Annotated in this window: 214 protein-coding genes, 2 tRNA genes and 6 pseudogenes (2 of these 222 cut by a window edge); 137 read left to right on the plus strand and 85 right to left on the minus strand. The window is 70.9% G+C overall.

Translation table 11 applies throughout. The features are described from left to right. From G3I78_RS51190 to G3I78_RS15315, 3 genes and pseudogenes are all read right to left on the minus strand, one after another. Nucleotides 1-215 (minus strand): annotated as a pseudogene (locus G3I78_RS51190) (4Fe-4S binding protein); its annotated part reaches 190 nt to the left of the window's first position; the annotation flags it as partial. Nucleotides 216-442: 227 nt separating this feature from the next. Next, nucleotides 443-1,012, minus strand: coding sequence for a TetR/AcrR family transcriptional regulator (locus tag G3I78_RS15310; protein ID WP_164424623.1), 570 nt, complete (start codon nt 1,010-1,012; stop codon nt 443-445). Nucleotides 1,013-1,160: 148 nt separating this feature from the next. Next, nucleotides 1,161-2,660 carry an MFS transporter gene (locus tag G3I78_RS15315; RefSeq protein ID WP_164424625.1) on the minus strand — a complete coding sequence of 500 codons (1,500 nt, stop codon included), beginning with the start codon at nt 2,658-2,660 and terminating at the stop codon, nt 1,161-1,163. 214 nt (nt 2,661-2,874) lie between these two features. Between G3I78_RS15315 and G3I78_RS15320 the strand changes: the two genes are divergently transcribed. After that, complete coding sequence (locus G3I78_RS15320) at nt 2,875-3,750, plus strand: alpha/beta hydrolase (RefSeq protein ID WP_164424627.1); 876 nt, start codon at nt 2,875-2,877, stop codon at nt 3,748-3,750. 13 nt (nt 3,751-3,763) lie between these two features. Here the strand turns inward: G3I78_RS15320 and G3I78_RS15325 are convergent, their stop codons facing one another. The 3 genes from G3I78_RS15325 to G3I78_RS15335 all read right to left on the minus strand — a co-directional run bounded on the left by G3I78_RS15325 (nt 3,764) and on the right by G3I78_RS15335 (nt 5,222). Continuing rightward, complete coding sequence (locus G3I78_RS15325; protein ID WP_164424629.1) at nt 3,764-4,132, minus strand: DUF805 domain-containing protein; 369 nt, start codon at nt 4,130-4,132, stop codon at nt 3,764-3,766. Further along, the gene (locus tag G3I78_RS15330; protein ID WP_164424631.1) at nt 4,119-4,421 is read right to left on the minus strand and encodes a hypothetical protein; all 303 of its coding nucleotides are present in this window, start codon (nt 4,419-4,421) and stop codon (nt 4,119-4,121) included. Before G3I78_RS15330 ends, G3I78_RS15325 begins: the two co-directional genes overlap by 14 nt. Before the next feature lie 99 nt (nt 4,422-4,520). Then, nucleotides 4,521-5,222, minus strand: coding sequence for an SDR family NAD(P)-dependent oxidoreductase (locus tag G3I78_RS15335; RefSeq protein WP_164424633.1), 702 nt, complete (start codon nt 5,220-5,222; stop codon nt 4,521-4,523). Between the two features lie 129 nt (nt 5,223-5,351). On the opposite strand from G3I78_RS15335, the gene G3I78_RS15340 reads away from it, so the two are divergent. After that, nucleotides 5,352-6,038 carry a TetR/AcrR family transcriptional regulator gene (locus G3I78_RS15340; protein WP_164424635.1) on the plus strand — a complete coding sequence of 229 codons (687 nt, stop codon included), beginning with the start codon at nt 5,352-5,354 and terminating at the stop codon, nt 6,036-6,038. 363 nt (nt 6,039-6,401) lie between these two features. Here G3I78_RS15340 and G3I78_RS15345 read toward each other — a convergent pair whose 3' ends face one another. Next, nucleotides 6,402-7,706: a HEAT repeat domain-containing protein gene (locus G3I78_RS15345; protein WP_164424636.1), complete on the minus strand. Its 1,305-nt coding sequence runs from the start codon at nt 7,704-7,706 to the stop codon at nt 6,402-6,404. Between the two features lie 564 nt (nt 7,707-8,270). Here G3I78_RS15345 and G3I78_RS15350 point away from each other — a divergent pair. Continuing rightward, nucleotides 8,271-9,172, plus strand: a protein-coding gene (locus G3I78_RS15350; protein ID WP_343243777.1) for an IS5 family transposase whose coding sequence is annotated in 2 segments (ribosomal slippage) — nt 8,271-8,609 and nt 8,612-9,172 — 900 coding nt in all. Because the reading frame shifts where the segments join, the coding sequence is not laid out codon by codon here. 581 nt (nt 9,173-9,753) lie between these two features. Here G3I78_RS15350 and G3I78_RS53195 read toward each other — a convergent pair. Further along, a complete protein-coding gene (locus G3I78_RS53195) occupies nt 9,754-11,322 on the minus strand; it encodes a restriction endonuclease (RefSeq protein WP_343243763.1) in 1,569 nt (522 codons plus the stop codon). Between the two features lie 325 nt (nt 11,323-11,647). On the opposite strand from G3I78_RS53195, the gene G3I78_RS15360 reads away from it, so the two are divergent. Together G3I78_RS15360 and G3I78_RS15365 are read left to right on the plus strand one after the other, a co-directional pair. Further along, the gene (locus tag G3I78_RS15360; RefSeq protein ID WP_203615001.1) at nt 11,648-11,869 is read left to right on the plus strand and encodes a type II toxin-antitoxin system VapB family antitoxin; all 222 of its coding nucleotides are present in this window, start codon (nt 11,648-11,650) and stop codon (nt 11,867-11,869) included. Next, complete coding sequence (locus G3I78_RS15365) at nt 11,866-12,276, plus strand: PIN domain-containing protein (protein WP_164424638.1); 411 nt, start codon at nt 11,866-11,868, stop codon at nt 12,274-12,276. Before G3I78_RS15360 ends, G3I78_RS15365 begins: the two co-directional genes overlap by 4 nt. 270 nt (nt 12,277-12,546) lie before the next feature. On the opposite strand, the gene G3I78_RS15370 is transcribed toward G3I78_RS15365, so the two are convergent. After that, a tRNA-Gly gene (locus tag G3I78_RS15370) sits at nt 12,547-12,617 on the minus strand. 501 nt (nt 12,618-13,118) lie between these two features. Here G3I78_RS15370 and dcd point away from each other — a divergent pair. The 3 genes from dcd to G3I78_RS15385 are packed head-to-tail and all read left to right on the plus strand — an operon-like array spanning nt 13,119 to nt 14,685. Beyond that, entirely contained in the window at nt 13,119-13,694 is a 576-nt protein-coding gene (dcd, locus tag G3I78_RS15375; protein WP_164424640.1) for a dCTP deaminase, read from the plus strand. Then, nucleotides 13,691-14,194 (plus strand): phosphoribosyltransferase, encoded by a 504-nt coding sequence (locus G3I78_RS15380; protein ID WP_164424642.1) that lies wholly within the window; start codon nt 13,691-13,693, stop codon nt 14,192-14,194. The genes dcd and G3I78_RS15380 overlap by 4 nt, the downstream gene beginning before the upstream one ends. 11 nt (nt 14,195-14,205) lie before the next feature. Next, nucleotides 14,206-14,685: a hypothetical protein gene (locus G3I78_RS15385; RefSeq protein WP_164424644.1), complete on the plus strand. Its 480-nt coding sequence runs from the start codon at nt 14,206-14,208 to the stop codon at nt 14,683-14,685. 66 nt (nt 14,686-14,751) lie between these two features. Here the strand turns inward: G3I78_RS15385 and G3I78_RS15390 are convergent, their stop codons facing one another. The 3 genes from G3I78_RS15390 to G3I78_RS15400 all read right to left on the minus strand — a co-directional run bounded on the left by G3I78_RS15390 (nt 14,752) and on the right by G3I78_RS15400 (nt 17,767). Further along, on the minus strand, nt 14,752-15,708 hold the full coding sequence (locus G3I78_RS15390; protein ID WP_164424646.1) for a Yip1 family protein: 957 nt from the start codon (nt 15,706-15,708) through the stop codon (nt 14,752-14,754). Nucleotides 15,709-15,766: 58 nt separating this feature from the next. Continuing rightward, complete coding sequence (locus tag G3I78_RS15395; protein WP_164424648.1) at nt 15,767-17,047, minus strand: VCBS repeat-containing protein; 1,281 nt, start codon at nt 17,045-17,047, stop codon at nt 15,767-15,769. Nucleotides 17,048-17,239: 192 nt separating this feature from the next. Then, nucleotides 17,240-17,767 carry a peptidoglycan-binding domain-containing protein gene (locus tag G3I78_RS15400; RefSeq protein WP_164424650.1) on the minus strand — a complete coding sequence of 176 codons (528 nt, stop codon included), beginning with the start codon at nt 17,765-17,767 and terminating at the stop codon, nt 17,240-17,242. 147 nt (nt 17,768-17,914) lie between these two features. On the opposite strand from G3I78_RS15400, the gene G3I78_RS15405 reads away from it, so the two are divergent. Next, a complete protein-coding gene (locus G3I78_RS15405; protein WP_164424652.1) occupies nt 17,915-18,937 on the plus strand; it encodes a winged helix-turn-helix domain-containing protein in 1,023 nt (340 codons plus the stop codon). 649 nt (nt 18,938-19,586) lie between these two features. Here G3I78_RS15405 and G3I78_RS15410 read toward each other — a convergent pair. Continuing rightward, a complete protein-coding gene (locus tag G3I78_RS15410) occupies nt 19,587-21,869 on the minus strand; it encodes a (Fe-S)-binding protein (RefSeq protein ID WP_164424654.1) in 2,283 nt (760 codons plus the stop codon). Between the two features lie 185 nt (nt 21,870-22,054). On the opposite strand from G3I78_RS15410, the gene G3I78_RS15415 reads away from it, so the two are divergent. The 5 genes from G3I78_RS15415 (at nt 22,055) to G3I78_RS15435 (ending at nt 27,364) form a co-directional block, all read left to right on the plus strand. Then, nucleotides 22,055-23,098, plus strand: coding sequence for an MraY family glycosyltransferase (locus G3I78_RS15415; protein WP_164424656.1), 1,044 nt, complete (start codon nt 22,055-22,057; stop codon nt 23,096-23,098). 94 nt (nt 23,099-23,192) lie between these two features. Next, nucleotides 23,193-25,034 (plus strand): molecular chaperone DnaK, encoded by a 1,842-nt coding sequence (gene dnaK / locus G3I78_RS15420; RefSeq protein WP_164424658.1) that lies wholly within the window; start codon nt 23,193-23,195, stop codon nt 25,032-25,034. Continuing rightward, nucleotides 25,031-25,681, plus strand: coding sequence for a nucleotide exchange factor GrpE (gene grpE, locus G3I78_RS15425; RefSeq protein ID WP_164424660.1), 651 nt, complete (start codon nt 25,031-25,033; stop codon nt 25,679-25,681). Before dnaK ends, grpE begins: the two co-directional genes overlap by 4 nt. Before the next feature lie 45 nt (nt 25,682-25,726). After that, complete coding sequence (gene dnaJ, locus G3I78_RS15430; protein ID WP_164424662.1) at nt 25,727-26,911, plus strand: molecular chaperone DnaJ; 1,185 nt, start codon at nt 25,727-25,729, stop codon at nt 26,909-26,911. Between the two features lie 6 nt (nt 26,912-26,917). After that, nucleotides 26,918-27,364, plus strand: a complete 447-nt coding sequence (locus G3I78_RS15435) for a helix-turn-helix domain-containing protein (RefSeq protein ID WP_164424664.1) — start codon at nt 26,918-26,920, stop codon at nt 27,362-27,364. A 111-nt stretch (nt 27,365-27,475) separates the two neighbouring features. On the opposite strand, the gene G3I78_RS15440 is transcribed toward G3I78_RS15435, so the two are convergent. Next, on the minus strand, nt 27,476-29,506 hold the full coding sequence (locus G3I78_RS15440) for a PA14 domain-containing protein (protein ID WP_164424666.1): 2,031 nt from the start codon (nt 29,504-29,506) through the stop codon (nt 27,476-27,478). Between the two features lie 252 nt (nt 29,507-29,758). Here G3I78_RS15440 and G3I78_RS15445 point away from each other — a divergent pair, with 252 nt between their 5' ends. Both G3I78_RS15445 and G3I78_RS15450 read left to right on the plus strand, forming a co-directional pair. After that, entirely contained in the window at nt 29,759-30,874 is a 1,116-nt protein-coding gene (locus G3I78_RS15445; RefSeq protein WP_343243764.1) for a substrate-binding domain-containing protein, read from the plus strand. Nucleotides 30,875-31,133: 259 nt separating this feature from the next. Then, nucleotides 31,134-32,165 (plus strand): helix-turn-helix transcriptional regulator, encoded by a 1,032-nt coding sequence (locus G3I78_RS15450; RefSeq protein ID WP_164424668.1) that lies wholly within the window; start codon nt 31,134-31,136, stop codon nt 32,163-32,165. Here the strand turns inward: G3I78_RS15450 and G3I78_RS15455 are convergent. Both G3I78_RS15455 and G3I78_RS15460 read right to left on the minus strand, forming a co-directional pair. Further along, nucleotides 32,128-33,114, minus strand: a complete 987-nt coding sequence (locus G3I78_RS15455) for a helix-turn-helix transcriptional regulator (RefSeq protein ID WP_164424670.1) — start codon at nt 33,112-33,114, stop codon at nt 32,128-32,130. The two genes, G3I78_RS15450 and G3I78_RS15455, sit on opposite strands and share 38 nt — an antisense overlap. Beyond that, nucleotides 33,111-34,124: a helix-turn-helix transcriptional regulator gene (locus tag G3I78_RS15460; protein WP_164424672.1), complete on the minus strand. Its 1,014-nt coding sequence runs from the start codon at nt 34,122-34,124 to the stop codon at nt 33,111-33,113. Before G3I78_RS15460 ends, G3I78_RS15455 begins: the two co-directional genes overlap by 4 nt. A gap of 113 nt (nt 34,125-34,237) precedes the next feature. Between G3I78_RS15460 and G3I78_RS15465 the strand changes: the two genes are divergently transcribed. Both G3I78_RS15465 and G3I78_RS15470 read left to right on the plus strand, forming a co-directional pair. Further along, on the plus strand, nt 34,238-34,441 hold the full coding sequence (locus G3I78_RS15465) for a hypothetical protein (protein ID WP_164424226.1): 204 nt from the start codon (nt 34,238-34,240) through the stop codon (nt 34,439-34,441). A gap of 1 nt (nt 34,442) precedes the next feature. Beyond that, nucleotides 34,443-34,778 (plus strand): hypothetical protein, encoded by a 336-nt coding sequence (locus G3I78_RS15470; RefSeq protein WP_164424674.1) that lies wholly within the window; start codon nt 34,443-34,445, stop codon nt 34,776-34,778. A 128-nt stretch (nt 34,779-34,906) separates the two neighbouring features. On the opposite strand, the gene G3I78_RS15475 is transcribed toward G3I78_RS15470, so the two are convergent. After that, on the minus strand, nt 34,907-35,320 hold the full coding sequence (locus G3I78_RS15475; RefSeq protein ID WP_164424676.1) for a TIGR03618 family F420-dependent PPOX class oxidoreductase: 414 nt from the start codon (nt 35,318-35,320) through the stop codon (nt 34,907-34,909). A gap of 119 nt (nt 35,321-35,439) precedes the next feature. Here G3I78_RS15475 and clpB point away from each other — a divergent pair, with 119 nt between their 5' ends. Further along, on the plus strand, nt 35,440-38,037 hold the full coding sequence (gene clpB / locus G3I78_RS15480) for an ATP-dependent chaperone ClpB (protein ID WP_164424679.1): 2,598 nt from the start codon (nt 35,440-35,442) through the stop codon (nt 38,035-38,037). Nucleotides 38,038-38,070: 33 nt separating this feature from the next. Here clpB and G3I78_RS15485 read toward each other — a convergent pair whose 3' ends face one another. Continuing rightward, nucleotides 38,071-38,559, minus strand: a complete 489-nt coding sequence (locus G3I78_RS15485; RefSeq protein ID WP_164424681.1) for a hypothetical protein — start codon at nt 38,557-38,559, stop codon at nt 38,071-38,073. Between the two features lie 141 nt (nt 38,560-38,700). Here G3I78_RS15485 and G3I78_RS15490 point away from each other — a divergent pair, with 141 nt between their 5' ends. Beyond that, nucleotides 38,701-39,225 (plus strand): YbjN domain-containing protein, encoded by a 525-nt coding sequence (locus tag G3I78_RS15490; RefSeq protein ID WP_123990645.1) that lies wholly within the window; start codon nt 38,701-38,703, stop codon nt 39,223-39,225. Nucleotides 39,226-39,237: 12 nt separating this feature from the next. On the opposite strand, the gene G3I78_RS15495 is transcribed toward G3I78_RS15490, so the two are convergent. Continuing rightward, the gene (locus tag G3I78_RS15495) at nt 39,238-40,332 is read right to left on the minus strand and encodes a mannosyltransferase family protein (protein ID WP_164425288.1); all 1,095 of its coding nucleotides are present in this window, start codon (nt 40,330-40,332) and stop codon (nt 39,238-39,240) included. 225 nt (nt 40,333-40,557) lie between these two features. Then, the gene (locus tag G3I78_RS15500; protein WP_164424683.1) at nt 40,558-41,748 is read right to left on the minus strand and encodes a pyridoxal phosphate-dependent aminotransferase; all 1,191 of its coding nucleotides are present in this window, start codon (nt 41,746-41,748) and stop codon (nt 40,558-40,560) included. Between the two features lie 134 nt (nt 41,749-41,882). Between G3I78_RS15500 and G3I78_RS15505 the strand changes: the two genes are divergently transcribed. The 11 genes from G3I78_RS15505 (at nt 41,883) to kynU (ending at nt 52,575) form a co-directional block, all read left to right on the plus strand. Beyond that, a complete protein-coding gene (locus tag G3I78_RS15505; RefSeq protein ID WP_164424685.1) occupies nt 41,883-42,176 on the plus strand; it encodes a hypothetical protein in 294 nt (97 codons plus the stop codon). 402 nt (nt 42,177-42,578) lie between these two features. After that, nucleotides 42,579-43,103 carry a DUF2617 family protein gene (locus G3I78_RS15510; RefSeq protein ID WP_164424686.1) on the plus strand — a complete coding sequence of 175 codons (525 nt, stop codon included), beginning with the start codon at nt 42,579-42,581 and terminating at the stop codon, nt 43,101-43,103. Between the two features lie 67 nt (nt 43,104-43,170). Then, on the plus strand, nt 43,171-44,808 hold the full coding sequence (locus G3I78_RS15515; protein ID WP_164424688.1) for a polyamine aminopropyltransferase: 1,638 nt from the start codon (nt 43,171-43,173) through the stop codon (nt 44,806-44,808). 70 nt (nt 44,809-44,878) lie between these two features. After that, nucleotides 44,879-45,691 carry an SRPBCC domain-containing protein gene (locus tag G3I78_RS15520; RefSeq protein WP_164424690.1) on the plus strand — a complete coding sequence of 271 codons (813 nt, stop codon included), beginning with the start codon at nt 44,879-44,881 and terminating at the stop codon, nt 45,689-45,691. A 13-nt stretch (nt 45,692-45,704) separates the two neighbouring features. Then, complete coding sequence (locus tag G3I78_RS15525) at nt 45,705-46,496, plus strand: aldose 1-epimerase (RefSeq protein ID WP_164424692.1); 792 nt, start codon at nt 45,705-45,707, stop codon at nt 46,494-46,496. A gap of 10 nt (nt 46,497-46,506) precedes the next feature. After that, complete coding sequence (pyrE, locus tag G3I78_RS15530) at nt 46,507-47,055, plus strand: orotate phosphoribosyltransferase (RefSeq protein WP_164424694.1); 549 nt, start codon at nt 46,507-46,509, stop codon at nt 47,053-47,055. Between the two features lie 146 nt (nt 47,056-47,201). Next, on the plus strand, nt 47,202-48,233 hold the full coding sequence (gene fbaA, locus G3I78_RS15535) for a class II fructose-bisphosphate aldolase (RefSeq protein WP_164424696.1): 1,032 nt from the start codon (nt 47,202-47,204) through the stop codon (nt 48,231-48,233). 59 nt (nt 48,234-48,292) lie between these two features. Then, nucleotides 48,293-49,762, plus strand: coding sequence for an MFS transporter (locus G3I78_RS15540; RefSeq protein ID WP_164424698.1), 1,470 nt, complete (start codon nt 48,293-48,295; stop codon nt 49,760-49,762). A 198-nt stretch (nt 49,763-49,960) separates the two neighbouring features. Further along, nucleotides 49,961-50,374: a DUF3151 domain-containing protein gene (locus tag G3I78_RS15545; protein ID WP_164424700.1), complete on the plus strand. Its 414-nt coding sequence runs from the start codon at nt 49,961-49,963 to the stop codon at nt 50,372-50,374. A gap of 148 nt (nt 50,375-50,522) precedes the next feature. Further along, on the plus strand, nt 50,523-51,365 hold the full coding sequence (locus tag G3I78_RS15550; RefSeq protein WP_164424702.1) for a tryptophan 2,3-dioxygenase family protein: 843 nt from the start codon (nt 50,523-50,525) through the stop codon (nt 51,363-51,365). Next, nucleotides 51,358-52,575 (plus strand): kynureninase, encoded by a 1,218-nt coding sequence (gene kynU, locus G3I78_RS15555; protein WP_164424704.1) that lies wholly within the window; start codon nt 51,358-51,360, stop codon nt 52,573-52,575. Before G3I78_RS15550 ends, kynU begins: the two co-directional genes overlap by 8 nt. 159 nt (nt 52,576-52,734) lie before the next feature. Here kynU and G3I78_RS15560 read toward each other — a convergent pair. Then, nucleotides 52,735-53,378: pseudogene (locus G3I78_RS15560) on the minus strand (TetR/AcrR family transcriptional regulator). Between the two features lie 207 nt (nt 53,379-53,585). Here G3I78_RS15560 and G3I78_RS15565 point away from each other — a divergent pair. The 7 genes from G3I78_RS15565 to G3I78_RS15595 all read left to right on the plus strand — a co-directional run bounded on the left by G3I78_RS15565 (nt 53,586) and on the right by G3I78_RS15595 (nt 61,555). Continuing rightward, the gene (locus G3I78_RS15565; RefSeq protein ID WP_164424706.1) at nt 53,586-54,563 is read left to right on the plus strand and encodes an alpha/beta hydrolase; all 978 of its coding nucleotides are present in this window, start codon (nt 53,586-53,588) and stop codon (nt 54,561-54,563) included. Nucleotides 54,564-55,033: 470 nt separating this feature from the next. Beyond that, the gene (locus G3I78_RS15570; protein ID WP_343243778.1) at nt 55,034-55,987 is read left to right on the plus strand and encodes an alpha/beta hydrolase; all 954 of its coding nucleotides are present in this window, start codon (nt 55,034-55,036) and stop codon (nt 55,985-55,987) included. An 82-nt stretch (nt 55,988-56,069) separates the two neighbouring features. Continuing rightward, nucleotides 56,070-57,248 (plus strand): acyltransferase, encoded by a 1,179-nt coding sequence (locus G3I78_RS15575; protein WP_164425291.1) that lies wholly within the window; start codon nt 56,070-56,072, stop codon nt 57,246-57,248. Between the two features lie 10 nt (nt 57,249-57,258). Then, a complete protein-coding gene (locus G3I78_RS15580; protein WP_343243765.1) occupies nt 57,259-58,683 on the plus strand; it encodes a sensor histidine kinase in 1,425 nt (474 codons plus the stop codon). A gap of 44 nt (nt 58,684-58,727) precedes the next feature. Beyond that, nucleotides 58,728-59,417, plus strand: a complete 690-nt coding sequence (locus tag G3I78_RS15585) for a response regulator transcription factor (RefSeq protein ID WP_164425293.1) — start codon at nt 58,728-58,730, stop codon at nt 59,415-59,417. 99 nt (nt 59,418-59,516) lie between these two features. Continuing rightward, nucleotides 59,517-60,893, plus strand: a complete 1,377-nt coding sequence (locus tag G3I78_RS15590; protein ID WP_164424710.1) for a histidine kinase — start codon at nt 59,517-59,519, stop codon at nt 60,891-60,893. After that, the gene (locus G3I78_RS15595; RefSeq protein ID WP_164424712.1) at nt 60,890-61,555 is read left to right on the plus strand and encodes a response regulator transcription factor; all 666 of its coding nucleotides are present in this window, start codon (nt 60,890-60,892) and stop codon (nt 61,553-61,555) included. Before G3I78_RS15590 ends, G3I78_RS15595 begins: the two co-directional genes overlap by 4 nt. 35 nt (nt 61,556-61,590) lie before the next feature. On the opposite strand, the gene G3I78_RS15600 is transcribed toward G3I78_RS15595, so the two are convergent. The 4 genes from G3I78_RS15600 to G3I78_RS15615 form a co-directional block, all read right to left on the minus strand. Then, nucleotides 61,591-63,198: a carboxylesterase family protein gene (locus G3I78_RS15600; protein WP_164424714.1), complete on the minus strand. Its 1,608-nt coding sequence runs from the start codon at nt 63,196-63,198 to the stop codon at nt 61,591-61,593. A 206-nt stretch (nt 63,199-63,404) separates the two neighbouring features. Continuing rightward, complete coding sequence (locus G3I78_RS15605) at nt 63,405-64,043, minus strand: GPP34 family phosphoprotein (RefSeq protein ID WP_164424716.1); 639 nt, start codon at nt 64,041-64,043, stop codon at nt 63,405-63,407. Nucleotides 64,044-64,166: 123 nt separating this feature from the next. Beyond that, a complete protein-coding gene (locus G3I78_RS15610) occupies nt 64,167-64,826 on the minus strand; it encodes a response regulator transcription factor (protein ID WP_164424718.1) in 660 nt (219 codons plus the stop codon). Continuing rightward, complete coding sequence (locus tag G3I78_RS15615; protein ID WP_343243766.1) at nt 64,823-65,995, minus strand: histidine kinase; 1,173 nt, start codon at nt 65,993-65,995, stop codon at nt 64,823-64,825. Before G3I78_RS15615 ends, G3I78_RS15610 begins: the two co-directional genes overlap by 4 nt. A 74-nt stretch (nt 65,996-66,069) precedes the next feature. Between G3I78_RS15615 and G3I78_RS15620 the strand changes: the two genes are divergently transcribed. Further along, nucleotides 66,070-67,275 carry a cytochrome P450 gene (locus tag G3I78_RS15620; protein ID WP_164424720.1) on the plus strand — a complete coding sequence of 402 codons (1,206 nt, stop codon included), beginning with the start codon at nt 66,070-66,072 and terminating at the stop codon, nt 67,273-67,275. A gap of 21 nt (nt 67,276-67,296) precedes the next feature. Here G3I78_RS15620 and G3I78_RS15625 read toward each other — a convergent pair whose 3' ends face one another. The 3 genes from G3I78_RS15625 to G3I78_RS15635 all read right to left on the minus strand — a co-directional run bounded on the left by G3I78_RS15625 (nt 67,297) and on the right by G3I78_RS15635 (nt 70,184). Then, complete coding sequence (locus G3I78_RS15625; protein ID WP_239157833.1) at nt 67,297-67,533, minus strand: hypothetical protein; 237 nt, start codon at nt 67,531-67,533, stop codon at nt 67,297-67,299. Between the two features lie 189 nt (nt 67,534-67,722). Beyond that, nucleotides 67,723-69,291, minus strand: coding sequence for an ABC transporter permease (locus G3I78_RS15630; protein WP_164424724.1), 1,569 nt, complete (start codon nt 69,289-69,291; stop codon nt 67,723-67,725). Further along, nucleotides 69,288-70,184 (minus strand): ABC transporter ATP-binding protein, encoded by an 897-nt coding sequence (locus tag G3I78_RS15635; RefSeq protein ID WP_164424726.1) that lies wholly within the window; start codon nt 70,182-70,184, stop codon nt 69,288-69,290. Before G3I78_RS15635 ends, G3I78_RS15630 begins: the two co-directional genes overlap by 4 nt. Before the next feature lie 74 nt (nt 70,185-70,258). Between G3I78_RS15635 and G3I78_RS15640 the strand changes: the two genes are divergently transcribed. The 5 genes from G3I78_RS15640 (at nt 70,259) to G3I78_RS15660 (ending at nt 75,843) form a co-directional block, all read left to right on the plus strand. Continuing rightward, a complete protein-coding gene (locus G3I78_RS15640) occupies nt 70,259-70,750 on the plus strand; it encodes a MarR family transcriptional regulator (protein ID WP_164424728.1) in 492 nt (163 codons plus the stop codon). 95 nt (nt 70,751-70,845) lie between these two features. Continuing rightward, nucleotides 70,846-72,570, plus strand: coding sequence for a nucleic acid/nucleotide deaminase domain-containing protein (locus G3I78_RS15645; protein WP_164424730.1), 1,725 nt, complete (start codon nt 70,846-70,848; stop codon nt 72,568-72,570). 64 nt (nt 72,571-72,634) lie between these two features. Continuing rightward, on the plus strand, nt 72,635-73,207 hold the full coding sequence (locus G3I78_RS15650) for an SUKH-4 family immunity protein (RefSeq protein ID WP_164424732.1): 573 nt from the start codon (nt 72,635-72,637) through the stop codon (nt 73,205-73,207). Nucleotides 73,208-73,220: 13 nt separating this feature from the next. Next, a complete protein-coding gene (locus tag G3I78_RS15655; RefSeq protein WP_164424734.1) occupies nt 73,221-74,048 on the plus strand; it encodes a nucleic acid/nucleotide deaminase domain-containing protein in 828 nt (275 codons plus the stop codon). A gap of 34 nt (nt 74,049-74,082) precedes the next feature. After that, nucleotides 74,083-75,843, plus strand: coding sequence for an AAA family ATPase (locus G3I78_RS15660; RefSeq protein ID WP_164424736.1), 1,761 nt, complete (start codon nt 74,083-74,085; stop codon nt 75,841-75,843). Between the two features lie 13 nt (nt 75,844-75,856). Here G3I78_RS15660 and G3I78_RS15665 read toward each other — a convergent pair whose 3' ends face one another. Beyond that, nucleotides 75,857-77,374: an APC family permease gene (locus tag G3I78_RS15665; RefSeq protein WP_164424738.1), complete on the minus strand. Its 1,518-nt coding sequence runs from the start codon at nt 77,372-77,374 to the stop codon at nt 75,857-75,859. 109 nt (nt 77,375-77,483) lie between these two features. Beyond that, nucleotides 77,484-78,356, minus strand: coding sequence for a diacylglycerol kinase (locus G3I78_RS15670; protein ID WP_164424740.1), 873 nt, complete (start codon nt 78,354-78,356; stop codon nt 77,484-77,486). Between the two features lie 188 nt (nt 78,357-78,544). On the opposite strand from G3I78_RS15670, the gene G3I78_RS15675 reads away from it, so the two are divergent. Further along, the gene (locus G3I78_RS15675) at nt 78,545-79,828 is read left to right on the plus strand and encodes an adenylosuccinate synthase (protein ID WP_164424742.1); all 1,284 of its coding nucleotides are present in this window, start codon (nt 78,545-78,547) and stop codon (nt 79,826-79,828) included. A gap of 120 nt (nt 79,829-79,948) precedes the next feature. Here the strand turns inward: G3I78_RS15675 and G3I78_RS15680 are convergent, their stop codons facing one another. After that, nucleotides 79,949-80,551 (minus strand): DUF4328 domain-containing protein, encoded by a 603-nt coding sequence (locus G3I78_RS15680; RefSeq protein WP_164424744.1) that lies wholly within the window; start codon nt 80,549-80,551, stop codon nt 79,949-79,951. Nucleotides 80,552-80,814: 263 nt separating this feature from the next. On the opposite strand from G3I78_RS15680, the gene G3I78_RS15685 reads away from it, so the two are divergent. After that, on the plus strand, nt 80,815-82,623 hold the full coding sequence (locus G3I78_RS15685) for a 5'-nucleotidase C-terminal domain-containing protein (protein ID WP_164424746.1): 1,809 nt from the start codon (nt 80,815-80,817) through the stop codon (nt 82,621-82,623). Nucleotides 82,624-82,716: 93 nt separating this feature from the next. Here the strand turns inward: G3I78_RS15685 and G3I78_RS15690 are convergent, their stop codons facing one another. Genes G3I78_RS15690 through G3I78_RS15700 form a run of 3 tightly spaced genes read right to left on the minus strand, consistent with a single transcriptional unit; the run spans nt 82,717 to nt 84,553 of the window. Further along, nucleotides 82,717-83,088 (minus strand): peptidase inhibitor family I36 protein, encoded by a 372-nt coding sequence (locus tag G3I78_RS15690; protein ID WP_164424748.1) that lies wholly within the window; start codon nt 83,086-83,088, stop codon nt 82,717-82,719. Beyond that, nucleotides 83,085-83,630, minus strand: a complete 546-nt coding sequence (locus G3I78_RS15695) for a hypothetical protein (RefSeq protein WP_164424750.1) — start codon at nt 83,628-83,630, stop codon at nt 83,085-83,087. Before G3I78_RS15695 ends, G3I78_RS15690 begins: the two co-directional genes overlap by 4 nt. Nucleotides 83,631-83,671: 41 nt before the next feature. Next, complete coding sequence (locus G3I78_RS15700) at nt 83,672-84,553, minus strand: NAD(P)H-binding protein (RefSeq protein ID WP_164424752.1); 882 nt, start codon at nt 84,551-84,553, stop codon at nt 83,672-83,674. Nucleotides 84,554-84,685: 132 nt separating this feature from the next. Between G3I78_RS15700 and G3I78_RS15705 the strand changes: the two genes are divergently transcribed. After that, nucleotides 84,686-84,979, plus strand: a complete 294-nt coding sequence (locus G3I78_RS15705; RefSeq protein WP_164424754.1) for a hypothetical protein — start codon at nt 84,686-84,688, stop codon at nt 84,977-84,979. Between the two features lie 2 nt (nt 84,980-84,981). On the opposite strand, the gene G3I78_RS15710 is transcribed toward G3I78_RS15705, so the two are convergent. The 3 genes from G3I78_RS15710 to G3I78_RS15720 form a co-directional block, all read right to left on the minus strand. Beyond that, nucleotides 84,982-85,632 carry a hypothetical protein gene (locus tag G3I78_RS15710; protein WP_164425297.1) on the minus strand — a complete coding sequence of 217 codons (651 nt, stop codon included), beginning with the start codon at nt 85,630-85,632 and terminating at the stop codon, nt 84,982-84,984. Nucleotides 85,633-85,760: 128 nt separating this feature from the next. Beyond that, a complete protein-coding gene (locus tag G3I78_RS15715) occupies nt 85,761-86,465 on the minus strand; it encodes a GntR family transcriptional regulator (RefSeq protein ID WP_164425299.1) in 705 nt (234 codons plus the stop codon). Nucleotides 86,466-86,555: 90 nt separating this feature from the next. Beyond that, nucleotides 86,556-87,911 carry an aspartate aminotransferase family protein gene (locus G3I78_RS15720; protein ID WP_164424755.1) on the minus strand — a complete coding sequence of 452 codons (1,356 nt, stop codon included), beginning with the start codon at nt 87,909-87,911 and terminating at the stop codon, nt 86,556-86,558. A gap of 198 nt (nt 87,912-88,109) precedes the next feature. On the opposite strand from G3I78_RS15720, the gene G3I78_RS15725 reads away from it, so the two are divergent. The 3 genes from G3I78_RS15725 (at nt 88,110) to G3I78_RS15735 (ending at nt 91,610) form a co-directional block, all read left to right on the plus strand. Then, nucleotides 88,110-88,454: a hypothetical protein gene (locus G3I78_RS15725; protein ID WP_239157834.1), complete on the plus strand. Its 345-nt coding sequence runs from the start codon at nt 88,110-88,112 to the stop codon at nt 88,452-88,454. Between the two features lie 124 nt (nt 88,455-88,578). Continuing rightward, nucleotides 88,579-90,141: a substrate-binding domain-containing protein gene (locus G3I78_RS15730; protein ID WP_164424757.1), complete on the plus strand. Its 1,563-nt coding sequence runs from the start codon at nt 88,579-88,581 to the stop codon at nt 90,139-90,141. Between the two features lie 77 nt (nt 90,142-90,218). Further along, nucleotides 90,219-91,610: a M20/M25/M40 family metallo-hydrolase gene (locus G3I78_RS15735; RefSeq protein WP_164424759.1), complete on the plus strand. Its 1,392-nt coding sequence runs from the start codon at nt 90,219-90,221 to the stop codon at nt 91,608-91,610. 6 nt (nt 91,611-91,616) lie between these two features. Here G3I78_RS15735 and G3I78_RS15740 read toward each other — a convergent pair whose 3' ends face one another. From G3I78_RS15740 to G3I78_RS15755, 4 genes are all read right to left on the minus strand, one after another. Then, nucleotides 91,617-92,282 (minus strand): response regulator transcription factor, encoded by a 666-nt coding sequence (locus G3I78_RS15740; protein ID WP_164424761.1) that lies wholly within the window; start codon nt 92,280-92,282, stop codon nt 91,617-91,619. Continuing rightward, nucleotides 92,279-93,328, minus strand: a complete 1,050-nt coding sequence (locus tag G3I78_RS15745) for a histidine kinase (RefSeq protein ID WP_164425303.1) — start codon at nt 93,326-93,328, stop codon at nt 92,279-92,281. Before G3I78_RS15745 ends, G3I78_RS15740 begins: the two co-directional genes overlap by 4 nt. 158 nt (nt 93,329-93,486) lie before the next feature. Further along, nucleotides 93,487-94,020 (minus strand): hypothetical protein, encoded by a 534-nt coding sequence (locus tag G3I78_RS15750; protein WP_164424763.1) that lies wholly within the window; start codon nt 94,018-94,020, stop codon nt 93,487-93,489. Between the two features lie 83 nt (nt 94,021-94,103). Beyond that, the gene (locus G3I78_RS15755; protein ID WP_164424765.1) at nt 94,104-94,829 is read right to left on the minus strand and encodes an SLATT domain-containing protein; all 726 of its coding nucleotides are present in this window, start codon (nt 94,827-94,829) and stop codon (nt 94,104-94,106) included. 252 nt (nt 94,830-95,081) lie between these two features. Here G3I78_RS15755 and G3I78_RS15760 point away from each other — a divergent pair, with 252 nt between their 5' ends. The 7 genes from G3I78_RS15760 (at nt 95,082) to G3I78_RS15790 (ending at nt 99,371) form a co-directional block, all read left to right on the plus strand. Continuing rightward, the gene (locus G3I78_RS15760; RefSeq protein WP_164425305.1) at nt 95,082-95,423 is read left to right on the plus strand and encodes a YbaB/EbfC family nucleoid-associated protein; all 342 of its coding nucleotides are present in this window, start codon (nt 95,082-95,084) and stop codon (nt 95,421-95,423) included. Between the two features lie 60 nt (nt 95,424-95,483). Next, nucleotides 95,484-96,083, plus strand: coding sequence for a recombination mediator RecR (recR, locus tag G3I78_RS15765; protein ID WP_164424767.1), 600 nt, complete (start codon nt 95,484-95,486; stop codon nt 96,081-96,083). Beyond that, nucleotides 96,076-96,735, plus strand: coding sequence for a DUF5063 domain-containing protein (locus tag G3I78_RS15770; protein WP_164424769.1), 660 nt, complete (start codon nt 96,076-96,078; stop codon nt 96,733-96,735). The genes recR and G3I78_RS15770 overlap by 8 nt, the downstream gene beginning before the upstream one ends. A gap of 132 nt (nt 96,736-96,867) precedes the next feature. Then, on the plus strand, nt 96,868-97,284 hold the full coding sequence (locus G3I78_RS15775; RefSeq protein WP_164424771.1) for an SsgA family sporulation/cell division regulator: 417 nt from the start codon (nt 96,868-96,870) through the stop codon (nt 97,282-97,284). Then, nucleotides 97,281-97,547 (plus strand): helix-turn-helix transcriptional regulator, encoded by a 267-nt coding sequence (locus tag G3I78_RS15780; RefSeq protein ID WP_164424773.1) that lies wholly within the window; start codon nt 97,281-97,283, stop codon nt 97,545-97,547. The genes G3I78_RS15775 and G3I78_RS15780 overlap by 4 nt, the downstream gene beginning before the upstream one ends. Before the next feature lie 259 nt (nt 97,548-97,806). Continuing rightward, nucleotides 97,807-99,054 (plus strand): neprosin family prolyl endopeptidase, encoded by a 1,248-nt coding sequence (locus G3I78_RS15785; protein ID WP_164424775.1) that lies wholly within the window; start codon nt 97,807-97,809, stop codon nt 99,052-99,054. Next, nucleotides 99,045-99,371: a hypothetical protein gene (locus G3I78_RS15790; protein ID WP_164424777.1), complete on the plus strand. Its 327-nt coding sequence runs from the start codon at nt 99,045-99,047 to the stop codon at nt 99,369-99,371. Before G3I78_RS15785 ends, G3I78_RS15790 begins: the two co-directional genes overlap by 10 nt. 128 nt (nt 99,372-99,499) lie before the next feature. Here the strand turns inward: G3I78_RS15790 and G3I78_RS15795 are convergent, their stop codons facing one another. After that, nucleotides 99,500-100,219, minus strand: a complete 720-nt coding sequence (locus tag G3I78_RS15795; protein WP_343243767.1) for a sulfite exporter TauE/SafE family protein — start codon at nt 100,217-100,219, stop codon at nt 99,500-99,502. A gap of 140 nt (nt 100,220-100,359) precedes the next feature. Between G3I78_RS15795 and G3I78_RS15800 the strand changes: the two genes are divergently transcribed. Both G3I78_RS15800 and G3I78_RS15805 read left to right on the plus strand, forming a co-directional pair. Beyond that, the gene (locus G3I78_RS15800) at nt 100,360-100,551 is read left to right on the plus strand and encodes a hypothetical protein (RefSeq protein WP_164424779.1); all 192 of its coding nucleotides are present in this window, start codon (nt 100,360-100,362) and stop codon (nt 100,549-100,551) included. A gap of 111 nt (nt 100,552-100,662) precedes the next feature. Beyond that, nucleotides 100,663-101,166 (plus strand): SgcJ/EcaC family oxidoreductase, encoded by a 504-nt coding sequence (locus G3I78_RS15805; RefSeq protein ID WP_164424781.1) that lies wholly within the window; start codon nt 100,663-100,665, stop codon nt 101,164-101,166. Here G3I78_RS15805 and G3I78_RS15810 read toward each other — a convergent pair. Further along, nucleotides 101,132-102,472, minus strand: a complete 1,341-nt coding sequence (locus G3I78_RS15810) for a HAMP domain-containing sensor histidine kinase (RefSeq protein WP_164424783.1) — start codon at nt 102,470-102,472, stop codon at nt 101,132-101,134. The genes G3I78_RS15805 and G3I78_RS15810 overlap by 35 nt on opposite strands. Further along, complete coding sequence (locus tag G3I78_RS15815) at nt 102,469-103,149, minus strand: response regulator transcription factor (RefSeq protein WP_164424784.1); 681 nt, start codon at nt 103,147-103,149, stop codon at nt 102,469-102,471. The genes G3I78_RS15810 and G3I78_RS15815 overlap by 4 nt, the downstream gene beginning before the upstream one ends. A 203-nt stretch (nt 103,150-103,352) precedes the next feature. Between G3I78_RS15815 and G3I78_RS15820 the strand changes: the two genes are divergently transcribed. From G3I78_RS15820 to G3I78_RS15835, 4 genes are all read left to right on the plus strand, one after another. Further along, a complete protein-coding gene (locus tag G3I78_RS15820; protein ID WP_164424786.1) occupies nt 103,353-104,630 on the plus strand; it encodes an aspartate kinase in 1,278 nt (425 codons plus the stop codon). Further along, a complete protein-coding gene (locus G3I78_RS15825; protein WP_164424787.1) occupies nt 104,630-105,688 on the plus strand; it encodes an aspartate-semialdehyde dehydrogenase in 1,059 nt (352 codons plus the stop codon). The genes G3I78_RS15820 and G3I78_RS15825 overlap by 1 nt, the downstream gene beginning before the upstream one ends. Nucleotides 105,689-106,046: 358 nt before the next feature. Next, nucleotides 106,047-106,643, plus strand: a complete 597-nt coding sequence (locus G3I78_RS15830) for a SigE family RNA polymerase sigma factor (protein WP_164424789.1) — start codon at nt 106,047-106,049, stop codon at nt 106,641-106,643. Nucleotides 106,644-106,732: 89 nt separating this feature from the next. After that, nucleotides 106,733-107,758: a hypothetical protein gene (locus G3I78_RS15835; protein ID WP_164424791.1), complete on the plus strand. Its 1,026-nt coding sequence runs from the start codon at nt 106,733-106,735 to the stop codon at nt 107,756-107,758. Between the two features lie 68 nt (nt 107,759-107,826). On the opposite strand, the gene G3I78_RS15840 is transcribed toward G3I78_RS15835, so the two are convergent. Beyond that, entirely contained in the window at nt 107,827-108,633 is an 807-nt protein-coding gene (locus G3I78_RS15840) for an SURF1 family protein (RefSeq protein ID WP_164424792.1), read from the minus strand. Between the two features lie 43 nt (nt 108,634-108,676). Beyond that, on the minus strand, nt 108,677-109,051 hold the full coding sequence (locus G3I78_RS15845) for a nuclear transport factor 2 family protein (protein ID WP_164424794.1): 375 nt from the start codon (nt 109,049-109,051) through the stop codon (nt 108,677-108,679). Between the two features lie 151 nt (nt 109,052-109,202). Here G3I78_RS15845 and G3I78_RS15850 point away from each other — a divergent pair, with 151 nt between their 5' ends. Beyond that, nucleotides 109,203-111,017, plus strand: a complete 1,815-nt coding sequence (locus tag G3I78_RS15850) for a prolyl oligopeptidase family serine peptidase (RefSeq protein ID WP_164424796.1) — start codon at nt 109,203-109,205, stop codon at nt 111,015-111,017. A 138-nt stretch (nt 111,018-111,155) separates the two neighbouring features. Here the strand turns inward: G3I78_RS15850 and G3I78_RS15855 are convergent, their stop codons facing one another. Beyond that, nucleotides 111,156-112,997 (minus strand): NAD-binding protein, encoded by a 1,842-nt coding sequence (locus G3I78_RS15855; RefSeq protein ID WP_164425308.1) that lies wholly within the window; start codon nt 112,995-112,997, stop codon nt 111,156-111,158. Nucleotides 112,998-113,172: 175 nt separating this feature from the next. Here G3I78_RS15855 and G3I78_RS15860 point away from each other — a divergent pair, with 175 nt between their 5' ends. Together G3I78_RS15860 and G3I78_RS15865 are read left to right on the plus strand one after the other, a co-directional pair. Then, nucleotides 113,173-114,231 (plus strand): permease, encoded by a 1,059-nt coding sequence (locus tag G3I78_RS15860; RefSeq protein ID WP_164424797.1) that lies wholly within the window; start codon nt 113,173-113,175, stop codon nt 114,229-114,231. Next, on the plus strand, nt 114,228-114,947 hold the full coding sequence (locus tag G3I78_RS15865; RefSeq protein WP_164424799.1) for a TIGR03943 family protein: 720 nt from the start codon (nt 114,228-114,230) through the stop codon (nt 114,945-114,947). The genes G3I78_RS15860 and G3I78_RS15865 overlap by 4 nt, the downstream gene beginning before the upstream one ends. Before the next feature lie 66 nt (nt 114,948-115,013). On the opposite strand, the gene G3I78_RS15870 is transcribed toward G3I78_RS15865, so the two are convergent. Next, nucleotides 115,014-115,607: a TetR family transcriptional regulator gene (locus G3I78_RS15870; protein WP_343243768.1), complete on the minus strand. Its 594-nt coding sequence runs from the start codon at nt 115,605-115,607 to the stop codon at nt 115,014-115,016. Between the two features lie 98 nt (nt 115,608-115,705). Here G3I78_RS15870 and G3I78_RS15875 point away from each other — a divergent pair, with 98 nt between their 5' ends. From G3I78_RS15875 to G3I78_RS15890, 4 genes are all read left to right on the plus strand, one after another. After that, nucleotides 115,706-116,416 carry an NAD(P)-binding domain-containing protein gene (locus G3I78_RS15875; protein ID WP_164424801.1) on the plus strand — a complete coding sequence of 237 codons (711 nt, stop codon included), beginning with the start codon at nt 115,706-115,708 and terminating at the stop codon, nt 116,414-116,416. 14 nt (nt 116,417-116,430) lie between these two features. After that, nucleotides 116,431-117,171 (plus strand): dienelactone hydrolase family protein, encoded by a 741-nt coding sequence (locus G3I78_RS15880; RefSeq protein WP_164424802.1) that lies wholly within the window; start codon nt 116,431-116,433, stop codon nt 117,169-117,171. Nucleotides 117,172-117,279: 108 nt separating this feature from the next. Further along, on the plus strand, nt 117,280-118,578 hold the full coding sequence (locus tag G3I78_RS15885; protein WP_164424804.1) for an amidohydrolase family protein: 1,299 nt from the start codon (nt 117,280-117,282) through the stop codon (nt 118,576-118,578). Between the two features lie 113 nt (nt 118,579-118,691). Further along, nucleotides 118,692-119,897, plus strand: a complete 1,206-nt coding sequence (locus G3I78_RS15890) for an amidohydrolase family protein (RefSeq protein WP_164424806.1) — start codon at nt 118,692-118,694, stop codon at nt 119,895-119,897. Nucleotides 119,898-120,079: 182 nt separating this feature from the next. Here the strand turns inward: G3I78_RS15890 and G3I78_RS15895 are convergent, their stop codons facing one another. From G3I78_RS15895 to G3I78_RS15905, 3 genes are all read right to left on the minus strand, one after another. Continuing rightward, nucleotides 120,080-121,315, minus strand: a complete 1,236-nt coding sequence (locus G3I78_RS15895) for a polysaccharide pyruvyl transferase family protein (RefSeq protein WP_164424808.1) — start codon at nt 121,313-121,315, stop codon at nt 120,080-120,082. A gap of 61 nt (nt 121,316-121,376) precedes the next feature. Then, entirely contained in the window at nt 121,377-122,135 is a 759-nt protein-coding gene (locus G3I78_RS15900) for a glycosyltransferase family 2 protein (RefSeq protein ID WP_164424810.1), read from the minus strand. Nucleotides 122,136-122,300: 165 nt separating this feature from the next. Continuing rightward, on the minus strand, nt 122,301-126,284 hold the full coding sequence (locus G3I78_RS15905; RefSeq protein WP_164424812.1) for an AAA family ATPase: 3,984 nt from the start codon (nt 126,282-126,284) through the stop codon (nt 122,301-122,303). 351 nt (nt 126,285-126,635) lie between these two features. Here G3I78_RS15905 and G3I78_RS15910 point away from each other — a divergent pair, with 351 nt between their 5' ends. Further along, nucleotides 126,636-126,992, plus strand: a complete 357-nt coding sequence (locus G3I78_RS15910) for a metalloregulator ArsR/SmtB family transcription factor (RefSeq protein WP_164424814.1) — start codon at nt 126,636-126,638, stop codon at nt 126,990-126,992. Then, on the plus strand, nt 126,985-129,549 hold the full coding sequence (gene mgtA / locus G3I78_RS15915; protein ID WP_164424816.1) for a magnesium-translocating P-type ATPase: 2,565 nt from the start codon (nt 126,985-126,987) through the stop codon (nt 129,547-129,549). Before G3I78_RS15910 ends, mgtA begins: the two co-directional genes overlap by 8 nt. 21 nt (nt 129,550-129,570) lie before the next feature. Here the strand turns inward: mgtA and G3I78_RS15920 are convergent, their stop codons facing one another. From G3I78_RS15920 to G3I78_RS15940, 5 genes are all read right to left on the minus strand, one after another. Beyond that, a complete protein-coding gene (locus G3I78_RS15920; protein WP_343243779.1) occupies nt 129,571-129,801 on the minus strand; it encodes a hypothetical protein in 231 nt (76 codons plus the stop codon). A 42-nt stretch (nt 129,802-129,843) separates the two neighbouring features. Continuing rightward, on the minus strand, nt 129,844-130,752 hold the full coding sequence (locus G3I78_RS15925; RefSeq protein WP_164424818.1) for a hypothetical protein: 909 nt from the start codon (nt 130,750-130,752) through the stop codon (nt 129,844-129,846). A gap of 2 nt (nt 130,753-130,754) precedes the next feature. After that, a complete protein-coding gene (locus G3I78_RS15930) occupies nt 130,755-132,461 on the minus strand; it encodes a sulfite reductase flavoprotein subunit alpha (RefSeq protein ID WP_164425314.1) in 1,707 nt (568 codons plus the stop codon). A gap of 5 nt (nt 132,462-132,466) precedes the next feature. Further along, a complete protein-coding gene (locus G3I78_RS15935; protein WP_164424820.1) occupies nt 132,467-137,995 on the minus strand; it encodes a glutamate synthase-related protein in 5,529 nt (1,842 codons plus the stop codon). Between the two features lie 209 nt (nt 137,996-138,204). Then, nucleotides 138,205-139,713 carry a SulP family inorganic anion transporter gene (locus tag G3I78_RS15940; protein WP_343243780.1) on the minus strand — a complete coding sequence of 503 codons (1,509 nt, stop codon included), beginning with the start codon at nt 139,711-139,713 and terminating at the stop codon, nt 138,205-138,207. Nucleotides 139,714-139,871: 158 nt separating this feature from the next. On the opposite strand from G3I78_RS15940, the gene G3I78_RS15945 reads away from it, so the two are divergent. Then, nucleotides 139,872-140,099, plus strand: coding sequence for a type II toxin-antitoxin system VapB family antitoxin (locus G3I78_RS15945; protein ID WP_164424824.1), 228 nt, complete (start codon nt 139,872-139,874; stop codon nt 140,097-140,099). After that, a complete protein-coding gene (locus G3I78_RS15950) occupies nt 140,096-140,503 on the plus strand; it encodes a PIN domain nuclease (RefSeq protein ID WP_164424826.1) in 408 nt (135 codons plus the stop codon). The genes G3I78_RS15945 and G3I78_RS15950 overlap by 4 nt, the downstream gene beginning before the upstream one ends. Before the next feature lie 1,011 nt (nt 140,504-141,514). On the opposite strand, the pseudogene G3I78_RS51980 reads toward G3I78_RS15950, so the two are convergent. From G3I78_RS51980 to G3I78_RS15970, 4 genes and pseudogenes are all read right to left on the minus strand, one after another. Beyond that, nucleotides 141,515-141,667, minus strand: a pseudogene (locus G3I78_RS51980) (ATP-binding protein); the annotation flags it as partial. 422 nt (nt 141,668-142,089) lie between these two features. After that, nucleotides 142,090-144,885: a DUF499 domain-containing protein gene (locus G3I78_RS15960; RefSeq protein ID WP_164424828.1), complete on the minus strand. Its 2,796-nt coding sequence runs from the start codon at nt 144,883-144,885 to the stop codon at nt 142,090-142,092. 41 nt (nt 144,886-144,926) lie between these two features. Next, nucleotides 144,927-147,611 (minus strand): DUF1156 domain-containing protein, encoded by a 2,685-nt coding sequence (locus G3I78_RS15965; protein WP_164424829.1) that lies wholly within the window; start codon nt 147,609-147,611, stop codon nt 144,927-144,929. Beyond that, nucleotides 147,608-151,060 carry a helicase-related protein gene (locus G3I78_RS15970; protein ID WP_164424831.1) on the minus strand — a complete coding sequence of 1,151 codons (3,453 nt, stop codon included), beginning with the start codon at nt 151,058-151,060 and terminating at the stop codon, nt 147,608-147,610. The genes G3I78_RS15965 and G3I78_RS15970 overlap by 4 nt, the downstream gene beginning before the upstream one ends. A gap of 172 nt (nt 151,061-151,232) precedes the next feature. On the opposite strand from G3I78_RS15970, the gene G3I78_RS15975 reads away from it, so the two are divergent. Further along, nucleotides 151,233-152,573, plus strand: coding sequence for an ATP-binding protein (locus G3I78_RS15975; protein WP_164424833.1), 1,341 nt, complete (start codon nt 151,233-151,235; stop codon nt 152,571-152,573). Nucleotides 152,574-152,772: 199 nt separating this feature from the next. Further along, the gene (locus G3I78_RS15980) at nt 152,773-153,612 is read left to right on the plus strand and encodes a hypothetical protein (RefSeq protein WP_239157838.1); all 840 of its coding nucleotides are present in this window, start codon (nt 152,773-152,775) and stop codon (nt 153,610-153,612) included. A gap of 106 nt (nt 153,613-153,718) precedes the next feature. Here G3I78_RS15980 and G3I78_RS15985 read toward each other — a convergent pair whose 3' ends face one another. From G3I78_RS15985 to G3I78_RS16015, 7 genes and pseudogenes are all read right to left on the minus strand, one after another. Continuing rightward, entirely contained in the window at nt 153,719-155,764 is a 2,046-nt protein-coding gene (locus tag G3I78_RS15985) for an Hsp70 family protein (RefSeq protein ID WP_164424835.1), read from the minus strand. Then, entirely contained in the window at nt 155,761-156,363 is a 603-nt protein-coding gene (locus tag G3I78_RS15990) for a hypothetical protein (protein ID WP_164424837.1), read from the minus strand. The genes G3I78_RS15985 and G3I78_RS15990 overlap by 4 nt, the downstream gene beginning before the upstream one ends. Further along, the gene (locus G3I78_RS15995; RefSeq protein WP_164424839.1) at nt 156,360-158,018 is read right to left on the minus strand and encodes a hypothetical protein; all 1,659 of its coding nucleotides are present in this window, start codon (nt 158,016-158,018) and stop codon (nt 156,360-156,362) included. Before G3I78_RS15995 ends, G3I78_RS15990 begins: the two co-directional genes overlap by 4 nt. Nucleotides 158,019-158,171: 153 nt before the next feature. Further along, nucleotides 158,172-161,693 (minus strand): UvrD-helicase domain-containing protein, encoded by a 3,522-nt coding sequence (locus G3I78_RS16000; protein ID WP_164424841.1) that lies wholly within the window; start codon nt 161,691-161,693, stop codon nt 158,172-158,174. A 614-nt stretch (nt 161,694-162,307) separates the two neighbouring features. After that, nucleotides 162,308-162,538, minus strand: a complete 231-nt coding sequence (locus tag G3I78_RS16005; RefSeq protein WP_164425316.1) for a DUF397 domain-containing protein — start codon at nt 162,536-162,538, stop codon at nt 162,308-162,310. A gap of 11 nt (nt 162,539-162,549) precedes the next feature. Beyond that, nucleotides 162,550-163,020 (minus strand): annotated as a pseudogene (locus G3I78_RS16010) (DUF5753 domain-containing protein); the annotation flags it as partial. Between the two features lie 526 nt (nt 163,021-163,546). Continuing rightward, entirely contained in the window at nt 163,547-164,443 is an 897-nt protein-coding gene (locus G3I78_RS16015; protein WP_164424845.1) for a phosphorothioated DNA-binding restriction endonuclease, read from the minus strand. A 124-nt stretch (nt 164,444-164,567) separates the two neighbouring features. Here G3I78_RS16015 and G3I78_RS16020 point away from each other — a divergent pair. The 3 genes and pseudogenes from G3I78_RS16020 to G3I78_RS16030 all read left to right on the plus strand — a co-directional run bounded on the left by G3I78_RS16020 (nt 164,568) and on the right by G3I78_RS16030 (nt 167,178). Next, nucleotides 164,568-165,108: pseudogene (locus G3I78_RS16020) on the plus strand (winged helix-turn-helix domain-containing protein). Next, the gene (locus tag G3I78_RS16025) at nt 165,105-165,656 is read left to right on the plus strand and encodes a transposase (RefSeq protein ID WP_239157839.1); all 552 of its coding nucleotides are present in this window, start codon (nt 165,105-165,107) and stop codon (nt 165,654-165,656) included. The pseudogene G3I78_RS16020 and the gene G3I78_RS16025 overlap by 4 nt, the downstream one beginning before the upstream one ends. 256 nt (nt 165,657-165,912) lie before the next feature. Next, the gene (locus G3I78_RS16030) at nt 165,913-167,178 is read left to right on the plus strand and encodes a DNA sulfur modification protein DndB (RefSeq protein WP_164424847.1); all 1,266 of its coding nucleotides are present in this window, start codon (nt 165,913-165,915) and stop codon (nt 167,176-167,178) included. A gap of 245 nt (nt 167,179-167,423) precedes the next feature. Here G3I78_RS16030 and G3I78_RS16035 read toward each other — a convergent pair. From G3I78_RS16035 to G3I78_RS16045, 3 genes are all read right to left on the minus strand, one after another. Next, a tRNA-Pro gene (locus tag G3I78_RS16035) sits at nt 167,424-167,497 on the minus strand. 34 nt (nt 167,498-167,531) lie between these two features. Further along, nucleotides 167,532-168,317: a Pr6Pr family membrane protein gene (locus tag G3I78_RS16040; protein ID WP_164424849.1), complete on the minus strand. Its 786-nt coding sequence runs from the start codon at nt 168,315-168,317 to the stop codon at nt 167,532-167,534. Nucleotides 168,318-168,537: 220 nt separating this feature from the next. Next, a complete protein-coding gene (locus G3I78_RS16045) occupies nt 168,538-169,464 on the minus strand; it encodes a metallophosphoesterase (protein ID WP_164424850.1) in 927 nt (308 codons plus the stop codon). A 100-nt stretch (nt 169,465-169,564) separates the two neighbouring features. Between G3I78_RS16045 and G3I78_RS16050 the strand changes: the two genes are divergently transcribed. Beyond that, a complete protein-coding gene (locus G3I78_RS16050; protein WP_164424852.1) occupies nt 169,565-170,029 on the plus strand; it encodes a GatB/YqeY domain-containing protein in 465 nt (154 codons plus the stop codon). 216 nt (nt 170,030-170,245) lie between these two features. On the opposite strand, the gene G3I78_RS16055 is transcribed toward G3I78_RS16050, so the two are convergent. After that, complete coding sequence (locus G3I78_RS16055) at nt 170,246-172,525, minus strand: transglycosylase domain-containing protein (protein ID WP_164424854.1); 2,280 nt, start codon at nt 172,523-172,525, stop codon at nt 170,246-170,248. A 496-nt stretch (nt 172,526-173,021) separates the two neighbouring features. Between G3I78_RS16055 and wblA the strand changes: the two genes are divergently transcribed. Further along, the gene (gene wblA / locus G3I78_RS16065; RefSeq protein ID WP_203615084.1) at nt 173,022-173,360 is read left to right on the plus strand and encodes a transcriptional regulator WblA; all 339 of its coding nucleotides are present in this window, start codon (nt 173,022-173,024) and stop codon (nt 173,358-173,360) included. Nucleotides 173,361-173,389: 29 nt separating this feature from the next. Here wblA and G3I78_RS16070 read toward each other — a convergent pair whose 3' ends face one another. Continuing rightward, the gene (locus tag G3I78_RS16070) at nt 173,390-174,907 is read right to left on the minus strand and encodes an ArsA family ATPase (protein WP_203615005.1); all 1,518 of its coding nucleotides are present in this window, start codon (nt 174,905-174,907) and stop codon (nt 173,390-173,392) included. Continuing rightward, complete coding sequence (locus tag G3I78_RS16075) at nt 174,904-175,881, minus strand: ArsA-related P-loop ATPase (RefSeq protein WP_164424856.1); 978 nt, start codon at nt 175,879-175,881, stop codon at nt 174,904-174,906. The genes G3I78_RS16070 and G3I78_RS16075 overlap by 4 nt, the downstream gene beginning before the upstream one ends. A 95-nt stretch (nt 175,882-175,976) precedes the next feature. Between G3I78_RS16075 and G3I78_RS16080 the strand changes: the two genes are divergently transcribed. The 4 genes from G3I78_RS16080 (at nt 175,977) to G3I78_RS16095 (ending at nt 178,712) form a co-directional block, all read left to right on the plus strand. Next, complete coding sequence (locus G3I78_RS16080) at nt 175,977-176,138, plus strand: DUF4177 domain-containing protein (protein ID WP_075033571.1); 162 nt, start codon at nt 175,977-175,979, stop codon at nt 176,136-176,138. Beyond that, on the plus strand, nt 176,135-176,608 hold the full coding sequence (locus tag G3I78_RS16085) for a RidA family protein (RefSeq protein WP_164424858.1): 474 nt from the start codon (nt 176,135-176,137) through the stop codon (nt 176,606-176,608). The genes G3I78_RS16080 and G3I78_RS16085 overlap by 4 nt, the downstream gene beginning before the upstream one ends. A 407-nt stretch (nt 176,609-177,015) precedes the next feature. Next, complete coding sequence (locus G3I78_RS16090) at nt 177,016-177,885, plus strand: NUDIX hydrolase (RefSeq protein WP_164424860.1); 870 nt, start codon at nt 177,016-177,018, stop codon at nt 177,883-177,885. Next, a complete protein-coding gene (locus G3I78_RS16095; RefSeq protein WP_164424862.1) occupies nt 177,882-178,712 on the plus strand; it encodes an MBL fold metallo-hydrolase in 831 nt (276 codons plus the stop codon). The genes G3I78_RS16090 and G3I78_RS16095 overlap by 4 nt, the downstream gene beginning before the upstream one ends. On the opposite strand, the gene G3I78_RS16100 is transcribed toward G3I78_RS16095, so the two are convergent. The 3 genes from G3I78_RS16100 to G3I78_RS16110 form a co-directional block, all read right to left on the minus strand. Next, nucleotides 178,705-179,529: a nucleotidyltransferase domain-containing protein gene (locus G3I78_RS16100; protein WP_164424864.1), complete on the minus strand. Its 825-nt coding sequence runs from the start codon at nt 179,527-179,529 to the stop codon at nt 178,705-178,707. The genes G3I78_RS16095 and G3I78_RS16100 overlap by 8 nt on opposite strands. 67 nt (nt 179,530-179,596) lie before the next feature. Further along, nucleotides 179,597-180,619 (minus strand): PQQ-binding-like beta-propeller repeat protein, encoded by a 1,023-nt coding sequence (locus G3I78_RS16105; RefSeq protein WP_164424867.1) that lies wholly within the window; start codon nt 180,617-180,619, stop codon nt 179,597-179,599. Between the two features lie 75 nt (nt 180,620-180,694). Next, complete coding sequence (locus tag G3I78_RS16110; RefSeq protein WP_015658871.1) at nt 180,695-181,369, minus strand: Crp/Fnr family transcriptional regulator; 675 nt, start codon at nt 181,367-181,369, stop codon at nt 180,695-180,697. A 336-nt stretch (nt 181,370-181,705) separates the two neighbouring features. Here G3I78_RS16110 and nth point away from each other — a divergent pair, with 336 nt between their 5' ends. From nth to G3I78_RS16125, 3 genes are all read left to right on the plus strand, one after another. Beyond that, the gene (gene nth / locus G3I78_RS16115) at nt 181,706-182,713 is read left to right on the plus strand and encodes an endonuclease III (protein ID WP_343243770.1); all 1,008 of its coding nucleotides are present in this window, start codon (nt 181,706-181,708) and stop codon (nt 182,711-182,713) included. Between the two features lie 637 nt (nt 182,714-183,350). Then, complete coding sequence (locus G3I78_RS16120) at nt 183,351-184,046, plus strand: CoA pyrophosphatase (protein WP_164424871.1); 696 nt, start codon at nt 183,351-183,353, stop codon at nt 184,044-184,046. Nucleotides 184,047-184,165: 119 nt separating this feature from the next. Continuing rightward, nucleotides 184,166-185,365, plus strand: a complete 1,200-nt coding sequence (locus tag G3I78_RS16125) for a MarP family serine protease (protein WP_164424873.1) — start codon at nt 184,166-184,168, stop codon at nt 185,363-185,365. A gap of 19 nt (nt 185,366-185,384) precedes the next feature. On the opposite strand, the gene G3I78_RS16130 is transcribed toward G3I78_RS16125, so the two are convergent. The 5 genes from G3I78_RS16130 to acs all read right to left on the minus strand — a co-directional run bounded on the left by G3I78_RS16130 (nt 185,385) and on the right by acs (nt 190,692). Then, the gene (locus G3I78_RS16130) at nt 185,385-185,570 is read right to left on the minus strand and encodes a hypothetical protein (protein ID WP_164424875.1); all 186 of its coding nucleotides are present in this window, start codon (nt 185,568-185,570) and stop codon (nt 185,385-185,387) included. 85 nt (nt 185,571-185,655) lie between these two features. Continuing rightward, complete coding sequence (locus G3I78_RS16135) at nt 185,656-186,597, minus strand: alpha/beta hydrolase (RefSeq protein WP_164424877.1); 942 nt, start codon at nt 186,595-186,597, stop codon at nt 185,656-185,658. Next, the gene (locus tag G3I78_RS16140) at nt 186,594-187,103 is read right to left on the minus strand and encodes a phage holin family protein (protein WP_164424879.1); all 510 of its coding nucleotides are present in this window, start codon (nt 187,101-187,103) and stop codon (nt 186,594-186,596) included. Before G3I78_RS16140 ends, G3I78_RS16135 begins: the two co-directional genes overlap by 4 nt. 61 nt (nt 187,104-187,164) lie before the next feature. Next, nucleotides 187,165-188,583, minus strand: a complete 1,419-nt coding sequence (gene nhaA / locus G3I78_RS16145; RefSeq protein WP_164424881.1) for a Na+/H+ antiporter NhaA — start codon at nt 188,581-188,583, stop codon at nt 187,165-187,167. A 150-nt stretch (nt 188,584-188,733) separates the two neighbouring features. Then, complete coding sequence (acs, locus tag G3I78_RS16150) at nt 188,734-190,692, minus strand: acetate--CoA ligase (protein ID WP_164424883.1); 1,959 nt, start codon at nt 190,690-190,692, stop codon at nt 188,734-188,736. Between the two features lie 242 nt (nt 190,693-190,934). Between acs and G3I78_RS16155 the strand changes: the two genes are divergently transcribed. Continuing rightward, nucleotides 190,935-191,537 carry an RNA polymerase sigma factor gene (locus G3I78_RS16155; RefSeq protein ID WP_343243771.1) on the plus strand — a complete coding sequence of 201 codons (603 nt, stop codon included), beginning with the start codon at nt 190,935-190,937 and terminating at the stop codon, nt 191,535-191,537. Next, a complete protein-coding gene (locus G3I78_RS16160; protein WP_164424885.1) occupies nt 191,534-192,139 on the plus strand; it encodes a hypothetical protein in 606 nt (201 codons plus the stop codon). The genes G3I78_RS16155 and G3I78_RS16160 overlap by 4 nt, the downstream gene beginning before the upstream one ends. A 137-nt stretch (nt 192,140-192,276) precedes the next feature. Here G3I78_RS16160 and G3I78_RS16165 read toward each other — a convergent pair whose 3' ends face one another. After that, entirely contained in the window at nt 192,277-194,715 is a 2,439-nt protein-coding gene (locus G3I78_RS16165) for a SulP family inorganic anion transporter (RefSeq protein WP_164424887.1), read from the minus strand. A 298-nt stretch (nt 194,716-195,013) separates the two neighbouring features. Here G3I78_RS16165 and G3I78_RS16170 point away from each other — a divergent pair, with 298 nt between their 5' ends. Next, on the plus strand, nt 195,014-196,288 hold the full coding sequence (locus tag G3I78_RS16170) for a hypothetical protein (protein ID WP_164424889.1): 1,275 nt from the start codon (nt 195,014-195,016) through the stop codon (nt 196,286-196,288). 16 nt (nt 196,289-196,304) lie between these two features. On the opposite strand, the gene G3I78_RS16175 is transcribed toward G3I78_RS16170, so the two are convergent. After that, on the minus strand, nt 196,305-197,285 hold the full coding sequence (locus tag G3I78_RS16175; protein WP_164424891.1) for an ATP-binding protein: 981 nt from the start codon (nt 197,283-197,285) through the stop codon (nt 196,305-196,307). 101 nt (nt 197,286-197,386) lie between these two features. Between G3I78_RS16175 and G3I78_RS16180 the strand changes: the two genes are divergently transcribed. Continuing rightward, nucleotides 197,387-198,211 (plus strand): oxidoreductase, encoded by an 825-nt coding sequence (locus G3I78_RS16180; RefSeq protein ID WP_164424893.1) that lies wholly within the window; start codon nt 197,387-197,389, stop codon nt 198,209-198,211. Nucleotides 198,212-198,547: 336 nt separating this feature from the next. On the opposite strand, the gene G3I78_RS16185 is transcribed toward G3I78_RS16180, so the two are convergent. Continuing rightward, nucleotides 198,548-199,381, minus strand: a complete 834-nt coding sequence (locus G3I78_RS16185; RefSeq protein ID WP_164424894.1) for an HAD family hydrolase — start codon at nt 199,379-199,381, stop codon at nt 198,548-198,550. A 610-nt stretch (nt 199,382-199,991) separates the two neighbouring features. Between G3I78_RS16185 and ssd the strand changes: the two genes are divergently transcribed. Further along, entirely contained in the window at nt 199,992-201,116 is a 1,125-nt protein-coding gene (gene ssd / locus G3I78_RS16190; RefSeq protein WP_164424896.1) for a septum site-determining protein Ssd, read from the plus strand. Next, a pseudogene (locus G3I78_RS16195) lies at nt 201,113-202,087 on the plus strand (TadA family conjugal transfer-associated ATPase); the annotation flags it as partial. The gene ssd and the pseudogene G3I78_RS16195, both read left to right, overlap by 4 nt. Nucleotides 202,088-202,147: 60 nt before the next feature. Here G3I78_RS16195 and G3I78_RS16200 read toward each other — a convergent pair. Beyond that, nucleotides 202,148-202,582, minus strand: a complete 435-nt coding sequence (locus tag G3I78_RS16200; RefSeq protein ID WP_164424898.1) for a helix-turn-helix transcriptional regulator — start codon at nt 202,580-202,582, stop codon at nt 202,148-202,150. A 132-nt stretch (nt 202,583-202,714) separates the two neighbouring features. Between G3I78_RS16200 and G3I78_RS16205 the strand changes: the two genes are divergently transcribed. The 43 genes from G3I78_RS16205 to G3I78_RS16415 form a co-directional block, all read left to right on the plus strand. After that, on the plus strand, nt 202,715-202,951 hold the full coding sequence (locus tag G3I78_RS16205; protein WP_164424900.1) for a helix-turn-helix transcriptional regulator: 237 nt from the start codon (nt 202,715-202,717) through the stop codon (nt 202,949-202,951). Next, entirely contained in the window at nt 202,948-203,133 is a 186-nt protein-coding gene (locus G3I78_RS16210; RefSeq protein ID WP_164424902.1) for a hypothetical protein, read from the plus strand. Before G3I78_RS16205 ends, G3I78_RS16210 begins: the two co-directional genes overlap by 4 nt. 80 nt (nt 203,134-203,213) lie before the next feature. Continuing rightward, nucleotides 203,214-204,104 carry a hypothetical protein gene (locus G3I78_RS16215; RefSeq protein ID WP_164424904.1) on the plus strand — a complete coding sequence of 297 codons (891 nt, stop codon included), beginning with the start codon at nt 203,214-203,216 and terminating at the stop codon, nt 204,102-204,104. After that, nucleotides 204,101-204,760 carry a hypothetical protein gene (locus G3I78_RS16220; RefSeq protein ID WP_164424905.1) on the plus strand — a complete coding sequence of 220 codons (660 nt, stop codon included), beginning with the start codon at nt 204,101-204,103 and terminating at the stop codon, nt 204,758-204,760. The genes G3I78_RS16215 and G3I78_RS16220 overlap by 4 nt, the downstream gene beginning before the upstream one ends. Then, nucleotides 204,757-205,140: a hypothetical protein gene (locus G3I78_RS16225; RefSeq protein WP_164424907.1), complete on the plus strand. Its 384-nt coding sequence runs from the start codon at nt 204,757-204,759 to the stop codon at nt 205,138-205,140. Before G3I78_RS16220 ends, G3I78_RS16225 begins: the two co-directional genes overlap by 4 nt. Continuing rightward, on the plus strand, nt 205,137-205,661 hold the full coding sequence (locus G3I78_RS16230) for a hypothetical protein (RefSeq protein ID WP_164424910.1): 525 nt from the start codon (nt 205,137-205,139) through the stop codon (nt 205,659-205,661). The genes G3I78_RS16225 and G3I78_RS16230 overlap by 4 nt, the downstream gene beginning before the upstream one ends. Next, nucleotides 205,658-205,900, plus strand: coding sequence for a hypothetical protein (locus G3I78_RS16235; RefSeq protein WP_164424912.1), 243 nt, complete (start codon nt 205,658-205,660; stop codon nt 205,898-205,900). Before G3I78_RS16230 ends, G3I78_RS16235 begins: the two co-directional genes overlap by 4 nt. Continuing rightward, nucleotides 205,897-206,274, plus strand: a complete 378-nt coding sequence (locus G3I78_RS16240) for a hypothetical protein (RefSeq protein WP_164424914.1) — start codon at nt 205,897-205,899, stop codon at nt 206,272-206,274. The genes G3I78_RS16235 and G3I78_RS16240 overlap by 4 nt, the downstream gene beginning before the upstream one ends. 79 nt (nt 206,275-206,353) lie before the next feature. Further along, nucleotides 206,354-207,574, plus strand: coding sequence for a hypothetical protein (locus G3I78_RS16245; protein ID WP_164424916.1), 1,221 nt, complete (start codon nt 206,354-206,356; stop codon nt 207,572-207,574). Then, on the plus strand, nt 207,574-207,954 hold the full coding sequence (locus G3I78_RS16250) for a hypothetical protein (RefSeq protein ID WP_164424918.1): 381 nt from the start codon (nt 207,574-207,576) through the stop codon (nt 207,952-207,954). The genes G3I78_RS16245 and G3I78_RS16250 overlap by 1 nt, the downstream gene beginning before the upstream one ends. Continuing rightward, a complete protein-coding gene (locus tag G3I78_RS16255; protein WP_164424920.1) occupies nt 207,951-208,514 on the plus strand; it encodes a helix-turn-helix domain-containing protein in 564 nt (187 codons plus the stop codon). The genes G3I78_RS16250 and G3I78_RS16255 overlap by 4 nt, the downstream gene beginning before the upstream one ends. Before the next feature lie 212 nt (nt 208,515-208,726). Continuing rightward, entirely contained in the window at nt 208,727-209,173 is a 447-nt protein-coding gene (locus G3I78_RS16260; RefSeq protein ID WP_164424922.1) for a hypothetical protein, read from the plus strand. Further along, nucleotides 209,170-209,415, plus strand: coding sequence for a hypothetical protein (locus G3I78_RS16265; protein WP_164424924.1), 246 nt, complete (start codon nt 209,170-209,172; stop codon nt 209,413-209,415). Before G3I78_RS16260 ends, G3I78_RS16265 begins: the two co-directional genes overlap by 4 nt. A gap of 6 nt (nt 209,416-209,421) precedes the next feature. Beyond that, the gene (locus G3I78_RS16270) at nt 209,422-210,819 is read left to right on the plus strand and encodes a hypothetical protein (RefSeq protein ID WP_164424926.1); all 1,398 of its coding nucleotides are present in this window, start codon (nt 209,422-209,424) and stop codon (nt 210,817-210,819) included. A gap of 18 nt (nt 210,820-210,837) precedes the next feature. Further along, nucleotides 210,838-211,161, plus strand: coding sequence for a hypothetical protein (locus tag G3I78_RS16275; RefSeq protein WP_164424929.1), 324 nt, complete (start codon nt 210,838-210,840; stop codon nt 211,159-211,161). Continuing rightward, entirely contained in the window at nt 211,158-211,514 is a 357-nt protein-coding gene (locus G3I78_RS16280) for a hypothetical protein (protein WP_164424931.1), read from the plus strand. Before G3I78_RS16275 ends, G3I78_RS16280 begins: the two co-directional genes overlap by 4 nt. Beyond that, a complete protein-coding gene (locus tag G3I78_RS16285) occupies nt 211,511-211,726 on the plus strand; it encodes a hypothetical protein (protein ID WP_164424933.1) in 216 nt (71 codons plus the stop codon). Before G3I78_RS16280 ends, G3I78_RS16285 begins: the two co-directional genes overlap by 4 nt. Beyond that, nucleotides 211,726-212,151, plus strand: a complete 426-nt coding sequence (locus tag G3I78_RS16290) for a hypothetical protein (protein ID WP_164424935.1) — start codon at nt 211,726-211,728, stop codon at nt 212,149-212,151. Before G3I78_RS16285 ends, G3I78_RS16290 begins: the two co-directional genes overlap by 1 nt. A gap of 119 nt (nt 212,152-212,270) precedes the next feature. Further along, nucleotides 212,271-212,699, plus strand: coding sequence for a hypothetical protein (locus G3I78_RS16295; protein WP_164424937.1), 429 nt, complete (start codon nt 212,271-212,273; stop codon nt 212,697-212,699). Further along, nucleotides 212,696-213,412: a hypothetical protein gene (locus G3I78_RS16300; RefSeq protein ID WP_164424938.1), complete on the plus strand. Its 717-nt coding sequence runs from the start codon at nt 212,696-212,698 to the stop codon at nt 213,410-213,412. Before G3I78_RS16295 ends, G3I78_RS16300 begins: the two co-directional genes overlap by 4 nt. 264 nt (nt 213,413-213,676) lie before the next feature. Then, a complete protein-coding gene (locus tag G3I78_RS16305; RefSeq protein ID WP_164424940.1) occupies nt 213,677-213,916 on the plus strand; it encodes a MerR family transcriptional regulator in 240 nt (79 codons plus the stop codon). Nucleotides 213,917-214,009: 93 nt separating this feature from the next. After that, on the plus strand, nt 214,010-214,390 hold the full coding sequence (locus tag G3I78_RS16310) for a hypothetical protein (protein WP_164424942.1): 381 nt from the start codon (nt 214,010-214,012) through the stop codon (nt 214,388-214,390). A 45-nt stretch (nt 214,391-214,435) separates the two neighbouring features. After that, nucleotides 214,436-214,837, plus strand: a complete 402-nt coding sequence (locus G3I78_RS51195; protein ID WP_203615006.1) for a holin — start codon at nt 214,436-214,438, stop codon at nt 214,835-214,837. A gap of 154 nt (nt 214,838-214,991) precedes the next feature. Then, complete coding sequence (locus G3I78_RS16320; protein WP_164424944.1) at nt 214,992-215,474, plus strand: phage terminase small subunit P27 family; 483 nt, start codon at nt 214,992-214,994, stop codon at nt 215,472-215,474. Nucleotides 215,475-215,490: 16 nt separating this feature from the next. Further along, complete coding sequence (locus G3I78_RS16325; RefSeq protein WP_164424946.1) at nt 215,491-217,314, plus strand: terminase TerL endonuclease subunit; 1,824 nt, start codon at nt 215,491-215,493, stop codon at nt 217,312-217,314. A gap of 12 nt (nt 217,315-217,326) precedes the next feature. Continuing rightward, entirely contained in the window at nt 217,327-217,530 is a 204-nt protein-coding gene (locus G3I78_RS16330; protein WP_164424948.1) for a hypothetical protein, read from the plus strand. Then, a complete protein-coding gene (locus tag G3I78_RS16335; RefSeq protein WP_164424950.1) occupies nt 217,530-219,578 on the plus strand; it encodes a phage portal protein in 2,049 nt (682 codons plus the stop codon). The genes G3I78_RS16330 and G3I78_RS16335 overlap by 1 nt, the downstream gene beginning before the upstream one ends. Then, the gene (locus G3I78_RS16340) at nt 219,575-219,745 is read left to right on the plus strand and encodes a hypothetical protein (protein WP_164424952.1); all 171 of its coding nucleotides are present in this window, start codon (nt 219,575-219,577) and stop codon (nt 219,743-219,745) included. Before G3I78_RS16335 ends, G3I78_RS16340 begins: the two co-directional genes overlap by 4 nt. Next, nucleotides 219,742-220,500 carry a hypothetical protein gene (locus G3I78_RS16345; protein ID WP_164424954.1) on the plus strand — a complete coding sequence of 253 codons (759 nt, stop codon included), beginning with the start codon at nt 219,742-219,744 and terminating at the stop codon, nt 220,498-220,500. The genes G3I78_RS16340 and G3I78_RS16345 overlap by 4 nt, the downstream gene beginning before the upstream one ends. A gap of 61 nt (nt 220,501-220,561) precedes the next feature. Beyond that, nucleotides 220,562-221,770, plus strand: coding sequence for a phage major capsid protein (locus tag G3I78_RS16350; protein WP_164424956.1), 1,209 nt, complete (start codon nt 220,562-220,564; stop codon nt 221,768-221,770). 52 nt (nt 221,771-221,822) lie between these two features. Beyond that, nucleotides 221,823-222,215, plus strand: a complete 393-nt coding sequence (locus tag G3I78_RS16355) for a hypothetical protein (protein ID WP_164424958.1) — start codon at nt 221,823-221,825, stop codon at nt 222,213-222,215. Between the two features lie 9 nt (nt 222,216-222,224). Next, on the plus strand, nt 222,225-222,572 hold the full coding sequence (locus tag G3I78_RS16360) for a hypothetical protein (RefSeq protein WP_164424961.1): 348 nt from the start codon (nt 222,225-222,227) through the stop codon (nt 222,570-222,572). Then, nucleotides 222,572-223,144, plus strand: a complete 573-nt coding sequence (locus tag G3I78_RS16365) for a hypothetical protein (RefSeq protein ID WP_164424963.1) — start codon at nt 222,572-222,574, stop codon at nt 223,142-223,144. Before G3I78_RS16360 ends, G3I78_RS16365 begins: the two co-directional genes overlap by 1 nt. Further along, entirely contained in the window at nt 223,141-223,494 is a 354-nt protein-coding gene (locus G3I78_RS16370; protein WP_343243772.1) for a head-tail adaptor protein, read from the plus strand. Before G3I78_RS16365 ends, G3I78_RS16370 begins: the two co-directional genes overlap by 4 nt. Further along, nucleotides 223,487-223,825: a hypothetical protein gene (locus G3I78_RS16375; RefSeq protein ID WP_164424965.1), complete on the plus strand. Its 339-nt coding sequence runs from the start codon at nt 223,487-223,489 to the stop codon at nt 223,823-223,825. Before G3I78_RS16370 ends, G3I78_RS16375 begins: the two co-directional genes overlap by 8 nt. Continuing rightward, nucleotides 223,825-223,989 carry a hypothetical protein gene (locus tag G3I78_RS16380; protein ID WP_164424967.1) on the plus strand — a complete coding sequence of 55 codons (165 nt, stop codon included), beginning with the start codon at nt 223,825-223,827 and terminating at the stop codon, nt 223,987-223,989. The genes G3I78_RS16375 and G3I78_RS16380 overlap by 1 nt, the downstream gene beginning before the upstream one ends. A 4-nt stretch (nt 223,990-223,993) precedes the next feature. Further along, nucleotides 223,994-224,236 (plus strand): hypothetical protein, encoded by a 243-nt coding sequence (locus G3I78_RS16385; protein WP_164424969.1) that lies wholly within the window; start codon nt 223,994-223,996, stop codon nt 224,234-224,236. Then, a complete protein-coding gene (locus G3I78_RS16390) occupies nt 224,226-224,618 on the plus strand; it encodes an HK97-gp10 family putative phage morphogenesis protein (protein ID WP_164424971.1) in 393 nt (130 codons plus the stop codon). Before G3I78_RS16385 ends, G3I78_RS16390 begins: the two co-directional genes overlap by 11 nt. Further along, nucleotides 224,615-225,043, plus strand: a complete 429-nt coding sequence (locus tag G3I78_RS16395) for a DUF3168 domain-containing protein (protein ID WP_164424973.1) — start codon at nt 224,615-224,617, stop codon at nt 225,041-225,043. Before G3I78_RS16390 ends, G3I78_RS16395 begins: the two co-directional genes overlap by 4 nt. 55 nt (nt 225,044-225,098) lie before the next feature. Next, entirely contained in the window at nt 225,099-225,530 is a 432-nt protein-coding gene (locus G3I78_RS16400) for a phage tail tube protein (RefSeq protein ID WP_164424975.1), read from the plus strand. A 34-nt stretch (nt 225,531-225,564) separates the two neighbouring features. Continuing rightward, nucleotides 225,565-225,981, plus strand: a complete 417-nt coding sequence (locus G3I78_RS16405; RefSeq protein WP_164424977.1) for a hypothetical protein — start codon at nt 225,565-225,567, stop codon at nt 225,979-225,981. A gap of 14 nt (nt 225,982-225,995) precedes the next feature. Next, complete coding sequence (locus G3I78_RS16410) at nt 225,996-226,283, plus strand: DUF4035 domain-containing protein (RefSeq protein WP_164424979.1); 288 nt, start codon at nt 225,996-225,998, stop codon at nt 226,281-226,283. After that, a protein-coding gene (locus tag G3I78_RS16415; protein WP_164424981.1) for a hypothetical protein crosses the window boundary here: on the plus strand, nt 226,264-227,017 show its 5' end (the start). The gene runs 833 nt beyond the window's last position; 754 of the gene's 1,587 nt are visible here — the first part of the coding sequence; it begins with the start codon at nt 226,264-226,266; its stop codon lies off the right edge, out of view. Before G3I78_RS16410 ends, G3I78_RS16415 begins: the two co-directional genes overlap by 20 nt.

Below are 227,017 nucleotides of genomic sequence, written 5' to 3' on the forward strand. Positions count from 1 at the left end.
CGGGTTGTAGTCCAGCGCCTGCCCGTACTCGCTCACCTCCGCGTCCACCAGCACGGTGACCAGCAGCACGAAGCTGCCGAACTTCGGGTGGATGACGTTGCGGTGCAGGCCCATCACACCGAGCCCGGCGGCCACCGCGACCGGTCCATCTCCTGGGGGAAGCCGACGGAGGGATTGAGCGCGCGGTATCCGGCGTCCTGGAGCGCCCGGGTGACGCCGGGGGCGGGGGAGCGGCAGTCATCCGTACTCCTCGGGATCCTCGGGATTCGGGGCATCAGCTCTCCCGCACAGCGAGAAACCGATCGGTTTCTACGTGCAACCCCGTGCGGCGAGCTGCTACTTGGGCCGGTGATCTGGTTCCTCCCGGACGTCTTCCTCCTGGACGTCTCCCTCCTGGCCGTCGGCGTTCGATCGCCAGGTGACCGGAGCGGGGTCCCACCCCTCAGCGCACACCCGCCACATCGAGCAACGCGCCCACGGTGGGTCCGACGAGCCCGCCCTGCCGGTCGGCCTTGATCCCCGCGCGGGCGCTGGCGCCGTCGAAGACCAGGATCAGCTGACGGGCCAGCAGGTCCGGGTCGCTCGCCCCGCCCTGTTCGGCCTCGGTGCGGAAGAAGGCCGTCAGGTTCTCCTTGACCCGGTGGGCCACCCGGCTCGCGGGATGGCTCGGGTCCTTGAGCTCGATCTGCACGACGAGGTACCGGCAGCCCTGGAAGTCGGGTGCGCCCGCCTGTGCCTCCGCCTGTTCGAAGACGTGCAGGATCCGCTCGCGCGGCGGACGGTCGTCGTCCGCTGCGGGAAGGAGTGCCGTCACATAGGCGGAGGCGCGTTCCTCGAGGCTCGCCGCCAGCAGGTCGTCCTTGCTCTCGAACAGCTTGTACATGGACCGCTTGGACACCCCCGCCGCCTTGCACAGCGCGTCGACGCCGATGTGGACGCCGTCTCGGTAGGTGAGTGTGGCCGCCGCGTCCAGCAGTCGCTCTCGGGAGCTCGGGATTGCTTCGGTGGTCATATCGCGAGGTTAACTCGATTCCGGCCGATTGGAAACCGACCGGTTTCCGGGTGGGGTGTCGCGAGGAGGCGGTAGAGGCCGGGCGGCGCCTCGCCCTTCTGGGCCGCGCTCCGTGGGCCCGGCATCTCCCGCCGCGGTGGACGCGGGCTCAGTGGGCGATCACCGGCTCGCCCTCCGACGGCGCCAGAGCCGCATTCGGCATCAGGAACGCCGTGAGCACGGCACCGATCACGAAGATCCCGGCGCCCCACGCGAGGGTGGCCGTGTAGCCCTCGACCCCGGCCTGGGCCATGGTCAGTGCGCCCGGCTTGTGCGAGGTCAGGTAGTCGGTCGCGGCCGACGAGGCGACGGTGGTCAGCAGTGCCGTACTGATCGAACCGCCCACCTGCTGGCTGGTGTTGATCAGCGCCGAGGCGACACCCGCGTCCTCGTGGTGGATGCCCGCGGTCGCGCCCTGGAACGCGGTGGTCATCACCGTGCCGATACCGAGGCCCAGCAGGATCATGCCCGGCATGATGTCGGCAACGTAGGCGCTGTTCAGCGTGAGCCGGGTCAGCAGGGCCATGCCGGACGCGGAGACCAGGAAGCCGGCGCTGACCACGACCTTCGGGCCGACCCTGGGCAGCAGCAGTGCGGGCACCGTGGTCGACGCGGCCACGATGCCCCCGACCATCGGCAGGAAGGACAGACCGGCCTCGATCGGCGAGTAGCCGATGCTGGCCTCCAGGTAGTAGGTCAGGAACAGGAAGATCGAGAACATCCCCATGCCCAGGACGAACACGGCCAGGAACGAACCACCCCGGGCCCGGTCCAGTACGAGCCGCAGCGGCAGCAGGGGGTGCGCGACCCGGGACTCCAGCCAGGCGAACACCGCGAGCAGCACCACGCCGCCGATCATGGAGCCGAGGGTGACCGGGTCGGTCCAGCTGGTGGACTCGACGTGCGCGAACCCGTAGACGATGCCGAACAGTGCGGCGCTCACCACGACGGTGCCAGGAACGTCGATCTTGGGCCGCTCGGTGACGGCGGGCTTCGCCAGCAACAGCAGCGCACCGATCAGCGCGACGCCCGCGAAGACGACGTTCACGTACATCACCCAGCGCCACGACGCCCATTCGGTGAGCATGCCGCCGAGCAGGAGTCCGACCGCGGCGCCCGCACCGGACAGCGCACTGAAGATGCCGAACGCCTTCGGCCGCTCGGCCGGGTCGGTGAAGGTCACGCTGAGCAGGGAGAGCGCCGCGGGCGCGAGCAGCGCGGCGAAGAGGCCCTGGGCCACGCGCGCCGCGACGAGGATCTCGAAGCTGCTGGCCGCGCCGCCGACGACGGACGCGGCGGCGAAACCGACCAGGCCGGTCACGAAGGTCGTACGCCGCCCGAACAGGTCCCCGAGGCGGCCCCCGAGCAGCAGCAGGCTGCCGAACGCCAGGGCGTACCCCGTGATGACCCACTGCCGGCTGCCGTCACTGAAGCCGAGGTCGTGCTGCGCCTCGGGCAGCGCGATGTTCACGACGGTCGCGTCGAGCGTGACCATGAGCTGCGCCACGCCCAGCACGACGAGCACCCACCAGCGCACGGCGTGTGAGCCGCGGCGGCCCGGGTCTGCTTTTCCGGGGGCGGGCGCCCCGCGGTCGAAGGTGGTACTCACTTGTCCCCTTGGTCGCTGGTCATGGGCCGACGATCGGCAGGAAACCGATCTGTTTCCCTCTCAGGAAAACAGATCGGTTTCCGGGGTGCAAGTGGCGCCCGTTGGGCTTGCGCTCTGAAACCGATCGGTTTACCTTGATGGAAACCGATCGGTTTCTCGTTCTTCGGGAGAGTCACGGCCGTTCCGGTGCCCTCACACACAAGGAGTCGGCGAGATGCCCAGCCAAGAGCCCGAGCCACGCCCCACGATGCGCATCCCGGGGACGACCAGCCACACGATCCCCGCTCCCAGCGGCAGAGAGGGAACACTGCGCTACCTCAAGGCGGGGACCGGCGCCCCCCTGGTCCTGCTGCACACCGTGCGCACCCAGGCCGAGCACTTCCGCCGCCTCATCCCGCTGATCGCGGACCGGTACACCGTGTACGCCCTCGACCTGCCGGGGATGGGCTACTCCGAGATCGTGCCCGGGGCGTCGTACGACGAGCCGGCCATGCGCGCGGGGGTCGAGCGGCTCCTGACCGAACTCGACCTGCACGACGTGACGTTGGCCGGGGAGTCCATGGGGGCGGTGCTCGCCCTGACCACCGCGGCCGACCTCCCGGAGCGCGTCCGACGCGTCGTGGCGGTGAACGCGTACGACTTCCGCGGCGGAATCGCCCGCTCCGGCCTCCTCGCCCGCGTGGTGATCAGCGGTGTCCTGGCCCCCGGCGTGGGCCCGGTGATCGCGGGAGTGGAGCCCAGGCCCGCGCTCACCAAGATCCTCCAGGGCGGCCTCGGCGACAAGGGCGCGCTGCGGGACGACTACGTGGACGAACTCCTCCAGGTCGGCGGGCGCCCCGGCTACCCGGCCGTCGCACGAGGCGTGTACCAGGCCCTGCCCAGCCTCATCGCGGCCCGCTCCCGCTACCCCGAGGTCGAGGCCCCCGTACACCTCGTCTACGGCGAGAAGGACTGGTCCCGGCCCTCGGACCGGGAGGCCAACAGGAAACTGCTGCCGACCGCCGACTTCACGCAGGTACCGAAGGCCGGCCACTTCATCGCCCTGGAACGGCCCGACGTACTGGCCGACCTGCTGAACGCGGTGGGGTGACCGCAGCTCTCGCCTACCCGGCCGTCTTCCCGGACACCTTCGGCGACGGACCGTACTGGTTCGCGCTCGTGGCGCTGTCCACCGCCATGCCCACGAGACGGACGACCGGGTCGGCGACCGGGATCAGGGCGATGAGCATCCTCCGGCCGGACTTGCCGGTGTCGTGCAGCCGGCGAACCGAGACGGCCAGCATGGGCACGACGAGCGGCAGCAGCAGCACGGTCAGCAACGGCTCCTCGACCGCGGCGCTGATGCCGACCAGCAGAAGCGTGGCGGCCACGTACAGCACGGAGAACCACCAGTACTCCGAGCGCCGGGCCCGTCCGGAGGACGTCGCGTAGTTGAGCACGAGGCACGCGCGCACCGCGTCAGCGAAGGACATCTGTCGACTCCGTTCCTGTGGACGTCTCTGCTCGGCCGGGGAGGGCAGCGCTGTCGTGGCCCGCGTGAAAGACCTCCCTGAATTGCGGCATGGCCGCTGCCGCCAGGGACTCACCGGCGGGTGCCTGCACCATCCGCAGCAGGTCGACGGTCGTATCGAGGTCGTCGACGGTCAGTTCCTGCCCGTCGCGCATGCGGATCAGGGCGCCCCTGAACGCGGCTACGGCACCTGCCGCGCGCGGATCGGACGATGCCGGGAGGGTCTCTGACGCGTCGGTGGTCGGGGTCATGGGTGTCTGCTCCTTGTGTGTGAGGGGGATGGTCGGGGCCGGCAGTGGGAGGGGGGGATCAGGTTCGAAGGGGTGGCGGACCGGGGCCCTGGCGCGGTGTCAGGAGCGGGGGAACGTCTGGCCGTCGAGGCGGAAGATGCGCTCGGCCTCGTCGCGGTGGGTGGTGTGCAGTTCCCAGTACAGAGGCGAGATCTCCTCGGGCGTGGCCGCCTCCACTCCGGGGATGACGGAGACGCCGATCGAAGAGTCGATGCCGACGTGGGCGGCCTGGACGCCGGTGCCGGCGAGCTCCCCGTGCAGGTTCTTCACCCAGTTGCGCAGTGCTGCCGCGGCGGCGTTGACGTTGGCCACCCGCGGGTCCGGCCAGATCGAGCCGGCGCCGGTGGTGAAGAGCAGGGTGCCCGCTCCGGCCTCGCGCATGGCGGGCAGTACGGCCCGGGTGGCGGCGATGGCCCCGTAGAGCTGGAAGTTCATCTCGGCCTCCACGTGGGACGGACCGGTCCCGGACGGAGCCGTCAGAACGGTGGAGCCGAACGTTCCGACCGGGGAGTACTCCAGGACGTCGACGCGGCCGAAGCTGGTGGCGGCGTCCTTGAGGGCCTGGGTGAGGGCGTCGCGGTCGAGCACGTCCGCGGGGAACGCCCCGGCGGTGATGCCCTCGGCGGTGAGTAGGCCGACGAGTCCGTCGAGCTTGTCGCGGTTGCGGGAGATCAGGGCGACGTCGAAGCCCTGGGAGCCGAAGGTGCGGGCGATGGCCAGGCCCAGCTGGGGGCCGGCTCCGACGATGGCGATGCTGGTCACAGCGATCCTTTCGTAGTACGTGATCCGGATAGCCCTATCCACTTAATAAATGGATAGGGCTATCCGTTTCCTTTCCGGGGTCACCGTACCACAACTGGATAGGCCGCTCCAGTTGCTAGGATGGCGGCCATGAGTCCTCGCGCCCCACGCCCCGACGCCCCCGCCGGCCGGCCACTGCGCAGTGACGCCGAGCGCAACCGGGAACGGATCATCGCCGCCGCGCGCACGGTCTACGCGCGGGACGGCCTGGACGCCTCCATGGCGTCCGTGGCCCGCGAGGCGGGTGTCGGGATCGCCACCCTGCTCCGTCGCTTCCCCGCCAAGGCGGACCTGGTCGCCGACGTCTTCGCCGACCGGATGGACGCCTACTTCGAGGCCGTCACCACCGCCCTGGAAAACCCCGACCCCTGGGACGGCTTCACCGGCTACATCGAGGCCGCCTGCGCGATGCAGGCCGCCGACTACGGCTTCGCCGACGTCCTGACCACGACCTTCCCCACCGCCAAAGCTCTGGAGCAGCGCCGCAACGAGGCCTACGAGGCCATGGTGGAACTGATCAGCCGAGCCAAGTCCACCGGCCGACTGCGCGAGGACTTCGACCCCTCCGACCTGGTCCTGATCCACATGGCCAACGCCGGCGTCGTCAACGCCACCGGCACCGCCGCCCCCGACGCCTGGCGACGCGTCGTAGCCCTACTGATCCAGTCCTGCGAGGCACCGTCCCGAGGCCCCCTGCCACCCTCACCGAAGCACGACGCCCTCTACAGGGCCATGCTCCGAGCCGACCCGGAGGGCCCGACCACCCCGGCTCGGTGAGCGGAGTTGGCTCTGACGGGGCTGTCGGGCAGGGCGGCGAACAACCCCGGGGGGCATGGCCCCCGGGGGTTCAAATCGGAGCGGGTGATGAGAGTCGAACTTGCGCTCTCAGCTTGGGAAGCGACGGCGCTTGGGGAGTTGGAGGGGCTTCTGAACTGGGCTTATTCATTCCAGTGTGCCGCCCATGAGTACGGGTTCGTACCACTGTCGCCCATGGCTTACCGGTCTTGAGGGCGGGCTATGGGCCCGCCGTCGGCTCCGAGACGTCGGGACTCCATCGAGGTGGTCGGCGAGCGCCCGAGCACGGCAACCGGGCGCAGGCCGGAAGGATGCCGTTGCGGGAGCGCGTCAGGCAAGCGTGACTCAGATGCGGTAGGCGCCCGCCGGTACGCCGCGGGCGACGCCGTACGGAGTCAGGGCGATGACGCCGGTGCCGCGTGACGGTGTGTCGGCGGTGACGTCGAGAGGACTCGTGGCGCCCAGTGAGCAGGCGATGTCCCGGGCGAGGTCGTGAGCGGACCAGCGCCACTCGTCCTCGTCGTCCTCGCTCTCCTGCGCAGCGTCCCAGTCGGGGTGCAGGCCCAGTTCCGTGCGGCGGGCCCGTTCGTACGGCAGCGGTTCGCCGAGCGTCAGCAACTCGTCCTCCGCCTCGCCGGTTTCGCCGTATCGCCGGATCACCGTGCCGTGCTCGGCGACGAGCCAGGCGGAGCCGTCGCCCTGGCCGCCGTAGTAGTACGCCTGGGCCCGGCCGTAACGGGCACTGAGTTCGGTGCACAGCCGCAGCACGTCCTCACGGCGCTCCTGACCGTGCGGGTCGCACCAGGCGCCGAGAACGAGGGTCCAGCCATCGAGTTCCGGGGTGACGAAGACCCGTTCGTAGCCGGTGTGTTCGTCCGTGTCGCAGCCGTGGCCGTCCGCGTCGACGATGTCGTTGCCGAGCGCGAAGGTCACGGGCCGTGGGTCGGTCAGACCGAGGGTGCGCATGATCCCGGCCTGGTCCCCGCCGGGGACGGCCATCCAGTAGTTCCAGCAGGCCCACAGCGGTTCGGGGCGATCGTCCGGGAGCTTGATGCGGATGAGCCGCTCGATCGCGGCGGCGTCGGCGTGCGACAGCGCCGCTTCGCCACCGAGTTCGGCGAGCACGGTCAACGCCCGCGCCCGCTGCCGGCCCGGTCCCCGCTCCCGGACTCGCCGGAGCAGTGGAATCACGTGCTCGCCGGTGCGGGTCAGCGTGTCCTGGGCCTGCCGGGCGACCTCTTGGTCCGGATCGCCGAGCAGCGGCAGCAGGACGGCGGCCGACTGGCCGGCCTCGTCGCAGTACTCGATCCCACGGACGGCCTGACGGCGCACGAGCGGCACGGGGTGGGCGAGGGCCGCGGTGTAACGGTCGAGAACGGCCACGCCGAGCTGGGAGAACGCGAAGCCGACCCGCTTGCGGGACTCCTCGGTGGACGCGGAGACGAGCCCCTGGAGCAGACCGTCGAACCCCGCCTCCCCGATCCGCCCGAGTACGGCGGTGATCGGCCGCCAGTCCACCGGAGACTCCGCGTCCATCACCTCCCGCACCAACCGCTCCACCCCGCCGGCGCCGAGCGCGACCAGGGCGTCCGCCGCTGCCTCGTGCCGTTCCGGCCTGCTGAGGTCCCATATCAGGTCGGCGTTCTCCATGTGCCCCTCCAGCAGGGTCGACCAGGTTTCCAAGCGTCATGATTCGCCCAGCCCCGCTGTTGGCCCCCGGTGGGTGGGCGCCATTTGATCGCCGACGGCGGCCGGGGACGGTACGGCGTTCGCCCTGTGGCACAACAAACCTACAGGCGGCACGACTTGGGACATCCAGGCCGTGGTCAGGCCCGCGCGCGGTGACCCATGGGCTGCTCCCCGCACTCTGTTCACCAGCGCCAATGCCACCGCATCGGTCACGGTCCGAGGTTGAGTTCACGGACGCGTGGGATGGGTGGCACTGAGCAGATCAACGCCGGTCATCTGCCGCCTCAGCTCCCGCAGGGGGATCACGGAGGATCACCTGGGTGCCGCCCAGTCCGCCCGTACCCACTACCGCGTACCGACGGCAGTTCTCCTTGCCCGCGAAGAGCTCCAGCTCATGGCGCTGTCACTGCCAGCCCTTAGGGCGTTTCTGATGGTTCTTGGTGGGCTGGGTGGATCTCTTAGCCGTGCGGGCAGGACGCTTGTATGGTGCGGTGACACGAACTTACGGACGCACAATGGCGGAAGATCCAGCCTCTGTTGCCCGGGAACGGCAGGCCGGGCGGGCAGTGGGCCGATCACCGGAAGGTCGTCAACGGGGTGCTGTTCCGGGCCCGGACCGGGGTCCCCTGGGCTGATCTGCCGGAACGGTACGGGCCCTGGCAGACCGTCTACGAGCGTCATCGCCGCTGGTCGGCCGACGGCACCTGGCAGACCGTCCTGGAAGAGCTGCAGATCGAAGCGGATGCCCATGACCCGGACGAAGCCCACGCCCGCGAAACCTCCCGTCGGGAGGGGGCGGTCAACATCGACTCGACCTCGTGCCGGGCGCATCAGCATGCGGCCGGGGCGCCCCGCAAGGCTCCGGCCGACCACCCGCAAAAGGGGGCGGAATGCGCGAGGAGGCAGATGGACGTGAGGCATTGGGGCGTTCACGGGGCGGGCTGACCAGCAAGGTCCATCTGCTCTCCGACGACCGGGCTCGCCCACTGCACTGGCTGACCTCGCCCGGCCAGCGTGGTGACAGCCCGATGTTCGCGCCGGTGCTGGACGGCTTACGTATCCGGCGCCATGGACCAGGCCGCCCGCGCAGCCGGCCGGACCGGGTCCGCGGCGACAAGGCCTACTCCAGCCGCGACAACCGGGCCTACCTGCGCAGGCGCGGCATCAAAGCCACGATCGCGCAGCCCGACGACCAGCGGGCCCACCGCAAGAACCGCGGACGCTGCGGTGGCAGGCCCCCGACCTTCGACGAGACCCAGTACCGCCGCCGCAACGCCGTTGAGCGGTGCGTGAACAAGTGGAAGCAGTTCCGTGCAGTGGCCACCTGCTACGACAAGCGCGATTACATCTTCAACGGAACCCTGGCCGTCACGGCGATCGTCATCTGGCTCCGCGACACCGTCCAAGAGCCATCAGAAGCGGCCTAGCCGGCCCACCCCGCGCAGATGAAACGTCTGCGCCTCGGCGAGCGACCAGGGCAGGCCCAACGCGGGTACCGCTGGGATCTCCGGCGGGTGCGCTGTGGGAAACGACTGCAGGTGCACGCTCGTCATCTGCTGCCGCAGCTCCCGTAGCCGGGTGATGGCCGCATCGCGCTCAGCCTCCTGCTGTGCTCGCTCCGCCTGACGCCGGACCCGGTCCAACTGAGCAGTGGATGGGACGACAGTGCGGGGACCCGAGGCCCGCCGCGTAGTCGTTCGCCGTCGGTTTCCGCTCAGGGAACTCGACGCGTAGAAGGGGCCGAGCCCCGACGACAGCCGGGCTTCGCCGGTGCCCACGCTGAGTCTTGCCGCACGCGGACCTATCGAGGTTCGGACCCCGCGCGTCGAGACCCGCACACTCATCCCAGGAACCCCGACCCGGAACCCGAACCCCATGGCACGCCCCTCTCCCCACGGTCAGTCTGGCACCGTGAGCGACCGAAAGCGGCCGTGATGGCCGGACTCACCGCGATGTGCGGTTCCCGGCAATTCAATGGCAGAGGCAGCGAGGCCGACGCCCGTGGCGCTTACCGAGGGCGCCGCTTCGGTGGCGTCGGGCCCGGGATGACGTCGAGGTCCATGTGCTCCTTGAACAGGTGGACCAGGTTGGCGCCGTCGAGGAGTTCGAGCCTTCCGTGCTCGTTGGCGAACGCCTCGCTCGCCCGGCCGAACCACGAAGTCGTCACCAGGATGCCCTTGGCCGCACGCTTGTGTTCCACGACGCCGGCGAGGGCGGAGACGGTCTCGAACGGCACCACGTTCTTGGTGCGTTTGGCCTGGATGATGCACAGCCCTTTCATGACCGGGTCTGTGTTCATCGCGACCGCGTCCACACCTTCGTCCTTCGACGGCTGTGTGTTCACGCTGTCCAAGCCGATGGCCTCGAACAGTTGCCGGATGAGGTGCTCGAACTCTGTGGGGGTCAGGTCCATCAGTACAGGGCGGCTGTCCAGGCCGGCCACGACATCCAGGCTGTCCATGAGGCGGAACTTGGACAGGTCGAACGTGACCAACGGCCTTACCGGCTCCAGCTCGTACGGGTTGGGCGAGATCAGTGAACGCAGCCGCTTCAGGCAGGCTCGCGGGTCCACCTGTGTCAGGACCAGCTCGCCGAACTCGGCCCGGTCGGCCTGGAGCGTGATCAGGCACGGATGGACGTTGCGCCCCGTGGCGCGGTCGATCGTGGCCACATGCCCGTTCAAGGCGACGGACCGGACTGCGCCTTCGGTGTCGGCGGCGAAGAGTTCGTGGACGGTACGCAAGGCCGTCTGGGCCAGGACTGACGCGTAGAGTTCCTTGCGCTCTTTGTCCGGCTTCGGAACGGCCGTGATCTCGTCACGGGTCTTTACGTACCGGTACGCGCGGGCCACAGGCACCACGTCTTCCAGGGGCAGGTCGATCTCGACCAGCAAGTCACCGGTGTCCGCCTGAAACGAGACCTGGTGGCTCTTCGGGAAACCGTGCGGATACACGGAGGCTGCCAGGACCTGGTCGACGAACCATTCGACAGCCTCGACATCCCTGTCCTGGTATGCGTTGTGGCGCCCCTCAAGAGTGGCATTCCACGCTTCGACCCTGGCAGCTTCTTCCTGATTTCCCTTCTCGTGCTGTGCGCGGGCCTTCTGCAGCTTCTCCACGCGCTTCTTCTCGTCGCGCGCGTGTTCCCGTAGCGCCCTGTCGAACTGCTTGCGAGCGGCTTCGACCTCCGCGTCGTACCCTTTGCGTCCGAATCCGAGAGCACCCAGCAATCCCCGTGGCGGCGCCGGCTCGTACTCCTCCCACCTGGGCAAAGGCGCGGCTTTGGCACGGCCCGTGGGCGGTGTGAACGGAGCGGGAGTGAACTTCTGCTTCAGTCGCTCGAACGTCAGCGCACGCCCGTCCACGACGGACGTACGCAGCAGGCGGGAAAGCTGCTCGGCATCGTGCTCGGCCACGCTCGTACGGTCGGCAGCCTCTTGGGCGCGGGCCGCTTCGTACGCCAGCTTTTCTTCGCGAGCCTTCCGCTTGGCCGCGGCCTCTGCGGCCTTGCGGGCCTTCTCCCGCTCTCTGGCCTGCCTCGCGAGTTCCCGCGCGTAAGGATCGTTCCCGCCCGCCACTGTTCGCCCCCAGCTCAGTGCATGATCGTCAGCTCGCAACGTTCCGCAGTATCTCGTACCACGTCGATGGCGTCAGTAGGCACTCACCCAAGGCGTCTTCTGGCGTGCACTGGCCCAGCACGGAGAGCGAGAGCCCAGCCCGGTATGCACGGGTGGTGATCAGCGAGAAGGGTCGTTTGACTGCCTGGCCGACGACAACGGTCTCTGCGCTGGTGAACCGAGGCTACCCAGGCCGTGGGTGGTGCACTGGCAGAGGCCGTGGACGTGCGGATGTTGGTGACATATTCTTCTATGTACATCACCAACATAGTGTGAGAGGCGCCGTATGTCCGTGACCCAGATCGACATCGATGACGATGCCCTGGAACGCGCCATGGTCCTGTCCAAGGTCAGGACCAAGAAGGAGGCGGTCAATCTCGCCCTGCGCTTCTACGCCGAACAGCAGGAGCGTGCGGCGCGCATCAGCCGTCACTTCGAGCGTGGGCGTGAGTGGGGTGCTGTTGAGGACGCGGAGCGACTGCATCGGGCGGAGAAGGGCGGCCGGTGATCTATCTGCTCGACACGTCGGGCCTGGTCCGACTGCTCCGTGACCCCAAACTGCAATCGGCCTGGTATGACACCATCGACGTCGGGGCCATCGCATCCTGCTACGTGCAGCGCGCCGAATTCCTCCACAGTGCCCGGAACGGACGCGAGTACGACGAGATCACGGAGATGTTCACCGACCTGTACGCCGATGTGTCGGTACCGAAGAACGCGGGGCGGTGGATCAGCGCAGTGCAACACCGGATGGCTCGGGCCGGTGAGCATCGCAGCGCTTCAGCAGTGGACCTCGTCATCGCCGCGACCGCGGCCCATTACGGACTGGCCGTTCTGCACGACGACGCCGACTACCGCACCATTGCCCGGCACGCATCCGACCTGACCGAGCACAACATCCACGACATCGCCTGAGGGGTGGCCGCAGTGCTCGCGTCCACCGTTGCGGACTCGTTGAAGCTCTGTACACCAGCCAGGAGTTGGGCAATCAACAGTGCTGCGCGGCGTCCGCACGCGCCATCCGTCTCTCCAGTGGGACGGGCAGGCTGAGGGCTCGCAGGCGCGACCGATGTGGTTGATGCGGCGAAACCGCAGGTCAGAGGAGCCGTATCCAGGGGCCGGTTCCTGTGGAGAAATCCTCGCCAACAAAGAAGCCCCAGGCCGATGACCTGGGGCTTCAAGAAGAGCGGGTGACGAGAATCGAACTCGCACTCTCAGCTTGGGAAGCTGATGTTCTACCACTAAACTACACCCGCGCGAGACGCCGGTAGGGCCGGTGTCGGAACGCACTGTCACCCTACCTCATGGCAGACCCCCGGTGCTGGAGCCGTGGGGTCTGAGTGCGTTTCAGGGGTGGGACGGGGCTGCGGGGGGCGGGAGTTGGGGCGTACGGTGGAGGCGGGGAAGAGGGTCCGGGCGGGACCGGAGTGCCGCCTGGAGGGTCGTCCCGTCCATCCCGTAATGTGGCATTTGTCGTCTGGTGAGCAGTAGCCCGACGCGGCTCTTGGGGAAGGGACTCTTGGACTTGATGGAGCGCACCGTCGTCCGTTGTGCCGATGGGCACGTGTTCAGCACCGCTTCGTTCCCGATGCAGCAGGCCGAGCGCCTCGGTCCCGGACGGCTCGTCCGGTGTCCCCGGTGTGCCCGGCTGCGCAGCGTCGTTCCGGTGACCTTGGAGAAGCACTAGAGGGAGTAGTACCTGGCGCGCGGGTCCGTCCGATGGTGGTCGGCCCGCGCGCCTTGCGTATCCTCGGGGCGTGCTTCTCTCAGACAAGGACATCCGGGCCGAGATCGACGCCGGACGCGTGCGGATCGATCCCTACGACGAATCCATGGTGCAGCCGTCCAGCATCGACGTACGACTGGACCGGTACTTCCGGGTGTTCGAGAACCACCGGTACCCCCACATCGACCCCTCCGTCGAGCAGGTCGACCTGACGCGCCTGGTGGAGCCGGAGGGCGACGAGCCGTTCATCCTGCACCCCGGCGAGTTCGTGCTCGCCTCGACGTACGAGGTCATCACGCTCCCCGACGATCTCGCCTCGCGGCTGGAGGGGAAGTCCTCGCTCGGGCGGCTCGGGCTCGTCACGCACTCCACCGCCGGGTTCATCGACCCCGGCTTCAGCGGGCACGTCACCCTGGAGCTGTCGAACCTCGCCACGCTCCCCATCAAGCTCTGGCCCGGCATGAAGATCGGCCAGCTGTGCATGTTCCGGCTCTCCTCGCCGGCCGAGTCCCCCTACGGCAGCGAGCGGTACGGGTCCCGGTACCAGGGCCAGCGTGGCCCCACCGCCTCCCGTTCCTTCCTCAACTTCCACCGGACCCAGGTATGAGCGCCGCGCCCGTCCGGGAGAACCTCACCTACGAGCGTTTCGGCACCGCCGTCCGCGAGCTCGCTCAGGCCGTCGCCGACGACGGGTACGAGCCGGACGTCGTGCTCTCCATCGCCCGTGGCGGGGTCTTCGTGGCCGGTGGCCTCGCCTACGCCCTGGACTGCAAGAACATCCACCTGGTGAACGTCGAGTTCTACACCGGCGTGGGGACCACCCTGGAGATGCCGGTCATGCTGGCGCCCGTCCCCAACGTCATCGACTTCTCCGACAAGAAGGTCCTCATCACCGACGACGTCGCCGACACCGGCAAGACCCTCAAGCTGGTCCGGGACTTCTGCCTCGACACCGTCGCCGAGGTCCGCTCCGCGGTCATCTACGAGAAGTCGCAGTCCCTGGTGAAGTGCGAGTACGTCTGGAAGCGCACCGACGACTGGATCAACTTCCCGTGGTCCGTCGAACCCCCGGTCGTCCGCCGGGCCGGCCAGGTTCTCGACGCCTGAACGGCGTCCGCGTGATGGAGCGTTCGGGTTCTCTCAAGGCCGCCCTGACCTGGAGCGGTCCCGCGGTCGTGCTGCTGTTCACGCTCGGGCGGCGGGCGTCGGGAGCGGGTGAGGGGGAGTTCGCGGGGTGTCCGGACCGGGTCCAGGTCTTCGACCTCTCCACCGAGGGCTGGGACCGGCGGGCGGTCGTACAGGGCTACGACCTCACCTTCGAGGAGAGCCGGCTGGACGACCCGGAGCTTCCCGGGCAGCTGCGGGAGTGTCTGCGCACGGCGGCCGGGCGCGCGGAGGGGATCGCGTGGCTGGCCTTCGAGGGGGCCTTCCACTTCGACTTCCTCTTCACGGACGACATCGCGCATCAGGTCTACGGCTACTGCGTGGCCGGCGGTGAGCCCGTGGTCGTGTGGGATCACGGGACGCTGGCGAGCGAGCGGTGGAGGCGTGAGATCAGCGGCGTGCGAGCGGCTCTCGACCGTGACTTCCCAGAGTGATGGAAGGGGCTTCCGGTGCCTGCCGGGAGCCCCTTCTCGTCGTACGGCCGACCGGGCCGCGAAGCGCTAGAACGTCCCCAGCTTCACGATCGACAGCAGTGCGATCAGCTGGATCGCCGACGCGCCCAGCGCCTTCGGCCAGGGCAGGTCGTGGGAGGCCTTGACCATGAGGGTCAGCAGGGCGCCGGCCGCCACCCAGGTCGCCCAGCCCAGGAGCTGGACGAAGGACGCGTCGCCGCCGAGGAACATGGCCACGATCAGCCGGGGCGCGTCGGTCAGGGACATGATCAGCATGGAGAGGCCGACCGTCGGCTGCCACGCGCCGTCGCCGCCGAGCTGGCGGGCCAGGGCGTGGGTGACGACACCCAGTACGAAGGCTGAGAGGACCATGGCGACCGCGGTCGTGAGGACGATCGGGATCGCGTTCGACAGGGTGGCGTTTATCGCGTCCTCGCGGGCGCCCTCGAAGCCGAAGACGGCGAGGAGGCCGTAGAGGAAGGTCACGACGAGGGCGGGGCCCCACATCGTGTAGTCCCGCATCCGCAGGAAGGTCTGGTTGGGGGCTACGACGATGCCCCTCAGCAGCTCCTTCCAGTGCAGGCGCGGGCCCGCGGGCGCCGCCGGGGCCGCACCGGCGCGGTAGGTGCCGCCCTGGTTGTAGGGGTCGTCGCCGACCGAGAACGCCTGTGTGTGACCAGGGTTGTTGGCCGCGTACGGGTCCGGGTGGTCGCCCTGCGGGTGCGGGGCGCCGCCGTCGCCGAAGTACTCCGGCTCGTCGTAGCCTCTCCCGCCGCCCTGGGTCCACTGGCCCGGGTGGGGCTGCGGCGCGGGGGGATAGCCGTACGACGATCCCTGGGGCGCCTGCTGCCCGTACGGAGGTTGTTGCGGTCGCGTGTGAGGAGCGCCGTTGTCCCGGCCGCGTCCGATCCTGAATCCAGCCACGTCCTCGAACGTACCTGGTCCCGGAGAGTCACGTGCGCGGCCGGGCGTTTCGGGGACGCCTTTGCGGCCGAGCTGTGACATCCCCTAAGGGAGGGGCCAGGGTGCACCTAGGGGACCCCGGGCCGGCCGGTCCGGAGCCTCAGTCCGCCAGGAACGCCGAGGTCGAGAAGGTCACCGACGGCTGCGCGCTCACCAGGGTCTTCCGCGCCCCGGGGAACACCGCCACCGTGTCCTTCGTCTCGCTCCGGTACGTCCGTACCGCGAGGTCCGCGCGGCCGTCGCCGTCGAAGTCGCCGACGGCCAGGACCCGGGTGGTGCCGGTGGCGGGGGGATGGACGGTCACCGTCGCGGTCGTGGCGAGGCCCGACTTACGGCCGTGGAGGATCCGCAGGCGGGAGCCGCTGGAGACCAGTTCGCTCAGGCCGTCACCGTCGAAGTCGGCCGCGTCCAGGACCGAACCGGCGGCGGCGAGCTTCCCGGTGGCGGAGGTCTCCGGCAGGTCGTAGCGCAGGGCCGTGCCGCCCATCGCGCCGACCGCCGCGTCCAGGTCCTTGCCGTGGCCGAAGGCGCCCAGCGCCACGTCGATGCCGGCCGGCAGCCGTACCCCGGTGCGGGTCGGGCCCGCGGGGCCGCCGAGGACGACGGAGGCGGGGCCGGTGCCCTGGGTCGTACGGACGACGAGGTCGTCGTATCCGTCGCGGTTCACGTCGGCGGCCTGGCCGGTCGGCACCTCGCCCGGTGAGGCGATCGGGGCGCCGGCCGCGCGCGGGGCGCCCTTGCGGGTGAACGGGCCGCGCAGATAGCTCAGTTCGCCGCCCGTCGCGTGCAGGACCAGGTCCACCGCGCCGTCGCCGTCGAAGTCGCCGCACACCGGCTGGTCGGGCCAGTCGTTGCCGGCGCGGGCCGCGTCCGGGACGTCCAGGTGAACGGCCTTGCCGGACAGGCCGGCCGGGGAGCCGAAGAGGATCTGGAGCGGGACGGGCGGGCGGCCCTGGCCGTCGTAGGGCGGGTCGGTGGAGACGATCAGGTCGGTGAAGCCGTCCTTGTCGAGGTCGCAGGTCTCCTCCGCGTCGAACACGGCGGGGAGTTGGTTCTTGGTCGCCGCGCCCTGTCCGCGCGGGGTGATCAACTGCCGGGTGGCCGGGACGAGTCCGCGCGCGCTGCCGTAGACGATGCCGATACCGGCGTCGTCGGCGTGCGCCTGCTCCTTGACCAGGTCGCCGAGGACGAGGTCGCGGTGGCCGTCGCCGTTGAAGTCGTCCGGTGTCCTGCTGCCCTTGCCCGCGGGGACCGGCAGCCGGGCCGGGGCGTCGGCGATGCGGACCGGGGTGGGGTCGGCGGAGCCGCTGTGCTGGGTGGGGCCGCAGGCGGTGAGCGGCCCGGCGAGCAGCAGGGTGCCGCAGAGGGCCGCCGTACACACAACACCTCTATGCGCGCGCACCGTTCACCTCGTCAGCATCATTGACAACGACCGATCAATCATGCACGTGTTCGAGGCGTGGCGACAGTCCCGGGCGGGGTGTTCCGGTGCGCGAGGGTTCCTCCGGTGTCCGAGGTCCTTCCGGTGCGCGAGGGCTCCCCCTCGGTCCTCGCGCACCGTAAGGCGTCGGTGCTAGCTGCACGTCCGGTAGTTGTAGCCGGCGATCCGGCCGGCGCCGGTGCCGTCGACGAAGTGGTAGTAGCCGTCGCTGTCACGGGTGACGTCGATGATGACCGAGGTGCCGATGTACCTGGCCACGGTGCCGTCGAAGCCGTTGCTGGAGTTGCGCAGCCAGTTGCCGGCCGCGGTCCAGGTGTTCTTCCCGGCCGAACCGTCGCTCGTCACCTGGAACTTGGTCTGCCATCGCTCGGTCGCGGCCTTGGTCTTGCTTCCGAAGACCCCGTCGATGTCGGAGATGCCGAGCTCGCCGTCGGCCCACAGGATCTTCTGCCACAGGCAGGTCGCGTTGGAGGAGGTGTTGTGGCTGGTGTCCATGATGCCTTCGTTGTCCCAGTCGTCGGTGAAGACCCCGGCGCCGTAGACATAGGCCAGCCCGCTGTAGCTGCCGCTCGCGGACGCCGGGGTGGCGCTGAGGGCGAGGACGGTGGCCGACAGTGCGCCGATCGTGCAGGCGGCGAGTCTGGATCTCTTCGAGTTCATGCGCGTTCCTCCCGGTTCGGGCGACGCCGGAGTACTGGATTCCGGCCACTCGGCACTCTTGGCCTGGCGGAACCTTGGCAGGAGCACTTCAGCGGCGACACACTCTTGCGGCTCAGCGCAAATGTGAAGCTCTTCGGGGGGAATGGCGTGCTCCGTATTCACTTCACCGAGGTCGATCTCGCTCGCGTCCGGGTCGCCGGGGAGCCGGATCCGATGTGGGAGGTGCTCTCCACGCTCCACCGGCTCCAGTCCCGCGGCGGCCGGTGGCAGTACGCCGCCTGGCACCGCGCGACCCGCGCCGAACTGCACGCCGCCGGACTGGCCCGGCCGGTGCGCAGGATGCTGTTCGCGCTGTACCCTCTCGGCCCCTACCTGCCCGACTTCCTGACCCCGGCCGCCGCCGAGGACGGGCTCACGGCGGGCCTCGACGACATCCTCCGGCTGCCCCGGCGGGACGTCCTGGCCGAACTGCGGCTGCTCGACCGGGTCCGTGCCGTGCCGCCCTGGGCGCTGCGGCTGGTGCAGGACGCCGAGCGGCGGGAGTTCACCGAGCTGATCCGCCGCTATCACGCGGTGGCCGTGGCGCCGTACACGGAACACATGGTCGGCGGGATCGTCGCGCACCGCGGACTCCTGGGCCGCGCGCTGCTGGCCCGCGGGGTCGAGGGGCTGCTGTCGAGCCTCGGGCCGCGGGTGCGCTGGCGCAGGCCGGTGCTGGAGGTGGAGTACCGCACGGACCGTGACCTGTATCTGCGGGGGCGCGGGATCAGGATCGTGCCGACGTGGTTCTCGTGGGGGACGCCGGTCGCCCTCGCCGACGCCGGGCTGCCGCCGACCCTCTCCTACCCGCTGACCCGTCCGGCGGTCCCGGAGGCGGAGCTTCCCGAGGCCGGGGTGCCGCTGCGCGCCCTGCTCGGCTCCACCCGCGCCCGCGTCCTGCGCTGTGTCGCCGACGGCCTCACCACGGGGGAGCTGGCGCAGGCCGCCGGGATCTCGCTGTCCGCCGCCAGCCGGCACGCCACCGTGCTGCGCGACGCCGGCCTCACGACCAGTCAGCAGATCGGCCCGATGGTCCTGCACACGCTGACCCCCCTCGGCGCCGGGCTGCTGCGGCAGGTCCGGGAGGCGGCGGGGCTTCCGGGGCGGCCGAGGGGGCCGGGGGTGTCGTAGCTTCGGCGCCGGTTGCCGGGCGTCAGCCGTCAGCTGTCCGCCGGTCTCCCGTCAGTCGTCCCCCTCCGCTGTTCGCCGCCAGTCGGCACGCCATCGGGCTGCTGCGGCAGGTCCGGGAGGCGGCGGGGCTTCCGGGGCTGCCGGGGGGCCGGGGGTGTCGTAGCTTCGCCGCCAGCCGCCAGCCGCCAGCCGCCAGCCGCCAGCCGCCAGCCGCCAGCCGCCAGCCGCCAGCCGCCCCCGTCAGCCGACCCCCGTCCGCTGTCCACGGCCAGTCCGCACGCCACCGGGCTGCTGCGGCAGGCCCGGGAGAGGGCGGAGCTTCCGGGGCGGCCGACGACGGGCCAGGGGCGCCGTTAGCCGTGAGCCGCCCGCTGTCCTCCGTCCGCTCCCAGTCGGCACGCCACCGGGCTGCTGCGGCAGGCCCGGGAGACGGCGGAGGTTCCGGCACTGCTGAGGGGCCCGGGGGCGCCGTAGCTTCGCCGCCCAGCTGCCAGCCGTCCGCCGGTCCCCCTGTCAGCCGACCCCCGTCCGCCACCCCCCCCGTCCACCCCCAACCGGCACGCCACCGGCCTTCCGCGGCAGGCTCCGCACACGACGCCGCCCCCAGACCCGTCGAGGGGTCCGGGGGCGCCGTACGGAGCCGGGACGGTTACTTCACCGGTTCTGGTTCCGGTTCGCTCTCCGTCTCCGTCGCGTCCTCGGGGTCGACCGGGGTCTTGACGGACTCCAGGAGGAGCTGGGCGACGTCCACGACCTGGATGGACTCCTTGGCCTTGCCGTCGTTCTTCTTGCCGTTGACCGAGTCGGTGAGCATGACCAGGCAGAACGGGCAGGCGGTCGAGACGATGTCCGGGTTCACCGACAGGGCCTCGTCCACGCGCTCGTTGTTGATGCGCTTGCCGATCCGCTCCTCCATCCACATCCGCGCGCCACCGGCGCCGCAGCAGAAGCCGCGCTCCTTGTGGCGGTGCATCTCCTGCTGGCGCAGGCCCGGGACGGCCGACATGATCTCGCGCGGAGGCGTGTAGATCTTGTTGTGGCGGCCCAGGTAGCAGGGGTCGTGGTAGGTGATGATGCCCTCGACCGGGGTCACCGGGACCAGCTTGCCCTCGTCGACGAGGTGCTGGAGCAGCTGGGTGTGGTGGATGACCTCGTAGTCGCCGCCGAGCTGCGGGTACTCGTTGCCGATGGTGTTGAGGCAGTGCGGGCAGGTCGCGACGATCTTCTTGGCCGCGCGGGGCTTCGCCGACTCCGGGACCACCTTGCCGTCGTCGTCCAGCTCCTCGCCGAACGCCATGTTCAGCGCCATGACGTTCTCCATGCCGAGCTCCTGGAAGAGGGGCTCGTTGCCGAGACGACGGGCCGAGTCGCCCGTGCACTTCTCGTCGCCGCCCATGATCGCGAACTTCACGCCCGCCATGTGCAGCAGCTCGGCGAACGCCTTGGTGGTCTTCTTCGCGCGGTCCTCCAGGGCGCCGGCGCAGCCGACCCAGTAGAGGTACTCGACCTCGGTGAGGTCCTCGATGTCCTGGCCGACGACCGGGACCTCGAACTCGACCTCCTTGAGCCACTCCAGGCGCTGCTTCTTCGCCAGGCCCCAGGGGTTGCCCTTCTTCTCCAGGTTCTTGAGCATGGTGCCCGCCTCGGAGGGGAAGGCCGACTCGATCATGACCTGGTAGCGGCGCATGTCGACGATGTGGTCGACGTGCTCGATGTCCACCGGGCACTGCTCGACACAGGCGCCGCAGGTGGTGCAGGACCACAGGACGTCCGGGTCGATGACGCCGTTCTCCTCGGCGGTCCCGATCAGCGGGCGCTCGGCCTCGGCGAGAGCCGCCGCGGGGACGCCCGCCAACTGCTCCTCAGACGCCTTCTCCTCGCCCTCCATGGTCTTGCCGCCACCCGCGAGCAGGTACGGCGCCTTGGCGTGCGCGTGGTCGCGCAGGGACATGATCAGGAGCTTCGGGGAGAGCGGCTTGCCCGTGTTCCAGGCCGGGCACTGCGACTGGCAGCGACCGCACTCGGTGCAGGTGGAGAAGTCGAGGAGGCCCTTCCAGGAGAACTGCTCGACCTGGGAGACGCCGAACACGTCGTCGTCACCGGGGTCGGTGAAGTCGATCGGCTCGCCGCCGGAGGTCATCGGCTGGAGACCGCCGAGGGCGGTGCCGCCGGTCGCCTCGCGCTTGAACCAGATGTTCGGGAAGGCCAGGAAGCGGTGCCAGGCCACGCCCATGTTGGTGTTCAGCGAGACCACGATCATCCACACGAAGGACGTGCCGATCTTGATCGTGGCGACGAGGTAGACGAGGTTCTGGAGCGTGCCGACGCTCAGGCCCTTGAAGGCCAGCACCAGGGGGTACGAGGCGAAGTACCCGGCCTCGTAGCCGTCCACGTGGTGCAGCGCGCCCTCAAGGCCGCGCAGTACGTAGATGGCGAGGCCGATGGTGAGGATGACGTACTCGACGAAGTACGCCTGGCCCGCCTTGGAGCCGGCGAAGCGGGACTTGCGGCCGGGGCGGGAGGGCAGGCTCAGCAGCCGGATGACGATCAGTACGGCGATGCCGAGGACCGTCATCACACCGATGAACTCGATGTACATCTCGAACGGCAGGAACTCGCCGATGACCGGCAGCACCCAGTCGGCCTTGAAGAGCTGGCCGAAGGCCTGCGCCAGGGTCGGCGGCAGCGTCAGGAAGCCGACGGCCACGAACCAGTGGGCGAAGCCGACGATGCCCCACCGGTTCATCCGGGTGTGGCCGAGGAACTCCTTCACCAGCGTCACGCTGCGGGCGTAGGGGTTGTCGGTCCTGGTCCCGGCGGGCACCGGCTGGCCGAGCTTGAAGTACCGGACGAACTGGCCGATGGCGCGTGCCAGCAGCGCCACGCCGACCACGGTCAGTACCAGCGACACGATGATCGCGGCGAGTTGCATTTCGGGGCTCCTCGGGCCTGCGAGGGGTTATTACTAAGCGGTAACTTATGCAGTCCGTCTGAGACTACCCCCATCCTGCGCCGCACTGTAGCCGGGCGCGGGGTGATCTGAATCGCTGAGGGTTACCTTAAAACCCGATCGTGTTATTCGTGCTGAATTGGTACATATGGCACTAATTTGGGCTTGTGCTCTACGGGATTCTCGCCGCCACCGCCGCCCTGTTCCTCGCCGCCGTCCTCACCGCCCTCCTCCGCGCCGCCGCCCTGCGCCTCGGGATCGTCGACCGCCGCAGACGCCGGCCGCTGGCGCTGTCCGGCGGACCCGCGGTGGTGATCGCCACCTGTCTGGTGGCGGCCGTGGGCGACTGGCGCGGGGTCACGCCCCTGGGCCCCGAGGTGGCCCGGCTGCTGGTCGCCGGGGCCGCCGTCGCCCTCCTCGGGCTCGTCGCCGACGTACGCCGGGTCAAGGCGCGGTTCCTCGTCGGCGGTACGGCGGTGGCGGCGGCCTGCGTGGTGCCGTACGCCGAGACCGGGGTGCCCGGCGGACTGCTCGCCGTCGGCTGGATCGTCTTCGTCGCCCTCGGGTTCAAGGCGCTGGACCACGCCGACGCGGTGGCCGGGACCGTGGGGGTCGTCACCGCCTTCGGGGTGGGCGCCTGTGCGGCGGCCGAGGTGATGGACGGGCTCGCCGTGCTGCTGAGCGTGCTGGCCGCCGCGCTGACCGGGTTCCTGATGCACAACTGGCCTCCCGCGCGCGTGGGGTTCGGTGCCTGTGGGGCGCTGTTCACCGGGTTCGTGCTCGCGGCCGGGGCCGTGACGACCCGCGCGGGGCAGGAACTCGGCTCCGGCGCCGGGGTGTTGTTCGCGCTGACCGCGGTCGTGGCCGCCGACGTGCTGCTGGTCGTGCTCGCTCGGCGGCTGTCAGGGCGGCCGCTGCTGCGGGCCGCCCCCGACCATCTCGCGCACCGGCTGCGGCGGCTCGGGCTCACCTCGCAAGGGGCGTCCGTCGTCCTCGGCGTGGGGGCCTTCGGCGGGGTACTCGTCGGGGTGCTGGCGCACCTCGGGTGGATCACCGCGACGGCGGCGCTCTGGGTGGGTGGGGTCGCCCTCGTCGTCGTACTCGTCCTGCTGCGGGTCAAGCCTCAGATGCGGCCGCAGGCGAAGGTCGGTGCTGTTCCGCGGCCCGCGTCGCCGCAGGTCACGGGCCCGTTGCGTGTAAGGAACGGATAAGAGTTGAGCCCCTGCGACTCAGGTCTGTTGACCGAGTCGGAGACGTCGTGCACACTTGAGTCCGTTCCACTCAAGTCAGCTGGAGGAAATCACCATGGCACGTGCGGTCGGCATCGACCTGGGCACGACTAACTCCGTCGTCAGCGTTCTGGAGGGCGGCGAGCCCACCGTCATCACCAACGCCGAGGGTGCCAGGACCACGCCGTCCGTCGTCGCCTTCGCGAAGAACGGCGAAGTCCTCGTCGGCGAGGTGGCCAAGCGCCAGGCGGTCACCAACGTGGACCGGACCATCAGGTCCGTCAAGCGCCACATGGGCACCGACTGGAAGATGGAGCTGGACGGGAAGCCCTTCAACCCGCAGCAGATCTCCGCCTTCATCCTTCAGAAGCTCAAGCGGGACGCCGAGTCCTACCTGGGCGAGAAGGTGACCGACGCGGTCATCACCGTCCCGGCGTACTTCAACGACTCCGAGCGCCAGGCGACGAAGGAGGCCGGCGAGATCGCGGGCCTGAACGTCCTGCGGATCGTCAACGAGCCCACCGCGGCCGCGCTCGCGTACGGCCTCGACAAGGACGAGCAGACCATCCTCGTCTTCGACCTCGGCGGCGGCACCTTCGACGTGTCGCTGCTGGACATCGACGAGGGCCTCGTCGAGGTGAAGGCCACCAACGGCGACAACCACCTCGGTGGTGACGACTGGGACCAGCGCGTCGTCGACTACCTGGCGCAGCAGTTCAAGTCCGCCCACGGCGTGGACCTCGCCAAGGACAAGATGGCCCTCCAGCGCCTCCGCGAGGCCGCCGAGAAGGCCAAGATCGAGCTGTCCTCCTCCACCGAGACCTCGATCAACCTGCCCTACATCACGGCCTCCGCCGAGGGCCCGCTGCACCTGGACGAGAAGCTCACCCGGGCCCAGTTCCAGCAGCTGACCGCGGACCTCCTGGAGCGCTGCAAGACCCCGTTCTTCAACGTCATGAAGGACGCCGGCGTCTCCATCAACGAGATCGACCACGTCGTCCTCGTCGGCGGCTCCACCCGCATGCCCGCCGTGGCCGAGCTCGTCAAGGAGCTGACCGGCGGCAAGGACGCCAACAAGGGCGTCAACCCGGACGAGGTCGTCGCCATCGGCGCCGCCCTTCAGGCCGGTGTCCTCAAGGGTGAGGTCAAGGACGTCCTGCTCCTCGACGTGACCCCGCTGTCCCTCGGCATCGAGACCAAGGGCGGCATCATGACCAAGCTGATCGACCGCAACACCACGATCCCGACCGAGCGGTCCGAGATCTTCACCACGGCCGAGGACAACCAGCCGTCCGTGCAGATCCAGGTCTACCAGGGCGAGCGCGAGATCGCGGCGTACAACAAGAAGCTCGGGATGTTCGAGCTGACCGGTCTGCCGCCGGCCCCCCGTGGTGTCCCGCAGATCCAGGTCGCCTTCGACATCGACGCCAACGGCATCATGCACGTGACCGCCAAGGACCTGGGCACGGGCAAGGAGCAGAAGATGACCGTCACCGGCGGCTCCTCGCTGCCGAAGGACGAGGTCGACCGGATGCGCCAGGAGGCCGAGCAGTACGCGGACGAGGACCACCGTCGCCGCGAGGCCGCCGAGACCCGCAACCAGGGCGAGCAGCTCGCCTACCAGACGGAGAAGTTCCTCAAGGACAACGAGGACAAGGTCCCCGCCGAGGTCAAGACCGAGGTCGAGGCCGCCGTCGAGGAGCTGAAGGCCGCGCTCAAGGGCGAGGACACAGCCGAGATCCGCACCGCCACCGAGAAGGTCGCCGCGGTCTCCCAGAAGGTCGGCCAGGCGATGTACGCCGACGCCCAGGCCGCCCAGGCCGCCGGCGGCGACGCCGGTGCCGAGGCGCCGAAGGCGGACGACGACGTCGTGGACGCCGAGATCGTGGACGACGAGCGCAAGGACGGTGCCGCGTGACGGAGGAGACCCCGGGCTTCGACGAGAAGCCCGACGTCCCCTCCGGCGCCACCCCCGACGACGCCGAGCCGAAGGCCGCCGCTTCCTCTTCGGAGGCGGGGGCGGCCCCGGCCGGGGACGCAAGTGCCCAGATCGCCGGTCTGACGGCCCAGCTGGACCAGGTGCGCAAGGCGCTCGAGGAGCGCACCGCGGACCTCCAGCGGCTCCAGGCCGAGTTCCAGAACTACCGCCGCCGGGTGGAGCGCGACCGGATCACGGTCAAGGAGATCGCCATCGCGAACCTCCTGACCGAACTCCTGCCCGTGCTCGACGACATCGGCCGCGCGAGGGAACACGGCGAGTTCGTCGGCGGTTTCAAGTCCGTCGGGGAGTCGCTGGAGACGGTCGCCGCCAAGATGGGCCTCCAGCAGTTCGGCAAGGAGGGCGAGCCCTTCGACCCGACGATCCACGAGGCCCTGATGCACAGTTACGCGCCCGACGTCACCGAGACGACGTGCGTGGCGATTCTCCAGCCGGGGTATCGCATCGGCGAGCGCACCATCCGCCCCGCGCGGGTGGCCGTGGCCGAGCCGCAGCCGGGCGCGCAGACGGCCAAGGACGAGTCCGAGGCCGGCGACGACAAGGACAACGGCCCTGAGGAGGGCTGAGGTCGTAAGTACTGAGCGGAACACCGGAAAGGGGGCGCGTCGGGGATGAGCACCAAGGACTTCATCGAGAAGGACTACTACAAGGTCCTCGGCGTCCCCAAGGACGCCACCGAGGCCGAGATCAAGAAGGCGTACCGGAAGCTCGCCCGCGAGTTCCACCCGGACGCCAACAAGGGCAACGTCAAGGCCGAGGAGCGCTTCAAGGAGATCTCCGAGGCGAACGACGTCCTCGGCGACCCCAAGAAGCGCAAGGAGTACGACGAGGCGCGCGCCCTCTTCGGCAGCGGCGGCTTCCGTCCCGGGCCGGGCGGCGCGGGCGGCTCCTTCAACTTCGACCTGGGGGACCTCTTCGGAGGCGGCGCCCAGGGCGGGGGCCAGCAGGGAGCCGGCGGCTTCGGCGGCGGACTCGGAGACGTGTTCGGCGGCCTGTTCAACCGCGGCAGCTCCGGCACCACCCGGGTGCAGCCGCGGCGCGGCCAGGACATCGACACCGAGGTCACCCTCAGCTTCACCGAGGCGATCGAGGGTGCGACGGTCCCGCTCAGGATGTCCTCGCAGGCCCCCTGCAAGGCCTGTTCGGGCACCGGGGACGCCAACGGCAACCCGCGGGTCTGCCCGACCTGTGTGGGCACCGGCCAGGTGGCCCGCGGCTCGGGCGGCGGCTTCTCGCTCACCGACCCCTGCCCGGACTGCAAGGGCCGCGGCCTGATCGCGGAGAACCCCTGCGAGATCTGCAAGGGCTCGGGGCGGGCCAAGTCCTCCCGGACCATGCAGGTCCGCATCCCGGCCGGGGTGTCGGACAACCAGCGGATCCGGCTGCGCGGCAAGGGCGCACCGGGCGAGCGCGGCGGCCCGTCCGGCGACCTGTACGTCACCGTGCACGTCGACGCGCACCCGGTCTTCGGCCGCAAGGGCGACAACCTCACGGTGACGGTCCCGGTGACCTTCACGGAGGCGGCGCTCGGCGGCGAGGTCAGGGTCCCGACCCTGGGCGGCCCGGCCGTGACGCTGAAACTGCCGCCCGGCACGCCCAACGGCCGCACCATGCGGGCGCGGGGCAAGGGCGCGGTCCGCAAGGACGGCACCCGGGGCGATCTGCTGGTCACCGTCGAGGTGAGTGTCCCGACCGAGGTGTCGGGGAAGGCTCGTGACGCGCTGGAGGCGTATCGCGAGGCGACCGCGGGTGAGGATCCGCGGGCGGAGCTGTTCCAGGCCGCGAAGGGAGCATGATTCGAGATGGACGGTCGTCGACGCAATCCGTATGAACTGACCGAGGAAACCCCGGTCTACGTCATCTCGGTGGCGGCCCAGCTCTCCGGCCTGCACCCGCAGACCCTCCGTCAGTACGACCGCCTCGGCCTGGTCTCCCCGGACCGCACGGCCGGGCGGGGCCGCCGCTACTCGGCCCGCGACATCGAACTGCTCCGCCAGGTGCAGGCGTTGTCGCAGGACGAGGGCATCAACCTCGCCGGCATCAAGCGCATCATCGAGCTGGAGAACCAGGTCGCCGCGCTCCAGTCGCGGGTGGCCGAACTCCAGGACGCCGTCGAGGGCGCCGCCGCGGCGATCCGCCAACGCGAGGCGGCGGTGCACGCGTCGTACCGCCGCGACCTGGTCCCGTACCAGGAGGTGCAGCAGACCAGCGCGCTGGTGGTGTGGCGGCCGAAGAAGGCCAAGGACTAGGCGCCCGACCACGAGACATGGACCAGGCGCCCGACCACGAGAAATGGACTGGGCGTCCAACCACGAGAAGGGGCCCGGAGGTTCGACCTCCGGGCCCCTTTCGTGTCACGGTCACGGGACCAGGGCCACCCAGGCGTCGCCGGGCTCGGACTCGGTGCCGTCGGCGTGCAGCGCGGTCACCCAGTAGAAGTGGGTGGTGCCGGCGGCGGCCGTGCCGTCGGTGTACGAGGTGCCGGTGACCGGGTCGGCGGTCAGGGGTTCGTAGGCGGCGGTGGCCGGGTTCCAGCGCTGGACGCGGTACCCGGTGATGTCGTCCTTGTAGTACGAGCTGGACACGTCCCAGGTGAGGTCGACGCCGGTCCCGTCGGCGGCGGCCCGGGCGCTCACGTCGAGCAGCCAGTCCACCGGGGTCTCGACCGAGGGCCGCAGGTCGAGCTCGGTGACCGTGGTGGACACCTGGGCCTCGGCCGAGCTGTTCGTGCTGTTGCCCGAGGTGTCCACGGCGTCCACGAAGTACGTGTGGCTCTCGCCGTCCTGGAGGTTCGCCGAGTCGACGATCCGGGTGGTGCCCGCCTCGGTCCGGCCCACATAGGTGTACTGGGTGCCGTCGTCCACCGTGCTGAGCCGGTACACGTGGTACTCGGCGATGTCGGCCGCCGGGCTGTCGTCCCAGTCCAGGACCGTACCGTACGCGGTGGCGGCGGCCGTGAACCCGGTGACCAGGGGCGGAGCGGTGCCGTCGCCATAGACGATCGGGCCACCGCCGGCCTGCTCCGACTCCCGCCCGAGCGCGTCGACCGTGGTCACCCCGTACGCGTACTCCTTGCCCGGTACGACCGTGGTGTCGGTGCAGGCGTAGTAGTACCGGGTGCCGTACGTGGTGTCGGTGAGGGTCGGCGCGCAGGGCACCACCCGGTCGTCGACCAGGACGTCCCTGCCGATCGAGCTGTCGTACCGGTACTCCTGGCGGTGGACCCGGAACTGCTGCGGTGCGTGCGGCGACACACTCCAGGACAGGTCGATGCCGCCGCCGTCCTCCGGCCGGTTGTACCGATTGCCGAAGTAGGGGACGGCGAGCGGCCGGGCGATCGACACCACCGACGAGTACCCGGTGTTGCCCGCCCCGTCGGTCGCCGCGATCTTGTAGTAGGAGGTCTCCCCGTACGGGGCGGTGGCGTCCAGTGCCGAGTTGCTCGTGTTGCCGACGACCATCTCGAACGGCCCGTCGGGCGAACCGGCCCTCAGTACCCGGTAGTTCAACGACCCCTCGTCGGACATCCACCACAGCTGCACCCCGTCCAGCGGGGTCTCGCTGAGGACCTTGAGGTCGCGCACGGTCGGCGCCAGCCGGTCCACGGTGGTGACGGCCAGATCCGCGGTGCCGGCCGACTCGTTGCCCGCCCTGTCGTAGGCGCGGACCTCGTAGTAGTACACGGCGCCCGACATCCACAGGGTGGTGTCGGTGGACGACGTGGAGGCGGTCGTCGCGAGCGGCCGGCCGGGGAAGGTGCCGCCCTTGCCGCGCCGGTAGACCCGGTACCCCGCGAGGTCCATCTCCTTGTTCTTCGCCCAGGTGAGCTTCGCCTTGCCGGTCGCCTTGTCGTACGACACCGAAGTGCCCGTCGGCACAAGGGGCTTGACCTTGTCGACGGCGGCGGCCGTGCGCGGCGCGTAGGTGACCTTGACCTTGGCGGCGCCGGTCCAGTTGGCGTAGTCGACGCGCAGGGTGTGCCGGCCGGAGGGGATCGTCACATCGGCGGTCTTCCTGACCGTCGTCGAGACGTTCTTCCACAGGTCGATCCTGCGGACGCCGTCGACGTACACCCGTATCCCGTCGAGCCCGGTGGCGCTCAGAGTGAAGGGGCCGCCGGAGCCGAAGTCGCGGGTGACGGTCCAGCGGACGGAGAAGTTGTCCCTGGGCAGGCCGGAGACGGGCGCGCCGCTCCAGCTCTGGTCGATCGCGGTGTCGCAGTCGGTCTTCCGCGGTGTGCCCGAAAGGCTCGTGTTCGCGAAGAACTGCCGCTTGAAGACCGGGGAAGGGCAGGAGACGGTGGCCGAGGCGGGGGGCGCGACCGCGGTGAGGAGTCCACCCGCGGTGGCGAGCAGCAGCGCGCCGGTCGTCGTACGTCTGGCTGGGTTCATGCAGACCTTCAGTCGTGATCGTCAACGGCAGGCAAAGCCGTTGGCGATCACGACCGACGACGACGGCGAAGGGTTGTACGGCCGCCGTCCCCCGGACTGTGAGATAGGGAACGGCCGGTTTCCTCACGCCGTGGTCACACGCAACGTTGATGTCTCATTGGCTGATTACATCTTGACGGTTTGGTGAAGACAGCGTTGGCTTCCTTCACCTGGGTCGCGTGAAGCACCCTTGTTCCGGAAGGTAAGCGCGCAGTGAACACCGGTGTCCGCCGTATCGCCATAGCCGTGGCCGCGTCCACGATGTCCCTCTCGCTGGCCGCCTGCGGAGCACTCGGTGCCGCGAGCAGCAGTGAGGCGAGCCCGACGAAGGGCAACGACATCACCGTCGGTGTGCTGATGCCGGAGAAGACGAACACGCGCTACGAGGAGTTCGACTACCCGATCATCAAGAAGAAGGTCGCCGAACTCACCGACAAGCAGGGCAAGACCATCTACGCCAACGGCGAGGCCAACGCCAAGAAGCAGGCCACGCAGATGCAGCAGATGATCGACGAGAAGGTCGATGTGATCCTGCTGGACGCCGTGGACTCGCACGCCATCGCGGGCATGGTGAAGAAGGCCAAGGACGCCGGCATCCCGGTCATCGCCTACGACCGCCTCGCCGAGGGCCCGATCGACGCGTACGTCTCCTTCGACAACGAACTCGTCGGCGAGGTGCAGGGCCGCTCCCTGGTCGAGGCGCTCGGTTCGGGCATCGACACCTCCGACAAGATCGTCATGATCAACGGCTCGCCGTCCGACCCGAACGCCGGTCAGTTCAAGGCCGGTGCGATGTCCGAGCTCAACGGCAAGGTGACGATCGCCGAGAGCTACGACGTGGACGGCTGGAAGCCGGAGATCGCGCAGGCCGACATGACCAAGGCGATCCAGGCGCTCGGCAAGGGCAACATCAAGGCCGTCTACTCCGCGAACGACGCCATGGCCGGCGCCGCCATCAAGGCCATGGAGGACGCGGGCATGGACGACCTCCCGCCGATCACCGGCCAGGACGCGGAGCTGCCCGCGGTGCAGCGGATCCTCTCCGGCGAGCAGTACATGAGCGTCTACAAGCCGTACCCGGGCGAGGCCGAGGCCGCCGCCGAGATGGCCGTGACGCGCGTGCAGGGCAAGGACATCCAGTTCGACGCGCTCGCCACGGACTCGGTCGACAGCCCCACGAACAAGGACATTCCGGCCCAGCTCGTCCAGGTCGTCGCGCTGACGAAGGACAACATCAAGAGCACCGTCGTCAACGACGGCATCTACACCGTCAAGGACATCTGCACCGCGGCGTACGCCAGCGCGTGTGCGGCGGTGGGTCTGAAGTAACCCCGGGCCGGCGGAGGGGAGTTCCAGCCTCCTGGTGCGGCGCGCTGCTCGCACACCCCCGTCAACTTGTTGCAACCCGCCGGACGGAGGCCCGTCCTTAGCGGGGCATACCAGCCCTTTTCCTGTGCCATGGCCTGAGGAGCCGTGTTGCGGAGCCGGTCCCGGCCGCGCATAGTTGCGGCGACGAGGGGGCTTCGACGCCCCGTTGGGGAACAGGACAAGAGGGCGGTAGACGCTGGAACCGGGGGTGGGATGGGTCATGACCGTGCACGCGACGGACGACCATCCACACGGTGCTGACCGGCTGTGCGAGGCCGGGGACCGGGTGTACTCCCGGGCCGTTCGGCGTGGCCGGGTGCCGCGCGAGGAGGCCGAGGCCGTCCCCTGCCTGCTCGAACTCGCCCTGCTGCACCCGGATCCCGACGACATGGACCGCATGGTGCCGACCGCGCCCCAGGAGGTCATGACACGGCTGCTGCGCGGGGTCTACGACGAGGCCAGCGCGAGCCAGCGGCGGCTCGGCGAGGCGGTCGCGGCCGTCGAGCGCTACGCCGGACTCGGGCCGCAGGACCCCACGTCCGCCGCGGAGGGGTCGGCGATCCGGGTCCTGGACGGACTGTCCCGGATCCAGGCCGCGATGGACGAGGCGACCGAGGCGTGCACCACGGAGGTCCTCACGGTCCAGCCGGGCGGCATCCGCCCCGAGCACGAGCTGACAGAGGGTCTGCACCGGGCGCTCGCGCTGCGCGGCCGGGGCGTACGGATGCGGGACCTGTACACGCACGTGGCCCGGCACGGGCAGGGGCTGCTGAACTACCTTGAGCTGATGGGCGGTTCGGTGCAGGCCCGCACCCTGGACGAGGTCATCGACCGGCTGATCCTCTTCGACCGCACGGTGGCGTTCATCCCGGCCAACGCCGACCGCACGCTCGCCCTGGAGCTACGGCATCCGGCGCTGGTGGAGTTCCTGGCCACCGCCTTCGACCGGCTGTGGCGGCTGGCGATCCCGCTGACGGCCCCGCTGCCCGACACCGGTATCGAGGGCATCTCGCACCGGGAGCAGTCCATCGCGGCGCTCCTCGCGGAGGGCCACCAGGACGCGGTGATCGCCGAGCGCCTCGGCATCAGCGTCCGCACCTGCCGGGCCCACATCGCCCGCCTCTCGGAGACCCTCGGCGCGGCGAGCCGTACCCAGCTGGGCGTCCGCATAGCGCAGGTCGGCCTGGACGGCCCGACCACCGGGGCCGCCCCGCTCACCCTTCCCGATCAAGGATCCCGGACCGTCCGATGAGGTAACCCAGCTGCGCCCGGCTGTCACTGCCCAGGGTCGCGGCGAGCTTGGCGATGTGGACCCGGGCGGTACGGACGTTCATCCCGAGCCGGTCGGCGATGACGGCGTCGGTGTGGCCCTCGACGAGGAGGGCGGCTATGGCGCGCTGGCGGGCCGTGACGCCGTTCAGCGTCGGCTGCCGTACGGACTGCGGGAACATGGGCGTGGCCAGCCGCCACAGCCGGTCGAACGCGGTGGCCAGGAACTCCACCAGGGCCGGGTGGCGGATCTCCAGGGCGAGCGTGCGCTCCTTGTTGGCGGGGACGAAGGCGACCGCACGGTCGATGACGATGAGACGCTCGGTGACCTCGTCGAGCGTGCGGGCCTCCAGGTCGCCGTGGAGACTCTCGTAGCGGGCCAGGACGCTGGGCGCATACCGGAGGGTGTGCTGGTACAGGGTCCGGATACGGCCGCCCCGGTCGAGGAACTCCTGGTCGCGGGCGAAGGCCTTGACGTGGATCGCGGCGGGTGTGTGGACGGGATTGTGGGTGGCGTGCGGCTGGATCGCGAGCAGCTCGCCCGAGCTCTCGGCCATGGCCCCGGCGATGGCCTCGCCGATGCGGTCCAGCCCGCTCACGACGGTGACCGCCGGGGCGTCGTCGGCTCCGGCCGCACCGCCTGCGATGCGCATCAGCGGTTCGAACGCCTCGGTCAGCCGCTGCTCGCGCCGCCGCTCGTCGGCGATGCGTTCCTCCGCGGCCCGCAGCATCCGGTGCAGGGCGAACGCCGGTGTGACGGGACGCAGCCACCGCGGATCCTCCAGGTCCGGCCGGAGCAGGCCGAGGCCGACCGCGCAGTCCGCGCCGTCCAGGTCCGCGGCGTTCACCCGCCCCTCGCGCAGCGCGAGGGTGTACAGGCGCAGACCCGCCTCGCACAGTTCCTCCGGTCCGTGCGGGTGGGCCGGGGTCACGGGTGGTCTTCCCGCTCCGACAACGGCTGGTCGGGCTTCAGGATGCCGGACTGGGCGATGAGGAAGCCGAGCTGTGCGCGGCTGCCGCTGCCCAGGGCGGTCGCCAGCTTGGCGATGTGGGCCCGGCAGGTGCGGACGTTCATGCCCAGCCGGCGGGCTATCGCCTCGTCGACGTGTCCCTCGACCAGCAGCTTGGCGATCGAGTGCTGGATGTCGGTGATGCCGTCGGGGGCCGTTTCGTAGGGGGCGCCGGCGCTCAGCGGGACCGCACGGCTCCACATGAACTCGAAGACCTTGGTCAGATAGCCCACCAGGCCCGGGTGGCGGAGTTCCAGAGCGACCTGCCGGTCGTCCCGGACGGGGAGGAACGCGACGGTCTCGTCGCAGATGATGAGCCTCTCGACCAGCTCGTCGATGGTGCGGTACTCCACCTTGCCGTCGGAGAACTGCTCCATGTAGGCGAGCCGCTCGGGACTGTACCGGGCGACATGCTGGTACAGGGTCCGGATCCGGACGCCCCGTTCGGTGAGGGTCCGGTCGCGCTCCAGCCCCTCGATGAGCCGGTTCTCGGGGCGCTGGCCCCGGCTCGGCTGGACCGTGAGCACCTCGGACTGGCACTGGGACGTCGCCAGGTCGAGTGCGGTGTTGATCCGGTCGAGCCCCTCCAGGACCGTGATCGAGTGCGCCGGTGCCATCTGCTGGGCGCTCAGCGCCATGAACGGCTCGAAGGCGTCGGCCAGCTCGATCGACATCCGTCTGCGCTCGGTGATCTCGTGTTCCAGCGGATTGAGACGCTGGGCGAGCGCGACCGACGGGGGAACCGGAAGCATCCAGTTCGCGTCATCCGGATCGGGGTGCAGGAGGGCGAAGTCCAGCAGGCAGGGAACCGACTCCGCGTCCGCGCGGGAGACGCGTCCTGTCCGCAGAGCGTTGGCGTAAAGACGGCCACCTTGCTCACACAACTCGGTCACCGCATGGGGATGTGTCGCTTTAGTCCCATTCGATACCAAATTTCCACCCCCCAGGGTCCTGAACATGCAGGAACATGATGCACCGTTCGTGTGGCCATGACGTGCCCGAATGAGCCATCGTCTTACTCGACGGGGGAAAAGGGGACCTTCAAGTGAGGACGAAGCCGACTATGCGGAACAGAATGCTTCGCTCGGTGCTTGTCGCCGCCTTCTCCACCATTGTGGCGTTCGGCGCTCTCGCCGGCCTCTCCGGCGCGAAGAGCGACGTACATGGAGTGGGTGGCGTCGAGGCCGCGCAGACTACGGTTGTCGGTGACGAGGTACAGGCATTCCCGGCGGACACGGTCTGGGACTGACATGACTACTCCACCCGACGACCGATCCTTCCGCAGAGAAATGGCCACCGCCTACCGCTCCGGATGGCACTTCATCGACCTCGTCACCGCGATCCCCCACTCCGGTGACTCGTTGATGGTGACCGTCTTCGGTGAGCCGGTCGTGGTCACGCGGGACGATGACGAGGACGTACGGGCGTACCGGTGTCTGCGGCGGCCTCGGGGGGCGCCGCAGCCCGTTCGGTGTGCGATCCGGTACGGAATGATCTTTGTGAACCTGGATCGACGAGACCATCGGCTGGTGGAACCGGAAACCCCCACCCCGCGGACCATCTCAGCCACCCCCCGCAGTGCCTGACGCGATTCCCCCGTCGTAACAGATCGCGCAGGTGCTTCCCCCCGCAGCGGCGTCACCGTGACCTGAACACGGTGACGCCGCTGCAGTTTCTGACGACATTTCCGGGTATCGGATGATCGGCCGGTGGCTCAAAAACGCCCCATCGCCCGGGTCAGTGAGATCTCGATGACGACCCGCAGCGGGTTCGGCGACGGCACCCGCTCGTAGCGCTCGGCGTACCGCCGCACCGCCTCCTCGATCCGCTCCGGCTCCGTGCCGACCCGCGCCAGGCCCTCCAGCGTCGCCCACCGCCGCCCGGCCATTTGGCACACCGCCACCCGCGCCCCGCCCTCGCCGGCCGCCAGCACGTGCCGTACCTTCGCGCTCGTCCGGCTCGCGATCACCCGGGCGAGGCGGGCCTCGGGGTCGTATGTCACCCCGACGGGCACCACGTGCGGGCTGCCGTCGGGGCGGGGGGTGGTCAGCGTGCACACGTGCCGTTCCCGCCAGAAGCTGAGATACGACGGGTCCGGGGCACCCGGATCCTGGGCGTAGGAGGTCATGCCGGGAACCTAGTACCCGTATCCCTCCCGGAGACTGCCTTGAGTGGAATAGACTCAACTTTATATACGCTGACTGAGTCAGTACAGAGCGAGCTGACACCGAGGAGGAGTACGCGAACGTGGATGCCGAGCTGACCAACCGGAGCCGGGACGCGATCAACGCGGCCAGCAACCGTGCCGTGACCGAGGGGCACGCCGATCTCACCCCCGCCCACTTGCTCCTCGCTCTGCTCCAAGGGCAGGACAACGAGAACATCGTCGACTTGCTGGCCGCCGTCGACGCCGATCAGGCCGCCGTGCGGGCCGGTGCCGAGAAGGTGCTCGGGTCGCTGCCCAGCGTGACCGGGTCCACCGTCGCGCCCCCGCAGCCCAACCGGGACCTGCTCTCCGTCATCGCGGACGCGCAGTCCCGCGCCCAGGACCTCGGGGACGAGTACCTCTCCACCGAGCACCTGCTCATGGGCATCGCCGCCAAGGGCGGGCCCGCCGCCGAGGTGCTGACCCAGCAGGGCGCCACCCCGAAGAAGCTGGTCGACGCCTTCCAGAAGGCCCGAGGAGGGCGCAGGGTGACCACGGCCGACCCCGAGGGTCAGTACAAGGCCCTGGAGAAGTTCGGCACGGACTTCACCGCCGCCGCGCGGGACGGCAAGCTCGACCCCGTCATCGGCCGTGACCAGGAGATCCGCCGGGTCGTCCAGGTGCTGTCCCGCCGTACCAAGAACAACCCCGTCCTCATCGGCGAGCCCGGCGTCGGCAAGACCGCCGTCGTCGAGGGGCTCGCACAGCGGATCGTCAAGGGGGACGTGCCGGAGTCGCTGAAGGACAAGCGGCTGGTCGCGCTCGACCTCGGGGCGATGGTCGCCGGGGCGAAGTACCGGGGTGAGTTCGAGGAGCGGCTGAAGACCGTCCTCGCGGAGATCAAGGACTCCGACGGGCAGATCATCACGTTCATCGACGAGCTGCACACCGTCGTGGGCGCCGGGGCCGGAGGCGACTCCGCCATGGACGCCGGGAACATGCTCAAGCCCATGCTCGCCCGCGGTGAGCTGCGCATGGTCGGCGCCACCACGCTCGACGAGTACCGGGAGCGGATCGAGAAGGACCCCGCCCTGGAGCGCCGCTTCCAGCAGGTGCTGGTCGCCGAGCCGACCGTCGAGGACACCATCGCCATCCTGCGCGGGCTCAAGGGCCGCTACGAGGCCCACCACAAGGTCGTGATCGCCGACAGCGCGCTGGTGGCGGCCGCCACACTCTCCGACCGGTACATCACCTCCCGCTTCCTGCCCGACAAGGCCATCGACCTCGTCGACGAGGCCGCCTCCCGGCTCCGCATGGAGATCGACTCCTCGCCCGTCGAGATCGACGAACTCCAGCGCGCCGTCGACCGGTTGAAGATGGAGGAGCTCGCGCTGGAGAAGGAGACCGACCCGGCCTCCCGGGAGCGCCTGGAGCGGCTGCGTCGTGACCTCGCCGACAAGGAGGAGGAGCTGCGGGGCCTGACCGCACGCTGGGAGAAGGAGAAGCAGTCCCTCAACCGGGTCGGTGAACTGAAGGAGAAGCTCGACGAGTTGCGCGGCACCGCCGAACGCGCCCAGCGCGACGGCGACTTCGACACCGCCAGCAAGCTGCTCTACGGCGAGATCCCCACCCTGGAGCGGGACTTGGAGGCCGCCTCGCAGGCCGAGGAGGAGGCCGCCAAGGACACCATGGTCAAGGAGGAGGTCGGCTCCGACGACATCGCCGACACCGTGGCCGCCTGGACCGGCATCCCCGCCGGGCGCCTCCTGGAGGGCGAGACCCAGAAACTCCTGCGCATGGAGGAGGAGTTGGGCAAGCGGCTGATCGGCCAGACCGAGGCCGTGCAGGCCGTGGCGGACGCCGTACGGCGCACCCGGGCCGGGATCGCCGACCCGGACCGTCCGACCGGCTCCTTCCTCTTCCTCGGCCCGACCGGCGTCGGCAAGACCGAACTCGCCAAGGCGCTGGCCGACTTCCTCTTCGACGACGAGCGGGCCATGGTCCGCATCGACATGTCGGAGTACGGCGAGAAGCACAGCGTGGCCCGCCTTGTCGGCGCGCCTCCCGGCTATGTCGGCTACGAGGAGGGCGGCCAGCTGACGGAGGCGGTGCGCAGGCGGCCGTACAGCGTGGTGCTCCTCGACGAGGTGGAGAAGGCGCACCCCGAGGTCTTCGACGTGCTCCTCCAGGTGCTGGACGACGGCCGGCTGACGGACGGTCAGGGCCGTACGGTCGACTTCCGCAACGCCATCCTGATCCTCACCTCGAACCTCGGCAGCCAGTTCCTGGTCGAGCCGATGACGAGCGAGCACGAGAAGAAGGAGCAGGTCCTGGAGGTCGTACGGGCCTCTTTCAAGCCGGAGTTCCTCAACCGGCTCGACGACCTGGTCGTCTTCTCGGCGCTGAACAAGGAGGAGTTGGGCCGGATCGCCCGGCTCCAGATCGACCGGCTGGCCAAGCGGCTCGCCGAGCGGCGGCTCACGCTGGAGATCAGCGAGGAGGCGCTCGCCTGGCTCGCCGACGAGGGCAACGACCCGGCCTACGGCGCCCGTCCGCTGCGCCGGCTCGTCCAGACCGCGATCGGCGACCGGCTCGCCAAGGAGATCCTTTCCGGCGAGGTCAAGGACGGCGACACGGTCCGGGTGGACGCGTTCGGTGACGGCCTGATCGTGGGACCGGCGACGGGCAAGACGCTCTGAGCACCGTAGTGAGGAGGGGGCGGCGCCCCCTCCTCACAGGGTGAACGCCTTGAACCGCACCTCGGACCAGTTGCGGCTGTCGTGGGTGATCTCGATCTGCACGGAGGCCCGCTCTCCCGCGACCGGGCCCGCGGTCAGGCACGCGTCGACCTGGGCGTCGCCGCACTGCGTGGTCCGCAGTTGCGGCCCTTGCGGGAAGGCCGCCGCCACCCAGGCGTCGATCCCGGCGCGCGGCATCTTGAAGCGCGCGTCGTAGCGGGGTTCGGGCCCGGCCTCGATCCCGCACCAGGCGTCGCGCGCCCCCTCCGGCAGCTTCGCCCCGCCATAGGCCAGGGCCTCGGCGCACGAGGTCTTCTTCACGTCCGCCGCGACCGAGTCGTCCGTGAACAACCAGGCGACCAGCAGCGCGATCAGGGCCGCCACCACCAGCGTCGGCACGGCGAGGATCGCCAGGAAGACGCCCCATCTGGTCCTGCCCTGCGCACCCTGCTCCGTCACCGTCTCGATGTCCGTCCGCGTCATGTGTTCCCCCAATGGTCGGACCCAGTTCTACCTGGGCTGACCGGATCATGTCAGCCCTGGGAGGACAGGGTCCGTCGGGGCTTGCCACCCCCCTCCCCGGATGGGGGAGGATGGCGGAATCCGTACGAAGGGAAATTCACGGTGACCATCGACCCGTCCTCGATTCCGAACTTCGGGGGCCAGCCCGAGCCGCAGCAAGGACCGGCGGGCCCCGTCGTCCCGGATCAGGATCTTGTGAAGCAGCTCCTCGACCAGATGGAGCTGAAGTATGTCGTCGACGACGAGGGTGACCTCGCGGCGCCGTGGGAGCAGTTCCGTACGTATTTCATGTTCCGCGGTGAGGGTGACCAGCAGGTCTTCTCGGTGCGGACGTTCTACGACCGGCCCCACCAGATCGACGAGAAGCCGCAGCTGCTGGAGTCGATCGACGACTGGAACCGCCGCACCCTGTGGCCCAAGGTCTACAGCCACACCCACGACGACGGCACCGTCCGCCTGATCGGCGAGGCGCAGATGCTGATCGGCACCGGCGTCAGCCTGGAGCACTTCGTCTCCTCGACCGTGAGCTGGGTGCGGGCCGCCATCGAGTTCGACAAGTGGCTCGTCGAGCAGCTCGGCCTTGAGGAAGAGGTCAACGACGCCGAGAAGCCCGAGGACGACGAGTAGGCGTTCCTCCCGCTACAGCGGCGTACCGGCGATCACGACCAGATACGCGCCGTAGGCGAACGAGAGCCCGGCCAGGGCACCGGCCACCACGGCCGCGTGCCAGGGCCGGGCTCTCGCCGTCCGCACCAGCGCCCGCGCGAGCGGCAGCAGCAGCGGGAACGCGGGCAGCAGGAAGCGCGGCTTCGACGCGAAGAACCCGGACCCGCCGAGCGCGATCAGCAGCAGCACCCCGCTGTAGACCAGCAGCGGCAGCGGGGCACGGTCGGCCAGCAGCAGGGCGTACAGGAGTACGGCGGCGGCGACCAGCAGCAGCGCCATCGGGAACACGAGCCGGTCGCCCTGCACGATCAGGTGCCGTACGAACCGCAGTGAGCCCCGGCCCAGGTCGAAGCGGGAGCCCCAGCGGCGCTGCACCTCGAAGTAGCCGCCCAGCAGGTCGCCCTTGCGGTGGCCGACCCACAGCACATAGCCCAGCCAGCCGAGCGGGGCGAGCGCGGCGCCCGTCCACAGCCTGTGGGTAACTTTCCGGCGCTCTCGCAACGATCGCCAGATCTCGTACGACGCCGTCGCGAGCACCGCCGCCGCGACCGCGACCCCGTTGGGCCGGGACAGCCCGGCGAGCGCGGCCAGCGTCCCCGCCCACACCCAGCGGCCGCTCAGCACGGCGTACAGCGACCACGCGGCGAAGGCCGTCAGGAGCGGTTCCGTGTACGCCAGCGACAGCACCACCGAGTGCGGCAGCAGGCCCCAGAGCAGCACCAGGGCGGTGGCCACGGCGCGTCCGTGCAGCCGCAGGCCCAGGGCGTGGATCCCCGCCGCGGCCACCGCCGACGCCGTCCACGACACCACGAGGCCCGCCGCGCCGCCGCTCAGCGGGGTCAGCTCCGTCGCGGTCCGGACCAGGGCCGGGTAGAGCGGGAAGAACGCCAGGTCGCTGAAGACGAGGCCGGGCCGGATGTGCAGGGTGCGGACGTATCCGTGCTCGGCGATGCCTAGGTACCAGCGGGAGTCCCAGGACCGCCCCAGCAGAGTGAGCGGCGCGTGCCCGGTGGCCCACGCGGTCGCCGCGAGCACGGCGAGACCGGTGAACCGGGCGGCGGCGAACAGGCCGAGCGCGGTCGCGAGGGAGTGGCGGGGGGTGGTGCGGCGGGCGGTGCGGTGGGTGGCGCCGGGGCGGACGACGGGGGGCGGTGCGAGCGGGCTGACTCGGGTGTCGACGTGGGTGTCGACATGAGGACTGCTGTGGGTGCTGCCGTGGGTGCTGACGTGGGTCACATCAGCACATTGCATAAGAAGTCAGGCATAAGCGAGCATCGCGCCCCCGGTGTCTGCTCAGCCCGTCAGGCTCTTCAGCCGCTTCACCGCTTCCTCCAGCACCGCCGTCTGCTTGCAGAACGCGAACCGCACGAAGGGGGCGCCCGCCTCCCGGTGGTCGTAGAACACCGCGTTCGGGATGGCGACGACGCCCGCGCGCTCCGGCAGGGCGCGGCAGAAGGCGAAGCCGTCGCTCTCGCCGAGCGGGCGGATGTCGGTGGTGACGAAGTACGTGCCGGCGGGCCTGAAGACCTCGAAACCGGCCTCCGCGAGACCGCCGGCCAGCAGGTCGCGCTTGGCCAGCATGTCCGCGCGGAAGTCCGCGAAGTACGAGTCCGGAAGGCGCAGCGCCTCGGCGACCGCGTACTGGAACGGCCCGGAGGAGACGTACGTCAGGAACTGCTTCGCCGAGCGGACCGCCGAGACCAGTTCGGGCGTGGAGGTGATCCAGCCGACCTTCCAGCCGGTGAAGGAGAAGGTCTTGCCGGCCGAACCGATCGAGACCGTGCGCTCGCGCATCCCCGGGAAGCCCGCGAGGGGGAGGTGCTCGGCCTCGTCGAAGACCAGGTGCTCGTACACCTCGTCGGTGATCACCAGCAGGTCCCGCTCCACGGCCAGCTCGGCGATCGCCGTCAGCTCCTCGCGGGTCAGGACGGTGCCGGTGGGGTTGTGCGGGGTGTTGATCAGCAGCAGCCGGGTCCGGTCGGTGACGGCGGCGCGCAGTTCGTCGAGGTCGAGGCGGAAGCTGTGGTCGTACGGCCGCAGCGTGACCGGGACCCTGGTCCCGCCCGCCATCGCGATGCAGGCCGCGTAGGAGTCGTAGTACGGCTCCAGGGCGACGACCTCGTCACCGGGCTCGACCAGGGCGAGCAGGGCGGCGGCGATGGCCTCCGTGGCACCGGCCGTGACCAGGACCTCGGCGTCGGGGTCGTAGGAGAGGCGGTAACGGCGCTCCTGGTGCTCGGCGATCGCCGTACGCAGCTCCGGGACGCCCGGACCCGGCGGGTACTGGTTGCCGCGCCCGTCGCGCAGCGCCCGTACGGCCGCCTCCCTGACCTCCTCGGGACCGTCCGTGTCGGGGAAGCCCTGGCCCAGGTTGATCGAACCGGTCCGCAGGGCCAGGGCCGACATCTCGGCGAAGATCGTCGTCCCGAACTCGGCGAGACGGCGGTTGAGCAGGGGGCGCGCGCTGGAGGTCATGCCGGTCATCCTGCGCCCAAGCTCTGGAGTTCCTCAACTCTGCTTTGGCTCGTGAGACGGAGGGGCATCTCCAGCTCACGCGGTGAGCGAGGCGCCCACGGGGGGTCGCTTCGGGGAAGCCGCTCAGAAAGGAGGGCGGCGCCATGGGGCTCGCTCTCGGCATCATCCTGCTGGTCCTTTTCATGGCCGTCCTGCTGATGGCGATCGCGGGCGCCAACCGCCGTCAGCGGTCCGGCCGAAGCCGCCGGCTGCGCACCGGCTCGAGCTCCTCCGGCTCCGCCGGCAGCTGGTGGGCCGGTGACAGCGGCGGCGGTTCGGACTCCGGAGGCCACGGAGGCGGCCACCACGGAGGCGGAGGTCACTCCTGCGGCGGCGGGTCGTCCTGTGGTGGCGGGTCGTCCTGCGGCGGCGGAGGCGGATGCGGGGGAGGCAGCTGACACGGGGCAGCTGAGCTCCGGCAGGGGGAACCGCATCCGCGGTACGGGGGGACGGAGAGGCGGGGGCGTGGGGTTGGCCTGGGTCGGGGCCCCGCGCTCCCGCTTGTCGCTTTTTCACTTCGTTGCTCCGGCGTACGCTCCGGCCGCCGTGGCGTGCGCCGTAGTTGAACAGTTGAGCTGTGGAGCCCACGGAGGGATGGAAACCCCACGAAGTTGGGTAAAAACGCTGTGGCGGCGCCACCGTTCATGATTCCCTCTAAATCACCTACGCAGCCCCTCGGACGTCGCACGGAAGCTCTCCTGACCTGCCGACTGGGCTGACCGGGCCGAATTCCCGGTGCCGCCCGGAGTGCGCCGGAACCACACCTCCCCCCTTCTTTTGCGTGCTAGCGGAGCCGATCCATGCTCACGACCCTGAACACCTCCTACACCGACACGCGCGCGGCCGATCTCGCCTGGGCCCTGGGGCGCGAGCCGCTGCCCGCCCTCGCCACGCTCGACCTGGAACTGGCCGGGGCGAAGCTTCAGTTGAGACTTCTCGGCGCGTCCCACCAGGTGCTCCTGGAGGAGGCCCGGGGGTCGTGCTCGGAGACGGTGGCGTGCATCCCCGGCAGCAGCACACCGCTGCCGCTCGGCGTGGCCAAGCGGGTGGGGGACTGGGAGTACGAGTTCGCCGCGCGGGTCGAGGCGCTGTCACCGGGTCAGTTCGCGGGCCGGGCCCAGGAGTTGCTGGCGCTGGTGTCCGACCATCCGAACGGACTTGCGGGGGTGTTCCCGGGCAGCCCGCACGCGTTCACGGCGATGCTGGCCCAGCGCCACGAGGGGCAGGTGCACTGGCGGACCTGGCACGCGTATCCGCAGGACGGCCAGTTGGTCGCCACCCGGACACGGGTCGGCGTACGGGTTCCGGCGGGCTTCGCGGGGTGAGGGCGGGCCGTCAGTTCCACACGTGTGGGTGACGAAGCGTGCCCCACGTGTGACGTAACGTCGCATCGTGATCGAGCCGCACGCCCCCGCCCCACCCGGCGCCCCGCCGCCGTGGGCCGGGCCGGTGCGGCTTCCCGTCCGGGCCGGCACCGGGCGGTTCCTCGTCCTCGCCTGCGTCTTCGTCTGCGCCGCCTGCGGACTGGTGTACGAACTCGAACTGGTCGCCCTCGCCTCGTACCTCATCGGCGACTCGGTCACCCAGGCCTCCGTGGTGCTCTCCGTCATGGTGTTCGCGATGGGCATCGGCTCCCTCGCCGCCAAGCGGCTGTGCTGGCGGGCGGCCGCGGCCTTCGGCGCCCTGGAGGCGCTGCTCGCGCTCGTCGGCGGGTGCAGCGCGATGGCGCTGTACGCCGTCTTCGCCTGGACCGGCGACTGGGGCGGCCTGTGGGCGAGCGGCCCGAGCTGGCTCCTGGTCGCCTTCTCCCTCGCCATCGGCCTGCTCATCGGCGCCGAGGTCCCGCTGCTGATGGAGCTGATCCAGCGCATCCGCCGCCAGGACGCGGGCGGCGCGGTCGCCGACCTGTTCGCCGCGGACTACGTCGGCGCGCTCGTCGGCGGCCTCGCCTTCCCCTTCCTGCTGCTGCCCCTGCTCGGCCAGCTGACCGGCGCGATGCTCACCGGCACGGTCAACGCGATCGCCGGCAGCGCCCTCGTCCTCGGCCTGTTCCGCCGCGACCTGAGCCGCCGGGCCCGCTGGCTGCTGCTCGGCGCCAACCTCGCCGTCCTCGGCGTCCTCGCCACCGCCGCCGTACTCGTCGACGACTTCGAACGGGCCGCGCGCGAGGCGGTCTACGGCAAGGACGTACGGGTCGCGCTCCAGACCGGCGTCCAGGAGGTCGTCCTCACCGGCGGCACCGACGGCCGCCCCCTCGATCTCTTCCTCGACGGCCGCCTCAGGGTCAGCGGCCGCGACGAGCACCGCTACCACGAGGCCCTCGTGCACCCCGCGATGGACGGCCCCCACGCGCGCGTGCTCGTCCTCGGCGGCGGCCTCGGCCTCGCCGCGCGCGAGGTGCTGCGGTATCCCGGCGTACGACGGGTCGACGTGGTCGAACTCGACGCGGCCGTGGTGGAACTCGCCCGCCACGACCCGGCCCTGTCCCGGCTCAACGGCCATGTGTACGGCGACACACGCGTGCGTGCGCACACCGCGGACGCGTTCCGGTGGCTGCGCACGGCGCCGGAGTCGTCGTACGACGTGGTGATCGCCGATCTGCCCGACCCCGGCATCACGGCCAGCACCAAGCTGTACTCGCAGGAGTTCTACGGCCTCGCCCGCCGCGCCCTGACCCCCGGCGGGCGGCTCGTCGTGCACGCGGGGCCGGTCGCCTCCCGGCCCCGGGTCTTCTGGACGGTGGAGGCGACGATGCGCGCGGCGGGCCTGTGCACCACGACCTACCGGGTCGGCGGCCGGGACTCCGGTTTCGCCGCGGGCCCCGACCGCACGGCCGGCGCGTCGCGGGCCCCGCGCGACTGGGGGTTCGTGCTGGCCTCGCGCGACGCGCGTCCGGCGCTGGGGCTCGACCCGCGCGGGCCGCGGCCCAGGACGCTGACGGAGCAGTCGCTGTGGGCGGCGGAGCGGTCGGCGGAGGCCACGCGCGTGGGCGGCCTGGCGGCCTCCACGTTGGTGCATCCGCGCTACTGAGCGGCGAGCGCGCGGTCACTTTGCACCAACGGGGGTGCGGGGCCGTCCCCCCTGGGTAGGCTCGGCAACCATGGAGCATGAGGTGTTCGTTCCGGTTCCGGTCGAGCGGCTGCGGGAGGCGCTGGGCGACCCCGCGAGGGTCGCCCGGGCGGTTCCCGGGCTCCAGCAGGACGCCGGCGCGGACCCCGTCGCCGGGCGCCTGAAGGTGCGGGTCGGCAGCCACTCCGTCACCTACCGCGGCTCGGCCCGCGTCTCCGCCCGGGACGACGGCTCCTACGCCGTCGAGGCCGACGCCACCGAGGCCCGCGGCACCGGCACGGTCAAACTCGCCCTCACCCTCCGCCTGAGCGCCAAGAACGACGGCACGACCCTGGCCTTCGACGGCACGGCGACGGCCGACGGACGGGTCACGGAACTGCCCCAGGACGCGGTGGCCGCGGCGGGCGCCCGCCTGCTGAGCCGGTTCGCGGAGGGGCTGGGGGCGGCGGAGGAAGAGACCACGGAGGGCGAGGGGGTCGAGGCGCCCGAGGCGCCGGAAGCGGTGGAGGAGCCGGAAGCGGTCGTCGAGGAGCCGGGAGCCGTCGAGGCGCCGCAGAGCCCCGCAGCGCCGGAGATCCCCGAGGACTTCCAGGTGGAGCCTGCCGAGCCCGTCGCGCACATCGAACCCGTCGAGCCCCCCGCCGAGGCCGCCCACGCCCGCCGCACGATGATCGGCCGCAGCGCCGAGGAGGTCGACCACGCGCCCCCGAGGGGCCGTTACGCCCCCGTACCGGCTCCCCAGACGGTGGCCTCCGGAGTGGCGCTGCGCTGGGCGGCACCGGCGGCCGCGGTGGTCCTGGCGTCGGCGATCGTGGTCACCCGGGTGCTGAGAAAGCGCCGTTGAGTACTGTCGTCCCGTGAGCCATGAAGACATCACACTGACCGCGGGCGACGCGGAAGTGACCTTGCAGCCGGGAAACGGCGGACGGGTCGGGGGACTCCGGGTCGGAGGCGTCGAACTGCTGCGGCAGGGCGAGCGCTTCGGCTGCTTCCCGATGGTCCCCTGGTGCGGCCGTGTCCGCGACGGCCGCTTCCGTGACGGTGCGACGGTACGTCAGATGCCCCTGAACTCCCCGCCGCACGCCATCCACGGCACCGCCCGCGACGGCGCCTGGAGCGTCGCCCGCAGCGGCGCCGACGAGGCGGTGGTGACGTACGACCTCGTCGAGCCCTGGCCCTACCCCGGACGCGTCACCCAGGTGTACGCCCTCGCCGCGGACTCCCTGACGCTCACGATGTCCGTCGAGGCGCACGACTCCTCGTTCCCGGCCCAGATCGGCTGGCACCCCTGGTTCAACCGCACCCTCGACGGCGGCGAGCCCGTGCGGCTCGACTTCGCCCCCGCCTGGCAGGAGGAGCGCGGCGAGGACCACCTGCCCACCGGCCGGCGGACCGACCCGAAGCCAGGCCCCTGGGACGACTGCTTCGGCATGCCCGGCGGCGTCGACGTCACGCTGACCTGGCCGGGGCTGCTGGAGCTGAAGGTCGCCAGCCGCGAGGAGTGGGTCGTCGTCTACGACGAGCAGGAGGCCGCCGTCTGCGTGGAGCCGCAGACCGGGCCGCCCGACGGCCTGAACTCGCTGCCGCGCCTGGTCACCCCGCTGGAGCCGCTGGAAGCCACCACCACGTGGACCTGGCGCCGCCTTTAAGCTGACCGTCATGACGGACGTACGCGGCGCGCTGCTGCAGCAGATCAAGGACAAGGCCGTGGTGCACGGCAAGGTGACCCTGTCGTCGGGTCTGGAGGCGGACTACTACGTCGACCTGCGCCGCGTCACCCTCGACGGCGCGGCGGCCCCGCTGGTCGGGCAGGTGCTCCTGGACCTGACCGCGGACCTGGAGTTCGACGCGGTCGGCGGGCTGACCATGGGCGCCGACCCGGTCGGCACCGCCATGCTGCACGCGGCCGCCGCGCGCGGGCAGCGGCTCGACTCCTTCGTCGTCCGCAAGGCGGCCAAGGCGCACGGCATGCAGCGCCGGGTCGAGGGCCCCGACATCGCCGGGCGCCGGGTGCTGGTCGTCGAGGACACCTCCACCACCGGCGGCTCCCCGCTCGAAGCGGTCGCCGCCGTGCGCGAGGCCGGTGCCGAGGTCGTCGCCGTCGCCACGATCGTGGACCGCGCGACGGGCGCCGCCCAGAAGATCGAGCAGGGCGCGGGAGTGCCGTACCGCTTCGCGTTCTCCAAGGACGAGCTGGGTCTCGACTGAGTCATCCACAGGCTGGACACCTCTGGCGATACATCCGGTCGAGTCTGGAAAGATGGGACGACGACGACGTCGAACCCCCACGCCAAGGTCTAGGTCAGGGCCGTAAGCACGCAGTACGCCAACCCGCAGATACAAGGAGCGGACAGATGCCCATCGCAACCCCCGAGGTCTACAACGAGATGCTCGACCGGGCGAAGGCAGGCAAGTTCGCCTACCCGGCCATCAACGTGACCTCGACCCAGACCCTGCACGCTGCGCTGCGCGGCTTCGCGGAGGCCGAGAGCGACGGCATCATCCAGATCTCGACCGGCGGTGCCGAGTTCCTGGGCGGCCAGTACGACAAGGAGATGGTCACGGGTTCCGTGGCCCTCGCCGAGTTCGCCCACATCGTCGCGAAGAAGTACCCGGTCACCGTCGCGCTGCACACCGACCACTGCCCCAAGGACAAGCTCGACGGGTACGTACGCCCGCTGATCGCCGTGTCCGAGGAGCGCGTGAAGGCCGGCGGCAACCCGCTGTTCCAGTCGCACATGTGGGACGGCTCGGCGGAGACCCTCGCCGACAACCTCTCCATCGGCCAGGAGCTGCTGGAGCGCGCCCGCGCCGCCAAGATCATCCTTGAGGTCGAGATCACCCCGACCGGCGGCGAGGAGGACGGCGTCTCGCACGAGATCAACGACTCGCTGTACACCACGGTCGACGACGCGATCCGTACGGCCGAGGCGCTCGGCCTCGGTGAGAAGGGCCGCTACCTGCTGGCCGCGTCCTTCGGCAACGTCCACGGCGTGTACAAGCCGGGCAACGTCGTGCTCCGCCCCGACCTGCTGAAGGAGCTGAACGACGGCGTGGCCGCCAAGTTCGGCAAGGCGGCCGGTTCGCAGCCGTTCGACTTCGTCTTCCACGGCGGCTCCGGCTCCACGGAGGAGGAGATCCGCACCGCGCTGGAGAACGGCGTGGTCAAGATGAACATCGACACCGACACGCAGTACGCCTTCACGCGGCCGGTCGCCGACCACATGTTCCGCAACTACGACGGCGTCCTGAAGGTCGACGGCGAGGTCGGCTCCAAGAAGACCTACGACCCGCGCACGTGGGGCAAGCTGGCCGAGGCGTCGATGGCCGCTCGGGTCGTGGAGGCCACGCAGAACCTGCGTTCGGCGGGCACCCGCATCAAGTAAGTCCTGTGTTTCCCGTGAGCCCGGTGCCTTCGCGCCGGGCTCACGGTATATCTGGGCACATGCCCGACGTCAGGCTGGCCTCCCCGCAGGGCAAGTGGATCCTGCTCACCACCGTCCTCGGTTCCAGCATGGCGATGCTGGACTCGACCGTCGTCAACGTCGCCCTGCCGCGCATCGGCCGCGACCTGGACGCCGACCTCGCCGCCCTTCAGTGGACGGTCAACGCGTACATGCTCACGCTGGCCGGGCTGATCCTGCTCGGCGGCTCCCTCGGCGACCGGTACGGCCGCCGCAAGGTCTTCGTAGTGGGTGTGGTGTGGTTCGCGGCGGCCTCGCTGCTGTGCGGGCTCGCGCCGAACGCCGGTGTCCTGGTCGCCGTCCGCGCCCTCCAGGGGGTCGGCGGCGCGCTGCTCACTCCCGGGTCGCTGGCCCTGATCCAGGCCTCCTTCCATCCCGACGACCGGGGCCGGGCCGTCGGCCTGTGGTCCGGGTTCGGCGGTATCGGGGCGGCCGTCGGGCCCTTCGTCGGCGGCTGGCTCGTGGACGGGCCGGGCTGGCGGTGGGTGTTCCTGCTCAACGTCCCGCTGGCGCTGGTGTGCGCGCCGATCGCCGTACGGCATGTTCCCGAGTCCGCGGACGGCCGTAGCGATCACGGGCGGTTCGACGTGCTCGGCGCGGTGCTGGGCGCGGTGGCGCTCGCGCTGGTGACGTACGCGCTGATCGAGGCGCGGTCGGGGTCCCTGGTGGTCGCCGTCACCGCGGTCGCGGGGGTGGCCGCCGGGGTGGCCTTCGTGGTCGTGGAGAAGCGGCGGCCCGATCCGATGATGCCGCTCGGGATCTTCGCGTCCCGGCAGTTCACGGCCGTCAATCTGGTGACCCTGTGTGTGTACGCGGCCTTCGGCGGCTTCTTCTTCCTGGCCGCGCTCCAGCTCCAGGTGGTCGTCGGCTGGTCGGCCCTCCAGGCGGGTACGGCCCTGCTGCCGACCACCGCGCTGATGCTGCTGTTCTCGGCCCGCTCGGGCGCCCTCGCCGACCGGATCGGGCCGCGCATCCCGCTCACCGTGGGGCCGCTGCTCTGTGCGGCGGGGATGCTGCTGATGCTGCGGGTGGGGCCGGGGGCGTCGTACGTGGTGGACGTCGTGCCCGCGCTGCTCGTCCTCGGCGCCGGCATGGTCACGCTGGTCGCCCCGCTGACGGCGACCGTGCTGGGGTCGGTGGACGCCTCGCGGGCCGGGCTCGCCAGCGGGATCAACAACGCGGCGGCACGGGCGGCGGGGTTGATCGCGGTGGCCGCGTTGCCGCTGGTCACGAGGATGGGGGAGGAGGCGTACCGGTCGGCTTCGGCCTTCGACGACGCGTTCGGGCGGGCGATGGTGGTCTGTGCGGGGGTGTTGGTGGCGGGTTCCGTGACGGCTTTCGCCACGGTGCGGTCGCTGCCGCCGGGGTGCCGTCGGCCGGAGTGCCGTACGCATGGGGCGGTCATGGCACCGCCGCTGGAGGGGGAGCGGGCTCGGGGGCGGCTGTCGTAGGGCGGGTGCGGGTGTGGGTGCGGCTGCGGGTGCGTGGGGGCTGGTCGCGCCCACGCGGCGGAGCCGCATATCGGCACAGCCTCGCGCCCCTGAAGGGGCGATCAGGTGATGCCCTTTTTGGGAGCGCGGGGAACTGCGCGACCAGCCCCCACCGGCCCGCAGACGAAACCCGGGCCTCCAACGAGGGAGACTGGACCCATGTCGATTCACGAGAACCTCCTCGGGGGCCCGCCCCCGACCCACCTCCCCGACGACCCGGAGCCCCGAGAGCTCCTGGCGAACGGCACCGCCCCCGCGGATGTCGCCGCGAAGTACCCGACCTCCTCGCTGGCCTGGGCCCAGCTGGCCGACGAGGCGTTCGAGCGGGGCAGCGTCGTGGAGTCGTACGCTTATGCCCGTACGGGCTACCACCGCGGCCTGGACTCGCTGCGCCGCAGCGGCTGGAAGGGCCACGGGCCGGTCCCGTGGGAGCACGAGCCGAACCGCGGCTTCCTGCGCGCCCTGCACGCCCTCGCCCGTGCCGCCGGAGCCATCGGCGAGCAGGAGGAGTACGCGCGCTGCACGCAGTTCCTGAAGGACTCCTCGCCGGCGGCGGCCCAGACGCTGGGCTGACCGCAGGCCCGGTGTGAGGTCCGTCTGACTGCTCAGGCGGACCTTGCCTTTTCGCGGGACCATCGAAGAGGATTTGCCGCGGGGACCGGGGCGTCCTGTCGATGACGGCAGGGGCGGACCGCTACCCGGAGTAATACAGGAGACAGCGATGTCGTCCCATGAGGCTCAGGAAACGCAGGAGCCCGAGACCCCGCATCTCGACTTCAAAGGCACGACGCCGTACGAGGACTACGTCAAGGCGGACGTGCTCACCCACCTCCAGCACACCCTCTCCGACGATCCCGGAGAGATGGTCTTCCTGGTCACGACCCAGGTCATGGAGCTGTGGTTCACCGTCATCGTCCACGAGTGGGAGACCGCGGCGACCGCGCTGCGCGGCGACGACGTACCGGTGGCCGTCGCCGCGCTGAAGCGTTCCGTCCGTGAACTGGAGGCCCTGACCGCCTCCTGGAAGCCGCTCGGCCAGCTGACCCCGGCGCAGTTCAACTCGTACCGCAGCGCCCTCGGCGAGGGCTCCGGGTTCCAGTCGGCGATGTACCGCCGGATGGAGTTCCTGCTCGGCGACAAGTCCGCGTCCATGCTCGTCCCGCACCGGGGCGCGCCCCGCGTGCACGCCGAGCTGGAGAAGGCGCTGCACGAACCGAGCCTGTACGACGAGGTGCTGCGGCTGCTCGCGCGGCGCGGGCACGCGATCCCGGCCGCCGTGCTGGAGCGGGACGTCTCGCTGCGGTACGAGCCGTCGGACGAGGTGGAGGCCGCCTGGACGGCCCTCTACTCCGGCCCCGAGGACGCCGAACTCGCCCGTCTCGGCGAGGCGTTGACCGATGTCGCCGAACTGGTGTGGCGCTGGCGCAACGACCATCTCGTCGCCACCCGGCGCGCGATGGGCGCCAAGGCCGGCACGGGCGGCTCCGCCGGGGTGGCCTGGCTGGAGAAGCGCGCCCGGAAGAACGTGTTCCCCGAGCTGTGGACGGCGCGGTCCCATGTCTGAACTCACCTTCAAGGCCGGGCAGTTGGACGCCGGTGATGAACTGGCGAGCCTGCGCTCGCAGTTCGTCCTCGATGACGTCGTGTACCTGGACGGCAACTCGCTCGGCGCCCTCCCGGCCGCCGTGCCGGGGCGCGTCGAGGATGTCGTACGACGCCAGTGGGGGTCGTTGCGCATCCGGTCCTGGGACGAGAGCGGCTGGTGGACCGCGCCCGAGCGGATCGGTGACCGGATCGCTCCGCTGGTCGGCGCGGCGGCCGGGCAGATCGTGGTCGGGGACTCGACAAGTGTCAACGTCTTCAAGGCGGTTGTGGGGGCGGTACGGCTCTCGGGCGGTCCGGCTTCCGGTCGTGACGAGGTCGTCGTCGACGCGACCACCTTCCCCACGGACGGCTACATCGCCGAGTCCGCGGCCCGGATGACGGGGTGCACGCTCCGGGCGGTGACCCCGGCGGAGGCGCCGGGCGTGCTGGGCGACCGTACGGCCGCCGTGTTGCTCAACCACGTCGACTACCGCACGGGCCGCCTCCACGACCTGCCCGGACTCACCGCCGCCGTGCACGCGGCGGGCGCCGTCGCGGTGTGGGACCTGTGCCACAGCGCGGGCGCCCTGCCGGTCGGGCTCGACGAGCACGGGGTCGACCTCGCGGTCGGCTGCACCTACAAGTACCTGAACGGCGGCCCCGGTTCACCGGCGTACCTCTATGTGCGCCGCGAGCACCAGGGCCGCTTCGACTCCCCGCTGCCGGGCTGGACCTCGCACGCCGACCCGTTCGGCATGAGTCCGTCCTACACACCCGCGGAGGGCGCGCTGCGCGGGCGCGTCGGCACCCCGGACATCCTCTCCATGCTCGCCCTGGAGGCGGCCCTGGAGGTCTGGGACGGGGTGTCGGTCGAGGCGGTGCGCGCCAAGTCCCTCGCCCTGACGGACTTCTTCCTGGAGTGCGTCTCGGCGTACGTCGACGAGGGCCGCGTCGAGTGCGTGACCCCGCTCGCCCACGCCGAGCGGGGCAGCCAGGTCGCGCTGCGCTGCGAGGACGCCGGTGAGGTGATGAAGCGGCTCATCGAGCGGGGTGTGGTGGGCGACTTCCGCCACCCGGACGTGCTGCGGTTCGGGTTCACGCCGTTGTACGTCGGGTTCGGGGACGTGGAGCGGGCGGCGCGGGTGCTGGCGGAGGTGCTGGCGGAGACGCTCGGTTCGGTACGCGGCTGACGGGTTGGTTCGGCTGTTCGGCCACGGTCGGTTCAGTACGCGGTCAACAGGCCGGTCCCGCACTGCGGTTGGGCCGGTCCCTGCGCAACTGCTGCGCGTCGAGTCCGCCGGTGTCGTCGCGCGAGCCCCTCGGGGAGGTGATGCGCGGGGGCTTTCGCGTCACGCCTGGATGACGTACACCCCCGCCTTCGCCGCTGCCACCGCCGCGTCCGCCGCGCGGTCGGCCATGGCGGGGGAGGGGGGTGTTCCGGTGGTGAGGAGGCCGTAGTGGAGGGGGCCGAGACCGCGCGTACGACCGTCGCCGGGTCCGTGCCGGGCGGTAACTCCCCGCGGGCGACGGCCGCCACGACACAGGGCGTCCACTCGGCGACCCGTACGGCGTGGAAGTGCCGCAGCGCCTCCGCCGTACGGTCGTCGCCGGCCGCCGCGGCGATCACCGCGCGGAAGAGCGCGGCCTGGCGGGGGTTCGCGAGGGTCCGCTGGATCTGGGCGGCGTGGGTTCGCAGGTCTTCGCGGAGGGAGCGGGGGCGGAGGTGGGGGCGGGGGCGCGTGCGAGTGCGGGGTGCCGGTTCTTCCGACGTGTCCGCGAGCAGGTCGGTGAGCAGGTCGGCGACCAGTGCGCCGGCCGTGCCCCACCGCCGGTACACGGTCGTCTTGCCGACCTCCGCGCGCCGGGCGACCTCCGCGAGATCGAGGCGGTCGAACCCCTGTTCCGCGAGCAGGTCTCCGGCCGCCCGCAGCACGGCCGTTCGGACACGGGCGGTACGCCCTCCGGGACGGACGGTGCCGGGCTGGGCGGACATAACGGCCTCCTCGGTGCGCTCCGGATCGACGGGAGCGGACGCCTCGTCAGCGTAACGAAACAGCAGAACCGTTTAACCCTCACCGAGCGTGACATCCCCGTGTCCGCGCACGTCATCGGCCTGATACCGTCCCGGCCAACGGCCGAATTCTCTTCCACGATGGTTTACCGGTCCGCCAAATCCGTTTCGTCGCTGAGAGGTTGGAGCATGCCGGACGACGCCGCTGCCCGTGCCGCCGCAGAAGCCCGCGCCGCGGCCGAGGAGGAGTCGGCCTTCTCGCACCCGGCCGTCGACCCCGACGCCACGGGCGCGTACGGCGACGATCCCGACCAGGTGATCGACTTCTACGCCCCGCGCGGGGAGGCCTTCGCCGGTGCGGGACTTGCGCCGCTGGTCGTCGTCCTGCACGGCGGGGCCTGGCGGGCGACGTACGACCGACGCCATGTGACCCCGTTCGCGGACTTCCTGGCCCGGCGCGGTTTCGCGGTGGCCAACGTGGAGTACCGGCGCGGTGGGGCGTCGATTCCGGGGCAGGCGAGCGGTGTCGAGGGCGCGCCGGGGTTCGGTGCGGACGGGCCGTCGTCGCCGGGTGCCGGTGTCCGGAGTCTCAACGGCGCTCTGCCGGCCGGGCGTTGGCCCGAGACCTTCGACGACGTGGCCGCGGCGATCGACGCGCTTCCCGGGCTCGTACGGGAGTTTCTGCCGCAGGCCGATCCGCGCCGCATGGTGATGACCGGGCACTCCGCCGGCGGGCACCTCGCGCTGTGGGCCGCGGCCCGGCACGTCCTGCCCGCGGACTCCGGCTGGCGCACCGACCGGCCCGCCCCGCTGCGCGGGGTCGTCGCGCTCGCCCCGATCGCCGACTTCACGGTCGCCGAGAAGCTGGACGTGTGCGGCGGCGCCTGCCGTCAACTCCTGGGCGGCGACGAGGGGTTCGCGGTCCGGCTGCCGTACGCCGACCCCGCGCTCCTGCTCCCCACCGGCATCGCGACGACCCTCGTCCAGGGCCGCACCGACAGGGTCGTACCGCAGGCGGTGGCGGAGGCGTACGCCGACGCGGCGGCGAAGGCGGGCGAGGTGGTGGGGCTGACGCTGCTGGAGGATGTCGGCCACTTTCCGCTGATCGATCCGGCGGCGGATGCGTGTGCGGTGGTGGCGGAGGAGATCGCGCAGCTGGCTTGGTGAGGGGGCGGGGGCCGGGTGTCGGCTGTCGGGTGCCTGTCTTCTTTCCCTTGCCGTGCCGGTCTCTCCCCGTCCCGGTGATACCCGTAATACCTGAGAGCTACGACTCGGAAGAGCTCCCTGGCGGGACGCGGACGATGCCTCCCGCTCCGTAACTTCCCATCCAGACAAGCCCGATGACCGGGCGCACTGGAAGGGACGGGGACGTGGGGAGCAGCTGGAGGGGTTGGCGGTGGCGGCCGGGGCGGGCCGATGAGCACGGTGACTTCGGTGGCTCGCGTGGGTCCGTGGCCGTGGGTGGCGGTGCGGCTGGTGACCCGCGTGGGTCCGTGGCCGTGGCTGGTGGTGCGTCCGGCGACCGGCGTGGGTCGGCGGAACTCACCTCGCAGGGCGACCGGCGGGGCTCGGCGGAACCCACCTCGCACGGCGACCGGCGTGGACCGTCGAAGTCCGCCTCGCGCTCAGGTCGCCGTATCCGCAGATGGCGCCGGGGTCTCCTCGCCGCTCTCATCACCGCCGCGGTGGTGGTCCCCCTCTCCGCGGCCACCCGCCCGGAGATCCCCTCCCCGCCGCCCGCGAACCTCCCGCGGCCCACCGTGGCCACCCTCGACCGGATCTACGCCGCCAACAGCGCCAACGCCGCACAGGCCGCCCGTACGGCACGGGCCCACGGCGACACGCACCGTGCCGCGGCGGACCGGGAGATGGCCGCCCCCACCCGTCACCTCCTCGCCTTCGACGGCCGGGGCAACGGAAAGGCGGCAGAGGTCTTCGGCGACCTCGCCCGCGCCGACCACGTGGCCGTCCTGGTCCCCGGCTCCGACACCTCGCTGGACACCTACCCGCGCTTCCGGGCGACCGCGGATGCCCTGTACCGCCGGCTGACCGGCACCGCCCCCGAGGGCACCCGCAGCGCGGTGATCGCCTGGCTCGGCTACCGCACCCCGGACACGGTCAGCACCACGGTCCTCACCACGGGCCGGGCCGACGAAGCCGCCCCCGACCTGCGCGAGTTCATACGACGACTGCACGGCGTCGTCGGCCGGCACACCACCGTCTCCCTCGTGTGCCACTCCTACGGCACGGTGGTCTGCGCCCGGGCCGCCGCCCACCTGGACATCGACGACCTGGCGCTCGTCGGCAGCCCCGGCACCGGTTCCGGCACCGCCGCCGCCCTGCACACCCGTGCCCGGGTCTGGGCGGCGAGGGGCAAGGACGACTGGATCGGCGAGGTCCCGCACATCAGGACCGACCTCTTCGGCGTGCGCGTCGGCTTCGGCACCGACCCGGTCTCCCCGGCCTTCGGCGCCCATGTCTTCGCCGCGGGCGCGGGCGGCCACAGCGACTACTTCACCCCGGGCTCGGTCTCCCTGGCCAACCTCGCCCGGATCGTCCTCGGAGACACCGCGGAGGTGAGCCGTGCCTGACACCCAGGACTCCCTGCACTCCCAGTACTCCCCGCACTCTTCGGACGGCCGACGTGACGGCATACGCGGGGGCCTGATCCGCATACGCCGAGCCGCCGCCCGTGTCGACGCGGCGACACCTCCCGACCGGGACCGCGCGGTCGACGCCCTGCGCGCCTTCGCGATCCTCGGTGTCGTCCTCGGCCACTGGCTGGTGACGGCCCTGGTGGTCGACGGCGGCACACTGCGCACCGCGAGCCCGCTGGGGCACATGCCGTGGCTGGCCCCGATCTCCTGGGCGTTTCAGACCCTGGCGGTGTTCTTCCTGGTGGGCGGCCATGTGGCGACCCGCGGCTACAGATCGGCGCGGGCCCGCGGGACGACGTACGGACAGTGGCTGAGGAGCCGTCTCGCGCGGCTGTTCAAGCCGGTCGCCGCCGTCCTCGTGCTGTGGACGGTGACCGCGACGGCCCTGCTGCTGACGGGCGCGGGGTCCGCCACCGTCCACACGCTGGTCAAGCTCGCGCTGTCCCCGCTGTGGTTCCTGCTGGTGTTCGGCGCCCTGACGGCGGCGACCCCGCTGCTGCTGCGCCTGCACCCGCTGTGGCCGCTGGCCGTCGTCCTCCACGTGGACCTGGTGCGCTTCGGTCTCGGCGGCCCGGACTGGCTCGGCTGGGTGAACCTGGCGGCCGGCTGGCTGGTGCCGTACACCCTGGGCGCGGCCTGGACGCGGGGCGAGCTGGAGGGGCGGCGCGTGGGGTGGCTGCTGTTCGGGGGCGGGGTGGTGACGACCGCCGGGCTGATCGTGCTGGCGGGCTATCCGGCGTCCATGGTCGGGGTGCCCGGTGCCCAGGTCTCCAACCTGAACCCGCCGACCCTGGCCGCCGTCACCTTCGGCCTCGCCCAGTGCGGTCTCGCCCTGCTGCTGCGCGACCGGCTGCGCGGGGCCATGCGACGCCCGCTGCCGTGGGCGGGGGTGGCGCTGGTCAACCTGTCCGCGATGACCGTCTTCCTCTGGCACCAGACGGCGCTGATGGCCACCACGGCCACCGGTCTCGCCCTGGGCCGGCTCCCCGGTCTGCACACCGTCCCCGACGGACTGGGCTGGGTGGCGGCCCGGCTGGCCTGGCTGCCGGTCTTCGCTCTCGTCCTGACGGTCTGCTGGGCCGCCTTCCGGTCCTACGAGCAGGGGCCGCGCAGGGCCGGGGGCCGTCCGTCGAGGGTGATCCGCGTCCATCGCGGGGCGGACCGGACGGCGGCGAAGGCGGGGCGTCGTGCCTAGGGTGGTCGGCGTGACGGAGACGGGGACCCGGCAGCTGGTCGTGGGGAGCGTGCGGCGCCGGCTGCGCCTTCTGCGGCAGGACCTGTGGACGCTGCGGGCCGACCCGCTGCCCCCGTCGGTCTGGCTGCGCTGGCTGCCGCACGGCGTGGTGTGCCTGGCGGCGCTGGGCATCGCGCTCGGCGACATGGCCCAGCTCCAGGACAACGGTTATCTGGGGTTCGCGTTCGCCTTCCCGATCGGCGTCGCGCAGGGCGGTGCCGCGGTGCTCGCGCTGTGGCGGCCCATCCCGGCGTGGTGGCTGTCGCTCGCGGCCACCGTGGTGGGGGCGGTCGCGCTGCACGGCCGGCTGAGCATGGAACACGGCGTCACCTTCACCTGGCCCTGGACCGTGGCCGGGATCATCGCCCACCTCTTCGTGCTGCTGCTGGTCGGACTGCGGGTGCCCACCCGGGTCTCCGCCGAGGTGCTGGCCGGCACCGCCCTGGTCACATACGTCCTGCAAGGCCTGTGGGGTGCGGCGAACTACCAGCCCACCGGCGTGATAGCGGTCTGCCTCTCCGCGATCACCGTGGTGCTCGGCATGGCGCTGCGCGGGCGCCGCGAGGCCCGCACCGAGCTCGACCGGCAGACCACGCTCACCACGGAGGAGCGGGCCCGGCGCACTCTGCTGGAGGAGCGCAGCCGGATCGCGCGCGAGCTGCACGACGTGGTCGCCCATCACATGTCCGTCATCTCGATCCAGGCACAGGTCGCCCCGCACCTCGTGGAGAACCCGTCCGAGGAGCTCCAGGAGAACCTCGCGGGCATCCGGCAGAACGCGCTGGAGGCGCTGACCGAGCTGCGCCGGGTCCTGGGCGTGCTGCGCGCCGAGCACCCCGACGCCCCCGAGCAGGGCGCCGACCCCGGCACCGGTACCGCGCCGCACGCCCCGCAGCCCACCCTCGACCGGATCGACGCGCTGGTGGAGAACACCCGGGCCGCGGGCGCGACCGTGACGCTCCGGGTCAGCGGCGAGCGGTGGTCGCTGCCGTCGGGCGTGGAACTGTCGGCGTACCGCATCGCGCAGGAGGCCCTCAGCAACGTCCTGCGGCACGCACCGGGCGCACAGGCCCACGTCCACATCGCCTACCTCCCCAACGGCGTGGTCGTGGAGGTCACCAACACCCACCCGACGAGACCCGCACCGCCCTCCCACGGCGCCGGCCACGGTCTCCTCGGCATGCGGGAACGCGCCACAATGCTCAACGGCACACTGCGGGCGGGGCCCGACCGGGACGGGGGCTACAGGGTGTACGCCTACCTTCCGGTGTCTCCGGACGACGAGACCGGGGCTCCGGAATCCGGGGCCGCCGAGGCACCGGTCCCGGCCGACCAGGCCGCGGCCCCCACCGCCACCTCCGCCCCGCCCGACGACCCGAAGGACGACACCGCATGACGAGCGGCACGAGCGGCACGAACGGTGAGAGCGGCACGAACGGCATGGGCGGCGGGCGCGCCCCCGGCGCCGACATCCGCGTCCTGATCGCCGACGACCAGCAGATGGTCCGGCAGGGCTTCAGCGTGCTGCTGGGCGCGCAGCCCGGGATCGACGTGGTCGGGCAGGCGGTCGACGGTCTGGACGCCGTCGCCAAGGTCGCCGAACTGGTGCCGGACGTCGTCCTGATGGACATCCGGATGCCCGAGCTGGGCGGCATCGAGGCCACCCGCAGGATCACCGGCGAGCGCCCGGAGATCAGGGTGCTGGTGCTGACGACCTTCGACCTCGACGAGTACGTGTACGAGGCGCTGCGGGCCGGTGCCTCCGGGTTCCTGCTCAAGGACGCCTCCGCGGAGCAGCTCGCCGAGGCGGTGCGGGTGGTGGCGGCCGGGGACGCGCTGCTCGCGCCCGGGATCACCCGGCGGCTGATCGCCGAGTTCTCCCGTCTCGACGACCGCCCCCGGGCCCCGCTCAGGCGCCGGGTCGGCGAGCTGACCGAGCGGGAGACGGAGGTCCTCGCGCTCATCGCGCAGGGCCTGTCGAACGCGGAGATCGCCGAGCGCCTCGTGGTGGCCGAGCAGACGGTGAAGACCCACGTCGGCCGCATCCTGGTGAAGCTGGGGCTGAGGGACCGGACGCAGGCGGCGGTGTTCGCGTACGAGTCGGGGCTGGTGCGGCCCTCGGGCTACTGACCTCGTCCCTGCCCGGACCAGTAGTACCTGAGAGGGATGCCGAAGGACCCCTCTCACTGGTGACGACGGGGACCCCCGCCCCCGCCTACCGTTTTCATCGTGACCAATACGACCGAGACGCACACGACACCTCTGCGGGGCGGCAGCGGAGGGTACGACGCGTACAAGCCGCGCAGCCCGGAGTTCCGGGCCGCCGTGGACGCCCTGCGCGGCCTGCGGCACGACCTGATCAGTGACGCCTTCGCCTACCGGCCGCTGCCTCCCCTGCGCGTCGACAAGGGGCTTTCCCGCCTCCCGTCCGGCCGGCTGCGGGAGTACGCGATCTGGACACCCCATGCGCTGATCACCGCGGTCGGCCTGCTCGCCATGATCATCGGCGCGGACACCAGCCACCAGGGCACGACCACAAACCTCTTCGTCGGTCTGTTCGCCCTGGCCCCGATCCTGCTGACCACGGTGCGGCCGGTCATGGCCTTCTGGCTGTCGTTGGCCGCGACCCTGATCACCTATCCGGTGGCGTCCGTCAACGCCTGGCAGCAGAACTGGCCATGGCTGCCGGGCGGCTTCGCCTGCCACCTCGTCGTGCTCACCGTGGTGGCCGTGCGCACCAGGCCGCGTACGGCTGCCTGGATGTGGTTGCTGACCGGGGCCTACGGCCTGATATGGCAGGGCACCCTCGGCGACAGCCACTACGACCGCTCCAACACCGTGGAGATGCTGTTCGTCTCCGCCCTGGCCCTGCTCGTCGTGAGCGTGTGGCACATACGCCGGGACGCCGCGCAGACGGTGACCGCCCAGCAGACGGTGACCGCCCACGAGCGCTCCCGCCGCACCCTGCTGGAGGAGCGCACGACCATCGCCCGTGAGCTGCACGACGTGGTCGCCCACCACATGTCGGTCGTCGCCATCCAGGCGGAGGCCGCGCCCTACCGGGTGGAGAACCCGCCGCCGGAGCTGGAGAAGGCGTTCGCCACCATCCGGGAGAACGCGGTGGCGGCCCTCACCGAGCTGCGCCGGGTCCTGGGCGTGGTGCGCGCCGAGGACTACGAGGCGCCGGACGCCCCGCAGCCCACCCTCGCCGATCTGGACGCCCTGCTCGCCAATGTGCGGGAGGCGGGCCTCGACGTCGAGAAGGCGGTCACCGGAGCGGTGCGCGAACTCCCGCAGGGCGTCGAGCTGTCGGCGTACCGGATCGTGCAGGAGGCACTGAGCAACACCCTGCGCCACGCCCCCGGGGCGAGCGCGCGGGTCGAGGTCGGGTACGTCCTGGGCGGCCTGGGCCTGCGCGTGGTCAACGGCCCGCTGCCCCAGCCGTCGCTGGTGAAGCCCTCGCCCGGAGCGGGACACGGCATCACCGGCATGCGGGAGCGGGTCTCCATGCTGAACGGCGAGATGACAGCGGGCCCGACGGACGAGGGAGGGTACGAGGTGACGGTGTTCCTGCCGGTGCCGCGCATGGACGAGGACGACGTATGACGATCCGTGTGCTGGTCGCGGACGACCAGATGATGGTCCGCGAGGGCTTCTCGGTACTGCTCAACGCGATGCCGGACATCGAGGTGGTCGGCGAGGCGGTCAACGGCCGTGAGGCGGTGGACCGGGTCCGTGAGCTCGCCCCCGACGTCGTCCTGATGGACATCCGGATGCCCGAGCTGAACGGCATCGAGGCGACCAGGGAGATCGTCGCGTCCGACGGCACCTCCAAGGTCCTGGTGCTGACCACCTTCGACCTCGACGAGTACGTCTACCAGGCACTGCGCGCCGGCGCCTCGGGCTTCCTCCTGAAGGACGCCTCCGCCCGCCAACTGGCCGACGGCGTAAGGGTGGTGGCCTCCGGCGAGGCTCTTCTCGCCCCCTCCGTCACCAAACGCCTGATCACGGAGTTCTCCAAACTCTCCGAGATCCCCCGCCTCCTGCCCTCGGCCCAGGCGTCCTACGGCGACCTCACCGACCGTGAGACAGAGGTTCTCGTCCTCATCGCGCACGGCCTCTCGAACTCCGAGATGGCCGAGCGCCTGGTGGTGGCCGAGTCCACCATCAAGACCCACGTCAGCCGCATCCTGGTGAAGCTGGGGCTGAGGGACCGGACACAGGCGGCGGTGTTCGCGTACGAGGCCCGGCTGGTGACACCCGGGTAGGGCGGCGGGGGTGGGGCCCTCTGCGCGGGGTGGCGTCAGGGCAGGGTGTTCCAGAAGCCGCAGTGGTGCCGAGCCGCCGCCGTACGGGTCGGGCCGATGCGGTCCGGTGCCAGGGACTGCACCGTCCGGCGCGGCCAGCGCGGGGCGCCGGTCCCGCTGACCCCGCCGGTCCCGCTGATCCCGCTGATCCGGTTGGGGTCGCCGGTGCGGGCGAAGCCGGTCCAGTAGTCGATCATCGTGTCGGCCAAGCGGTGTTGGGCCTCGGTCATCGTGCGGGGACGGCCACCCAGGTCGAACAGGTAGGGGAGTTCGGCGGCGTGGGGTGCGCCGAGCGGGAAGGGTGGGGTGCCCGGGGTGAGCGGTGGGGCGTGTTCGTCGGCGAACTCGTAGCGCCATAGGGGGACTTGGCCGGTCAGGAGGTCGCCGGTGCGCAGTGTGGGACAGGCGAAGTTCGCGTCTCCGATGACCGCGCCGAACACCGGGCCGCCGTTCGACGAGGTGACCGGGTACGCGTGGACGATCGCCCTCGTGTGAGCCGGGTCGGGGAAGAAGGCGGCCACGACGTCCGGCCAGGTCTCGGGGGTCACGGGATTGCCGGCCTGGATGATGCCGGCGGCCCAGCCGTTGCCCTCGTCGTGGTTGCCGCCGATGAGGACGGGGATATGGCGGAAGCGTCCGGCGGCGAGGGCCGCCCCGGGGTCGAGGGGCAGCAACGGAGTGTCGTAGGCGGGCTGTTGGTCGGTGTCCTGTACGGCCAGCAGGCGGGAGACCTTCGTCCCGCGTAGACAGGCGAGGACGTCCCGGGCGGCGGAGCAGCCGGCCTCGGCCGCGAACCGCGCGCCGGTCTCCCGTGCTGTGGACAGGGAGGTGGCGGAGGGGGCGAACGGCCGGTCCGGGCGGCCGGGGCACGGACCGCTCTGGATGATCGCCCGGTCGAAGAGCCCCGCGGCGGCGGGGGAGGCGAGCTGGGCGCAGACGCTGTAGCCGCCGGCCGACTCGCCGGCCAGGGTGACGTTGTGCGGGTCACCGCCGAAGGCGCCGATGCCGGCCCGCACCCAGCGAAGCGCCGCCTGCTGGTCGGCCAGGCCGAAGGTGCCGGAGCCGGGCAGGCCGGCGTGGGCGAGGAAACCGAGGGCGCCGAGGCGGTAGTTGACCGTGACGACCACGGCGTCGCCTCGGGTGGCCATGCGGTGGGCGTCGTAGGAGCTGCCCGCGCCGGTGGTGAAGCCGCCGCCGTGCAGCCAGACGATCACCGGCCGGGGGTGCCGTGGGTCGGTGGCCGGGGTGGTGACGTTCAGGTACAGACAGTCCTCGTCGGTGCTGCCGCCGGGCACCTCGCCGGCCGGCTGGGGGCAGGCGCTCGCGGGGCGGGTCGCGTCCCGGGTCTCGGTCCAGGGTTTCGCGGGGCGGGGTGGCGTCCAGCGCAGAGGGCCGACCGGGGGCGCCGCGTAGGGGATGCCGTCGAAGGTGCGGTAGCCGTCGTGGGCGACACCCCGCACCGGGCCGTCGTGGGTGCGGACCGTCGTGCCGACGGCGGGTGCGGCGGGCCGGGCCGTCCGCGGTACCGGCAGTGCGGGCCCGGCCGTGGCGAGCACGGCGGTCAGGGCGCAGGCCAGGGTGGTCAGGACACGGCGTGTGCTCATGCGGTTCCCCCGTTCCATGGGGCTCCCCCTCGAAGAAGCTCTCCGTTCCATGGGGCTCCCCCTCAAGGAAGCTCTCCGTCCCATGGGCTCCCCTTCAAGGAGGCCCCCGTTCCACGGAGCTCCCCTCGAAGAAGCCCTCCGTTCCATGGGCGCCCCGCTTCAGGGAAGCCCTCTCCTGCATGAACTCCCAGTCGTCACGGCCGCGTTCAGCTGCCGCCCATCCCGCCCTGGGCGGCGATCATGGTGGTGGGCAGATCGCGTACGGCCTGCTCCAGGCCGGGGGCGAGGGTGCCGAGTCGGCCGGTGCAGGCGTCGATGCGGTCCCGTAGCGCGCGGGCGTCCTGCCGTGAGACGACCGACCGGACCTTGCCGGCGGCGGCCAGCGCCGACAGGGCGGCGTCGGCGGCGGGGATGTCGGCGACGGGTGTGGCACCGTGCAGGACGGCCGCCATCCGCTCGCGCTCCGCCCGGAGCACGGCCGGGTCGGACACCGTCACCCGTCGGCCACCCCGGCGGAGCCGGGACGCCTCGACGGTGAGCAGCCCCTGTGCGGCCAGCCGGTCCTCCACGGCCGCCAGGGTCTGCCCGCGATCCCGCCTGACCAGCTGTTTCCAGCCGTGCCCCGGCGCCTGGCGCAGCACCTCGTCCAGCACGGGATCCCCCGTCGATCCCGTCCCGGCCACCGTGACGCTCCCGCCGCCGGTCTCGGTCAGCCGCCCGCGCAGCGCGAGTTCGGCCAGGGCGGCGGCCCGCACGAGCAGCCCGGTCCGGGAGCGGTCGTAGGGCCCCCGGGCCTGCTCGTCATGGGCGAGCAGATACATGCGGTGGTGGAGCGATGCGGTCATGGTGACGACGCTACGGCCGGGTACCGCGCCCGGAGATCGGCCGCGCGGACGGATCCGGTCTGGGAGCCCAGGAGGAGCGGCGCGGTCTCTCCTCCTCAAGGAGGAGCGGTTGCCGAGCGGCGCTCAGGGGTGGCGCGGCCGTACGAGACCGTGGTCGTAGGCGGCGACCACGGCCTGCACCCGGTCCCGGAGGCCCAGTTTGCGCAGCACGGCGGTGACGTGGTTCTTGACGGTGGCCTCGGACAGGCCCAGGCGTCCGGCGATCTCTGCGTTCGACAGCGCCTGTCCGATCAGGACGAGGACCTCGCGTTCCCGGCCGGTCAGGCCCTCCAGGCCGGCGGGCGGCGGCAGGTCGGGCGCGGTGCGCAGGAACCGGTCCAGGACGCGGCGGGTCACCGACGGTGCCAGCAGCGCGTCCCCGCGGGCGGTGAGGCGGATGGCGTCCACGAGTTCGGCGGGCCGGATGTCCTTCAGCAGGAACCCGCTGGCCCCGGCACGCAGCGCGGCGACCACATGCGCGTCCAGATCCCAGGTGGTCAGCACGAGCACCCGGGCCGGGCTGCCGCAGTCGACGATCCGCCGGGTCGCCTCGATGCCGTCCAGCACGGGCATCCGTACGTCCATCAGCACCACGTCCGGCCGGGCCGCCCGCGTCAGCCGCACGGCCTCCTGGCCGTCGGACGCCTCGCCGATCACCTCCAGGTCCTCCCGGGCGTCGATGATCATCCGGAAGCCGGTACGCACCAGGACCTGGTCGTCGGCCACCACCACGCGAAGGGTCACGACTCATACTCTCTCGGCAGCTCCGCCTCCACCGCGAACCCGCCCCCGGCCGCGCGCCCCGCGCGACGGCCGCCGCCCAGCATCCGGACCCGCTCCCGCATGCCCGCCAGGCCGCGCCCCGCGCCCGCTCCGGCGGAACGGGCCGGTGGGGTACGGCCGTTGTCGGCCACGACGATCCGGATCCGGTCCCCGTCGGCCGTCACCGACAGGCGTACCTCGTCGGCGCCGACGGCGTGCCGCAGCGTGTTGGTCAGGGCCTCCTGGACGATCCGGTACGCCGCCAGGTCCACCGCCGCCGGCAGCCCGTCGGCCGGTACGCCGTCACGGTGGAGGCGGACGGCGACCCCGGCCGCGCGTACGGCGTCGGCCAGTTCGTCCAGCCGGGCCAGACCCGGCCGCGGGGCGGGTCCCGCCTGGTCCGGGCCCTCCGCGTCCTCGGGGCGGAACGCCCGCAGCAGCAGCCGGAGTTCGTCCAGTGCGGACCGCCCCGCGCTCTCGATGGCCCGCAACGACCGGCGGGCCTGGTCGGGTCGCGCGGTGAAGACGTCCTCGGCGGCGGCCGCCTGGATGATCATCACGGACAGCGTGTGGGCCACCACGTCGTGCACCTCGCGGGCGATCCGGGCGCGTTCCTCCGCGACCGCCCGCCGGGTCTCCGCCGCCGTCCGGGCCCGCTGCGCCGCGCGCCACTGTCCCGCGGTCCACGCCAGGAGCACCGCCAGCAGACAGACCGCCACGCCGCCCGGCCCGCCGGAGACGAACCCGAGCGCGGCCAGGGCGCACATCCCCGCCAGGGCCACCACCGAGACCCGTCTCGACCGCGTGGCCGACAGCACGCACAGGGCGACCTGCGCCGCGAGCAGCGCCCCCGTCAACGTCACCGCGGGCAGCAGCGCCCACACCCCGACACCCGTCAGCACACCCACGCCCAGTACGGCGAGCGGCCGGCGCAGTACCCACCGCAGGGCACCGGCCTGCGCCGCGACCAGGGCCAGTGCCACGGCGAGCCGCCAGCCCCGGCCCGCGCCGACGGTGATCACCGAGGTGCCGAGCACGCCGAGCACCAGGACGGCCGACCCGCACCACAGCGTCCGGACCGCCCGCGCCGACGGAGCGCTCCCCGCCGCGTCCTCGGTCACCTCGTCCGGCAGGCCCGTGTCCCGGTTCACATCCCGACCCTACCCAGCGGGGCGGCAGGCGTCCCCCCTGGTCAGCGGCGGGTCTCCCGGGCTAGCGTCCCCGCATGGCAGCCTTCGATCCCTGGGACCCGGCGTTCCTCGCCGACCCGTACCCCGCCTACGCCGAGCTGCGTGCCAAGGGCCGTGTGCAGTACTTCGAGCCGACCGACCAGTGGCTCGTCCCCCACCACGCGGACGTCTCCGCGCTGCTCAGGGACCGCAGGCTCGGCCGGACCTACCAGCACCGCTTCTCCCACGAGGACTTCGGGCGTACGGCGCCCCCGGCCGAGCACGAGCCGTTCCACACGCTCAACGACCACGGGATGCTCGATCTGGAGCCGCCGGACCACACCCGGATCAGGCGGCTGGTGTCGAAGGCGTTCACCCCGCGCACGGTCGAGCGGCTGAAGCCGTACGTGACCGGGCTGGCCGGTGAGCTGGTGGACCGGCTCGTGGCGGAGGGCGGTGGCGATCTGCTCACCGATGTCGCCGAGCCGCTTCCCGTCGCCGTGATCGCCGAGATGCTGGGCATCCCGGAGGCGGACCGGGCTCCGCTGCGGCCCTGGTCGGCGGACATCTGCGGGATGTACGAGCTGAACCCGCCGCAGGACGTGGCGGAACGTGCGGTGCGGGCGTCGGTCGAGTTCTCCGCGTACCTGCTGGAGCTGATCGCCGAGCGGCGCAAGGAGCCCGGCGACGACCTGATCTCCGGGCTCATCGCCGCGTACGACGAGGGGGACCGGCTCACCGAGCAGGAGATGATCTCCACCTGCGTGCTGCTGCTCAACGCCGGTCACGAGGCCACCGTGAACGCCACGGTCAACGGCTGGTACGCCCTGTTCCGCAACCCGGACCAGCTGGCCGCGCTGCGCGCCGACCACTCCCTCGTCCCCCGGGCCGTCGAGGAGCTCATGCGCTACGACACCCCGCTCCAGCTCTTCGAGCGCTGGGTCCTGGACGACATCGAGGTCGACGGCACGACCGTCCCGAGGGGCGCCGAGATCGCCATGCTCTTCGGCTCCGCCAACCACGACCCCGAGGTGTTCCGCGACCCCGAGCGCCTCGACCTCACCCGCGCGGACAACCCGCACATCTCCTTCAGCGCCGGCATCCACTACTGCATCGGCGCCCCCCTGGCCCGCATCGAACTCGCCGCGTCCATGACCGCCGTACTGGAGAAGGCGCCGACCCTCACCCTGGCGACGGAACCGCGGCGCAAGCCGAACTTCGTGATCCGGGGGCTGGAGGGGCTGCGGGTCGAAGTCGTGTGATCCGTGGGCGGCTCCGCCGGTTCACCCCCGCCGCCGTCCCGCCGCCCGGACCAGCAACGTGAACACCAGCAGCGGCAGAAAGGCCCCGCCCAGTACCACCAACGGCAGCTCCGTGAACAGGACCGTGAGGTCCATGCCCTCGTTCTCGAAGCCGCCGCCCAGGTGGCGCTGGGTGCGGGGCATGGCCAGCCACAGCGCGGGGCCCGCGGTCGCGCCCACCGCCGACAGCGCGCAGCCTGCGCAGGTCAGTCCGTCCATGCTCCGCTTCATGCAGGGAGAGACGGGCTTTTCCGGTCAGTGGTTCATGCGGTCGGGGCTCGGCGGAGCAGTCCTGTCGGGCCCGCGGCGACCAGTACCGCCGGTCCGGGGTTCATGCGGTCAGGCCCCGGTGCCGCAGTCCCGTCGGGCTCGCCGAGCCCCCGGCGACCAGCACCACCGGTCCGCGGTTCATGTCGTCATGTCCCGGCGCCGCAACCCCACCAGCCCCCCGGCGACCAGCACCACCGCGAGTGCGAGCAGTGTCAGGACCGGTGGCCAGTTCATCGCGTCGCCCGGCAGCTTCGGGAGGTGGCCGAAGGGGGAGAGGTTCAGGACGGACCGGGGTGCGTTCAGGGCGGGGCCCACCCAGCCGATCAGCAGGGCCGCTCCGGCGAGCGCCCAGGCCAGCGGAGCGACCCGGGGGAAGAGGCCGTACAGGAGGACCGTCAGGCCGCCGATCACCCAGACCGCCGGGAGCTGGACCAGGCAGCCGCCCAGGACGGGGCCGGTCTCCTTGCCGTAGCCGACCGCGAAGCCGAGGCCCGCGAGCAGCATGATCAGGGCGGAGCCGGCGAACGCGATGGTCAGGTGGCCGGCGGCCCAGCGCAGCCGGCCGACCGCGTTGGCCAGCACCGGTTCCGCCCGCATCGAGGTCTCCTCGCCGTGCAGCCGCAGGACCGAGGCGACGACGTACAGCGCGGCGATCAGGCCGAGCATCCCGGTCATCGAGGCGAGGAAGGCGTCCGTGATGCCGGACTGCCCGCCCATCCGCTCGAAGATCTCGCGGGCCTGTTCGTTGTCGCCGACGATGTCGGCCACGCCGTCCGTGAGGCCGCCGTAGACCACCCCGGCCAGGAAGAAGCCGATCGACCAGCCGAGCACACCGCCCCGCTGGAGCCGCCAGGCCAGCGCACCCGCCGTACGCAGGCGGCCGGACGCGGGTCCCGGGCGGGTCGGCACGAAGCTCATGCCCACGTCCCGGCGCCCGGCGAGGACGTACGCCAGCGCGCCCTGGCCCACGATCGCCGCCGCGAACAGCAGCAGCACCCACCAGCGTTCGCCCGCGAAGGGGCGCAACTGCGACAGCCAGCCCAGCGGCGACAGCCACGACCACACCGACGCGCCGGAGACCGAGACCGAGTCCCCCGCCGCCCGCAGCACGAAGGCCGCGCCCAGCAGCCCGGCCGTCAGCCCCCGTGTCAGCCGCGCGCTCTCCGTGAGCTGTGCGACGATCGCCGCCATCGTGGCGAAGACCATGCCGACGGCGGCCAGCCCCAGGCCGAACGCCAGGGCGCCGACGGCCCCTTGGGCCGCGAGCCCCGCCGTCACCAGCAGTGCGAGTACGCCGTTCGCGACGGCCGCCGCCAGCAGCGCCGCCGTCAGTGAGGCCCGCCGCCCCACCACACCCGACGAGATCAGCTCCTGCCGTCCGCTCTCCTCCTCGTCCCGGGTGTGGCGTACGACGACGAGGAGACCGGTGACGGCGGCGAGCGCGCCCGCGTAGACGCCGACCCGCCAGGCGGTGAGCGCGCCGAGGGAGTCGTCGAAGACCGGGCCGATCAGCGCGCGCAGCGAGGAGTTGGCGGCGACCTGGTCCAGCAGGTCGGTGCGCTCGGCGGCGGTGCCGTACAGGCCCTTGAGGGTGTTCGGCATGGACAGCACCATCAGGGCGTTCACCGCCACCCACACCGGGATCATCAGCCGGTCGCGGCGCAGGTTGAAGCGGAGCAGCACACCGGTGCCCACGAGCGAGGTCATGACGCCACCTCCTCGTCCTGGTAGTGGCGCAGGAACAGCTCCTCCAGCGTCGGCGGCGTCGACGTCAGCGAGCGCACGCCCGACTCGGTCAACGACCGCAGTACGGCGTCGAGTCGGTCGGTGTCGACCTGGAGCCGGACCCGGTGGCCCTGGACGTCGAGGTCGTGGACGCCGGGCAGTGCGGCCAACCCGTTGGGGGCGCCCGCCAGTTCGGCCGTGACGCTGGTGCGGGTGAGGTGGCGCAGATCGGCGAGCGAGCCCGTCTCGACCGTACGGCCGCTCCGGATGATGCTCACCCGGTCGCACAACTCCTCGACCTCGCTGAGGATGTGGGAGGAGAGCAGGACCGTACGGCCGCGCTCGCGCTCCTCCTCGACGCAGCGCTGGAAGACCTCCTCCATCAGCGGGTCGAGGCCCGAGGTCGGCTCGTCCAGGATCAGCAGGTCCACGTCCGAGGCGAACGCGGCGACCAGGGCCACCTTCTGCCGGTTGCCCTTGGAGTAGGTGCGGCCCTTCTTGGTCGGGTCCAGCTCGAAGCGCTCGATCAGGTCGGCACGCCGGGTGGCGGAGAGGCCGCCGCGCAGTCGGCCGTAGAGGTCGATGACCTCGCCGCCGGAGAGGTTGCGCCACAGCGTCACGTCCCCCGGGACGTAGGCGATCCTGCGGTGCACCTCGACGGCGTCCGCCCACGGGTCGCGGCCGAGGACCTGCGCGGCGCCGGAGTCGGCGCGCAGCAGGCCGAGCAGGACGCGGATGGTGGTGGACTTCCCGGCGCCGTTGGGGCCGAGGAAGCCGTGCACCTCGCCGGTGGTCACCTCCAGGTCGAGGCCGTCGAGCGCGTGGGTGGAGCCGAACGACTTGTGGAGCCCGGAGACCGTGATTGCCTTCGTCATGGTTCTGAACGTACGCTTCTTTCAGAAAATTGTGAAGTTAAGGAAGCGTATGAAGCCCGGTTAGGGTGGTGACCATGACGGATGCGGCGGGGCGTGATCAGGAGGCGGTCTCGAAGTTCGTGGAGAGCTTCGCGGCCCAGCTCGTCGAGGCCGGGATGCAGCGCATGCCGGCCCGGGTCTTCGCGGCCCTCCTCTCCTCCGACGAGGGCACCATGACCTCCGCCGACCTGGGTGAGCAGTTGCGGATCAGCCCGGCCGCGGTCTCCGGGGCGGTGCGCTACCTCGCCCAGACGCACATGGTCTCGCGCGAGCGGGAGCCGGGCTCGCGCCGGGAGCGCTACCGGGTGCACGGCGACCAGTGGTACGAGGCGCTGACCAACCGCGAGGCCATCATCAAGCGCTGGGAGGGCGCCCTGCGCGAGGGCGTCAGCAGCCTCGGCCCCGACACCCCGGCGGGCCGCCGGATGGCCGAGACGCTGGCCTTCTTCGAGTTCATCGAGGGTGAGGTCGCGGCCATGATGGAGCGCTGGCGGACGCATCGCGAGGAGCTCTTCGGGCAGGGCTGATATCGCGTCAGTTCGCCGTGGCGAACTTGCCTCCGTGATCAGTTCGAAGTTACGTTCCCCCGACTGGCTTTCGATCGGGGGTAGTTGTGGGCGTCGTGCTGCCCAGTGAGCTGGATGCGGCCCTGGACCTGATAGGCATCAGCTGGCCCAACGTCGACGAGGACGACTACCGCGACATGGCCCAGGCCATGCGGGAGTTCGCCGACGACATCGACGACGGTGCCGCCGACGCGCATCAGGCGGTCACCGATCTGATCGGGGCGAACGAAGGCCTCGCGATCCAGGCGCTCGAAGCGCACTGGGACATCGTCAAGGGCAAGCATCTGGCCAATCTCGCCGAGGCGGGCCGGGTGGCCGCTGTCGCGCTGGACGCGGTCGCCGTGCTGATCGAGGGCGCGAAGATCGCCGCCATCGCCCAACTGGGCATCCTCGCCGCCGAGATAGCCGCCGCGATCGCCGCCGCCCCGCTGACCTTCGGCCTGTCGACGCTCGGCGGTGTCGCGGGCACCCAGGTCACCCGGATCGCGGTGAAGAAGATCTTCGAGGAGGTCTGCGAGGAGATCGCCTCGCGGATCATGGAGGTCGCGATGGGCCCGGTCTTCCAGGCCCTCGGTGCGATGGCGGGCGACCTCGTCGTCCAACTGGGCAGCAACGCCCTGGGGATGCAGAACGGCGTCGACCTCGACCAGACCGCGAAGGCGGGCAAGGACGGTCTGAACGACGGCGTGGACACCCTCAAGTCCGGCGGTATGCAGCTGGCCAGCGCGGGCGGCGCCGGCGGGTCGATGCAACTGGCCGGTGCCGACGGCGGTTCGAGCTCGGGCGGCTCCGGATCCGGCGGTGGCGGCGGGCAGTTCAGCATGGACCTCGACTCCTACGACCGCGTCGAGAGCGGCCTCAAGGGAGCGGGTGACAAGATCCGCGACGGCGCGGGCTCCAAGCTCGACCGGGCCAAGTCCTCGCACGGCCGCGCCCGCGGCAAGGACCCGCTCACCGCGGCCCTCGACCCCATGGTCGACGAGGTCGTGGAGGGCGTGGGCCGGGGCGTCAAGCGCACCGCCGAGCACCTCGGCGACAGCATGGTCGGCGGCGTGCGGAAGATGGCCAAGAACCACAAGGACAACGACGACGACACCGCGCTCTCCCTGGCCCAGCTCCAGAAGAAGGGCACCGGCAAGGACACCCCCATCTACCTGATGGGCGACGACGGCACGCTCAAGCGCCTGGGGTCGGACGGCGGCCACAGTCCTCTCACCGACAAGGACCGCGACCGCATCGGCCTGGGCTTCGTCGACGGCGACAGCGTGGGCCGGCCGCAGGCGGGCGAGACCAAGCTCAAGCTCCAGGGCAAGCAGCGCCCGCGCCCGCTCAGCGACTCCGAGCAGGTGGACCTCGGCAGCACCGAGCTCTCCCGCGCCGTCCAGCTGGCCCGGCACTCGGACGGCAGCTACGGCAACCACAAGAAGACCGAGAACGGCGACAAGTTCGAGAGCAACAACTACGCCTCCGCGCGCTTCGACCACAAGGGCGAGGGCAAGGGCTTCATCGTCGTCTCCCGCAGCTCCGGCTTCCGGCACTCCGAGCGCATGCTGGGCTTCCCGGTGGTCCGCGACGACGTGGGCGACCGGATGAAGGAGCTGTACACGGAGCGGGCCCCCTGCACCAGCCCGCCCAACTGCAGCGCGTGGATGAAGGAACGGCTCTCGCACGTCGACGTCACGCACAGCGTCGACTACGGCAGTACGAAGGACTCCAGGGCCGCGGGCAACGCGGACATGATGGACTACCTCGACCGCCTCAAGGCGAACCGCAACAAATAAGACATACATTCGCCGGTGTTAGCATCGGCAACCCCCCTCAGGCGCAAGGCAGGCAGGTCACGGAATGACACCCCCGATCGACCGGGAGACCCTTCAGGCCGAGTTCGGCCCGGACGAACTCATCAGGTTTCCCGAGGCCGTGGTGGCGACCGTACGGCACGAGCCCAGCGCGCGTTTCCTGCGCGAGGTCGGCATCCCGGCCCGCCCGAACCCCTGGTTCGACCTCGTGGACGGCAGCGAGGCGGAGGCCAGGACTCTCGGCGAGTGCTACGACGACCTGCGCGAGCGGTGGACCGACCTGCCCGAGGGCGCCGAGAACTGGCTCCTGCTCGGCATGGTCCCCTACGACGACATCGCCCTGGACGGCGTCACCGGGACCGTCCGGTGCCTGCCCGGGGACGAGTCCGACGTCTACCCGCTCAACCAGGACCTCGACTCCTTCGCGTCCTTCCTCTACCTGCTGGAGAAGGAACGCCCGCACTACGACTTCGAGTCGGAGCTGGAGGTCATCGACCCGGAGGGCGCGGCCCGCCGGCTGACCGAGCGGATGCGGGAGATCGACCCGGCGGCCCTGGCGGTCGAGGGGTCGCGCTGGCACGACATCCTGGAGTACGTCGAATCCCCCGAAGCGCGATGAGGCGGAACCGTCCATGACCGTCCCCGAGAACGGCGTCCGCCGCTTCGCCGAGCAGAGCACCGGCGACGACACCCCCGCGAGCCTCCGGCGGCTCTCGGACATCGCGGTCCCCGTGCAGGCCGGGCCCTACTTCGTCACCGCGCCGGACGACGCCGTACGGCTCCAGGAGTTCGCCGAGGCCGCGGGCCGGGAGGTCGTGGACGAGTCCTGCCGGGACTGGGCCCGCCTCGGCTCGGACCACGGCTTCGAGATCTGCGCCGACCACGAGGGCGTCGTACGGGCCGTACTCCTCGACTGGGCCGAGGAGTTCAGGTTCGTCAACTCCACCCCCGAGGCGTTCGCCGAGTCGCTCGTCCTGCTCGACCGGGCGCTGACCGAGATCCTCGGCACCGGGGTCCCGGACGAGGCCGCCGCCGAACACGCCCAGCTGGAGCAGCGGTTGCGCACCCTCGACCCGCCGGCCTTCGAGGGGCGCGAGAACTGGTGGCCGCTCGTCCTGGACGACATCCGTGACACCGCGAGCGCCGAGTGGTTCACCGCCTTCGAGATCGTCGACGGACAGGGCGAGAAGCAGATCATCACGCAGGCCGGCGAGATCGGGGTGCACCCCGAGGAGCGGCTCTGGTCCCGGCTGCGGGCCGCGGGCGTGGAGCCGGAGCAGGTGCTGCGCATCCACACCGAGCTCCAGGCCTGCTTCCTGCCGGGCCACTACTGCTCGCTGTGGCTCGGGCAGACCTTCCCCGACGCGCGCCTGACCCACAACTTCCCCTACGGCGAGACCGCCGAGTCCCGCGCCGAGGGCATCCGGCAACTGATCGAGGCCGCCGAGCGGCAGCCGTAGCGGACCCGGAAACGCGAAGAGGGAGCAGTTCACCATGACCGCCGCTACCGTCACGCCGGACATCGCCGCCTGGCCGCCGCTCCAGGAGCGGGAGCGCGCCCACGGAAGGCGGTTGCTCGACTGGGCGGCCGGCACCGGCGGACCCCGGCTGTGTCTGGTGCGGGGTACCGCGGGCAGCGGGAAGAGCCGGCTGCTCGCCTGGTTCATGGCCGGTTCGGCGGGCCATCCGCGGACCGTCGTGCACGCCCTCGTGCTGGCCGAGGGACTGACCGCCGAGTCCTTCGCGTGGGAGGCGGGGCGCCTGCTCGGCTACGGCCCGCTCGACCCCGCCCGGCTGATCGAGCGGGTGGCCCTGGACGAGCGTCCGGTGCTGTTCCTCGTGCCAGATCTGCACCGGTCCGGGGCGGGCCCCGTGGACCTGCCGTCCGCGGACCCGGCCACGCTGGTCGCCGAACTGCTCGTGCCGCTGCTGGAGTTGGGCCACGTCCGCGCGATCGTGGAGGTCGGCGACACCGAGCTGCTGCCCGTGGACGGCGCCGAGGTCATCGACCTGGGCGGGGACCGCGACGGCACGGAGTCCGGCGGGCCCCCGTCCTTCGCTGACCTCCTCGCGACGGTCCCGCACACCGCCGAGGGGCGCCCCGACTGGGACGGGGCGCCCGCCCCTGCGCTGCGGGACATCCTCGCGGCCGCACTGCGCGCCGGTGACGAAGGGGCCGCCGTACGCGGCCTGTTGAGCGACCCCGGGTTCCTGGTGCACGGTTCGGCGACCGCGCTCACCGCCGTCCTCGCCGACGAACGCCTGGTCGTACCAGGGCAGTTGCGCCAGGTGTGGCGGCGGGCCGCGCCCGGGCTGACCGGCCTGTACGGCGACGGCACCGAGCGCGCCGCCCTGCTGCACGCCGCCGCCGTGGGCACGGACGCGCCCCTGGCGGAGTACCTGCGCCCGCTCGCCGAACGGCACCCGTGGTCCGCCGTGTGGGCGCGACCCGACGTCCCGGTGACCGCGCTGGCGCTGGTGCCGGGCGCGGAACCCGGACTCCTCGCGGCCGACGTCACGGGCCGGCTCGCGGGGTACGACCTGGACACGGGCGCCCTGACGGCCGTACACCCCGCATCCGGCACCTCGTCCGTGCGGCCCGACGGGCTCGCCCCGCGCGACGGCCGCTCGGTGCTGCTGCTCGACGGGCGGACCGAGGCGCTGCTGTCCCACGCGCCCGAGGACGATCCGACGGCCGCGTTCGTGCTCGCGCACATCGCCGAGCACCACGGCTCGGCCGCGCTGACCGACGCGAAGGCCCGGGTCACCGCGGTCGCGGGCGGTGCGGGAAGCCCGTACACCGTGGTCGGCGACCGCTCCGGCGGCCTGCACCTCTGGCCCCCGGCCGAGTACCAGGACGCCCCGCGCTCCCGGCCGGTGCACGAGGGTCCGGTCACGGCGGTCGCCGCGCTGGAACTCGCGGACGAAGGGCTCACCCTCGTCTTCAGCGCGGGCGCGGACGGGTCGGTGCGGCTGTGGGAGACCTCGGACGAACCCATGCCGGCGCCGGTCGAGCAGCGCGAGCCGATGCCCCTCGCGCTCGCCGCGGCCGCCACCCCCGAGGGCCCGGTCCTCGCCGTCGCCTGGAGCGACGGCGCCCTCCACCTCTGGCACGTCCTGACCGGCCGGCTGCGCCCCCTCCCGCTGCCCCACCCCACCCGGACCCTCGCCCTCACCCCCGGAGGACTGCTCCTGACCGGAGGACCCGAGGGCCTGCACGCCGTACGACTGCGGCTGGACCGGCTCTGGGACTAGCCCTGTGGAGCGGTCAGCGCTCCTTCGTCTCCTCCAGTACCGTCCGCCCCAGCAGCAGATACCGCTCCGGCGCGCGCCGCTTCAGGTACTGCGCATACCCGATGCCCAGCGCCGCGACCGCCGCCACCAGCCACGGTGTCGCCTTCAGGACCAGCGAGCCGGACTCGGTGCCGGCCGCCGCGCCCATGTTGGAGACCAGCAGGACGACCACGGCGAGCATCGCGACGCCGCCGATCAGCGGGGCCGTGAAGGTCCGGAACCAGTGGCGGCTCTCGGGGTGGTGGGTGCGGAAGTACGCCAGCACCGCGAAGGAGCACACCGCCTGCACGACCAGGATCGCCATGGTGCCGAGGATCGCGAGCAGGACGTAGGTGCCGGTGTACGGGTCCTTGCCCGCCACCGCGAACGCCAGCAGGAGTACGGCCGTCACGACCGTCTGCACCAGGCCCGCGATGTGCGGTGAGCCGTGCCGGGTGTGGGTGCGGCCGACCGTGTTCTTCAGTACCGGCAGGACTCCCTCGCGGCCCAGCGCGTACATGTAGCGGGCGGCGCAGTTGTGGAAGGCCATCCCGCAGGCCAGCGACCCGGTGATCATCAGCCACTGCATGACCACGACCGCCCAGTGGCCGACGTACTGCTCGGTGGGCCCGAAGAACAGCGCGAGCGGGTTCGCGGTGGCGACCTCGACGGCCCGGGACTCGCCGGTGCCGGAGATGGCCATCCAGGAGACGAACACGTAGAAGACGCCGACGCCCAGGACCGAGACCATCGTCGCCTTGGGGATGATCCGCTTCGGGTCGCGGGACTCCTCGCCGTACATCGCCGTCGACTCGAAGCCGACCCACGACCAGAACGCGAAGAAGAGGCCGAGCCCCGCGCTGGTGCCCTGGAAGGCGTGGACCGGGTTGACGGGGCCCAGGCTGAAGCCGTCCGGCCCGCCGCCGTGCAGGGCGACCGAGACCGCCATCGCCGCCAGGATCGTCACCTCGGTCGCGAGCAGGACGACCAGCAGCTTCTCGGCGACCGAGACACCGAACCAGGTGCCCGTCGCGTTGACCGCCAGCATCAGGACAGCGAACGCCCACCACGGGACGTGCACCCCGGTCTGGTCCTTCAGGGTCTCCGTCGCGAAGGTCGAGAAGATGCCGATGAGCGCCGGTTCGAAGACGACGTAGGCGAAGGTGGCCAGCAGCCCCGACGCGAGTCCGGCGGTGCGGCCGAGGCCGTAGGAGATGAAGCCGTAGAACGCGCCGGTCGAGGTGATGTGCTTCGCCATCGACGTGAATCCGACGGCAAAGATTGCCAGGACGACCATTGCGACGAGATAGCTCGCGGGGGCGCCGGTGCCGTTGCCCGCGGAGACCATGAAGGGCACGTTGCCCGTCATCGCGGTGATCGGCGCGGCCGTCGCCACGGCCATGAAGACGACCCCGAGCATCCCCACGGCATTGGGTTTGAGCCGGTGGACCGTGCTGTCCCGACCCGGCTGCGCGTCCTTCGCCGCCGGGGCGACTCCCTCGTCCACTGCCATCGGCCGGCCCCTCTCCCGTCGCCCGTGCACACCGTGCTGGACCGGAACTCTCCAGCGCGAATGAGTCGAGCAAGGGTCTCGGGGCGTTAAATGTTTGTCAACCAGACCTTTAGCGGCGGGACGGGAGTACGAGGCCCAGCGCCCCCTCCCGCACGGTCCAGGTCCGTCTGCGCACCGGTCCCGCCACCCCCGCGTCCGCCCGGTACCGGAAGTCCGCTCCGGTCACGGTCACCGTGCGGCCCGAGGCCAGCAGGGGGGAGGCCTCCGCGCCCACCGACACCGGCCGCACCTCGACCTCGGCCACCCCGCGGACGCCCGGGGACACCGACACCGCCTCCACGGGCTGGTCCAGGTCGACCAGCGTGACCCCGTCGACCTCCACCCGCAGCCGCGAGGGCCCGGGGGCCACGGGAGGCGCCTCCCGGGCCGGCCGGGCCGGCACCAGGGTCCGTACCAGGGACTGACAGGTCCGCAGCCAGGGCCGCCCCGCCGCCACCGGGTCCCCGCCCAGTACGCGGCCCGGCTCCTCGCGGGGCGCGAGCGCGGGGATCCGCAGCGCCCCGAGGACCACCCCGTCGCTGTCGTCCACCAGCATGTCGAGCCGCCGCTCGGCCCCGTCCAGGACGGCCCGCGCGGCGGCCACCGCCCCGGCGGGCACCCCGAGCGCGTGGGCGATGCCCAGCGCGGGGCCCACCGGCACCACCGACAGCACACATTCGGCCAGCTCCCGCTGCCGGTGCAGCAGCACCACCGCCCGCATCAGCGCGCGGTCGTCACCGACGACCACCGGGCGGCGCGAGCCCCGCCGGGCCAGCGCCCGGGCGAACTCCTCGGGTCCCTCCGGAAGGCACACCTTCGTCGTCGCACCCGCGCTGAGCACGTCTTTCACGATCCGTACGGACTCGCCGTCCGTCTGCCGGGCGACCGGGTCGATCACTACCAGCAGCTGATCGGAAGTCGCGGAAGTCGCCACCTCGGCCATGCCTCGCTTCCTCGGGTAGCATCTTTGTGCAAGAGCCCCTTGCGCTATTGCGCCAGGGGCTTCGTCTATTCCGGGGCATCCGGGTCCGACGGGCAGCGGCCGACGACGGCCGTGGTGCACGCGACGGAGGAACCGTACGCGTACGCCCCTGACCTTGGACATGCCCCGCCCGGAAGGGGTGTACGCGCGTGCCCGCACTTGTGCTGCTCGGTGCTCAGTGGGGTGACGAAGGCAAGGGAAAGGCGACGGACCTGCTAGGCGGATCCGTTGACTATGTGGTGCGCTACCAGGGCGGCAACAACGCCGGCCACACGGTAGTCGTGGGCGACCAGAAGTACGCCCTCCACCTGCTCCCTTCCGGAATCCTGTCGCCGGGGTGCACCCCGGTCATCGGGAACGGTGTCGTCATCGATCCATCGGTCCTGTTCTCCGAGCTGAACGGACTGAACGACCGCGGTGTCGACACCTCCAAGCTCCTGATCAGCGGTAACGCCCACGTCATCACGCCGTACAACGTCACCGTGGACAAGGTGACGGAACGCTTCCTCGGAAAGCGCAAGATCGGCACCACGGGACGCGGCATCGGCCCGACCTACGCCGACAAGATCAACCGCGTGGGCATCCGCATCCAGGACCTCTACGACGAGTCGATCCTGACCCAGAAGGTCGAGGCGGCCCTCGACGGCAAGAACCAGCTCCTGACCAAGGTCTTCAACCGCCGCGCCATCGAGGTGGAGCAGGTCGTCGAGGAACTGCTGGGCTACGCCGACAAGCTGAAGCCGTACGTCGCCGACACGGTCCTGGTCCTCAACCAGGCCCTGGAGCAGGACAAGGTCGTCCTGTTCGAGGGCGGCCAGGGCACGCTCCTGGACATCGACCACGGCACGTACCCCTTCGTCACCTCCTCCAACCCGACCGCGGGCGGCGCCTGCACCGGCGCCGGCGTGGGCCCGACGAAGATCAGCCGGGTCATCGGCATCCTCAAGGCCTACACGACCCGGGTGGGCTCCGGCCCCTTCCCGACCGAACTCTTCGACGAGGACGGCGAGGCGCTGCGCCGCATCGGCGGCGAGCGGGGCGTCACCACCGGCCGCGACCGCCGCTGCGGCTGGTTCGACGCGGTCATCGCCCGCTACGCGACCCGCGTCAACGGCCTGACCGACTTCTTCCTCACCAAGCTCGACGTCCTCACCGGCTGGGAACAGATCCCGGTCTGCGTGGCCTACGAGATCGACGGCAAGCGCGTCGAGGAACTCCCCTACTCCCAGACCGACTTCCACCACGCGAAGCCGATCTACGAGAACCTCCCCGGCTGGAGCGAGGACATCACGAAGGCCAAGACCTTCGCCGACCTCCCGAAGAACGCGCAGGACTACGTCAAGGCGCTGGAGGAGATGTCCGGCGCCCCGATCTCCGCGATCGGCGTCGGCCCGGGCCGCGACGAGACGATCGAGATCAACTCGTTCCTGTGACGCAGACCGGCAGAGGCCCGACCTCCTCCTGCGGAGCCGCCCTGTTCGGGGTGGCTCCGCGCGGGGAGGTCGCGCGGAGCAAGCCGCTTCGCCGTCAGGGAGCGGACCGGGGAATCCGCCTCAGGCCCGGGCGAGAGGGGTGACCGGAGCGGTGGTCTTGAGTGCGGTGCTCTGAAGCCTCGTGATGCGCTCGATGACCAGCGCCAGGAGGACGGCCGCCGCGATCGTGAGTGCCGATCCCGTGACGAGGAGGGTCATCGACCCCTGGGCCACCTGGCCGCCCACCAGGCGGACCACCACGTGCGCGGCCCAGGCGGCCCACCACAGGTTCACCAGTGCCGTGTCTCGCTTCTGCTCCCAAGACGCGGAGCTCGCGCGCCCGATGTCGAGGACGAACCGGCGCGGGACCCAGAGGTTGACCACCGGTACGAACCAAGCGCCGATCGTCCAGCCCCGGCTCGGGAGCGACGCTTCGGGGGACAGCTCCAGGGCGATGCGCCGGGACCGGACGAGCCACACGAGGAAGAGCACGATCGCGAGAGTCATCAGATAGACGAAGACCATGGAGATGACACCCGAGCTGTGCAGGGATGCCTCCGTGCGGTGCAGGTAGTCGTCGCGGACGGCCGCTGCGCGGAGCACGTCCGCCACGGTAGCCACCACCACCGCCGCCTGCGCGGAGCGGGCGACGGTCCAGGGGGCCTTGCGGGTGGCGCTCGTCATCGTCTTCGGCCTGTCTCGGAGGCGGGTGTGGTCGCAGCGGCGCTGAGGCGGAGTGATCATAGATCTGCCTGCCGTACGCCTGTACGACCAAGGTGGTCCACCCGCTCCCCGCATCGGCCGAGCTGACTCATCCTTGAACCGGACATGGCCAATTCCTGGTTTCCCGGTCGGCCGGGCAGACGTCACGCTCTACGCGAGTAGCCCCGTACACCCACCCCTCGTGTCTACGCGCGTCGCGCCATGACGGCCTCAAGGAGTCCCGCATGCCCGTCAGTCCCCTCAACCGCCGGGATTTCGTGAAGAAGTCGGCCGTCACCGGTGCCGCCGTGGCCGTCGCGGGGACGGCGGCCACGCCCGCTGCCGAGGCCGCGGAGCGCAGGCCGGTGAAGAAGAACCGCACCTGGACCTTCTCCATCCTCGGCACCACCGACCTGCACAGCCACGTCTTCGACTGGGACTACTACCTGGACGCCGCCTACAGCGACAAGGCGGGGAACTCCGTCGGGGTCGCGCGGGTCGCCACGCTCGTCAAGCAGCAGCGGAAGGCGAAGGGCGAGGAGCACGTGCTGCTCGTCGACGCCGGGGACATCATTCAAGGGACCTCGCTGGCCTACTACTTCGCCCGCGTGCAGCCCATCACCGGCAAGGGCGCCCCGAAGCACCCGATGGCCGTCGCGATGAACCACATGCGCTACGACGCCGCCGCCCTCGGCAACCACGAGTTCAACTACGGCATCGAGGTGCTCAGGAAGTTCGAGAGCCAGTGCCGCTTCCCGCTGCTCGGCGCCAACGCGCTGGACGCCAAGACGCTGAAGCCCGCCTTCCAGCCGTACACCGTGAAGCGGATCTGCGTACCGGGCGCCCCCGACATCAAGGTCGGCATCCTCGGCCTCACCAACCCCGGTATCGCCCTGTGGGACAAGGACAACGTCGGCGGCAAGATGGTCTTCCCGGGCCTCGTCGAGCAGGCGAAGAAGTACGTGCCCCGGCTGCGCGCCCTCGGCTGTGACGTCGTCTTCCTCACCGATCACTCGGGCCTGGACGGCAGTTCGTCGTACGGCGACGAGCTCCCGTACGTCGAGAACGCCTCCAACCTCGTCGCCCAGCAGGTCCCCGGCATCGACGCGATCCTGGTCGGGCACACCCACGTCGAGGTGCCGTCGTACACCGTGAAGAACGACGAGACCGGCGAGGACGTGCTCCTCTCTGAGCCGTACTGCTGGGGCTACCGGCTCAGCGTCTTCGACTTCGAGCTGGAACTCGTGCGCGGGCAGTGGAAGGTCACCAGGAAGACCGCGCAGACCCTCAACCCCAACACCGTGGACGAGGACCCGGAGATCAAGAAGCTCCTGGAAGCCGACCACGAGCTGGTCGTGAAGTACGTCAACACGGCCGTGGGCACGTGCACCCAGGACCTCTCCGCCGTGGACTCCTGCTGGAAGGACGTCCCGATCATGGACTTCATCCACCAGGTGCAGATGGACACCGTGAAGGCGGGGCTCTCCACCGCCGACGCGGCGCTGCCTCTCCTCTCCGTCGCCGCGCCCTTCTCCCGCACCGCCGACATCCCGGCCGGCAGCGTCACCATCAAGGACATCGCCGGGCTCTACATCTACGACAACACCCTGTACGGCAAGAAGCTCACCGGCGCCCAGCTCAAGGACTACCTGGAGTACGCGGCGAAGTACTACCACCAGGTGCCGGCGGGCACGGCCGTGGACACCTCGACGCTGACCAACGCCAACAGCTTCTGGGACTACATGTACGACACCGCCGCGGGCGTCGACTACGAGATCGACATCGCCGCGGCCGAGGGCTCGCGGATCAAGAACCTTTCCTACAACGGGACTTCGGTCGCCGACGACCAGGTCTTCGTCGTCGCCGTCAACAACTACCGGGCCAACGGCGGCTCCGGCTACCCGCACATCGCGGCCGCCGACATCGCCTACAGCTCCACCAACGAGATCCGCCAGCTGATGATCGACTACGTGACCTCCAAGGGCGCCCTGGACCCGAAGGACTTCGCGGTCACCAACTGGAAGCTGACGCAGGGCGGAACCCCCGTCTTCTAGGACGCGGTCCGGCCCCCGGCCAGGATGCGGTCCGGCCCCGGCACCCTCCGCGAGGCGGGCGCCGGGGCCGGACGGGGTCTCAGCGGTGCCGGTTCAGCAGCCGGAGGCCCAGGTGTGGGAGTCCCCGCGGTCGTTGGCGGCGCCGTTGTAGCCGACCTCCTGGCCGGGGGCGAGGCAGATGGTCATGCCGCCGTTCTGGTGCGCGGAGGCGTACACCTTGACGTGGTCCTTGATGCCGGGGCCGGAGATGCCGTGGTTGGCCCAGGACGAGTCCTGGTCGGCGATGTTGCCCTCCCACCAGCCGTCGTCGCCGCTCCACTCGATCTTCAGGCCCTGGTAGTTGGCGTCCGTCCACGCGCAGAAGTTCCCGCGGCCGCAGGGTGCCGCCTGGGCCGAGGCCGAGGTGGCGAGGACGGCTCCGGTGGCGAGCAGTCCGGCGGTGAGGACGGCGATGAAGCGCTTCACGGTGTGGTGTTTCCCTTCGGGGTGGTGCCGCCGCCCTCCAGCAGGGCGGTCGCTGTGGTGAGGGCACGGGCGCGCAGCCGCCGGTACTCCGCGATCTCCGCGCGGTGCGCCGCACGGACCTCGGAGAGCGGGCGGTGGGCCTCGGCGGCCTCGGGTGCGAGGTTGTTCACGACGACGGAGGTGCGGAACCAGCGGTCCTGGTCGCCGTAGAGCCGCTGTTGCGCCGCCGCGAGACAGCCGTCGGTGTGGGCGCGTACGACGTACCCGGTGGGCAGCCTCAGCGACAGCTCCGGCCGGCCGGCGCCGAACAGGGCGTCGGACACCCGCTGTTGGCCGGAGCTCTCGGTGATGCCCTGCCGGGTCAGACAGTCGTCGGTGAGCTTGCGGGTGGCCGCCTTGATGACGTCGTCGGGGGCGGGCGCGGTCCGCTGGGCGGTGCACGCGGAGCCCGCCCCGAGGAGGACGAGCGCGGCGAGGACGGCGAGCGCCGGGGCCGTACGGACACGCGGGCGTACGGCGGACGTGATCAAGGCGGGGCGCATGCGCGCTGCATGCCCGGGGGTTTAGGAGGGTATGCGAGCATTCACCCGTTCAGTCGGCCGACGCCAGGGCCCGTGAACGCCCCCGCGTGCGCCCGCGCCCACTGCGCGAAGGTCCGCGCCGGGTGCCCGAGCACCTTCTCCGCCGTCGGCAGCACCCGCGCCCCGCGGTCGTCGTCCAGGGTGCGGAGCATGATGGCGTCGACCACCTCGGGCGGGAAGCCGTACCGGGCCATACCGGCGCGGGCCGCGTCGTCGGGGACGGTCCTGGCGTGCAGCTCGCGGCCCAGGATCTCGCCGAGGACCGTCAGCTCCTGCACCGGCGTGAGGGACTGCGGGCCGCTCAACTCGTGGGTGGCGCCCGCGTGTTCACCCGTGGTCAGGGCCAGCGCCGCGATCTCCGCCAGGTCCGCCGGGTCGACGCTCGCCGCCGGGCGGTCCGCGAAGGGGATCGCCACCTCGTCGCCGGCCGCCAACTGGCCCGTCCACTGAAGGGCGTTGGACATGAAGCGGCCCGGGCGCAGCAGGGTCCAGTCGAAGCCGTGGGCCGGGTCGGTCACCGCCGCCTCGGCGGTCCGGTGCCAGCGGGCGATCGGGTCGCCGCCGGTGCCGCCGTCCAGTACCGACAGCTTCACCACCCGGCGGACCCCGGCCCGGGCCGCGGCCTCGGCGAGCGCCAGGTCGTGCGTCGGCCCAGGTGCCGCGCCCACCGCCTGCGCCGACATCAGGAAGGCCCCGTCCGCGCCCGCGAAGGCCGCCGTCAGGCTCGCCGGGTCCGCCGCGTCGCCGTACACCGCCTCCACGCCCGCCGGCAGCCGTGCCTCTGCGGGGCGCCGGGTCATCGCACGCACCGGTTCCCCGGCCGCCGCGAGCCGTCGTACCAGCTCACTCCCCACATGTCCGGTCGCTCCGGTCACCAGGATCATCGCCGTCTCCCTCCGTGGCTGCGTCCAGCGTGCGCGCGGGGGCTGCGCGCCGCGTTGAGCAGGGGAGGAATGTCGTACATCGGCATATTCTGAGAGCGTGCATCGGCTGTCGATCCCGAGAAGGTGAGTGCGATGCGCGTACTGCTCAAAGTGGCCATGGACACGGAGAAGGCGAACGAGGCCATCGGCAACGGCACCCTGCCGAAGCTGATCGAGGCGTCGCTGGAACAGATCAAGCCCGAAGCGGCCTACTTCACCGCCGAGAACGGTGAGCGCACCGCCTACCTGTTCTTCGACATGCAGGACAGCTCACAGATGCCGGTGCTCAGCGAGCCGTTCTTCATGAACCTCAACGCGAAGATCAGCTACACCCCGGTGATGAACTACGACGACGTCCAGAGGGGTCTCTCCCAGCTAGGGCGCTGACCTCAGCTGAAGATGATCATCGACCCCTGGGCGAGGCTCCGGGTCGCCGCCGCGTGCAGGCCCAGCCAGACATGGCGTTCGCGGGCGAAGGGGCTGGGGTCGTACGGCGCGGGGACGGCCGGCTCCTCCAGCTCCGTGGGAGCGCGCGGCGGTTCCGGGGGCGCCGGGGGATTGGCCGGATCGATGCCGATCACCGGCGCCACGAACTCCAGTTCGCGCAGCAGCGCCTGCGAGGAGCCCAACGGGCCGCCGCCCGCGAGGAGTTCGTCGTTGGCGAGGGGGTGCGGGAAGTCGACCGGGACGTACGCGCCCGCGTGGTCGTAGTGCCAGACCAGGTGGGACTGCTGGGCCGTGGTCTCGAACATCTCCAGCAACTGCTCGTAGTCACCGCCCAGTTCGTCGACCGGGGTGACCGGGAGTCCGCAGACCTGGAGCAGATAGGCGCGGCGCAGGAAGTGCAGGGCGTCGTAGTCGAACCCGGCGACCGGGGCGACCTCGCCGGACAGGCCCGGCATGTACTGGTACACCGGTACCGGTGGCAGCCCGGCCTCGGCCAGTACCTTGTTGTATTGCGCGAGTTCGTCGGCGAACGGGTTGTCCGGGGTGTGGCACAACACGTCGACGAGCGGCACCAGCCACAGGTCACAGGCCAAAAGACAGCTCCTCGGATACTCGCGGTGCTCGGACATCATCACACGGTGGTCAGGAGGGTAGCCGCTGAGGTGCCGGGTCGGGGCCCCTCGTACGGCTCGTGCTGGTCCTTTACCCGTGCCGGGGGCGCTCAGTCGGAGGCGAGGCTCTCGATGAGGGTCAGATAGTGGCCGTTGTAGGCGGTGAGCAGCTCGCGGGCGGTCTTGGTGTCGCGCTCGTACAGGGCGTCGGCGATCTCGGTGTGGCCGGACCACAGGCTGCCGCGCAGATCACCGGTGGCGCGGCGCAGATGCTGGACCGTGCACACCCAGGTCTGCACCCGCAGCCGGTGCAGGAAGTCGGCGAGGTAGGGGTTGCCGAACAGGACGCTCAGCTCGCGCCAGAAGCGCAGGTCGTAGCCGATCAGTACGGTCAGGTCGCCCGCGGCGGCGGCCCGCTGGGCCTCCTCACCGCGCCGCCGTACCCCGGCCACGGCCGCGGCGGTACGGGGCTCGTCGAGCTCCTGGAGGATGCGGTGGCCCGCCTCCAGTGACTGGAACATGCCGTCCGTGACCAGGCTGCGAGCCTCGATCATGCCCCGGAAGTCGGCCAGCGAGTACTCGTGCACATGGAAGCCGCGGTGCTGGTCGGCCTCCAGGAGGCCCTGCGCGGACAGGTCGACGAGGGCTTCGCGGACCGGGGTCGCGGAGACGCCGTACTGCTCGGCGATCTCCTTCACGGTGAACTCCTGCCCCGGCTGGAGCCGCCCGGCCAGCACCTCGTCGCGCAGCGCGTCCGCGATCTGCTGCCGCAGCGTGCTGCGGGTGACGGCACCGTTGCCGCTGCTGCCGGGCATGGTCGGGGTGCCTCCCTCGCGCGTGGACATGGCGTGCTCGTACATATGTCTACGAGCACGCCACCTTACGCGTTCGAAAGCGGCAAGGGCTTACTCCGTGTACTCGTCCGCCACGGAGAGCGCAACGTCCAGCGCGGCCAGCCCTTCCTTCAGCTCGGCCTCCGAGACATTGCAGGGCGGCACGACGTGGGTGCGGTTCATGTTGACGAACGGCCAGATGCCCTGCTTCTTCGCCGCGGCCCCGAAGGCGGCCATCGGCGCGTTCGCCTCACCGGCCGCGTTGTACGGCACCAGCGGCTCGCGGGTCTCCTTGTTCCTGACGAGTTCGAGCGCCCAGAACATGCCGACGCCCCGCACTTCGCCGACGCTGGGGTGGCGGGCGGCCAGCTCCTGGAGCGCGGGCGCCAGGACGGTCGTACCGAGGCGCTTGGCGTTGTCGACGACACCTTCCTCGGCCATCACGCCGAGGGTGGCGACCGCGGCGGCGCAGGCCAGCGGGTGTCCGGAGTAGGTGAGCCCGCCCGGGTACGGCCGCTTGCCGAAGGTCGCGGCGATCTCCTGCGAGATGGCGACCCCGCCGAGCGGCACGTATCCGCTGTTGACGCCCTTGGCGAAGGTCATGAGGTCGGGCGTGACGCCGGACAGGTCGGCGGCGAACCACTCACCGGTCCGCCCGAACCCGGCCATGACCTCGTCCAGGACGAAGACGATCCCGTACTTGTCGCAGATCTCCCGGACCCCGGCGAGATAGCCGGGCGGCGGGACCATGATCCCGGCGGTCCCGGGGATGGTCTCCAGGATGATCGCGGCGACGGTGGCCGGGCCCTCGAAGGCGATCGTCGTCTCCAGGTGCTCCAGCGCCCGCGCGGTCTCCTGCTCCTCGGTCTCGGCGTAGAAGCGGGACCGGTACAGGAAGGGCGCCCAGAAGTGCACGACCCCGGCGGAGGCGCTGTCGGAGGCCCAGCGCCGGGGGTCGCCGGTGATGTTCACGGCCTGCTGGGTGCCGCCGTGGTACGAGCGGTAGGCGGAGAGCACCTTGGGGCGTCCGGTGTGCAGCCGGGCCATCCGCACGGCGTGCTCGACGGCGTCGGCGCCGCCGTTGGTGAAGAAGATCTTGTCCAGGTCCCCGGGCGTCCGCTCGGCGATCAGCCGGGCCGCCTCCGACCGGGCCTCGATGGCGAAGGCGGGCGCGAAGGTGGTCATCCTCGCCGCCTGCTCCTGGATCGCGGCGACGACCTTCGGATGCTGGTAGCCGATGTTGGTGTAGACGAGCCCGCTGGTGAAGTCGAGATAGCGGTTCCCGTCGTAGTCCCAGAAGTACGACCCCTCCGCACCGGCGACGGCGAGCGGGTCGATGAGCTCCTGCGCGGACCAGGAGTGGAACACATGAGCACGGTCCGCGGCCTTCACGGCGGCGCCGACCTCGGGGTCTGGCTGAGGGGTCATGCGAGCGAGCGTAAATGTCCGCGATGCGGAAGCGGTATGGGCGTCCTGTCTGTGGACGCGGGCTTTCCACGACAGGTTGTCCAGGGCGCCGGGCCTCGACGGGCGGCGGGCGGGCGGCGACACTGGTGTTCCGGCGTACACGTGCGCGGTCGCGCGGGCGTGTACGCGTGGCTTCGTGGTCTCGGGGGAGGGCCGGCGATGGAGGAGCCGGAGGAACACGCGTCCGCCGAGACCGGGTACGGGGAGGTTCACGGCCAGGCGTACGGGGAGGCCCACGGCCAGGCGTACGGCCCTGCGTACGGGCCGGTGTACGGCCAGGTGTACGGCCACCCCCGGGAGCGCCCCTCGCCCGGTACGTATCTGACGCCCTACCCCTCCGAGCCGGACCCGGCGGCGGGCGGGCGCAGCCGGGTCGGCACGGCGGCGCTCGTCGTGGTCGCCCTGGTGGTGGCGCTCGGCGCCGGCGGCGCGGTGCATGCCGCTCTCGACGACGACGGAACCGGCGTGGCACCGACCGCGCCCCCTGTGTCCGTCACGCCCTGAACTCCACTCCCGCGTATGCCGGTTGAACGCCCGGCGAACTTCGTCCCACCGACCCGTCCGGCTCGCTCGCACAGCCGTACGGTGGTCGTACGAGCGAACTGCGGGAGTTGCGGGGGCACCCACAGTGGAGTGGTTGAGCGCGGAGAACTTCGTGGCGGTCGGCACCGCCGTCCTCGGCATCGTCGCGTCCGGGGTCATGGTCTGGTACGAGCGCCGGGTGCCGCGCCGGAAGCGCATCGGGTACCGCGTGCAGATGGACAACCCGATCGGCGACGACGTCCGGCTGGGCCGGGCCAACGTCCGGCTCGGGCTCTTCGACGAGGCACCCGACATGTCGGACGCCACCCTCGTGCTGCTGCGCATCGAGAACGACGGCTCGCAGGGCATCGACCGCGACGACTACACGGGCCCCGAACGGCACGGCCTGACCGCGGTGTTCAGCGACCGCACGGTCCGCGGGGTCTCGGTCACCCAGCCGATCGACACCGACCACCTGATGGACCACTTCACCCCGGAGCGCGGCTTCGGCTACGAGGCCAACCGGCTGCGCATACCCCGCGTCCCGCTCAACCGCGGCGAGCACTACAAGCTGCTCGTGCTGCTGTCCGGCGGGGACGTGGGCCGCCCGATCCGGATGATCGGCGGCATCCGGGACGGCGAGGTGCACCCCAACCGCAGTGCCACCCCGGACGAGATCCCGCCCGTCTTCAGCCCGGCGGCCCGGATCTTCACCGGGCTGCTCACCCTCTCGGTGCTCGTCCTCGCCACGATCGTGGTCGCCCGCGACGACACCCCGCCCCCGCTCGGCTGTGAGACGGGCCGGCTGACGGTGACCGGCTCCACCGCCTTCGCCCCGGTCGTCGAGACCCTCGCGAAGCAGTACGAGAAGGACTGCGAGGGCGCCGACATCACCGTCGAGGCGCGCGGCAGCGAGGCCGGGGTGTCCGGGCTCGCCGGCACCGGCGCCCGCTCGGCGAAGGACGCGCGGTCGGTGATCGCCTTCTCGGACGGCCCGATGGGCGACCGGCTGGGCCTGCACGGCGAGAAGGTCGCCCTCTCCGTCTTCACCCTCGTCGTCAACGACGGCATCGACCTCGGCACCCGCGGTCTGACCCGGGCCGAGGTGGAGCGCCTGTACCGGGGCGAGGTCAGGCGCTGGAGCGACCTGAACTCCGGCCGCCCCGCGGGCCTTCCGCGCCTGCCCGACCTGCCCGTCGTGCTGGTCAGCCGGGACGCGTACTCGGGGACCCGGCAGATCTTCCAGGAGCGGGTGCTGGCGGGCGCCTGGGAGATGACCCCGACGACCTCCCTGGACTGCGACCCCCGGTCGGACAAGGCGGTGGCCGCCGCCGCCCGCGCCCCCGTCACACGCTGCGAACTCGCCTCCACGGAAGACGTGCTGGACAAGGTCGCCGCCCAGCCCGGCGCCCTCGGCTACAGCGAACTCACCCTGGCCACCGGCCACAAGGGCGTACGACGGGTGCCGCTGGACGGCGAGGCGGCCTCGACGGAGAACCTGGACCGCTACCCCTACCGGGGCGTCGAGTACGCCTACACCTACCGCTCCCCGCAACCCGGTTCCCTCGCCGCCGGTTTCCTCGCCTACCTCGACGAGGGCACCAGCCAGGACGTGATCCGGGAACAGGGGCATCTGCCGTGCGGGCGGTCGGCGGGGCTCTGCGACTGACCGCAGGGCCTCTTGCCCGACACTGACGTGTCCACGACGATGACGGGAAACCGGTCCCGTCAGCCCCCGGAGGACACATGCGTCCCAGCAGGAGAACGGTTCTGACCGCGACGGCGGCGGGAGCGACCGCGCTGGGGGCGCCGGGCACGCCCTCCGCCGCGGCCGGGAACCGCCCGCCCGCGACCGCCCAGCCCCCGTCCCGTGAACTCCGGTCCCTCCTGCGGGAGATCGACCCGGCCCGCATCGAGGCCACGGTCCGCCAACTGGTCTCCTTCGGCACCCGGCACACCCTCTCCGTCCAGGACGACCCGGCCCGCGGGATCGGCGCGGCCCGCGACTGGCTGCTCGCCGAACTGCGCGGGTACGCCGCCGGCTCCGGGGGCCGGATGACCGCCGAACTCCAGTCGTACGTCCAGGAACCGGCCGCCCGCATCCCCACGCCCACGAGGATCACCAACGTCCTGGCGACCCTGCGCGGTGCGGTCACCCCCGAGCGCGTGTACGTCGTCTCCGGGCACTACGACTCCCGCGTCACCGACGTCATGGACGCGACCTCCGATGCGCCGGGCGCCGACGACGACGCGTCCGGGGTGGCCGTGGTCCTGGAGCTGGCGCGGGTGCTGGCCAGGCGCCGGCCGGCGTCGACGATCGTGTTCGCGGCGGTGGCGGGGGAGGAGCAGGGCCTGTACGGATCGGCTTATCTGGCCCAGCAGTTGAAGGCGGCCGGGACCGACGTCCAGGGCATGTTCACCAACGACATCGTCGGCAGCGCGACGGCGGACGACGGCACGAGGGACCCGTACACGATCCGGCTGTTCGCGGAGGGCGTGCCGTCCTCGGAGACCCCCGAACAGGCGGCGGTCCGGCGCTCGGTGGGCGGCGAGAACGACTCGGCGACCCGCCAACTGGCCCGCTTCGTCAGGGATGTTGCGGACAACGACGCCACCGGCATGCGGGTCCGGGTGATCTACCGCCGGGACCGCTATCTCCGGGGCGGCGACCACATCCCCTTCCTCGAACGCGCCTACCCGGCCGCCCGCTTCACCGAGCCCGCCGAGGACTTCGCCCACCAGCACCAGGACGTCCGCGTGGACGGCACCGGCAAGCAGTACGGCGACCTCCCGGAGTTCTGCGACTTCCCCTTCACGGCGAGGGTGGCCCGCGTGAACGCCGCCGCCCTCTGGACCCTCGCCCAGGCCCCCGGCACCCCGCGCACCGTGCGGATCGTCACCTCCGCCCTCACCAACTCCACCCGCCTGACGTGGACGCGGGGCACGGAACCCGACCTGGCCGGCTACGAGGTCGTATGGCGGGAGACGACGGCGCCGGAGTGGACCCATGTGATCGACGCGGGCGAGGTGACCGACTTCGAGGTGGACCTGTCCAAGGACAACGTGTTCTTCGGGGTGCGGGCGGTGAACCGGGCCGGGCTGAGAAGCCCGGTCGCCTTTCCGGCTCCGCAGGCCTAGGTCAGGTCAGGTCAGGCCGGCCGCGATGGCGCGGCGTACGGCGTCGGCCCGGTCCCGGATGTCGGCCTTGGCGAAGAGGTTGTTGATGTGCGTCTTGACGGTCGCCTCGCTCACGAAGAGCTTCTCGGCGATCGCGCGGTTGGGCAGGCCCTGGCCGATCAGGGCGAGCACTTCGCGTTCGCGGGGCGTGAGATGCGCGGGCAGCTGCTGTCCGGGTGCCGTCGGCTTCGCGCGGACGGTGGCCAGCAGCCGGTCCTGGACCTCGCGGTCGAGGACGGACTGGCCCGCCGCGGCGGCGCGGATCGCGCGGACGATGTCCTGGCGTCCGGCGTTCTTCGTCAGATAGCCGCGGGCGCCCGCGCCGAGGGCGGCCAGGATCGAGTCGTCGTCGGCGAACGTGGTGAGCACCACGACGGCCACCTCGGGGTGTTCGCCGCTCAGCCTGCGGGTGGTCTCGATCCCGTCGAGCACGGGCATCCGCAGGTCCATCAGCACCACGTCCACCGGACCGGCGGCGACCGCGGCCAGCACGGCGTTGCCGTCCGCCGCCGCCGCGACGACGTCGATGTCCTCGGTCATGCCCAGCACCGCGGCGAGCGGTTCGCGGATGGTGGCCTGGTCGTCGGCGACGATCACGCGCAACGGCCGGGAGTTCTCGGTGGGTTCACTCATCGCGGGATCACTGCCTTCACTCGCCAGCCGCCTTGGTCCGGTCCCTCGGTGACCGGTCCCGTGGTGAGGGTGCCGCCCAGCAGGGCGACGCGTTCGCGCATGCCGATCAGTCCCATTCCGCTGCCGACCCCCGCGGTCACCGTACGGGTGGCGGGCCGGTTCCGGACCGTCAGCGCCGTAGAAGAGGCCTCGAAGGCCAGCTCCACCCGCACCTCACCGCCCGGGGCGTGCCGCGCGGCGTTGGTCAGGGACTCCTGGGCGATCCGCAGCAGGTTCTGGGTCACCTGGGCCGGTGTCTCCACGGGGGTGCCGTGGACGGTCAGGGTGTCGCGGTGGCCGGACGAGTCGAGCATCGCGGTGAGGGTCTCCACCAAGGGCAGCGAGTCCTCACGGAGCGCGTGGACGGTCCACTGGGCCTGCTTCAGGCTCTCCTTGACGAGGCTGTGGGCCTTGTCGTTGGCCGCCCTGACCTTCTCCAGGTCGCCGGTGTCGAGCAGCGCGTCGGCCAGTTCCAGCTGCATGTTGATCCCGGCCAGCGAGTGCGCCAGGACGTCGTGCACGTCCCGGGCGATCCGGCCGCGTTCGGTCAGTACGGCGGCCTGCGCCTCGGCCCGGGCGGCGCGCTCCGCGCTCTCGGCCGCCGACAGCGCGGCGTCCACGGCCTGGTGCTGGGCGCGGTTGAGGATCCCGATCAGGACCGGTGCGCCGGTGGTGAGACCGACGGCCCAGGGCAGCAGCTGGTGACCGGGTCCGATCTCGAAGTACAGGACGCCGCCGCAGAGCAGGCTGCACGCCAGAGCCAGGACGACGGCCTGTCCGGCCGGCAGCCGGTATCCGATGTGGCCCGAGAGGAAGAAGGCGAAGAGGTAGGCCGTGCCACCGTGGGCGGCGCCGATCAGCGCGGCCGCCGCGAGGACGCCCAGCGACAGCCAGACGACGGCGACCCGGGGCGGGACCTTCTCCGGGGGCAGGCCGCGGGCCAGCAGCGCCGCGCAGTTCAGTACGAACAGGACCGCGACCACCAGCCCCTGCCCGCTGACGCCCATCGGCCGGATCGTCAGGGCCCCGCTGACGATGACCGCCGCGGTCAGGGCCCACTGCGCCCGGGGGTCCCGGCCCGGGATCGGCCGGGGTGCGGCCGACGGGGGCGGGACCTGTCCGGGGGAGGAGGCGGTCTCGGCGGGAGGCACGGCCAGACCATAGCTCACGGCCGGACCGCGACAGGGGTCGAGGCGGGGGCGGGCTCACCGGCGGTCAGCATCCGGCCGCGGACGAGGATCGTGGCCAGCCGGGTGACGACCTCGGTGAGCGCCATCAGGACGAAGGCCGCCACCCATGCCTGGTCGCTGGTGATGTGGTGGGCGATGCTGAACCGGGCGACGTCGTCGGCACCGCCGCCGTGCTCGGTCCACAGCTGGAAGCCCATCCGGGCGCCCATGCCGAGCACCCACAGGATCGCGGAGACCGCGCCCGCCTTGATCAGGACGTGCTCGCCCACCGCCCGGACCCGGGTGTAGACGCCGCCGGCGATGCCGAGCGCGGCGCCCACGGCCACGAGCGCTCCGATCAGTATCAGGTCGTTGCCCCCGGTGGGAACGGAGTCCAGGTAGGTGTGGGCCACGAAGGCCACGATCCCCAGCGGGATCAGGAAGGTCTTGAGGTCCAGCCGGTCTTCCCGCAGCTGCCGGAAGACGACGAGGAGGAGGGCGATGTCGGTGATCCACTCGGTCGTTGTCATGCCCCCAAGCCTGCTGTCGCGAGGCCCGCGACGCCTGGACCCATGGGTGGAACCCCGGGTGGAGAAACACGGCCGGCCGTGGCTCAGCGGGGCTCGGGCGGCCGTTGCCTGGGCATGTTCGGGCGGGCCGGCGGTCCCGGCGGCAGGGGGAAGCGGCCCTGCGCGCCACCGGAATCCTGACGGCCGCCCGACGTCACCGCGCCCTGGATCCCCATCGGCGCCGAGCCGTTGCGGAACTCCACGATCCAGTCGGCCGTCTCCACCCGGACCAGCTCCGTCACGTCCTCGGAGAACCGGCGCAGCACCCCGAGACACCGCTCGGTGGCCTCCGCGGCCGTGCCCTCCGTGGGGCCCAGCACCTCACGGACGCCCTCCGACGCCCAGTCGAACTGGAGTACCTGAAGCCGCCGTTGCACCGCCTGTGCCGTCGCCACGTCCCTTATCCACCCGGACGTCACCCCGAAGTACCGGTCGACGGCCACGCAGGCCACCGCGAGCAGCAGGGCGAGGTAACCCCAGGGCGCGATCCCGGCCCCGGCCACCCCCGTCACGCCCAGCAGCGGCAGCGTCGCCCCGGCCACCGCCCCGACCGCGGCCCCGCCCCGCAGGGCCCGTGCGCCGCGGCGCTTCCACACCCGGTCGGCGAGATACCAGGACGCCGTCTCCAGCGCCCCGTGCTCCACCCACCGGTACAGCTCGTTCAGCCGTACGGCGGGCTCGGCCCAGTCGCCGAGCGGAAACGTCCGCCCGGCCAGATCGGCCCGCCCGTCCTGCGGCGGGCCCTCGGGCTGCATCTCCGGCTGACCCACCCGGCGCTCCCTACTGATCGGTCACCCTGCGTGACGCCTGATGCTGATGTGCCGGACCCTTCCTACCGCCCAATGGGTGGCGAAGGGGGTGCTTTGGTCGCTTTTCCGCTCGGAAGAGGGCCTTGATCAGGTATAGGACTCCACGTCGACTCACTCGAAAGAGTGCTGGGGCGACGCCCGTCCCGACCACGTAGGCTCGTGCCAGGGCGGAAGAACCTCGCCCGCACAGCCGTACCGACACAGGAGCTGATCGTGATCCCCGGTGGTGGCCAGCCCAATATGCAGCAGCTGCTCCAGCAGGCCCAGAAGATGCAGCAGGACCTGGCGAACGCCCAGGAGGAACTCGCCAGGACCGAGGTCGACGGCCAGGCCGGCGGCGGCCTCGTGAAGGCCACCGTCACCGGCTCCGGCGAGCTGCGCGCGCTGACGATCGACCCGAAGGCGGTGGACCCCGAGGACACCGAGACCCTCGCGGACCTGGTCGTGGCGGCCGTACAGGCGGCGAACGAGAACGCGCAGGCGCTCCAGCAGCAGAAGCTCGGTCCGCTCGCGCAGGGTCTCGGCGGCGGCGGTATCCCCGGGCTGCCTTTCTAAGACCGCCCCCGGCCAACTAGCGTACGTAGCGCAAGGAACCCCAGGAAGGACGGCAGTCCGTTGTACGAAGGCGTGGTCCAGGACCTCATCGACGAACTGGGGCGGCTGCCCGGCGTCGGTCCCAAGAGCGCCCAGCGGATCGCCTTCCACATCCTCCAGGCGGAGCCGACGGACGTACGGCGGCTCGCGCAGTGCCTGATGGAGGTCAAGGCGAAGGTCCGGTTCTGCGCGACCTGCGGCAATGTCGCCCAGGAAGAGCTGTGCAACATCTGCCGCGATCCGCGCCGCGACCCCTCCGTCATCTGTGTGGTGGAGGAGCCCAAGGACGTGGTCGCGATCGAGCGCACCCGTGAGTTCCGGGGCAAGTACCACGTCCTCGGCGGCGCGATCAGCCCGATCGAGGGTGTCGGTCCGGACGACCTGCGGATACGAGAACTTCTCGCGCGGTTGGCCGACGGGACGGTCACGGAGCTGATCCTGGCCACCGACCCGAACCTGGAGGGCGAGGCCACGGCGACGTACCTCGCCCGCATGATCAAGCCCATGGGCCTCAAGGTCACCCGCCTGGCCAGCGGCCTCCCGGTGGGTGGCGACCTGGAATACGCGGACGAGGTGACCCTCGGCCGCGCCTTCGAGGGGAGACGACTCCTAGATGTCTGACGCCACACTGCACGCGACCGCCCAGGACCCCGACGACTTCGCGGTCCAGATCGCCGACCAGGTCGAGAGCTTCCTGGTGGCCACCATGGAGGTGGCGAAGGGCGACGAGCCCGACTCGGCCGTCCCTTTCCTGCTCCTTGAGGTCTCCCAGCTGATGCTGGCCGGCGGCCGCCTCGGCGCCCACGAGGACATCGTCCCCGACGAGCGCTACGAGCCCGACCTGGGCCCGGAGGCGGACGTGGACGAGCTGCGCGAGAACCTCGCGCGCATCCTGGAGCCGATCGACGTCTACTCCGAGGTCTTCGACCCCTACGAGCCCCGCAAGGCCCCGGTGCCGGCCCGGATCTCCGACGACCTCGCCGACGTCATCACCGACCTGCGCCACGGCATGGCCCACTACCGGGCCGGCCGCACCACGGAGGCCCTGTGGTGGTGGCAGTTCTCCTACTTCTCCAACTGGGGCTCCACGGCCTCCGCGACCCTGCGCGCCCTCCAGTCGGTGGTGGCGCACGTCCGCCTCAACCAGCCCCTGGCGGAGCTGGACGGCCTCGACACCGACCAGGCCATGGGCGACGAGACGCTGGAGTTCGAGGCGGGCAAGGTGATGGTGGAGGAGATCGCGGGTCCGCTGGGGCTGCGCCCCTCCACGTGACGGCTCTCGGACCGATGTGACGGGCGTCATATGAACAGGTTTCCGTAACGGCGTAATGCACGGGCCCCTTCCGTGGTCTCTCACCACGACGGCCACACCCGGCCCGTGCCCCCGCCCGATTCGGAGCCCCTCATGCACGTCACCCTCCAGCAGCCGACAGGCGCCCGTCTGGTCACGGCCACCGGCCAGGAGATCGCGATCCCCGCGACCCTGCGCTACACCTCCGCCGACCCGCTGGCCGTGCACATCGACTTCCCGCGCCATGTCACGGTCGACGGCGAGGCCACCACCTGGACCTTCGCCCGGGTGCTGCTGGGCGACGGGCTGCGCGCCCCCGCCGGCATCGGCACGGTCCGGGTCCGCCCGGCCGGCCAGGACCTCACCTACGTCGAGTTCCACTCGCCGCAGGGCACGGCCGTGCTCCGCTTCACCACCGCCGACCTGTACCGCTTCCTGGCCCGCACCTGGACGGTGATCGCACCGGGCGAGGAGACCGTGGGCGCGGAGCTGGACCACGGGCTCGTCGCGCTGTTCGGCGGCCGGGTGTGATCCGGTCCGGCGGCCGGGGCGCGCTGTCCGCCCCGCAGGCGTACGCCCTGGGACACCGGCTGCGCGAGGTCCGCGAGGAACAGGGCCTGACCCGGGGTCAGGCCGCCGACGCCGCAGCTCTCTTCCCGACGTGGATCTCGCAGATCGAGGGCGGCGAGATCCACGACCTGGAGACCGTACGGGCCTACGCGCGTGCGCTCGGCGCCCGGGTCACGGGCCCCCGGGTCATGGGCGCCCGGACGGCTCGCGTACGGCGTCCATGACCGGGTCGGGCCCGGCCGCCGACCGGGACCGGCGGTCCGGACCCCTGCCGTCGACCCCTGGCCCGGAACCCCTCCCGTGTCCCCCGTGCCCCGGGAGCCCGCTCCGAGCAATGGCCGATTCCGCGCCTGCCCGGCCCCGGGCCCGGGTCTAGCGTGACCGCCACGCCGCCGCACGCGCCCGGGACCTCCGGGCCGCCGCGGGCGTCGTCTGTCCGGGACCCGCGTCCCGCGGCCGTCCCGGGATTGGGGGACCAGGACCATGGCCACAGGAGCCGTCGAACGCAATCCGAGCGAGTACACCGACATCGCGAACCGCCCCGACCGGCCCGTCGCGCAGCCGCTGCCGGAGGCCGAGTCGGCGCGCCGACTGGAGGAGATCCACCAGTATCTGACGGACCGTTACGCCCGACGGGACGTCGTCACCAGCACCGTGACCAAGGGCGGCATCCACCTCGACTGGGTGCCGGTCGAGTCCCAGGTCGCGGACGGCCGTATCGCCGAACCACCCGGGGAGAACCGGCCGTTCGAGGCGGAGAAGGGCGAATTCCCCGCCGAGCCGGTGCACTTCGAGCTGGAGGACGAGGCCGCCGACCGCGGCCCGCGCGGCACCGTGCCGCTGGTGCGGCTGCCGGTCGAGACGATCCGGCCGACGGGCACCCTCAACGACTGGCTGTCCAAGGGCCCCACCAGCCGGCTCGTCGGTCCGCCCGGCTCCGGGCGCGAGACCGTCGCGGCGGCGGCCACCGTCCACAAGTACGGCTACAGCAGCCAGAGCGTGACCTGCTACGGCACCTCCGGCAACATCAACGCCTGGAACACCTACGTGGAGCGCAGCGACGAGTTCGCCCTCGGCCAGCTCTCCCTCTCCCGCGGCAGCGGCACCGGCTTCCAGACCCTGGAGGTCGGCCACCAGACCTACAAGGACCTGTACGGCGACTGGGTCCCGCACCTGTTCACCTTCTACACGACCAACGGCTACACCCAGAGCGGTGACTTCAAGGGCGGCTACAACGAGAACGTGAAGGGCTGGGTGCAGTACAGCGGTACGGTCCACCCCGGCGCGCTCTCCAGTCCGCTCAGCTCGTTCGGCGGCACGCAGTACCAGATGGCGCTCAAGGTGCAGCTGTGGCAGGGGAACTGGTGGGTGATGGTCAACGGCAGCTGGATCGGCTACTACCCGGCGAGCCTGTACGCCACCACCGGGCTGCGCGACCAGGGCTCGGCCGTCGCCTGGTTCGGGGAGGTCGTCGACAGCGGCTCCGACCCGGCCACCACCCAGACCGACATGGGCAGCGGGCACTGGCCCTACGAAGGGTTCGGGTACTGCGCCTACATGAACAACCTGCTGTACCAGTCCGACACGGCCGGCACGATGACCGGCTACTCGGGCTCCACCTGGGCGTCCCACCCCAACTGCTACACCGTCGAGGGGCACTTCTCCAACACCGGCAGCTGGCAGTCGTACCAGTGGTGGGGCGGCAGCGGAAGGAACTCCTCATGCCCGTGACGGGCGCGGGAGACCCGGCGGACGGCCCGGAGGAGTCCGGGCACGTCCCGCCGGACGTCCTGCCCAGCACCACCGACCCGGACGTGGAGTGCGTCCGGATCGGCTCCCGCGAACACACCGGAGGCGCTGCCCTCGCGGCACCGCCTCCGGGCGGAGCCCCCGAACCCCCGAGCGACTCCCCGTGCCCGCCGGGCTACGTCCCGCGCCGCCGCCGTACGCCCCACCCCACCGACGGCAAGCACGTCCTGCGCCCCGGACCGCCCGAGCGCAACCCGGCGCCCCGGCCCGACGCGGACGGCGGCCCACCGGCACGCTGACTCCCGAGTGGGGCGAAGGCGTTGCCGTGGACGGGAATCGGGCTCTGCGCGGCGGGCGTGGCCGGGGGAGCCGTGGCCGGACCGGCGGTGACGCTCCACGCCCTGCTCGGCCCGGCGGGCGTGTCTGATCACAGGGCCCACAGGCCCTTGCCGACGGCCGTGATCCCTCCGGTCAGGGCGAGCAGCAGGACGAGCAGGCGGGCCTGTTTCTCCGGGATGCGGGAGGCGAGCGCTCGGCCGGCCAGGGCGCCCGCCGTCATCGCCGCGGCGACCAGGGCCCACTGGGTCCCGGTCAGCGTGGGCAGGCCGTTCGAGGCCACCGAGAAGGCGTTCACGACGACGCCGTAGAACATGGCGTTGGGGACGAACTCCCGTACCGTCCAGCCCGCGTTGAGGGCGTAGAGGGACATGGGCGGGCCGCCGACGCCGGCCGCCGAGTTCATGAAGCCGCCCACCGCGCCCGCGGCCACGGCACCCTTCGTGCCGTGCAGGGCGGTCGCCCGGGCGCCGCGCAGGACCAGCAGGACCGCCCCCGTCACCAGGGCGCCCATCGTCAACATCAGCCAGGATTCCGGGAGTTGCCGGGTCAGCCAGGTGCCCGCCGGGACCGTGCAGGCCGCCGCCGCGCACAGCGGGACCATCGCGGTGAGCCGCACCTGGCGCAGACCGCCGGCCAGACCGGCGCAACAGATCGCCCCCGACGCGCAGTTGGCGAGCACGACCCCCTCGGCCGGGCCCAGCAGCAGCACCAGTGCGGGCACGGCGACCAGGGCGAACCCCATGCCGGTGAGCCACTGCACGGAGGACCCGAGCAGCACGATTCCGGCCAGCAGCACGTCTCCCGCCACAGTCCATGGTGTACCCCACTACACCCCCGGTTCGGGAGAGCGCCCCCTCGTTGCGGGCCTTCCGGGACGGGATCGTTGATCTCGCAAGCGAAGCCCCCGGGAGCAAACCCCCCGGAAGCCCCCCAGCGAAGGAAACGACCATGAAGTCCCTGCTCTCCTCCAAGCCCGTCCTCTGGTTCCTCTTCCTGTTCAACCTGGTCGTCGCCGCTGCCGCGCCCTTCGTCGTGGACGGGGCGCAGGGTGTGATGACCGCCGTGGGCATGGGCGTGGTGTCCGTGGGCGCCGGGGTCGGCCTGCTGCGCGGACAGCGACCGGTCCGTCACCCGGCGTGAGTTGGGCGTTTGCTGTCTCTGCCCTGTATCCCGGCTGCACGGGCCCTAACCGGTGCGAAGAGAGGCTGGAGTCACTTCACAGCACCACCTCTCACCGCACTGGAGACAGCGATGACCCGTCGTTCCATAACCAAGCGCGCAGCCGTCGTCACGGCAACGGCCCTCGTGGCCGTCGGGACCATCGGCACCGTCGCCGCCACCGCCGGGACCGAGCCCGCGAAGAAGCCGAGCAAGAAGCAGATCGCGCACCTCTTCGACAACTGGAACGCGGCCCTTCAGACCGGCGACCCGAAGAAGGTCGCCAACCTGTACGCCAAGGACGCGGTCCTGCTGCCCACGGTCTCCAACAAGATCCGCACGAACCACGCCCAGATCGTCGACTACTTCGAGCACTTCCTGCAGAACAAGCCGGTCGGCAAGAAGGTCACCACGATCGTCAACGTCCTGGACAGCAACTCCGCCATCGACACCGGCGTCTACAAGTTCACGCTGACCGACCCGAAGACCGGTGACAAGCGTGTCGTCGAGGCCCGCTACACGTACGAGTACGAGAAGCAGAAGAACGGCCAGTGGAAGATCGTCAACCACCACTCCTCGGCGATGCCCGAAGGCTGATCTCCACCTTGAGGCCGCCCCGGGGCGCGTCCGCCAGAGTCACGGTTCCGCCGTCGTCGGTCACCAGCTGCTTGACGACGGCGAGGCCGAGGCCGGAGCCGGAGCGCCCGGTCAGGCCCTGACCGCGCCAGAAGCGGTCGAAGGCACGGGACTTCTCGGCGTCCGACATGCCGGGACCCTCGTCCAGCACCGACAGCACCACCGCATCCGCCCGTGACTCCGCCCGGACCGTGATCCTCCCGCCGTCCGGCGAGACCTCCAGGGCGTTCGAGAGCACGTTGTCCAGCACCTGGTCCAGATGGCCGGGGCTGGCCAGCACCAGCAGCCGGCCGTCGACACTCCCCCCTATGAGCGCGATGGTGACTCCGCGCTCGTCGGCGGCCGGCCTCCACACCGTCAGCCGTTCCGCGACGATCTCCCGCAGCGACAGCGGCTCGGCCGCCGTCACCTTCGCCTCGGCCCGCGCCAGCACCAGCAGCCCGTTGACCAGCCGGCTCATCCGGACCACCTCGGCGGTCGCCTGCTCCACGTCCTCCCGTACGAACTCGTCGTCCACGCCGTCCGCGATGTTGTCCAGGGACAGCCTGAGCGCGGTGAGCGGGGTACGGAGCTGATGGGACGCGTCCGCCACGAAGATCCGCTGCGAGGCGACCAGCGTGTCCAGGCGTTCCGCGCCCTGGTTCAGGGTGCGGGCGAGCGTCTGCGTCTCCGGGGGGCCGGTCACGGGGGAGCGGGCGGTGAGGTCGCCGTCGCTGAACTTGCTGGCCATCGCGTTCAGTTCGCGCAGGGGCGCGGTGATCCGGCGGGCCGCGTAGGCGCCGATCGCGGCGGCCGCGGCGAGCACCAGCACGGCGAGGCCGGCCCGGAAGCCCCAGATCTGCCAGAGCCGGGTGGTCATGTCGGAGGTCGAGTAGACGATCCGTACGGCCGCGTCGCCCTCGGCGGGGACGGTGACCGTCAGGTGCTTGCCCCACACGAAGCGGGAGCCCCAGTCGGTGGTCGCCTCGTTCTTCTCCAGGGCCCGGGTCAGCGCCGCGTCCGCGGTGGGGGTCTCGAGCCGCGGGTCACAGCTGGCGGTCGGGGTCGCCTGGACGTTGCCGTACGCCTCGGCCACCTTGGCCAGCGCCTCGCACGAGGCCCGGTCGCCGTTGCCCAGCAGGAGCGCCATGGTGATCGCCTCGCGCTTGACGGAGGACTCCGTGTCGTCGCGCAGCTGGTCGGTGAGCGTGAACGCCACCGGCACCGTGAACAGCAGGATGGCCACCGCCACCAGCAGGATGTAGCTCCGGATGAGCTGCCGGTTCATGAAGCCCCGTCGTCCTTGGCGATCTCCAGCCGGAAGCCGACCCCGCGCACCGCCTCGATGGTGATCGCCCCGGCGAGCTTGCGCCGCAGCGCCGCCACGTGCACGTCCAGCGTCTTGGTCGGCCCGAACCAGTTCGCGTCCCAGACCGCCTCCATGATCTGCTCGCGCGACATCAGCGCGCCCGGCTCCTCGGTGAGGAAGGCCAGCAGGTCGTACTCCTTGGGCGCGAGGGACACCTCCTCGCCGTCGAGCCGGACCCGGGCCGCCTTGCGGTCGACGGTGAGCCGGGAGCCGTAGCGGTCGGGCCCGGCGGCTTCGGCGCGGGGCTGCGCGCGCCGCATGACGGCTCGTATCCGCGCGATGACCTCCCGGACCCCGAACGGCTTGGAGACGTAGTCGTCCGCGCCGAGTTCGAGGCCGACCACCCGGTCCGTCTCGTCGCTGCGGGCGCTGATCACGATGATCGGCACGTTCCCGCGCTCGCGCAGCGCCTTGCAGACGTCGAGGCCGTCGGTGTCGGGCAGACCGAGATCGAGGAGTACGACGTCGTAGGGGCCGTCGTGGCGCAGCGCGGCCCCGCCGGTGGAGACCCACTCGACCTCGAAGCCGTAGCGGGTCAGGCCACGTCTCAGGGACTGGGCGACCGGCTCGTCGTCTTCTACTAGGAGTACGCGCACATCCGCACCTTAATGGCCGAAAGTTGATCCACAGTCTTCACGTTCGCCGCATACGGCGATGTGACGCGGTGCACTTTTCCCGGGCCCCCGTGTTGGGCATGCGCTGACCTGGGCGACCGAATCTCACGATGCGATACCGCGGAGGTGAAAATCGGGCGCTCGTTAAACTGAGCCGACACACACGGACTGAGCGAGGAGCGCACGTGGGCCTTGTCGTGCAGAAGTACGGAGGCTCCTCCGTAGCCGATGCCGAGGGCATCAAGCGCGTCGCCAAGCGAATCGTCGAAGCGAAGAAGAACGGCCACCAGGTGGTCGTCGTCGTTTCCGCGATGGGCGACACGACGGACGAGCTGATCGATCTCGCCGAGCAGGTGTCACCCATGCCTGCCGGGCGTGAGTTCGACATGCTGCTGACCGCCGGAGAGCGGATCTCCATGGCGCTGCTGGCCATGGCGATCAAAAACCTGGGCCACGAGGCCCAGTCCTTCACCGGCAGCCAGGCCGGCGTCATCACCGACTCCGTCCACAACAAGGCCCGGATCATCGACGTCACGCCCGGCCGCATCCGCACCGCGCTCGACGAGGGCAACATCGCCATCGTCGCCGGTTTCCAGGGTGTCAGCCAGGACAAGAAGGACATCACCACGCTCGGGCGCGGTGGCTCCGACACCACCGCCGTCGCCCTCGCCGCCGCCCTCGACGCCGAGGTGTGCGAGATCTACACCGACGTCGACGGTGTGTTCACCGCCGACCCGCGGGTGGTGAAGAAGGCGAAGAAGATCGACTGGATCTCCTTCGAGGACATGCTGGAGCTCGCCGCCTCCGGTTCGAAGGTGCTGCTCCACCGCTGTGTGGAGTACGCCCGCCGCTACAACATCCCGATCCACGTCCGGTCCAGCTTCAGCGGGCTTCAGGGCACCTGGGTCAGCAGTGAGCCGATCGAGCAAGGGGACAAGCAGGTGGAGCAGGCCATCATCTCCGGTGTCGCGCACGACACCTCCGAGGCCAAGATCACGGTCGTCGGCGTGCCGGACAAGCCGGGTGAGGCCGCGGTCATCTTCCGCACGATCGCGGACGCCGAGATCAACATCGACATGATCGTGCAGAACGTCTCCGCCGCCTCCACCGGGCTGACGGACATCTCCTTCACCCTCCCCAAGGCCGAGGGCCGCAAGGCCATCGACGCCCTGGAGAAGAACCGGTCCGGCATCGGCTTCGACTCGCTGCGCTACGACGACCAGATCGGCAAGATCTCGCTCGTGGGCGCGGGCATGAAGACCAACCCGGGTGTCACGGCCGACTTCTTCAAGGCCCTGTCCGACGCGGGAGTGAACATCGAGCTGATCTCGACCTCCGAGATCCGTATCTCGGTCGTCACCCGCGCCGACGACGTGGCCGAGGCCGTCCGCGCCGTGCACTCCGCCTTCGGGCTCGACTCCGACAGCGACGAGGCCGTCGTCTACGGAGGCACCGGGCGCTGATGTCCGCTAAGAGGCGGCCCACGCTCGCCGTGGTGGGAGCGACCGGCGCCGTCGGCACGGTCATGCTCCAGATCCTGTCCCAGCACGCGGACATCTGGGGTGAGATCCGTCTGATCGCCTCCCCGCGCTCGGCCGGCCGCAAGCTGGCCGTGCGCGGCGAGGAGGTCGAGGTGACGGCCCTGTCGGAGGAGTCCTTCGACGGGGTCGACGTCGCCATGTTCGACGTACCCGACGAGGTGGCCGAGCGCTGGGCGCCGGTCGCCGCCGCGCGCGGTGCCGTCGTCGTGGACAACTCGGGCGCCTTCCGGATGGACCCGGAGGTGCCCCTCGTCGTCCCCGAGGTCAATCCGCACACGGCCCGGATGCGGCCGCGCGGGATCCTCGCCAACCCCAACTGCACGACCCTCTCGATGATCGTCGCCCTGGGCGCGCTGCACGCCGAGTTCGGGCTGCGGGAGCTGGTCGTCTCCTCGTACCAGGCGGTGAGCGGGGCCGGGCGGGCCGGGGTCGAGACGCTCCGGCAGCAGATGGCGCTGGTCGCCGGCACCGAGCTCGGCACGCACCCCGGTGATGTGCGGCGGGCGGTCGGCGACAACACCGGGCCGTTCCCGGAGCCGGTCGCGCTGAACGTCGTACCGTGGGCCGGTTCGCTGCGGGAGGACGGGTGGTCCTCGGAGGAGATGAAGGTGCGGGACGAGACCCGCAAGATCCTCGGGCTGCCCGCGCTGCCGGTCGCCGTGACCTGTGTCCGGGTCCCGGTCGTCACCGTGCACTCGCTCACCGTGCACGCCCGCTTCGAGGGCGAGGTCACCGTCCGCAAGGCGCGCGAGATCCTCGCGACCGCCCCCGGGGTGGTCCTCTTCGACGATCCGGCGGCCGGGGAGTTCCCCACCCCCGCCGATGTCGTCGGCACCGATCCCACCTGGGTCGGGCGGGTCCGGCGGGCGCTGGACGATCCCACGGCGCTGGAGCTCTTCGTGTGCGGGGACAACCTGCGCAAGGGCGCGGCGCTGAACACCGCGCAGATCGCGGAGCTCGTGGCCGCCGAGCTGAAATAAACACTTTGTAGTATCTGTGTGCGGCGGGTTGTCTGTGTGTCGTGAGTGACGCGGCTAATGGTCCGTACCACTTGCTCCCAGACGTCCCGGCGTCCGAAGATTTTCCTCCCCGCTCTCCGCAACCGCGCGAAGGGCGGGGAGCGTCTTTGCGAACGCCCTTTCAGGGGGCGCGGGGATGCGTGAAGAGGCGTGGGGACGCCTCGACCATTCAGGACACAGGGGAAGAGCGGGTAGGCATGAGCGCGTTTGACGCACGGTCAGTTGTGCTGCCTGGGAGAAGATGGACGGCCGCGTACAACCCTCACGGGGGTGCGGTGGTCCAACTTGCGTGGCTCAGGTACTCGACTTCCGACCCCGCATGCCCGGGGCGCCCGGTGGCATGCCGGTGATCGCGCCCATGCCCGCAGCGCGGCCCGCCCGCATACCCAGTCAACGTGACGGCGCCGAGGAAGCGGCGGCAGCCGGGACCACCGTCGACCACCTGACCGAGACCTACCGCGCGCACTACCGCTCGCTGCTCGGTCTCGCCGCCCTCCTGCTCGACGACACCGCCTCCTGCGAGGACGTCGTCCAGGAGGCGTTCATCCGCGTCCACTCGGCCCGCAAGCGCGTCCGCGACCCCGAGAAGACGCTCGCGTATCTGCGCCAGACCGTCGTCAACCTCTCCCGCTCGGCCCTGCGTCGGCGCATCCTCGGACTGAAGCTGCTGTCCAAGCCGATGCCCGACATGGCGAGCGCCGAGGAGGGGGCGTACGACCAGCTGGAGCGCGACTCGCTCATCAAGGCGATGAAGGGCCTGCAGCGCCGCCAGCGCGAGGTCCTGGTCCTGCGCTACTTCGCCGACATGACCGAGGCCCAGGTCGCCGAGACCCTCGGGATCTCGCTGGGCTCCGTGAAGGCGTACGGTTCCCGGGGCATCGCCGCGCTGCGGGTCGCCATGGAGGCGCCGGCATGAGCGGCCCAGGAGAGCCCGAGGGACGGCGCCACGAGCCGACGGACGTCGGCGAGCAAGAGCCGAAGCAATCGCACGCTGGGAACGGAACTGTGAATCACGGCCCCGACGATCTGAGCTCCACGGGGGAGTTCGACTCGGACGAGCTGGCACTGCGAAGGTTGCTGCACCAGGCGGTCCACGACATGGAACCGCGGGACGGCACCCTCGACCATCTGCGCAAGGCGGTCCCCGCCCGGCGCGCCCGCAAGCGCCAGGCCGTCGTCGGCATGGCGGCCGCGGCCCTCTTCATCGGCACCGCGATCCCCGCGGTGGTGCACGTGTCCTCCACCGGCACCAGCGCCAACACCTCCAACGCCGGGCACGCCTCCCAGATGCAGGGCGGCGCGGGCCAGGGCAAGCAGGCGGAGGGCGGCGAGTCCACCTCCGGCGGCACCTCGGGCCGGACCGAGGACAAGGGCAAGGGCGAGTCGAAGGACGAGGACAAGGGCAGGACCGCGGGCGCCGGCAGCGGCGCGAGCAGCGGCACCGACCCGTCCGCCACGACCGCGGCGAGCGCCCCGGCCTGCACGGCCGTCCAGCTCGGCACGCCCACCGCGAGCACCGATGTCGCGGACTCCGCCGGGACGGTCTACGGCACCTTCCACATCACCAACGGCTCTACCGCGGCCTGCACGGTCAACGGCCCCGGCACCGTCACCCCGACCGCCCAGGGCGCGGCCGACAGCAGCAGGATCAGCACGCTCCGGCACACCTCCGGCGACGCGGCGGCCGGGCTGCCCGACCCGTCCCTGGAGGTCTCCCAGCTGCTGCTCCAGCCGGGTTCGTCCTACGACGTGAAGTTCGCCTGGGTGCCCAACGGGACCTGTCCCACCACGGGCCCCACGACCGGCCCCAGCCCCGACCCCTCGACCTCCCCGGACTCCTCCACCAGCGAGGGCTCCTCGTCCGGCGGCGACACCGGCACCTCCACCCAGCTGGTCACGGAGGACGGCACGACCGACGGCAGCGTGACCGTGACGAACACCGCGGAGGGGGGCACGCCCTCGGTGTCGACGACCGTGTCCGACGCGTGTGCGGGGACCGTGTACTGGACGGGTGTGCTGACGTCGTCGTGACGGTGTGAGCGCGAGCGGGCCGTCGGAGACGCCGTGCGGGTGCGGGTGCGGTTGGGCGCCCGGCCGGTCTAGACGGGAGCCTTCTCCTCGGAGCGCTCCCGGTCCTGCTCCTCGTCGTCCGGGAAGATCCCCAGTGCCGCGTCCCGGGCGAACTCCACCTCGCGGCGCAGCAGCCGGAACCACATGAAGACGACGAAGCCGGCGAAGACGAACCACTCGCCGGTGTAGCCGAGGTTCTGGAACGCCTTCAGGTTCAGTCCGCTGTCGGCGGGCGCGGTCGCCGGGACCGCCTTCATCCCGGAGTCGGCGGTGTTGAGGGTGACCCACGCGTCGTACACGCCGTACGGCACCAGGTTGATCAGCGAGGCCGCGCTGATCGCCGAGGTCTGTCCGGCCGGGAGCCCGCCCTGCGCGCTGACGCCGTTGTCCCCCGGGGTCTCCGAGGCCTGGAGCGCGCCGGTGACGGTGACCTCGCCCTTCGGCGCGGCCGGTGCCTTCGCCGCGCTCGCGGTGCCGGGCAGCCAGCCCCGGACCACGGGCAGGGCCTTGCCGCCGTCGGTGCGCAGCAGCGTCAGGACGTAGAAGCCCTCGCGGTCGTCGAGCTGCCGGCCCGGGACCAGCAGCTGCTTGTCGTAGCGCCCGGTCGCGGTGACCTGCTTGCCGGAGGTGGCCTGGTCGACGGGGAGCAGCTCGGCCAGCGGCCGGGCGGCCTCCCGCACGTCGATGGCGACCTGCTGCTTCGCGTCCCGGCTCGCCGCCATCCGGTCCTCGAACCGGCTCAGCTGCCACGACCCCATGAAGATGCAGAACGGGATGGCGAGCAGCACGAAGACGTTGATGCCAAACCAGCGGGGTGTCAGCAGAAACCGGTACACACTCCCACGGTACGGGGCCGCCCCGGGCCGCCGGGGCGCGGGGTCAGTACCTCTCGGTGAGGTGGTCGCGGCCGGCCGGGGGTTCGTACGGCTCCGGCCAGAAGTCCGTGATCGTGGATATACGGCCGCTGCCGTCGCCCGTGAAGAACGAGACGGCGTACATCTCCTCCAGACCCACCGTGAAGTGGGCCCAGGTGACGACCTGGTCCGGCTCGGCGACCACGCGCTCGATCCGCAGGTGCCAGTCGCCCGGGTACTCCCGGTTGAACTCGACGTACCGCTCCCGGCCGCTGATGCGCTCGCGGGTCTGCGGCAGGGTGTAGACGACGTCCTCGGCGAGGGTGTCCGCGAACGCGCTCCAGTCGCGGGCCTCGGCGAGGGCCCAGAAACTCTCCACGGTCTTGCGCAGATCGGTCATGGGCACGAGTCTGCACCCAGCCACTGACAATCGGCCCGGACCGGGCTTCTCGCCCTGGTGGGAAGGGGTCCGGGTAAGCGGCCGGTAGAAGTTTTCCACAGGCTGAGGACCTCATCTGCGGATTGTCTGTGAAGGCAGGCAGTATGGGGTCATGACTGAGAGCAACGGGTCCGCCGCGGCCGAGCGGAACGACGAGATGCCGGACTGGGAGAAGCGCTTCAGGGCGCCCCGGGTGTCCCTGCCCGACTGGGCGGAGGACGCCCCCGACCGCTCCCTGTTCGTCTCCAACGCCACGGGGACGTACGAGCTGTACGCCTGGGACAGAGCGACCGGCGACCAGCGTCAGGTGACGGACCGGCCCAACGGCACCACGGACGGCGTGCTCTCGCCCGACGGCGCCTGGGTGTGGTGGTTCGACGACAAGGACGGCGACGAGTTCGGCGTCTGGCGCCGCCAGCCCTTCGACGGCGGCCCCGACGAGCTGGCCGCGCCCGGTCTCGACGCCTCCTATCCGGCGGGCGTGGCCCTCGCCCGGGACGGCCGTACGGCGGTGGTGGGCCGCTCGACCGACGACGAGGGCACCTCCATCCACCTGGTGCGCGACGGCGAGGACCCGGTGGAGATCTACCGGCACCGCGAGTCGGCGGGCGTCGGCGACCTCTCCCACGACGGCTCGCTGATCGCGGTCGAGCACACCGAGCACGGTGACGCGATGCACTCCGCGCTGCGCGTGGTCCGCCCCGACGGCTCGGCGGTCGCCGAGCTCGACGACACCAGGGGCGGCACCGAGGAGCTGGGCCTGGAGGTGCTGGGCTTCGCGCCGGTCGACGGCGACACCCGGCTGCTCATCGGCCATCAGCGCCGGGGCCGTTGGGAGCCGCTGGTGTGGGACGTGGCCACCGGCTCGGAGACCGACCTCGCCCTGGACCTGCCCGGTGACGTGGGCGCCGAGTGGTACCCGGACGGCACGGGACTGCTCATCGCGCACAGCTTCGAGGCCCGCAGCGAGCTCTTCCGGTACGACCTGGCGAGCGGCGGCCTGGAGAAGGTGCCGACCCCGCCCGGCTCGGTCTCCGGGGCGACCGCCCGGCCCGACGGCAGCGTGGAGTACCTGTGGTCCTCGGCCGCCTCGCCGTCGGCGGTGCGCTCGACGACCGGCGAGGTGGTCCTCGACCCGCCGGGGATGAGGTCTCCCGGCTCGGTGCCGGTGGAGGACGTGTGGGTGGAGGGCCCGGGGGGCCGGATCCACGCGCTGGTGCAGAAGCCGGCGGGGGCGACGGGGCCGTTGCCGACGGTCTTCGACATCCACGGCGGGCCGACCTGGCACGACAGCGACGCGTTCGCGGCGGGCCCGGCGGCCTGGGTCGACCACGGGTACGCGGTGGTGCGGGTCAACTACCGGGGCTCCACGGGATACGGGCGGGCCTGGACCGACGCGCTGAAGCACCGGGTCGGGCTGATCGAGCTGGAGGACATCGCGGCGGTCCGGGAGTGGGCGATCTCGTCGGGGCTGGCGGATCCGGCCCGGCTGATCCTCACCGGGGGCTCGTGGGGCGGGTACCTCACCCTGCTCGGCCTGGGCACCCAGCCGGACGCCTGGGCGCTGGGCATCGCCGCGGTTCCGGTGGCCGACTACGTCACCGCGTACCACGACGAGATGGAGGCGCTGAAGGCGATGGACCGGACGCTGCTGGGAGGAACCCCGGAGGAGGTACCGGACCGCTTCGAGGCGTCGTCCCCCCTGACCTACGTGGAGCAGGTCAAGGCGCCGGTGTACATCTCGGCGGGGGTCAACGATCCCCGGTGCCCGATCCGCCAGATCGACAACTACGTGAAGCGGCTGGAGTCCCGGGGGGCGGTGCACGAGGTGTACCGCTACGACGCGGGGCACGGGTCGCTGGTGGTGGACGAGCGGATCAAGCAGGTGAAGCTGGAACTGGACTTCGCGGAGCGGCATTTGGGGTAAGGGGGAGGGTTGTCGGGGTGCGGGGGAGAGTTGTCGGGGTGCGGGCCGTTGTGGGCACCCGCACCAGCACCCGCGGCTACGCGTATCCGCACCCGCGGCCACCCGCATCCGCCCCGCGCGCCCCGCACGACAACCCGGCTACGCCCCCGCCCGCTCCCGTCTCCGCCGCCCCAGCAGCTCCGCCAGCCCCCGCCGGGTCGCCGCCAGTACCACCCGGTCCGTCGCCTGGAGCACGTACGTGTCCGGCAGGTCCCATGCCAGCCCCGGAGCGTCCCCGGACTCCTCGCGGGCCAGCACCCGCCAGGAGCCCGCGCGGAACGCCTCACCCACGGTCCGTCCCTCCAGCTGCGGATGCCCGCCCACGTCGACCGCGGCGAACAGCAGCACCCGCCGCTCGACCGGGAACGCCCCCAGGATCTGGCGCCCCATCATCGCCCCGGCGAAGGCGGGCGCCGCCAGGTGGGACACGCTCCGGCTCCGGGTGGAGGCACGGGGGTGGGCCGCCCGCAGGGTGCGGTAGACCGCCGTCGCGAAGTCGTCGTCGTACAGGCGCAGTACCACCCGGAGGTCGGGGCGTACGGCGCGCGCGTACAGCACGGCCTCCAGGTTCGTGGTGTCCGCGCTGGTCACGGCGAGCAGTGCGTGCGCCCGGCGGATCTTGGCGGCCTCCAGGACCCCCTCCTGGGTGACGTCACCGAGCACCACCGGCACCCGCAGCCGCCGGGCCGTGGCGAGTCCGCGGGCCTCGGGGTCGGACTCGACGCAGACCACGGGGATGTTCAGTTCGCGCAGCCGGGTCAGCACCCGGGTGCCGATCTTGCCGAGGCCGAGGAGCACGACGTGGCCGCTCAGTCCGCGGGGCGGTTTGCGCAGCGAGGACGCGGTCCGGAAGGTGCCGAGGGCTTCGAGGACCGCCGCCAGCAGGACCGGCAGGAGCAGCAACCCGACCAGACCGGAGAGGAGTTGGAGGATCTGCCGGCCGACCGGCTCGCCGATCGCCGGGTCGTCGATCGCGAACAGGTCGAGCAGCGTGAGGTAGAAGGCGCGCAGTGGGTGGATCCCGGTCACCAGCCAGAGCGCGACGGCCAGCGCGATCACGCACCCCACCATGCCGGCCAGCGACCACCGCAGCCGGCGCGAGAACAGCGAGGCGAACCAGGGCATCACGCCTCGCCCGCCGGGCAGCGGCGGCCCGGCGTACGACACCTGCTCCAGCACGACGGTCGCGCGGTCGCCTCCGTCCCGTACCGTCGCCGCGTCGGGCAGCAGCGACGGCCCCTGGTCGCCGCCGGGCCCGGTGGTGTCGGTCGGGGAGAGCAGGGCGAGGGTGGCGAGACCGGGGGCGGAGTCCACCCCGGCCCGGGCGGGCGGGCGTTCGACCGCGCGCAGCAGCAGGCCGCCGGTCTGGAGCACCTTGCTGGTGCCGGTGAGCGCGGTGGCGGCCAGCGCGGGCGAGGAGGTGTCGGCGTCGGAGAGCACGGTCGTGGAGGCGTCGAAGCCCGCCCCGCCCGGGTCGCCGGAGGCCAACGCGGCGGCCTGGTCGAGGAGTTCCTCGATGTGCTGGCCCAGGCGCCGGTTGTAGAGCCGCAGGACGAGCCGCAGCCGAGGATTGAGCCGGCGGGCGGTGAGGGCGGCGCGGATGTTGGTCTCGTCGTCGTCGTACACGAGGGCGAGCGCGTCGGCCCGTTCCACACCCGCCTCGGCGAGCGCGGTCTCGTTGGGCTCGACGGCCTCCATCAGCCGTATCCCGCCCGGGGGTTCGCCGCCGGCCGGGGCGGCGCCGTTGCCGTTGCCGGTCAGGCCGACGGCCGCGTTCACCACCCGGTCGAGCAGCGCGGACGCGGCCCGGGCCCGGCCGACCACGGGGGGCCGCACGGTCCGTTCGGAGGCGGGCACGACGAGGGTGACCTGTTCGCCGTAGACCCCCCTGAGTTCGGCGGCCAGCCGGTGCGCGAGTCCGTCGTCCCCGCACACCACCATGTGCGCCGACGGGTCTCCCGCGGCCCCCGGGCCCTGATTCGGAACACTCACGAGGGAAAAGACTGCCTCACCGGGACAGGTGGTTCCAACACGCATCCCGTCGCGGTGAACGACGACGCCCTGCCCGCCGTACTGATGGGGAGGGAACCCAGCGCCCACCGGAGGTACCTCGCCCGTGGCCATCACCAAAGCAGCCCCGCCGGCCGCCGACGAGCGGCACGGCCCGGAGCCGGACCGCGGAGCGGAGCGCGGCGGGGCCGGGGCCGGGCAGCACCCGGAGGACGGGCGGCGGCTCAACTCCCCGCTCGCCCTGACCCTGTTGATGATCCTGGTCGTGCTGTTGCAGGGCCCGATCCGGGAGGCGCTCGGCGCGCCGGTCATGCAGAGCTGGATGACGGTGTTCGTCGCCGTGCTCGTACAGGCGCTGCCCTTCCTGGTGCTCGGGGTGCTGCTGTCGGCGGCGATCGCGGTGTTCGTGCCGCCGTCGTTCTTCGCCCGCGCGCTGCCCAAGAACCCCACGCTCGCGGTGCCGGTGGCCGGGGTCGCGGGCGCGGTGCTGCCGGGCTGCGAGTGCGCGTCGGTGCCGGTGGCCGGGGCGCTGGTGCGCAGGGGGGTCACCCCGGCCGCCGCGCTCGCCTTCCTGCTCTCCGCCCCCGCGATCAACCCGATCGTGCTGACCGCCACCGCCATCGCCTTCCCGCGCAACCCCGAGATGGTGGTGGCGCGGCTCGTCGCGAGCCTGCTGGTGGCCTGCGCGATGGGCTGGCTGTGGCTGCGCCTCGGCCGCACCGACCTGCTGAGGACACCGGCCCGGCACTCGTACGAGGGCCAGGGCAAGGGGGCCGCCTTCTGGGGCTCGGTGCGGCACGACGTGATGCACGCGGGCGGCTTCCTGGTCGTCGGCGCGATGGCGGCGGCGACCCTGAAGGCCGTGGTCCCGCAGACCTGGCTGCGTACGGCGGCGGAGAACCCGGTGATCGCCGTGCTGGCCCTCGCTGCGCTCGCCGTCGTGCTGTCGATCTGCTCGGAGGCGGACGCGTTCGTGGCGGCCTCGCTCACCCAGTTCTCGCTCACCGCGCGGCTGACCTTCCTGGTCGTCGGCCCGATGATCGACCTCAAGCTGTTCGCGATGCAGACCGGTACCTTCGGCCGCGCCTTCGCCCTGCGCTTCGCCCCCGCCACCCTCGTCCTGGCCATCGTGGTCTCGGTCCTCGTCGGGGCGGTGCTCCTGTGAACCGTCAGGCACAGTCGGCGATCCTCTTCGTCCTCGGCGTGGCCCTCCTGCACGCGGGCCTCACCGACCTCTACCTCCGCTACGTCAAGGCGGGCCTGCGCCCGCTGGTCCTGGCCGCCGGAGCGGTCCTGATCGTCACGGCCCTGGCGACGGCCTGGTACGAGTGGCGGTCCAAGAAGAAGGAGCACGAGCACTCCGACCACGAGCACCCCGAGCCCCGGGTCTCCTGGCTCCTCGTCCTCCCCCTCTTCGCCCTGATCCTCGTCGCCCCGCCCGCCCTCGGCTCCTACAGCGCCATGCGCACCGGTACGGCCCTCCAGCAGTCGTACGGCTACGAGCGGCTCCCGAAGAGCGGGCCCCTGCGGCTCAGCCTCGTCGACTACGCGAGCCGCGCGGTCTACGAGCACGGGCAGGGCCTCGCCGGGCGGCAGATCACCATCACCGGGTTCGTCGCCCTGGACCACTCCGGCGCGCCCTACCTGGTCCGCATGGCCCTCAACTGCTGTGCCGCGGACGCCCAGCCGGTCAAGGTCGGCCTGACCGGCCAGATCCCACCGGTCCTCAAGCCGGACGGCTGGCTCCAGGTCACCGGCGCCTACACCGCCGAGCGGACCAAGGACACGGTCAACGGCGGCCCGATCCCGTATCTCAAGGTCACGGTGGCGAAACCGATCGCGACGCCGCACGACCCGTACGACGAGACCTGGAACAAGTGACGTCCCGGCCCTGAGTAACCCAGTCCTGAGGAACCCGGTTCCGAGGAACCCCGCGCTGGAGAACCGTCACCCGCCCCGCGTAGCCGCGAACGCCTCGTCCAGCAGGGTCACCAGGTCCAGGCGGCCGTCGGAGTCGGTCCAGTGGGCGAGGGCGACGTTCAGGCAGTTCAGTGCGGCGCCGGCGAGGACTGTCTGGGCGAGTGTCGGGGGGCCCTCGGTGCCGGCGCGGTCGGCGAGGGCCTCGGCCAGGGCGGGCCGCCAGCTGTGCTGTTTCTCCAGGTGGCGGGCGCACAGGGACGGGGTGTCGTAGACGAGCCGGGTGGTGGCGAGGGCGCCGGCCGGGTCCTCGTGGTAGCGGCCGACGACCGCGTCCAGGGCGTGGCGCAGCGCCGGCCAGTCGTCCTCGTCCGCCGGGCGGGCCCGCAGCGCGTCGGCGACCCGCCGGTCCTGTCCCTCGAAGGCGCCGAGCACGGCGTCCTCCTTGGTGCCGAAGTAGCGCAGGAAGGTGCTGCGCGAGACCCCGGCGGCGGCCGCCAGGTCGTCGAGCGTGACCTTGTCGAAGCCCTCGCTGCGGAACAACTCGAAGGCCACTCCGGCCAGTTGTGCCCGCACGGCCGCTCGGGCGATGTCTCTCGTGGTCGTACGCGCTGCTCCGGTCACCCGCCGATCGTAACGCCCGGCCTTGCAGGAGTGGATCTCAGTGGCTAGCGTGACACTCAGTTTCACTAGTAGAACTTGGATTCAGGAAGGTGTGCCTCGTGCCCCAGACCCTCGGCATCATCGGCGGCGGCATGATCGGCGGTGCGGTGGCCCGGCTCGCCGTCGCCGCCGGACTGGACGTGGTGGTGAGCAACTCCCGCGGCCCCGAGACGCTCACCGGGCTCGTCGCGGACCTCGGCGACCGGGCCCGCGCGGCCACCCCGGCGGAGGCCGCACGCGCCGGTGACCTGGTCGTGGTGGCCGTACCGCTGAAGGCGTACGGTCATCTGCCCGCCGCCGACCTGGTGGGGAAGACCGTGATCGACGCGATGAACTACTACCCGGACCGGGACGGTGACCTGGCCGAGCTGGACGCGGGGGAGCTGACCTCCAGTGCGCTGGTGCAGCGGCACCTGACCGGCGCCCGGGTGGTGAAGGCGTTCAACAACATCGACTTCCACCGCCTGTTCACCAGCGCCCGCCCGGCCGGTGCCCCCGACCGCAGCGCCCTGCCCGTCGCCGGTGACGACCCGGCGGCGAAGGCCGAGGCGACCGCGCTCCTCGACGCCCTCGGCTATGACGCGGTCGACATCGGCACCCTCGCGGACAGCCGGCGCAGCCAGCCGGGCACCCCGGTCTATGTGCAGCCCTACATGGGGGAGCGGCCGGAGGGGCTGAGCCGGGAAGAGGCGGGTCGCTGGTTTTACGAGACGCCCGGGGTGCCGGTGCCCGCCGCCCGCGTCAAGGAACTGATCGACACCGCGAGCTGATCGGGAGACCCCGGATGATCCAGATCCCCACCCGGGACGGCACCGCCGACGCCTACCTCGCCCACCCCGGCGACGGCGGCCCGCACCCCGCCGTCCTCCTCTACATGGACGCCTTCGGCCTGCGCCCGCACCTGAAGTCGATGGCGGACCGGCTGGCGGGGGAGGGCTACACCGTCCTGGTGCCCAACGTCTTCTACCGCTTCGGCCCCGCCCCCGTGGTCGAGCTGCCCGAGTTCATCGACCCCGCCGAGCGCCCGGAGATCATCCGGAACCTCGGGCCCGCCGCGCGCACCCTCACCCCCGAGGGCGCCGTACGGGACGCGGCCCACTACCTCGACTGGCTGGCCGCCTCGCCCCTGACCACCGACGGCCCGGTCGGCGTCACCGGCTACTGCATGGGCGCCGGTCTCGCCCTGCGCACCGCGGGCACCCACCCGGAGCGGGTCGCGGCGGCGGCCGGCTTCCACGGGGCGTACCTCGCCACGGACGCCCCCGACAGCCCGCACCTGCTCGCCGGGCACATCACCGCCGAGCTGTACTTCGGCCACGCCGACCGGGACGCGACCAACCCCGCCGACCAGATCGCCCGGCTGGAGAAGTCGCTCACGGAGGCGGGCGTGGAGCATCGCAGTGAGGTCTACGAGGGCGCCCACCACGGCTTCACCCAGGCCGACACGGCGATGTACGGGTCGCGGGCGACGGAGCGTCACTGGGCCGCGCTGCTCGACCTGTTCGCCCGCAGGCTCTCCCGCTGAGCCGTTCCGTCCGAATGCTTGATTCCCTCTCTCGGAGAATGTAATTTTCACAAGGCGAGAGCGGGAATCTGCATTCTGTCGCAGGGTGCGGGAGCGAAGGGGACCGTCATGAAGCGGGACGACCTGATCCTGATCAGCGTGGACGACCACATCATCGAGCCGCCGGACATCTTCGTGAACCACCTGCCGAAGCGGTATCTGGACGACGCCCCCAAGCTCGTCCACCGCGAGGACGGCAGCGATGTCTGGCAGTTCCGGGACAACACCGTGGGCAACGCCGCGCTCAACGCGGTCGCCGGGCGGCCCAAGGAGGAGTACGGCCTCGATCCGCAGGGCATGGACGAGATCCGGCCCGGCTGCTACGACGTGCACGAGCGCGTCAAGGACATGAACGCGGGCGGGGTCCTCGCCCAGATGAACTTCCCGTCCTTCCCCGGCTTCTCGGCGCGGATGTTCGCCACCGAGGACAGCGACTTCTCGCTGGCGCTGGTGCGGGCGTACAACGACTGGCACATCGACGAGTGGTGCGGGGCGTACCCGGGCCGCTTCATCCCGATGGCGCTGCCGGCCATCTGGAGCGCCGAGCTGACCGCCGCGGAGATACGGCGGGTCGCGGCCAAGGGCTGTCACTCCATGACCTTCCCGGAGAACCCGGCGGCCCTCGGCTACCCGAGCTTCCACGACCCGTACTGGAACCCGGTGTGGCAGGCGGCCTGCGACACCAGCACCGTGCTCTCGGTGCACATCGGCTCCTCCGGGCGGCTCGCCATCCCGTCCGTCGACTCGCCGCCGGACGTGATGATCACGCTCCAGCCGATCAACCTCGTCCAGGCGGCGGCCGACCTGCTGTGGTCCCGGGTGCTGAAGGAGTACCCGGACCTGAGGATCGCGCTCTCCGAGGGCGGCACCGGGTGGATCCCCTATTTCCTGGAGCGCGTCGACCGCACCTTCGAGATGCACGCGACGTGGACCCTCCAGGACTTCGGCGGGAAGCTGCCGTCCGAGGTGTTCCGGGAGCACTTCCTGACCTGCTTCATCACCGACCGGCTCGGCGTCAAGCTGCGGCACGACATCGGGATCGACAACATCTGCTGGGAGGGCGACTACCCGCACAGCGACTCGCTGTGGCCGGACGCGCCGGAGCAGTTGCACGGCGTGCTCACCGAGTGCGCGGTGCCGGACGCGGACGTCGTGAAGATGACCCACGAGAACGCGATGCGGTGGTACTCGTTCGATCCGTTCTCGCACGTTCCGCGGGAGGAGGCGACGGTGGGGGCGCTGCGGAGGGCTGCCGCCGGGCACGACGTGAGCGTGCGCAGCCGGAGCCGGCAGCTGAGTGAGCCGGTGGACAAGTTGGAGGCGTTCCGGGCGCGGGCGCGAGCGGCGGTCGCGGCCGCGGCGAAATGAGCGCCGATTGATACGGCCCCGCGCTCCTGAGGACGCTTAAGGCTTGCTGTCCCAGGAAGGTGCCCCTAGCCTGCGATCTGACGACCCATCAGATTCCGGTTAGGGGGCACGTAATGACCGGTACCACCGAACTGCCCAAAGTCATCAGCGTGGACGATCACGTGATCGAGCCCGCGCATCTCTTCGAGACCTGGCTGCCGGCCAAGTACCGGGACCGGGGGCCGAAGCCGTTCACCGCCGGGATCGGGGAACTCGCCTACGTCGGGGGGAAGTACCGGTTCACCACTGATCCGGAGGGGCAGCTCACGGACTGGTGGGAGTACGAGGGGAACCTGTTCCCGTACAAGCGGATCATCGCGGCCGTCGGGTTCTCGCGGGACGAGATGACGCTGGACGGGATCACGCGGGAGCAGATGCGGCGGGGGTGCTGGGACCCCGGGGCGCGGCTGGCGGACATGGATCTCAACCATGTCGAGGCCTCGCTCTGCTTCCCGAGCTTCCCGCGCTTCTGCGGGCAGACCTTCTCCGAGGCCAAGGACAAGGAGGTCGGCCTCGCCTGTGTGCGCGCCTACAACGACTGGATGGTCGAGGAGTGGTGCGGGGACAGCGGCGGCCGGCTGATCCCGCTGTGCCTCATCCCGCTGTGGGACGTCGACCTCGCGGTCGCGGAGATCCGGCGCAACGCGCGGCGCGGGGTACGGGCCGTCACCTTCAGCGAGATCCCCACCTATCTGGGGCTCCCGTCGATCCACTCCGGCTACTGGGACCCGTTCTTCGCGGCCTGCGAGGAGACCGGCACGGTCGTCAACATGCACATCGGCAGCAGCTCCCAGATGCCGGCCGCCTCCCCCGACGCCCCGCCCGCCGTGCAGGCGTCCCTGTCCTTCAACAACGCCATGGCCTCGATGATGGACTTCCTCTTCTCCGGGGTCCTGGTCCGCTTCCCCCGGCTCAAACTGGCGTACAGCGAGGGCCAGATGGGCTGGATCCCGTACGCCCTGGAACGCGCCGACGACGTCTGGGAGGAGCACCGGGCCTGGGGCGGCGTCAAGGACCTGGTCCCGGAGCCGCCGTCGACGTACTACTACCGGCAGATCTTCTGCTGCTTCTTCCGCGACAAGCACGGCATCGAGGCGATCAGGACCGTCGGCGTCGACAACGCGACCTTCGAGACCGACTACCCGCACGTCGACTCCACCTGGCCGCACACCAAGCAGGTCGCCGAGGACCATGTCGCCGGGCTGCCCGACGACGTGATCTACAAGCTGATGCGAGGCAACGCCATCCGCATGCTCGACCTCGACTTCGACAAGGCCTAGGGCCTGTCGTTTGGATCAGGCCGGCTGTGAGAAACAGTGCAGATCGGGCAGGCCGAGCGGGGTCTGGTGCGTGCAGCTGCAAGGCGGAGGAGGGAGTCGACGCGGAGCGTCGGCGAGTGACGACAACGCGGCAGATGTGCGTGCCAGGGCCCGCGACGCCGGACTGATCCAAACGACAGGCCCTAGGCGCCCACAAGTGACTTGAGCGCCCCGGCGAACGCCGTCTCCGACTCGTCCGCGTGGCCGCGCACGCGCTCGGCGATGGCGCCGGCCCCGCCGTCCTCCACGAGCCGGACCAGGCGGTCGAGGCGGCGGCGCCGGTACTCGGGGGTGTCGGGGACGGTGGAGAAGTAGAAGTCCCCGGCCTCGTAGGCCATGTGGAACACGTGCTTCTTCACCTCGCTCAGCGTCAGGTAGTCGTCGTCGGTCGTCGGGACCGGCTCGGGGGCGCCCACGCACACCACCGGGGTGCCGGCGCCCCACGCGTTGACGGCCAGGTGGTAGGTGTCGGTGATGACCAGGCGGTAGCGGGGCAGGACGTGCAGCAGGTCGCCCACGGTCCGCTCGGCGGGGCCGGCCGGGACGCGGGCCGGGATGTGGGCCACGCCCGCCGGGACGGCCCGGTCGAACCACGGCAGCCACTCCAGCGGGGCCCCGAAGCGGTCGGAGATCTCCTGGCAGAAGCCGGGCAGCCACTCGGGCACCGCGGTCCTGGCACCGAGGAACACCCCGATCGCGCCGCCCTCGGGGACCTCCCGGGACCAGTCGCCGGCCGGGAGCCGGGCGAGGTCGTCCGGGCGGTTCAGCAGGGCCGCGTCCGAACCCCAGTGCTCGGTCGTGCGGTCCCCGCGCAGCCGGGCGACCCGGGCCGCCGAGACCGGGTCGCGCAGCCACATGCGGTGGCTGCGGGTCACCAGGCGGGAGAACAGCGGGCCGAACTCCTTGTCGTCGTCGCCCGAGCAGCCGGAGTAGTCGGACTGGGTGTTGTGCAGGATCGTGCCGCCGTAGCTGAGGGTCCGGGCGAGCAGTTCGTCCGGCTGGTCCGCGAGCAGCAGCGTGCGGTGCAGGATCGCGCGGGCGGCCGCCCGATCGGCGGCGAAGCCGAAGTCGAGCAGCCGGTTCGTGGCGTCCTGGGCAAGGTAGTGCCGGGTGTGCAGGAAGTCGCCCCAGAACACCACCGCGTCGTGGTCGGCGAGTTCGTCGACGTGCTCGATCAGGGACCGGAAGCGGAACGGCAGTTCGGTGCCCGCCGCGTCCGTGCGCAGCGGCACGGTCTCCGGGGTGTGCAGGGTGTACCAGGTCGGCTCGACACCGGGCCCGATCCGCCGTCGTACGGAGTCGAAGGCCAGGTCGACGGTGAGCATTCCGGTGTTGCGGTACCCGATGTTGGGCGCGGTGATGACGGCGACGCGTGCCATGTGTGCGGTTACCCCTGACAGCCCTGAGTCGATGGACAGTTCAACGTACACGTGCGGAGGATCAGCTTCCGTCGGCGCCCGGCCACCGCCACCCGGCCAGCGCCCGCGCCCTGGCCTCCACCACCGCCATCCGTGCGGTGCGCTCGGCCGGGTCCACATGGGCCGGCTGCCCGGTGACCTGGCCCTCCCACTTGCGGTAGAGCAGGCCGGGCTCGGCGGTGAACCAGCCCCGGCTCACCGCGTCCAGCGCCAGCAGCAGCCCCGTGTCCTCGGAGGCGGGCAGCGCCATCCACCCGCCGAGCGCCAGCAGCAGCTCCCGGCGTACGCACAGGGTCGCCGGGTGGACCTGCGCGAGGAAGTCGTGCGCCGCCCAGTGTGCGAGTACGGCACCCCGGTCGAGAGGTCCCTCGGCCGGGTCCCCGGGGAAGCCGGCCGTCGAGCCGTCGGGCAGCCGGTCCAGCGCGCGGGAGACGGCCCAGCCGAGCGCCGGGTCGGCTTCGAGGGCGGCCAGGTCACGGGCGAGCGCGCCCGGGGTGAGCTGGTCGTCGGCGTCCAGGATCCGCACGTACGTGCCGTGCGCGTGGGCGAGCGCCATGGTGCGGGCGACACCGGGGCCGCCGGGCCGGCCCTGGCGGAAGGTCACCCGGGGGTTGTCTGGGACGTACGGGCGCACCTCGTCGGTACGTCCGTCCTCCTGGACCACCCACCGCCACTCCCAGCCCCCGGGCAGCTCCTGGGCACGCAGCGACGCCCAGGCCTCGGGAAGGAAGCGGGCGGAGGGGGCGTGGACGGCGGTGACGACGGTGATGTGCCTGGTCATGACGGCAGTCATCACCTTTCCCCGGGGCAGCGAAACGCCCGACCGCTGGCGACGGGGGATGCACCAGCGGTCGGGCTATGGCCAACAGTAACAAGGCTGGATGGGCGGCGGGAGCGGACTGCTCGGCTGGGACGAGGAGTTGTGAGCGGGATCACGTAATGCGCTTCAGTCGCAGGGAGGATCGTACGAGAGCCGGGGCAGGTACTCCTGCCACTCCCGGGGCGTGAGGACATTGCGGGTCGTGGCGCAGATGTGGCTGACTGCGTCGTCCACGTCGAGGTCCCACAGGCGGACCGTGTCGGAGCCGCTCGACACCCCGAGGAGCCGGCTGGTCGGGCTGAACTGAAGGAAGTTGCCGGTCTTGGCGTTCGGGCTCATCGACTGGCCGATGGGCCCGGCCTCCGACGGGTCGGTGACGTTCCACAGCCGGACCGTGTTGTCGTTGCCGCCGCTGGCCAGGGTGTGTCCGTCCGGGCTGTACGTCAGCGACACCACGGCCTCGGTGTGGCCGGTCAGCGGCGAGCCGATCCGGGCCGCCTCCGACGGGTCGGTGACGTTCCACAGCCGGACCGAGTCGTCGTCCCCGCCGCTGGCCAGGGTGTGCCCGTCCGGGCTGAACGCCAGCGCGTTGACCGGACCGGCGTGCCAGGACAGCGGCGAACCGATCTGTGTCGTACGGGCCGGGTCGGTGACGTTCCACAGCCGGATCGTGCCGTCGGCGCTGCCGCTGGCCAGGGTGTGGCCGTCGGGCCGGAACGCCAGTGAGTTGATGTAGCCCTTGTGGCCGGTGAGCGGCGGACCGTACGGCACCACGTGGTCGGGGTCGGTGACGTTCCACAGCTGGAAGGAGCGGTCGGTGTACGCGGTGGCCAGGGTGCGCCCGTCCGGGCTGTACGCCAGCGCGTCGGGGCCCATGAACCGGGTCCGCAGCGCGATCGGCGGACCGGCGGAGACCGGCCGGGCCGGGTCGCCGACGTCCCACAGATAGACGGTGCGGCTCCCGGTGAGCACCGCGAGGGTGCGGCCGTCGGGCGAGAACACCATCTCCTGGCCGCCCTCGGCCCGCATGAACGGCTTGCTCAGCGGCTTCAGGGCGCCCGAGCCCGTGACGTTCCACAGCCGGACCCCGCCGTCGTTGGCGGTGGTGGCCAGCACCCGCCCGTCCGGCCGGAACTCCCCGCTGCGCCCCACCACGTCCGAGGTCGGGATCGACCACAGCCGCACCTTGCTGTCCCCGCTGCCGGTGGCCAGCGTCCTGCCGTCGGGACTGAAGCCCAGCGCGTACATCTCCCCGCTGCTGCCGGCCAGCGGCTCGCCGACCTGGGAGGGGAACGCCGGGTCGCTGACGTTCCACAGGCTCGCCGTGGAGTCCGCGCTGGCGGCGGCCAGCGTCGACCCGTCCGGACTGAAGGCCACCGACCAGATCGGCCCGGTGTGCCCGGTGAGCGGCGACCCGATCGGCTCGCCGTGCGCCGGATCGGTCACGTCCCACAGCCGTACGGTGTCGTCCGCGCTGCCGCTGGCGAGCGTGTCCCCGTCCGGGCTGAAGGCGACCGAGTGCACCAGGTCGGTGTGGCCCCTCAGGACGGTGCCGTACGGCTTCGGGTCGCGCCGGTCCGCCATGTTCCACAGGCGGATCGTGGTGTCGTCGCCGCCCGCCGCCAGGGTGCGTCCGTCCGGGCTCCAGGCCACCGACCGCACGGCCGCGGTGTGCCCGGACAGGGTGGCGAGCGGCTTCGGCCGGGTCCGGTCGGCGAGGTCCCACAGCCGTACGGTCCTGTCCTCGCCCGCGGAGGCGACGGTCCGGCCGTCCGGGCTGAAGGCGATCAGATAGATGGTGCCCCGGTGCCCGGTCAGGGGGGCGCCGAGCGGCTTCGGACGGGCCGGGTCGGTGACGTCCCACAGCCGGATCCTGCCGTCGTCGCCCGCACTGGCCAGCGTGCGCCCGTCGGGGCTGAAGATCGCGCTGCTCACCCAGCTGGAGTTGCCGGCCAGGGGGGTGCCGAGCGGCTCGGGGCGACCGCGGTCGGCGACGTTCCAGAGGCGGACCGTCCGGTCGTAGCTCGCGGTGGCGAGGGTCTTGCCGTCGGGGCTGAAGGTGGTGAGGTAGACGGCGCCGGTGTGGCCGGTGAGCGGGGTGGCCAGCGGCGCGTTGACGATCGAGATCAGCCGGGAGTTGGTGCCCTGGTCGTCGGGGCGCAGCCGGTGCGCGACCAGGTCGAGGCGGGCGGACAGCGACGGGTCGGTGAACTGGACCCGGTCCGCCTCGGCGACGACCTGCTCGAACACGGCGTCGTTGCGCTGCTGCCAGGCCACCACGGCCGAGCCGACGGCCAGGATCGCGAGGACGACCAGCGCCGCGACCCCGCCCCGGGCGATCAGGACGGTGCGCCGGCGCAGCCGTACCGAGGCGGCCAGGAAGTCCACCGCGCTGCGGGTCAGGAAGGTGTCGCCGGCCGACTTCGCCCAGGTGCGGGCCTGCTCCAGACGGGAACCCCGGTACAGCAGCGAGGAGTCGCGGTTGGAGCCCTCCCAGGAGCGGCCGTCCTCCTCCAGGCGCTGGCGCAGCAGATGGTCGCTGCGGTCCTCGTCGATCCACTCGCGCAGCCGGGGCCACGCGGTCAGCAGCGCCTCGTGGGTGATCTCCACGCTCTCCGCGTCGAGGGTCACCAGCCGGGCGCGCACCAGCGCTTCGAGGGACTCCTCGGTCTTGCCGGGGTCGGTCGACTCCGCCGCCAGCTGCCTGCGGGTGCCGCGCCTGCGGGTGGCCTGGGTGTCCTCGCCGAGCCGCACCAGGCGCAGCAGGAGCAGCCGGGCCGCGGTGCGCGCCGCCGGGTCGAGCCGGGACCAGGCCCGCTCGGCGGTGGCCGCGACCGCGCCCTGGATGCCGCCGGCCGCGCGGTAGCCGGCCAGGGTCAGCCGGCCGGCCTTGCGGCGCTGCCAGGTCGCGAGCAGGGCGTGCGAGAGCAAGGGCAGTACGCCCGCGTCGTGCTCCCCCATGGTCCGAAAGACAGGGGAGGCGCCCCCACCGCGCGGGCGGTCGGCGCTCACCTCGCGCACGATCAGCTCGGCGAGCCCCGGCTCCAGCTCCAGGCCCGCGGCCTTCGCCGGACCGGTCACGGCCTCGCGCAGCTCGCCGCTGGTGAGCGGTCCGAGCACCATGTGCCGGTGCTGGAGCGCGTCCGCCAGCTCGGGGTGGTCGAGGCAGCGCTCGTAGAAGTCGGCGCGGACCCCGAGGACGACGACCGCCGGAGCCTCCTCGCCCGGCTGTGCGGGGGTGCACGCGGCGTGCAGCAGCCGGACGAACAGGCGCCTGGCCGAGTCGTCCGGGCAGAGGGTGAACGCCTCCTCGAACTGGTCGACGATCACGACGGGCCGGGCGGCACCCGCCCGCCCGGCCCAGGCGGCGACCGCCTCCCGCACGGCGGCGGCTTCCCCCGGAGTGTCCGCGGCGTCGGCGACGACCGCCTCCAGCCCGGGTATCCGGCCGGTCAGCTCGGCGAGCGGATCGGCGCCCGGCACCAGCTGGAGGATCGTGCGCCGGCCGGACTCGCCGTCGCCGTCCAGTGCCCCGTCCTCCAGGGCGGTCACCAGACCGGCGTTCAGCAGCGAGGACTTGCCCGCGCCCGAGGCGCCCACGAGCATCACCAGGCCGCCCGAGTCGGACTCGGCCGCCGAGCGCGCCAGCTTGACCAGCGACTCGGTGCTGCGCTCCCGGCCGAAGAACCAGCGGGCGTCCTCCTGGCGGTAGGAGGCGAGCCCCCGGTACGGGCAGACACCGGCCGGGGCCGGGGCCTCCGCCTCGGGCCCCTCTTCCTCCTCCGGCGCCAGCGCCCGCTCCCACAGCCGCTGCCACTGGCCCAGGTCGTACAGTCCCGCGGAGACGGGAGCGGGACTGATCCGGCGCGCTTCGGGAATCAGGATGTGCAGCACCGCCGCCAGCGCGGTGAACTGAGCCGGTACGTTACGGGCCCGCCGCCAGTCGCTGATGCGCTGTGCGGACACCCGGACCGGGCGGCCCCGTTCGTCGACGCGCTGGAGCCGGCCGACGCCTTCGGACACCCGCTTGAGGGGCGGATTACCCGCCTCGCGGTACAACAGGGCGAGACGTTCCGCGAAGGCCGTGCGTGCCCCTGAGTCGGAACTCAAGGTTCCACCCCTTACTTCCCTCGCGCTCGAATCCGGACCGGAAAACCCACTTTATACGGCTGACCTGCGGCTAAGTGCTGGATCCGGCACCGGAACCTCCTCTTCTGCTGCCTCGGCTGGCAGGATCATGACCCCGCGGCGTCGCCGTCGGATCACTCCCTGACAGGCCACCAGCACAGCGCCTCGCGCGCCAACCAGCGCGCCGCACGTTCTCGGCCAATCGCATCCACGGACACCCGCTTCCTCCGGTACCGGTCCCCACGAGGGGAGGGACCGGTACCGGACGAAGCGGGACGGTCAGCCGCCCCCACCTACACTGGGCCGAACATCGGCGAGGGACGGGAGCGGACTGTGGCGAAGGTCGTCGGCGGCTTCCAGGACCCGTCGGCACAGGTGCTCGCCGACGCGGCCGCCGCGTTCGGACTGCTCGCCTCCTCGGCCCGGCTGCACATCATGTGGGCGCTGTCCCAGGGCGAGAGCGATGTCACCCACCTCGCCGACCGGGTCGGCGGCGCGCTGCCCGCGGTCAGCCAGCACCTCGCGAAACTGAAGCTGGCCGGACTGGTCCGGGCCCGCCGCGAGGGCCGCAGGCAGGTCTACTACGTCGACGACCCGGACATCGTGACCGTGGTGCGCGTGATGGTCGGCCAGCTGACGGCCCGCGAGACCGGGAGCCCGGCCGGCCGGCTGCGCGAGGCCGGTGTCTGAGACGTCGGCGGCCCCGGGGCCTGCCGTACCGGACGAACCCCTCTCCCTGCTCCAGGTCTTCCGGCGGCTGGAGAGCGGTCCGCGCGGGCTGAGCGAGGAGCAGGCCGAGCAGCGGCTGGCGAGCCATGGCGCGAACGTCCTGCCGGCCGGCCGGTCCCCCTCCTGGCCCCGGCTGTTCGCGCGGAGCCTGCGGGACCCGTTCACCGCCGTGCTGCTCTGCCTCGGGCTGGTGTCGGCCGTGGTGCTCTCCTGGGGCACCACCGCGGTGATCCTGCTCCTCGTGGTCGTCAGCTGTGTGCTGCGCGCCTCCGGCGAACAGCGGGCCGACCGCTCCACGGCGGGACTGCGCGAACTGGTGGCGAACACCGCCTGCGTCCTGCGCCGGGCGCACGACGACGAGACGCCGGCCGCCCGCGAGATCCCGGTCGAGGACCTGGTCCCGGGCGATGTCGTACGGCTGGGCCCGGGCGACCTGGTCCCGGCGGACGTACGGCTTCTGCGCTCGACCGGTCTGACGGTGCACCAGGCCGCGCTCACCGGGGAGTCCGCCCCGGTGGCCAAGTCCGCGGACGGCGACCCGGACGGCACCGGTCCCCTCCACGACCCCCGGCTCTGCTTCCAGGGCAGCAGCGTCGCCACCGGCAGCGCCGTCGCCGTCGTCACCGGGACCGGCGGCGGGACCCGGCTCTCGGCCGCCCACCGGCCCGCCGGGAAACCTCTGACGACGTCCTTCGACCGTTCCGTCCAGGGGATCTCCTGGATCCTGATCCGCTTCATGCTCCTCACCCCGCCCCTGGTCCTGATGGCCAACGCCGGGCTGCGCGGCCGGGGCCTGGAGACCCTCCCCTTCGCGGTCGCCGTGGCGGTCGGCCTGACCCCCGAGATGCTCCCGGTCCTGGTCACCACCTGCCTGGCCCGCGGCGCCGCCCTCCTCGCCCGCACCCACGGCGTCATCGTCAGACGCCTGCCCGCCCTGCACGACACCGGCGCCATGGACGTCCTGTGCGTCGACAAGACGGGCACCCTCACCCAGGACCGGCCCGTCGTCCACCGCGCCCTGGACGCCGACGGCGACGACGACCCCGAGGTGCTGCGCCTGGCGGCGGCGGCAGCGTGGTGGTCCCTCCAGCTGGCCGACGTGCCCACCCCGGACGCCCTCGACGAGGCGCTGCAGGCCGTCGTCGACGAGGAGGCGCTCCTGGCCCACGACGGCGACACGGCCCTCCCCTTCGACCCGGTCCGCCGCCTGGCCACGGTCGTCGTCCGCACCCCCGGCCGGCTCGGCACCCGGACCCTGATCACCAAGGGGGCCGTGGACGCCGTACTCGCACGCTGCCTGCTCACCGACGACGAACGGTCCGCCCTGCGCGCGCTCGCGGACCGCCAGGCCGCCGACGGGCTGCGGGTTCTCGCCGTCGCCACCGCCGAACGCCCCGCCGGAGACCGTGCCGTGGAGCGCGGCCTGACCTTTCGCGGCCTGCTCACCCTGCGGGACGAACTCGCCCCCACCGCCGCCGAGGCGCTCGCCCAGCTCGCCGCGCGGGGCGTCACCGTCAAGGTCCTCACCGGCGACCACCCGGGCACCGCGCTGCGCGCCTGCCGGGACCTGGGGCTGCCGGTGGTCGCCGCCGACGCCGTCACCGCCGACGGGGTCGACGCGCTCACCGACGCCGAACTCACCGGGCTGGCCCGCCGTACGACGGTCTTCGCCCGCTGCACCCCCGAGCACAAGACCCGGATCACCCGCGCCCTCCAGGCCGGCGGCCACACCGTCGGCTTCCTCGGCGACGGCGTCAACGACCTGCCCGCGCTGCGCGCCGCCGACGTCGGCATCGCCCCGCGCGAGGCGGCCGAGGTGACCCGGGAGAGCGCCGACCTGGTGCTCGCCGAGAAGGACCTCACCGCGATCGGGCACGCGGTCGCCGCCGGCCGGCACGCGGGCGGCAACATCGTGACCTACCTGCGTGTCACGCTCTCCTCGAACCTCGGCAACGTGATCGCGATGCTCTCCGCGGGCCTCCTCCTGCCGTTCCTGCCGATGCTCCCGGCCCAGGTCCTCGTGCAGAACCTGTGCTTCGACGCGGCACAGCTGGCCTTCTCCTACGACCGTCCCGACCCGTCGGCCGCGCACCGCCCGAGTGTCCTGGACCCGCGCGAACTGCTCAGGTTCATCGTCGGGTTCGGGGCGCTGAACGCGGTGGCGGACCTGGCGACCTTCGGCGTGCTGGCGCTCGCGCTGCGGGAGGCGGGAAACGAGGAGGCGCTGTTCCACTCCGGGTGGTTCACCGAGAACCTGCTGACCCAGGCCGTGGTGATGGTGCTGCTGCGGACCGGCCTGTCCCGGGGCGTGCTGCGCCGGCCGGGCCCGGTGACCTGGGCCGCCCTCGCTCTCGCCGGGATCGGCCTGCTGCTGCCCGCGTCCCCGCTCGGCGCCGCCGTCGGCCTGAGCGCGCTGCCCGGGCTGTACTACGCGCTCCTCGCCGGCGTGCTCGCGCTGTACGCGGTGGGCCTGGTGGCGGCGCGGACGCGCTACGAACGGCTGCGGTACGGCAGCTGACCGGGCGGCACCCCGCGTGATTCAGGGGCAGGCGATGTCGAAGCCGTAGCGCAGGGGTTCGGCCGTCACGCTGTGGTCGAGCCGGTAGACGTAGACCCCCTCGACACGCACCCCCGGCGGGGCGGACTCCGCCCGGCAGGGGTACGTCACCTGGACCACCCGGGGCCGGTCGGCGACCTTGAGCCGCATGCCGTCGGCCGGGCCGCCGTCGAGGACCGCGGCCTCCCAGCCGGTCACGTCCGCGGGCTCCACTGTCTGCGCTGTCTCCACGGCGACAGTTTAAAGGTCACGCAATCAAGCGTCCGGCAGTGAGGCCGTCAGGTGCTCCCAGGCCGAGTGCACCTGTGCCCCGACGATCCCGAACTGCGTGATGACGGCGACACAGCGGCCGTCCCCGTCGTCGAGTTCGAGCGCCGAGGTCGGGCCGTGGGCCGCCGTGGAGCGGACCAGGTGGCAGGCGCGCACTCGCGCGAGGTCGATCTCCACCGAGCTCTCGGCGAGCGCCGCGAACACCCGCCCGCCCACGGTCCGGTCGGTGACGTGCACCGGGCCGCCGCACGCCTGGAGGGCCGACGGGCCGAACACCGCGACACCGATGGGCAGTCCGACCGAGCACACGTGGTCGAGCACGGCGGACACGACGTCCACGTCGACCGCCCGGTGCTCACCGCCGTAGCGGCCGAAGGACCGGCGCCGGGCGAGCCCGCCGTCCACGAGGATCGCGTCGAGCTGGGCGAGCTGGTCGCCGTCCTCCCACGCACCCGCCCCTGATCCGGGGACCGGAACCGGGGGAGCGGCGGCCGGTGAACCGGCGTCGATCGTGCCGGCGAGCCCGGCCAGCAGCCGGTCCGCCTCGGAGAGCAGCCGCCCCTGGTGCACGGTCCGGCCCGCCGCGTCCAGCAGGCGCAGGACGACCGTGCCGGTGCCCTCGTCGCGGGCGACCACCGCCGAGGCGACCCCGCCCGCGTCGAGACGCAGGGCGATCGAGCCCGGCCGGACGGCGAACGCGTCGCCGCGCAGGCTCGGTACGGCGTAGCTGCCGGCCTGGTCGATACGGGCCACCGGGCCGCCGGTGACCGCCTGGACGTACCGGAAGAGGGTCAGGCAGCGCGCCAGCTCCGGCATCCGCGCGTCGATCAGCCGCACACCGCCGCCCCGGCGACCGCAGCAGCCCTCGAACGCGCACCCGTCGTGGTGGCTCATCCTCAGTACACGTCCCGTACGTAGCGCTTGGCCCGGCGCAGGTCCGCGAGGTACTCCGCCGCGTCGTCGGCGCCGCGTCCGCGCTGCTCGGCGACGACCCCCAGCAGGGCCGCCTCGACGTCCTTCGCCATCCGGGAGGCGTCACCGCAGACGTAGACGTGCGCGCCCTCCTCCAGCCAGGCGTACAGCTCGCGCGACCGCTCCCGCATCCGCGTCTGCACGTACACCTTCTCGGCCTGGTCGCGGGAGAACGCGAGGTCGAGTTCGCTGAGCACCCCGCGCCTTCGCAGGTCGTCCAGCTCGTCCTCGTACACGAAGTCCGTCGCGCGGTGCCGGTCGCCGAAGAACAGCCAGTTGCGCCCGGCGGCACCCCGCGCGGCCCGCTCGTGCAGGAAGCCGCGGAAGGGGGCGATACCGGTGCCGGGGCCGATCATGACCATCGGGGCGTCGTCGTCGGCCGGGACGCCGAAGGCGGGGTTCGGCTGGAGGTAGACGCCTGCCCCGGACTCACCCACCCGGTCCGCCAGATACGTCGACGCCACGCCCTCGTACCTGTCGTACCGCACCGACGCGACGGTGAGGTGGACGCTGCCCGGGTGGGCGAGCGGGCTCGACGAGATCGAGTACTGACGCGCCTGCAACGGCCGTAGCAACGGCAGGAGTTCGGCGAGCGAGGGAGCCCTGGTCCCGGCGTCCCTGAGCAGGTCCAGAACGTCCCGGCCCCACAGCCAGGAGTCGAGGTCGAAGCGGTCGCCGTGCGCGACGACGGAGGCCAGCTCACCGGCGGGCGCCCGCTCGGCCAGGTCGGCGATCAGCTCCTTCGACGGCGTACGGATCTCCCGTTCCGTACGCAGGAGTTCGGCCGTGCCCCGGTCGTCGCCCGCGCCCAGGTGCTTCAGCAACTCCTCTACCAGAGCAGGGTCGTTCAGCGGTACGACGGCCAGCGCGTCACCCGCCTCGTAGGTGATGCCGCTGTCGCCGAGGTCGAACTCGTAGTGCCGGATCTCCTTCGCGCTGTGCGGGGCGGAGAGGAGGCGGTTCGTGGTGAGCCGGGACCGGTAGGGGGTCCGCTTGTTCCACGGGGAGCGGACCTTCTCCGGTGCCTCGGCGACAGCGCCGCCGCCCTGCGCGCCGGTCTCCGCGGCCAGCCGCTCCAGCACCTCCGCCGTCCAGGCCGCCGCGGGCTCCTCGAAGTCGACGTCGCAGTCGAGGCGTTCGTGCAGCCGGGTCGCACCCAGCTGCTCAAGGCGGGTGTCGATGAGCTTCGCCGCCTGGCAGAAGTCGTCGTAGCCGCGGTCGCCGAGCCCGAGGACCGCGTACCGCACGGCCTCCAGGCGCGGGGCGGTGCCGGACTGGAGGGCGTCCCAGAACAGCCCGGCGTTGTCGGGGAGTTCGCCCTCGCCGTACGTCGAGGTGACGACGAGGACGTGGGACATCGCGGCGAGCTTCTCGGGGGTGACGTCGTCGAGCGCGGTGGCCGTGGAGCCGAGGCCGCGGGCGCGGGCCCCGGCGACGAGTTCACCGGCGAGGAGCTCGGAGTTGCCGGTCTGGGTGCCGAACAGGACGTCGACCGTCGCGGCGGGCGCGTCCGTCGCTGCGCCGGCCCGGCGTCCGGCCGCCGCGATACCGGCGATGAACCCGGCGAGCCAGGACTCCTGTTGGGCGGAGAAGGGCGCGTCGACCGGGATGAGGGACCCGGTGGGGGGCATGAGGGTCACGTGGTCACTGCCTCGGTCGGGGCCTGCGGGAGCCGGGCGAGCCGTCCGGCGATGTCGTCGAGCGCCGCGTTCGCGAGCAGCTCGTCGAAGCGGGCGGCACGGGCCCGGCCGGCGTTCTTCGCGGTCTGGTGGATGATCCACCCGTAGGTGCCGGGGGCGTCCACGCTGAGGTTGTTGCGCTGCTTCAGGGCGCGCTTGTAGTCGTCGAGCCGCTTGATCGCGATCAGCGTGGCCAGCTCGCCGTCCTCGAACCGCTCCAGCGTGCCGCGCAGGTACTTCACCACCTGCTGCTTCACGAAGAAGTCCTCGGTGAGCACCAGATTGCGCACCGCCTCGGCGACCCGCGGATCGTCCGGACCGCTCGCGCTGGGCACCCGCTGGAGCGCGAGGTCCTGCGCGACCCCGAGCACGGTGTACGACGACAGCAGCGAGAACATGTCGTCGCTGCCCTGGTCCCCGAAGGCCGGGGCCCGGCCGCCGAGCACGGTCCGCCGGTCGCGGTAGTCCACCTTGAACGCGCGCAGTTTGTCCGTCGCGATCGAGGTCGCCAGCTCGTCCAGGAGCCGCCCCCGGGTCGCCGCGGCGAGGATCTCACCGGCGTCCTGGTACAGCAGCAGCGCGCGGGGCATCCCGCAGTACACGTGCTCGCGCTCCTGCTCCCAGTCCGCCAGGAGCCGGGCCGCGAGCGGCGACCCGGTGGCCTCCAGATGCCAGGTCAGCAGCAGTCGTACGGCACTCTCGTGGAAGGCGCCGTGCTCGACGTCCGTGACGGGGAACACGAGCAGCGAGTCGGCGCTCACCTGGTCGGGGAGGGCGCCCGTCGGGTCGTACTGATAGAGGAAACCGCCGCTCATCCCGTTGCCGAGACCCTTGCCGAAGCCGCCGAGGTTCAGCACCGTGCCGCCGGTCATGTACTCGCAGCCGAAGTCGCCGAGCCCCTCGACGACCGCGGTCGCCCCGGAGTTGCGCACCGCGAACCGGTCACCGGCCTCGCCCTGCACGAAGGTCCGCCCGCCGGTCGCGCCGAACAGCGCGAAGTTCCCGACGAGCACGTTCCCGCCGCGCTCGGCACCCCCGCCGCCCGGGGCGCGCACCACGATCCGCCCGCCGCTCTGGCTCTTGCCGACGCCGTCGTTGGCGGTGCCGGTGTGTTCGAGGGTGATGCCGTCGTTGCAGAAGACGCCGTACGACTGCCCGGCGGAACCGGTGGTGCGGATGCGGACGGCGTCGTCGGTGAGGCGGCGGCGGCCGCGGTCGTCGGTGGTGATCGCGGGGGCCGGTGTGGAGCTCCCGTGGTTCAGGAGCCGTTCGACGTCGATGGAGAGCTGTCCGCCGACCGACTTGTCGCTGTTGCCGAGCCGGATGCCGTCGATGAGGACGGTGGGCTCGCGCCGGTCGAGCAGCGCCGCCCTGACCTGCTCGATCAGCGAGTCGTCGGTGGTGAAGTCCTTCTCCAGGTACTCCGGATCTTCTACGGCCTTCTCGGGCACGCGCGCGAGCAGCCGCCGTACGTCCAGGCGGCCCACGCTCGCCGGGTGGTCGAGCAGCTGGAGCAGATCCGTGCGCCCCCGGGCCTCCCGCAGGGACCTCAGACCCAGCCGGGCGAGGATCTGCCGTACGTCGTGGGCGATGTTGAGCAGGTACTGCGCCAGCGCGCGCGGATCGCCCTCGAAGACCTCGGGGTTGGTGGTGAGTCCCGCGGGGCACTTCACGTTGCAGTTCTTCGCCATGACACAGCCGAGCATCATGAGCGCGGTCGTCCCGAACTCGAAGCTGTCGGCGCCGAGAAGAGCGGACGTGACGACGTCACCGCCGGTCTGATGGGCGCCCGAGCACCTCAGGACCACCTTCTGGCGCAGCCCGTTCGCGACGAGCGCCTGGTGCACCTCGGCGACCCCGATCTCCGCCGAACGGCCCGCGTACTTCAGGCTGGTGACGGCCGCGGCCCCGGTGCCGCCGGTGTTCCCGGCGACGTTGATGACGTCCGCGCCGGCCTTGGCGACGCCGACCGCGATGGTGCCGATGCCCTCCGAGGACACCAGCTTCACGACCACCCGTACCCGGGCGGCCTTGCAGTCGTGGATGAGCTGCGCCAGGTCCTCGATGGAGTACGTGTCGTGGTGCGGGGGAGGCGAGATCAGCTCGATGCTGGGTGTCCCGCCGCGCGCCGCCGCGATGTCCACGGTGACCTTCGGCGCGGGCAACTGTCCGCCCTCGCCCGGCTTGGCGCCCTGCCCGATCTTGATCTCCAGCTCCTGGAGCATCGGGTCGGCGAGATAACCGGCCCAGATACCGAAGCGGCCCGACGCGAACTGCTTGATCCGCGACCCGCGGAGGGTGCCGTACCGGGTGTGGTGCTCGCCGCCCTCACCGCTGTTCGACATCGCGCCGACCATGTTGGTGCCGTGCGCGACGGCCTCGTGGGCGGTCGCGACCAGGGCGCCGTGGCTCATCGCGCCGGAGGCGAGGGAGCGGGTGATCTCGTGGGCGGGCTGGACCTCGTCGAGGGGGACGCTGTGGGGGGCGTCGGCGAGAAGGCGGGCGAGAGGACCGGTCGCCTCGACACCGTCGGCGTTCACCACGAGGATCTCCTCGCCCAGCCGGGCAAGCCCTTCGGCGAGGGCGGTGTGACGGTCCGAGTCCGGTTGGGGGAAGCGGAGTCGGACAGTGCCCTGGTCCGTGCGGGACACGACGACACCCCGGACCGTGACGCTCGCGTTCCCCTCCGTCGAGAACCGGCCCAGCTCCCGTGCGAAGTCCTCCGGTGTGCGCAGCCCGGTCAGATCGGCGGGCAGCGCGAGGACGTCCCGCAGGGCCGCGGGCCGACGGGACCGCTCCTCGTGCGTGGTCCGCAGGAAAGCCCGGTACCCGGGGGTGATCCGGAACGCGTCGATCTCGGCGTCGCTGAGGGCGTCGTACCCGGTGTTGCGGTAGGCGGCGTCGGTGATGCCGAAGGCGTCGTCGAGCTGGCCGAGGGTGAGCAGCCGCAGGGCGTCCGAGTCACCGGCCCGGTCCTCGCGGAACCGGGGCTTCTCCTCGGTCATGTCCCCGAAGCCCCGCACGGCCGTGACCCCGAACGAGTGCCCCGCCCCGTCCGACCGCTCCTTGAACAGCCCGAGCAGCGGGATCTGCTGCTCCGTGCGGACCGTACGGGCCCGCTCGTGCCACTCGGTGGCGGCCTGCGCGATCCGCGCGAACCCGACCCCGCCGACGGGCGCCTCCATGTGCGGGAAGACGCTCGCCAGGATGTCGTCGCGGGTGTCGAGGTAGTTCGGCTCGAAGAACTCGCCGCCGATGTAGCTCTCGGCGGTGCACAGCCCGACCCGTCCCATGGTCTTGGCGAGGGACTTCTCGGCGGCCTTGCGGAACTTGGCGAGCGCGCGGTCGGTCTCGGTGATCTCGTTCGCCGGCGCGGGGGCGCTCGGGTACTTCTCCTCGGCACGCAGCCGCGCGCTGAGGCTGTACACGGCGGAGGCGCCGAACCCGAGCGCGGTGGCCACGTGATGCGAGGAGGCCAGCTGACCGCTCTCGGCGACGACCGAGACCCGCAGCCGCAGCCCGGTCTCGATGAGCCGCTGGTTCACGGCGGCGACGGCGAGGATGACGGGGAGGGGCGCCCGGGTGGAGGAGACGGCGCGATCGCTGAGAAGGGCGATGCCGCCGTGTTCCGTCGCGAACCGCTCGACGTCGTCGCAGAGTTGACGGAGCGCGGCGCGCAGGGAGTCGGCGTTGGCGGTCTCCTGGCCGCCCTTCGGCTCGTAGAGCATGTCGAACCGCCGCAGCGGCACGATCTCCTGGTCCCGCAGCCGGACCATGTCCAGATGCCCGAGGACGGGCGAGGACACGATGAGCTGCCTGCCGTTGGTGTCGTGCGTCCCGTCGGGCTTCGGCCCGAGCGCGACCCGCATGCTCATGCCGTCGGCCTCGCGGATGCTGTCCAACGGCGGATTCGTCACCTGCGCGAACCGCTGCGAGAAGTACTTCGCCATACCGCCCTCGGTGTCGCTGAGCGCGTTGATGGCGTTGCCGTAGCCCATCGCGGAGATCCGCTCCGACCCGTCGGCGAGCATCGGGTCGAGCATGAACCGGAAGCTCTCCTGGTTCAGCGAGTACGCCACGTACCGCCCGGCGAGGGTGAGATCGCCGTCGTAGCCGAGCGTGGTGGTGCCGCGGTAGTAGTCGGGCGCGGGCAGGTCGTCGAGGTTGACGCGGGCGGCGGCGAGGAGCCGGGAGTACGGCCGTCGCGAGGCGAGTTCCTTCAGCACCTCGCGCGTGCGCATCGTGCGTCCGGTGCGGTGGTCGACGACGAGCATGCCACCGGCCTCGATACGCCCCCGCCGTACGACCTCGTCGTCGGGAAAGGCGATCTGCCCGGCCTCGGAGGCCACCACCAGGTACTCGGCGGTCTCGACGGTCCGCAGCGGCCGCAGCCCGAGCCGGTCGAGCCGCGCCCCGACGACGTCCCCGTCGCTGAAGATGACGGCGGCGGGCCCGTCGTTCTTCTCCTCGTAGAGCGAGAAGTACTCCAGCATGTCCCGGACGTCGACCGGCAGCGTCCGGTCGTTCTCCCACGCGGGCGGCATCAGCGACACCACGGCCTCGACGAGGTCGAGCCCGTCGTCGAACACCCGGCTCTGCAACGTCTGGTCGAGCCGGCTGGAGTCCGACTGCCCCGGCGGCCGCACGATGCTCCGCGTCCGGGCCCGCGCCAAGGCCTCGTCGCTCAGCCGGTTCTTCCGGTCGGTGTTGAGCTCGCCGTTGTGCGCCATGAGCCGGAACGGCTGGGCCATGGTGGGGTGCGGCTCGGTGTTGGTGGAGAACCGGGTGTGGAAGTAGAGCGAGCGCACGGAGTGGCGGGGATCGCGGAGATCCCGGAAGTAGGGGATGACTTCGGCGGAGTTGAGCCGGCCCTTGAGCACTTGGGTGCGGGCGCTGAGGGAGAGGGGGTAGAGCCCGGAGTAGGCCGTGCTGTCACCGTCGCTGCCATCGCTGCTGTCGTCGCTGCTTCCGCCGTACGCCACGGCTTCCACGGCGAGCAGGGCACGGTTGGCGGCGGCGTCGACGTCGGCGCGCGCCCAGCCCTCCGGCGCCCGGAACACCCACTGCACGATGGGCAGTTGGTACCGCTCGGCGGCGGCCCGAGCGACGGAGTGGTCCACGGGAACGTCCCGCACGAGCAGCAACTCGAAGCCCTGCTCACGGACACACCGCCCGACCAGCTCGACGGCACGTTCGCGCTGCGCGGCACCGCTGGGCACGAAGCAGTTGGCGACCCCGAAGAACCCGGCCCGCAGCCGCTCCCCGGTGATCGCCCCGAAGAACTCCACGGACAGATCGACACTGACCCCGGCGCCGTCCCCGACCCCCTCGGCGGACTTGCCGCCCCGGTGCGGAATGGCGCACAGCGCCTCGTCCCCCTTGCGGATGACGTCATGACTCGGCGTGCCGTCGAGACGGGTGATGAACCCGACTCCGCAGTCGCTGTGGTCGCGGGAGGGGTCGTGGAGACCGGGCGAGTTCGTCAAGTGCGCGTCCTGGGAGCGAGTTCCGGCAACGGAACGGCCAGGCTGCGTCGATGAAGCGCTCGCCGCGGGCGGGGACGGGGGGTGTCCTGCCCTGGGGGTGGTGCGGGGATGGTGCGGGGGTGGTGCGGCTGATGATGGTAAGGCTTACCTAATTTCTGCCGCAAGTGGGTGTCGCGGTCAGTGGGTGTCCCGGTCAATGGTCGCCCCGGTCAGTGGCTGCCGGTGAGCTCGCCGCTGAGGGTCTGGTGGATCCGGGCGCTGGGTTCGTTCAGGCCGATGATCTCGACGCTCTTGCCGCGCTGGGCGTACTTGGCCTCGACGGCGTCGAGGGCGGCGACGGAGGAGGCGTCCCAGATGTGCGCGGCGGTGAGGTCGATGACGACCTTGCCGGGATCGCCGGCGTAGTCGAACCGGCCGACGAGGTCGTTGGCGGAGGCGAAGAACAGCGCACCGGTGACCCGGTACACGACCCCGGCACCGTCGGGGTCGAGCACGGAGGTGACGTCGGCGAGATGGGCGACCCGCTTGGCGAAGACGACCATGGCGGTGACGGAGCCGACGACGACACCGACGGCGAGGTTGTGGGTGGCGATCACACACACCACGGTGACGACCATGACGGTGATCTCCCCGGCCGGCATCCGCCGGAGGGTCTTGGGCGCGATGGAGTGCCAGTCGAAGGTGGCCACGGACACCATGACCATCACCGCGACGAGGGCGGCCATGGGAATCGCGGACACGACAGGCCCGAACACGACACACAGCACCATCAGAAACGCACCGGCGAGGAACGTCGACAGCCGCGTCCGGGCCCCGGACACCCGTACGTTGATCATCGTCTGGCCGATCATCGCGCAGCCACCCATACCCCCGAAGAAGCCGGTGACGATATTGGCGACACCCTGTCCCACGGACTCCCGTGTCTTCGACGAACGCGTGTCGGTGATGTCGTCGACCAGCTTGGCCGTCATCAACGACTCCATCAGGCCGACCAGCGCCATCGCGAGCGCGTAGGGCGCGACGGTCGTCAGCGTGTCGAGGGTGAACGGCACATCCGGCAACCCCGGCACGGGCAGGGCGGACGGCAGCTCCCCCTTGTCCCCGACGGTCGGCACCGCGATTGAGGCACCCACGGTCACGACGGTGAGCACGACGATCGACACCAACGGCGCCGGCACCACGGTCGTCACCTTGGGAAAGAACACCATCAACGCCAGCCCGCCCAGGATGAGCGGATAAACCCCCCACGGCACGTCCGTCATCTCCGGCACCTGAGCCATGAAGATGAGCACGGCCAACGAATTGACGAACCCGACCATCACGCTGCGCGGCACGAACCGCATCAACTTGGCGACTCCGAGCACCCCGAGCACGATCTGGAAAACCCCGGCCAGAATCACGGTCGCCACGAGATACCCGAACCCGTGCTCCCGATTGACCGGCGCGATGACCAGCGCGACAGCCCCGGTAGCCGCGGAGATCATGCCCGGCCGCCCACCCACAACAGCGATGGTCACAGCCATGGTGAACGAGGCGAACAACCCGATCGCCGGATCAACCCCCGCAATGACGGAGAACGAAATCGCCTCCGGAACAAGAGCGAGAGCCACGACAAGCCCACCCAGCACCTCGGTACGCAGCACCTTGGGATCGGACAGCCAGGTGGGGCGGGGGAGGTTGCGCAGGGGGGTGGTTGGGGAGGGCGGGGAGGAGAACACGGGGGAGGGGACCTGTCGTACTTGGGCGCGCTGGGGGTGGCGGCTGGACGGGATGGGTATGGCGGTCACTTTAACCTCGAACCTTTGACGCCCCCTCGCGATACATTCGATCATGTATATTGATACACGTTCTGGTGTATATGGAGATGGGTGGGCTCATGAGCAGAACCGTCATCGATCTCGACGACGAAGCGCTGGAGGCCGCAGCGAAGGAGCTGGGCACTTCCACCAAGCGGGACACCATCAACACCGCCCTACGCGAGGTCGTCGCCCGCAACCGCCGCCTGCGTGCCCTGCACGAACTGCAGGACCTCGCGGATGAAGGCGGCCTCGACGTCGAACTCCTCCTGGACAAGCGCAACTACCGAGGCGGTCCCGCGCGGTGAGCGTTGCCGACCACCTCATCGACACATCGGCCCTGGCCCGCCTCCTGCTTCGCCAGACGACCGACGACTGGGAACAGAGGATGGGCGCCGGTCTGATCGCCCTGTGCGACCTCACCGAGCTGGAAGTGCTCTACTCCGCACGCTCCGCGAAGGACCGCGAGGCCGTCCAGGAACGCCTCAACCAGTTCACCTGGTGCCCCATGCCCGACGGCATCTACCGGCGCGCCCGCGTCGTCCAGCGCGAACTCACCGACAAGGGCGAACACCGCAGCGCCGGCACTGTCGACCTCCTCGTCGCCGCAGCCGCAGAAGAAGCAGGCCTCACACTCCTGCACTACGACCGCGACCTCGAAACAATCGCCCGCACCACCGGCCAGCCGGTCAGCATGATCGACCTCAAGTAGCCCGGACCGGGAGCGAGGTTTGCGCACCGTGGGGCCGCCGAGCCGAGGCAACTCGCGTGTGATGGTGGCGGGGTAGCTCGGCGGTCAGATTCCGCAGCGGAAGAACACCGTGTCGGGTACGAGGTGGGGCTTGTCCGGTCCTGGTCGATGCTCGACGTCCGGCTGGCCCGGCCAGTCCTGGCAGATCATGCGTAGCCGCACAGTGACACCGGTCGTCGCCAGCCTGTGACAGGGGCGGCAACGATTTCCACGTGTTCGGCCAGGATGGCTCGGGTGGATATGCGACGTTCTGGCTGATCTGTCAGCACAGCCCACTCGTCGATCAGCCTGTGGTCTTCCTCGGTTCGCTCGGTTCGGAGGGGGAGACCGGTGTCGTAGCGTGCGATCTGGGCGCCTTCTTGCGGTTGTTGGCCAGCGGCTTTGGCCCTCGGGAGGCAGCCACCTCCTCCGAGCCCGACTGGACGCCGCCCCCCATCGCGCATTGATGGCCGTCGCAGAACGATTCGCGGCAGGCCAGCAGCAGTCGGCAGCCGCCGTCATCGAGCAGGCGACTCGCGAGTTTCCAGACTTCGACGACACAACCATGGCGCTCTGTCGCCGACTCGGTCGCACACAGCCATGCTGTGGCCCACCGTTCACACAGTTATCGTCCGGCTCAAGCGTCGAGATGGGGTGCGAGTTGAGTATCTAGGTCACGTGTCGAGCATCAGGCGGACCCGTGGGGCTTGAAGTCGTATGCGCACGTGGGGAGTTCTGCGGTCTGTCGGTGTGCCAGGGGCAGCAAGATCACGGGGCTCACGGTCCAGGTGATGAGCGTTCGGGCGTGGGTGACGGACACCATCCAGGGCGCACGGCGTAGCAGAACTCTGCGGGTATGGACGCGGTGGTCGTAGAGCCGTTCCCGTGCCTCTTTGGAGGTGTCCCTGTCGAGCATCGGTGAGATGGTGCGCAGGATCTCGGAGACTCAGTTGTTCGCCTCGACCTCTGTGCACGCGTCCTAGGAGCCGAAGAGTGACCGCCTCGTCGTACGTCAGCGAAGAGCTCCGCGGTGACCGTGTGGCCGCTGTAGCTGTCATGGACCACGACCCGGTAAGCGATTGCACTGACCATGCCCAAGCCTCGGCCGCGCTCCGCCTCCTGACCTCGGTGCTCGCCCTTCGCGGATCGCTGGGGAGGACGCGGGGAGTGAGGAAGAGGACGACGCGGTGGCCTGACCAGACCCGTTTGGCCTCCCCGAGCATGAAAGAGGGCCAATCGCGATCATGCGATTGGCCCTCTGATCAGCGTCGAGGTGGCGGGACTTGAACCCACGACCTCTTCGTCCCGAATTAGGTCCGATCAAGATCCTTACCTGCTCTGGATGTCGTTTACGCAGGTCAGGTGATTGGTCTCGGTTGGTCTGGGATGGCTCGGCAGGGGTTCTGAGAGAAGATCTTCTCCCAGTTTTCTCCCAGGCGATGGACGCGCGGTGAGATAGCCGTGGCCGTGCCGGACGTTGCATGAGCAAGTTCGCGCGAGCGTGCCGTCACTTGGCAGTCAGAGGCGATGCCGTGCCCTTCGCTGCCGGGCATCGAGGACATCGCCGCCTATTGTTCGTACGTCTCAGCCCGGAGGCCAAGCTGGCCGAGACCCTCCTCAACGACCAAGTCAATGACATGCGGGGGTATCGGCTTCGAGGCTCGAACGGAGACGTCGAGTTCTACGCGGACCTCGGCGCCCTGTGCGGCGAAAGGCAGCACCGCCACTTTTACGACGTCGCGAACTTTGTCAGCCGGGACATCTGCAATATGCAGTCGCAGACTGGTTGGGCCTGCCGAGGGCGGCCTTGGCGCTGGGGCCTCTGAGGTCTTCGGCTCCCTGGTCCCGGAGGCGACAGCCGTTCCTGTCCGCGGGCTACTCGTGTCAGAAGGATACGCAGGAGTTGCCCCAGGGCCGCGCAGGGCCTGGGCGCGTGCGGCCCGTACCAGCCACGTGCCGGGCTGGAAGTCGATCTCATCCGGAGAGATCTCTTCCCCGATGCGGATCACTGCGTCGGCTGCCTGCCAGGTGGCTCCCGAAACGAGGCCGAAGACTCCACGCCTGACCCCCTCGGCGAGACAGTCGCGCAGTACCTCGATAGAGGCAAGCTTCGGCAACCGGGGGAAGCGCCGGAACGCCTTGAGTAGGTCCTCTATCTCGACCGCTTCCACGTCTGCCGGAAGCAGGTCGAAGCGGTCCGACAACAATGCGGCCGGAGCGAGCCTATCCAGTAGACCGTCACCTGACCGCAGACGTTCCGTGACCCGGGAGGTGACGGTCTCGCTGGCGCGGGGGAGCCCGAGGTCGAGGTGCTGTGTGGTGGGCGGGGATCCGCCCGTGCCGTTGGCCAGCAAGAACACGTGTCGGTAGGCCGTGGTGAGCAGCCCGGGGAGTCGGTCCTCGGCGCGTACGACCCTTTCACGAAGGTCGGCTTGCTGTTCCTGATTGAACCGCTTCAGCCGGTGTACGTCGTCTCGCAGTTCGCGCATCGCTGCCAGGGTTCGTGCCAGTGCGCGGGCACGGCCGAGGGCGCCGGTGTCGGGAGCGACCAGGACCAGCGTGTTCTTGTTGGTACGGCCGGACTGGTCGTATTCGCTCAGGATGCGGTGGGCTGCCTCTCTGACGGCGCCCGGGGCAGAAGGCTCGACCCGGTGCTCGGGATCGAGCAGAGCGAGTGTCAGGCGAGGTTCGTCGCGGACGTCCGCAGAGCTTAGGACGTCTGTCTGGGTGCGCCAGGGGGACTCGGCCGGAACCACACTCTTGGTGGCCTTTTCCAGTAGCTCGGCGATCGCGTCCTCGGGTACGGCGCTCTCACGTTCGACGATGACCTTGTTTAGGTTGGGTTCGGTGGTGAAACGGTAGCGGCCACCCTCGTAGCGCATGTACCAGGCGACATTCTTCACGGTGTCCCGGACATCTTCGAGAGCGCCGCGAGACAGCCCTGGTCGGCCCACACCGACGGTCATCTGGGCGTCGGATGCCCCCGGGACCTTGTCGGAGCCGAAGGAGTTGACGAAGGCTGTCGTGGCGAGCTTGGTCGCCAGCCTCAGTTTCTCGACCTCGCCGCCACGGCGCTGGTCCTCGATGCGGGCTCGCGAGTCCTCGCGAATGATGTCAGCGTTCAGAGCCGCCAGGTAGGAACCACCGGTGATCTTCAATATCTCAGCCCGCACGCCGGGGTCATGGAGAGGGATGTCCCCCGGGTGGATAAGGGGGGAGATGCGCCCTTCCGCATGGAGAGCCTTGATGCTGTGTGCGAGGGTGCGCAGCGCACCGCGTGTGCGCTGGAAGCCGGACAGCGAGCCCCAGCGATGGGTGAGCAGGTCGATCAGCTCGGGATGGAAGGGGTAAGCGGCCTCGATGCGATCGCGGTAGACCGGATCACGGTATACAGCTGGCAGAGCATCGCCGAACTGCTCGGCGTAGTAGTCGCCGTAAGCGTCCGCAACGGTACGGCGCTGGGCTGGAGTACCGGTGCTCTGGAACAGCCGGGTATGCAGGACAGGAAAGATGTCATCGCCTTCGACGGGCGTGATGACGTTCTCGGTCCGGCCGAATATCTTTGCCAAGCGCTCCAGTAGATCCTCGTGGTTGATACCCGTGAAATCTTCGAGGTGGGAAGCGGTGAGGGTCGCGACCAGACAGGCGCCGGGGGTGTTGGCGACCGCCGTGGTCAACTCCTTGATGAAGACGAGAGTGTTGGTGGTGAGAGCGCCTTGGTCGCCATCGGCGGTGATGGTCTTCGCCAGGTATTCGAGGGTCTCATCCATCAGGATGAGGCAAGGTGTGTAGCGCTTGAGCAGGGCCACCAGATGAGCGGTGGAGGTCGCTTGGCGGGCCTCGTCTTCCGCGCGAACACCCTCGTATGCTCCTTGCCCGCCAAGTTGAAAGGCGAGATGACCGAGCAGGGTACGTCCCGGCGAGCGGTTCTCCTTGGTGCGATCCGGGGTCAGAGCGGAGCCGTCGAGGACTACGACGGTGGCTTGCGGAAGGCGGCCATCCTTGATGGAGGAGGAGAGCTGGCGGGCAAGTCGGGTGCGTGACAGTGCACGGGCGTTGCCAAAGAGATGATAGGCGGACAGCAGGGTGTGTGTCTTTCCGCCACCGAATTCCGTCTGCATTCTGTGTACTGCTTTGGCGGCGGGATTTCCGGCCAGTCGATTCCCGATCTCTACAAGAGCGGTGCGTAGATTTGCTGTCAAATATGTCTTCTGCACAAAGAGTTGGGCATCGAGGTAATCCTGTGGGCCCTCTCCTTTGCTGACCAAGCCCAGGTCTGCGGCGAACAGCGCCTCGTCGAATGAGCCGTTGACGATGTCCAGGTGCGGAGGGGCTATCTCGTTCCAACTCTTGAGGCCGGCCACGGGACGGACGTTCCTTTCGCTATGCGGGTGCTCGAGCGGTATCAGAGCTGCGGGCCGAAGAGAGTGAGCTCCTCGAAGTCCGGGGAGTACTTGGCAGCCCGTTCCGCCAGGTCGTCGCGGTTGCCACCGAGACCGAGCAGCAGAGTGCGCTCACGGGAGCCTTCCGGCAGGAGCTGGGTGACGGCGGTAACCAGTGCCCAGAAGGCAGGCTCGGTGCCTGCGCCACTGGCGCCGAGCAGCGCGTCGAGTTCCTGGCGGCGACCCTCGTCATAGAGCAGGCAGGCGCAGTGCATCACATCTACCCAGGAGGGGCGCTGGCCGAGCGTGATGCTGCGGCGCTCGTGAGGTCCGAGCAGTTTGTAGTCGGAGCCGGACTTCCGTATCAGCCCTCCCCGTACGGTGAGGGCGTCCAGATGGAGATCGAACGCGCGGCACAGCATGTATGCCTCGTCTGCGGGAATCGCCAGTCCGTCGTATGCCCAGCGCCAAGTGAGATAGAAGAGCGCACGACTGTCCAGGCGCTCCAGGGATTCGCCTCCAGTGAGTGACCTGGTGGCGTGTCGGGCCACAGCTTGACGGGCCAGCACCATCAACTCGTCAACCCCCACTTCGTCTCCCGACAGGCGCAGGACTCGGGAGTAACGGGCGAAGACCTCGAAGGCGGGGCCGATGGCCGAGACGAAGTAGTCGGCGCCGGACAGTTTCATGTCATCGAAGACAGCGAGGCGTTTGGCGATGCGGACGTCCAGGTCGCGCACCACATCGTCGTAGAAGCCGTCGATGGCCTTGCCCACCTTGCGGCAGACCAGTACTACTGAGGAGGCCAGTACCGAACCTACGTTGGCGGTGGTGCGTCCTGTCCTTTCGGACTGCATCGGCCATGAGGTCGTGACCTTAAGGCCGGCCCGACGCAGAGCACGCAGCAGATGTTCCCAAGCAGCGTTGTCGGTGTGGGCGAAGACCAACGAAACGATGCCGTCATCGGCAACGACTCGGGCCACCTCGTCTAGGGCACGTTGCAGACGGGCCTCGAATTCGTCGCGGGATATGTACTCGGCGGAGTCGCGCTGGGCGCGGTTCTGGATTACCTCGGCACGCTTGGGAGTCAGCGCGGTGGCGAAGAGTTCGGGGTACAGGTGTCCGATGGACCTCTTGAGCCAGACGTAGAAGAAGTCCGAGAGGTCGCCGTACTGAAAAGCGTCATAGTAGGGCGGGTCGATGATGACTGCGTCGAACTCACCGTCGGCAAAGGGGAGGTGTTGAGCGTTGGCGCGCTGGACTTGGGAGGGATTGCCCTCGGTGGCGGCGGCGCAGTGGCGCAGGGACTGGGTGATCCAATTGAGGGCGCTTGACCAGCCGCTTGGGCCGTCGCTGAACGGGTCGATCTCGGTGAAGTCCCAGGCCATGCGGATGGATTGCTGAGGAAAGGTGCTGCGCGGCGCTTCCACAGTGGGCCGCCACGTGACGAAGGACGAGTTGTAATCCACCACGCGGTCGACTGCGAGCCCCAGATAGGTCGCTAGAGCCTGGGCCCGTTCCGGCTCCGTGCCGCTCTCCAGCATCGCCACGTGGGCGGACCGTACAGCCTGGGTCAGCACGCCGAGGACCAACCGCTGGCGGGGGGTGAACATGCCCGCCCAGGTGTCGATGCCGTAGGTCAAGGAGCGGAGCGTCCGGAACTGTGAGCGCGTCACCAGCTCGTCAGGGATGGGGCTTGTCCCATCCGGATAGTCGTCCAGACTATCTGCCAAGATTTCGGCCTGCACAACCGCGGCATGGTCGGCAGCCGTGGGCTCACGGTAAGTGCGTATCCCGTCGGGATCGATGTCGAGCACCGCATAGAGGTAGTGACCAAAGCCGTATTCGCGTGCGTAGCTACGTAGTTCCCGGTCCGGACGGGCGGTTCCGCAAACCGGGCAAGTAACGGTCACCTGGGAGCCGCGACTGGTCTTGGTACCGAGTTTCCAGTCGCTGCCGTCAGTAGGCGGGCCTTCTGCGAGGCGCAGTTCGATCCGGTCCCGTCGTTGGTCGTAGTCGAGACGAATCCGGTGCCGGGTGGAATCGGCGAGTTTGCGCGAGGAGATCAGTGGAATCGTCCGGCCACAGTGCGGGTCTGCGCACGGCAGGGTGCGAGCCCAAAAGTACACGGCGGCCCTGGTGCCGTCCTCCCCGCGGGGAAGGGCCTCGGCAAGCCGGGCGTCCGCCGTCTCACGCACCCACTGGCCCCATTGGGTCAACTCGTCGATGAAAGGCCGGCCCCCGTCCTCACCAACACCGCCGAAGCGAGCGGGGTACTCCAGGACGCAACGCTGGATGAGGTGGGCGACGGGGTTGATGTCGACAGCGGTGGTGTCGCACCCGAGGCGCGCGGCCTCCAGAGGGATCGCACCCCCTCCTGCGAAGCAGTCAAGGACTTTGGGACGACGCTCGGGCCAAGCGGCGGCGAGAGCGGTGCGCAGCGGGGCCAGATAGGCGGGCCGGGATGAAGCCTCGAAAGGGGCGGCCTGGCTGATGTCGGTGAGCAGTCTTTCGCGGGCGGGTGGGCTGTCGGTTCCTGGGTCGGGGACCAGGCTGGCGAGCACCACGCTTCGGGCCATAGCGAGGGGTCTGCGAGCCCACCACAGGTGCATGGTGGAGATGTGGCCGTGTCGCAGATGCTTCTCCCGCGCGGAAGCGGCATTGACGGGGGCCAGCGGGAGCTTCTCCTCGATGAGCGCACGTCTCACTGTGTGTCTCCTCCTACGGCCTGCGCTGCTTCGATGACGGGTCCGGGGGCGACGCTGTAGCGCACCTCATGCGTGGGCCGGAATTTCCCGGCAAGGGCGACGGCCGGGTCCTGGATGCGGTAGAGCCGAGGGTGATCGGTAGCGCAGTCGAGCACTACGTAGAGCCAGTAGGCAGGACCGAACTTGCCGGCAGCGATGTACTCGGACCAGGTGAGCTCGACGGACCCCACTCCGGCGCGTCCCTTCACTTCGATGTAGCGAGTGGTCTCAGCCCGTTGGGAGACGAGGTCGAAGCCCAGGTTGTCGGCTTCGACGGACCTGAGGTCTTCGGAGCCATGTGCGTATTCGTGGTCCATGCTGATTTGGACGGCTATCCGTTCGATCTCTGGATCGCTGAGTCCGCGCCTGTTCGCTGCATGCTCGGCCCAGACATCGACAGGACTGGACGACGCGGGCGGAGGTAGGAGCACTGCCTGCGCGAGAACAGTGACAGGCCCGCGGTCCACTTGCCGTGTGCGAGCCGTGTCCGCGATCCGCCTGTCACGGCGTTCGAGCACTGTGCGCCGAATGAGTTCCGTCTTGCGATGACGGCCCTCGGCGCCGGCTCTTCCTTCCTCCAACTCCTCGTCAAGATCGATCAGTTCGGCGTCGTAGCGAGCCAGCAGGGTACGGAACGAGGTGGTCAGGAACTCCTCTTGAATGTCGGCCGTGCGTGCACGGCGCTCGCGGACCTCGCGCAGTCGAGCCTCGTAGACATTGGCTCGCGCCCACGTGATGAGCTGGGATTCCGGACGGGCGGGCGCCAACCCTTCTCCAGTCGGCTGTGCGGGTCGCCCAGGCAGCAGGTCGTACAGTGCGCCGCTCGTGGGGAGGAACTCGCCGGCGGCCTCGATGACGGAAGCCATGCTGCGGTGGACTGTCGAGCGATGTCCGTCGGTGACTTCGCCTTCCAGGATGTGCAGCAGTGCGGGAGCGCTGAGTCCGGGATCATGAAAGACGGCGCCGCGCTGCAGCGAGCTCGTCGTCTGCTCGATGACCAGGTCCAGGATCGCCTCGAACAAAGGGTGCCCGGGACCGCAGAGTTCCGCTCGCGGCGCCCCTGACTCCGCGTCCTGCGCCAGCCGTTGCACGGCGACACTCTTGTCGAAGGTGACTCGCTCGTAGGTGGGTTGCAGCTGGCGGAGCGTACCCAGATCACGGTCGCGTGCGATCAGGATGTCCGGGGTCCGGGTGACCCTGATACTCGCGTGGTCCAGCCGCTCGCGCGCCTGGCCGTGCAGATGGTCGACGGCGTCGAGGAAGAAGCGTTTGAGGTGTTCGGGAGGCAGCCGACGTTCCTCCGCCCGGGTCGTCTCCTGGCGCTGTATCCGCCAGTCGATGTGGCCCGTGACCAGAGCCTTCTCCGAGAGTTCGCGCATGCGCGCGATGAGCTGATCGTCGAACTCCCCGTCGTCTGCACCGAATTGAGCTGCTGCATCCTCAGATGTCCGCTCACCTGATACGACGGCTTCGAGTAGTTCGGGGAGACGGTAGCCGGACAGTATTTCGCCGATGACGTCGAAGACCTGGTCCCCCAGAGCTTCGTTCTGGCGCATGGTCTCGATCTTTCCGAGCACCGTGGCCAGTACGTGCCCCTCCTTGGTGTTGGCCGCGACGAGATTGAAAATATGAACGTTCTCGGTCTGGCCGATGCGGTGCACTCGTCCCATGCGCTGTTCAAGGCGGTTGGGGTTCCATGGGATGTCGTAGTTGACCATGAGGTGGCAGAACTGGAGATTGATTCCTTCGCCCGCCGCCTCGGTGGCGATCATGATCTGCGCATGTTCCCGGAAGTCACGCTCGGCCTGTACCCGTTCCGCAGGGCGCAGGCCACCGTGGATGACAGCCACGTCGAAGTGCGGGGACAGCCCGCGGACCAGGAAGTCCAGGGTGTCCTTGTGCTCGGTGAAAACCAGGAGCTTCTTCGAGGCGTCGTCGCCGACCCCGTACTGATCCAGGATCTTCCATAACTCCTGCAGCTTGATCTCCCCGCCCAGAAGCGCCGTCTCCTCGGCTTGCGCCAGCAGCGGGCGGAGAAGACCGAGTTCGGCCCCGATCTCCTCCGGGTCTCTGAAGAGGGAGAGCTGATCAAGAGCCTGCTCCTCGAGCGCCCAGCGCTCGTCCTCGGGACGGTCACCGTTGGTGTTCTTGTCCAGCAGGGTTGAGCCGAGGTCCGTGGCTGTCGCTGTCGGCTGCTCCAGTTCCCGCTCCAGGCGCTCCACGCGGCGCTGCAAGGTCCGGCAGATGGCCCGTACGGAAGAAGCCAGCCGACGCTGCATGGTCGTCAGGGCGAAACCGGACACGGATGCACGGCCGCCGTCGGTGCGCTCGCGACGGATCTCGGCGAGACCCTGGGTGATGAACTGGGACACCCGGTTGTACAGGTCGAGCTCGGCACCATCGAGGGTGTATGCGACAGTGTGCGCGACGCGTGGCCGGAAGAGAGGACGGCCGCGCAGGTCCACCATCTGTTCCTTGGTGGTCCTGGAGTAGTGGTGCGGCATGATCTCTACGCGGTCGGGGCACCGGTCGCCGTATGCGTCGCGATCCAGCAGCCGCATCAGCCCCCACAGGGACTCCTCGCGGCCGGAGTGCGGAGTGGCCGTGAGGAGCAGCAGTCGTTCAGCGTGACGTGCCACGCGCTCGGCGGCCTTGTACCGGCCTGTGCGGTTGTCGATCGCCCCGCGCTTGTTGACCTTCAGGGTGTAGCCGTGGGCCTCGTCGAGGACCGCCAGGTCCCAAGGGCGTTGTGCGGCGGCGAAGGAAGCGAGGACTGTCTCCGTCTTCAGCAGATCGCGGGAGACGATGAAGACGCCGTCGGACTCCCAGGGGTTGGCCATGGGGTCCGCGTCCAGGGTGTCCCTGGTGATGCGGCGGGCTGCGATCCGGAAGCGCTCGTCGAGTTCGCGCTGCCACTGGAAGCCGAGGTTGGCAGGGGCGACGATCAGCACTCGGTCGGCCGCACTGCGGAGTTGGAGCTCCTTGATGTAGAGCCCGGTCATGATCGTCTTGCCGGCCCCTGGATCATCAGCCAGCAGGAAACGCAGCCGAGGTTCCTCCAGGAACCTGCCGTACACCGCTTCGAGTTGGTGCGGCAGCGGCTCGATGCTGGAGACAGAAAGAGCCCCCATGTCGTTCTGGAAGCGTGTGCGGATCCTGCGCGCTTCCACACCGAGCCGGAAGACTCGCGCGTCCGAGTCGTACCGCCGCTCGCCACCGACGTCGACCACCTCGATGCCGGGCAGCTCATCCTCGGGCAGACTGACACTCTGGTAGTCCCCGGCGTCGCCTTTGACGAGGAACTCCCAGTAGGCGCCTGGTTGGACCTGGATCACGGTGACAGGCTCGGTGTGTCCCGGCAGCCGTAATCGTGCGCCCGCGATCAGCCTCTGCGGATCGAAAAGTGACATCTACGTCCCTCCCCCGACAAGCCGCTGCGCCTGAGCTGCGCCTCGACCGTTCGTAGATTCGGAGAGCGTACACACCGTCGACAGGGAGTCACCCTTCAGGGTACGCCTCAACAGGCGGTACGCAGCGCAGAGTTGAGGTTTCCGTTGCGCCTATCGGGCGTAACCTGCGCAGGTGACGGTGAGGATCCCCAGACTTGCTCAGTTGCTCGGCGCGGACTTCGACGGCCTGGATCGAAGCCATCTGGTCGAGCTTTGCGACCAGCATGCAGCGGAAGACGTGGACTTGGACTTCAAACAGGACAACGCGTACACCAAGGACGCCGATGGACTGGACGAATTCGCCAAGGACGTGTCAGCCATGGCCAACGCGCGAGGTGGCCTGATCGTCGTCGGCGTCACCGAGAATGACCAGGGCAACGCGGAGGGTCTGAACCCCGTCACGATCAGCGACAAACTGCACAACCAGCTTGTCCAGGGCCTACGCAGTCGTGTCTTCCCCTTTCTTCCCCCGGACTTCCGCATACGCATGATCGCTGACAGTCCCACCACTCCGGAGCGCGGCTACATCCTGATCGGGGTCCCGCGTAGTCCGGTCGCCCCGCACGCCGTTCGCCCCACCGGAGGCAAGGGGCAGCAGCGGTACGGGTACGCGCGTCGGCTGGGCCGGACCACTGCCTGGCTGGACGAATCAGAGATAGCGGCTCTCTATCGCGACCGCTTCAAGCTGGCAGAAGACCACTCCCATCGGGTAACCGCACAGTTCGAGGACGACTGCGCGTGGTTGGCGTCTCCCGTTGATGGCAGCATCAGAATGGACATTTCTGTGGTTCCTACGGGACGAGCAGAGCGCCGCATCGACCGCACCTTTCTCCAGGATGTGCGAGGGTTCCTCGGTGCACTAGCGCGTCCCGGGGGTGCACCGTCGGCCGCTTTGTCCCGCGACCTGCTGGGCCACGCGCCGGTGATCCGCCGGGGCCGCATGCGGATCTCCGGACCTGGCGTCCACGCCGTCTGGCACTCCGACGGCAGCGCTCACCTGCAGGTCGATCTGGCTTCGAAACCTGCGCCCACGGCAGAGGATGCAGCCGACCCCGTGCTGAACCTCACCCGTCTGGAAGCCAGCGTGCTCTACGGTCTTCATCTCGCGTGCGCATATGCGGAGTGGGCCGGAGCCTATGGAGATGCCGATGTGCTCGCTGGCACTTCGTCTCCTGCACAGGTGCTCCTGGACCGCACGCCGCTCAATGGAACCGCCCGCTTCGTGCCGGGGGTGCCGGTGTCGAGTGATACGGGAAGCCCGTGCCATCGCATCGGGTATCTGGAAGCCCTGTGCAATGGAAGCATGCAGCTGTGCACGATGGCCCATGCCATTTCGTCCGATTTGCTCGCCGACTACGGTGTCTACGAACCGACTCTGCTGAGGCCAGACGCCACCGTGCGGTCGCAGCGCCTCGCACAGCGTGAGCGGGCTGAGATGGAAGCGTGGCTCGTGTCCACGTCGGACTCGAACTGAAACGATCCCGGATCGTTCAGCGGGCATAGTCGGCCTTGTCGGTGAGCCGCCCAAACCCGGCGTACTGGAAGACAAGTTGGAGCCAGGATGCCGATCCCGGCGGGACGGTGGAGTCGCCGCTTTTGGTGGCTTTCAGTATCAATTGGTTCGGAAGCGATCAGTGAACACGACCGCGAGACGACAAGGTTGGGGGCAGCAAGTGACTGAGCAGCCGGTATTCGTCCTGGGCGGCCATCTGCAGGCCCTGGAGCCGGCCGCGTTCGAAACCGAGGCGGAGTTTCAGGAACTCCTCGCGCGCCATCCGCGGGTGCTGGATTTCGGCTCGCTGGCCGACGGGCAGCCGTTGCGGCTGGTGTTGGTCGCGCGGGAGATGGGCGTTCCGACGAGCGGCGAGAGCGGTCCGGCGTATTGGCTGGACCATCTCTTCGTCGACGCCGACGGGGTGCCCACGCTGGTGGAGGTCAAGCGGGCGAGCGATACGCGTATCCGCCGAGAGGTGGTGGGTCAGATGCTGGACTACGCGGCGAACGGAGCGCGGTACTGGCCTGGAGCGTTGCTCCAGCGCTCCTTCGAGGGGACCTGCGCTGCGGACGGCCGATCGTTGGAAGAGGCGTACGGGGAACTGCTGCTCGGTGACCGTTCCGCGGAAGAGTTCTGGTCGATGGTCGAGGAACGGCTGGCCGCCGGGCAGATGCGGCTGCTGTTCGTCGCGGACCGGATCCCGCTGGAGCTGAGGGCGATCGTCGAGTTCTTGAACCGGCAGATGCGGCAGGCAGCGGTGTACGCAGTCGAGTTGACGCAGTACCGAGGCGACGGAGACCTTCGCGTCAAAGATCCGTCAGTGATCGTGGCGTTCGAGCCCATTGGCCCCTTCGAGGATCTTCCCAACGCATCGCCTGCCAGCCGCCGGGACCTACGCCCCCAGCGCGCTCCAGCGAACCGCCGTACCAAGGCAGAGCTGGAAGAGGAGAACTCCGCGCTGCGAGCCGAGGTCGAATCGCTCCGCAGACAAGTGGCCGGCGAACCCTCGCTGGAATAGCGGTAGTTCGCTGAACTCGCCGGTAGGTAGGGTTGACGGCTGAGCGGGTCGGTCGTATGGCGGTGGTGTGTCGAGTTTCGAGGGCAGGATAACCGGGGGTTCCCCCTTACCCTCGTCCCCGCGGCGCCACGCAGGTACGCTCGGTGAAGAACCAGATCCCTTTGGAGCAGGTGGCGCCCAGAACCCGCCCCTTCTCCCGAAGCCACGGATAACGGTCGTGCAGCTCTGCGAAGTTGTCGTTCGTCACGACCATCGCACCGGAGTCGTCGGCGATGACCGCCACGAGGGCGTCGCCCTTGCCCTCGGTACCGGCTGGCGGCTGGATGATGTCGCCTTTGCTGAGGGCGGCCTCCACGGCTTCACGTTCCGTGTCCGCGACCTTGTGCCGGAAGCTGGCGTCGACCACAACATGAATGTCGGCCTTGGGGTATTTCTTGGCCAGCGCCGCCCGCGCGGCCTGAAGCTGAGAGAAACTCGGGTGATCGTCGTCTTCATAGACCCCCGGGCGGACCGGTGAATGACCGATCCAGGCGAGGTTCGAGCCGTCGACGACCAGGGTGTGCGGACCGCCGTCGAGCGTCACCGGCCGCGCCTTCGGAGGCGCGGGAACGGGGTGGGCGCCTGCGGCCGAGGCGGCCGTCCTGAGGGGGTCCGGATTCGAGTTGCCCTTCAGCAGGCGGTCCAGCTCTTCTCGGACCTCGGGCGTGGGGCCACCCGAACCGAAGCTCTCGACCTCTTGGTCGACCACGACCTCGCCCGTGTGCTCCAGGGTGGCCTTGACGTGGAGCAGGCCATTGGAGTCGTACGTGTACTCCAGATCGAAGCGGGACTCGTCGCGGACCCGCGGCGTGGGGTACGTGAGGGTGAGTTCGGTGAGCTGCACGTTGTCGCGGTGGGCGAGCTCTTTGTCCGGGTCACCCTCCCAGATCTCCACGGACAACTTCCGCGCGTGGTCCTGGTGCGGCGTGTAGCTCTTGCGCTCCTTCCAAGGCAGCGGCGAGTTCCTGGGGATGATCTGGCTGAACCGCTTGCGTCCCGAGGAGTCCTTGACCATCGTGCCGAGCGCATGACTGGTTGCGACCTGGATGACTCCCTCGGTCTCACCGGCGAGCACCGCCGCCGCGATCGACGCGCCACGTGCGACCGCTGTCATCGGGTGGCACAGTTCAGTGGGCACGGGCTCCATCTGGAGTGCTTCGGCGACCGCGGCCCGCACGCTGGGGATCTGGCTCGTACCGCCGATCATGAGGATCTCGTCCACGTCGAGCGGGGCCATGTGCAGGTCCTTCAGACACTGCTCCACAGGCCCGAGAGCGCGGTCGACGAGGTCACCGATCGCCTCCTCCAGCTCGCCCTGGTGGATCTCGACGCCGACACCGTCGGGGGTGATCACCGTGACGGACGGCTGGGAGGAGAGCAGGATCTTGTTCCGCTCCACGTCCAGGCGGAACTGCCGTTCCTGGGCTGGAGTCCAGGCCCTGCGCGCGGGCGCTCGTTCGAGGACGAGCTCACGCAGCCGCCGGTCGATCTCCAGACCGCCGAGCTCCGTCACTCCGCGTGACGCACGCTCCTCGAAGAACCCGTCCGAGTAGTCGAGCACGGTCACGTCGATGGTGCCGCCGCCCCAGTCGAAGACCAGGATCTGGGAGTCTTCGCGGAAGTCGTGGACGTACGAGATGGCAGCCGCTGTCGGCTCGTTGAGCAGGGCTTGGACCTCGATGCCGGCGAACCGTGCCGCTGCCCTGGTCCGGTACCGGGCAGCGCCCGTCGCGTTGGCGGGCACAGTGATGACGGCGCGATCGATGTCGGTGAGGTTGCGCTGGGCGCCGTCGCGCATCGCGGTGAAGACACCCGCTGCGACGGTGGTCGCCGCGAAGCGCCTGCCCTGGATGGTCACGTATTCGTCGCTCTTGAGGAGCCGTTTGCAAGCTTCGGCCGCTTCCTCGGAGCGGAGCTTGGCCTCCCAGCCGAACAGAGGGCCGCGCCGAAGCGAGCTGACACCCACGACCGAGGGGAAGAGCTGCTCAAACCCCGGCCGCCGCCAGTCGGCGTCGATGTGGTGGGCATCGAGCGGCAGCACCTCGGCGTCGTCGCCCTGCCACTGGGCCACGACGGAGTTGGTCGTACCGAAGTCGATCCCTGTCGAGGTCACTTGGCATCGTCTCCCCGCACGTCCACCGCACTGGTCCCGTCATGCTCCGGCAGGGTCCTCGGGGCTGGGATGCGGCGCAGTTGGCCGGCGAGCAGCAGCTTGTCCGTCGCCTGGTCCACGTAGGCGGGCCGGACCAGCTCGAAGCCCTCGCCTTCGCCCTCGACGACGACGAAGAGTTCCTGCTCGTCGGCCTCCTCGACCACACGGACCCCCATGTCGACGAGCGAGGCGCGCACCGCCCGGCGGATGGCCTTTGCCCCCTGCTCGGGAGTGCTGGCAAGGAGGTCGGTCTCGACCAGCCGCGCGATGTGCTCGTCCCGCGTCCGAAATGCCTCCAGCACGCCCTGCCGCAGTGCCGCATTGACCGTAGCGGGGGTCGGACGGACATCCTGCGGAAGCTGCGCGATAAGCTCCGCGGCCCGTTCGGTGAAACGGGCGAGGAGCTGCGCCGGATGAAGGAGCTCCTCCGGCCTGAGGGTACGCAGTTTCATGTCCGCCGCGAACTCCTGGTTCTCCTTGCGGCGGATCCGCCCCGTGGGCTTCTTGGCCTGTCCGGCCGCGTTCGGGCTGCTCTTGCGGCGTGCGGACTTGCTGCTCATGAAGTCGTCCTGTGGTCGTGATCGGGGCGCCGGGGCGCGGTCAGCAGGGTGGGTAGAAGGTCGGCGATCGCGCGGTCGCGTACCGTCGCGAGGTCCGTGGCGGCCTGGTGCGTGGTCCGGCGCGGCATCGCGGCGGTCCGCGGCGTCAGGGACCTCGGTCTCACTGTGGGCAGTCGCAGGGCCGCGGGATCCAGCGGCAGTACGAAGAAGTCGGACCAGTCCTCGGTCCGCTCGGCCTGCTCGATCCGGCGCTTCGCCCAGTTGGCCTGCGCCGCCAGGTCGAGGTCATCCCGGTCGGCCCGCCTGCGCTCGCGCCACTGGTGCTTCCAGTGCTCACTCTTGTGCGGCAGCCCAAGCTCCAGATACGGATTGGCGGGCTGATCCCGATCGTTGCGCTTGGTCCCCCGCCGACGGTCCAGCAGAGCCAGGTTCTCCTCGACCCGGCGGTCGGTTCGGGCGACGCGCGCCAGCGAGACGTAGGCGAGGTCGAGATCGTCATCGAGCAGGGCGAGGTAGGCGAACATGTTCCATGCCTCGGCCGCGTGCTCGGCTGACGCGCCTTCATGATCGACGAGCTTGTCGACCTGCGCCTGGGCTTTCTTCCTCTCGCCCTGGCAGATGAGGTCGTAGGCGTGCCGCAGCGCCACGAGGGCGTAGAACGGACCGCGCGCCGGATTTACCGCGGCCCTCGGCTCCCACAGGGCGCACATCAGCCGCCACAGCCCACGGTCGGCGGGGATGTCCGGGTCCCAGGAGCCCGTCATAGAGCCATCCCGCACCTTGCGCAGGCGAAGCACCAGCTCGCGAGGCAACAGATCCTCGAGTTCCTTGAGGGCGTCCGTCTCGCCATCCGCGACACGCAGAAGCAGGTCGTAGAGGCTGCTCGGCGCCGGCTGGACCGGCTCGCCCGCCAGGAACGCCTCCCGCTCGCCGGGCTCGTCCCAGCCGAGCGAGCGGGCGAGGGCGGCATCCGTCTTCTCTGGTGCGAGCCTGGCGAGCAGGTAGCCCTGTTCGTCGGCGTCCGCCCGCAGGGTCCACGGCTGGTGGCCGCGGTCCAGTACGCCTGCCTCGATAAGGTCGTCGATGATGCCGAGGGGTGCCCAGGGGACAATTGCCCCTAGGTGGTGCGTGGTCAGCTCGTCCAGGTTCCTCCGAGCGAGGGCCTGCTGAAGCGCGAAGGCCCCAGTGGGGTCTTCCTCGGCACCGCGAGGGAGGTCGTCCGCGCCGAGGTCAGCCGCCGGGTCCGCGCCCGCGATGACCGCGAGGCGGCGCTCACCGGCCGGGGAGAGCCAGGGCAGGCCGACCTCGTGGACGGCGGAGAGCACGGCGGCCGTCTGCGCGACGGCCCGGCCCGGTTCGGCGGCTTCGAGCAGCGCCTTGACGGCGGGGAGAAGTTGAGGTGTCGGCTGTCCGTCCAGACACGCACGAATGGTGTCTGTGCTCCACCGCAGGGTTTCGTCCTCTGCATCCATGGACTCCAACAGCCCCCGCAGCACGTCCTCGACACGCACCACCGCCTCCACGCCGAAGACCCCGGCCCTGCGCCACTTGCGCAACGCGAATCCGTCGACCACGCCCCCGGGACCGGTGATCGCGGCGGAGCGGCGGGCGGACCGCCGTGCCCGCCACGCCTCGACCATCTCAGCGCGCGTCATCGATTCCGTGATCGGCAGTTCCCCCGCGCCGAATCCGCCGCCGAGCCGATCGGCCGCAGCGTCCTCGTTCCCCATCCGCCCCCGCTTGTCTCCCGCGTTCGAAACCTGCGTCGTATTTTGTCAGGTCTTCTGACGGTGGTGGGAGGGTCCTCGCTAGGCCACGATGTGCCGCGCTCCCGGCCCCGCCCAGGTCCCGTTGGCGCGCCAGGCGAGGAGCACGCTGAAGGCGCCATCGACCGCGTCGGCCACCCAGGGTTCCGCCGGTTCGCCGCACAACACGATGACGAGGAACTCCGCCTGGCCCTCCGTACGCAGATGGGACACCTCCATGAGGTGGAGCACCGACTCTCGGATGGACGGGTACGTGCTTTCCTCGCTACCCAATACGTCGAAGAGCACGGTGCCTTCAGCCCGCGTGCACCAGGCGTCCACGAAGGCGCTCTCCCCGACCTCCGGCGCGCTGTCGTAGAGGTCGGCGAGCAGGCGGTGCCGGAGCGCTTCGTGGGACCGGTCCGCCCGCGACGCCACCGTGCGCGCGGCCACCAGGCGTTCCAGGCCATTGCTCGCTTCGGCCGGCCGATCCTCCTCCGCCCGTTCCTCTTCGACTTGTTGAGGTGCCGTGCCGGTGCTGAACATGGTCGCCCTTCGGGGCTCGGGGAGGGAGTTGGGGAAGGCTGGTGGTCTGCGGTAGTCCGTACCGGGTTCGCGCACGGTAAGCAGGGAGCGGCCGTCGGGCGAGAGCCGCCACTGGAAGCGGCTGCCCTCGACGATGACACAGGTCTCGAACAACTCGATGTCCGCGGTCCGCAGATCATCGGCGAGCGCTCCACGCATCGCACGTACGAAGGCTTCATCGGCCATACCGCGCATCTGCCCCACCTGCTCGTATCCGGCGCAGGCCGAGCCGGTGGCGTGCACCGCTCCTGCGTCGAGCAGGCGGACCAGTTCCTCGGCACCGAGCAGCGTTCCGCTCTTCCGCACCGGCGCGGTGAGCACCGATCTCCGCGCGGCCCGGGCGTCCTTACCCACCCGGGACTCGACGCCCGCCTCGAACTGCGCGAAGCTCCGCTCCGCATGCACCGCGTCGTAGCCCGTGATCGTGTCGGCCTCGGGACTGAGCACGATGCGGAATCCCGCGAGATCCAGCACCCAGGTGCCGTCCGCGGCGCGCAGGTGCCGGGCCTGCTCGACGAACGGGACGAGCATGGCGTGCAATTCCACCGCCGCTTCGCGCAGGCCGCCCCGGTGCCGTGCGACGAAAGCCCCGCACGCCCCCGAGCTGACTCGCACGGCGGCACGCTGCCGCGCGTCGAGGCTGAGACGGCCCTGGTCCCGCGCACCGACGATTGGGGCAAGGCGCCGGGGCTGGGCCACGACCACCGGTTCAGCGGTGCGGAAGCCCCCGCAGGGGGCCGTCCTGCACCACTTGTCCGCGTGGTGAGTGGAATGGGTGCACGAAGTTCCGTCAGCGAAGTACCGGCTGCACCGGCTCGCCGCGGGCTCCGCGGCAGAGCCCTTCGCGTCACGCGGGGAGGGAGCGGATGCGGCGGTGGGCGGGGAAACCGGGTCCGGGCCGCCGATCTGCGGGGGCAGGGGTAGGGCGTGGACGACGGTCAGCGACTGGGTACACCGCGTCAGCGCGACATACAAATGCCTCAGGCCCACGGACTCGTTTGCGACGATTCCGGCAGGCTCCACCACGACGACGTGGTCGAATTCGAGGCCCTTCGCCTCAGCCGGGGTGAGGACGGCAAGGTTCCCGAGACTCTCCGGACCGAGCGCGCACACCATGTCGCTGACCCACTTACCGCCCGGCGGCACGATCACGCCGATCGAGCGTTCATCCGCTCCGTCAGGCGCGCTCGCCCGTAGCCGTGCTACGGCCTCGGCTGCCAGAGTTCCCACCTTCGCCCCCTGGACCACGGCGACGTCCGTGCCCGTGTCGCGCACCGAGTCGGGCACTGCCACGCCGGGCGCGCAGTGCTCCCCGAGCCGGGCCACGAAGGCCATGACCTCTCCCGGTACGCGGAATCCCGTGAGCAGCTGGGTGACCCGCCATCCGTCCCGGCTGGCGAGCACCTTCCCGAGCCCGTCCCAGTCCTGGTGGAGGTATGGCCCGGTCGACTGCGCGAGGTCGCCGAGCACCGTCATCGAACCGCTGGGGCAGCGCCGTGCCAGGGCCCTGGCCTCCATCGGCGTGACGTCCTGTGCTTCGTCGATGACCAGGTGCCCGTACACCTTCTGGGGGCGTCCACCCAGTACGTACTCCAACTCATCGAGAAGGACCAGATCTTCGCGGCTCGGCTCGGTCCGCGAGCGCGCCGCGCGGCTACCTGGACCGGCTCCCGGGCGGGGCGCGGCGAGCAGGTCCTGCTCGGCGGCCGACAGAATGCCCTCGGCGGCACGGCCGAGGGCGGCCCCGCCTGAGAACAGGCCCCACAGCACGTCCTGGGCCGCAAGGTTGGGGCAGATCCGCTTGAGGAGGCGTACGACAGGGCGGGCCCTGGCCGTCTCGGCCAGGTAGTCGATGTCAGCGGGGCCGGGCAGCAGCCCAATGTAGACATCGGTCAGGTGCTGCGTGATCCGCTGTACGCACCGCTCCCGGCGCACCTGGTACGGACTGTCGCCGGCCAGCGCCGCACCAGCGATCTCCGCTATCTCCTCCACAGGGACAACGACTTCGCGGCGGTTCAGCTCGAAGGTGAAGACCGGCCCACCCACAAGTGCGGTCAACCGTTCCGCCGAGCTGGTCGACTCGCAGTCGACGGCCCTGCGCAGTACCTCAGCCATCCTCGGATCGGCCTTCACCGCGGCGACCTGACGGGGGTCTCGGGGCGACGCTGCCGCCGACCAGAGCGCGGGTAGTTCGAGCATCGACACGTCATCGCTGCCAAGTTCGGACAGAGTGACGCCCACGTAGTCGAGGAATCCCCGATTGGGGCCGATGACGAGGATTTCCCTGGCTGTCCGGTGCTTGTTGTCCAGCAGCCAGGTCACGCGGTGCAGGCCGACCGCCGTCTTACCCGTGCCCGGACCGCCCTGGATCACGAGTGCGCCCGCAGGTTCCTCCGCCACGAGCCGGAGCTGTTCCCGCTGGATGGTCTCGACGATGTCGTGCATCGAGCCATCGCGCGCACGGTCCATCTCGTCGAGGAGGGGATCACGCCACGCCGGTTCCTCAGCCGCCGTGCCCGGCGCGGCGATGGCGACCGGTGCCGCCGGTCCCACCGGTGGTTCCGCTTCCGATCCGTGGAGATCGAGATAGCGCTTGACCACCTGCTGATCACAGATAATCTGACGCAACAGCAGCACCTGTCCCGGATCCCGCTCGCTGGTCAGCCTCCAGTTCACCGCGGCCTGCGAACTCCAGGAGACCACAACGGGATTCAGCTGCTCGTCACGCACCACGCGGCGCCCCACGTAGAACGTCTCACGGCCTTCACCCTCGTCGACATCGGCCCTCATGAAGACGAGAGACTTACCTCCGATGTCGAGGGACGCCAGCTCCCGCTCCCAGGTCTGCCGGGCATCGATGGAGTCCTTGCCGCTGGCCGCGGCGTCGAGGCCGATCAGCTCCGACGCCTCCCGCCGGGCCCTCTCCAGACAGGAATACGCGTGGTCGACCGCGCGCTGTTCAGCAGCGAGCACAGCTGCGCGTCTAGTGCGCTTTGGCATCCTCGCTCTTCCCCTCCTTCCGTATGCAACGCAACGGACCAGCGAGCACGACGGATGTTCCTAATGTAAGTGCGCGTTGATCGTGGCTCCGGGCTGTTGCAGGAGGATTCGCCCTCTGACCGACTCCCTACGGCAGCGGGCTTCAACGCACTGTCGTGCTCATCTTGAAGCACAAGGAACCTGTCGACCTCCTGGGCGGGCGGGGCCTTGGGGAGGGGGCAGAACGCGGCCATGCCGTTGAGGAGCTGGACGCTCTTCTCCTGGACGTCAAGGGTTAAGTCCCCGACGCTGGCACCGAAGCGCAAGACGTGACCGACCGGCTCCTCCGCGGTAATGCGGCTCTTCGCAGTTGAGATCCCCACAGAGTCAAGCCGAGACCTCCTCGAAATGGGCATCCTCCCCTCCAGCCGCGACGAGGGTCCATGCCATGAACGACCGTGACTCAGCAAGGAGTTGCGCGATCTGCGCCGGCGGCGAGGGATGTGCATCAGGTGATCTCCTCGGCCACGAGGCACACGGAGAACCCGGCCTCCAAAGGTGCCACCCCCGTCGTGAGACCGGAGCGCCAACCACGACGACCGTCACGGTACCCTCTCCACTCCCAGCCCCGGCGCTCACCAATTTGACCCGCAGACGATCCCACTGACCAGCGCTCGCATCGCCACCCTCGAGAACAGCAACGGACGACGGCCGATGTCCTTGGAGTCGCGCACTGCGGCGTGTTCGCCCAGTTCCGCGACTTCCACGCAGTCGTTGGCACCCCCGCTGTCCGAGCTCTTCCGCCACCGTGCGTGCGTGAGATCGACGCCGCGTGGGGCTGTCGTGACGTCGTGCCGAGCGGCCATGTTGGGCGTGCTCACTCTTCGAGCTCCTTGCTGATGCGCACGATGCGGGTGCGGGTCTCCGATGGGTCGAGGGCGGTGCCCCTCAACTGGTCGAAGATGTCCATGTAGTTGTCCACGTCTGACGGGGACTCGAGATACACGGAGTTCTTGGGATTCTCCAGCCACACCAGGTCCGGCGTGGGGTGCGGGAAGGTCAGGATGACGAACGGACCGTACAGGCCGGGATGCGCTCCGAGTGAGAACGGCAGCAGCTCCACGGTGACGTTCGGCTGCTCGCTTGCCTCCACCAGCTTCCGCATCTGGTCGCGCATCACTTCGACGGAGCCGACTGTCCTTCGCAGCACGGCTTCGTCGAGGATCGCCCAGAGTCTGGCGGTGGTCTCTCTGCCCAGGCGGCTGTTCTGCCGCTCTATGCGGACCCTGACCAGGGACTCGACCTGCGGTGTCGCCAGGTCCTTCCTCATCTGGGAGATCACCGCGCGCGTAGTCCTCGGTCTGGAGCAGCCCCGGCACCAGCATCGGCTGGTAGCTGGCGAGGCGCGTCGCGCCGGCCTCCAGCGCTAGGTACCCGTCGTAGTGGGTCGGGGTGAGCACCGTGGAGTACTTCCGCCACCAGGGCTTCTGCTGCTCCTTGTCTGCTCGTACAAGGTCGAGCACGTCGGCACGTCGGTCCTCGTTGTCGACGCGTACAGGTCCAGCAGAGCTCGGACGAGGACGGGTGTTGTGCCACGTTCGCCGTTCTCGATCCGGCTCATGAGCGCCCGGGACCTGAAGCGGATGAACTGAGCACCCCAGAAAGGATCCCTCCGGCCATCTGAACGGGCCTCAAAAGGGCTCGGCCTTCCACGGGCGCTTCATCGTGTGCGCAGGACCTTCGAGATCCTGCGCACACGACATTTAGCCAGGGCGTCGGAAGTAATGGCCGAAAGATCAACGGCATCTGACGGAGGATCTTCGGCGGGTGGCGGTGCGCTCCTTATCAGTGGGGCGCGGTCGACGATTCGACGGTCATGGGGCCGTGGCGGGGCGTGGGCTACCGTGGAAGACCTGGCTGGTGTGCCAGGAGAGGTGGATCGCCGCGACAGGGTGGGCGCCTGGCTGAGGTCCGATGAGTGGGCGGCCGGCGAGCGTGATGACGTGCTCGCGGGCGGCGGGGCTGTGGCCGACGAAGCGCTGGGAGACCAGGATGCGGTGGCCGTCGCCGACACCGAGGACGCCTTTGTCGAAGAGTTTGTGGTGCAGCGAGCACAGGCACAGTCCGTTGTCGACGTCGTCAGGGCCGTCGAACGCCCACCAGCGCACGTGCGCGGCCTCCAGCCCGACGGGCACAGTGCCGATCCTGCCGTCGTAGCCGCAGAAGGCGCACCGGTACTCGTAGGCCGTCAGGACCCGCTCCCGCATCCGCGGGTCCCGTCGCCTCCGCACGGCGGCCGAGGGCTGTCCGGTCTGTGCTGGCTCCAGCTCCAGGCCGACGGATTCGCACAGGTCGCCGTGGAGGGAAGGCGGGAAGTGCAGGTCGAGCAGGACCCGTGCCATCCGGCCGAGCAGCTCCGGCTCACTCTGTAGCGCCGCCCGCAGTTCCGGTGACAGTCGCCCCGCGGCCCCCGTGGCCCGTAACTCCCGCACCCCGCTGCCGGGGCTGCCCGGTCCGTGATTGGTGCGCACCTCCCAGACGCCGTCGCTCACCAGGTGGTGGAACGGGTAGGCCGGAGTCGTTCTGTTCGGCGGGCCGTACTCGGTCAGCAGCCGTTGCAGATCCTCCTCCACCGCGCTGTACCGCAGTTCGCCGACGGCATCCTGCTGGAACCGACCGAGCGCGTACAGCAACAGCAACGGCTTGTGCGGAGCGCGGGTCCCGCTTCTGGTCCACTGCCTCAGTTCCGCGGTGCGCTCCAGCCAGTCCATGACAGGCGATCGTAGCCGCGCCTCGTCGACCGGCGGTTTGCGCATGTGTGGAAAGCCTACTGACCTTGAACTCGGATTGTCGTAGCCGGTGACAGAGCTTGATCCTCGCGGTACGCCGTCTCTTATGAGGTATGCGCAGGGCGGCGGTCTGTCGGACGAGCGCCGGCAGTTCCGCGAGGGCATCAGGGTGAGGGCGGCTGAGCGGTTCAACCAGGGTGAGCCGAGTTCGGCGATCGCGAAAGGAGTTACGGGTCAGCGTCCGGTCGGTGCAGCGGTGGCGCAGGTCCTGAGACAAGGGCGGTCCGAGGGCTCTGCGCTCGACCGGGCCGGCATCACCACCCAGGTTGAGCGAGGCCCAGTTCGTGCAGCTGGAGGCGGAGTTGGCCAAGGGCCCGGTCGCGCACGGCTGGCCGGATCAGCGGTGGACGCTGTCCAGGGTCAAGACCGTGATCGGCCGCCGGTTCCACAAGAGCTACACCCTGCAAGGAGTGCGGAAGCTGCTGATCCGGCACGGTTTCTCCTGCCAGATCCCGGCCAGGAGAGCCGTCGAGCGTGACGAGGAGGCGATCTGCGGCTGGGTGAAGGAGACCTGGCCGCACGTGGAAGCACCGCGGCGGCGCTCGGGGCGTGGATCGTCTTCGAGGACGAGTCCGGCTTCTCGATGACGCCGCCGACCGCCCGCACCTGGGCCAGGCGCGGACAGACCCCGGTCATCCGGGTCCGCGGCCGCTCCCGCCGCCGTATCTCCATCGCCACACTGACCTGCTACAAGCCTGGCGAACGCTCCCGGCTGATCTACCGGCCGCGCCACGACGACGGCCGGCGCGACGGACGCAAGAGCTTCGCCTGGACCGACTACCGCGACCTGCTCATCACCGCCCACCAGCAGCTCGGCGGCCCGATCGTGCTCGTCTGGGACAACCTCAACGTCCATCTCGCCTACGGAATGCGGCAGTTCACCGCCCGGCAGGACTGGCTGACCGTCTACCAGCTGCCCTCCTACGCACCCGACCTCAACCCGGTCGAGGGCATCTGGTCCCTGCTGCGGCGCGGCTGGCTGTCCAACACCGCCTTCACCACCCCCGAACACCTCATCCAGACCATCCGCCACGGCATGCGAAAGATCCAGTACCGCCCCCACCTCATCGACGGATGCCTCGCCGGAACCGGCCTATCTCTCACCCGGACGACATCACGAGTTCAAGCTCAGTAACCAGCTACCGGGCCACGATGGAGCGCTCATCCCATTTGCGCGCTTGCCCTTCTCTATGACCTGGTGGCCGGTGAGACCGATGGGCGTGGTCGGTCAATAGTGATCAAAATCAGCCTCTTATCTACAACTTGATTTCAGCATTCACCAACTTAGTCTGAATAACAATAAATTACTCGCCCTGATTACCAGCTGGACGCGATGATTGGGTTGTTGCTGCGCCAGCCGAGTGTGTGGCTATCCCATTGGGGGGCTTCTTGTGAGCATTTCCGTCGACACGCTGCGCCTGTCCAAGCCGCAGGACTCCAGCACGTACCTCGCCATCAGGACGCCTCAGGGCGGCCGCACGGTCTACAGCGTGCGCGTTCCCCTCCTCGACCTTCCGACCATCCTCCCTGTCCCCGATCCGAACAACGTCGACAAGGACAACCGCAAGGTCGACCGACTTCACGCCAAGCACTTCGGTGAGTACCTCGACACGAAGCAGGACTGGGTGGCCCCTGCCCTGCTGGCCCGGGATGGCGGTGGATGCACCTTCGAGAAGGTGGATGATCAGGGCGCCGTCGGCTACCTCGTCGTTCCGTGGGCGATCGGAGGCATCTCCAGCCTGCGGACCATCGACGGCCAACACCGTGTACTGGGCGTTGCCATCGAGAAGCAGCGCATCACGGACGCCATCTCCGCGGTCGATCGCGAGCTGGCTCGCAAGGTCAGCCAGGAGAAGGCCGCGAAACTCGGGGCCGAGCGCGAGAAGCTCATTGGCCAGATGAATCGGCTCAAGGCCGAGTACGTCGGCCTTGACATCTATGTCGAGCCGGACCCGATCAAGTCTCAGCAGATGTTCGTGGACGTTGCCGACAACGCCAAGGGCATCAGCAGTGCCGTCCGCGCCCGGTTCGACAGCTACAAGGTCGCCAACCGTACCCTGTCCGACGTCATCGACCACCCGCTGCTGAAGGGCCGAGTCGACGCCGAGCAGGATCGCATGACTCTTAAGAACCCCAACTTCATGGGTGCCAAGCACGTTGCCGACATCACTCGTGCCGTCATCGCCGGTGCCGGCGGCCGGATCAGTAAAAAGGCCGAGCAGACTCTCACTGACGGTGAGGTGATCGAGCAGGTCAAGGACTTCCTGGACGTTATCTCCAACGCCTTCACCGACCTCGCTGCCCTCACCGAGGACGACCCCGAGGCGGAGCGTCATCCTGGCGATCTCACCATGGCCCAGGAAGTACGCCGGGCCTCGCTGCTCGGCTCGGTGGGTATGCTTCGCGTTCTCGGTGGCGTGTTCCGAGAACTGCGAGCGGGCGAGAATCCGGTCGAGCTCGACGACATCGCCGAGTTCTTCAAGCGCCTCGACCCGCACATGGCTGCGCCGGTTTCCGAGACCAGCATCTGGCGTACAACCGGGGCCAACGCTGACTTCGAGCCGAACGCTTCGGCACCGATCATGCGGACGCAGAATATCGTCCACCTGGTAGGCGTTATCACCGGCTGGTACAAGAAGGCCCCCGCCGCCCTTTAGCTGAAGGACGGCGCTCTTCGAGTTTCTAGCGCGAGGGACCAGTCGACACGCTCGGCCGAGTCCACCACTGTCTCCCGTGGCCCTGCGCACGACCTCTTGTGGGAGCGTCTGTGCCCACCCCAGTGGGTGGCCTCTGGGAGAGAGATTCCAAGATCTTCTCCTGGCTCTCTCTCAACTGGCCCTGGAAACCACTCAGGGGCATGACCCGCTCTCGCGGATCATGCCCCTGAACTGGTACTTCACTGTCGGGGTGGCGGGATTTGAACCCACGACCTCTTCGTCCCGAACGAAGCGCGCTGCCAAGCTGCGCTACACCCCGATCGTCGCTGCTTGTCGCGGCGACGTCGTTTACTTTAGCCCACTGGTGGCTGGAGACGAAATCCGGTTTTGGGGCGGTGGCGGATGGGGTTCGGGCGGGTGTGGTCGAGGGCTACCAGGAGGATCGCGAGGGCGTAGAAGGAGAGGCCGAGGAGGAGGGCGTTGCCGAGGACACTCTTGTAGCCGTGGAGGTCGACGTCCAGGAAGGGGTAGAGGTAGCGGCCGGCGGTGCCCGGGGGGATCAGTTCGCCTCGGGTGAAGGAGAACGCCAGGTAGGCCAGGGGGTAGAGGAGCCAGCTCGCCGCCTGGCGCAGGTGCAGGCGGTCGGGGTGTGTCAGGAACAGCCAGTCCGCCACGGCCGCCGCCGGGATCACCGTGTGGAGCAGGTGCCCGGTCACCGCGTGCCAGCCTGTCGGGGCCGCCGCCTCGCCCGTCAGGGAGAAGGGGCTCGACGCGTTCGCCAGGAGCAGGTGGTACACCAGCGCCGTGATCGTGGCGTAGAGAAGAACCGCTCCCGTCAGCGCGGACGGCAGCGGGCGCCGGGCGCTCCACGCTCTGCGGGCCGACAGCAGGAGCACCGCCGCCAGGAGGATCGCGCTCTGCACGGAGAAGTAGCTCAGCGCTCGGACCGGGCCGCTCAAAAGCAGCTCCACGGTCACGGTTGCGGCGGCCGTCAGGGCCACCAGCACTCGGTACGCGGCGGCCAGTCGGTGGCGTACGGGAGCCACCACCGCCGTGGCGGGGACGGGCGAGGGCAGGAAGGCGGGCATGCCCGGGACTGCGGGAAGGTCCGGGATGTCCCTCGGTATCGGCGCGGTCATGCCCTCACGCTAGGCAGGCGGGATGAAAGGGGCGATACGGGCGGGCCGTGCGGGTTAATCCCCGCTCACGTGCACACCCGCTCACGTGTACACCCCACCCACCCGCGTGCACACACACCCACCCAAGCGCCCATCCAGACACCGGCTCATCCAGACACCGGCTCACCCAGACACCGGCTCATCCACACACCGGCCCACCCACACACCCGCAGCGCCCGCCCTACCCCCGCCCCACCAACGTCAGCAACGTAACCTCCGGCGGACAAGCGAACCGCACCGGCGTGTACCGGTTCGCCCCGCACCCCGCCGACACGTGCAGATACGATGTCCGGCCCTCCGCCGTGTGCCGGGACAGGCCCTTCACCCGGTCCGTGTCCAGGTCGCAGTTGGTCACGAAGGCGCCGTAGAAGGGGAGGCAGATCTGGCCGCCGTGGGTGTGGCCGGCCAGGATCAGGGGGTACGCGTCGGCCGCGAACGCGTCCAGGACGCGCAGGTACGGCGCGTGCACCACGCCCATCGAGAAGTCCGCCGCGCCCGACGGGCCGCCCGCCACCTCCGCGTACCGGTCCCGCTTGATGTGCGGGTCGTCCAGGCCCGTCAGCTCCACCGACACGCCCTCGATCTTGAGCATGCCCCGGGTGTTCGTGAGGTTCTGCCAGCCCGCCGCGTCGAAGCCGTCCCGCAGGTCCTCCCACGGGTTGTGGATGACGCTCACGGCGGGCGCGTTGCCGTTCAGGCCGTGGCGGCCCTGGGCCTTCTCGTACAAGTAGCGGGCGGGGTTGCGGAATTTGGGGCCGTAATAGTCGTTCGAGCCGAAGACGTACGCGCCCGGGAACTCCATCAGCGGGCCCAGCGCGTCCAGGACCTCCGGGACGCCCTCCGGGTCCGACAGGTTGTCGCCCGTGTTGATCACGAAGTCCGGGCGCAGGCCCGCCAGCGAGCGCAGCCAGCGCTGCTTCTTGCGCTGGCCGCCGACCATGTGGATGTCGGAGACCTGGAGCACCCGCAGCGGGCGCATGCCGGCCGGCAGGACGGGGACCGTGACCCGTCGCAGGCGGAAGGAGCGGGCTTCGAAACCCGCGGAGTAGGCCAGTCCGGCGGCGCCAACCGCCGCGATTCCCAAGGGAACTCCGTATCGCGCGCGCATGCCTCCATCGTGTCAGATCCGGGCGGCATCCTTGACCGGCCGCCGTCCGCACGGTAAATGGGCGGGCGCCCGGCGCACCGTACCTGCGACAATCGGACGCATGACCACGCTCAAGTCGAAGCTCCAGGAAGACCTCAACGCCGCGATCAAGGGGCGTGACGAGCTGCGCTCCTCGACGCTGCGGATGACGCTCGCCGCGATCACCACCGAAGAGGTCGCCGGCAAGGAGAAGCGCGAGCTCTCCGACGCCGAGGTCCTCAAGGTGATCACCAAGGAGGCGAAGAAGCGCCGTGAGGCCGCGGACGCCTTCGCCCAGGGTGGTCGCGCCGAGTCCGCCGAGCGCGAGAAGGCGGAGGGCGTGGTGCTCGCCGAGTACCTGCCCAAGCAGCTCGGCGACGACGAGCTGAACGACATCGTGGCCCAGGCCGTCGAGGAGGCCCGGGCGGCCGGCGCCGAGGGGCCGCGGGCCATGGGCGCCGTCATGAAGATCGTGAACCCGAAGGTCGCGGGCCTCGCCGAGGGGGGCGGCGTCGCCGCCGCCGTCAAGAAGCTCCTGGCCGGCTGACCGACCCCGGCGGACCAATCCGACCGGCAGTCCACGCTCGACCCCGGGCCACTGGCACCGCCCGACCCACCCCGGCCCCCACACCGGTCGGCAGCACGCGAACGGCCCCTTCATCACCGTAGGAACGCATTCCGTACGGCGATGAAGGGGCCGTCTCACGTCTCGGCCGTGTGGGCAGAGTCGGCGGAGTCGGTGGAGTCAGCCATGTCGGCTACCTCAGCCGCGTCCCCGCCCGCCCCCATTGCTCTGACCCTGGATGAAGTTCTCCGGGATCGAGAACGTCGGCGCCGGGAAGGTGGTGTTGCCGTCGTCGCCGGTTCCGCCGTTGTCGTTGCCGCCGTTGTTGTTGCCGTTGTCGTCGCCGTTGTCCCCGTCGTCGTTGCCGTTCCCATTCCCGTTGCCGTTCCCGTCGCCCCTGTTCTTCGGCGGGTCCGGGATGTTGACGAGGTTGAAGTTCGGGGCGTCCTTGCCCTCCAGGGCGCCGCTCATCATGTCGCGCCAGATCGGGCCGGGAACCTCGCCACCGAAGACCTTGGTGTGCCAGACGCCGCCGATGGTGATCTGCTGCATCTTGCGCTTGTGCGCCGGGTCGCCGACCCAGACCGCGCCGGCCATGTTCGGGGTGTAGCCCACGAACCAGGCGGCGTAGCGCTCGTCGGTCGTACCGGTCTTACCGGCGCTGGCGCGTCCGCTGAGGCCGGCCTGGGTGCCCGTACCGTCCTCGACCACGCCCTTCAGGAGCGTGTTGATGGTGTCCGCGGTGGTCTCCGACATCGCCCGCGAGCAGGTCGACTTCGGCACCTGGAGCGACTTCGACTGCTCGCCGACCCGCTGGGTGATCGACTCGATGGCGACCGGGGTGCAGTACATGCCGCGCGAGGCGAAGGTCGCGTACGCGTTCGCCATCGTCAGCGGGGACATCTCCTGGGTGCCCAGGGCGATCGACGGGGCCTGCTGGATCTTGCGGCCGTCGGCGCGCTCGACGCCCATCTTCGTGGCCATCTCGGTCACCGGGCAGATGCCGATGTCGCTGATCAGCTGCACGTAGTAGGTGTTGACCGACTTCGCGGTCGCCTCCTTCATCGAGTACGGGCCCACCTCGGACTCGTTCTCGTTGGCGACCGGGACGCCCTTCTCGTTCCACACCCCGCCGTTGCACTCCTGGACGGGTGCCGGGTAGTCCATCTCGTACGGCGACGGGTACACCTTGGTCGCCGGCATGCCGCCCTCTATGGCGGCCGCGGCCACGATCGGCTTGAACGTCGAACCGGGCTGGTAGCCCGCGCCGCCGCCCATGCTCTGGTCGACCGAGAGGTTGAGCGTCGTCTCGTTCTTCTTGTTGTTGATGCCGTACGGCCGTGACTGGCCCATCGCCAGGATCTTGCCGGTGCCGGGCTGGACGATGGTGGCGGCGGTGGCCACGTCGTCGTCCTGGTAGACGTGCTCCTTGATGGAGTCCTGTGCCGACTCCTGGGCCTGCGGGTCCATGGTGGTGCGGATCGTCAGGCCGCCCTGGTTCCAGACCTTGGCCCGGGCCTCCTGGGTCTTGCCGAAGACCGGGTCGGTCAGGAAGACCTCACGGACGTAGTCGCAGAAGAAGCCCGCGCCCTTGACCGCCGTGATGCAGCCGTTCTTCGGCTTGCTGACCTTCAGGCCCAGCGGCTGCTGCTTGGCCTTGTCGGCCTCTGCCTGGGAGACGTCGCCGACCTCGGCCATGCGCTGGAGCACGACATTGCGGCGCTTGGTGGCCTCGGCCTCGTCGTTGACCGGGTCGTAGCGGCTCGGGGACTGCACGATGCCGGCGAGCAGCGCCGACTGTTCGAGGGTGAGGTCCTTGGCGTGCTTGGAGAAGTAGCGCTGGGACGCGGCCTCGACGCCGTAGGCCTGCTGGCCGAAGAAGGTGATGTTCAGGTAGTTCTCGAGGATCTTCTTCTTGCCGAGTTCCTCTTCGAGCTGGATCGCGTACTTCAGCTCGCGGATCTTGCGGCCGATGGTCTGCTGGGTGGCCTGGGCGACCTTCGTCGGGTCGTCACCGGCCTCCTCCACCGCGACGTTCTTCACGAGCTGCTGCGTCAGCGTCGAGGCGCCCTGGGAGACACCGCCGCTCTGGGCGTTCTTGTTGAGCGCGCGCAGCACGCCCTTCAGGTCGACCGCGCCGTGCTGGTAGAAGCGCGAGTCCTCGATGGCGACGATCGCCTTCTGCATGTACGGCGAGATGTCCTTGAGGTCGACCACCGTGCGGTCGCGCGAGTACACGGTGGCGATGGTGCCGCCCTCGGCGTCGAGGATCGTGGTGCGCTGGCTCAGCGGTGGGGTCTTCAGGTTGGCCGGGAGTTCGTCGAAACTCTCCACCGACCCCTTGGCCGCGAGCCCCAGCGCGCCGGCCGCGGGCAGCGCGATGCCGGCCATCACCGCTCCCGCGAGAACACTGACACCGAGGAACTTGGCGGCCTGCTGCGTGGGCGACAGGCCCCCGCCCGAGCGCTTCTTCGACATAGGGGGCAGCCTAATCCGTACTCATGAGCGTTCCGAGGGAGCGGTCACTCCTCGGGATGTTCGGGCGGCCGTACGCGGGCACGACACCGCGCGGCGTCGACCTACTCATTCGCCGGACACGCGCACAGGCCTTGGCCTAAGCTGCTCTCAACTGTCACAGCAGTAGGGCCACGTATCAATACGTCCGGCGACCCCGAATCGTTCCGGAGGTTCCCCGACTTTTTTGGTGGGGGCGTGTCCGAATCCGCCTCGTGTGTCATCAGGTGCCCGTTGTGACGCAAGACAAGTGTCCTGGTTTGCCGGGATAGTCATGTATGTCGCAGGCTCACTCCCCCGGGTGATCTGCCGCTTACGCATAGTCCGTTCGGGCCATTCAAGATTGGGCCCGAAGGGGGTGTTGCGCTGTGCCCGCCTTCCGTAACGTCCTCAACTGGCGGCGGTGAATATGCCGCTGCCGCCGTGGGGGAGCCTCGATTCGGGAGAGGACGGCGCCGGTATGGGCTGGGTAACCGACTGGAGTGCGCAGGCGGCCTGCCGCACTACCGATCCGGATGAACTGTTCGTTCAAGGAGCAGCGCAGAACAGGGCGAAGGCAGTGTGCACCGGATGTCCGGTACGCACGGAGTGCCTCGCCGACGCGCTGGACAACCGCGTCGAGTTCGGCGTGTGGGGAGGCATGACGGAGCGCGAGCGCCGCGCCCTGCTGCGCCGGCGGCCGACGGTCACGTCGTGGCGCAGGCTGCTGGAGACGGCGCGCGTCGAGTACGAGCGAGGGGTCGGCATCCTGCCCCTCGAGGACGACGAGATCTACGAGAACTACGCGGCGGTGAGCTGAGGGCGCGGCCCTCGGTTCGCGGTACCGGCTCAGCTGTCGCCGGTACCTGGTTCGGGCAGCTCAGGCCGCCCGGCCGCGAGCCGGTTCCCGATGTTCCGCAACCCCGCGAGGTCGTGCACGTCGCCGGGCAGCGCGGCGACTTCGGCCACCGCCACTTCGGGGTGGAGCGCGGTGAAGCGGTCACGCGTGCGCTGCTCGCGGGAGAGCAGCTGCATACGGTCGGCGTGCAGCCTCAACAGGCCTGCGGTGAGTTGATCGACGGTGCGGTCCGGGTCGACGGGGGAGTCGGACTCGGCTGCCGGGTCACCGGGTACGGGCTGGGGCGCGAGCTGGGGTGCGGGCGATTCTGAACTGCCGTACGTGTCGGGAGAGTTACGAAGTCCAGCTTTCCCGCCCTCCTGATCGACAATGCGGGGCTCTTCAAGATTTTCCGCGGCCTCGGGATGGTCGGCGGCTTCGAGAGTCTCCGCGGCCTCCGGATTGTCGGCGGCTTCAGGATTCTCCGCGGCCTCGGCATGGTCGGCGGCGGCTTCGAGATTCTCCGCGGCGGCGAGCGCCCGCTCGGCCGAGAGCCGGTCGGCGCCGCTGCCGTGGACGCGGTTGAGCACCAGACCGGCCAGCGGCATGTCCTCCGCGGCCAGCCGCTCCACGAAGTACGCGGCCTCGCGCAGCGCGTCCCGCTCCGGGGCCGCGACCACCAGGAACGCCGTGCCGGGCGCCTGGAGCAGCTTGTACGTCGCGTCCGCGCGCGTGCGGAAGCCGCCGAAGGTGGTGTCCATCGCGGCCACGAACGTCTGGACGTCCTTGAGGAGCTGGCCGCCCAGCAGCTTGCCCAGGGTGCCGGTCATCATCGACATCCCGACGTTCAGGAACTTCATGCCGGCCCGGCCGCCGAGCTTGGCCGGGGCGGTCAGCAGCCGGATCAGCCGGCCGTCGAGGAACGACCCCAGCCGCTTGGGCGCGTCCAGGAAGTCCAGCGCCGAGCGCGACGGAGGCGTGTCGACGACGATCAGGTCCCACTCGTCCCGGGCCCGCAGCTGCCCGAGCTTCTCCATCGCCATGTACTCCTGCGTGCCCGCGAAGCCCGCCGAGAGCGACTGGTAGAACGGGTTGCCCAGGATCGCGGCCGCCCGCTCGGCGTCAGCGTGCGCCTCGACGATCTCGTCGAAGGTGCGCTTCATGTCGAGCATCATCGCGTGCAGTTCGCCCTCGCCGTCGACGTCCTTCACCCGGCGCGGGGTGTTGTCGAGCGAGTCGATGCCCATGGACTGGGCGAGCCTGCGGGCCGGGTCGATGGTGAGGACGACGACCTTGCGGCCCCGCTCCGCCGCGCGCAGGCCCAGCGCCGCGGCGGTCGTGGTCTTGCCCACGCCGCCCGAGCCGCAGCACACCACGATGCGGGTCTTCGGGTCGTCGATCAGCGGATCGAGGTCCAGCACGGGGGCCGGCGAGAGGCGGTGGTGGCGGTCCGGGTGCGGGTTCTGCGGGGTGCGGGTGGGGTGCGGGTCCTGCCGGGTGCGGGTGGGACGGGCTGGTTCCGGGCTCATGACATCCCCTGCTTCCGCAGCTCGGTGGCCAGTTCGTACAGGCCCGCCAGGTCCATGCCCTCGGTCAGCAGGGGCAGTTCGTGCAGCGGCAGGTCCAGCCCGCCGAGGACCGAGCGCTGCTCGTGCTCCAGCGCGTACCGCTCGGCGTACTCCTCGGCCTGCCGGATCAGCGGGTCGACCAGCTTCTCGGCGTTGCCGCCGCGGCGGGCGCCGCCGAGCCCGGCCGCGGACAGCGCCTTCGCCACGGCCGGACGACGGACGGTCCTTACGAGTTCCAGGTCGTCCCTGTCCAACACCTCAGGGCGCACCATGTTCACCACGATCCGGCCCACCGGCAGACGGGCCGCCCGCAGTTCGGCGATGCCGTCGGCGGTCTCCTGGACCGGCATCTCCTCCAGGAGCGTCACCAGGTGGACGGCCGTCTCCTTGGACTTCAGCACCCGCATCACGGCCTGCGCCTGATTGTGTATCGGGCCGATCTTGGCGAGGCCCGCGACCTCGTCGTTCACGTTCAGGAAGCGGGTGATACGGCCCGTGGGGGGCGCGTCCATCACGATGTGGTCGTAGGCGAACCGGCCGGACTTGTCCTTGCGGCGGACCGCCTCGCACGCCTTGCCCGTCAGGAGGACGTCCCTGAGGCCGGGCGCGATGGTGGTGGCGAAGTCGATCGCGCCGAGTTTCTTGAGGGCTCGGCCCGCGCCGCCCAGCTTGTAGAACATCTGGAGGTAGTCCAGAAGGGCCAGTTCGGGGTCGATGGCCAGTGCGTACACCTCCCCGCCCCCCGGAGCGACGGCGATCTTCCGCTCCTCGTAGGGCAGCGTCTCCGTTTCGAAGAGCTGCGCGATTCCCTGGCGGCCCTCGACCTCGACGAGAAGCGTCCGCTTCCCCTCGGTGGCGAGAGCCAGCGCGAGGGCTGCGGCGACCGTGGTCTTTCCGGTCCCGCCCTTGCCGCTGACGACCTGGAGCCTGCTCACGTATTCGAGCGTAACCAGTCGGCGGGGAAGCTAAGCAGGAGGCTGTGGACAACGCGGGCACGGGCTGTGGGTGAGCAGGGGCTAAAGTCGGCCGCATGACCAAGTGGGAATACGCAACTGTGCCGCTGCTCGTCCACGCCACGAAGCAGATTCTGGACACCTGGGGCGAGGACGGGTGGGAGCTCGTGCAGGTCGTGCCCGGGCCGAACAACCCCGAGCAGCTGGTGGCGTACCTGAAGCGGGAGAAGTCGGCGTGAGCGGGGCGGTCGAGGCCCGGCTCGCGGAGCTGGGGCTGACGTTGCCGGCGGTCGTGCCGCCGCTGGCCGCGTACCAGCCGGCCGTGCGGTCGGGGGTGTACGTGTACACCTCGGGGCAGTTGCCGATGGTCGACGGGAAGCTTCCGGTCACCGGGAAGGTGGGGGCGGAGGTCACCGCCGAGGAGGCGAAGGCGTTGGCGCGGACGTGTGCGCTGAACGCTCTGGCGGCGGTCAAGTCCGTGGCGGGGGATCTCGATCTTGTCGCGCGGGTGGTGAAGGTCGTGGGGTTTGTCGCTTCGGCCTCGGACTTCACGGGGCAGCCGGGGGTCATCAACGGCGCCAGTGAGTTGCTGGGTGAGGTGCTCGGCGACAAGGGGGTGCATGCGCGGAGTGCGGTGGGGGTCGCGGTGCTGCCGTTGGACGCGCCGGTGGAGGTCGAGGTCCAGGTGGAGCTGACTTCTGTGGCGTGATGTCGTCTGCGGGTGCGGTGGGGGCGGGCGTTTTGCGCAGTTCCCCGCGCCCCTGGATGCCTGCGGCGGCCCGCTCGGCTTCGGTGGGGGCGTGTGTAGCGCGTGCTGGTGCGTTGTGGGTCGGGGCCGGGGTGGGGGGTATCCGTCCTCGGTCCGGCGGCTCGGTCGCTTACAGAGGTGCTCGGTTCTGGACGCCGGCCGCTGCGGGCGGACACCCCCCACCCCGTCCCCTGCGCGCCGTACGCGACTGACGGCCCGTCGTGGGTGCAGGTCCGCTGCAGCTAGCTAGGGGCGCGGGGAACTGCGCGACCAGCCACAACGCACCCGCACCCGCCAAACCACACATCGAGGCACCCTCATAGGCGCTCGGTCTCGAACATCCGCTCCCCAGGAGTTAGCCTCCGGCCATGGCAAACGGGCAGTGGTACCCAGCGGAATGGCCGGACCGTATCCGTGCGCTGGCGGACGGCACGTTGCGGCCGGCCGAGCCGAGACGGGCTGCCACGGTGATGTTGCTGAAGGACACGGCGGCCGGGACCGTCGTTCACATGTTGCGGCGGCGAGCCTCGATGGCCTTCGCGGGAGGGGCGTACGCCTATCCCGGTGGTGGGGTGGACCCTCGGGACGACGAGCACCAGATCCACTGGGCGGGGCCCACGCGCGCGTGGTGGGCCGATCGGCTCGGGGTGGACGAGACGACGGCTCAGGCGATCGTCTGTGCGGCCGTGCGGGAGACGTACGAGGAGGCGGGCGTGCTGCTCGCCGGGCCGACCGGTGAGTCGGTGGTCGGGGACACCACGGGTGAGGAGTGGGAGGCCGACCGGGCCGCCCTGGTCGCTCGGGAGGTCTCGTTCGCCGGGTTCCTGGAGTGGCGGGGGCTCGTGCTGCGGTCGGATCTGCTCGGGGTGTGGACGCGTTGGATCACCCCGGAGTTCGAACCCCGGCGGTACGACACCTGGTTCTTCGCCGCCGCGCTTCCGGCGGGGCAGCGCACCCGCAACGCCTCCACGGAGGCCGACCGCACGGTGTGGATCCGGCCCCAGGAGGCGGCGGAGGGCTACGACAAGGGCGAGCTGCTGATGATGCCGCCCACCATCGCCACGTTGCGGCAGATCGCCGGGTACGGCTCCGCCGCCGACGTCCTCGCCGCCGCGCCCCTGCGCGACCTGAGCCCGGTGCTCGCGCGGGCCCGGCTGGAGGACGGGGAGATCGTGCTGTCCTGGCCCGGGCACGACGAGTTCACCAAGCACATCCCGAGCGGGGGAGCCACCGCATGACCGACGCCGCAGCTCTGCCCGGCCGGCCGCGGGGCGGGGTCCTCTCGGGTCCCGCCACCCCGCGGGCCGTCAACGTCCTCGCGCCCAACGCCTCCGCGATGACCCTGGACGGCACCAACACCTGGATCCTGTCGGAGCCGGACTCGGAGCTGGCCGTCGTCGTCGATCCCGGGCCGCTCGACGAGGGGCACCTCAGGGCGGTCATCGGTGCCGCCGAGGCGGCCGGGAAGCGGGTAGCCCTGACCCTGCTCACGCATGGCCATCCCGACCACGCCGAGGGCGCCGCTCGGTTCGCCGGGCTCACCGGGACCAGGGTGCGGGCCCTCGATCCGGCGTTGCGGCTGGGGGAGGAGGGGCTGGGGGCCGGGGACGTGGTGCGGGTCGGCGGGCTGGAGCTCAGGGTTGTTCCGACTCCGGGGCACACCGCGGACTCGCTGTGCTTCCATCTCCCGGCCGATCAGGCCGTCCTGACCGGAGACACCGTCCTCGGGCGCGGTACGACCGTCGTGGCCCATCCTGACGGTCGGCTGGGCGACTATCTGGACTCCCTGCGGCGGTTGCGGTCGCTCACCGTGGACGACGGCGTGCACACCGTCCTGCCGGGGCACGGGCCCGTCCTGGAGGACGCCCAGGGGGCCGTCGAGTTCTATCTCGCCCACCGGGCCCATCGGCTGGCCCAGGTCGAGACGGCCGTGGAGGACGGACTCCGGTCGCCCGGTGCCGTCGTAGAACATGTGTACGCCGATGTGGACCGCTCCCTGTGGCCCGCCGCCGAGCTGTCCGTCCGGGCCCAGCTGGAGTATCTGGAGGAGCACGGGCTCATCTAGGGGTCTTCGTGCCGTGCACGCGCGTGTACTCGTTCGCCAGCCAGGGGCCCAGGTCGTCGAGGTACGTCCGTAGTACGGCCTTCTCTCCGACGGGGGCACGGCCCCGTACGGCCGCCTCGCGGAGCTGGTCCGCGCGGGCCGGGTAGTACGCGGCGAAGATCTCGGCCATCTCGTCCAGGTCGCTCGTCCAGCCGTTCCAGCGGGGCATGACCAGGGTGAACGCGGTGCGGACCAGGTGGCGGGAGGTGTGGCGGACCATGCGGCGCAGGGCCGCGTCGGAGTCCGCCCCTTCGGCGCGTTCGCGCCAGCGGGGGAGCAGGAGGGCCAGGTCGCCGTTGGTCTCGCGGGCCAGGAGGGTGTCGGGGCGGTAGCGGGGGAGGTACTCCGCCAGGTCGTCGCCGAGGAGGGGCGTGCAGAGGCAGGCCACGAACCAGCCCATGTCGTGGCGTTCCAGGTCGCTCAGGAGGAGATCGCGGCTGTACAGGAGCGTTCCGACGCCGTCGATCTGCGGGAACTCCCCGTCCAGCGCCTCCCCGAGCGCGTCCACGGCCTTGCGGTCGGTGTCGGTCGGCTCGTCGCGCAGGGCGATCAGGAGGTCCAGGTCGCTGTGTCCCACGCGCGCGGTGCCGCGCGGGATCGAGCCGTAGAGGTAGGCGCTGTGCAGCCTCGGTCCGAACAGGTCGAGCACCCGGTCGCGGGCGGCTGCGACGACCGGCCGGAAGGCGTGCGGGACCCGTCCGAGGGAGCCCTCGCGCTCGATGAAGCCCTGGGCGTCGAGACCCTTGGGGGCGACGGGGGGAACGGTTTCGGCGGCCATGGGATCACTGTGCCCGGGGGCGGGGCCCGGGACAGCTCATTTACGGCCCCGGGCGGGGCGGCGGAGGTCAGCGCCAGCGGAAGGCGCGCAGCCGGCTGTCGTCCTCGCTGGAGTCGCTGCCCAGGACGATCAGGTCCCCGGCCGCGGCGGCCTGCGAATGGAAGCCGTAGCCCCGCACCCGGCGGCGGGCCACGGCACGGCCGTCGGCGGGGTCCAGGACGCTCAGCCGGTCGCCGAAGCTGTGCAGGACCAGGAACCAGCCCCGGTGGGCCAGGACGGTGGCGTACGACGATCCCCTGCCCTGCCAGTCCCAGAGCTGTTCCCCGGAGGTGAGGGAGAAGCCCGCGATGCGGGTGCCCTCGTCCCGGTCGTCCGTGTCGGTGGGCACCAGGCCGATCGCCAGGACGTCACCGGTCACCGCCAGCCGCTCGCCGAACCGTGCGCAGCCGGGCGGCAGCTTGATCGTCGCCTCGTCGTCGGTGCCGCGCGTCACCAGCAGGCGCGGCCGGCTCCGGGCGCCCTGTCCCTTCACCAGCAGGACGAACGGCTCGGCGAGCAGGACGGAGGCGCTCTCCGCGCGCGTGCCGGGCAGCGGGCGCTCGCTCAGGGTCTCGCCGCTGTGCGCGTCGAGCGTGCGCAGGACGGGCTGCTGCCAGCCCGTCGAAACGGCGAGTCGGCCGCCGCCGAGGGCCGCGTCCCGGAGCGACCCCAGGTCCTGCGGGTCCTGGTCCCGGTGCCACTCGACCCGGCCCGTGCCGAGGTCCAGCGCGGTCAGGCCGTACTGCTTGGTCTCACGGGCGCCGTCGTCGTGGTGCAGGACCAGCCCCAGGCCGTCCTGGACGTCGGCGGACGCCAGGGCGACCACCTCCTCGCCGGGCGGCCGCCAGGTCCACAGCGGCGCCCCCGTGGCGCTCCGGAACGCCTGCACCCGGTCGAAGCGGACGACCACGACGGCGTCCTCCGTCGCCCACAGGCGCAGCGGTCTGCCGCCCCGGTCGCCGTTGTCGCCCGCCGATCTCCACAGCCGCTGCGCCGACCGCCGCCACCACGGCCCCCGCCACACCGACTCCGGTGCCCTGTCCTCGTACATCCCCACCCCTGGTGATACGAGAAGGGCCCCGCGGTTCGGCAGGGCCCTTCGACGTCGTACGACTACTGTGCGCGCTCAGCGTGAGCGCTTGGCGAGCCTCTCCACGTCCAGGAGGATCACCGCGCGGGCCTCCAGGCGCAGCCAGCCGCGCTGGGCGAAGTCCGCGAGAGCCTTGTTGACCGTCTCGCGGGAGGCGCCGACCAGCTGGGCCAGCTCCTCCTGCGTGAGGTCGTGGACGACGTGGATGCCCTCCTCGGACTGCACGCCGAAGCGGCGCGAGAGGTCGAGCAGGGCGCGGGCCACGCGGCCGGGGACGTCCGAGAAGACCAGGTCGGACATCGCGTCGTTGGTGCGGCGCAGTCGGCGGGCGACGGCGCGCAGCAGGGCGGTGGCCACCTCGGGGCGGGCGTTCAGCCAGGGCTGGAGGTCGCCGTGGCCGAGGCCCAGCAGCTTGACCTCGGTCAGCGCGGTCGCGGTCGCGGTGCGCGGGCCCGGGTCGAACAGGGACAGTTCGCCGATCAGTTCGCCGGGGCCGACCACGGCGAGCATGTTCTCGCGGCCGTCCGGGGAGGTGCGGTGGAGCTTGACCTTGCCCTCGGTGACGACGTAGAGCCGGTCGCCCGGGTCGCCCTCGTGGAACAGGGAGTCGCCTCGCGCGAGGGTCACCTCACTCATGGAGGCGCGCAGTTCCGCGGACTGCTCGTCGTCGAGTGCCGCGAAGAGCGGGTTGCGCCGCAGAACGTCGTCCACGAGTTCTCTCCTTGTCGACCTGCTCAGGGGATCTTGTTCCCCCTTGGTACCAGGGGAACCCGGTGCCCATTTTGCCGGACGGTCCAAACAGTGTGATCTGTCACAAGGATGCCGCACACCTGTCCACGGGTAAGCGGCAGGGGTCCAATCGGGGGCCGATCCCCCGGGTCCGGGGCGATTGTCGGTGCCGGGCTTTAGGCTGGCCGGGTGTCCAAATCGCCGGTGAGAGCGCAGGCCGAGGGGGCTGGGCGGGTGGTTGTACGTCGGGATTCCGCTGTGGGCGAACAAGGCTCCGGCGGTGAGGAGAAAGCGGCGAAAGCGACAAAGAGGGCTGTGGTGAAGAAGGTTCCGGAGGTTGTGGAGACGGGCGTTCCGGCGAAGGCGGCTGTGAGGAAGAAGGCCGCGACGAAGGCTGCCGCGAAGAAGGCGACGGCCGGTGTGAAGAAGACGACGGCTGGTGTGAAGACGGCGACGGCCGGCGCGAAGAAGGTGGCTGCCAAGTCGGCGTCGGCCAAGTCGGCCTCGGCCAAGCCCGCGTCGGTCAAGAAGGTCGCCGTCAAGCCGGTGCGGGGTGAGTCGACCACCGCGCTCGTCCGGCGTGCCCGTCGTATCAACCGTGAGCTGGCGGAGGTGTTTCCGTACGCCCACCCCGAGCTGGACTTCGTCAACCCGTTCCAACTCGTCGTCGCCACCGTCCTGTCGGCCCAGACCACCGACCTGAGGGTCAATCAGACGACCCCGGCGCTGTTCGCCAGGTACCCGACCCCCGAGGACCTGGCCGCGGCCAACCCCGAGGAGGTCGAGGAGATCCTCCGGCCCACCGGGTTCTTCCGGGCCAAGACCAAGTCGGTCATAGGGCTGTCGAAGGCCCTCGTGGAGAACTTCGGGGGTGAGGTCCCGGGACGGCTCGAAGACCTCGTCAAGTTGCCCGGAGTGGGCCGCAAGACCGCCTTCGTGGTGCTCGGCAACGCCTTCGGGCGGCCCGGCATCACCGTGGACACGCACTTCCAGCGGCTGGTCCGGCGCTGGCAGTGGACCGACGAGACCGACCCCGACAAGATCGAGGCCGCCGTCGCCGCGCTCTTCCCCAAGAGCGACTGGACCGACCTCTCGCACCACGTCATCTGGCACGGCCGCCGCATCTGCCACGCCCGCAAACCGGCCTGCGGCGCCTGCCCCATCGCCCCGCTCTGCCCGGCCTACGGCGAGGGCGAGACGGACCCGGAGAAGGCCCAGAAGCTCCTCAAGTACGAGAAGGGCGGCTTCCCCGGGCAGCGCCTGAATCCCCCGCAGTCCTACCTGGACGCCGGCGGCAAGGCCGCGCCGCCGCTGGGGGCCGGGTGAGGGGGCGGAGGACGGTTGTGAGGGTTGTGCGGGGAGGGGCTGCGGGGGGTGGCGGGTCGGTGCCGGTGCCGGTGCCGGTGCCAGGCCTGGGGCCGGTGTCGGTGCCGGGCGCGGGGCCGGGGTTCGGGTGTCGTGAGGCGGGTGAGGCCCGTCGGCTGGGTGGGAGCCTCCGGGCGGGAAGTCCCGGTGGGCGGAGTGAGTGCCTTGGCGGGGGTGCCCTCGGGTGGCCGAGCACGGCGGAAGGGGTGTGGCTGTCTCGCGGAGAGGCGTACGCGTGCGCGTGGTGGCCGGGAACGGGTTGCGTCCCGGGCGCGTGGGGCGCGCAGACGCCTCGTGCCCGTGCCGCCCACGCCCGTGCCTCGCGGGCACCGCAACCCCGCCGCACGCGTGCGCGTGGCCTGCGTGCGCGTGCCCCGTGGACGCTTCAAGTTGCCGCCGCTCAAGGGCCCGGCGCCCGGACACCCCAAGCCGCCGCTCACGCTCTTGACGCCCGGACGCCTGAAGCTCGCCCCACTCCCGCACCCACCCCCCGACCGGCCCCTCCCCGTCCACTCTCCCTCCCCCCTGCCTCCTCCTCCCGACCGGAACGATCTACGCCCCCTGAGGCGTTGGGACATACAGAACAACGGGGGTGGCGATGACGCACGCGAGTGATACGCAGGGCGGGCCCGTGGTGGTCAGCAAGAAGGGGCTGCCCGGCTGGCTGGACCCCGTCGTGCGGGCCGTGGAGACCGTCGAGCCCCGGCAGCTGAGCCGGTTCCTGCCGCCGGAGAGCGGTGCGGGGCGGCAGTCCGCCGTGCTGATCCTGTTCGGGGAGGGCGAGTCCGGGCCCGAGCTGCTGCTGATGGAGCGGGCGAGTTCGCTGCGGTCCCATGCCGGGCAGCCGTCGTTCCCCGGGGGCGCGCTGGACCCGGAGGACGGCGATCCGAAGGGCGACGGGCCGCTGCGGGCAGCCCTGCGCGAGGCCGAGGAGGAGACCGGGCTCGACCCCTCCGGCGTCCAGCTCTTCGGCGTCCTGCCCAAGCTGTACATCCCGGTCAGCGGCTTCGTGGTGACCCCGGTGCTGGGCTGGTGGCGCGAGCCGACCCCGGTCGGCGTGGTCGATCCCAACGAGACCGCCCGGGTCTTCACCGTTCCCGTGGCGGATCTCACGGATCCCGACAATCGTGCGACAACCGTCCACCCCAGCGGCCACCGAGGTCCGGCATTCCTGGTCGAATCGGCCCTGGTCTGGGGCTTCACCGCCGGAATCATCGACCGCATCCTGCACTACGCCGGCTGGGAGCGCCCCTGGGACCGGGACAAGCAGGTCCCGCTCGACTGGCGCGCATGACAGGGTGAACCCCGTGCCGCGTCCATGTGGGGGACGCTGTATCCGATTGCCGCTGCACGACGGGCCGCACCCCGGCCGACCTGTAGTGAGCGCGAAGTGATGAGGCGAGGCTTGAACCGGTGAACGTGCTGGACATCCTGTTGCTGGTCGCCGCCGTGTGGTTCGCGATCGTCGGCTATCGCCAGGGCTTCGTCGTCGGCATCCTGTCGGTGATCGGGTTCCTGGGCGGCGGTCTCGTCGCCGTCTACACCCTCCCCGTCCTCTGGGACGCGCTCACCGACAACGCCGAGGTCGGCACGGTCGCCGCGGTGGTCGCCGTGGTCGTCGTCATCGTCTGCGCCTCCGTCGGCCAGGCCCTCACCACGCACCTCGGCAACAAGCTGCGCCGGTACATCACCTGGTCCCCGGCCCGCGCCCTGGACGCCACCGGCGGCGCCCTGGTCAACGTCCTCGCCATGCTCCTGGTCGCCTGGCTGATCGGCGCCACCCTCGCGCAGACCACCATGCCGACGGTCGGCAAGGAGGTCCGCGGCTCCAAGGTGCTGCTCGGCGTGCAGGAGGCGCTGCCGTCCGACGCCGACACCTGGTTCAAGGACTTCACCTCGGTCCTCGCGCAGAACGGCTTCCCGCAGGTCTTCAGCCCGTTCTCCAACGAGCCCATCAAAGAGGTCCAGCCGCCCGACCCCAAGCTCGCGGGCAGCGCCGTGGCCGCCCGCGCCCAGCGCTCCATCGTCAAGGTCATGGGTACCGCGCAGAGTTGCGGCAAGGTCCTGGAGGGCACCGGCTTCGTCTTCGGCGACCGCCGGGTCATGACCAACGCGCATGTCGTGGGCGGCGTCGACGAACCCACCGTCCAGATAGGCGGCGAGGGCCGCAAGTACGACGCCACGGTCGTCCTCTACGACTGGCAGCGCGACATCGCCGTACTGGACGTACCCGATCTGGACGCGCCCGCGCTCCAGTTCACGTCCCGGGACGCCGGCAGCGGGGACAGCGCGATCGTCGCGGGCTTCCCGGAGAACGGGGCGTACGACGTCCGCTCCGCGCGCGTGCGCGGCCGTATCGACGCCCATGGCCCGGACATCTACCACCGCGGCACCGTCAGCCGCGATGTGTACTCCCTCTACGCGACCGTCCGTCAGGGCAACTCCGGCGGCCCGCTGCTCACCCCCGAGGGGAAGGTGTACGGCGTGGTCTTCGCGAAGTCGCTCGACGACCCCGACACCGGGTACGCGCTCACCGCGGACGAGATCCAGCAGGACATCGCCCAGGGGCGTACCGCGAACCAGCAGGTGGACAGCGACAGCTGCGCGCTGTGAGGAGGGTCGGCGGGGTGCGTCAGCCTCGGGGGTGACGCAGCCGTACCGAGACCCAGCGGGCCCGGCGGCGCAGGATGCGCGGGATGCCCACCTTGAGGTCCGTGCCGCCCGGCAGTTGCGGGGCACCGCCCTGATGGTGGGAGCTCAGGCCGCTGCCCGAGCGTCGATTGCGTGCTGCGTCACCGTAGTCGTGCGTCCAGCCCATACCCCGACGTGTGCCCCTGCCCCAAGGTCGATAACCTCCCCCACGCCCCCCAATCGGCGTATGCACCGGGCAAGTGGCCGTTCGGTCACCGATCGGGTTCGGGATCCTTCAGCCAATTGATCAGTTCTGTCGAGAACGCGACCGGATCCTCTTCGTGCGGGAAGTGCCCGAGCCCGTCGAACAGCCGCCAGCGGTACGGCGCTTCGACGTACTCCCCGGACCCGGCCGCGCTCCGCGTCCGCATCACCGGGTCCAGCGAGCCGTGCAGATGCAGCGTGGGCACCCGCACCGGCCGCTTCATGCGCCGGTTGAACTGGATGCCGTCGGGACGGGCCAGGGAGCGGACCATCCAGCGGTACGGCTCGATCGAGCAGTGGGCCGTCGAGGGGATGCAGATGGCCTTGCGGTACGTCTCCACCGCGTCGTCGTCCGGCAGCCGCGGGCCGGACCAGTCCCGGATCAGCTCGGCCACCAGCGCCCCGTCGTCGGCGGTCAGCCGGCGCTCCGGGATCCAGGGCCGCTGGAACCCCCAGATGTAGGAACCGGCGCGTGTCTGCTTGACGTCGGAGAGCATCGCCGAGCGCCAGCGCCGGGGGTGGGGCATCGAGGTGACGGCGAGCCGTCGGACCAGCTTCGGGCGCATCGCGGCCGCCGTCCACGCCAGATAGCCGCCGAGGTCATGGCCGACCAGCGCGGCGTCGGGCTCGCCCAGCGAGCGGATCACGCCGGTGATGTCGAGGGCGAGGTTGGCCGGGTCGTAGCCGCGCGGGGTGCGGTCGCTGCCGCCGACGCCGCGCAGGTCCATGGCCACGGCCCGGAAGCCGGCGTCGGCGAGCGCCTCCAGCTGGTGGCGCCAGGTCCACCAGAACTGGGGGAAGCCGTGCACCAGCATGACCAGCGGGCCGTCGCCCACCTCGGCGATGTGGAAGCGGGCGCCGTTGGCGGCCACGTCCCGGTGGGTCCAGGGACCGTCCGGGCGTACGACCGAGGCCTGCTGCTGCGCCGAGGGTGTGGCGGGATCCGTCATGACGACGAGCGTGCCACAGCCTCGATGGCCTTGGCCTCGCGGACCCGCTCCTCCAGCGCCTTGGCGTCCGAACCGTCCGAACGGGTGTGCGGCTTGGCGTTCTGGAGCACGCCCGCCGTCTCCTTCATCGAGGCGGCCACCTTCTGCGGGCCCTTGCCCTTCTGCGCCTTCTTCGCGAAGACGACGCCGATCAGCGCGAGGACGACCGCGACGAGGACGTTGGCCGCGAAGGACAGCAGGAAGCAGACCGCGAGGTTCCAGCCGCTCCAGGTCCTGATGCCGTACGCCAGCGCGAAGTTGAGCATCGGCAGGGAGAACACCAGGACCGCGCCGGCCACGCTGAACATGCCGCCGCTCACCGCGCCGCGCTTGACGTCCTGCTTCAGCTGGGCCTTGGCCAGCGCGATCTCGTCGTGCACCAGCGCCGACATCTCGGTCGTCGCCGAGGCGAACAGCTGGCCGATGCTGCGTTCGGCGCCGACCGGGCTGCCGTCGGGTGCGCTCATCGCGGTCTCCCTATTCACTGGGACTCTTTGTGTGCCGTGTCTTTTGTACCGTCCCGTCAGATCATGCCCGACGGTCGTCCTCGGCGCTTGCCCCGCCCGCCACTTCGGCAAGCCGCTCGGCGGTCTTGAGCTCGGCGATCCGCCGGTGCTCGGCGGCCCTGCGTTCGAGGATCTCGGCCATCCTGAGGTGGTAGGCGGGGTCGTCCTGCTCGTAGATGTCCGGCACGCCGCTGAGGTCTTCGTCGCGCTCCTCGGCCTCATACAGCCTGCGGTACTTGGTGTTGCGCAGCTTCAGCAGCACGGTCGCGAGTCCGGCCGCGATCAGCGAGCCCACCAGTACGGCGGCCTTGACCTCGTCGGTCGTCCTGGCGTCGCCGTCGAAGGCGAGCTCCCCGATCAGCAGCGACACGGTGAACCCGATGCCGGCCAGGGTCGCCACCGCGAACACGTCGGCCCACTCGAGGTCGTCGCTGAGCGAGGCCCGGGTGAAACGTGCCGTCAGCCACGTCCCGCCGAAGATGCCGAGCGCCTTGCCGACAACCAGCCCGAGCACCACGCCCAGCGTCTCCGGCCGGGTGAGGACATCGCCGAGCGCGCCCCCGGAGACCGAGACACCGGCGCTGAAGAGGGCGAACAGCGGGACGGCCAGGCCCGCCGAGACAGGTCGTACGAGATGCTCGATGTGCTCGCCGGGGGAGCGCGTCTCGCCCTCCCGCGTGGTGCAGCGCAGCATCAGGCCCATCGCGACACCGGCGATGGTGGCGTGCACGCCGCTGTTGTACATCAGCGCCCAGATCACGAGCGCGAGGGGGACGTAGACGTACCACCCGCGCACGCCCTTGCGCAGCAGCACCCAGAAGACCACCAGGCCGGCGAACGCGCCGCCGAGCGCGGCGAGGTCGATGTCCGCGGTGAAGAAGACCGCGATGATCAGGATCGCGAAGAGGTCGTCGACGACGGCGAGGGTGAGCAGGAAGGCGCGCAGCGCGCTCGGCAGCCAGGTGCCGATGACGGCGAGCACGGCGAGCGCGAAGGCGATGTCGGTGGCGGTGGGCACGGCCCAGCCGGCGAGGGAGCCGCCGCCGGTGACGTTGGTGAGCGTGTAGACCAGCGCCGGTACGGCCATCCCGCACAGGGCGGCGACCACGGGGAGCGCGGCGGCCCGGGGGTCCTTGAGGTCACCGGCGACCAGTTCGCGTTTGAGTTCGATCCCGGCCACGAAGAAGAAGACCGCGAGGAGCCCGTCGGCGGCCCAGTGCGCCACCGAGAGGTCGAGGCCGAGGGCGGCGGGGCCGAGATGGAAGTCGCTGACGCTCTCGTAACTGTCGCGCAGTGCGGGGACGTTGGCCCAGATCAGCGCGGTGATCGCGGCACCGAGCAGCAGCACACCGCCGACCGTCTCGGTGCGCAGCGCGTCCGCGACGAAGGTCCGCTCGGGGAGGGAGAGACGTCCGAGGACCTTGCGGGTGGGCGCGGGCATCAGGGGGACCTCCGGTCGGTGGGCAGGGCGGAACCGCTTGCCGACCAGACTTCCCGGCACACCTTGAGGGTCACGTTGCTTTGTTTAGTTTACCTAAAAGGGGCGCCGGACGCTCGTCCGCGTCCGGCGCCCCTTTTGTTCGTACGGTGCTCAGTCCTCGCTGGGTGCGGCGGGGAGCTTGGCCTGGATGAGGTCCATGACCGTGGAGTCCGTCAGCGTGGTCACATCACCGAGCTGGCGGTTCTCGGCGACGTCCCGCAGCAGCCGGCGCATGATCTTGCCGGAGCGGGTCTTCGGCAGTTCCTGTACCGGCAGGACCCGCTTCGGCTTGGCGATCGGGCCGAGGGTGGCGCCGACGTGGTTGCGCAGGTCGGCGACGAGGCCCTCGTCCTCGGCGTTCGCCGTGCCGCGCAGGATCACGAAGGCGACGATCGCCTGCCCGGTCGTCTCGTCCGCCGCGCCCACGACGGCCGCCTCGGCGACCGAGGGGTGGGAGACGAGCGCCGACTCGACCTCGGTGGTCGAGATGTTGTGGCCGGAGACGAGCATGACGTCGTCGACCCGGCCCAGCAGCCAGATGTCGCCGTCGTCGTCCTTCTTCGCGCCGTCGCCCGCGAAGTACTTGCCCTCGAAGCGCGACCAGTACGTGTCGAGGAAGCGCTGGTCGTCGCCCCAGATGGTGCGCAGCATCGACGGCCACGGCTCGGTCAGGACCAGGTAGCCGCCACCGCCGTTCGGGACCTCGTTCGCCTCGTCGTCGACGACGGTCGCGGAGATGCCGGGCAGCGGGGTCTGCGCACTGCCGGGCTTGGTCGCGGTGACGCCCGGCAGCGGGGAGATCATCATCGCGCCGGTCTCGGTCTGCCACCAGGTGTCCACGATCGGCGTCCGGTCGGCGCCGATGTGCTTGCGGTACCAGATCCACGCCTCGGGGTTGATCGGCTCGCCCACCGAGCCCAGCACCCGCAGGCTGCTGAGGTCGAACTTCGCGGGGATGTCGTCGCCCCACTTCATGAACGTCCGGATCGCGGTGGGCGCCGTGTACAGGATCGTCACCCCGTACTTCTGCACGATCTCCCAGAAGCGGCCCTGGTGCGGGGTGTCCGGGGTGCCCTCGTACATGACCTGGGTGGCGCCGTTGGCGAGCGGGCCGTAGACGATGTACGAGTGCCCGGTGACCCAGCCGACGTCGGCCGTGCACCAGTAGACGTCGGTCTCCGGCTTGAGGTCGAAGACGGCGTGGTGGGTGTACGCGGTCTGGGTCAGATAGCCGCCGGAGGTGTGCAGGATGCCCTTGGGCTTACCCGTCGTGCCGGACGTGTACAGGATGAACAGCGGGTGCTCGGCGTCGAACGCCTCCGGGGTGTGCTCGGCCGACTGGCGGTCGACGAGTTCGTGCCACCACACGTCCCGGCTGTCGTCCCAGGCGACCTCCTGGCCGGTACGGCGTACGACGAGCACGTGCTCGACGTTGCCGGCCTTGCCGACCGCCTCGTCGACCGCGGGCTTGAGCGCGGACGGCTTGCCGCGCCGGTAGCCGCCGTCGGTGGTGACGACCACGCGCGCGTCGGCGTCCTGGATGCGGGTGGCGAGCGCGTCCGCCGAGAAGCCGCCGAAGACCACGGAGTGCGCGGCGCCGATCCGGGCGCAGGCGAGCATCGCGACGGCGGTCTCGGGGATCATCGGCATGTATACGGCGACCCGGTCGCCCTTCTGGACACCCAGTTCCAGCAGGGCGTTCGCGGCCTTGGAGACCTCGTCCTTGAGCTCGGCGTAGGTGATCGCGCGGCTGTCACCCGGCTCGCCCTCGAAGTGGATGGCGACCCGGTCGCCGAGGCCCGCCTCGACATGCCGGTCGACGCAGTTGTACGCCACGTTGAGCTCGCCGTCCTTGAACCACTTGGCGAACGGCGGGTTCGACCAGTCCAGGGTCTCGGTCGGCTCCTTGGCCCAGCTCAGCCGACGGGCCTGCTCGGCCCAGAAACCGAGCCGGTCAGCCTTGGCCTGCTCATACGCCTCCGCGGTGACGTTGGCGTTCGCGGCCAGGTCGGCGGGGGGCGCGAACCTGCGTTCTTCCTTGAGCAGGTTGGCCAGGCTCTCGTTGCTCACGGCATCTGCCTTTCCCAGGGTGTCCGTTGTGTCCCAGGCCACAGCTCATCAGACCGGGGGGTGCGATGACAAGGGTCGCCGGAAAATTGGTTTAGACCTGTGGGGTGCCTCGGCGGTGGCTGCTGTCATCCGTACCCACGGGCGCCGACCAGGCAGAGTTCAGTGTCTGTAACGCCTTTCACACTCCGGCCCAAGTACGGGTGAAGCGCTGTCCACGAGTCACCGACGAGAGGGGAGACCGAGTGGAAGGCATACGGGGCGGGCCGCAGGCGGCGGTGCGCGACCCTGAGCTCTTCGAGGAGTTCTACCGACGCCATGTGGACGTCATGACGTCCTTCGTGGCCCGGCGTGTCGCGGACCCGCACACGGCCGCCGACCTGACGGCCGAGATCTTCCTCGCGGTTCTCGACTCCGCCCACACCTACCGCCCGGGGCGGGGCAGCGAGACCGCCTGGCTCTACGGCATCGCCCGCAACGTCGTCGCGGGCGAGTACCGCAGGGTGGCCCGCGAGACCGCCCGCGACCGGCGCATCTCGGGCCGACGGCTCCTGGAGCCCGACGACATCGCCCGCCTGGAGGACAAGCTCGACGCGGAGAGCCCGGGCCGCCGTGCCCTGGCCGCCCTGGAACGGCTCCCCGCGGGGGAGCGAGCCGTTCTGGAGCTGATCGTGGTCGACCAGCTGACGGTCCCCGAGGCCGCCGCCGCGCTGGGCATCACCCAGGTCACGGCCCGCGTACGGCTGCACCGGGCGCGCAAGTCGCTGCGCCGGGCGGCGGATGGTCCCGCCGACGGACCACGCGGCACATCTCTGTCGTACGTCACCGGAGGAGGGGGAGAGGCATGACCACCAGGACGACATTCGAGGAACGGCTGCTGGCGGAACTGCGCCGGGAGATCACCCTGCGCGCGGAGGACCGTACGACGGAGGCGGTGCCGGTGTCCGGGTGGCGCCGCCGGCTCCCGTCCCGCACCGCGCCGAGGCTCGGGCTCGTCGCCCTGGCCTGCGCCGCCGTCGCGGGCGCCTGGGTGCTGATCCCGGGCTCCCCGGCCGAGAGCCCGGCCTACGCGGTGGTGTCCCACCCGGACGGGAGCCTGACGGTCACCATGAACGACTTCGGCCTCGGCGGCACGCTGCCGGACGGACTCGTCGAACGGCTCAAGGCGAACGGCATCCACGTGGTCGTGGACGATCTGCCCAACGGCTACGAGTGCGCCGAGCCCCGAGGGAAGGGGGTCCAGGGGCACTCCGATCCGAAGGCGGGGCCCAGCTGGGTGTTCGACCTGAAGCGCGGGGACTCCCTGGCCGTCGAGAAGATGGGGCAGCGCCAGCCCGACGGGAGTTTCGCACGGGTCAACGGCTTCAGGTTCGTCCGCGGTGAGGTCCCTCCGTGCGATCGGGTCCCCGCACCGGAGCCCCGCTCGGCGGAGACGCCCGGTCTCCGCTGAGCGGGGGGTGTGCCAGGGCCTCGCGGGGCCCTGGCAGGGCCGGAGTGGCAGTGGGGCTCTGGCCAGGCCGGACTGGGCAGCGGGGCCCTGGCTACGCCGGACTGGAGGCCCTGGCTACGCCGGACTGGGGGCTTTGGCTATGCCGGACTGGGCAGACCGTCCGCGTCGGTCACCCGGCCGAAGACCTCCGTGCCGGACGCCTCGGTGAGCAGGTACGCCTGGGCCTCGCCCACGTGGAAGTACATGCCGTGCAGCTCCAGCTCCCCGTCCCGCAGGGCCCGGGCGACCGAGTCGTGGGCGCTCAGGTGCTCCAGCTGCTGCACCACGTTGGTCAGACAGAGCTGCTCCACCGCGTCGGCGGGGGCCCGGCCGGCCAGTCTCGCCCAGGGCCTGCCGTCGTCGGCCATGCGGTCAAGGCTCGGCGTGCCGTGCCGCAGCCAGCGCTTGAGCGGGGTCCGGGCGCCGCCCGGCTCGGAGGTGAGCAGTGCCTGCATGGCCCCGCAGCCGGAGTGCCCGCACACCGTGATGGAGCGCACCTTCAGCACGTCCACCGCGTACTCGATCGCGGCCGCCACCGAGTCGTCCCCGCTCTCCTCGCCGGGCGGCGGGACGAGGTTGCCCACATTGCGCACCACGAAGAGGTCGCCCGGGCCGCTGGAGGTGATCATCGAGGTGACCAGCCGTGAGTCGGCGCAGGTGAGGAAGAGCTGGGTGGGCCGCTGGCCCTCGCGCGCCAGCCGGGCCAGTTCACCGCGCACGATCGGCGCGGTGTTGCGCTGGAACGCGCTGATCCCACGGGCCAGGTCGTGCCCGCTCGACCCCGGGGCGCCGGGGGACCGGACGGGCCCGCCCGCCTCGCCGGGAGCACCGGACGCACTGGACGCACTGGACGCACCGGCGTGTCCGGCGGCCGACGGGGAGTGCGGGCGCTCGCACTGGTGGTTGCGCCAGGCCGTCCAGGGGCGGCAGCGGCAGTCGGCGGAGCCGTCCGGCTCCGCGATGCGCGTCCCCGGTCTGCGCCCGGTCAGCTCGACCGAACCGCCCTGCGCGGTGTGCGTCTTCTGCCAGTCCTGCAAGGACTCGAACGCCGCGTGGTCCATGAACGACCCGTCCAGCTCCACGACGGCGACCGCGCCCTGGGGCACGAGATGCAGGGCCCGGCTGAGCCGGGGCACCGCGAGGAACGTCAACTGGCCTCGTACGTGGACGTGGTGGACTCCCTCCCGCTCGTGGTGCGTGATGCGGGTGCGGGTGAGGCGGTGCAGGGCGACCCCGACGGCGACGGCGATCCCCAGCGTCACGCCCTCCAGGACACCGAGGAAGACCACGCCGAGGGTGGTGACGGCGTAGACCAGCACCTCGCGGTGGCGCGTCACCGTGCGGATGTGGTGCAGGGAGACCATCTGGACGCCGACGGCCATCACCAGGGCGGCGAGCGAGGCGAGCGGGATGAGTTCCAGGGCGGGGACCATCAGCAGTGCGGCGATCACTACGAGAACGCCGTGCAGCATCGTGGAGTTCCGGCTCACGGCGCCCGCCTGGACGTTGGCCGAACTGCGCACCGCCACACCGGCGACGGGCAGTCCGCCGAGGGCGCCGGAGACGATGTTGGCGGCGCCCTGTCCGAGCAGTTCGCGGTCCAGGTCGGAGCGGCCGACGCGGGCGGCCCGGCCGGGGCCCGCGGTGACCAGGTCGGGGCGCCCGGACACCAGTTTGTCCACGGCGACCGCGCCGAGCAGCGACTGCACGCTGCACACCAGCGTGGTGGTGAGCACGGCGGCGACCAGGCCGAGCACGGGGCCCTCGGGCAGTCCGGCCAGGGCGTGACTGCTCCAGGAGGGCAGGTCGACCTTGGGGAGGGTGAGCCCGGTGAGCGAGGCGACCGCGGTGGCTCCGGCGACGGCCACGAGCGCGGTCGGCACCTTGCGCAGCAGCTTCCCGGCCCGGCCGGGGACGCGCGGCCACAGGAAGAGCAGCGTCAGGGTCAGCACGCTCACCGACACGGCGGCGGGCTGGAGGTGCGCCAACTGGGCGGGCAGGGCGCGGAGGTTGTCGAGGACGGAGCTCTGCGGGGTGCCGCCGAGGACGATGTGCAGCTGGGCGACGGCGATGGTGACGCCGATGCCGGCGAGCATGCCGTGCACGATCGCGGGGCTGACGGCGAGCGCGCCGCGGGCCACGCGCAGGCAGCCGAGGCCCAGTTGGGCCACCCCGGCCAGGACGGTGATGGCGCAGGTGGTCCGCCAGCCGTAGCGGTGGATGAGGTCGGCGGTGACCACGGTGAGTCCGGCGGCGGGGCCGCTGACCTGGAGCGGGGAGCCGCCGAGCCGACCGGCGACCAGCCCTCCGACGGCTGCGGCGACCAGGCCGGCCTGGAGGGGCGCGCCGGTGGCGAGGGCGATGCCCAGGGACAGCGGCAGGGCGATCAGGAAGACCGCGATCGAGGCCGACACATCGGCACCCGCGACACGGAAGCGGCGGGGCGGGGTCGGCGGCGGGCTGTGGGGTCGGTGGATGCGCCTCGTGCTGTTCGAGTCGCTCGGGTCGGTGGTGCGGGTGGGTACACAGGCTGACATTTTTCCCGTCTCCTCCGGGGCAGCGCGGTCGCGGAACAGGTGGTCCCCCGTCGATGGCGGGGGCGGGTCGCGGCCGTGGGTCACGGCGTGCAGCGGCGGGATGAATCAACGCTCGGTAAACGGATCGTAATGCAGAGTAAAGGCCAGGCATAGACTTTCCGGGCAAATGGGCTAACTGCTCACCTGTAAGAGCGAAGTGGCAATTTCATCGGCTTGTCGTACTAATTCCTTCTCGGTCCCGTGCGAACTTGACGGCGCTGTCGTTGGGCCCCGAGAGAAGGAAGAAGGTGGGCGGAACATGGCCGCCACCCAGAGGATTGCCGCGGGAGCCGTGGTCGCCGCGGTCTGTGCCGCCTCGCTCGCCGGTTGCGCGACCGGCACCGACGTGAAGGAAGGGGCCAGAGGCCCGCAGAAGGCGAAGCCGGCGCAGGCGCCGCCCAAGCAGGCGGTCCGCCTGATCGGCGACGGCTCCACCTCCTTCACCGGAGCCCAGCCGCACCTGCCCAGACCTCAGCGCCTCGCACCCGGCCAGAAGCCGCCGCAGTTCGTGGTCTTCTCCTGGGACGGCGCCGGCGAGGACAGCCAGAAGCTGTTCTCCCACTTCCGCAAGGTCGCCAAGGCCAACAACACGACGATGACGTACTTCCTGAGCGGCGTGTACATGCTGCCGGAGGACAAGCGGGACGAGTACAAGCCCCCGCAGCACTCCCCGGGCCGCTCCGACATCGGCTTCAACGACGAGCAGGGCATCGCCGACACCGTCAAGCAGCTGCGCCTCGCGTGGCTGGAGGGCAACGAGATCGGCACCCACTTCAACGGCCACTTCTGCGGCAGCGGCGGCGGGGTCGGCCAGTGGTCGGTGGCGGACTGGAAGGACGAGATCGCCCAGGCGAAGCAGTTCGTGAAGTCCTGGAAGACCAACACCGGGATGACCAAGGCCGCCCCGCTGCCCTTCGACTACGACAAGGAGCTCATCGGCGCCCGCACGCCCTGTCTGGAGGGCCAGAAGAACTTCATGCAGGCCGCCCGCGAGCTGGGCTTCCGCTATGACACCAGCGGCGTCAACGACCAGCTCTGGCCCAAGAAGAAGCAGGGCCTGTGGGACCTGTCGATGCAGCTCGTGCCCTTCCCCGGGCACTCCTACGAGCAGCTGACCATGGACTACAACTTCATGGTCAACCAGTCCGGCACCGCGACCCAGGGCGACCCGAACAAGTTCCAGTTCTGGGGCGACCAGATGCGCGACGGCCTGCTCAAGGGCTTCCACCGGGCCTACGACGGCAACCGCGCGCCCCTGGTCATCGGCAACCACTTCGAGTCCTGGAACGGCGGCACCTACATGCGCGCCGTCCAGGAGACCATCGAGACGGTGTGCAACAAGCCCGACGTGCGCTGTGTCTCCTTCCGGCAGCTCGCCGACTGGCTGGACGCCCAGGACCCGCAGACCCTGGAGAAGCTGCGCACCCTGGGGGTCGGCGAGGCGCCGAAGCAGGGCTGGCCGGCCTTCCTGTCCGGCCGGCCGGCCCCGGCACCGAAGGGCGTACCGGGGGCGCCGGCGGCCAAGAGGCAGTAGGCGCCCGGCGGTTGTCTCAGACGGCCGCCACCGCGCTCTCCGCGAGCACGAACGAGGGGTCGATCTGCGCCGCCAGGTCGGCCCCCGTGCGTTCGTTGCCCCAGGAGCTGGCGTTCTTCAGGTGGAAGTGCGTCATCTGCTGGGTGTAGCGCTCCCAGTCCCGCAGTTCGTACGTCGCGTCGACGGCCGTCCGCAGCCGGTGCAGGGCACGGCGGTTGACGTCCTCCAGGAGCGCGAACCGGGGCGGCCGGCCCTTCTCCAGGGCCCGCACCCAGTCGGAGTGCCCGACCGTCACCAGCAGGTCGTCCCCGACCTCGGCGCGGAGGAAGTCGAGGTCGTCCTGTCCCTGCACCTTGTTGCCGACGACCTTCAGGACGACGCCGAAGTCGCGGGCGTACTCCTTGTACTGGCGATAGACGGAGACCCCCTTCCGGGTCGGCTCGACGACGAGGAACGTGATGTCGAAGCGGGTGAACATGCCGGAGGCGAAGGAGTCGGAGCCCGCCGTCATGTCCACCACGACGTACTCGCCCCGGCCGTCCACCAGGTGGTTCAGGCAGAGCTCCACCGCTCCCGTCTTGGAGTGGTAGCAGGCGACCCCCAGGTCGGCGTCGGTGAAGGGGCCGGTGACCATCAAACGGACGACGTCGCCGTCGAGTTCCACCGGTCGCGCGCAGGCGTCGTAGACCGGGTTGTCCTCGCTCACCCGCAGCAGCCGGGAGCCCTCGCCGGGCGGAGTGGTCTTGATCATCTCGGCGGCGGAGGCGATACGCGGGTTGGTGCCGCGCAGGTACTCCTTGATCAGCGGGAGCCGCTCGCCCATCGAGGGCACCGCGGCCGCCGCCGCCTCGTCCAGGCCGAGCGCCGGTCCCAGATGCTGGTTGATGTCGGCGTCGACGGCGATCACCGGTGCGCCGGTGGCCGCGAGGTGGCGGATGAACAGGGAGGACAGGGTGGTCTTGCCGCTGCCGCCCTTCCCGACGAAAGCAATTTTCATGTTCACGAAGGGTAGTCGCAAGGTAGCTGTACGTGGCAGGCGTGCGTGAAGAAGACCACTCCATCGAGGGGTGGGCGGCCGGGTTGCGTAAGGTCGTACTCATGAGTACGACAGGCGCGACCGCCGATCCGCTCGCGGCCCTGGGCTCGCTGCCCGGCGTGGCCGAGTCCGTGGAGTCCGTGCGCAAGTCCGTGGACCGGGTCTACGGGCACCGGGTCATGCGGCGCCGCAGCAACGAGATCACCTCCGAGGCGGCCCTGCGCGGCGCCTGCGGCTCGGCCGCGCTGTCCGGCGCGGACTGGGCCCTCGAAGAGGTGCGCCGCCGCTCGGACTTCGGTGTCGACGACGAGGCACGGGTCATGGGCGCGGCCCTGCGGCTGACCGCCGAGGCCGGCCAACTGCTGTCCATCTGGCGGCAGTCGCCGCTGCGGGTGCTGGCCCGGCTGCACCTGGTGGCCGCGGCGGCCGACGAGGACGGGATCGGGCGTCCGCGCCAGACGGGCGAGCGGGTCGACGAGCCGCTGATCGAACTGCCGCTGCCCAGTGCGGCCGAGGTCTCCGGCCGCCTTGAGGGGCTGTCCGAGCTGATCATCGCGGGCAGTTCAGCCCCCGCGCTGGTCACGGCCGCCGTGGTGCAGGGCGAACTACTGGCGCTGCGGCCCTTCGTCTCGTACAACGGCCTGGTCGCGCGCGCGGCCGCGCGGATCGTCCTGGTCGGCAGCGGGCTCGACCCGAAGTCGGTCTGTCCGGCGGAGGTCGGCCACGCCGAACTGGGCCGCGCGGCCTATCTGGCGGCGCTCGACGGATACGTCTCCGGCACTCCCGAGGGCATGGGCGCCTGGATCGCCCACTGCGGACGCGCGATCGAACTGGGTGCGCGCGAGTCGACGGCGGTGTGCGAGGCGCTTCAGCGCGGGGCGGCGTAGAAACCCCTGGAACAGGGTTGCGGCGGTACGAGGATTCGTACCGCCGCTGGCATGTTCACCGGGTTACCAAGCGTCCTCGAAATATTGCCCATCAGGTCGGGAACTCTGCCCGTCACCTGGTGCGGCTGGCCCGTAATCGACGGGTCGACGTCGCGTGGGTGCCTGGTGTCCATGCTCGGTCCGTGGGGCCAAATGCGTTTTTAAGGTGATCCTTTCGGATGTCCTTGGTCTCGCGGGCCGTTAATCCCTTTGTACTCCAGGACCGGAGCAAGCGGAACCCCCGCCAGCCGTTCTTTACTTTTATCCTCAAATAGGCGCCAAGTGGGCGGAATCGCCTCAGGCCACCGTCGACCGTCGCCGATTCGCGTACCAGACGAGGCCCGCCGTGGCCGCCGCCGCTCCTATGGCGGCGACCGCCACGAGCGCCGGGCGGGGCGGTACGGCGAATCCGGGCAGCCGCTGCTTGAGCCGCACCGGGCGGTGGAAATCGAGAATCGGCCACCCGCGCGCGAGAGCCTCGCGGCGCAGGGTCCGGTCGGGGTTCACCGCGTGCGGGTGGCCCACGGTCTCGAGCATCGGCAGGTCGGTCGCCGAGTCGCTGTAGGCGTAGCAGCGCTCCAGGTCGTACCCCTCCGACTCGGCCAGCTCCCGGATCGCCTCGGCCTTCGTCGGGCCGTACGCGTAGTACTCCACCTCGCCGGTGTAGCAGCCGTCCTCGCCCACGACCATGCGGGTCGCCACCACCCGGTCGGCGCCCAGGAGTTCGCCGATCGGCTCGACCACCTCGGCGCCGGACGTGGACACGATGACGACGTCCCGGCCGGCCGTGTGGTGCTCCTCGATGAGGGAGGCGGCCTCGTCGTAGATGATCGGGTCGATCAGGTCGTGCAGCGTCTCGGCCACGATCTCCTTGACCTGCTGGACGTTCCAGCCGCGCACGAGCGCGGAGAGGTACTCGCGGGTGCGCTCCATCTGGTCGTGGTCCATACCGCCGACGAGGAAGACGAACTGGGCATAGGCGGTCCGCAACGCGGCCCTGCGGTTGATCAGGCCGCCTTGGTAGAACGACTTGCTGAACGTGAGCGTGCTCGACTTCGCAATGACCGTCTTGTCCAGGTCAAAGAAGGCGGCTGTGCGGGGCAAGGAGTGGTTTTCCACGACCCCGAGCATAGGCGCAGCCCATTCGGCGTAAGGTGAGGCGCGTGGGTTTGCCTGAGAGGGCTCTCGGGTACACCATGGAAGTCACGGATCGTTCGCGACCGTGCTAACCCGGCCCGGCTCCTCCCCCCCCGAGTCGGCCGTGGAGACGACCCCCACTCTCCCCCCCGGTGGGGGTCGTCGCATGTCCGGGTGGGTTTTCCTTCTTCAGTGCGCGGTCCTCGGGCCGCTTCGAGGCGGCTGTGGCCGCCTCTTTCGTATGCCCATGATCCGTCACCGTGTGTAGCCGTCGTGCTGCTCTGCGGAGGTCGTACACAGGTGGGACAGGGCTCACCGGTATGGGTGACGGCGATATTCACAACCGCTGAGTTGTCCACAGTTATCGACCAAGATCCACACGATTTCCGGGATCGCCGCATCGTGATTCCCACACATCCCGCTCGGGCCGACTTCATGGCCGGATCCGGTTAGTCGGGGGTTTTGGCCGGTTCGTATCGGCCGCTCATATGGAGGCCGGTTGCCGGTTCTTCACATGTTTGGGAATCGCGGGGCCGAAGGGGCCGCGTGAGAGAGGCGACGCGCGAGCCCTTGCGGGGGTCCTCGCGCATCGCGGTGAAGGGGGATGGAGACCGTGACCGCAGCCGTCACACACGACCCGCCGCCCGCCGCCGGAGGGCGGCCCGGGCAGCCGTTGATCGTCACTGAGGACGCGGACCTGCTGGACGACCTGCTGCGCCTGTGCGCGGCGGCCGGCGCGAGGGCCGAGGTCCACCACGGGGTGCCGGAGCCCAGAGGCAGCTGGGAGGCGGCCCCGCTCGTCCTGGTCGGCGACGACGCCGCACACCGGGTGCGCGGAGCCGCGCGCCGCCGCGGAGTGGTGCTCGTGGGCCGGGACCAGGACGACTCCGGGGTGTGGAAACGCGCCGTCGAGATCGGCGCCGACCACGTCCTGATGCTGCCCGACGGCGAGCAGTGGCTGGTCGACCGCATCGCCGACGTCGCCGAGGGCATCGGCAGGCCCGCCCTCACCGTCGGTGTCATCGGCGGCCGGGGCGGGGCCGGGGCCTCCACGCTCGCGTGTGCCCTCGCCGTCACCTCCGCGCGTGAAGGACTGCGCACACTGCTCGTGGACGCCGATCCGCTGGGCGGCGGACTCGACGTACTCCTCGGCGGCGAGAGCACCGAGGGGCTGCGCTGGCCCGCCTTCGCCGCCTCGCGCGGCCGGGTCGGCGGCGGCGCCCTGGAGGAGTCGCTGCCCCGGCTGCACTCCCTGCGGGTGCTGAGCTGGGACCGCGGCGACCGCATCGCCGTACCGCCGCCCGCGGTCCGGGCGGTGCTCGCCGCGGCCCGGCGCCGGGGCGGGACCGTCGTCGTCGACCTGCCCCGCCTCCTCGACGACGGGGTCACCGAGGCCCTCGCCCAGCTCGACCTCGGGATCCTGGTCGTCCCCGGCGAACTGCGCGCCGTCGCCGCGGCCGGCCGCGTGGCCTCCGCAGTCGGCATGGTCCTGCGCGATCTGCGCGTGGCGGTGCGCGGCCCCTACGCACCCGGCCTCGACGACCGCGAGGTGGCCCGGCTGCTCGGCCTGCCGCTGGTGGGCGAGGTACCGGTCGAGTCGGCGCTGCAACGGCCGCAGGGGAGCGGGGCGCCACCGGGGGCGGCGGCCCGGGGGCCGTTGGGGCGGTTCTGCAAGGGGTTCTGGGAGCGGGCGTTGACGGAGGCGGGGACGGGGGCCGGGGCGGGATGAGCGGGGCGTACGGGAGCGAGTGGTCTGGAGGGGTGGTCGTGGAGGCGGGGCGGGGCGGGGTTTCCGGTGGGGGGTCGGTGAGCGGGTTGGTGGCCGGGTCGGTGAGCGGTTCGTCGGGCGGTTTGTCGGGCGGTTCATCGGGCGGGGTGGACGCGGCCGCGGGGCTGTTGGACGGTGTGCGGCAGTGGCTGGCCGAGAGCGGGGCGGAACCGACGCCCGCGCGCGTGGCGCAGGCGCTGCGGGAGCAGGGACGGGTCCTCGGGGACGCCGAAGTGCTCGGCGCCGCCGAGCGGTTGAGGTCCGAGCTGGTCGGCAGCGGGCCCCTGGAGCCGCTGCTCGCCGACCCGTCGGTGACCGACGTCCTGGTGTCGGCGCCGGACCGGGTCTGGGTGGACCGCGGCGGCGGACTCGAACTGACCGCCGTCTCCTTCCCGGACTCCGCAGCCGTGCGACGGCTCGCGCAGCGACTGGCCGCGGTGGCCGGGCGGCGCCTCGACGACGCACGGCCCTGGGTGGACGCCCGGCTGCCGGACGGGACCCGGCTGCACGCGGTGCTTCCCCCGGTCGCCGTCGGCTGCGCCTGTCTGTCCCTCCGGGTGGTACGGCCGCGCGCGTTCACCCTGGACGAGCTGGTCGCGGCGGGCACGGTGCCGCCCGGCGGGGACCGGGTGCTGCGGGCGCTGCTCGACGCGCGGCTGTCGTTCCTCATCAGCGGCGGGACCGGTACCGGCAAGACGACCTTGCTCAGCGCGCTGCTGGGGCTCGTCGGGCCGGGGGAGCGGATCGTGCTCGCGGAGGACTCGGCGGAGCTCAGGCCCGACCATCCGCACGTCGTCCGGCTGGAGACGAGACCCGCCAACCAGGAAGGCGCCGGACTCGTCACGCTCGAGGACCTGGTGCGGCAGGCGCTGCGGATGCGGCCCGACCGGTTGGTCGTCGGTGAGGTTCGCGGGCCCGAAGTGGTGCATCTAACTTCCCAGTACGCACCAACACTTTGAGCATGGGTAAAGCCGCAGCTGAGCGCATGTGCGCTACGCGCTGCGGCCCTGACCTTGGGACTTCGCCTCACGCAGCATGTCGATGATGACCTTGCGGTGCTCAACATCGATCGGCATTTCCCACGCTGTCCGTTCCAGCCGGTCGGACATGTCTGCGTAGGTGGCGCGGTCCTGTTCGAGGATGTCCCGAAGGATCTCGGCCGCATCGTGGGCGCCCGCTCCGTCGAGCCGCTCTGGAGAGAGGCCGACTGTGCGGGCCATGTGGGCAAGCTGCATGGCGCCAGGCTTGGTGGGCACGGCGACGCCGGCCTTCATCACGTAGCCGTTCTCGATCTGCCCCCAGCGGGAGGCCTTGACTACGCCGCTGCGCTCTGCCGCCTGAGCCCTCGTCAGGCCGCGCGCTTGCCTGGCCCGGCGGATGAGGATCGCCTCCGGCGGGGGCTCAGGGGTGGCCTGCTCTGGCTTCATCCACACTCCCGGCTGGGTTGACCGGGCGGTAAGTCTACGCAACGTCGCGTAATTACGCACGTCACAGGCCTTGGCTCCCGTCAATTGTCGTACTCGTTGACGATTACTGTAATCCTGCGTAATGTCTCCGGCATGGAACAAGCCCAAACTTCGCGGCTTGCCCAGGACCCTGCGCGGGTCCGGCGCAAGCGAGTGCAGGCGGGGCTCCCTCAGAACCAAGTTGCGGAACGCGTCGGCATCTCTGCCGCGCAGTTGTGCCGCATCGAGAAGGGGAAGAGCGGAGCTTCAGCCCCGGTCCTCTTGCGACTGGCAGAGGAGTTCGGCTGCGAGGTCGCCGATCTCATGCCGCCGGAGCCGGCGGTCGCATGAGCCGGATCTTGACGGCAGACGCGGCGTTCCTCGCGGGTTTCGAGGAGCCGTGCGAGCACCTCGTACCCGACCCGAACGACTGCCCGAAGTGCCGCCTCACCGAGGCCGAAATCCGGCGCCTGGCCGTCCTGCTCCGCAGTGACACGGCCCCCGCCGCGGGCGCCGTCTCGGCGGCCGCCTGACCCAAAGGTTCGGGGCCGCGCCCGGCTGGACCCGGACGCGACCCCTCGGCACACCTCACCCCAGACGAAATGAGGAGACCGTGACCGCATCATCCCAGACGTCCCCCGGGGCTCTGCCCCCAGAACTCCCGCCCGTGCAGCCGTCGGTGCCGGACGCGGCTCGTGAGGCGTACGCCGCGTACGGTGTCGCGCTCCCGGTGCGCGCCGACATTGCGCAGGCCGTGCCGGACCCGGCGCGCACGGTGCGGCTCGCGACCGGCGTGATCTCGGCGGCGATGACCAACGGGTCGTCGACGGCTGCCGAGATCGCCCAGGCCGAGCTCGCCGCCGGCATCCTCTTCGACCCCGAGCGTGCCGCGGCGATCGCCTCGGCCGCGTACGAGCAGGCCCGGGCCGAGGACAGTGCCGAGCTCGCGGCCGCCGCGCAGGACCGTACGACGCTGGAGTGGCTGCGTGCGCGGTGGCGGGCGATCGGCCAGCTGTGCGAGGGCCGCCCGGACACCGACCTGCTGATGGTCCGCGAGGTCCTGGCGGCCGCCGACGGCACGTCCCCCACCGGCGCCCCGCTCGCCCTGAAGTGGGACGGCCTGGTGATGGGCCCGTCCGGCGACACCGAGGGCGAGAGCACGCTCGTCCCGGTGACGACCGCGCGCGGCGGCAGCGCCGCCCTCGTCCTTCCCGCCGAGCAGCGCCGGGCCCTCGGCTCGCTCCTCGACCTCCAGGTCCGCGACATCAACGCCGAGTGCCCGACGGTCGGTTGCGGTAGCGCCGACGACTTGGACGCCTCGGACCCGACGTTGCTCGGCTGGTCCCGGCTGGAGATCGCCGCGCTCGGTGACGGGCCGCGCTGGTACTGCTGCGACGAGTGCGTGTTCGACGCCCTCGCCCGCGCCGGCGACGACCTCGTCGACCCCGACGAGCCGATCCCGTTCGTCGACACCACCGTGGCCACCCCGGGCGGCGCCCAGTGACCTCCTACGGGCTCGACACCTATCTGGGCTGGGAGCAGCTCCAGCACCTGGAGGACTGCAAGAAGCCGTCCTGGGACATCGCCAGCCGTACCGACGAGAACGCCAGGCGTTACCACGGCTACGGGGAGCCTCCGCTGGCCCACAAGTGCGCGGACGAGTGCTGCACGCACGGGAACACCTTCACCAAGACCTTGGTGCGGATCGTGTGCCACTCGTGCGGGACGGCCCGCGTGGTCACCGTGGAGAGCTCCGAGGACACCGGCGTCTCCGAGACCAGCTCCCGGTGGCTGCCTTACGGGCTGCCGCCCCGCCCGAGGGCGGGCCTGCTGCTGTGGCCCGCGCGGCCGTGGTTGGACGTGGGCGGTGCGCGGGGTGAGGAGCCGTACGACTTCGTCGTCACCCGCACCGGCGTCAAGGCCGTCACCAAGGACACGGTCGTCGGTCAGCTCACCCAGGGCCGCGGCAAGCTCGGCGGCCTGGTGTGGACGGCGCTGGCCGTGCCGGACCCCGAGGGCCGGTACGGCTACGGCCAGCACCTGCGGTTCATGCACTCCAACGACGGCCAAGGGCGCGGCGGTTCGCCGCTGCGGACCGTGCTCGCGGCCGCCCGCTGGGTCGGTGCCCGCCTCGCGGAGATGCCGGGGGGTGGCTTGTGACCAGTCGTGAGACCGAGATGATCGCCGCGCTGGCCGAGGCGAAGTCCCAGGGACTGGCACGGCTGGGGCAGCTGGAAGCGGGCCTGTTCCGGTTCGCCATGGGCGTCCGCGCGTTCCTGGACGCCTTCCCTGAGGACTTGCCGGCGCCGTCCCGGATCAGCCCGCACTTCTCCGACACGGCCCCCAGTTGTTTCCTGCACCTGGTCTGCCAGAACCGCACGGCCGTTGAACTGTGGGCGGCTCGTCTTGACGCACCCGTCAAGACCGAGCCCCACAACCCCGGCAACGTTCATCTGAACACCACCGGCCTGCTCGACGGCCTGCGCGTGTCCGTGTCCTGCATCGACGTCGCCGACCCCGCGGACGGTGGTGTGGCATGAGCGCCATCGAGGAGAGCGCGGCCGCCGTGGCCGGGGACACCGGGAAGGACATCCGCAGCGGCCTCCAGCCGCCGCCGGACGGCGTTCACCCGGGCCTGGCCCTGGCCTTACCGCATCTGCCGTACGGGGACGCCGTGCATGCCGAGGTCGTGGCGAGTCGGCTGTGTCCGCCGGAGTTCGTCGAGGCGGGCCTGGCCGCCGTGGGCGGTCACCGGGTGCTGTTCCTGCGCCTGGTGTGGCCGCCGGATCACGAGGGCCTGGACGAGGCGGCCCGGGCGGACGGACTGACGGTTCGCTGGTCGGCCTCGGCCGGCTGGACGGTCCACACGGTCACCGACTACCGGGCGCTGCCCGTCGGCCTCTACGCCCACCCCGTCCTGGTCGCCGACGCCGCGCGGCATTTCGCGCGGCACGGACTCGGCGGCGCCGAGTGGGTGGAACCGTTCGAGGCCCGCTGGGAGGACGCGGACGCCCTGGAGGCGGCCGTGGCCGCCTTCACGGAGCGGGAGGGCCTGCGGTGAGCGGCGGACAGTGGCTGATCGCCCTGGCCCTGGGGGTCGCCCTCGTGCTGTGGGTGGTCGCCGGCGTCATCGACTCCCGCGGCCGCCGCGCCCTGCCGCGGGTGACCCAGGAGCCGTTCGACGGCGCGCACCGCCCGCCGCCCCTGACCGGGCCGTGGCATCCCGCTTTCCACCTGAACCGAGGCCGCCGCGTCCGCCGGACGCGTGCGACCTACCGCTACCCCCGGGAGCTGTCGTGACCCGTGCCGACGTGATCGCCGCCGTCCTGCGTCGCTCTGTCCTCGAACGCCCCCTGCTGGGCAGCGAGTTGGGGGAGCGGCTGGTGCAGGGGCTCGGCCCCCGGTCCACGGTCGTCGAGTGGACGGCGACCGTGCCGCAGCTCGCCGAGGCCGTCGACCGGGCGCTGGTCAAGGCCGACGCGGCGATGCCCGGGAGCGTGGCCGTCGGTCACGCCCTGGTCGTCGAGTACCAGGGCCGCGACCTGGTCGGCACCTGCCAGTGCGGCCGCCGCCTGGGCCGGATCGACGCCCGCACCCGGCTGGACGCGCTGACCGTGCCGTGGATCCAGCACACCACCCGCGACCTGGCCGCGGCCGCCGCCGCGCACTCCTGACCCCACCCCGTTCTCCCGGGCGGGCGGACGTGCCCTGACACCCGTCCCGCCCGCCCGGGCACCACACCGAAGGAACCTGATGCGCCGCTCTGTTGAGCTGGAGATCATCACCGAGGCCCTGTCGAAGATGGGCCCGCACACCCCGGCCGTGCGTCTGTGGGGCCGTGCCCCGGGCGCCACCGCCGACATGGCTGCCGAGGGCAACGTCTGGGCGGGGGATGTCCACGACGTCGCCCGGCACATCGTCACCCGCCTGCACGGCCGCCCCGACACCCCCGAGCAGCTCAGCCCGCTCGCCCAGGCCGAGGACGCCAAGCGCCGGCGCAACCTCGTCGACGAGCTCGCCGCGCTGACCGGCGCGAACCAGCGGCTCGTCTCGGCGCCCTGGTACCCGGCCCGCCCCGGCGACCTGGTCCACGTCCACTACGAGCAGGCCGGAGAGAGTCCGGCGACCGGCGAGACCTACATCGTCAGCGACGCCGGGGACGGCCTGCTGAGCATGCAGCTGCTCGCCCTCAGCCCCACCGTGCCGCCCGCGCAGGAGCAGTTCGCGGGAGCCTTCGCGTGCGAGGCCTCCGACAGCCCGCTGCACGAGGCGTGGTTCGAGGCGGGCCCGCAGCGGCTGACGATCGTCCGCGACGGCCAGGCCGTGCACGACGGCCCCGCCGCCCTGCGCGCCCGGACGGAGCAGTCGGGCCTGGCGCTCGGGTCGTTGGCCCTCGCGCAGGCGGTCAGCGAGGCCGAGAAGTACCTCGAACGCGGTGAGCCCGACCTCGCCCTGGCCCGGCTGCGCTCGGACAAGCCGCTGCCCCCGTGCGGAGCCCCGGGCTTCACCTCCGAGCAGTCGGACTGCGCGCGGCCGCGCCAGCACCGCGGCGCTTGCAGCGAGAACCCCGACCACGTGGAGCCCGCGCACGAGTGCCCGGCGCTGCCCGAGCAGCTGCACGCGGTCGTCACCGTCGGCGCGAAGGTCACCGGCGTCCACTTCGCCGGCCTCTACGAGGACAGTGATGCGGCCGCCGACGTCGCCGCCGGGTACCAGGCCTTCGCCGAGGGGCTGAACGACCGGTTCGTCCAGCAGGCGCCTGGGCTGCCCGGCGAGATCGTGCTGGAGCTCCCGGCGGAGAACGAACTCGCGAGCAGCGGTGTGCAGTTGGCGGTCGTCGTGCCGCTCCAGCTGCTGCCGGACCCGCGCGCCTACGACGAGTGGGCGGCCGAGGGCATGGCCACGTGCGTCGACCCCGACCCCTACTACGGCCGGGACCTGGACGACGAAGACGACTACCGGGACGGCGAGTGATGAGCGACGTCGACCAGCGCGCGGAAGCGCACCGCCTACAGCGCGAGCGCGGCTTCGGCGCGCGGCGGGTGGCGGCCGAGCTGGGCATCTCGCGGGAGACCGCGGGGGAGCTGCTGAGCCAGCCCGCCGAGGACCCGGACCCGCGGCTCGCCGTCGTCACCGCGGCGATCGTGGCCACCGTGCCGCGCGCGTTCGCGGCGACCACGATGGTCACCGTCGCGCACCGCTACACCCAGGCCGGCCGGTCCGCGTGTGACAGCTGGACCGGGCGCCCGGAGCGGCTCGCCGAGATCATCCTCGCGGCCCTCGACACGGCGCAGCCCGAGCGGCCACGCCCGTTCGTGCTCGCTCCTCGTCTGCGTGAGGGGGCGGCGCAGTGACGCGGGCGGACCGGCTCACGCTGGTGCGCCAGCTGGCCGACGAAGGACTGAGCCGGCGCAGGATCGCGCAGCGGCTCGGGGTCTCCAAGGACACGGTGCGCCGCGACCTGGAGAAGCTGCGGGCCGCCGCCGAGCCGGTCGACGAGCCGCTCGCCGAGCCGCCTGGTGAGCCGGGCGATGTGGATGAGCCGCAGGTCAGCGAGGCCGTGTCCGAGGAGGGCGCGCCGGTGGACGAGCCGGGCGGTGAGCCGCTGGACGAGCCGGTCGGTGCGCGGGTGGCGCAGCTGCCGCGCAGGGTGGCGCACGCGGACGATCTCCTGATCGATCTGCGGCGGTGGCCGGCGCTGCGCCGCGACCTCGCGGTGCTCGCGGCGACCGGCCTGAGCCCGGACGCGCTGATCAACCAGGCGGTCGTCGTGCTCGCGTTCGGCTACCGGCAGGCGGTCCTCGCCGGGCGGATCCAGCCGGGCCAGCCGTTCGTCGTACGGGACCTGACCGTCGGCCCGCCGGGGTCCGTGCCCCGCCGTACGGGCTCCGCGCCGCCCGCCGAGGGCGCCTGATGACCGGGCCGTCCGCCCCACCCCCCAGCGGCGGGCGGCCCACCCCCCTGCGTGACCGGATGTTCGGCCTGTGGGTCGACCTCGGTGACTGGCGCAAGGGCCGCGGCTGGCGCCGTCGACGTCGCAGCCTTCACGGCCCGCGTCACCGCCGAGCACACCCGGACCTGCCCGGGGCCCCGAAGCCCCGGCTGACCAGACCTGGAAGGAACCCGATGGAGAACAGAACGTCCCCGCGCGATGTGGCGGACCGGTGCGGTACGCCGGTGCCGGGCGGGCACTGCACGGCCCCGGCCGCCGCGTCCGACCTGGTCGTCGAGGCGGCCGCCGGACCGTACGACCGCCACCGCTGGGAGGCCGCGGTGCTCGGCAGCCAGATGCACCGCAGCACCCGTCTGGTCGCGCTGACCCTCGCCCACCACGCCGGCGAGATGGGTCACATCCCGGCGGGTGACCTCCAGGACCCCGACGTCCTCGCCGAGGCCACCGGACTGGTCACCCGGCACGTGCGCCAGGCTCTGGCACATCTGGGGCGCTACGGCTGGATGCGCAGGCCGGGGCCGGACACCGCGACTCGGGGGCGGGCAGCGAAGCGTCCGATCACCCTCACCCTGCCCGGGGCCCGGGGCGAGTTGCCGAGTACCGGCGAGGTGCCCGAGTGAGCGGGCACCAGGCGCAGTTAGCGCTGCTGCCCGACGACCCGCCCGCGTACGGCGGCCCGGCGGCCGCCGAGGTGCAGCCGATCCGCACCCAGGGCCGCACCGAGTACGCGGTGCGCTGCGACGGCCCGGGCGGCTGCGGCGCGATCCACCGCCACATCTTCCCCGGCATCCGCACCGGCCCGTGCGGCACCACCTACACCGTCCCCGGCGACGACTCCGCCGAGGACGCCGACACCAGCTAGGACCCCGTGACCCACTCCCGCGAGCTCGCTGCCGAGCCCCGCCACAGCCGTGGCGGGGCCGGTGGTGCTGCGCGCGGGCAGTGGGTGCGCTACCCGCTGCGCCTGGTGCTGGACGCCGAGGCGTACGCGGACGCGGACCCGAAGGTCTACGGCAAGGTCAAGGCCCTCGCCCGGGGCCGCTCGTGCGAGGCCTCCGTCGAGAAGCTCTCGGCCTTCACCGGCCTCGGCGTCTCGACCGTCGAGAAGTCGCTGACGCGGCTGTCGAGGCCTGCGCCGACGGACGGAGTGCAGGAGCTCACCCGCAAGCAGCGCTCGCACAAGGGCACCGGCACCGGCCGTACGAACGAGCGGACGTGCCGCTCCCTCGAGGAGGACGAGCGGTACGTGTGCGCGCCGGTGAGGGCGCTCGACACCCTGCGCGGCATCCTGCACCGCCTCTACCTTCTGCTGCGCTACACGGTCCTCGTCGAGAAGCGGGACCTGTCCCTCGCCGAGATCGGCGCCGTCCTGCGCCACCACGGCGGCAAGAGCGCTGGTCAGCCCCTGCACGACGCCACCGCCGCGCGCCTCCTGGACGAGCTGGAGGGCGCCGGATGGATCACCCAGGACAAGCGGGCCGGCTACCGCGGCCGCCACCAGGTCACCGTCCACGACGACCCGGTCCGCCCCGTCGACGAGCCCGACGGCCGCCCGCCCCGGCCCGGCACCTCGTCGCCGTCGACCCCTGACGCTGAAGGCGGGGCGGCTCCCGACGCTGAAGGCGGGGCCCCCGCGTATAAGGAAGACCTAGAACTGAACGACCGGGGAAGCACCGGCCCGGCCGGTGGTTCTTCCGCCGTAGGCGATCTGACCGTAAGTGGTCGCCCGCCTGTGGATACCGCCGGTAGCCCGATCGTGGACGGTCGCCGTCCGGCCGGTGTCGTGCCGCCCGCCCTGCGCGGCCGTGTGCGCCCCACTGCGCCCCCGGCGTACGCCGGACCCGGGCTCACCCTCAGCCCGCGCGTCTGGGACGTCCTGGAGCCCGTGCACGATCTCCTGCCCCACATCAGCAAGTTCGCCGTGCGGCGCATCGCCCGCGAGGTCGGACGCCAGCTCGACGCCGGGTTCTGGCCCGCCGAGATCCGCGACCAGATCAGCCGCCTGCGCCGCTGGACCCCCGACCAGGACATCCGCGACCCCGGCCGCTGGCTCCTCGGCGCCGTCCTGCCCGTGCGCAGCAAGTGCGGCAGACCCAACTGCCACTGGGGCTTCCTCGCCCACTCCGGCGAGCCCTGCAAGGCCTGCGAGGGCCTCGACCTCGCCACAGCGCATCCCCCGCATACCGAGGCCTGGCACGAGTGCACCCAGTGCCAGCGCCCCTCCCGCCACCGCCTGCACCGCGGCCTCTGCGCCGACTGCGCCTGACCGAAAGGACCCGATGCGATGCACCCGTTCCCGCGCCCCGCCCCACCCAACGGCCCCGGCCACTGCCCCAGATGCGGATCAGAAGTCATCTGGTGCGTCACCGTCAACCAGAAAGCCCAGATGGTCGACCGCCCCCGCAACCAGGACGGCAACCAGGCCGTGAGGTGCGACCGGACCGGCCGCTGGCTCGTCCGCCAGCTCTCCAGCGAGCGCCCCACCCCCGAGGCCGACGAGCGCCTCCACATGCCCCACATCGCCACCTGCACCGTCCCCCCACCCCGGCAGCCCCGCCCGTCCGCACCCCGCAACCGCGGCATACGCCCCGTCAGGTGGCAGCGATGACACAGCCCACCCCGCCCCGACAGGTCATCGCCGACGCCCTCTGGGACTGGTGGACCACCACCGACCCCGCAGCCCCCTTCGACCCCGCCCAGGCCGCCACCGACATCGACACCACCCTCACCACCCACGGCTACACCATCCACACCCACACGACCAGGACCCCACCCGTGCCCACCCTCCGCGCCATCGCCACCCACGCCCTCATCACCCTCCTCGCCACCGCCGCCGCCATAGCCGCCGCGCTGCGCGACGAATGGGGATGGGCCGCCGTCGGCACACTCAGCGCCCTCGCCCTCGGCTACGAATGCCTGCGCGACCTCCGCGACCGCCACCACGGACGCACCGCGCGATGACCCCCGCCCAGACCTTCACGATCGCCATGCTCGGCGGCCTCGCCACCGTCCTCGTCCTCGGCCTGGCCGCCGCCCTCGCCCTCGCCGTCCACACCACGGCCACCCGGCTCATCGACCGCAGCGAGGCCCACCGCGACCGCCGCCGCACCCTCGCCGCCGCCCGCCGGCAGCTCGCCGCCCTGCCCACCACCAGCCACCCCACCCGGAACTGATGACCATGAGATCCCTCACCGAACGCCAACGCCGCTGCCTCGCCCTCGCCGCCAGCGGCCAGCACCACGACGCCATCGCCAAGACCGAGTACGTCACCCCCCAGTCCGTCAGCCGCATCCTCAGCCAGGCCGCCGACGCCCTCGGCACCCAGGGCATCCCCCAGACCGTCGCCGTCGCCCTCATCACCGGCATCCTCAACCCCGCCGACATCACCGGCCCCCACACCACCACCGCCGACACCTACCGCTACACCGACCCCGACGGCGACCACCTCACCGCCCAACTCGTCACCCGCCGCGACCGCCCCGCCCTCGCCCTGCGCACCGCCCGCGCCGACCGCACCACCTCCACAGCCGTCCACATCCCCCTAACCGACCTCCCCACCGTCCTCACCGGCATCCACCGCTTCGCCCACACCACCTGACCCCCTGCGCGCACGCGCGCCTGCGGTTACCGCGCGCACGAACGCAGGCGCGCGCACGCGCAAGACACCCATTACCCGCCAGTACACATGACCACCACCCACCGACCGGAGACCAAGCAGTGAGCCAGCCCAGCACCGAGGACCTCCAGCAGACCCGCGCCCAGCTCATCGCCGAGATCAACGAGGCCCGCAGCCTCCGCGAGGACCTCCAGCGCCTCCGTGGCCAGATCGCGGAGGAGAGGCGGGAAGCCCACGGCCTCCTCAAGGACCTCCACAACGAGATCAAGACCGCCCGCGAGCTCGTCCCGCTCCTCACCGACGAACTGTTCGATGCCGAGGTGAAGAAGCAGGTCGACGCCCTGAGCAAGGCCACCGAGGACGCCATGCGGCGCGCCGTCGCCAAGGTCACCAAGTCCTTCGACGACCTCGCCGACACCCTCATGGGCGAGGACCGCACCAGCCGTCGCAGGGGCAAGGTGCCCATCCCCGACCTCTTCAAGGCCAAGGCCGTCCTCGACGCCGCACGCACCGAACAGCAGCAGCGATGAGCAGCTGCCCGATCTGCCCCCGCACCGCGCCCGACGGACAGCACCTCTGCCAGCTGCACGCCGGCGAGCTCCGCGGATACCTCGCCGAACTCCCCGCCCAGGCCGCGCTCCTGGCCGAGTTCGCCGCGCCCGCCGGACGCCCCGCCCAGGGCCGCCTCGGCGGCACCGGCCGCGCCACCGCCCCCATACCCGTCGACCTCCGCGTCCTGGTCCTCCTCGGCCCCGGCCACGCTGGGCCACCAGACCAGCCCTACGAGGAAGCAGGCGGCGAGATCCCGATCCGCGCCCTCCTCGGCGGCTGGGCCGGCCACATCGCCTACCACTACCCCGCCGCCACCCGCGACCCCCACGGCGTCGCCCGCACCCAGCCCTGCGAGCAGGCCTGGCCGACGTACGGCGAGACCATCACCGGCTGGTGCACCTGGCTCACCGCGTACCTGCCGTACGCCCTCACGCTGCCGCTCGCCGCCGAACTGCACCGCGACCTCGACACCCTCGTCCACCGCATCCGCGACATCACCCACGCCGTACCCCACCGCCACCCCATGACCGCCCCCTGCCCTCGGTGCGACACGTTCGGCCTCGTCCGCACCGACGGCCAATGGCCCATCACCTGCACCGCCTGCGGCCACCAGATCGACCCCGACGCCTACGACCAGCACGCCGCCGAGTTCCTCGCCGCCCACCAGGCCGCCGACCCACCCGCCGCCTGACTCTGTGTCACACTGCCTCCCGCACGCGACTGTCCGTCGCTTCACAAGGTGCACACCGGCCCGCCACACAACCCCCGTCGTGGCGGGCCGCGTGTTCCTGCTGGACAAAGATCACCACTTAGCGTCACACTCCTGCCAACGGCACACGTGTGCCCGCACCACGGAATTCACCGCGCGGAGGTCGCACCTCACGCGCCACCGCGTCAGCCCCGGACCCGCCAGGCCCGGGGCTGACGCCTTCACAAGGTGGGCAGGGGGTGAACGATGGACACCCCCCGCTACACCGCCCCCGAAGCCGCCCGGCTCGCCACCCGATGGCGCCGCGCCATCTCAGGCGGCGCCGCCGCCGTCAAGCCCTGCACCATCCGCCAGTGGGCCAGCCGCGGCCACCTCGCCGCCTGCGGCCTCGACGAACACGGCCGCCGCCTCTACGCCCTCCCCGACCTCGCCCAGGCCGAGAAGAAGACACGCGCCCGCGCCCTCGTCCTCGCGGGCGCCCCCTGACACCCACTGTCCGGCGAGCGGGACCGAACGGCCTTCACACTGGCTTCACATGACGCATGATGGACCATCAGGCACATACGCCCTGGGGGGATCATGCGCACCCGCGCCACCATCACAGCGTCCGGCTTAGCCCTGCTCGCGCTCACCAGCTGCGCCAGCCAGACCACCAGCGAGACCGCCGACCACCGGCCGCCCACAGCCGCAACGTCCGCAGCCACCACCGGCACCACCGGCAGCGTCGACCTCATCATCCCCGGCGCCACCACCGCCCAGGCCCAGGCCGCCATCCGGGCGTACGCCCGAAACATCCGCGGACCCGAGCTGTACTACCTCAAGGTCCAGCACAGCCGAGACGCCACGCGGTACGTCTGCCGAGCCCGCTGGTACGCCGACGCCGACTCCTACCGGGCCCACGCCGGCCCCGGCACTACCGCTCCCGGCACCTGGCCCTACCTCGCGCTCAACTGCCCCTGAGCACCGCAGCACCTCCTGGGTCCGGCCCCATGGAGGTGAGCCCACATGCCCTCCCGCGCTCCTCGCCCGTGCACGACAGGCAGCTGCCCGGGCACCCCCGTACGCGGCTCGGCCAAGTGCGCTGACTGCCTGGCCCGCTCCCGCCGTCCCCGCCCCTCGGCCTCAGCCCAGGGCTACGGCGCCGAGCACCGCGACCGCTTCCGCGCCGGAGTCCTCGCCAAGCACCCGAGCTGCGTGTGCACCGAGGAGACCCACGACCACGCCGCGCCGTGCGGCGCGCCCAGCGAGCATGCCGACCACTGGCCGCTGTCCAAGCGCGAGCTGAGAGAGCGGGACTGGGACGAGCATGACCCCAGGCACGGCCGCGGCCTGTGCCACCCCTGCCACTCCAAGGAGACCGGCCGCAACCAGCCCGCCGGCTGGAACGACGAGGCACCGCCGTTCTGACAGAGCGTGAGGGGAGGGGGCCTCCGATCCCTGGCTCCTGGGGACCGCGGAACGCGGGGGGGAGCCCCCTCTCGCGCTGACAGGTAACGGGATCCGCCGTACCGGGGCCGCCGCCGTAACGATGAGTGACCGTCCGAGGCGGCCGGAGGTGGTCATGGGGAAGCGCGGACCGGTCGGGAAGCCGACCGCACTGCGGGTGCTGCACGGCGACCGCAAGGACCGGATCAACACCGACGAGCCGCAGCCCGACGCCGGCGAGGTCGCCCCACCCGACTGGCTCGGCGACCGTGCCCTGGAGGTCTGGGACGGCTACGCCCCCGAGCTGGAGGCCAAGCGCGTCCTGACCCCGTGGGACGTCGAGGCCTTCGCGAACTGGTGCGACGCCGTGGCCCGTCGGCGGGACGCCGCCGAGCACGTCGACGAGGAGGGCGCCGTCGTCGAGCTGAACGTCTTCAACAAGAACGGCGAGCTCACCGGGACACGGCGCGCGAAGAACCCGTGGCTCCTCGCCCTCGACGCCGCCGACGTCCAAGTCCAGCGGTACGGCGCCCGCTTCGGCCTCACCCCGTCCGACCGGGCAGGGCTGAAGATCCCGAACGAGGGCAACGGCCAGGGCGCGGAGCGGCTGCTGTCCTGAACCTCGGGAGGGTGCCATGTCCCCGGCCGCGACGACCCGGCGCCCCGCCCGCAGCAAGGCCGCCACCCGCCCGCGCCGTACGACGAGGCGGCGCGTCCTCAAGGTCGACCACCACAAGCGGTGGCGGCCGGCCTCCCGCCGCGGCGGCACGTGCGGCTACACCCTCGACGGGAAGACGTGCACCCGGCGGGGCGCGCACTACTGCGAGCCGCGCGCCGACAAGGTCGTCAAGTTCTTCGCCGAGCTGCTCATCCACCCCGCCGGCGCGCTCGCCAACACCCGCTTCGAACTCGCGCCGTGGCAAGAGCACGAGATCATCCGGCCCCTGTTCGGCGAGGTGGTCTGGTCCGAGCAGTGGGGCCGCTACGTCCGCCGCTACTCCCGGGCGACGATCGTCATGGCCCGCAAGAACGGCAAGAGCGCGCTGCTCTCGGGGATCGCGCTGTACATGCTCGTCGGGGACGGCGAGGAGTCCGCAGAGATCTACTGTGCGGCCGCCAACACTCGCCAGGCCGGGAAGGTGTTCGAGCCCGCGGTCAAGATGATGCGGAAGTCGCCGATCCTCGCGGCGCGGCTGAAGCACATCAAGAACATCCGCCGCCTGGTCGACGAGAAGACCTCCAGCCACTACGAGGCGATCCCCTCCGACGCCGACAACGAACTCGGGCACAGCCCGCACTGCTTCATCCTCGACGAGGTCCTCAGCCAGCCGGACGACACGCTGTGGAAGGCCATGGTCACCGGCGCCGGCGCGCGCACGCAGCCGCTCATGCTGGCGATCACCACCGAGACGACCGACCAGGTCTCCTTCGGGGCCGAGTTCATCGACGAGGCCGACCGGGTCATGGAAGACCCGGCCCGGGCGCCGCACCACTTCGCCTACGTGCGCAAGATGCCGCGCGACGTCGACGAGCTGGAGCGGCTGTGGCGGCTGTTCCCCGCGCGGCCCGAGCTGCCCGTCAGCCTCGACCCGTGGGACGAGAAGAACTGGGCCTGGCCCAACCCGGCCCTCGGCAGCTTCCTGTCCGTGCAGGCCCTGCGCGAGGACGCCATCGAGGCCCGCACAGACCTGTCCAAGGAGAACGGGTTCCGCCAGTTCCGCCTCAACCAGCGCGTCTCGCAGGTCACCCGCTGGATCTCCATGGACCTGTGGAACGCCCGCACCGGCGAGGTCGCACCGACGCCGGACTGGGTCCGCGGCCGCCTCAAGGGGCAACGCTGCTGGGGCGGTCTGGACCTGTCCAGCAAGCTCGACCTCACCGCCTACGCGCTGGTCTTCCCCGGGGGCGAGGTGCTGTGGCGGTTCTGGATCCCCGAGTCGGTCGTACCGCAGCTCGCCGAGCACACCGGCGGCAAGTTCGCCGAGTGGGTCGAGGACGGCTGGATCACCGCGACCGACGGCGACACGATCGACTACGACACGATCTACGACGACATCGAGACCGACCACAAGGCGTTCCGGATCGTCGACATCACCTACGACAAGTGGAGCGGCGAGCCCGTACGGCAGGAGATCGTCAAGCGCACCCGGCTGACCATGGTCGAGTCGGACACCACCTACCTGCGGATGACCCCGCCCATGGCCGAGCTGATGCGCCGGCTGAAGTCGAAGGACGACGAGCTGCGCCACTTCGGCAACCCGGTCGCCCGGTGGATGGCCGACACCGTCGAGAAGAAGTCCCCGCGCGATGACCCCGACCGGCTGCGCCCGGTCAAGCCCGACCGCGACAAGACCGGCAAGCGCATCGACGGCATCCCCGCCCTGCTGTTCGCGCTCGACGGCTCGATGCGCGGCCTGCCCAAGAAGTCCGTGTACGAGAGCCGGGGCATGCTCGGCTGATTGGGGGGACCGGTGGATCGCTGGGATGTGCTCGGCCTGGCCGGAGTCCTGCTCCTGGGGGGCGGCCTGGGCCTGCTGGCCCCCTGGCTGGGCATCGCCTCGGCGGGCCTGGTCCTCCTCACCGTCGCCGTCTGCGGAGCGGTCGCCGCGCAGGGCGCGGCCGCGCGCGAGCGGCTCGCCAAGGCCGTCGAGGCGGCGAAGGGCGGTGAGGGCTGATGGGCTTCCTGCGTACCGCGGTGCAGGCCGTCGAGCGCGCCACGTCCGGCCCGCTGTCGGGGATCGCCACCCCGGAGAAGTGGGTCGAGGAGTGGTGGACCGGCGGCATCCACAACAGTGCCGGCGTCCGCGTCGACCAGGAGACGGCGATGATGTACGCGCCGTACTTCGCGGGCGTGCGCGTGATCTCCGAGGACGTCGGCGGCCTGCCGCTGCTCATGTACGAGCGCCTTGAGCGCGGCAAGCAGCGGGCCACCGACCACCCGCTGTACGCGCTGCTGCACGACGCCCCCAACGACATGATGGGCGCGCTCGCCTTCCGGGAGAACCTGACCGGGCACTGCATGAACTGGGGCCGCGGCGCCGCCTACGTCGTCACCCACCAGCGCACCGGGGTCATCGAGGAGCTGTGGCCGCTGCGCCCCGACCGGCTGCACGTGAAGTGCCGGCGCATGGGCAACGGCCGCTTCCAGCGCTGGTACCAGTACCTCGACGACGTCAACGGGATCTACGCCAACCTCGCCCCCGGCGAGGTCCTGTTCGTGGGCGGGGTCGGCGACAACGGCCTGGGCGGGCACTCCATCGTCGAGCTGGCCGCGAACTCGATCGGCCTGGGACTGGCGACCGAGCACTACGGCGCCAAGACCTTCGACAACAACAGCGCCCCGGGCGGCATCCTCACCCACCCGGACACCGTGTCGGACGAGGCCCGCAAGCGGATGCGCGCCGACTGGGAGAACCTGCACCGCGGCATCAACCGGGCCGGCCTCATGGCGATCATGGAGGAGGGCGTCACCTGGACGTCGGTGGGTCTGCCCAACGACGCGAACCAGTTCCTGGAGACGCGCAAGCTCCAGGTGACCGACATGTCGCGGTGGCTGCGGCTGCCCCCGCACATGATCGGCGACCTCGACCGGGCCACGTTCTCCAACATCGAGCAGCAGCAGCTCGACTACGTGTCGATGGCGCTGGCGTCCTGGCTGACCCGCTGGGAACAGGCGATCGTCACGCAGCTGCTGCTGCCCGAGGAGCGGGCCCGCTACTTCCCCGAGCACCTGGTCGACGCGCTGCTGCGCGGCGACACCGCCGCCCGGTACGCGGCGTACGCGATCGGCCGCCAGTGGGGATGGCTGTCCGCGAACGACGTGCGCGAGCGGGAGAACATGAACCCCGTCGACGGCGGCGACGCCTACCTGGTCCCGCTCAACATGGTGCCCGCCGCCGGCAGCAGCGACGCTGGGCCCGCGCGCTCGATCATGCGGCTGGCCCGGGCCCTGCGCGGCCGCCGCTCCTGGAAGGCCCGGGCCAACGTCACGGACGCCTGGGTCTCGAAGATCGTCGACGCGGACCAAGAGGTCGCCGACCTGGAGGCGGAGAAGGTAGGCAAGCTCGTCGACGAGCACCTGCCCGCCCCCGACGAGGACACCGACGGCGGCCGCGGCCGCCGCTCGGTCCTCGCGTTCCTGGCCGCGCTCCGCACGCTGTACGCGGATGACGGCCCGATCGCCGAGCGGATGACGAGCCTGTGGCTGCCGATCTTCACGTCCTTCGCCGCCGACGTCGCGACCGAGGCGGCCGACGAGGTCGGGTACGAGGACGACGTCGACCTGTCCAAGTGGTCGCGCGCGTACGTGCAGTCGCACGTCGGCTACCGGATCTCGTCCAGCTTCGGCCAGTTGCGGAAGATCGCGGATGAGTCCGAGTCCGACCAGGTCGCCGCCGACATCGTCGCCCGGTTCACGAAGTGGCAGGACGAGCGGCCGCAGGAGGTGGCCCGGTGGGAGGGCACCCAGCTCTCCAACGCGGCCGCCCGCGAGACCTGGAAGGACGCCGGGGTCCGCTCGCTGAAGTGGGTCACCCAGGGCTCGAAGACCTGCCCGTACTGCAAGAAGCTCGACGGCGCCACCACGCCGATCGAGGACCCGTTCATCAGCAAGGGCGATGAGCTCGACGGTGACGCCGAGGGCGAGAAGCTCACCGCCAAGCGGAACACCTTCCACCCGCCCGTGCACGTGGGCTGTGACTGTCAGGTGGTGCCCGTCCCATGAGCCAGCCCAGCGAGGAGTACCTGCGCGGATGGCGTGACGGCTACGGCGCCGGCCGCGACGACGAGGCCGCGGACGCACCCCTGCGCGAGGGGCCCACCGACGTCCGGCGCCAGCAACCTCACTCGCCGCGCGATCGGCAGATACGAGACCCCGGGAGGAACCGATGAAGGTCAGGGACCGGCGCGGCCGCCACTACACGCGCGGCTTCGTGCAGCGCGCCGACGGCGACGGCGACACGGACAAGGCGATGGGCAGTCCGCTGCCGATCGTCGCCGCCACGGCGGGCCGCAAGGGAGACGGCCTCAACCTGCTCATGGACGGCGTCGACCTTGAGCGCTTCCAGTCCAACCCCGTGATCGGCTACGGCCACAGCTACTGGGGTGTCGAGGGCCTGCCCAAGGGCCGAGCCCAGGACACCCGCGTCGACGGCGACCAGCTGCTCATGGACGTCGTCTTCGACCAGGACGACGACTTCGCCACCACCATCGAGCGCAAGTACCGCAACAAGTTCCTCAACGCGTTCTCGATCGGCTTCGACGTCCACGACATCGACGACGAAGGCACCGTCAAGGCCTGGGAGCTGTTCGAGGTCTCCGCAGTACCGCTTCCCATGGACCCCAGCGCCCTGGTCGCCGACGGCCGCGCCGACCAGCTGGCCGTCATGCGCGCGCTCGGCCTGGACCAGCGGGGCCCGGGCGGCGAGGCCTTCGCCCAGGCCGTCATGACGAAGCTCGCCGAGCTGGAGATCGGAGCCCTGCGTGCGGGCGCGGTGCTGTCGAAGAAGAACAAGGCCCTGGTGCAGAACGCCGTCGATGCGCTGAGCGAGCTGCTCGCGGCGGCCGGCACCGATGACGAGGACGACGACGCCCGCGCGGCCGCCGACGCCCACAAGGCCCGCCTGCTGCGGCTTGCAGGCCTCTGACCCACCACTCCCGCCCCCGGCACACCGGCGGCACCACCCACACCCACGAGGGGACGGAAGCATGACCACTCTCAAGATCCGCGAGCTCAAGGCGAAGCGGACCAAGCTCGGCGCCGACGCCAAGGCGATCATGGAGGAGGCGACCAGCGCCGGCCGCGCCATGAACGGCGAGGAGAACACCCGCTTCGACAAGCTGATGGACGAGCGCGACCAGATCGACGCCACCATCGAGCGGGCCGAGAAGCTGCTGGAGGACGAGCGGGACAAGGTCGACGACCTCCCCGACGACAAGCGTGGCAAGGGCGGCGACGAGACGGCCGAGGCCAAGGCGTTCCGCGCCTACCTCCTCAACGGCCGCGCCCAGCTGACCGAGCAGCAGGCCCGCGCCCTGAACATGGGCAGCGACCCCGAGGGCGGGTTCCTCATGGCGCCGCAGCAGTTCGTGCAGGAACTGCTTCAGGCCGTCGACGACATGGTCGCCATCCGCCGGCTAGCCACGGTGCAGCAGATCACGACCGCCGAGTCCCTCGGTGTGCCGACCCTGGACACCGACCTCAACGACGCCGACTGGACGTCCGAGGTGTCCACCGGCAGCCAGGACGACAGCCTGCGCTTCGGCAAGCGGGAGCTGCGGCCCAACCCGGTCGCCAAGCGCGTCAAGGTGAGCCGTACGCTGCTGCGGCGCGCGGCGATCAGCCCCGAGAACATCGTGCGCCAGCGCCTGGAGTACAAGTTCGGCGTGACGCAGGAGAAGGCGTTCATGACCGGCGACGGCAACAAGAAGCCGCTGGGCCTGTTCACCGCCTCCAGCGACGGCATCCCCGCCTCGCGGGACGTCGCCACCGGGAGCGCGACCGGCTTCACCAGCGACGGCCTGATCGACGCCAAGTACTCGCTCAAGTCCCAGTACTGGGCCAAGGCGCGGTGGCTGTTCCACCGCGACGCGATCCGCATCGTCCGCAAGATCAAGGACGACAACGGTCAGTATGTGTGGCAGCCGGGCCTTGCCGCGGACCGCCCCGACACCGTCCTCGACTCTCCGTACGAGGTCAACGAGTTCGTGCCCAACACCTTCACCAACGGCAACTACGTGGGGATGTTCGGCGACTTCTCCTTCTACTGGATCGTCGACGCGCTCGCCATGGACATCCAGCGCCTGGTCGAGCTGTACGCCGAGACCAACCAGGTCGGGTTCATCGGCCGCATGGAGTCCGACGGCATGCCCGTCATGGCCGAGGCGTTCGTCCGCCTCAAGGCCGCCACCTCCTGACCCGCGGCCGCGGCCGCACTCTCCGACGGAACGATCCTCCGGAAGGAAACCCATGAGCGACCTCAAGAGCCACATCAGCGTGGTGCAGTCCCTGGCGCCCGCCTCCAGGACCGCGACGGCGAACGGTACCGGCGTGGACCTGGCCGGCTTCGACGCCGCGACCGTCGTCCTCGACCTCGGCGCGATCAGCGGCACCACGCCGTCGTTCACGTTCGAGGTGCAGGAGTCGAGCGACAACAGCAGCTTCGCCGCGGTGGCGGCCGCCGACCTCGACAGCGGCCAGCCCGCCGCGGTGACCGCCGGCGGTGCGGTCGTCGAGATCGGCTACCGCGGCATCAAGCGCTACCTGCGCGCGGCCGTCACCGTCGTGGGCGGCACCTCGACCCCGACCCTGCTGTGCTCGGCCACCGTCGTGCGCGGCAACCCGCGCAAGCTCCCCGCCTGAGAGGACACCATGCGCATCACCATGAAGACCCTGTCGGCTCACCCCGAGGGCACGCTGGAGAACGGCAAGACGTACGACGTGCCCGGGCAGTGCAGCGAGGACCGTGCCGTCGAGCTCCTCGACGGCGGGTACGCGGTCCTCGCCGAGGAGGACCTGGCGGCCGCCGGCCCGGGCACCCGGGCCGAGCCCGACACCGAGATCGAGGCCGACAAGCCGCTGGAGAAGCGGACCGTCGAGCAGCTGAAGGCCTTCGCCGCCGAGCAGCAGATCGACCTGGGTGACGCGTCGAAGAAGGCCGAGATCCTCGACGCGATCACGACCGAGCTCGCGCGGCGTGAGGCGGAGAGCGGCGACTGATGGCGTACGCGACCGCCGAGGAGTTCCGCCTGTTCATCCGGCACGCCGGTCCGTTCACCGAGGAGGAGACGGCGCAGGCGGAGTTCCTCCTCGACCTGGCGGGCGCGTGCATCGAGGAGGAGACCGGGCAGTCCCTGGAGCTGGCCACCGACACGCTCGTCCTGGACGGCGCTGGCGGCCGCAAGCTGGTGCTGCCCCGGTGGCCGGTCACCGCAGTCACCTCCGTGACGCTGCTGAAGGACACCGGTGACGACGAGGTCCTCACGTTCGGAGCGGACCACGACTACACGTGGTCCGCGGCCGGCACCCTCACCCGCGTCGGGGCCTGCTGGCCCGAGGGTGACCGCGCCATCGAGGCCGTCGTCACTGCGGGCCTGGCCTCGTACCCGATGTCGCTGAAGCGGATCGCGATGCGGCTGTGTGTGGCCCCCTGGAGCAACCCGAACAACCTCACCTCGGAGACCCTCGGGGACCTGTCCCGCTCCTACAACACGGCCACCGACGTCGGCATGGAGCTGTCCAACAACGACCGCAAGCTCTTGGGCGCCTACACGGCCAGGACGCAGTCGTGACCGGGCCGATCACCCACCTGCTCAACAGGGAGCTGGAGGTGTGGCGGCCGGTCTCCTCGCCGGACGGCTACGGCGGGCAGACCGCCACCCTGGCCCTTCAGCCCGCGCCGGTCGCCGCGAAGGTCGACCAGCCGTCCGCCTCCGAACGGCTTGTGGCCGCGCAGCTGGACAGTGACCACAGCCACGACATCTACCTCCAGCCGTCCGCCGACGTACGCCGTGGCGACGAGCTGCGCGACGAGGGCACGGGCGAGCAGTGGCGGGTGCTCGCCGTCGTCGCCCCGTCCACGCCCGTCTACCGCAAAGCCCAAGCCCAGCTCATCCAAGGAGAAGGGGAGCCAGATGGCTGACCTGACGACGACCAAGATCTCTGTTGCCTCGGGCATCCTCGACCTCGCGGCCCAGGCGACCGCCGCGGCGGTGGGAGGCGACACCGCCGAGGTAGGCCCCCGCCGGTTCCTGTACGTCAACAACGGCTCGGGCGGATCCATCACCGTCACCCTCGCCACCCCGGGCACCGTGTCCGGACTCGCGGTCGCCGACCCCACCTACGCCATCGCCGCGGGCAAGATGGGGCTGATCCCGCTGGCCAGCGTCTTCCGGGGGACGACCGGCCGCGCGGCCATCACCTACAGCGCCGTGACCACGGTCACGGTCCGCCCGTTCGAACTGCCCGCCTGATGGACGGCGAGCAGCCGCGGCCGCCGCTGCCGCGCGACCCCCTCGAACACCGCCAGGAAGCCGAACGCCTCCTCGACCGCCGCCCCGACCTGGTCATCGCGCACGCGCTGCTCGCGATTGCCGGCGAGCTGGCCCAGATCCGCCGCCAGCTGGGAAAGAGGTGACCGCATGACGATTCCCGAGCTGATCCAAGTCGTTCGGAACGGCAGCAGCTGCCGTGTGTTCGTCGACGGCGAGGAGCTGCCCGCCTCGATCTCACGCGATGACGGCGCCCTGATCGTGGACGTCCACCCGGACACGCTGCCCACCGTCACGGTCAAGCTCCAGGCACACCGGGTGGACGTGGTCAACGACGTGGCAGACGAGGCGGCCGTGCAGAGCCTGCTGAAGGACGGACCCGATGGCGCGTAGGGGACGGGCGCACGTCACCGTCACCGGCATCGCGCGCCTCAAGCGGCGCCTGGAGGATCTGCCCGACGAGATCAGGCAGGGGCTCGCCAAGGGGGTTCAGAAGTCGGCGGAGGCTATCGCCGAGGACGTCGCCCGCAACGTGCCGGTCGACACGAGCGGCCGGGACAGCCACCACCTCAAGGACACCGTCGACATCCGCTACCGCGAGGACGGCCTGATCGCCGAGATCGGCTGGTTCGACCAGCAGGACTACTACGCCCTGTTCGTCGAGTACGGCACCCGCAGCCAGGCCGCACAGCCGACCCTCGGGCCGGCGCTTCAGCGCGAGCGCGGCCGCTACGCGGGGCGGCTGACCGACGAGGTACGGCAGGCCCTGCGGTGAGCGCCCCCGTCCCGGGCCTGGCAGCACTGCCCACCCAGGCCGCCATCCTCGACGCGCTCCTCGCCGACGCCCCCCTCATGGACCTGGTCAAGGGCGTGTACGACTGGGTCGAGGAGAAGCAGCCCTACCCGTACATCGTCATCGGCGAGGCGATGGAGACCCCGGCCAACTCCCATGACCGGTACGGCTCCGAGGTGCTGGAGACCCTGCACATCTGGGACCGCAACCGCGGCTTCGCGCAGAGCCTGACGATCGCGGGCCGCGTGCTCCAGGCCCTGGACCACGCGCCGCTGACCATCGAGGGCCATGTCCACCGGTGGACGCGGTTCGTGTCCCTCCAGACGCTCCGGGACCCCGAGCCCCCGGGCGACATCCGCCACGTGCCGCTGACGTTCCGCATCGGCACCGAGGTCGCCCCCGCGTAGACGTCCGACCACCCACCGGCCCGTGCGCCGGCTCACCCCCAGAAAGGCGGAGACCATGGCCGGTCTTGACGCATTCGGCACCCAGCTCAAGCGCGACACCAACGGCGCCGGCACCTTTTCGGCCGTCGCCAACATCTCAGACGTGTCCGGCCCCTCCCGCTCGCGCGAGGCCATCGAGGTCACCGCCCACGACAGCCCGGACAAGTACCGGGAGTTCGTCAAGGGCCTCAAGGACGGCGGCGAGGTCGAGATCACCATCAACTACGACCCCGGCGACACGACCCACCAGGCGCTCGACGACGACTTCGAGGAGGACGACCTGCGCGACTACCAGGTCGTCATCCTGCCGGGCAAGGCGGATGAGCACACCTGGGAGTTCTCCGCGCTCATCACCGACCTCGGGGACGAGTTCCCCTACGACGACAAGATGGAACGCAAGTGCACCTTCAAGATCTCCGGCAAGCCCACGCTGACCGCGACCGGCTGACCCGGCTGACCACACCAGGAAGGCGGGGAGCGTCATGGCACTGCTGACGAAGGCTCAGATCAACTCGGCCGTCGACCGCGCGTGGGAGGACGTGCCCGTGCCCGAGTGGGGCGAGGGCGCGATGGTCCGGCTGATGGAGCTCACGGCCGCCGACCGGGGCTACATCGAGGCCGGAAGCGTCGTCGCCAACGGGCAGAGCCCGTCGCTGAAGGTCGAGTCGCTCAAGACGTACCGCGAGAAGCTCGTGGGCATGGCCATGGTGGACGAGAAGTTCGAGCGGCTGTACTCCAACAAGGAGATCGCCGCGGGCGAGCTCGGCTCGAAGTCCGGCGCGGTGATCGAGCGGCTGGCGGCTAAGGTCCAGGAGCTGTCGAAGATGGGCCGGTTCGCGGTGAAGGATGCCGAGGGAAACTCCGCAGCCGACCCGAGCGGCTCTTCCGTTTCCGGCTAGCGGAACACCTCGGGATGACCGTGGCCGACCTCGACATGCGGCTGGGGTCGGCGGAACTGACCGAGTGGATGGCCTACGAGAAGATCACCGGTCCGCTCGGCAGGCGCCGCCACGACATCCAGGCGGCGACCATCGCCTCCACCGTCGCCAACGCCAACCGGGGCAAGGGCCGCAAGTTCGAGGTGCGCGACTTCCTGCCGGCCTACGGGCTTAACCGCCAGGGGCCGCAGGAAATGCTGGCGGCCATCCGCGGCATCAACCGGTCGATGGGGGGTGACGAGCATGGCCGACGTGACGATTGAGGTCGCCGCGGACATGGGCAACACGTCCGCGACGATCGACGACGCAGCCGAGAGCGTCGAGAAGCTCGGCGACGCGGCCGGCGACGCGGGCGGTGACCTCGGCCAGGCGGACGGCCAGGCCGGCGGTCTCGCCGGCAGCATGGACAAGGTCGGCATGGGGGCGCTCGGCGCCGCGGGCGCGTTCGCCAGCATGGGCGACATCGTCAACGGCGCCGTCGACCTGTGGAACACGGGGGCGCAGCGGGCTGATGACCTCGCCCGGGCGCAGAACGACGTCGCCCAGGCCGCGCTCGACGTCAAGCAGGCCAACGTCGACATGCGGCAGTCGCAGATCGATGCGAACCAGGCCCAGCTGGACGGCACCCAGTCGGGCATCGACCTCAAGCAGGCCCTGCTGGACCAGAAGGTCGCCCAGAAGGACTACAACGACGCGGTCAAGGAGTTCGGCCCCAACTCCCTTGAGGCTCAGCAGGCGCAGATCGACCTGGAGCAGGCCGACGCGGACGCCACCCAGGCCAAGATCGACGGTAAGCAGGCGACCGCGGACTACAGCCAGGCCACGCTCGACGGCAAGCAGGCGGCCATCGACGCCAGCAACGCCCAGCTCGACCTCAACGAGGCCCAGCGCAACCAGGTCGGCGCGGGCGTCATGGGCAGCTGGGTCGGGGTGGTGTCGCAGGTCGGCACCGCGCTGTTCGGCTTGATCGGAACGTTCGCGCTGTTCGGGGCCGGCA

Source organism: Streptomyces sp. SID13726 (genome assembly GCF_010548375.1).
Classification (GTDB): domain Bacteria; phylum Actinomycetota; class Actinomycetes; order Streptomycetales; family Streptomycetaceae; genus Streptomyces.

Coding starts and splice junctions, on each gene's coding strand:
- G3I78_RS15310 (WP_164424623.1), bottom strand. CDS start 1,012: ATGACCACCGAAGCAATCCCGAGCTCCCGAGAGCGACTGCTGGACGCG.
- G3I78_RS15320 (WP_164424627.1), top strand. CDS start 2,875: ATGCCCAGCCAAGAGCCCGAGCCACGCCCCACGATGCGCATCCCGGGG.
- G3I78_RS15325 (WP_164424629.1), bottom strand. CDS start 4,132: ATGTCCTTCGCTGACGCGGTGCGCGCGTGCCTCGTGCTCAACTACGCG.
- G3I78_RS15330 (WP_164424631.1), bottom strand. CDS start 4,421: ATGACCCCGACCACCGACGCGTCAGAGACCCTCCCGGCATCGTCCGAT.
- G3I78_RS15340 (WP_164424635.1), top strand. CDS start 5,352: ATGAGTCCTCGCGCCCCACGCCCCGACGCCCCCGCCGGCCGGCCACTG.
- G3I78_RS15345 (WP_164424636.1), bottom strand. CDS start 7,706: ATGGAGAACGCCGACCTGATATGGGACCTCAGCAGGCCGGAACGGCAC.
- G3I78_RS15360 (WP_203615001.1), top strand. CDS start 11,648: ATGTCCGTGACCCAGATCGACATCGATGACGATGCCCTGGAACGCGCC.
- G3I78_RS15380 (WP_164424642.1), top strand. CDS start 13,691: ATGAGCGCCGCGCCCGTCCGGGAGAACCTCACCTACGAGCGTTTCGGC.
- G3I78_RS15390 (WP_164424646.1), bottom strand. CDS start 15,708: ATGTCACAGCTCGGCCGCAAAGGCGTCCCCGAAACGCCCGGCCGCGCA.
- G3I78_RS15400 (WP_164424650.1), bottom strand. CDS start 17,767: ATGAACTCGAAGAGATCCAGACTCGCCGCCTGCACGATCGGCGCACTG.
- G3I78_RS15410 (WP_164424654.1), bottom strand. CDS start 21,869: ATGCAACTCGCCGCGATCATCGTGTCGCTGGTACTGACCGTGGTCGGC.
- dnaK (WP_164424658.1), top strand. CDS start 23,193: ATGGCACGTGCGGTCGGCATCGACCTGGGCACGACTAACTCCGTCGTC.
- dnaJ (WP_164424662.1), top strand. CDS start 25,727: ATGAGCACCAAGGACTTCATCGAGAAGGACTACTACAAGGTCCTCGGC.
- G3I78_RS15435 (WP_164424664.1), top strand. CDS start 26,918: ATGGACGGTCGTCGACGCAATCCGTATGAACTGACCGAGGAAACCCCG.
- G3I78_RS15440 (WP_164424666.1), bottom strand. CDS start 29,506: ATGAACCCAGCCAGACGTACGACGACCGGCGCGCTGCTGCTCGCCACC.
- G3I78_RS15450 (WP_164424668.1), top strand. CDS start 31,134: ATGACCGTGCACGCGACGGACGACCATCCACACGGTGCTGACCGGCTG.
- G3I78_RS15470 (WP_164424674.1), top strand. CDS start 34,443: ATGACTACTCCACCCGACGACCGATCCTTCCGCAGAGAAATGGCCACC.
- G3I78_RS15475 (WP_164424676.1), bottom strand. CDS start 35,320: ATGACCTCCTACGCCCAGGATCCGGGTGCCCCGGACCCGTCGTATCTC.
- G3I78_RS15485 (WP_164424681.1), bottom strand. CDS start 38,559: ATGACGCGGACGGACATCGAGACGGTGACGGAGCAGGGTGCGCAGGGC.
- G3I78_RS15500 (WP_164424683.1), bottom strand. CDS start 41,748: ATGACCGGCATGACCTCCAGCGCGCGCCCCCTGCTCAACCGCCGTCTC.
- G3I78_RS15505 (WP_164424685.1), top strand. CDS start 41,883: ATGGGGCTCGCTCTCGGCATCATCCTGCTGGTCCTTTTCATGGCCGTC.
- G3I78_RS15510 (WP_164424686.1), top strand. CDS start 42,579: ATGCTCACGACCCTGAACACCTCCTACACCGACACGCGCGCGGCCGAT.
- G3I78_RS15520 (WP_164424690.1), top strand. CDS start 44,879: ATGGAGCATGAGGTGTTCGTTCCGGTTCCGGTCGAGCGGCTGCGGGAG.
- pyrE (WP_164424694.1), top strand. CDS start 46,507: ATGACGGACGTACGCGGCGCGCTGCTGCAGCAGATCAAGGACAAGGCC.
- fbaA (WP_164424696.1), top strand. CDS start 47,202: ATGCCCATCGCAACCCCCGAGGTCTACAACGAGATGCTCGACCGGGCG.
- G3I78_RS15540 (WP_164424698.1), top strand. CDS start 48,293: ATGCCCGACGTCAGGCTGGCCTCCCCGCAGGGCAAGTGGATCCTGCTC.
- G3I78_RS15545 (WP_164424700.1), top strand. CDS start 49,961: ATGTCGATTCACGAGAACCTCCTCGGGGGCCCGCCCCCGACCCACCTC.
- G3I78_RS15550 (WP_164424702.1), top strand. CDS start 50,523: ATGTCGTCCCATGAGGCTCAGGAAACGCAGGAGCCCGAGACCCCGCAT.
- kynU (WP_164424704.1), top strand. CDS start 51,358: ATGTCTGAACTCACCTTCAAGGCCGGGCAGTTGGACGCCGGTGATGAA.
- G3I78_RS15565 (WP_164424706.1), top strand. CDS start 53,586: ATGCCGGACGACGCCGCTGCCCGTGCCGCCGCAGAAGCCCGCGCCGCG.
- G3I78_RS15585 (WP_164425293.1), top strand. CDS start 58,728: ATGGGCGGCGGGCGCGCCCCCGGCGCCGACATCCGCGTCCTGATCGCC.
- G3I78_RS15595 (WP_164424712.1), top strand. CDS start 60,890: ATGACGATCCGTGTGCTGGTCGCGGACGACCAGATGATGGTCCGCGAG.
- G3I78_RS15600 (WP_164424714.1), bottom strand. CDS start 63,198: ATGAGCACACGCCGTGTCCTGACCACCCTGGCCTGCGCCCTGACCGCC.
- G3I78_RS15605 (WP_164424716.1), bottom strand. CDS start 64,043: ATGACCGCATCGCTCCACCACCGCATGTATCTGCTCGCCCATGACGAG.
- G3I78_RS15620 (WP_164424720.1), top strand. CDS start 66,070: ATGGCAGCCTTCGATCCCTGGGACCCGGCGTTCCTCGCCGACCCGTAC.
- G3I78_RS15625 (WP_239157833.1), bottom strand. CDS start 67,533: ATGGACGGACTGACCTGCGCAGGCTGCGCGCTGTCGGCGGTGGGCGCG.
- G3I78_RS15630 (WP_164424724.1), bottom strand. CDS start 69,291: ATGACCTCGCTCGTGGGCACCGGTGTGCTGCTCCGCTTCAACCTGCGC.
- G3I78_RS15635 (WP_164424726.1), bottom strand. CDS start 70,184: ATGACGAAGGCAATCACGGTCTCCGGGCTCCACAAGTCGTTCGGCTCC.
- G3I78_RS15640 (WP_164424728.1), top strand. CDS start 70,259: ATGACGGATGCGGCGGGGCGTGATCAGGAGGCGGTCTCGAAGTTCGTG.
- G3I78_RS15650 (WP_164424732.1), top strand. CDS start 72,635: ATGACACCCCCGATCGACCGGGAGACCCTTCAGGCCGAGTTCGGCCCG.
- G3I78_RS15655 (WP_164424734.1), top strand. CDS start 73,221: ATGACCGTCCCCGAGAACGGCGTCCGCCGCTTCGCCGAGCAGAGCACC.
- G3I78_RS15660 (WP_164424736.1), top strand. CDS start 74,083: ATGACCGCCGCTACCGTCACGCCGGACATCGCCGCCTGGCCGCCGCTC.
- G3I78_RS15665 (WP_164424738.1), bottom strand. CDS start 77,374: ATGGCAGTGGACGAGGGAGTCGCCCCGGCGGCGAAGGACGCGCAGCCG.
- G3I78_RS15670 (WP_164424740.1), bottom strand. CDS start 78,356: ATGGCCGAGGTGGCGACTTCCGCGACTTCCGATCAGCTGCTGGTAGTG.
- G3I78_RS15680 (WP_164424744.1), bottom strand. CDS start 80,551: ATGACGAGCGCCACCCGCAAGGCCCCCTGGACCGTCGCCCGCTCCGCG.
- G3I78_RS15685 (WP_164424746.1), top strand. CDS start 80,815: ATGCCCGTCAGTCCCCTCAACCGCCGGGATTTCGTGAAGAAGTCGGCC.
- G3I78_RS15695 (WP_164424750.1), bottom strand. CDS start 83,630: ATGCGCCCCGCCTTGATCACGTCCGCCGTACGCCCGCGTGTCCGTACG.
- G3I78_RS15700 (WP_164424752.1), bottom strand. CDS start 84,553: ATGATCCTGGTGACCGGAGCGACCGGACATGTGGGGAGTGAGCTGGTA.
- G3I78_RS15705 (WP_164424754.1), top strand. CDS start 84,686: ATGCGCGTACTGCTCAAAGTGGCCATGGACACGGAGAAGGCGAACGAG.
- G3I78_RS15715 (WP_164425299.1), bottom strand. CDS start 86,465: ATGCCCGGCAGCAGCGGCAACGGTGCCGTCACCCGCAGCACGCTGCGG.
- G3I78_RS15720 (WP_164424755.1), bottom strand. CDS start 87,911: ATGACCCCTCAGCCAGACCCCGAGGTCGGCGCCGCCGTGAAGGCCGCG.
- G3I78_RS15725 (WP_239157834.1), top strand. CDS start 88,110: ATGGAGGAGCCGGAGGAACACGCGTCCGCCGAGACCGGGTACGGGGAG.
- G3I78_RS15735 (WP_164424759.1), top strand. CDS start 90,219: ATGCGTCCCAGCAGGAGAACGGTTCTGACCGCGACGGCGGCGGGAGCG.
- G3I78_RS15740 (WP_164424761.1), bottom strand. CDS start 92,282: ATGAGTGAACCCACCGAGAACTCCCGGCCGTTGCGCGTGATCGTCGCC.
- G3I78_RS15745 (WP_164425303.1), bottom strand. CDS start 93,328: ATGGGCGTCAGCGGGCAGGGGCTGGTGGTCGCGGTCCTGTTCGTACTG.
- G3I78_RS15750 (WP_164424763.1), bottom strand. CDS start 94,020: ATGACAACGACCGAGTGGATCACCGACATCGCCCTCCTCCTCGTCGTC.
- G3I78_RS15770 (WP_164424769.1), top strand. CDS start 96,076: ATGTCTGACGCCACACTGCACGCGACCGCCCAGGACCCCGACGACTTC.
- G3I78_RS15775 (WP_164424771.1), top strand. CDS start 96,868: ATGCACGTCACCCTCCAGCAGCCGACAGGCGCCCGTCTGGTCACGGCC.
- G3I78_RS15785 (WP_164424775.1), top strand. CDS start 97,807: ATGGCCACAGGAGCCGTCGAACGCAATCCGAGCGAGTACACCGACATC.
- G3I78_RS15790 (WP_164424777.1), top strand. CDS start 99,045: ATGCCCGTGACGGGCGCGGGAGACCCGGCGGACGGCCCGGAGGAGTCC.
- G3I78_RS15800 (WP_164424779.1), top strand. CDS start 100,360: ATGAAGTCCCTGCTCTCCTCCAAGCCCGTCCTCTGGTTCCTCTTCCTG.
- G3I78_RS15805 (WP_164424781.1), top strand. CDS start 100,663: ATGACCCGTCGTTCCATAACCAAGCGCGCAGCCGTCGTCACGGCAACG.
- G3I78_RS15810 (WP_164424783.1), bottom strand. CDS start 102,472: ATGAACCGGCAGCTCATCCGGAGCTACATCCTGCTGGTGGCGGTGGCC.
- G3I78_RS15825 (WP_164424787.1), top strand. CDS start 104,630: ATGTCCGCTAAGAGGCGGCCCACGCTCGCCGTGGTGGGAGCGACCGGC.
- G3I78_RS15830 (WP_164424789.1), top strand. CDS start 106,047: ATGCCCGGGGCGCCCGGTGGCATGCCGGTGATCGCGCCCATGCCCGCA.
- G3I78_RS15845 (WP_164424794.1), bottom strand. CDS start 109,051: ATGACCGATCTGCGCAAGACCGTGGAGAGTTTCTGGGCCCTCGCCGAG.
- G3I78_RS15850 (WP_164424796.1), top strand. CDS start 109,203: ATGACTGAGAGCAACGGGTCCGCCGCGGCCGAGCGGAACGACGAGATG.
- G3I78_RS15855 (WP_164425308.1), bottom strand. CDS start 112,997: ATGGTGGTGTGCGGGGACGACGGACTCGCGCACCGGCTGGCCGCCGAA.
- G3I78_RS15880 (WP_164424802.1), top strand. CDS start 116,431: ATGATCCAGATCCCCACCCGGGACGGCACCGCCGACGCCTACCTCGCC.
- G3I78_RS15885 (WP_164424804.1), top strand. CDS start 117,280: ATGAAGCGGGACGACCTGATCCTGATCAGCGTGGACGACCACATCATC.
- G3I78_RS15890 (WP_164424806.1), top strand. CDS start 118,692: ATGACCGGTACCACCGAACTGCCCAAAGTCATCAGCGTGGACGATCAC.
- G3I78_RS15895 (WP_164424808.1), bottom strand. CDS start 121,315: ATGGCACGCGTCGCCGTCATCACCGCGCCCAACATCGGGTACCGCAAC.
- G3I78_RS15900 (WP_164424810.1), bottom strand. CDS start 122,135: ATGACCAGGCACATCACCGTCGTCACCGCCGTCCACGCCCCCTCCGCC.
- G3I78_RS15925 (WP_164424818.1), bottom strand. CDS start 130,752: ATGAGCCACCACGACGGGTGCGCGTTCGAGGGCTGCTGCGGTCGCCGG.
- G3I78_RS15930 (WP_164425314.1), bottom strand. CDS start 132,461: ATGCCCCCCACCGGGTCCCTCATCCCGGTCGACGCGCCCTTCTCCGCC.
- G3I78_RS15945 (WP_164424824.1), top strand. CDS start 139,872: ATGAGCAGAACCGTCATCGATCTCGACGACGAAGCGCTGGAGGCCGCA.
- G3I78_RS15970 (WP_164424831.1), bottom strand. CDS start 151,060: ATGTCACTTTTCGATCCGCAGAGGCTGATCGCGGGCGCACGATTACGG.
- G3I78_RS15990 (WP_164424837.1), bottom strand. CDS start 156,363: ATGAGCAGCAAGTCCGCACGCCGCAAGAGCAGCCCGAACGCGGCCGGA.
- G3I78_RS15995 (WP_164424839.1), bottom strand. CDS start 158,018: ATGACGCGCGCTGAGATGGTCGAGGCGTGGCGGGCACGGCGGTCCGCC.
- G3I78_RS16000 (WP_164424841.1), bottom strand. CDS start 161,693: ATGCCAAAGCGCACTAGACGCGCAGCTGTGCTCGCTGCTGAACAGCGC.
- G3I78_RS16005 (WP_164425316.1), bottom strand. CDS start 162,538: ATGGCCGCTCGGCACGACGTCACGACAGCCCCACGCGGCGTCGATCTC.
- G3I78_RS16015 (WP_164424845.1), bottom strand. CDS start 164,443: ATGGACTGGCTGGAGCGCACCGCGGAACTGAGGCAGTGGACCAGAAGC.
- G3I78_RS16025 (WP_239157839.1), top strand. CDS start 165,105: ATGACGCCGCCGACCGCCCGCACCTGGGCCAGGCGCGGACAGACCCCG.
- G3I78_RS16040 (WP_164424849.1), bottom strand. CDS start 168,317: ATGACCGCGCCGATACCGAGGGACATCCCGGACCTTCCCGCAGTCCCG.
- G3I78_RS16045 (WP_164424850.1), bottom strand. CDS start 169,464: ATGCGCGCGCGATACGGAGTTCCCTTGGGAATCGCGGCGGTTGGCGCC.
- G3I78_RS16050 (WP_164424852.1), top strand. CDS start 169,565: ATGACCACGCTCAAGTCGAAGCTCCAGGAAGACCTCAACGCCGCGATC.
- G3I78_RS16055 (WP_164424854.1), bottom strand. CDS start 172,525: ATGTCGAAGAAGCGCTCGGGCGGGGGCCTGTCGCCCACGCAGCAGGCC.
- wblA (WP_203615084.1), top strand. CDS start 173,022: ATGGGCTGGGTAACCGACTGGAGTGCGCAGGCGGCCTGCCGCACTACC.
- G3I78_RS16070 (WP_203615005.1), bottom strand. CDS start 174,907: ATGAGCCCGGAACCAGCCCGTCCCACCCGCACCCGGCAGGACCCGCAC.
- G3I78_RS16080 (WP_075033571.1), top strand. CDS start 175,977: ATGACCAAGTGGGAATACGCAACTGTGCCGCTGCTCGTCCACGCCACG.
- G3I78_RS16090 (WP_164424860.1), top strand. CDS start 177,016: ATGGCAAACGGGCAGTGGTACCCAGCGGAATGGCCGGACCGTATCCGT.
- G3I78_RS16095 (WP_164424862.1), top strand. CDS start 177,882: ATGACCGACGCCGCAGCTCTGCCCGGCCGGCCGCGGGGCGGGGTCCTC.
- G3I78_RS16100 (WP_164424864.1), bottom strand. CDS start 179,529: ATGGCCGCCGAAACCGTTCCCCCCGTCGCCCCCAAGGGTCTCGACGCC.
- G3I78_RS16105 (WP_164424867.1), bottom strand. CDS start 180,619: ATGTACGAGGACAGGGCACCGGAGTCGGTGTGGCGGGGGCCGTGGTGG.
- G3I78_RS16120 (WP_164424871.1), top strand. CDS start 183,351: ATGACGCACGCGAGTGATACGCAGGGCGGGCCCGTGGTGGTCAGCAAG.
- G3I78_RS16130 (WP_164424875.1), bottom strand. CDS start 185,570: ATGGGCTGGACGCACGACTACGGTGACGCAGCACGCAATCGACGCTCG.
- G3I78_RS16135 (WP_164424877.1), bottom strand. CDS start 186,597: ATGACGGATCCCGCCACACCCTCGGCGCAGCAGCAGGCCTCGGTCGTA.
- G3I78_RS16140 (WP_164424879.1), bottom strand. CDS start 187,103: ATGAGCGCACCCGACGGCAGCCCGGTCGGCGCCGAACGCAGCATCGGC.
- nhaA (WP_164424881.1), bottom strand. CDS start 188,583: ATGCCCGCGCCCACCCGCAAGGTCCTCGGACGTCTCTCCCTCCCCGAG.
- G3I78_RS16160 (WP_164424885.1), top strand. CDS start 191,534: ATGACCACCAGGACGACATTCGAGGAACGGCTGCTGGCGGAACTGCGC.
- G3I78_RS16165 (WP_164424887.1), bottom strand. CDS start 194,715: ATGTCAGCCTGTGTACCCACCCGCACCACCGACCCGAGCGACTCGAAC.
- G3I78_RS16170 (WP_164424889.1), top strand. CDS start 195,014: ATGGCCGCCACCCAGAGGATTGCCGCGGGAGCCGTGGTCGCCGCGGTC.
- G3I78_RS16175 (WP_164424891.1), bottom strand. CDS start 197,285: ATGAAAATTGCTTTCGTCGGGAAGGGCGGCAGCGGCAAGACCACCCTG.
- G3I78_RS16180 (WP_164424893.1), top strand. CDS start 197,387: ATGAGTACGACAGGCGCGACCGCCGATCCGCTCGCGGCCCTGGGCTCG.
- G3I78_RS16185 (WP_164424894.1), bottom strand. CDS start 199,381: ATGCTCGGGGTCGTGGAAAACCACTCCTTGCCCCGCACAGCCGCCTTC.
- ssd (WP_164424896.1), top strand. CDS start 199,992: ATGGAGACCGTGACCGCAGCCGTCACACACGACCCGCCGCCCGCCGCC.
- G3I78_RS16200 (WP_164424898.1), bottom strand. CDS start 202,582: ATGAAGCCAGAGCAGGCCACCCCTGAGCCCCCGCCGGAGGCGATCCTC.
- G3I78_RS16205 (WP_164424900.1), top strand. CDS start 202,715: ATGGAACAAGCCCAAACTTCGCGGCTTGCCCAGGACCCTGCGCGGGTC.
- G3I78_RS16210 (WP_164424902.1), top strand. CDS start 202,948: ATGAGCCGGATCTTGACGGCAGACGCGGCGTTCCTCGCGGGTTTCGAG.
- G3I78_RS16230 (WP_164424910.1), top strand. CDS start 205,137: ATGAGCGCCATCGAGGAGAGCGCGGCCGCCGTGGCCGGGGACACCGGG.
- G3I78_RS16245 (WP_164424916.1), top strand. CDS start 206,354: ATGCGCCGCTCTGTTGAGCTGGAGATCATCACCGAGGCCCTGTCGAAG.
- G3I78_RS16250 (WP_164424918.1), top strand. CDS start 207,574: ATGAGCGACGTCGACCAGCGCGCGGAAGCGCACCGCCTACAGCGCGAG.
- G3I78_RS16260 (WP_164424922.1), top strand. CDS start 208,727: ATGGAGAACAGAACGTCCCCGCGCGATGTGGCGGACCGGTGCGGTACG.
- G3I78_RS16275 (WP_164424929.1), top strand. CDS start 210,838: ATGCACCCGTTCCCGCGCCCCGCCCCACCCAACGGCCCCGGCCACTGC.
- G3I78_RS16280 (WP_164424931.1), top strand. CDS start 211,158: ATGACACAGCCCACCCCGCCCCGACAGGTCATCGCCGACGCCCTCTGG.
- G3I78_RS16285 (WP_164424933.1), top strand. CDS start 211,511: ATGACCCCCGCCCAGACCTTCACGATCGCCATGCTCGGCGGCCTCGCC.
- G3I78_RS16290 (WP_164424935.1), top strand. CDS start 211,726: ATGACCATGAGATCCCTCACCGAACGCCAACGCCGCTGCCTCGCCCTC.
- G3I78_RS16300 (WP_164424938.1), top strand. CDS start 212,696: ATGAGCAGCTGCCCGATCTGCCCCCGCACCGCGCCCGACGGACAGCAC.
- G3I78_RS16305 (WP_164424940.1), top strand. CDS start 213,677: ATGGACACCCCCCGCTACACCGCCCCCGAAGCCGCCCGGCTCGCCACC.
- G3I78_RS16310 (WP_164424942.1), top strand. CDS start 214,010: ATGCGCACCCGCGCCACCATCACAGCGTCCGGCTTAGCCCTGCTCGCG.
- G3I78_RS51195 (WP_203615006.1), top strand. CDS start 214,436: ATGCCCTCCCGCGCTCCTCGCCCGTGCACGACAGGCAGCTGCCCGGGC.
- G3I78_RS16320 (WP_164424944.1), top strand. CDS start 214,992: ATGGGGAAGCGCGGACCGGTCGGGAAGCCGACCGCACTGCGGGTGCTG.
- G3I78_RS16325 (WP_164424946.1), top strand. CDS start 215,491: ATGTCCCCGGCCGCGACGACCCGGCGCCCCGCCCGCAGCAAGGCCGCC.
- G3I78_RS16335 (WP_164424950.1), top strand. CDS start 217,530: ATGGGCTTCCTGCGTACCGCGGTGCAGGCCGTCGAGCGCGCCACGTCC.
- G3I78_RS16340 (WP_164424952.1), top strand. CDS start 219,575: ATGAGCCAGCCCAGCGAGGAGTACCTGCGCGGATGGCGTGACGGCTAC.
- G3I78_RS16345 (WP_164424954.1), top strand. CDS start 219,742: ATGAAGGTCAGGGACCGGCGCGGCCGCCACTACACGCGCGGCTTCGTG.
- G3I78_RS16350 (WP_164424956.1), top strand. CDS start 220,562: ATGACCACTCTCAAGATCCGCGAGCTCAAGGCGAAGCGGACCAAGCTC.
- G3I78_RS16355 (WP_164424958.1), top strand. CDS start 221,823: ATGAGCGACCTCAAGAGCCACATCAGCGTGGTGCAGTCCCTGGCGCCC.
- G3I78_RS16360 (WP_164424961.1), top strand. CDS start 222,225: ATGCGCATCACCATGAAGACCCTGTCGGCTCACCCCGAGGGCACGCTG.
- G3I78_RS16365 (WP_164424963.1), top strand. CDS start 222,572: ATGGCGTACGCGACCGCCGAGGAGTTCCGCCTGTTCATCCGGCACGCC.
- G3I78_RS16375 (WP_164424965.1), top strand. CDS start 223,487: ATGGCTGACCTGACGACGACCAAGATCTCTGTTGCCTCGGGCATCCTC.
- G3I78_RS16380 (WP_164424967.1), top strand. CDS start 223,825: ATGGACGGCGAGCAGCCGCGGCCGCCGCTGCCGCGCGACCCCCTCGAA.
- G3I78_RS16385 (WP_164424969.1), top strand. CDS start 223,994: ATGACGATTCCCGAGCTGATCCAAGTCGTTCGGAACGGCAGCAGCTGC.
- G3I78_RS16390 (WP_164424971.1), top strand. CDS start 224,226: ATGGCGCGTAGGGGACGGGCGCACGTCACCGTCACCGGCATCGCGCGC.
- G3I78_RS16400 (WP_164424975.1), top strand. CDS start 225,099: ATGGCCGGTCTTGACGCATTCGGCACCCAGCTCAAGCGCGACACCAAC.
- G3I78_RS16405 (WP_164424977.1), top strand. CDS start 225,565: ATGGCACTGCTGACGAAGGCTCAGATCAACTCGGCCGTCGACCGCGCG.
- G3I78_RS16410 (WP_164424979.1), top strand. CDS start 225,996: ATGACCGTGGCCGACCTCGACATGCGGCTGGGGTCGGCGGAACTGACC.